This is a genomic window from Corallincola platygyrae (genome assembly GCF_039544265.1).
Classification (GTDB): domain Bacteria; phylum Pseudomonadota; class Gammaproteobacteria; order Enterobacterales; family Neiellaceae; genus Corallincola; species Corallincola platygyrae.
In genome coordinates, this window is record NZ_BAABLI010000004.1 from 57,672 (window position 1) to 288,357 (window position 230,686).

General features: G+C 49.6%; 183 protein-coding genes and 1 other RNA gene (2 of these 184 only partly in view). 107 read left to right on the plus strand and 77 right to left on the minus strand.

The genetic code is table 11. The features are described 5' to 3' along the window. The 9 genes from ABEA14_RS00995 to ABEA14_RS01035 form a co-directional block, all read left to right on the plus strand. Positions 1 to 956, plus strand: partial view of a putative urea ABC transporter substrate-binding protein gene (locus tag ABEA14_RS00995; RefSeq protein WP_345337871.1) — the 3' portion only. 94 nt of this gene lie to the left of the window's left edge; the window shows 956 of its 1,050 coding nt (coding positions 95–1,050); its start codon lies beyond the left edge, outside the window; its stop codon occupies positions 954 to 956. A 91-nt stretch (positions 957 to 1,047) separates the two neighbouring features. Further along, on the plus strand, positions 1,048 to 1,878 hold the full coding sequence (locus tag ABEA14_RS01000) for an ABC transporter permease (RefSeq protein ID WP_345337872.1): 831 nt from the start codon (positions 1,048 to 1,050) through the stop codon (positions 1,876 to 1,878). Then, positions 1,875 to 2,720, plus strand: a complete 846-nt coding sequence (locus ABEA14_RS01005; protein ID WP_345337873.1) for an ABC transporter ATP-binding protein — start codon at positions 1,875 to 1,877, stop codon at positions 2,718 to 2,720. Before ABEA14_RS01000 ends, ABEA14_RS01005 begins: the two co-directional genes overlap by 4 nt. 51 nt (positions 2,721 to 2,771) lie before the next feature. Next, the gene (locus ABEA14_RS01010; RefSeq protein WP_345337874.1) at positions 2,772 to 3,581 is read left to right on the plus strand and encodes an urea amidolyase associated protein UAAP1; all 810 of its coding nucleotides are present in this window, start codon (positions 2,772 to 2,774) and stop codon (positions 3,579 to 3,581) included. Beyond that, a complete protein-coding gene (locus ABEA14_RS01015) occupies positions 3,578 to 4,216 on the plus strand; it encodes an urea amidolyase associated protein UAAP2 (RefSeq protein ID WP_345337875.1) in 639 nt (212 codons plus the stop codon). The genes ABEA14_RS01010 and ABEA14_RS01015 overlap by 4 nt, the downstream gene beginning before the upstream one ends. Positions 4,217 to 4,406: 190 nt before the next feature. Beyond that, positions 4,407 to 8,105: an urea carboxylase gene (gene uca / locus ABEA14_RS01020; RefSeq protein ID WP_345337876.1), complete on the plus strand. Its 3,699-nt coding sequence runs from the start codon at positions 4,407 to 4,409 to the stop codon at positions 8,103 to 8,105. Positions 8,106 to 8,155: 50 nt separating this feature from the next. Beyond that, on the plus strand, positions 8,156 to 10,012 hold the full coding sequence (gene atzF, locus ABEA14_RS01025; protein WP_345337877.1) for an allophanate hydrolase: 1,857 nt from the start codon (positions 8,156 to 8,158) through the stop codon (positions 10,010 to 10,012). A gap of 270 nt (positions 10,013 to 10,282) precedes the next feature. Then, on the plus strand, positions 10,283 to 10,996 hold the full coding sequence (locus ABEA14_RS01030; RefSeq protein WP_345337878.1) for a hypothetical protein: 714 nt from the start codon (positions 10,283 to 10,285) through the stop codon (positions 10,994 to 10,996). Between the two features lie 120 nt (positions 10,997 to 11,116). After that, positions 11,117 to 11,647: a redoxin domain-containing protein gene (locus ABEA14_RS01035; RefSeq protein WP_345337879.1), complete on the plus strand. Its 531-nt coding sequence runs from the start codon at positions 11,117 to 11,119 to the stop codon at positions 11,645 to 11,647. Positions 11,648 to 11,735: 88 nt separating this feature from the next. On the opposite strand, the gene ABEA14_RS01040 is transcribed toward ABEA14_RS01035, so the two are convergent. The 3 genes from ABEA14_RS01040 to ABEA14_RS01050 all read right to left on the minus strand — a co-directional run bounded on the left by ABEA14_RS01040 (position 11,736) and on the right by ABEA14_RS01050 (position 13,967). Beyond that, on the minus strand, positions 11,736 to 12,599 hold the full coding sequence (locus ABEA14_RS01040) for a hypothetical protein (RefSeq protein WP_345337881.1): 864 nt from the start codon (positions 12,597 to 12,599) through the stop codon (positions 11,736 to 11,738). 191 nt (positions 12,600 to 12,790) lie between these two features. Next, positions 12,791 to 13,483 (minus strand): aspartate/glutamate racemase family protein, encoded by a 693-nt coding sequence (locus ABEA14_RS01045; protein WP_345337882.1) that lies wholly within the window; start codon positions 13,481 to 13,483, stop codon positions 12,791 to 12,793. Positions 13,484 to 13,514: 31 nt separating this feature from the next. Beyond that, positions 13,515 to 13,967, minus strand: a complete 453-nt coding sequence (locus ABEA14_RS01050) for an HPP family protein (RefSeq protein ID WP_345337883.1) — start codon at positions 13,965 to 13,967, stop codon at positions 13,515 to 13,517. 127 nt (positions 13,968 to 14,094) lie between these two features. On the opposite strand from ABEA14_RS01050, the gene ABEA14_RS01055 reads away from it, so the two are divergent. Together ABEA14_RS01055 and ABEA14_RS01060 are read left to right on the plus strand one after the other, a co-directional pair. Then, complete coding sequence (locus ABEA14_RS01055; RefSeq protein WP_345337884.1) at positions 14,095 to 14,640, plus strand: TetR/AcrR family transcriptional regulator; 546 nt, start codon at positions 14,095 to 14,097, stop codon at positions 14,638 to 14,640. A gap of 68 nt (positions 14,641 to 14,708) precedes the next feature. After that, on the plus strand, positions 14,709 to 15,182 hold the full coding sequence (locus ABEA14_RS01060; RefSeq protein ID WP_345337886.1) for a DUF2947 domain-containing protein: 474 nt from the start codon (positions 14,709 to 14,711) through the stop codon (positions 15,180 to 15,182). Here the strand turns inward: ABEA14_RS01060 and ABEA14_RS01065 are convergent. Further along, positions 15,171 to 16,112 (minus strand): LysR family transcriptional regulator, encoded by a 942-nt coding sequence (locus ABEA14_RS01065; protein ID WP_345337887.1) that lies wholly within the window; start codon positions 16,110 to 16,112, stop codon positions 15,171 to 15,173. The two genes, ABEA14_RS01060 and ABEA14_RS01065, sit on opposite strands and share 12 nt — an antisense overlap. Positions 16,113 to 16,240: 128 nt before the next feature. On the opposite strand from ABEA14_RS01065, the gene ABEA14_RS01070 reads away from it, so the two are divergent. The 5 genes from ABEA14_RS01070 (at position 16,241) to ABEA14_RS01090 (ending at position 21,486) form a co-directional block, all read left to right on the plus strand. Further along, the gene (locus tag ABEA14_RS01070; RefSeq protein WP_345337888.1) at positions 16,241 to 17,263 is read left to right on the plus strand and encodes a Gfo/Idh/MocA family protein; all 1,023 of its coding nucleotides are present in this window, start codon (positions 16,241 to 16,243) and stop codon (positions 17,261 to 17,263) included. Between the two features lie 53 nt (positions 17,264 to 17,316). After that, entirely contained in the window at positions 17,317 to 18,057 is a 741-nt protein-coding gene (locus ABEA14_RS01075) for a type 1 glutamine amidotransferase domain-containing protein (RefSeq protein ID WP_345337889.1), read from the plus strand. Positions 18,058 to 18,246: 189 nt separating this feature from the next. Then, positions 18,247 to 19,200: a hypothetical protein gene (locus tag ABEA14_RS01080; RefSeq protein WP_345337890.1), complete on the plus strand. Its 954-nt coding sequence runs from the start codon at positions 18,247 to 18,249 to the stop codon at positions 19,198 to 19,200. A gap of 84 nt (positions 19,201 to 19,284) precedes the next feature. Beyond that, on the plus strand, positions 19,285 to 19,494 hold the full coding sequence (locus ABEA14_RS01085) for a YgdI/YgdR family lipoprotein (RefSeq protein ID WP_345337892.1): 210 nt from the start codon (positions 19,285 to 19,287) through the stop codon (positions 19,492 to 19,494). 297 nt (positions 19,495 to 19,791) lie between these two features. Beyond that, positions 19,792 to 21,486 (plus strand): tetratricopeptide repeat-containing diguanylate cyclase, encoded by a 1,695-nt coding sequence (locus ABEA14_RS01090; RefSeq protein WP_345337893.1) that lies wholly within the window; start codon positions 19,792 to 19,794, stop codon positions 21,484 to 21,486. A gap of 24 nt (positions 21,487 to 21,510) precedes the next feature. Here ABEA14_RS01090 and ABEA14_RS01095 read toward each other — a convergent pair whose 3' ends face one another. Next, on the minus strand, positions 21,511 to 22,581 hold the full coding sequence (locus ABEA14_RS01095; protein WP_345337894.1) for an alkane 1-monooxygenase: 1,071 nt from the start codon (positions 22,579 to 22,581) through the stop codon (positions 21,511 to 21,513). A 162-nt stretch (positions 22,582 to 22,743) separates the two neighbouring features. Here ABEA14_RS01095 and ABEA14_RS01100 point away from each other — a divergent pair, with 162 nt between their 5' ends. The 3 genes from ABEA14_RS01100 to ABEA14_RS01110 are packed head-to-tail and all read left to right on the plus strand — an operon-like array spanning position 22,744 to position 27,354. Beyond that, on the plus strand, positions 22,744 to 25,530 hold the full coding sequence (locus ABEA14_RS01100) for a M16 family metallopeptidase (protein ID WP_345337896.1): 2,787 nt from the start codon (positions 22,744 to 22,746) through the stop codon (positions 25,528 to 25,530). 53 nt (positions 25,531 to 25,583) lie between these two features. Next, complete coding sequence (locus ABEA14_RS01105) at positions 25,584 to 26,780, plus strand: potassium/proton antiporter (protein WP_345337897.1); 1,197 nt, start codon at positions 25,584 to 25,586, stop codon at positions 26,778 to 26,780. 22 nt (positions 26,781 to 26,802) lie between these two features. Continuing rightward, entirely contained in the window at positions 26,803 to 27,354 is a 552-nt protein-coding gene (locus ABEA14_RS01110) for a DUF3124 domain-containing protein (protein WP_345337898.1), read from the plus strand. A gap of 29 nt (positions 27,355 to 27,383) precedes the next feature. Here the strand turns inward: ABEA14_RS01110 and ABEA14_RS01115 are convergent, their stop codons facing one another. Then, complete coding sequence (locus ABEA14_RS01115; protein ID WP_345337899.1) at positions 27,384 to 28,928, minus strand: phospholipase effector Tle1 domain-containing protein; 1,545 nt, start codon at positions 28,926 to 28,928, stop codon at positions 27,384 to 27,386. A 109-nt stretch (positions 28,929 to 29,037) separates the two neighbouring features. Between ABEA14_RS01115 and ABEA14_RS01120 the strand changes: the two genes are divergently transcribed. From ABEA14_RS01120 to ABEA14_RS01130, 3 genes are read left to right on the plus strand one after another with little or no spacing between them, the layout of a single operon-like run. Then, the gene (locus ABEA14_RS01120) at positions 29,038 to 32,244 is read left to right on the plus strand and encodes an intermembrane phospholipid transport YdbH family protein (RefSeq protein ID WP_465252816.1); all 3,207 of its coding nucleotides are present in this window, start codon (positions 29,038 to 29,040) and stop codon (positions 32,242 to 32,244) included. Between the two features lie 26 nt (positions 32,245 to 32,270). Next, complete coding sequence (locus ABEA14_RS01125) at positions 32,271 to 32,462, plus strand: YnbE family lipoprotein (RefSeq protein ID WP_377776176.1); 192 nt, start codon at positions 32,271 to 32,273, stop codon at positions 32,460 to 32,462. A gap of 10 nt (positions 32,463 to 32,472) precedes the next feature. Then, entirely contained in the window at positions 32,473 to 32,796 is a 324-nt protein-coding gene (locus ABEA14_RS01130) for a YdbL family probable chaperone protein (RefSeq protein ID WP_345337901.1), read from the plus strand. A gap of 163 nt (positions 32,797 to 32,959) precedes the next feature. On the opposite strand, the gene ABEA14_RS01135 is transcribed toward ABEA14_RS01130, so the two are convergent. From ABEA14_RS01135 to katG, 4 genes are all read right to left on the minus strand, one after another. Then, entirely contained in the window at positions 32,960 to 34,165 is a 1,206-nt protein-coding gene (locus tag ABEA14_RS01135; protein ID WP_345337902.1) for an integrase core domain-containing protein, read from the minus strand. A 126-nt stretch (positions 34,166 to 34,291) separates the two neighbouring features. Then, positions 34,292 to 34,807, minus strand: a complete 516-nt coding sequence (locus tag ABEA14_RS01140) for a hypothetical protein (protein ID WP_345337903.1) — start codon at positions 34,805 to 34,807, stop codon at positions 34,292 to 34,294. Positions 34,808 to 34,820: 13 nt separating this feature from the next. Then, positions 34,821 to 36,062, minus strand: a complete 1,242-nt coding sequence (locus ABEA14_RS01145) for an Nramp family divalent metal transporter (protein WP_345337904.1) — start codon at positions 36,060 to 36,062, stop codon at positions 34,821 to 34,823. 203 nt (positions 36,063 to 36,265) lie between these two features. After that, positions 36,266 to 38,440, minus strand: a complete 2,175-nt coding sequence (gene katG, locus ABEA14_RS01150; protein WP_345337905.1) for a catalase/peroxidase HPI — start codon at positions 38,438 to 38,440, stop codon at positions 36,266 to 36,268. A 262-nt stretch (positions 38,441 to 38,702) separates the two neighbouring features. Here katG and ABEA14_RS01155 point away from each other — a divergent pair, with 262 nt between their 5' ends. Further along, positions 38,703 to 39,362: a response regulator gene (locus ABEA14_RS01155; RefSeq protein ID WP_345337907.1), complete on the plus strand. Its 660-nt coding sequence runs from the start codon at positions 38,703 to 38,705 to the stop codon at positions 39,360 to 39,362. A gap of 26 nt (positions 39,363 to 39,388) precedes the next feature. Here ABEA14_RS01155 and ABEA14_RS01160 read toward each other — a convergent pair whose 3' ends face one another. From ABEA14_RS01160 to ABEA14_RS01175, 4 genes are all read right to left on the minus strand, one after another. Further along, complete coding sequence (locus ABEA14_RS01160; RefSeq protein ID WP_345337909.1) at positions 39,389 to 39,829, minus strand: ATP-dependent zinc protease family protein; 441 nt, start codon at positions 39,827 to 39,829, stop codon at positions 39,389 to 39,391. After that, entirely contained in the window at positions 39,826 to 40,842 is a 1,017-nt protein-coding gene (locus ABEA14_RS01165; protein WP_345337910.1) for a succinylglutamate desuccinylase/aspartoacylase family protein, read from the minus strand. The genes ABEA14_RS01160 and ABEA14_RS01165 overlap by 4 nt, the downstream gene beginning before the upstream one ends. A 31-nt stretch (positions 40,843 to 40,873) precedes the next feature. After that, entirely contained in the window at positions 40,874 to 41,779 is a 906-nt protein-coding gene (rimK, locus tag ABEA14_RS01170) for a 30S ribosomal protein S6--L-glutamate ligase (RefSeq protein ID WP_345337912.1), read from the minus strand. 254 nt (positions 41,780 to 42,033) lie between these two features. Further along, positions 42,034 to 42,936: a LysR family transcriptional regulator gene (locus ABEA14_RS01175; protein ID WP_345337913.1), complete on the minus strand. Its 903-nt coding sequence runs from the start codon at positions 42,934 to 42,936 to the stop codon at positions 42,034 to 42,036. 257 nt (positions 42,937 to 43,193) lie between these two features. Between ABEA14_RS01175 and ABEA14_RS01180 the strand changes: the two genes are divergently transcribed. The 4 genes from ABEA14_RS01180 to ABEA14_RS01195 all read left to right on the plus strand — a co-directional run bounded on the left by ABEA14_RS01180 (position 43,194) and on the right by ABEA14_RS01195 (position 47,789). Further along, positions 43,194 to 44,162 (plus strand): NAD(P)H-dependent oxidoreductase, encoded by a 969-nt coding sequence (locus tag ABEA14_RS01180; RefSeq protein ID WP_345337914.1) that lies wholly within the window; start codon positions 43,194 to 43,196, stop codon positions 44,160 to 44,162. A gap of 105 nt (positions 44,163 to 44,267) precedes the next feature. Then, a complete protein-coding gene (locus tag ABEA14_RS01185) occupies positions 44,268 to 45,131 on the plus strand; it encodes an alpha/beta hydrolase (RefSeq protein ID WP_345337915.1) in 864 nt (287 codons plus the stop codon). A gap of 13 nt (positions 45,132 to 45,144) precedes the next feature. Next, positions 45,145 to 46,317, plus strand: a complete 1,173-nt coding sequence (locus ABEA14_RS01190; protein WP_345337917.1) for a nuclear transport factor 2 family protein — start codon at positions 45,145 to 45,147, stop codon at positions 46,315 to 46,317. Further along, a complete protein-coding gene (locus ABEA14_RS01195; protein ID WP_345337919.1) occupies positions 46,314 to 47,789 on the plus strand; it encodes an ankyrin repeat domain-containing protein in 1,476 nt (491 codons plus the stop codon). The genes ABEA14_RS01190 and ABEA14_RS01195 overlap by 4 nt, the downstream gene beginning before the upstream one ends. A 49-nt stretch (positions 47,790 to 47,838) precedes the next feature. Here the strand turns inward: ABEA14_RS01195 and ABEA14_RS01200 are convergent, their stop codons facing one another. The 8 genes from ABEA14_RS01200 to ABEA14_RS01235 form a co-directional block, all read right to left on the minus strand. Continuing rightward, the gene (locus tag ABEA14_RS01200) at positions 47,839 to 48,765 is read right to left on the minus strand and encodes a hypothetical protein (RefSeq protein WP_345337920.1); all 927 of its coding nucleotides are present in this window, start codon (positions 48,763 to 48,765) and stop codon (positions 47,839 to 47,841) included. A 267-nt stretch (positions 48,766 to 49,032) separates the two neighbouring features. Further along, entirely contained in the window at positions 49,033 to 49,890 is an 858-nt protein-coding gene (gene yghU, locus ABEA14_RS01205) for a glutathione-dependent disulfide-bond oxidoreductase (RefSeq protein WP_345337922.1), read from the minus strand. Positions 49,891 to 50,027: 137 nt separating this feature from the next. After that, complete coding sequence (locus tag ABEA14_RS01210; RefSeq protein ID WP_345337925.1) at positions 50,028 to 53,531, minus strand: hybrid sensor histidine kinase/response regulator; 3,504 nt, start codon at positions 53,529 to 53,531, stop codon at positions 50,028 to 50,030. Between the two features lie 65 nt (positions 53,532 to 53,596). Further along, on the minus strand, positions 53,597 to 54,304 hold the full coding sequence (locus ABEA14_RS01215; protein WP_345337926.1) for a 3'-5' exonuclease: 708 nt from the start codon (positions 54,302 to 54,304) through the stop codon (positions 53,597 to 53,599). Next, positions 54,301 to 56,220: a DUF294 nucleotidyltransferase-like domain-containing protein gene (locus ABEA14_RS01220; RefSeq protein ID WP_345337927.1), complete on the minus strand. Its 1,920-nt coding sequence runs from the start codon at positions 56,218 to 56,220 to the stop codon at positions 54,301 to 54,303. Before ABEA14_RS01220 ends, ABEA14_RS01215 begins: the two co-directional genes overlap by 4 nt. A gap of 129 nt (positions 56,221 to 56,349) precedes the next feature. Beyond that, complete coding sequence (locus ABEA14_RS01225; protein ID WP_345337929.1) at positions 56,350 to 58,056, minus strand: sodium:solute symporter family protein; 1,707 nt, start codon at positions 58,054 to 58,056, stop codon at positions 56,350 to 56,352. 4 nt (positions 58,057 to 58,060) lie between these two features. Continuing rightward, entirely contained in the window at positions 58,061 to 58,327 is a 267-nt protein-coding gene (locus tag ABEA14_RS01230; RefSeq protein ID WP_345337931.1) for a DUF4212 domain-containing protein, read from the minus strand. 133 nt (positions 58,328 to 58,460) lie between these two features. Then, positions 58,461 to 58,658: a hypothetical protein gene (locus tag ABEA14_RS01235; RefSeq protein ID WP_345337933.1), complete on the minus strand. Its 198-nt coding sequence runs from the start codon at positions 58,656 to 58,658 to the stop codon at positions 58,461 to 58,463. 512 nt (positions 58,659 to 59,170) lie between these two features. On the opposite strand from ABEA14_RS01235, the gene ABEA14_RS01240 reads away from it, so the two are divergent. From ABEA14_RS01240 to ABEA14_RS01290, 11 genes are all read left to right on the plus strand, one after another. Then, positions 59,171 to 60,043: a B12-binding domain-containing radical SAM protein gene (locus ABEA14_RS01240; RefSeq protein ID WP_345337934.1), complete on the plus strand. Its 873-nt coding sequence runs from the start codon at positions 59,171 to 59,173 to the stop codon at positions 60,041 to 60,043. A gap of 245 nt (positions 60,044 to 60,288) precedes the next feature. Continuing rightward, a complete protein-coding gene (locus tag ABEA14_RS01245) occupies positions 60,289 to 61,134 on the plus strand; it encodes an enoyl-CoA hydratase/isomerase family protein (protein ID WP_345337936.1) in 846 nt (281 codons plus the stop codon). Between the two features lie 92 nt (positions 61,135 to 61,226). Next, complete coding sequence (locus tag ABEA14_RS01250) at positions 61,227 to 62,102, plus strand: SDR family NAD(P)-dependent oxidoreductase (RefSeq protein ID WP_345337937.1); 876 nt, start codon at positions 61,227 to 61,229, stop codon at positions 62,100 to 62,102. A 146-nt stretch (positions 62,103 to 62,248) separates the two neighbouring features. Beyond that, positions 62,249 to 62,878 carry a hypothetical protein gene (locus tag ABEA14_RS01255; protein ID WP_345337939.1) on the plus strand — a complete coding sequence of 210 codons (630 nt, stop codon included), beginning with the start codon at positions 62,249 to 62,251 and terminating at the stop codon, positions 62,876 to 62,878. A 352-nt stretch (positions 62,879 to 63,230) separates the two neighbouring features. Then, on the plus strand, positions 63,231 to 63,938 hold the full coding sequence (locus ABEA14_RS01260; RefSeq protein WP_345337940.1) for a dual OB domain-containing protein: 708 nt from the start codon (positions 63,231 to 63,233) through the stop codon (positions 63,936 to 63,938). Continuing rightward, entirely contained in the window at positions 63,928 to 64,380 is a 453-nt protein-coding gene (locus ABEA14_RS01265; protein ID WP_345337941.1) for a DUF488 domain-containing protein, read from the plus strand. Before ABEA14_RS01260 ends, ABEA14_RS01265 begins: the two co-directional genes overlap by 11 nt. After that, positions 64,380 to 64,979: a DUF4326 domain-containing protein gene (locus ABEA14_RS01270; RefSeq protein WP_345337942.1), complete on the plus strand. Its 600-nt coding sequence runs from the start codon at positions 64,380 to 64,382 to the stop codon at positions 64,977 to 64,979. The genes ABEA14_RS01265 and ABEA14_RS01270 overlap by 1 nt, the downstream gene beginning before the upstream one ends. 155 nt (positions 64,980 to 65,134) lie before the next feature. Continuing rightward, a complete protein-coding gene (locus ABEA14_RS01275; protein WP_345337943.1) occupies positions 65,135 to 65,551 on the plus strand; it encodes a hypothetical protein in 417 nt (138 codons plus the stop codon). 230 nt (positions 65,552 to 65,781) lie between these two features. Next, on the plus strand, positions 65,782 to 66,147 hold the full coding sequence (locus ABEA14_RS01280) for a hypothetical protein (RefSeq protein WP_345337944.1): 366 nt from the start codon (positions 65,782 to 65,784) through the stop codon (positions 66,145 to 66,147). A 63-nt stretch (positions 66,148 to 66,210) separates the two neighbouring features. Then, the gene (locus ABEA14_RS01285; RefSeq protein WP_345337945.1) at positions 66,211 to 66,678 is read left to right on the plus strand and encodes a hypothetical protein; all 468 of its coding nucleotides are present in this window, start codon (positions 66,211 to 66,213) and stop codon (positions 66,676 to 66,678) included. 45 nt (positions 66,679 to 66,723) lie between these two features. Next, positions 66,724 to 67,821 carry a hypothetical protein gene (locus ABEA14_RS01290; protein ID WP_345337946.1) on the plus strand — a complete coding sequence of 366 codons (1,098 nt, stop codon included), beginning with the start codon at positions 66,724 to 66,726 and terminating at the stop codon, positions 67,819 to 67,821. A 487-nt stretch (positions 67,822 to 68,308) separates the two neighbouring features. On the opposite strand, the gene ABEA14_RS01295 is transcribed toward ABEA14_RS01290, so the two are convergent. Beyond that, complete coding sequence (locus ABEA14_RS01295) at positions 68,309 to 68,728, minus strand: hypothetical protein (protein ID WP_345337947.1); 420 nt, start codon at positions 68,726 to 68,728, stop codon at positions 68,309 to 68,311. 205 nt (positions 68,729 to 68,933) lie between these two features. On the opposite strand from ABEA14_RS01295, the gene ABEA14_RS01300 reads away from it, so the two are divergent. The 5 genes from ABEA14_RS01300 (at position 68,934) to ABEA14_RS01320 (ending at position 72,479) form a co-directional block, all read left to right on the plus strand. Beyond that, positions 68,934 to 69,110 carry a hypothetical protein gene (locus tag ABEA14_RS01300; protein WP_345337948.1) on the plus strand — a complete coding sequence of 59 codons (177 nt, stop codon included), beginning with the start codon at positions 68,934 to 68,936 and terminating at the stop codon, positions 69,108 to 69,110. Positions 69,111 to 69,118: 8 nt separating this feature from the next. Next, positions 69,119 to 70,870 (plus strand): ABC transporter transmembrane domain-containing protein, encoded by a 1,752-nt coding sequence (locus tag ABEA14_RS01305; protein ID WP_345337949.1) that lies wholly within the window; start codon positions 69,119 to 69,121, stop codon positions 70,868 to 70,870. A gap of 59 nt (positions 70,871 to 70,929) precedes the next feature. Beyond that, entirely contained in the window at positions 70,930 to 71,172 is a 243-nt protein-coding gene (locus tag ABEA14_RS01310; RefSeq protein WP_345337950.1) for a hypothetical protein, read from the plus strand. Between the two features lie 113 nt (positions 71,173 to 71,285). Beyond that, a complete protein-coding gene (locus ABEA14_RS01315; protein WP_345337951.1) occupies positions 71,286 to 71,609 on the plus strand; it encodes a hypothetical protein in 324 nt (107 codons plus the stop codon). A 609-nt stretch (positions 71,610 to 72,218) separates the two neighbouring features. Continuing rightward, on the plus strand, positions 72,219 to 72,479 hold the full coding sequence (locus tag ABEA14_RS01320; RefSeq protein WP_345337952.1) for a hypothetical protein: 261 nt from the start codon (positions 72,219 to 72,221) through the stop codon (positions 72,477 to 72,479). A 13-nt stretch (positions 72,480 to 72,492) separates the two neighbouring features. Here the strand turns inward: ABEA14_RS01320 and ABEA14_RS01325 are convergent, their stop codons facing one another. Both ABEA14_RS01325 and ABEA14_RS01330 read right to left on the minus strand, forming a co-directional pair. Beyond that, complete coding sequence (locus ABEA14_RS01325) at positions 72,493 to 73,836, minus strand: MATE family efflux transporter (protein ID WP_345337953.1); 1,344 nt, start codon at positions 73,834 to 73,836, stop codon at positions 72,493 to 72,495. 87 nt (positions 73,837 to 73,923) lie between these two features. Continuing rightward, positions 73,924 to 74,838: a LysR family transcriptional regulator gene (locus ABEA14_RS01330; RefSeq protein ID WP_345337954.1), complete on the minus strand. Its 915-nt coding sequence runs from the start codon at positions 74,836 to 74,838 to the stop codon at positions 73,924 to 73,926. 250 nt (positions 74,839 to 75,088) lie between these two features. Between ABEA14_RS01330 and ABEA14_RS01335 the strand changes: the two genes are divergently transcribed. Both ABEA14_RS01335 and ABEA14_RS01340 read left to right on the plus strand, forming a co-directional pair. Then, the gene (locus tag ABEA14_RS01335) at positions 75,089 to 76,078 is read left to right on the plus strand and encodes a zinc-dependent alcohol dehydrogenase family protein (RefSeq protein WP_345337955.1); all 990 of its coding nucleotides are present in this window, start codon (positions 75,089 to 75,091) and stop codon (positions 76,076 to 76,078) included. Between the two features lie 223 nt (positions 76,079 to 76,301). After that, positions 76,302 to 78,659 (plus strand): CotH kinase family protein, encoded by a 2,358-nt coding sequence (locus ABEA14_RS01340; protein ID WP_345337957.1) that lies wholly within the window; start codon positions 76,302 to 76,304, stop codon positions 78,657 to 78,659. A gap of 66 nt (positions 78,660 to 78,725) precedes the next feature. On the opposite strand, the gene ABEA14_RS01345 is transcribed toward ABEA14_RS01340, so the two are convergent. The 3 genes from ABEA14_RS01345 to ABEA14_RS01355 all read right to left on the minus strand — a co-directional run bounded on the left by ABEA14_RS01345 (position 78,726) and on the right by ABEA14_RS01355 (position 82,046). Beyond that, positions 78,726 to 80,624 (minus strand): glycerophosphodiester phosphodiesterase family protein, encoded by a 1,899-nt coding sequence (locus ABEA14_RS01345; protein WP_345337958.1) that lies wholly within the window; start codon positions 80,622 to 80,624, stop codon positions 78,726 to 78,728. Positions 80,625 to 80,704: 80 nt separating this feature from the next. Further along, positions 80,705 to 81,097, minus strand: coding sequence for a hypothetical protein (locus ABEA14_RS01350; RefSeq protein ID WP_345337959.1), 393 nt, complete (start codon positions 81,095 to 81,097; stop codon positions 80,705 to 80,707). A gap of 139 nt (positions 81,098 to 81,236) precedes the next feature. Continuing rightward, positions 81,237 to 82,046 (minus strand): zinc metallopeptidase, encoded by an 810-nt coding sequence (locus ABEA14_RS01355; protein WP_345337962.1) that lies wholly within the window; start codon positions 82,044 to 82,046, stop codon positions 81,237 to 81,239. Positions 82,047 to 82,210: 164 nt separating this feature from the next. Here ABEA14_RS01355 and acs point away from each other — a divergent pair, with 164 nt between their 5' ends. The 3 genes from acs (at position 82,211) to ABEA14_RS01370 (ending at position 86,035) form a co-directional block, all read left to right on the plus strand. Then, on the plus strand, positions 82,211 to 84,106 hold the full coding sequence (gene acs, locus ABEA14_RS01360) for an acetate--CoA ligase (RefSeq protein ID WP_345337963.1): 1,896 nt from the start codon (positions 82,211 to 82,213) through the stop codon (positions 84,104 to 84,106). Positions 84,107 to 84,263: 157 nt separating this feature from the next. Then, entirely contained in the window at positions 84,264 to 85,463 is a 1,200-nt protein-coding gene (locus ABEA14_RS01365; protein WP_345337964.1) for a DcaP family trimeric outer membrane transporter, read from the plus strand. A 161-nt stretch (positions 85,464 to 85,624) separates the two neighbouring features. Further along, on the plus strand, positions 85,625 to 86,035 hold the full coding sequence (locus ABEA14_RS01370) for a hypothetical protein (RefSeq protein WP_377776174.1): 411 nt from the start codon (positions 85,625 to 85,627) through the stop codon (positions 86,033 to 86,035). A gap of 54 nt (positions 86,036 to 86,089) precedes the next feature. On the opposite strand, the gene ABEA14_RS01375 is transcribed toward ABEA14_RS01370, so the two are convergent. From ABEA14_RS01375 to nirB, 3 genes are read right to left on the minus strand one after another with little or no spacing between them, the layout of a single operon-like run. Beyond that, the gene (locus ABEA14_RS01375; RefSeq protein ID WP_345337966.1) at positions 86,090 to 86,911 is read right to left on the minus strand and encodes a formate/nitrite transporter family protein; all 822 of its coding nucleotides are present in this window, start codon (positions 86,909 to 86,911) and stop codon (positions 86,090 to 86,092) included. Positions 86,912 to 86,946: 35 nt separating this feature from the next. Further along, positions 86,947 to 87,273 carry a nitrite reductase small subunit NirD gene (nirD, locus tag ABEA14_RS01380; RefSeq protein ID WP_345337979.1) on the minus strand — a complete coding sequence of 109 codons (327 nt, stop codon included), beginning with the start codon at positions 87,271 to 87,273 and terminating at the stop codon, positions 86,947 to 86,949. Next, positions 87,270 to 89,828 (minus strand): nitrite reductase large subunit NirB, encoded by a 2,559-nt coding sequence (nirB, locus tag ABEA14_RS01385; protein WP_345337985.1) that lies wholly within the window; start codon positions 89,826 to 89,828, stop codon positions 87,270 to 87,272. The genes nirD and nirB overlap by 4 nt, the downstream gene beginning before the upstream one ends. Before the next feature lie 531 nt (positions 89,829 to 90,359). Here nirB and ABEA14_RS01390 point away from each other — a divergent pair. The 4 genes from ABEA14_RS01390 (at position 90,360) to ABEA14_RS01405 (ending at position 95,474) form a co-directional block, all read left to right on the plus strand. After that, the gene (locus ABEA14_RS01390; protein WP_345337991.1) at positions 90,360 to 91,064 is read left to right on the plus strand and encodes a hypothetical protein; all 705 of its coding nucleotides are present in this window, start codon (positions 90,360 to 90,362) and stop codon (positions 91,062 to 91,064) included. 51 nt (positions 91,065 to 91,115) lie between these two features. Then, positions 91,116 to 92,954, plus strand: a complete 1,839-nt coding sequence (locus ABEA14_RS01395) for a carbohydrate binding domain-containing protein (protein WP_345337997.1) — start codon at positions 91,116 to 91,118, stop codon at positions 92,952 to 92,954. Positions 92,955 to 93,026: 72 nt separating this feature from the next. After that, a complete protein-coding gene (locus ABEA14_RS01400) occupies positions 93,027 to 94,811 on the plus strand; it encodes a metallophosphoesterase (protein ID WP_345338002.1) in 1,785 nt (594 codons plus the stop codon). A 117-nt stretch (positions 94,812 to 94,928) separates the two neighbouring features. After that, positions 94,929 to 95,474 (plus strand): prepilin-type N-terminal cleavage/methylation domain-containing protein, encoded by a 546-nt coding sequence (locus ABEA14_RS01405; RefSeq protein WP_345338007.1) that lies wholly within the window; start codon positions 94,929 to 94,931, stop codon positions 95,472 to 95,474. Positions 95,475 to 95,511: 37 nt separating this feature from the next. On the opposite strand, the gene ppx is transcribed toward ABEA14_RS01405, so the two are convergent. Further along, complete coding sequence (gene ppx / locus ABEA14_RS01410; RefSeq protein ID WP_345338012.1) at positions 95,512 to 97,023, minus strand: exopolyphosphatase; 1,512 nt, start codon at positions 97,021 to 97,023, stop codon at positions 95,512 to 95,514. 541 nt (positions 97,024 to 97,564) lie between these two features. On the opposite strand from ppx, the gene ABEA14_RS01415 reads away from it, so the two are divergent. From ABEA14_RS01415 to ABEA14_RS01435, 5 genes are all read left to right on the plus strand, one after another. Then, positions 97,565 to 98,155, plus strand: a complete 591-nt coding sequence (locus ABEA14_RS01415) for a hypothetical protein (protein ID WP_345338016.1) — start codon at positions 97,565 to 97,567, stop codon at positions 98,153 to 98,155. A gap of 151 nt (positions 98,156 to 98,306) precedes the next feature. Further along, positions 98,307 to 99,512: a succinyl-diaminopimelate desuccinylase gene (dapE, locus tag ABEA14_RS01420; RefSeq protein ID WP_345338018.1), complete on the plus strand. Its 1,206-nt coding sequence runs from the start codon at positions 98,307 to 98,309 to the stop codon at positions 99,510 to 99,512. A 114-nt stretch (positions 99,513 to 99,626) separates the two neighbouring features. After that, positions 99,627 to 99,908: a DUF134 domain-containing protein gene (locus ABEA14_RS01425; RefSeq protein WP_345338019.1), complete on the plus strand. Its 282-nt coding sequence runs from the start codon at positions 99,627 to 99,629 to the stop codon at positions 99,906 to 99,908. A gap of 12 nt (positions 99,909 to 99,920) precedes the next feature. After that, the gene (locus ABEA14_RS01430; protein WP_345338020.1) at positions 99,921 to 100,451 is read left to right on the plus strand and encodes a NifB/NifX family molybdenum-iron cluster-binding protein; all 531 of its coding nucleotides are present in this window, start codon (positions 99,921 to 99,923) and stop codon (positions 100,449 to 100,451) included. A gap of 9 nt (positions 100,452 to 100,460) precedes the next feature. Next, positions 100,461 to 100,895 (plus strand): PaaI family thioesterase, encoded by a 435-nt coding sequence (locus ABEA14_RS01435; RefSeq protein ID WP_345338021.1) that lies wholly within the window; start codon positions 100,461 to 100,463, stop codon positions 100,893 to 100,895. 89 nt (positions 100,896 to 100,984) lie between these two features. Here ABEA14_RS01435 and ABEA14_RS01440 read toward each other — a convergent pair whose 3' ends face one another. From ABEA14_RS01440 to ABEA14_RS01450, 3 genes are all read right to left on the minus strand, one after another. After that, on the minus strand, positions 100,985 to 101,524 hold the full coding sequence (locus tag ABEA14_RS01440; protein WP_345338022.1) for a PEP-CTERM sorting domain-containing protein: 540 nt from the start codon (positions 101,522 to 101,524) through the stop codon (positions 100,985 to 100,987). A 224-nt stretch (positions 101,525 to 101,748) separates the two neighbouring features. Then, positions 101,749 to 103,326 carry a tetratricopeptide repeat-containing sulfotransferase family protein gene (locus ABEA14_RS01445; RefSeq protein ID WP_345338023.1) on the minus strand — a complete coding sequence of 526 codons (1,578 nt, stop codon included), beginning with the start codon at positions 103,324 to 103,326 and terminating at the stop codon, positions 101,749 to 101,751. Positions 103,327 to 103,431: 105 nt separating this feature from the next. Beyond that, the gene (locus tag ABEA14_RS01450) at positions 103,432 to 105,780 is read right to left on the minus strand and encodes a TonB-dependent receptor (protein ID WP_345338025.1); all 2,349 of its coding nucleotides are present in this window, start codon (positions 105,778 to 105,780) and stop codon (positions 103,432 to 103,434) included. A gap of 342 nt (positions 105,781 to 106,122) precedes the next feature. Here ABEA14_RS01450 and radD point away from each other — a divergent pair, with 342 nt between their 5' ends. Next, positions 106,123 to 107,850 carry a DNA repair helicase RadD gene (gene radD / locus ABEA14_RS01455; protein ID WP_345338027.1) on the plus strand — a complete coding sequence of 576 codons (1,728 nt, stop codon included), beginning with the start codon at positions 106,123 to 106,125 and terminating at the stop codon, positions 107,848 to 107,850. A gap of 31 nt (positions 107,851 to 107,881) precedes the next feature. Here radD and ABEA14_RS01460 read toward each other — a convergent pair whose 3' ends face one another. Continuing rightward, positions 107,882 to 109,720: a sensor domain-containing diguanylate cyclase gene (locus ABEA14_RS01460; protein WP_345338028.1), complete on the minus strand. Its 1,839-nt coding sequence runs from the start codon at positions 109,718 to 109,720 to the stop codon at positions 107,882 to 107,884. Positions 109,721 to 109,923: 203 nt separating this feature from the next. Between ABEA14_RS01460 and ABEA14_RS01465 the strand changes: the two genes are divergently transcribed. Continuing rightward, positions 109,924 to 110,946 (plus strand): phosphotransferase, encoded by a 1,023-nt coding sequence (locus ABEA14_RS01465; protein WP_345338029.1) that lies wholly within the window; start codon positions 109,924 to 109,926, stop codon positions 110,944 to 110,946. A gap of 27 nt (positions 110,947 to 110,973) precedes the next feature. Then, entirely contained in the window at positions 110,974 to 111,903 is a 930-nt protein-coding gene (locus ABEA14_RS01470) for a 3'(2'),5'-bisphosphate nucleotidase CysQ family protein (RefSeq protein WP_345338030.1), read from the plus strand. Here the strand turns inward: ABEA14_RS01470 and ABEA14_RS01475 are convergent. Then, complete coding sequence (locus ABEA14_RS01475; RefSeq protein WP_345338031.1) at positions 111,892 to 112,308, minus strand: hypothetical protein; 417 nt, start codon at positions 112,306 to 112,308, stop codon at positions 111,892 to 111,894. The two genes, ABEA14_RS01470 and ABEA14_RS01475, sit on opposite strands and share 12 nt — an antisense overlap. Before the next feature lie 194 nt (positions 112,309 to 112,502). Further along, on the minus strand, positions 112,503 to 113,054 hold the full coding sequence (locus ABEA14_RS01480) for a hypothetical protein (RefSeq protein WP_345338032.1): 552 nt from the start codon (positions 113,052 to 113,054) through the stop codon (positions 112,503 to 112,505). Between the two features lie 257 nt (positions 113,055 to 113,311). Here ABEA14_RS01480 and ABEA14_RS01485 point away from each other — a divergent pair, with 257 nt between their 5' ends. Next, on the plus strand, positions 113,312 to 114,376 hold the full coding sequence (locus tag ABEA14_RS01485; RefSeq protein WP_345338033.1) for an RDD family protein: 1,065 nt from the start codon (positions 113,312 to 113,314) through the stop codon (positions 114,374 to 114,376). A 39-nt stretch (positions 114,377 to 114,415) separates the two neighbouring features. Here the strand turns inward: ABEA14_RS01485 and ABEA14_RS01490 are convergent, their stop codons facing one another. After that, positions 114,416 to 114,907, minus strand: a complete 492-nt coding sequence (locus ABEA14_RS01490; RefSeq protein WP_345338034.1) for a hypothetical protein — start codon at positions 114,905 to 114,907, stop codon at positions 114,416 to 114,418. Positions 114,908 to 115,120: 213 nt separating this feature from the next. On the opposite strand from ABEA14_RS01490, the gene ABEA14_RS01495 reads away from it, so the two are divergent. Next, positions 115,121 to 115,663 (plus strand): GNAT family N-acetyltransferase, encoded by a 543-nt coding sequence (locus ABEA14_RS01495; RefSeq protein ID WP_345338035.1) that lies wholly within the window; start codon positions 115,121 to 115,123, stop codon positions 115,661 to 115,663. A gap of 24 nt (positions 115,664 to 115,687) precedes the next feature. Here ABEA14_RS01495 and ABEA14_RS01500 read toward each other — a convergent pair whose 3' ends face one another. After that, positions 115,688 to 116,578 carry a LysR family transcriptional regulator gene (locus tag ABEA14_RS01500; RefSeq protein ID WP_345338036.1) on the minus strand — a complete coding sequence of 297 codons (891 nt, stop codon included), beginning with the start codon at positions 116,576 to 116,578 and terminating at the stop codon, positions 115,688 to 115,690. Between the two features lie 297 nt (positions 116,579 to 116,875). Here ABEA14_RS01500 and ABEA14_RS01505 point away from each other — a divergent pair, with 297 nt between their 5' ends. Then, positions 116,876 to 119,068 carry a TonB-dependent receptor plug domain-containing protein gene (locus ABEA14_RS01505; RefSeq protein WP_345338037.1) on the plus strand — a complete coding sequence of 731 codons (2,193 nt, stop codon included), beginning with the start codon at positions 116,876 to 116,878 and terminating at the stop codon, positions 119,066 to 119,068. 38 nt (positions 119,069 to 119,106) lie between these two features. On the opposite strand, the gene ABEA14_RS01510 is transcribed toward ABEA14_RS01505, so the two are convergent. Further along, positions 119,107 to 121,176, minus strand: coding sequence for a putative bifunctional diguanylate cyclase/phosphodiesterase (locus ABEA14_RS01510; RefSeq protein WP_345338038.1), 2,070 nt, complete (start codon positions 121,174 to 121,176; stop codon positions 119,107 to 119,109). Continuing rightward, complete coding sequence (locus ABEA14_RS01515) at positions 121,176 to 121,688, minus strand: YfiR family protein (protein WP_345338039.1); 513 nt, start codon at positions 121,686 to 121,688, stop codon at positions 121,176 to 121,178. The genes ABEA14_RS01510 and ABEA14_RS01515 overlap by 1 nt, the downstream gene beginning before the upstream one ends. A gap of 360 nt (positions 121,689 to 122,048) precedes the next feature. Between ABEA14_RS01515 and ABEA14_RS01520 the strand changes: the two genes are divergently transcribed. From ABEA14_RS01520 to ABEA14_RS01560, 9 genes are all read left to right on the plus strand, one after another. Further along, positions 122,049 to 122,675 (plus strand): glutathione S-transferase family protein, encoded by a 627-nt coding sequence (locus tag ABEA14_RS01520; protein ID WP_345338040.1) that lies wholly within the window; start codon positions 122,049 to 122,051, stop codon positions 122,673 to 122,675. Between the two features lie 82 nt (positions 122,676 to 122,757). Beyond that, on the plus strand, positions 122,758 to 124,971 hold the full coding sequence (locus ABEA14_RS01525; protein WP_345338041.1) for a 2Fe-2S iron-sulfur cluster-binding protein: 2,214 nt from the start codon (positions 122,758 to 122,760) through the stop codon (positions 124,969 to 124,971). 378 nt (positions 124,972 to 125,349) lie between these two features. Continuing rightward, positions 125,350 to 127,647 (plus strand): TonB-dependent receptor, encoded by a 2,298-nt coding sequence (locus ABEA14_RS01530; protein ID WP_377776172.1) that lies wholly within the window; start codon positions 125,350 to 125,352, stop codon positions 127,645 to 127,647. Between the two features lie 123 nt (positions 127,648 to 127,770). Next, on the plus strand, positions 127,771 to 129,009 hold the full coding sequence (locus ABEA14_RS01535; protein ID WP_345338042.1) for a NupC/NupG family nucleoside CNT transporter: 1,239 nt from the start codon (positions 127,771 to 127,773) through the stop codon (positions 129,007 to 129,009). Between the two features lie 349 nt (positions 129,010 to 129,358). After that, a complete protein-coding gene (deoC, locus tag ABEA14_RS01540) occupies positions 129,359 to 130,153 on the plus strand; it encodes a deoxyribose-phosphate aldolase (protein ID WP_345338043.1) in 795 nt (264 codons plus the stop codon). An 11-nt stretch (positions 130,154 to 130,164) separates the two neighbouring features. Beyond that, positions 130,165 to 131,400 carry a phosphopentomutase gene (locus ABEA14_RS01545; protein WP_345338044.1) on the plus strand — a complete coding sequence of 412 codons (1,236 nt, stop codon included), beginning with the start codon at positions 130,165 to 130,167 and terminating at the stop codon, positions 131,398 to 131,400. A gap of 117 nt (positions 131,401 to 131,517) precedes the next feature. Then, on the plus strand, positions 131,518 to 132,222 hold the full coding sequence (gene deoD, locus ABEA14_RS01550) for a purine-nucleoside phosphorylase (RefSeq protein ID WP_345338046.1): 705 nt from the start codon (positions 131,518 to 131,520) through the stop codon (positions 132,220 to 132,222). Between the two features lie 278 nt (positions 132,223 to 132,500). Further along, positions 132,501 to 133,043 (plus strand): hypothetical protein, encoded by a 543-nt coding sequence (locus tag ABEA14_RS01555; protein WP_345338047.1) that lies wholly within the window; start codon positions 132,501 to 132,503, stop codon positions 133,041 to 133,043. A 19-nt stretch (positions 133,044 to 133,062) separates the two neighbouring features. After that, positions 133,063 to 133,299, plus strand: coding sequence for a hypothetical protein (locus ABEA14_RS01560; protein ID WP_345338048.1), 237 nt, complete (start codon positions 133,063 to 133,065; stop codon positions 133,297 to 133,299). Between the two features lie 70 nt (positions 133,300 to 133,369). Here ABEA14_RS01560 and ABEA14_RS01565 read toward each other — a convergent pair whose 3' ends face one another. Next, positions 133,370 to 133,795 (minus strand): hypothetical protein, encoded by a 426-nt coding sequence (locus tag ABEA14_RS01565; protein ID WP_345338049.1) that lies wholly within the window; start codon positions 133,793 to 133,795, stop codon positions 133,370 to 133,372. 677 nt (positions 133,796 to 134,472) lie between these two features. Between ABEA14_RS01565 and ABEA14_RS01570 the strand changes: the two genes are divergently transcribed. Both ABEA14_RS01570 and ABEA14_RS01575 read left to right on the plus strand, forming a co-directional pair. Beyond that, on the plus strand, positions 134,473 to 135,585 hold the full coding sequence (locus ABEA14_RS01570) for a Fic family protein (protein ID WP_425557239.1): 1,113 nt from the start codon (positions 134,473 to 134,475) through the stop codon (positions 135,583 to 135,585). Between the two features lie 828 nt (positions 135,586 to 136,413). After that, positions 136,414 to 137,169 (plus strand): hypothetical protein, encoded by a 756-nt coding sequence (locus tag ABEA14_RS01575; RefSeq protein ID WP_345338051.1) that lies wholly within the window; start codon positions 136,414 to 136,416, stop codon positions 137,167 to 137,169. A gap of 108 nt (positions 137,170 to 137,277) precedes the next feature. On the opposite strand, the gene ABEA14_RS01580 is transcribed toward ABEA14_RS01575, so the two are convergent. The 8 genes from ABEA14_RS01580 to ABEA14_RS01615 all read right to left on the minus strand — a co-directional run bounded on the left by ABEA14_RS01580 (position 137,278) and on the right by ABEA14_RS01615 (position 158,211). Next, a complete protein-coding gene (locus tag ABEA14_RS01580; protein WP_345338052.1) occupies positions 137,278 to 138,882 on the minus strand; it encodes a hypothetical protein in 1,605 nt (534 codons plus the stop codon). Between the two features lie 16 nt (positions 138,883 to 138,898). Continuing rightward, the gene (locus tag ABEA14_RS01585; protein ID WP_345338053.1) at positions 138,899 to 148,912 is read right to left on the minus strand and encodes a hypothetical protein; all 10,014 of its coding nucleotides are present in this window, start codon (positions 148,910 to 148,912) and stop codon (positions 138,899 to 138,901) included. Further along, complete coding sequence (locus ABEA14_RS01590) at positions 148,900 to 150,915, minus strand: hypothetical protein (protein WP_345338054.1); 2,016 nt, start codon at positions 150,913 to 150,915, stop codon at positions 148,900 to 148,902. Before ABEA14_RS01590 ends, ABEA14_RS01585 begins: the two co-directional genes overlap by 13 nt. A 575-nt stretch (positions 150,916 to 151,490) precedes the next feature. After that, positions 151,491 to 151,718 carry a hypothetical protein gene (locus ABEA14_RS01595; RefSeq protein ID WP_345338056.1) on the minus strand — a complete coding sequence of 76 codons (228 nt, stop codon included), beginning with the start codon at positions 151,716 to 151,718 and terminating at the stop codon, positions 151,491 to 151,493. A 68-nt stretch (positions 151,719 to 151,786) separates the two neighbouring features. Beyond that, complete coding sequence (locus ABEA14_RS01600; RefSeq protein WP_345338057.1) at positions 151,787 to 153,103, minus strand: S8 family peptidase; 1,317 nt, start codon at positions 153,101 to 153,103, stop codon at positions 151,787 to 151,789. 573 nt (positions 153,104 to 153,676) lie between these two features. Beyond that, entirely contained in the window at positions 153,677 to 156,214 is a 2,538-nt protein-coding gene (locus ABEA14_RS01605) for a tyrosine-type recombinase/integrase (RefSeq protein ID WP_345338058.1), read from the minus strand. Further along, positions 156,204 to 157,520 carry a hypothetical protein gene (locus ABEA14_RS01610; protein WP_345338060.1) on the minus strand — a complete coding sequence of 439 codons (1,317 nt, stop codon included), beginning with the start codon at positions 157,518 to 157,520 and terminating at the stop codon, positions 156,204 to 156,206. The genes ABEA14_RS01605 and ABEA14_RS01610 overlap by 11 nt, the downstream gene beginning before the upstream one ends. Next, positions 157,513 to 158,211, minus strand: coding sequence for a hypothetical protein (locus tag ABEA14_RS01615; protein ID WP_345338061.1), 699 nt, complete (start codon positions 158,209 to 158,211; stop codon positions 157,513 to 157,515). The genes ABEA14_RS01610 and ABEA14_RS01615 overlap by 8 nt, the downstream gene beginning before the upstream one ends. Positions 158,212 to 159,115: 904 nt before the next feature. Here ABEA14_RS01615 and ABEA14_RS01620 point away from each other — a divergent pair. Beyond that, positions 159,116 to 159,640 (plus strand): hypothetical protein, encoded by a 525-nt coding sequence (locus ABEA14_RS01620; RefSeq protein WP_345338062.1) that lies wholly within the window; start codon positions 159,116 to 159,118, stop codon positions 159,638 to 159,640. A 244-nt stretch (positions 159,641 to 159,884) separates the two neighbouring features. Here the strand turns inward: ABEA14_RS01620 and ABEA14_RS01625 are convergent, their stop codons facing one another. From ABEA14_RS01625 to ABEA14_RS01680, 12 genes are all read right to left on the minus strand, one after another. Further along, a complete protein-coding gene (locus ABEA14_RS01625) occupies positions 159,885 to 160,694 on the minus strand; it encodes a sulfite exporter TauE/SafE family protein (protein WP_345338063.1) in 810 nt (269 codons plus the stop codon). 106 nt (positions 160,695 to 160,800) lie between these two features. After that, positions 160,801 to 162,252, minus strand: a complete 1,452-nt coding sequence (locus ABEA14_RS01630; protein WP_345338064.1) for an MFS transporter — start codon at positions 162,250 to 162,252, stop codon at positions 160,801 to 160,803. Between the two features lies 1 nt (position 162,253). Further along, a complete protein-coding gene (locus ABEA14_RS01635; protein WP_465252815.1) occupies positions 162,254 to 163,270 on the minus strand; it encodes an HlyD family secretion protein in 1,017 nt (338 codons plus the stop codon). 238 nt (positions 163,271 to 163,508) lie between these two features. Then, positions 163,509 to 164,777 (minus strand): ATP-grasp domain-containing protein, encoded by a 1,269-nt coding sequence (locus tag ABEA14_RS01640; protein WP_345338066.1) that lies wholly within the window; start codon positions 164,775 to 164,777, stop codon positions 163,509 to 163,511. Positions 164,778 to 164,787: 10 nt separating this feature from the next. After that, entirely contained in the window at positions 164,788 to 165,075 is a 288-nt protein-coding gene (locus ABEA14_RS01645) for a 2Fe-2S iron-sulfur cluster-binding protein (protein ID WP_345338067.1), read from the minus strand. Further along, positions 165,072 to 166,334, minus strand: coding sequence for an ATP-grasp domain-containing protein (locus ABEA14_RS01650; RefSeq protein WP_345338068.1), 1,263 nt, complete (start codon positions 166,332 to 166,334; stop codon positions 165,072 to 165,074). The genes ABEA14_RS01645 and ABEA14_RS01650 overlap by 4 nt, the downstream gene beginning before the upstream one ends. Beyond that, positions 166,327 to 167,172, minus strand: coding sequence for a diaminopimelate epimerase (dapF, locus tag ABEA14_RS01655; RefSeq protein WP_345338069.1), 846 nt, complete (start codon positions 167,170 to 167,172; stop codon positions 166,327 to 166,329). Before dapF ends, ABEA14_RS01650 begins: the two co-directional genes overlap by 8 nt. A gap of 6 nt (positions 167,173 to 167,178) precedes the next feature. Next, on the minus strand, positions 167,179 to 168,171 hold the full coding sequence (locus tag ABEA14_RS01660; RefSeq protein ID WP_345338070.1) for an iron-containing redox enzyme family protein: 993 nt from the start codon (positions 168,169 to 168,171) through the stop codon (positions 167,179 to 167,181). Then, on the minus strand, positions 168,158 to 169,543 hold the full coding sequence (locus ABEA14_RS01665) for a hypothetical protein (protein WP_345338071.1): 1,386 nt from the start codon (positions 169,541 to 169,543) through the stop codon (positions 168,158 to 168,160). The genes ABEA14_RS01660 and ABEA14_RS01665 overlap by 14 nt, the downstream gene beginning before the upstream one ends. Before the next feature lie 31 nt (positions 169,544 to 169,574). Next, positions 169,575 to 170,315 carry a methyltransferase domain-containing protein gene (locus tag ABEA14_RS01670; protein ID WP_345338072.1) on the minus strand — a complete coding sequence of 247 codons (741 nt, stop codon included), beginning with the start codon at positions 170,313 to 170,315 and terminating at the stop codon, positions 169,575 to 169,577. Positions 170,316 to 170,693: 378 nt separating this feature from the next. Continuing rightward, positions 170,694 to 171,134: an MbcA/ParS/Xre antitoxin family protein gene (locus ABEA14_RS01675; protein ID WP_345338073.1), complete on the minus strand. Its 441-nt coding sequence runs from the start codon at positions 171,132 to 171,134 to the stop codon at positions 170,694 to 170,696. Between the two features lie 218 nt (positions 171,135 to 171,352). Then, the gene (locus ABEA14_RS01680) at positions 171,353 to 171,901 is read right to left on the minus strand and encodes a recombinase family protein (RefSeq protein WP_345338074.1); all 549 of its coding nucleotides are present in this window, start codon (positions 171,899 to 171,901) and stop codon (positions 171,353 to 171,355) included. 308 nt (positions 171,902 to 172,209) lie between these two features. Here ABEA14_RS01680 and ABEA14_RS01685 point away from each other — a divergent pair, with 308 nt between their 5' ends. The 4 genes from ABEA14_RS01685 to queD are packed head-to-tail and all read left to right on the plus strand — an operon-like array spanning position 172,210 to position 174,802. Further along, positions 172,210 to 173,118, plus strand: coding sequence for a WYL domain-containing protein (locus tag ABEA14_RS01685; RefSeq protein ID WP_345338075.1), 909 nt, complete (start codon positions 172,210 to 172,212; stop codon positions 173,116 to 173,118). Beyond that, complete coding sequence (queC, locus tag ABEA14_RS01690) at positions 173,111 to 173,773, plus strand: 7-cyano-7-deazaguanine synthase QueC (protein WP_345338076.1); 663 nt, start codon at positions 173,111 to 173,113, stop codon at positions 173,771 to 173,773. Before ABEA14_RS01685 ends, queC begins: the two co-directional genes overlap by 8 nt. A gap of 18 nt (positions 173,774 to 173,791) precedes the next feature. Continuing rightward, positions 173,792 to 174,445, plus strand: coding sequence for a 7-carboxy-7-deazaguanine synthase (queE, locus tag ABEA14_RS01695; RefSeq protein WP_345338077.1), 654 nt, complete (start codon positions 173,792 to 173,794; stop codon positions 174,443 to 174,445). A 3-nt stretch (positions 174,446 to 174,448) separates the two neighbouring features. Further along, positions 174,449 to 174,802 (plus strand): 6-carboxytetrahydropterin synthase QueD, encoded by a 354-nt coding sequence (gene queD, locus ABEA14_RS01700; protein ID WP_345338078.1) that lies wholly within the window; start codon positions 174,449 to 174,451, stop codon positions 174,800 to 174,802. 63 nt (positions 174,803 to 174,865) lie between these two features. Here queD and dbpB read toward each other — a convergent pair whose 3' ends face one another. The 3 genes from dbpB to ABEA14_RS01715 form a co-directional block, all read right to left on the minus strand. Beyond that, positions 174,866 to 175,996: a DGQHR domain-containing protein DpdB gene (gene dbpB, locus ABEA14_RS01705; protein WP_345338079.1), complete on the minus strand. Its 1,131-nt coding sequence runs from the start codon at positions 175,994 to 175,996 to the stop codon at positions 174,866 to 174,868. Then, on the minus strand, positions 175,987 to 177,246 hold the full coding sequence (gene dpdA / locus ABEA14_RS01710; RefSeq protein ID WP_345338080.1) for a tRNA-guanine transglycosylase DpdA: 1,260 nt from the start codon (positions 177,244 to 177,246) through the stop codon (positions 175,987 to 175,989). The genes dbpB and dpdA overlap by 10 nt, the downstream gene beginning before the upstream one ends. A 65-nt stretch (positions 177,247 to 177,311) precedes the next feature. Then, complete coding sequence (locus ABEA14_RS01715) at positions 177,312 to 178,184, minus strand: hypothetical protein (RefSeq protein WP_345338081.1); 873 nt, start codon at positions 178,182 to 178,184, stop codon at positions 177,312 to 177,314. 349 nt (positions 178,185 to 178,533) lie between these two features. On the opposite strand from ABEA14_RS01715, the gene ABEA14_RS01720 reads away from it, so the two are divergent. The 9 genes from ABEA14_RS01720 to dpdD are packed head-to-tail and all read left to right on the plus strand — an operon-like array spanning position 178,534 to position 196,289. Beyond that, the gene (locus tag ABEA14_RS01720; RefSeq protein ID WP_345338082.1) at positions 178,534 to 178,731 is read left to right on the plus strand and encodes a hypothetical protein; all 198 of its coding nucleotides are present in this window, start codon (positions 178,534 to 178,536) and stop codon (positions 178,729 to 178,731) included. Beyond that, entirely contained in the window at positions 178,718 to 181,819 is a 3,102-nt protein-coding gene (dpdE, locus tag ABEA14_RS01725; protein ID WP_345338083.1) for a protein DpdE, read from the plus strand. Before ABEA14_RS01720 ends, dpdE begins: the two co-directional genes overlap by 14 nt. A gap of 26 nt (positions 181,820 to 181,845) precedes the next feature. After that, positions 181,846 to 184,338: a protein DpdF gene (gene dpdF, locus ABEA14_RS01730; RefSeq protein ID WP_345338084.1), complete on the plus strand. Its 2,493-nt coding sequence runs from the start codon at positions 181,846 to 181,848 to the stop codon at positions 184,336 to 184,338. Further along, positions 184,322 to 185,200, plus strand: coding sequence for a protein DpdG (gene dpdG / locus ABEA14_RS01735; RefSeq protein WP_345338085.1), 879 nt, complete (start codon positions 184,322 to 184,324; stop codon positions 185,198 to 185,200). Before dpdF ends, dpdG begins: the two co-directional genes overlap by 17 nt. Beyond that, positions 185,200 to 188,316: a protein DpdH gene (gene dpdH / locus ABEA14_RS01740; protein ID WP_345338086.1), complete on the plus strand. Its 3,117-nt coding sequence runs from the start codon at positions 185,200 to 185,202 to the stop codon at positions 188,314 to 188,316. Before dpdG ends, dpdH begins: the two co-directional genes overlap by 1 nt. Continuing rightward, entirely contained in the window at positions 188,303 to 189,049 is a 747-nt protein-coding gene (gene dpdI / locus ABEA14_RS01745; protein WP_345338087.1) for a protein DpdI, read from the plus strand. The genes dpdH and dpdI overlap by 14 nt, the downstream gene beginning before the upstream one ends. A gap of 36 nt (positions 189,050 to 189,085) precedes the next feature. Continuing rightward, positions 189,086 to 193,561, plus strand: a complete 4,476-nt coding sequence (gene dpdJ, locus ABEA14_RS01750) for a protein DpdJ (RefSeq protein ID WP_345338088.1) — start codon at positions 189,086 to 189,088, stop codon at positions 193,559 to 193,561. Between the two features lie 15 nt (positions 193,562 to 193,576). Beyond that, entirely contained in the window at positions 193,577 to 194,113 is a 537-nt protein-coding gene (dpdK, locus tag ABEA14_RS01755) for a phospholipase D-like domain-containing protein DpdK (protein WP_345338089.1), read from the plus strand. Between the two features lies 1 nt (position 194,114). Continuing rightward, complete coding sequence (gene dpdD, locus ABEA14_RS01760; RefSeq protein ID WP_345338090.1) at positions 194,115 to 196,289, plus strand: protein DpdD; 2,175 nt, start codon at positions 194,115 to 194,117, stop codon at positions 196,287 to 196,289. Between the two features lie 513 nt (positions 196,290 to 196,802). Here the strand turns inward: dpdD and ABEA14_RS01765 are convergent. Beyond that, positions 196,803 to 197,087, minus strand: a complete 285-nt coding sequence (locus ABEA14_RS01765) for a hypothetical protein (RefSeq protein WP_345338091.1) — start codon at positions 197,085 to 197,087, stop codon at positions 196,803 to 196,805. Between the two features lie 278 nt (positions 197,088 to 197,365). On the opposite strand from ABEA14_RS01765, the gene ABEA14_RS01770 reads away from it, so the two are divergent. Beyond that, entirely contained in the window at positions 197,366 to 197,881 is a 516-nt protein-coding gene (locus ABEA14_RS01770; protein ID WP_345338092.1) for a hypothetical protein, read from the plus strand. A 155-nt stretch (positions 197,882 to 198,036) separates the two neighbouring features. Here ABEA14_RS01770 and ABEA14_RS01775 read toward each other — a convergent pair whose 3' ends face one another. The 3 genes from ABEA14_RS01775 to ssrA all read right to left on the minus strand — a co-directional run bounded on the left by ABEA14_RS01775 (position 198,037) and on the right by ssrA (position 200,263). Then, the gene (locus ABEA14_RS01775; RefSeq protein ID WP_345338093.1) at positions 198,037 to 198,285 is read right to left on the minus strand and encodes a helix-turn-helix transcriptional regulator; all 249 of its coding nucleotides are present in this window, start codon (positions 198,283 to 198,285) and stop codon (positions 198,037 to 198,039) included. A gap of 76 nt (positions 198,286 to 198,361) precedes the next feature. Next, positions 198,362 to 199,636, minus strand: coding sequence for a tyrosine-type recombinase/integrase (locus ABEA14_RS01780; RefSeq protein WP_345338094.1), 1,275 nt, complete (start codon positions 199,634 to 199,636; stop codon positions 198,362 to 198,364). Between the two features lie 268 nt (positions 199,637 to 199,904). Continuing rightward, positions 199,905 to 200,263: a transfer-messenger RNA gene (gene ssrA / locus ABEA14_RS01785) on the minus strand. Between the two features lie 210 nt (positions 200,264 to 200,473). Here ssrA and ABEA14_RS01790 point away from each other — a divergent pair. After that, positions 200,474 to 202,516 (plus strand): putative bifunctional diguanylate cyclase/phosphodiesterase, encoded by a 2,043-nt coding sequence (locus ABEA14_RS01790; protein ID WP_345338095.1) that lies wholly within the window; start codon positions 200,474 to 200,476, stop codon positions 202,514 to 202,516. 17 nt (positions 202,517 to 202,533) lie between these two features. Here the strand turns inward: ABEA14_RS01790 and smpB are convergent, their stop codons facing one another. Next, positions 202,534 to 203,010, minus strand: coding sequence for an SsrA-binding protein SmpB (gene smpB / locus ABEA14_RS01795; RefSeq protein ID WP_345338096.1), 477 nt, complete (start codon positions 203,008 to 203,010; stop codon positions 202,534 to 202,536). 110 nt (positions 203,011 to 203,120) lie between these two features. On the opposite strand from smpB, the gene ABEA14_RS01800 reads away from it, so the two are divergent. Both ABEA14_RS01800 and ABEA14_RS01805 read left to right on the plus strand, forming a co-directional pair. Then, entirely contained in the window at positions 203,121 to 203,555 is a 435-nt protein-coding gene (locus tag ABEA14_RS01800; RefSeq protein ID WP_345338097.1) for an SRPBCC family protein, read from the plus strand. Further along, positions 203,548 to 203,904 carry an RnfH family protein gene (locus ABEA14_RS01805; RefSeq protein WP_345338098.1) on the plus strand — a complete coding sequence of 119 codons (357 nt, stop codon included), beginning with the start codon at positions 203,548 to 203,550 and terminating at the stop codon, positions 203,902 to 203,904. Before ABEA14_RS01800 ends, ABEA14_RS01805 begins: the two co-directional genes overlap by 8 nt. 32 nt (positions 203,905 to 203,936) lie before the next feature. Here ABEA14_RS01805 and bamE read toward each other — a convergent pair whose 3' ends face one another. The 3 genes from bamE to nadK all read right to left on the minus strand — a co-directional run bounded on the left by bamE (position 203,937) and on the right by nadK (position 207,020). Beyond that, on the minus strand, positions 203,937 to 204,293 hold the full coding sequence (gene bamE / locus ABEA14_RS01810; protein ID WP_345338099.1) for an outer membrane protein assembly factor BamE: 357 nt from the start codon (positions 204,291 to 204,293) through the stop codon (positions 203,937 to 203,939). Positions 204,294 to 204,365: 72 nt separating this feature from the next. Continuing rightward, a complete protein-coding gene (gene recN / locus ABEA14_RS01815; RefSeq protein ID WP_345338100.1) occupies positions 204,366 to 206,036 on the minus strand; it encodes a DNA repair protein RecN in 1,671 nt (556 codons plus the stop codon). Between the two features lie 102 nt (positions 206,037 to 206,138). Then, positions 206,139 to 207,020: an NAD(+) kinase gene (gene nadK, locus ABEA14_RS01820; protein ID WP_345338101.1), complete on the minus strand. Its 882-nt coding sequence runs from the start codon at positions 207,018 to 207,020 to the stop codon at positions 206,139 to 206,141. Between the two features lie 131 nt (positions 207,021 to 207,151). Between nadK and grpE the strand changes: the two genes are divergently transcribed. Continuing rightward, on the plus strand, positions 207,152 to 207,751 hold the full coding sequence (grpE, locus tag ABEA14_RS01825; protein ID WP_345338102.1) for a nucleotide exchange factor GrpE: 600 nt from the start codon (positions 207,152 to 207,154) through the stop codon (positions 207,749 to 207,751). A gap of 332 nt (positions 207,752 to 208,083) precedes the next feature. Here the strand turns inward: grpE and ABEA14_RS01830 are convergent, their stop codons facing one another. Beyond that, the gene (locus ABEA14_RS01830) at positions 208,084 to 208,257 is read right to left on the minus strand and encodes an NF038104 family lipoprotein (protein WP_345338103.1); all 174 of its coding nucleotides are present in this window, start codon (positions 208,255 to 208,257) and stop codon (positions 208,084 to 208,086) included. Between the two features lie 301 nt (positions 208,258 to 208,558). On the opposite strand from ABEA14_RS01830, the gene dnaK reads away from it, so the two are divergent. From dnaK to ABEA14_RS01850, 4 genes are all read left to right on the plus strand, one after another. Then, positions 208,559 to 210,481 (plus strand): molecular chaperone DnaK, encoded by a 1,923-nt coding sequence (gene dnaK / locus ABEA14_RS01835; RefSeq protein WP_345338104.1) that lies wholly within the window; start codon positions 208,559 to 208,561, stop codon positions 210,479 to 210,481. 101 nt (positions 210,482 to 210,582) lie between these two features. Next, positions 210,583 to 211,707, plus strand: a complete 1,125-nt coding sequence (gene dnaJ / locus ABEA14_RS01840; RefSeq protein WP_345338105.1) for a molecular chaperone DnaJ — start codon at positions 210,583 to 210,585, stop codon at positions 211,705 to 211,707. A gap of 674 nt (positions 211,708 to 212,381) precedes the next feature. Further along, positions 212,382 to 213,296 (plus strand): DMT family transporter, encoded by a 915-nt coding sequence (locus ABEA14_RS01845; RefSeq protein WP_345338106.1) that lies wholly within the window; start codon positions 212,382 to 212,384, stop codon positions 213,294 to 213,296. A gap of 133 nt (positions 213,297 to 213,429) precedes the next feature. Further along, positions 213,430 to 214,242: a M48 family metallopeptidase gene (locus ABEA14_RS01850; protein ID WP_345338107.1), complete on the plus strand. Its 813-nt coding sequence runs from the start codon at positions 213,430 to 213,432 to the stop codon at positions 214,240 to 214,242. A 34-nt stretch (positions 214,243 to 214,276) separates the two neighbouring features. On the opposite strand, the gene ABEA14_RS01855 is transcribed toward ABEA14_RS01850, so the two are convergent. After that, positions 214,277 to 215,626: a Na+/H+ antiporter NhaC family protein gene (locus ABEA14_RS01855; protein WP_345338108.1), complete on the minus strand. Its 1,350-nt coding sequence runs from the start codon at positions 215,624 to 215,626 to the stop codon at positions 214,277 to 214,279. 71 nt (positions 215,627 to 215,697) lie between these two features. On the opposite strand from ABEA14_RS01855, the gene bamJ reads away from it, so the two are divergent. The 8 genes from bamJ to greA all read left to right on the plus strand — a co-directional run bounded on the left by bamJ (position 215,698) and on the right by greA (position 228,786). Beyond that, positions 215,698 to 216,321, plus strand: a complete 624-nt coding sequence (gene bamJ / locus ABEA14_RS01860) for a BamJ family beta-barrel-assembly machinery protein (RefSeq protein WP_345338109.1) — start codon at positions 215,698 to 215,700, stop codon at positions 216,319 to 216,321. 238 nt (positions 216,322 to 216,559) lie between these two features. Next, positions 216,560 to 220,993: a pullulanase-type alpha-1,6-glucosidase gene (gene pulA / locus ABEA14_RS01865; RefSeq protein WP_345338110.1), complete on the plus strand. Its 4,434-nt coding sequence runs from the start codon at positions 216,560 to 216,562 to the stop codon at positions 220,991 to 220,993. A 257-nt stretch (positions 220,994 to 221,250) separates the two neighbouring features. Continuing rightward, the gene (locus tag ABEA14_RS01870; protein ID WP_345338111.1) at positions 221,251 to 222,090 is read left to right on the plus strand and encodes a hypothetical protein; all 840 of its coding nucleotides are present in this window, start codon (positions 221,251 to 221,253) and stop codon (positions 222,088 to 222,090) included. Between the two features lie 6 nt (positions 222,091 to 222,096). Then, complete coding sequence (locus tag ABEA14_RS01875) at positions 222,097 to 222,783, plus strand: hypothetical protein (RefSeq protein WP_345338112.1); 687 nt, start codon at positions 222,097 to 222,099, stop codon at positions 222,781 to 222,783. A 105-nt stretch (positions 222,784 to 222,888) separates the two neighbouring features. Then, the gene (dapB, locus tag ABEA14_RS01880; RefSeq protein WP_345338113.1) at positions 222,889 to 223,704 is read left to right on the plus strand and encodes a 4-hydroxy-tetrahydrodipicolinate reductase; all 816 of its coding nucleotides are present in this window, start codon (positions 222,889 to 222,891) and stop codon (positions 223,702 to 223,704) included. Between the two features lie 218 nt (positions 223,705 to 223,922). Beyond that, entirely contained in the window at positions 223,923 to 225,062 is a 1,140-nt protein-coding gene (gene carA, locus ABEA14_RS01885; RefSeq protein WP_345338114.1) for a glutamine-hydrolyzing carbamoyl-phosphate synthase small subunit, read from the plus strand. A 23-nt stretch (positions 225,063 to 225,085) separates the two neighbouring features. After that, a complete protein-coding gene (carB, locus tag ABEA14_RS01890; protein WP_345338115.1) occupies positions 225,086 to 228,310 on the plus strand; it encodes a carbamoyl-phosphate synthase large subunit in 3,225 nt (1,074 codons plus the stop codon). Then, positions 228,310 to 228,786: a transcription elongation factor GreA gene (gene greA / locus ABEA14_RS01895; protein ID WP_345338116.1), complete on the plus strand. Its 477-nt coding sequence runs from the start codon at positions 228,310 to 228,312 to the stop codon at positions 228,784 to 228,786. The genes carB and greA overlap by 1 nt, the downstream gene beginning before the upstream one ends. 131 nt (positions 228,787 to 228,917) lie before the next feature. Here greA and yhbY read toward each other — a convergent pair whose 3' ends face one another. After that, positions 228,918 to 229,214: a ribosome assembly RNA-binding protein YhbY gene (gene yhbY, locus ABEA14_RS01900; RefSeq protein WP_345338117.1), complete on the minus strand. Its 297-nt coding sequence runs from the start codon at positions 229,212 to 229,214 to the stop codon at positions 228,918 to 228,920. Positions 229,215 to 229,299: 85 nt separating this feature from the next. Between yhbY and rlmE the strand changes: the two genes are divergently transcribed. Together rlmE and ftsH are read left to right on the plus strand one after the other, a co-directional pair. Further along, positions 229,300 to 229,929, plus strand: coding sequence for a 23S rRNA (uridine(2552)-2'-O)-methyltransferase RlmE (gene rlmE / locus ABEA14_RS01905; RefSeq protein WP_345338118.1), 630 nt, complete (start codon positions 229,300 to 229,302; stop codon positions 229,927 to 229,929). A gap of 52 nt (positions 229,930 to 229,981) precedes the next feature. Then, positions 229,982 to 230,686, plus strand: the 5' portion of a protein-coding gene (ftsH, locus tag ABEA14_RS01910) for an ATP-dependent zinc metalloprotease FtsH (protein WP_345338119.1). It continues 1,224 nt past the right edge of the window; 705 of the gene's 1,929 nt are visible here — the first part of the coding sequence; it begins with the start codon at positions 229,982 to 229,984; its stop codon lies beyond the right edge, outside the window.

Sequence of the window (230,686 nt, forward strand, 5' to 3'; positions counted from 1 at the left end):
TCGGTTGGATGCCTTGGCATTACGGCGAAAACGAAGGCATCGTTAAGAAGTGGGCTGACAAATACGACATCGACATCGAAGTCGTGCAAATCAACGATTACATCGAATCTATCAACCAGTACACCGCGGGCGCTTTTGATGGCTGCACCATGACCAACATGGATGCGCTGACCATCCCTGCGGCTGGTGGTGTCGATTCAACCGCGCTAATTGTTGGCGACTTCTCCAACGGTAATGATGGCGTTGTTCTGAAAGAGGGTGCATCTCTGGCTGATATCAAAGGTCAGCAGGTGAATCTGGTTGAGTTGTCGGTTTCCCACTACCTGCTGGCTCGCGGCCTGTCTACCGTAGGTCTGAGCGAAAAAGATATCAAAGTGGTTAACACCTCTGATGCTGACTTGGTTGCCGCATTTACCACCAAGGACGTGACGGCAGTGACCACCTGGAACCCGCTACTGTCAGAAATTACATCTCAGCCGAATGCCACCAAGGTGTTCGACTCTTCTCAGATCCCTGGCGAAATCATCGACCTGTTGGTGGTTAACACGGACACGCTGAAAGCCAACCCTAAGTTTGGTAAGGCGTTAGTCGGCGCATGGTACGAAATCATGGGCAAGATGGCCGATGGCTCAGAATCCACTGCCGCTGCGCGTACCGCAATGGGCGTTGCCTCTGGTACGGATCTGGCGGGTTATGAAGCACAACTGGCCTCTACCAAGATGTTCTACACCCCTGCAGAAGCCGTCGCGTTTACTACCAGTGCGCAACTGAAAGACACCATGAAGTACGTTGCTGAGTTCTCATTCCAACACGGCCTGTTGGGTGATGGTGCTATGGATGCCAGCTTTATCGGCATCGAAACGCCAGCCGGTGTTTATGGCGATAAAGGCAATGTGAAGTTCCGTTTCGACCCTAGCTACATGCAGATGGCTGCTGAAGGCAAGATCAAGCTGTAGGCCCTCCTGCTCAGGCCCTCATTTTGAGGGTCCATGTTCTGGAGTGTAATCAGTCGAATAGGGGAGTAGCAGCTCCCCATGGAGAAACCGCATGCGAATAATCAATCGCTATCCTTCAACGCCGATGCGCTGGGTCTTGGGGCTACTGCCTTTTATCCTGCTGCTGTTGGTCTATATGGGCGCCTCTGAGGCGCGACTGGCAGAGAACCCGAACGACAAGCTTTTGCCCGGAATTACCAAAATGGCAGATGCGATCCAGCGACTGGCCTTTGAGCCCAGCAAACGCAGTGGTGAGTACCTGTTTTGGCAGGACACACTGAGCAGCTTGCAGCGCTTAGGCATGGGCGTCGGGATCAGCGCATTGATTGGCTTGGTCATTGGTGTTGGCAACGGCGCGATCCCCTTGGTTCGCGCCAAACTGTCACCCTTGGTCACGGCTATCAGCCTGATCCCGCCGATGGCGATACTGCCGGTGCTGTTTATTGTTTTCGGTCTTGGTGAAGTATCGAAAGTGGTGCTGATCGTGATTGGTATCGCGCCATTTATTATTCGCGATCTGCAGGCCCGTACGTTGGATATTCCCAGCGAACAGCTGATAAAAGCACAAACCTTGTCAGCCAACAGTTGGCAGCTGATTATCCGCGTGTTGTTGCCGCAGGTGATGCCACGACTGCTCGATGCTGTGCGTTTGTCATTGGGTGCCGCCTGGCTGTTTTTGATTGCTGCGGAGGCGATCGCGGCCACTGATGGGCTGGGCTACCGCATCTTCCTGGTTCGCCGTTATCTGTCGATGGAGGTGATCCTGCCTTATGTGTTCTGGATAACTCTGTTGGCGTTTGCCATCGATTGGGCGCTGCGTCTGATTAGCCGTAAAGCCTTCCCCTGGTACCACTCAGCACAGAATCAGGGAGGTCAGTCATGAGTTATATCGCCATTAGCCAACTCTGGAAAAACTACGGTGATCATGTCGTACTGGAGCGCCTTAGCAAGCAGGTGGAGCAGGGCGAGTTTGTCACGCTGGTCGGCGCCTCTGGTTGCGGTAAAACCACCTTCCTGAAGATGTTGCTCGGCGTAGAGTCGCCAAGCAAAGGTCAGCTGAACCTGCAGGGGGCCCCCCTTAAACGTGAGCCCGATGGTGAGCGTGGCATCGTGTTTCAGCGCTACTCTGTCTTCCCTCATATGACGGTAAGACAAAACGTACTGGTTGCCGTGGAGTTACGTCATCAAGGCTGGCTGTCACGCTTGACCGGACGTTTGTTTGGCAAAGCGAAACAACAGGCATTGGCAGATGTGGATGCCATGCTTGAGCGCGTCGGCCTAGCGCCTTCCGCTAACCGCTATCCCCATGAGTTGTCAGGCGGCATGCAGCAACGTCTGGCGCTGGCGCAGGCGCTTATCGCCAAGCCTAAAGTACTGTTGCTGGATGAACCGTTTGGCGCACTGGACCCGGGCATTCGTGCTGATATGCATGTACTGGTGAAAGAGCTGTGGCAGCAGGAAAACCTGACCATCTTTATGATCACCCACGACCTGTCCGAAGCGTTTGCCTTGGGCTCGCGCCTCTGGGTGTTCGATAAGGTGCGTCACGATCCTCAGGCGCCTCAAGCCTATGGTGCAACTATCACCTATGACCTGCCAATCAATCAACAAACTGCCAACTGTGATGATACCCAGCAGGTGCTGGCAAAAACGCTTTCACCTCATGTGGACTTGAGCACTGCTCAGCCAGAAAAAGCGGGATTGGCAGCCGCTGAAAGTGAATAGCGGAGAGCCAGTTGGCTCTGTTAGGCAGTAAGAACTTTTGTGAGAAACAAAATGAGTTTATTAGACAAAAATGAGTACACCACACGGATTCCCGGGGCCAGTCACTGGTCGTTCCGGATCCGTCGTGGCATGCAGATGAAGATCACCGATCTTCAGGGGGGCGCCAATGTCGGCATGCTGTTCTACAACCCTGAAGATCTGCTGGAGCGTTACAACGCCCCGGATACGCTCAAGTGTCAGCACACCTTCAAACTAAGCCAGGGTAACTGTCTCTATTCGGATATGGGGCGAATATTCTGCTCAATCACCGAAGACTCTGTGGGCTGGCACGATACCGTTAGTGGCAATTCGAATGCTGCATCGGTCGCAAAGCGTTTTGGTGAGAAGAGTTACCAGGAAGCAGGCAACCGATGGCATCAGGACGGCTACACATCATTTCTGGTTGAGTTGGCCAAATATGGCCTGGGCAAAAAAGACATGGCTTCCAACCTCAATCTGTTCAGCAAAGTGGCTGTGGCTGATGACGGTAAGTTGAGTTATGTCGTTGACCACAGCAAGCCAGGTGACCATGTGGTGCTGCGATTTGAGATGGACACGCTGGTTGTGTTGCATAACTGCCCACATCCGATGCACCCGGAAGGGGAATATCCGCGCAAGCTGATCGAGATAACCCTGTCTGAAGCGCCTGCAGTTCAAAGTGACGACGAGTGTATGAATCACTGCCCTGAAAATGGCCGCGGCTTTAAGAACAACCAACTTTATCTGATGGGCATGCCGCCACTAAGTATGTGTGGTGAAGATCACTCTCATTCCCACGATCACTCCCACAAGAATTCCCACGTAGAAGGGGTTAGCCAATGATTGTTGAGAGCCAAAAGCAATTAGCGGATGCGCTTAGTCGCGAAAAACTGCCTGCTGGCGATTACTACATGAAGGTACTCAAAGCTGGCCAAACCCTGCGCATTGTTGATTCCGAAGGCAACCAAGCAGCCGATGTTCTGTTCTATTCAGTAGCAGATCCCACGGTGCGCTACAGCGCCATGGACACTATCCGTGAACAGGGCAACGTGTTTCTGACAGCTGGAAGCACGTTGATGACCAACGAATGTGATCCCATGTTGGAGATAGTGGCTGATACCTGTGGTCGTCACGACACACTGGGCGGTGCCTGTGCGACCGAGAGCAACACGGTGCGATATGACCTGGAAAAACGCACCATGCACGCCTGCCGTGATAGTTGGATGAAGGCGGTCGCCGAGAACGAAGAGTTTGGTATGACCAAGCGCGACATCACCCACAACATCAACTTCTTTATGAATGTGCCAGTGACTGAAGAAGGCGGACTGACCTTCGCTGACGGTATTTCAGCGCCAGGCAAATACGTGGAACTGGAAGCCAAGATGGACGTGATCGTTTTGATATCCAACTGTCCCCAGTTGAACAACCCATGCAACGCCTATAACCCAACCCCGGTTGAGCTGATTATTTGGGATTGAGCATTTGGGACTAAGCATTTGTGACTAAGAATTTGGAACTAGTCGTCGTGAAGCGGCTAAGCCAACAATAGATATTTAAGTAAGCACTAACTTTTCTCCGCGCGCCAGCGCCAACCTGGGACGACCCAGAATTGAATCGGAGTGAAACTCAAAAAGCGGGACGACCCGCTAGCGCTAAGGCTCATTGCATATGACAACCAATGTATTGATAGCCAACCGTGGTGCCATTGCCACCCGAATTATTCGTACTCTCAAAGCCATGGGCCATAGAGCCATCGCTGTTTACGCGGAAGCAGACAAAGAGTCTCTGCATGTCAGCCAGGCGGATGAAGCCTATTCGCTGGGCGAGGGCGCGGCAGCCACCACTTACCTGGATCAGGACAAGCTATTCGAAATTGCGAAACAGGCCAACGTCAACGCGATCCATCCCGGTTACGGCTTTTTGAGTGAAAACCCCGATTTTGTCAGGCGTTGTGAAGCCGAGGGTGTCGTGTTCCTTGGTCCGACACCAGAACAGATGAACGCCTTCGGCCTTAAACACAGCGCCCGAGAATTGGCTGCCGCCAACAAAGTCCCTTTGGTACCTGGTACGGATCTGCTGGCTGATCTTGAGCAAGCGAAAACGGCGGCCGCTGAGATCGGCTATCCGATTATGCTCAAAAGTACCGCCGGTGGTGGCGGTATCGGAATGCAGTTATGCCGCTCTGAGCAGGAGCTGGTTCAGGCGTTTGATTCGGTGATCCGACTGAGTCAAAACAACTTCGGCAATGCAGGCGTATTCCTGGAGAAGTTTATTGAAACTGCACGTCACGTTGAGGTGCAGGTGTTTGGTGATGGCGAAGGCAATGTCGTCACTCTAGGGGCCCGCGACTGTTCGTTACAGCGCCGCAACCAGAAAGTGGTGGAAGAGACACCGCCCCCTTGTCTGTCAGCCGATACGCAGCAGGCGATGGAGTTAACCGCCAAGCGCTTAATGTCAGCGGTGAAATACCGTAGCGCGGGTACCGTCGAGTATATCTATGACGTCAGCAGCGGTGACTACTACTTCCTCGAAGTAAATACTCGCTTACAGGTAGAGCACGGTGTTACCGAAGCGATCTTCAATGTCGATCTGGTCAAGTGGATGATCCAGCTTGGCTTAGGCGAGTTACCAGCCATTGAGGCCCTGGCCAAAGATTTGACCCCTGAAGGCCATGCGGTGCAGGTAAGGGTGTACGCCGAAGACCCCAATAAAGATTTCCAACCTTGTGCAGGTTTGTTGAGTCAGGTGAGCTGGCCAGAAGCTTCTGATTTAACCGAGCCAGGAGATCCAGCAGCGAAAAAAACAGCAGCGCAAAAACCAGCGACACCAAAAAAAGCCCGCATCGATCATTGGATCCATGCTGGGCTGGAAGTGTCACCTTTCTTCGATCCCATGCTGGCAAAAGTCATTGTGCACGCGGATAACCGTGAGCAGGCGTTCGCAGACTTGGGCAAGGTGCTGGATAAAAGTCAGGTTTATGGCATCGAAACGAATTTGGGCTACCTCAAACAGGTACTGAGTGACGGAGACGTACGCGACGGCAAGGTCTGGACCGGCCTGTTAAACCAATTTGATTATCAGCCTCAGTCTATCGATGTACTGGTCGCTGGCACGCAAACAACGATTCAAGACTACCCAGCACGTAAAGGTTATTGGGATATCGGTGTGCCACCATCAGGCCCGTTTGATAGCCGCTCGTTCCGTTTAGGCAACCAACTACTGGGCAACGCTGAAGATAGCGCAGGCTTGGAGATAACCCTTAGCGGACCGACCCTTAAGTTCAACACTGCCCGCCGTGTGGTGATCACTGGGGCCGTCATAGACGCCAAGCTGAATGGTGAGGCCGTGCCTATGTGGCAGGTGATCGAGGTCGCGGCAGGGCAAACGTTAAAGTTGGGCAAAATCGAATCGGGCAGTCGTAGTTACTTATTGGTGGATGGAGGCATCGATTGCCCTGATTATCTGGGCTCAAAATCGACATTTACCCTGGGTCAGTTTGGTGGGCACAGCGGTCGTGCGCTGCAAGCCGGTGATGTCTTGCATCTCAACCAGGCCGCTACGTCCGACATGCAGACTAACGCCATCACTCCTGCGATGATCCCAGACTCTCTTTGCCAAAAAGGAGAGCATGGTGAATGGACGCTACATGTGATTTACGGGCCACATGGTGCGCCAGACTTCTTTACTGACAAAGACATTCAAACTTTCTTTGATGCCGAGTGGGAAGTGCACTACAACTCCAGCCGTACCGGTATTCGACTGGTGGGGCCAAAACCAGAATGGGCGCGCCGTGATGGTGGCGAGGCGGGCATGCACCCCTCCAATATTCACGACAATGCCTATGCCATAGGTACCATCGACTTTACCGGGGATATGCCGGTGATCCTCGGTCCCGACGGCCCGTCACTGGGAGGCTTCGTCTGTCCGGCGACCGTCATTGCTGCTGATTTGTGGAAGCTGGGCCAGTTGCGGGCAGGAGATAAAGTGAAATTTGTGCCCGTGTCGATGGCGCAGGCGGTTGCCGTCGAAAAAGCGCAGTTGGACGCGATAACAGCGCTCGAACCTATCTCTGTTGAGATGCAACCATACCTGCCAGAGACACCCGTTGTTAAAACGCTGAGTGAAGCTGAGGTCGGTATCGATGTGGTTTATCGCCCCAGTGGTGATAAATACCTGCTGGTGGAGTACGGGCCCTTGGTGCTGGATATCGAACTGCGCTTCCGTGTTCACGCGCTGATGTTATGGCTGCAGCAGCATTCGTTACCGGGCATTGAAGAGCTAACACCAGGTATTCGCTCGTTGCAGGTGCATTATGATTCGCAGCAACTCTCTATTGATGCGCTACTCAATCACCTTGAGCAAGCTGAAAAGGCGATGGGTGATCTCGAGTCGATGGAGCTACCGTCTCGTGTCGTACATCTGCCCCTGAGTTGGGACGATGAAGCCTGTCGTCTGGCGATCGAAAAGTATATGAAGTCGGTGCGCCCGGACGCGCCGTGGTGCCCCAGTAATATTGAATTTATTCGCCGTATTAATGGCCTCGAGTCGATCGAAGAGGTCAAGAAGATCGTCTTTGATGCCAGTTACTTAGTCATGGGGTTAGGCGATGTTTACTTGGGCGCTCCGGTGGCAACACCGCTTGACCCACGCCATCGACTGGTGACGACCAAATACAACCCGGCACGTACCTGGACTGCAGAAAACTCGGTCGGTATTGGTGGTGCTTACATGTGTGTGTACGGCATGGAGGGGCCCGGTGGTTACCAATTTGTTGGCCGTACCTGCCAGATGTGGAACCGATATTGGCAGCCAGAGAAACAGGATGCCAACTTCAGCAAACCCTGGTTGCTGCGCTTCTTCGATCAGATCCGCTTTTACCCTGTGTCAGCCGAAGATTTAGTAGAGATCCGCCAAGGGTTCCCGCAGGGGCGCTACCCACTCAAGATCGAACAGACCAGCTTTAGCCTCAAACAGTACAAACAGTTCTTGAGTGAAAACGCAGAGGATATCGATAGCTTTGTGTCATCACGAGACCAAGCATTTGATCAAGAACTGCAACGCTGGGAGGCGTCAGGCCAACTTCATTTTGATGCCAGTCAGGCGCTTGCCTCTGATGACAATGAGGGCGAGCAGATGCCCGACAACTGCATCACGGTGGATAGCCATGTAGCAGGCAGTGTGTGGCAGCTAATGGTCGAGCAGGGGCAACAGGTCGAGGAGGGGCAACCGCTGGCGATCCTCGAATCGATGAAGATGGAGATCCAGGTACTGGCACCCTCAGCCGGTAAGGTGCACTCGCTGCGTCGTGATCAGGGTGCACAGGTCAATGCCGGGCAGTCGCTGATCTGGCTGGAGGAGCAGGTATGAGTGCGGTGAATGTGAATATTGGAAAAGAATCTGATTTTGGAAAAGAAAGTATGTCTGAGAAAGCTTTTGACTGGCAGCAACTGGATATCACCATTGCAGGCCTGCAGCGACATTACAAGCAGGGCGACTTTACTCCGTCAGAACTGGTTGCGTTTCTTTGCCAGCAGGATCAGGAAGATGTAAATAATATCTGGATTGAAAGGTTAAGCCCGGAACAGTTGGCGCCTTATGTAAGCGCTCTAAACTTGCGAGAGGCTGAATCGCTGCCCCTGTTTGGCGTGCCCTTTGCGGTTAAAGACAACATCGATCTGGGCGGGATAGACACCACCGCCGCCTGTGAAGCGTTTCGGTATACCGCCGCCAAAGATGCCACTGTGGTCGCCCGGCTGATCGCAGCTGGGGCCATCCCCATGGGTAAAACCAATATGGACCAGTTTGCTACCGGTTTGGTAGGAGCGCGTTCGCCTTGGGGTGAGGGCAAAAATGCGTTCAATTCGGAGTATATCTCGGGCGGCTCAAGTTCAGGCTCAGCAGTGGCAACCGCCAAGGGTTTGGTGAGTTTTGCTTTGGGTACCGATACCGCAGGCTCGGGCCGGGTTCCGGCTGCATTTAATAATCTGATAGGCCTCAAACCCAGTCGCGGCTTGTTGAGCTGTGAAGGTGTTGTTCCGGCCTGTAAAAGTCTGGACTGCGTATCTGTGTTTGCCTTGACGGTTGATGACGCCAATACCGTACTCGCCGCCGCTGAAGGGTTTGACGAAGGGGATTGTTATAGCCGTGCTAATCCATTCGACAACAGCGCACGCAGCTATGGTGCCATCACCGAACCACAAACCGTCGCCATCCCATTGCCAGAACAGCTGGCGTTCTTCGGCGATGAGCAGGCCGAACAATTGTTTCATCAAGCAGTAGGGCAGTTTAAAGCGTTAGGACATCAGGTAATTGAGGTGGATGTCGAACCACTGCTGACCGCGGCTAAATTGCTTTATGAAGGTCCCTGGGTGGCAGAGCGCTACTTGGCAACTGAAGCCTTGTTTGAACAATCGCCAGAGGCCATGTTGCCGGTGATCCAAACCATTATTGGTGGAGGCTCAAAACCCACTGCCGCCGATGGCTTTAAGGCGATGTACAAACTACAGGCCTGTCGTCAGCGGGCAGATACGCTGATAAAAAGTTTTGATGCGCTACTGATGCCGACAGCGCCAACTTGTTACACCATCGAGCAAGTGAATCAGGATCCCATCACGCTTAACAGCCAAATAGGCACCTACACCAACTTTGTTAACCTGCTGGATATGGCGGCGATTGCGGTGCCTGCAGGTTTTCTGCCCAGTGGCGTCGGGTTCGGTGTCACGCTGCTTGGCCCAGCATTCAGCGACCGCTACCTGCTGAGCCTGGCCAATCAGTATTGTCAGCAGGTTAAGCTACCGCTGGGCGCAACAGGGTGTGCACTAGCCGATAGTCAGCTTAAGCAATCTGTAGCATCTGACACCGTTGAGCTGGTGGTATGCGGCGCTCATTTGACGGGGATGCCACTGAACTGGCAACTGACAGAGCGCGGTGCAATTAAGCTGCGCGAAGACAAAACCTCTGACAACTATCGTTTGTTTGCCATGAGCGATGGTCGTCCAGCGTTAGTAAGGGATGAATCAGGCGCAATCTCTCGTATGGATGCAGGTGAGGGCGAAAGTCAGTCGATTTTGGTCGAGGTGTGGCAGATTGCGAAGTCTGAGCTTGGCAGTTTTGTTGCGGCGATCCCGGCACCGTTGGGGATCGGTAAAGTCGAGTTGGCCGATGGTGGTTGGTACACCAGTTTTATAGCTGAATCTCGGGCTATAAATGGCGCCAAAGAGATCACTCAGCTGGGTGGTTGGCGAGCCTATCAATCAGAGCTAGCGGTTAGCTAAAGTGGTTTTGCCAGATCAGAGCACTAGCGCTCAATATTGCAATTCGTGATATTGAGCGCTTGCGTCTGCCAACAGAACCACGATTGAATTCAAAATCTTCACTTCAATATCTCAACCATTTGACGTGTTTTTAACCTTAAAAAAACCTTATTTTTACGTCTGATTTTTTATTGCGCGTTTGATCTAATTTATTGATTTATTTCTGTTAAATGAGTTTTTTGCTGTTGATAATTCGCCCGGATAAAGCCCATAGAATTAGCGACAGATACCATGAAAAAAATTGCAGTAATTTCCCTTATTCCACTCTCTATATTAGTTAATGGATGTGGCAGCAGTAGTGACGATGATTATGGTCCCAGAGACCTGCAGATTAACTTTATTCTGCCCGACACGTTGCAACTGCTGGACCAGACTACGGATCTTGATGGGAATGTCATCGCGCCTCTATGGACTGACAATGGCTATAAACATTTCATCCATGTAGTGGGTTACACCGTGTGTGCCGAGGATGATCATGAAAAGCAGTGTTTCGAAGATGTGATACTTGAGGACAGTTCCGTGGTGTTTGAGGACGTTGAAGGGAAAGTAACCGTCTCAGCCTTCCACCCTTTTGATAGTGAAACCTCGGTGTTTGCGTACACCGTCGGTGGTGAGGGAACGGCCGGTGCAGCACTGGAAGAAGCGAACATGCGCTTGGCCAACCAACTCTGGTCGTTTGTTACCATAGATAACAGCAACGAAATCGCCGATACACCCACTGTGCGTGAGTTGGGGACGGAAGATGAACAAGGGCTGCAGAAAGTGTTCAGTGGTGGCAAAGACTACTACTTCGCTTACTTCCAACAAGATGTCACGCTAAAGGTGCCTCTTTACAGCGGCGTGGATGCGGAGCAAACCATCATGAATCCTGAGGTTGAGCACCACTATCGGTTTTATGTGTCTGAGGCGAACAGCAGTGAATTTGAGTTAAACCACGCTGACTAGACCTACTTTTTTGTCCCTACAGTAAACCTATGGCTGATGGCAATAATCCGCTTTATTGTCATCAGCGCTGCTAAGCTCAATGTTGATTCTTATGCTCAGTTATTTATGTCAGGAGCCTCTATGTTCAGCAATAAGCTTAAAGCCGGTGCAGAGTTTCCCTCTTTGGTTGTTCCCTGCCGTAGGCGTGGTGAAGCCGATATCTCCAAGCCTGAAGAGCCAGCCACCTGGCGCATGATTGTGGTGTACCGAGGCCGCCACTGCCCGTTGTGTACCCGCTACCTGAATGAGTTGGAGGGCTATGTCGATCGACTCAATGCCATCGATGTTGATTTGGCGGTGGTATCTGGGGACAGCGAAGCCCAACTGCGTGAACATATGAGCCGACTGGATGTGACCTTTCCCATCTATCACGGCTTAAGTATTCAGCAGATGGAGTCTCTAGGGCTGTACATATCCCATCCCAGATCGGAGCAGGAAACTGACCATCCTTTCCCTGAGCCGGGCCTGTTTGTGATTAACGAAAAAGGTACGCTCCAGGTCGTCGATATCTCCAACAACCCTTTTGTGCGACCAAATCTGGAGTCACTGGTATCCGGACTGGAGTGGATACGCAAGAACGATTATCCGATCCGAGGGACCTATCCTGACTAAATACAAGATGAGTTTGTTGGGTGAGGAGACAAAAGGGCCAAGCATCTTTTCACTTGGCCCAACAGATCTATATGCTAGCTGTTTTTGGTTATGCTGATTTTCTTTTTAACCCAAACAGCGCAAATCCTAACAAAGCGAGAGAGGGGGTGACTGGCACATCCCTGTTCGGCGGATAGTGATTGTCATTCCACTCTGAATTGAGCAGGTCGACGTTGCTATATGTTGCACTGTATCCGCGTTGGTTATTAACACACTCTAAATTGTACGGACCATAGCTTCGGCATATACGTTCACTAAAATCCACCGACTGACGAGCAAGAATATTTTGTACCGGAACCTCATCTAAAGAATCTACCAAGTTACGTAATTCCCATTCGTAAGGGTAGAGTAGGTCACTATTTAGATTGGAAAGATCGAACTCAATTGAATGCATTATCTCAACTTCAACTTCTGTTGACTCCCAGTCATCTGCCGCGAATTCTTCCAAATGAAAGTGAGTGCCACGGTTAATAATCTTTAAATCTAGATACCGATGCTGAGATGGATTTTCAGGCCGGGTTTCTAAACCATAAAAATTAACCGAATAGGATATATCCGCGCTGTTTTGAAAAACCAGAGGATATTGATTGAGGTGCTCAGGAAGGAAGGCAAAAAGTTCATTGGTTAATGGAAACTCTGAAGCTGACATTTCCACATCAAAGCGGCTCATATGATACTGTGAATTTCCCCAGTCTACGAATGAGTATTCAAAATCGTTTATCTCTGTAATTTCAAACGATACATCTTTACTCTTTTCAGGAACGAGATGCCAATCTTCCGAGAAGTCAGGGGAGACTTGGACTTCTTGAATAGCGCCTGGTGAGTGTAAAGTTAAATCAATTACGCCAGCCATGGTTGATGGTGAGAGCAGTGCGTATACGAGTGAGCCGGCGGTAAGCAGTTTTGTCTTCATATCCTTCATCCTAATGCGCAACCCCTTGTTGCTAGGTGGTTAAGCTATCAATAGACAGCTAGTGCCGTATTTTCAATGCAAAAGATAAGTTAGTCAAAGCTATTTTACTGTCATTGATATGCCGCATCTATCTAAAACATTTGAGGTTTTATCAAAGACTACAGCTTGTTTAGATATCGATTGTTTGCTTTTTAGGACAATGTTCTTGAAATCGCCGCTTCCGCATGAATCTTAGTGGTGTCATATAGCGGCACTTGCGTGTCCTGCTGGCTAACCAATAGAGCAATCTCTGTGCACCCAAGGATCACCGCCTGAGCGCCTTGCGCGTATAGGTCATCAATGATCTGCAGGTATTGCTGACGAGACTGCTCTTTGATTTGTCCGAGGCATAACTCCTGATAGATCACCTGGTGGATCAGCTCCTGCTGAGTCTCAGTGGGTACGACGACTTCGATATCGAACTTGTCCTGTAATCGGCCTTTATAGAAATCTTGTTCCATCGTAAAACGGGTGCCTAACAGACCAACCTTGGTTTTGCCATCCGCAAGCAGTGTCTCTGCGGTGGCGTCAGCGATATGCAGGATCGGGATGTTGATGGTCGCCTGGATCTGCTCCGCTACCTTGTGCATGGTATTGGTACAGATCAGCAGGAAGTCTGCTCCACCCGCTTCGACAGCCCTGGCAGCGTCAGATAACAGCGCAGCAGTTTTGTCCCATTCGCCCTTATGTTGAAGCTTTTCTATCTCATCAAAATCGACACTGTACAGGCAGATCTTGGCTGAGTGCAGCCCACCCAAAGATTGTTTAATTCCTTCATTAATCGCTTTGTAGTAGCTGGCGGTCGACTCCCAGCTCATACCGCCCAGTAGGCCAATGGTTTTCATATCTTTTGTGCTTGCAGTGTCTGATGGGTCATCACTCTATCACTAACTGGCTCCGCAGTTTTTTATGCAACGCACCAAAAATTACGATTGTGACAGTGCCTAATAGAACAGGGAAAACCAGGAAGTCCCAGTCTACACCCGCCAGCATGATCAGAATTGGGTTGGCTCCGGCAGGCGGGTGAGTCGTGCCTGTCAGTAACATGCCGGTAATAGCAACACCAGTGGCAATGGCTATAGAGAGCGGATGAACGCCGAGTAACTGCGCTAACGCCAGTCCGACAAATGCCGCCAACAGATGACCAAGTACGACATTCTTTGGTTGAGCGAGTGGGCTATCTGGCAATCCAAATACCAGAACCGCAGAGGCACCGAATGGGGCCATCAAAAACAGATGTTGTGGCTGAAGGCTATCAGCGTAGGCCAGTAACCCTATCGCCAATGCCGCAGAAAACCCCGAAAAGATCGCGACGACTAACTTATTCATGGTGCAACGCTCCTGTATCTCAAGAAGTAAACAAAACGTATGGTAGACAAGTCTGTCTCCTTTGTTTTTATCAAGGTAGACAACTTTGTCTACCTCTGTCAATATTGGTTTGAGATAAGAGGTAGCGATGACAGATAAACGCGCACTACTGACAGACTCCGCTCTGCAGCTGTTTTATGAAAAAGGCATTAACTCGGTCGGCATCAATGAGGTGCTCAAGGTATCCGGCGTGGCCAAGAAAACCCTCTATAACCATTTTGATAGTAAAGAAGCTTTGGTATTGGCCACGTTAGAGGCCCGTGATCAGATCTTCTTAGGATGGCTGGCAAAGCGGCTTTCGGAAGCTAGCTCTAACGCTGAGCTGGTTGAGGCTTTGTTTGCATCACTGACAGATTGGTTTAACAGCAGAGTGCCTGAATTGCCTCCTTTCCGCGGCTGTTTCTTTATCAACTCCTCGATTGAGTGTGGCGAAACCAGTAAAGCCGTTTCGATCTACTGCCAGACCCATAAAGCCAAAGTGCGTGAATTGATCGAGAACCAGTTGGCCGAACCAAATGCCTCCTTGCTTGATGCGCTTTGCCTGTTGAAAGAGGGGGCTATTGTATCTGCCTATGTCAGCCAGGATCTGGAGGCAGCCAACAAAGCGGTACCTTTGGCAATGGCATTTGTTTAATGGCATTTCATGTTATCGCCGCAAGAGCCTGATACAATCGCTGCCGATTTCAATCAACCGGAAAGCCAATGAGCTATATCGCCCTATCTGAGCATAAAAAGGCTTGGATCTTCAGACGCCAGGATCTGCCAATTGCTGAGGCTGATGCCGCCTTGATCAAGCCAATGACCGCAGAGCGCGCGGCGACGCTGTGGAAAGCGCAGGTGAGCAAACAGGCTGATCATCCCGACTTCTTTAAGAAGGGTGACTGGGCATTCAGCGTCGAAACCTGGAAAGAGGAAGGTGATTGGGAATCCCGTTGGGACAGTGATGAGGCCGCTCTACCGGAAGAGGTACTGCAGCATTGTGACTGGCAGGACAACACCGTGGTGTATTACTGCAACGATCAGAAGAGCGTGATCGAGACGACTTGGGAAGTATTTCAGCGATGCTGGAAAAACTTCCTGTTTATGGATGACGGTGCATTGTTGATCGGCAAGAAGCGAAATGAAGTGGTGCAGTTCCTTTCCAATGGCAGTTATCGTATTGGATCAAAGCCCTGACCTGGCTTCCTCCTCCGGCCTGACTTCATTTGCCACCTGTTTTATCTGCTGCCTGATCCAACGCCGAATGCGGTCATCATGGGTGCGTTGGTGCCAGGCCTGAACCACCTCCACTTTTGGTAACGTTAACGGTGGACAGAACTGTATGAGTCCAGGATCATTTTTCACTGCGTTATCGGCGATCGAGCCTAAACAGGTCAGGAGAAAATCACTCTGTTTCACCACCTGAGGCGGCGCCGAAAAACTGCCGATACCGGCGGCTATCTGCCGGGTTTTACCCAGCTTCAGCAGCGCTTTGTCTGCGACGCCATCCAGGTCGCCAGTCAGTGTCGTGACAATATGCGGCGCAGCCAGGTAAGCCTCAAGATCCATCCCTTTGCTGATAAAAGGATTTTCAGCTCTGGCCAGCACTTTGAACTGCTCACGCAACAAGGTCTGTTGGTAAAAGCTATCTGGCAGGTTATTGAAAAAGCCCGCAATGGCGATATCGCAAAGGCCGTTCTCTAATTCTTGTTTGGGCAGTTTTCCCTGAGTGTTGTGGGTAACCAACCTGAGTTTTGGCGCTTGTTGATGTATGCGAGGCAGCAGCACGGGCAGTATCAGTTGCTCCATATAGTCGGTGGTGAAGATATGGATAGTGTCTGCCTTACTAAGAAAATCGTGGCCCTCGCTGTCTTGGTAAAAACGTTCCAGTTGAGCGACCAGCTTTAACAACTCGGGGGCCAGAGCATGGGCCTTTGGTGTTGGCGTAAGCCCTCTTGCTGCCCGCACAAACAGAGGGTCATCAAACTCATCTCTAAGCTTTTTCAGTTTATGACTGAGTGCGGGTTGGCTGAGCGCCATGCGCTCAGTGGCCGCTGAGAGGCTTTGCTCTTCGTAAAGCACCTTAAACAGGTAAAGAAGATTGCTGTCTTTCGAAGTGATATTCAAATCTTGAATGATATCTATAAAACATATTCATTAGTTTTAACTCTATCCTGCACCTAGACTTTCCGTCAATGAATAGCGCGATGGCTCTTATCCAGACATCGCGAGGTCGATTAAAAAGAGGCTAAGGTATGAATGAATTACGTGTAGGTATTGTTGGCGCGGGAATGATTGCCGGTGTGCTAGCTAATGCCATTAATCAAGCGACAGGAGCAAAACTGGTGGCGGTTGCCAGTCGCCGTCGAGAGAGTGCCGAGCAGCTAGCCTCTGAGTTTTCGATTCCCACCGTATTTGATGATTGGCAGAGCCTGATTGGCTCTGATCAGCTTGACGCGGTTTACATCGCCACGCCCACAGCGGTGCGAGAAGAGATAGCTGTGGCAGCGGCCAATGCTGGCAAACATGTTATCGGTGAAAAACCATTTGCGTCGGCGGGCTCCCTCGAGCGAATCATCGCTGCCGCACAGGCCAATGGCGTGGCCTTTATGGATGCTACACACTTTGTTCATCATCCACGTACATTACAAATCAAAGCGCAGGTAGACGAAGAGATCGGTTCGCCAAAAGTGGTACGCACCAGCTTTTTCTTCCCCTTTATGGATCGCAGTAATATTCGTTTTAATCCAGAAAAAGAACCAACAGGAGCTGTAGGGGATATGGCCTGGTACTCGATGCGAGCCATCACTGAATATCTGCAGCCAGAAGCCCCGGTGAAGTTGGTTTCAGGTGGCATCGTCAGGGACCAAGAGACTGGCGCAGTTGTCCGTGGCACGGGTGTGATTCAGTTCGAAGATGGTAAGTCATCCAGCTTTGATTTCGGCTATGACGCTGGTGTCTGCCTGATGGACCTGGACATTTTGGGTGAGCGAGGCATGTTGCATCTGAATGACTATGTGCTCGATTGGAAACAGGGATTTGCGTTTGACCATGCAGATCACACAGTTGGTTATACCCGCCGCACAGAGATGCAAGCGCCTTCAGAATTTGTCTATGTCGAAGCGGAAAGCGACAAACCTCAGGCAGTTAAATTGGTGGAGGACTTCGTGGAAATCACACAAGCGCCCACAGGCAAATTAGCAAAGCGAAGTGCAGAGATATCACTGCAAACCCAAAAGTTACTTGACGCGTATTGGAACAGTGTCCAAAGCGCTTAATCACCAATCCGTTATTTAGTTGGTCAGTTTTTGAATTATCAGGAGAGAATACGATGAAAATGCTAGTGAAAGGTTTATTGCTTGCGGCTTTGTCTCTGGCGTCGGTTGCCGGATGGGCTGCAGATAAAGTGTTGATGGTGGTTACCAGCCATTCTGAGATGGGCGATACCGGAGAGAAAACCGGCTTCTGGTTGGCGGAGCTGACTCATCCATATTATGCGCTGGCTGATGCAGGCTTTAAGGTCGATATCGTCAGTATCAAAGGTGGTAAAGCCCCAGTTGATCCGCGCAGCTTGGATGAGAAAGACGCTGAAAATGCGCGTTTCCTAGCGGACCCTAAATTGAAATCAGCGATTGAAAATACGCCAACGTTGGCATCTGTGAACCCGGCTGATTACAGCGCGGTTGTCTATGCGGGTGGCCACGGCACCATGTGGGACTTCCCTAACAACCCAGACGTAAATCGTGTATCAGCATCGATCTACGAAAAGGGCGGCGTGGTTGCGGCGGTATGTCACGGCCCGGCTGCACTACTGGATATCAAGCTGAGTGATGGCAGCTACCTGATTGCTGGCAAGCAGGTGACCGGATTCTCCAATTTGGAAGAAGAGCAGATCAAGCTGACAGAGGTGATGCCGTTCCTACTCCAGGACCAGATGATCGAGCGCGGTGCCAGCTTCAGCAAAGCGGCGCCATGGCAGAGCAAAGTGGTTGTTGATCAGCGTGTAGTTACCGGTCAAAACCCACAGTCGGCAAAGCTTTTGGGTGAGAAAGTGGCAGAGTTGCTGAAGTAAGTTAAGACTTCTTCAACCAATTCAGAAGGCCTGCTTTTAATAGCGGGCCTTTTTCTGTGCGTTCGCTTAAACAAACTATACTCACTTCACCAATAGCCTGCCTGTGCATCTGACTGCACTGCAGTACAGGCCTTAGCACTTTAAAGGGCAACTCTCACAGAGTTACCCAAAACAACAAAGGACTAAGGTATGAGCGATGAACTAGGTGGCTGCAATTGCGGCCCACAATCACACCCTGAACTCTCTTCACCAGAAATCCCTTATCCCATTGAGCAAACCACACTCTCGGCGATAGAGCCTTTAGTTGATCTGCTCAGCGCATTCAATGGCCAAACTGAGTGTGGCAATGAAGAACCTGTGATGGCCGTAGGGCATCAATTGCTTGAAGCGGGAAATGCCATGCTGTTGATGGGGGATGGCCTAGCTGATGTGGAAACCGATGGTTTGCGCAGTCGTGACCGGCTGGTAGACGACCTGGAAATGCTGTTTGTTGAGCTGGGCGATAGCTTGTACACCGCAGGCAAAGAAGCGGTGGATTGTCAGGCCAGTGATGCCGCGTCATTGATGTCACAATCAGCAGAGCTATTGACAGGTATCTCTGATGTGTTGGGCGAGGGCAGCTTTGAGATCGGCGCCAGTCAGATATTTCCTACCTACGCTTCTGTGCTTGGCGCTCCCGCCGAGGGGTTGCTGGCCATGGGGCAGGCGCTCAAGAGCAAATCCAAAAACCAAGCTGAAAAGATTGCTGCGGCGAATTCGCTGCTAGCTATCTCAACAACCAGTGCAGCCGCCTGTTTGGACGCTATTTACGGTTCGACCGGTTTGTATGTCAATGACGCCCGGACGGTCCATCTCGATCCCGCGTGTGTCGGCTGCCCTCATGTGGGTTGCACTACCTATTGTAATGACAGGTATGTCGCGCGGATTGGCTGTACCAGCAGCGGTGCCTTTACTGTATGTCGATGGAATGTGGTGCGAACCATCAAAACTGTCTGCTGCTGTTACGCCTCGGGTTGGGATAAGTTCTGGGCGATTAACTGCTGTAAAAAACAGATTTCACTGCGTACTCGGCGCCTGATCAAACGAACCACCCATTTGGGTGATCCACCAACTGCGCCATTTAACGTAGTTACGCTTTGCTGATTGGATCCTTTAGCGGCAAGTTGTCGTACTTAATTCAAAGCGTTAGCTGGGCTTCGGCTTGGGTGATAACAAAGGAGAGTTGATATGAAATATCTGTGGGTTGGACTATTCAGCGTCTTTTTAGTGGCATGCAGCAGTACCCAGTACATTATGAGTACCTCCGATGGTCAATTGGTGACCGCTTATGGCAAGCCAATCCTTGACGAAGAAACTGGGATGTACAAGTACGAAGATGAAGATGGTCGTGAGATGTATCTGGAAAAGGACAAAGTAGTACAGATTATGGAGCGCTAGCGCTCACCACCAGAGTTTAGTTAAAACGGGGCCATTGGGCCCCTTTTTTTTTACTTTCAAGATATTAGCCTTGGTTTTTAAGGGCTGTATGAAACATGAACAATGTGTTAGATTAGGCGTTTTAGGAGATTCTAAACCAAGCTGGGTGACGCCAAAGGCACAGTTATCGTTCGGGTAGTGATGAAAGGAATTCAAGTCAAAGCGTGGATAGCAGGACGCTCAGTTACACAGGCGTACCGTCGAAACTATTTATCCATCCAAAATAGGCTCTCTTTATCTACAAGAGCATTCTTTTTTTTGTTTGTTGGGGTACTTTTAAGTAGTTTTTCGCTGACACTTCAGGCATCGACAATCGATCAAATGCTGGAAAATGCGCTGAATAAGCGTCTGACGGACAAAGCGGAGTTTGCGCTTGCACTTGATCAACTTGAGGCCAGAAAAGCCAGCTTCACGCCTCCTCAGCGCTATGCTTTTGAATATCTTCAAGCTGTTTATGATTATCGTAGCGGGGATATTGCCTCTGCGGTAACGCGCTATAAGGGACTGGTGCAGCAGTCAACAGATCTGAAGACTCAGTATCGCGCACTTGTATCATTGGCCAATATCTACTCCCTTAAGGGAGACGCCGAACAGGCATTTGCATTGGCAGACAGGTTTCTTGCCCCCAAATACCACGACCTTGATTTCGATATCAAACAACACGCCTATATCGTATTGGCCTATATCTATCTTCAAGGGGAATTGATCCCCGAAGCTGAAGAAGCACTGTTACTTGTCGATGAATCATCCCTGCCTGAAAGTGAGATGTGCGTTTTTGCATCTACCCGTATTGGTATAGCCTTCAAGGCGGGGGGAATGAACCCGGATGATTATGATGAGAAAGCGGACGTGTGCCTTTCACTTGACCAGGATATTTTTCTTTACGTGGCCTCGTTGTATAAGGTCCAGGCCTACCTGAGCAATGGTAGCTTGATTCAAGCTAGGGCAATATTAGAACGATATGAAGCGGGTATTGCGAGGATACAGTATTCAAACTTGTCTGCGGTGTTTTACGCGCTAAAGGCGAGGGTCGCGTTGCTCGAAGGTAACCTCGAATACGCCGAGTCTTTTGGCCTGACAGCGCTTAATTACGCCAATATGGGCAGCTATCTCGAAGCGCATGTTTTGGTACATGGTGTGCTGGCCGATATCTACTTCGAACTAGATAGCCTGACTGAGATGCGCCACCATATGTTGGCTTATGATGGGGCTTTTAAATCACAGATCAATGCCACTCGAAGCAGCGCCATCGCCTATTACACAGTCAAGCTCTTGAGTCAGCAAAAGCAGTTCCAGATTGAGGAACTGAATAAGCAGATGGCGACCATCAAGCTTGAAGCGGAACTGGCTGAAGTCGAAGTAGAAAATCGCCGTCTATATCTCGTGCTGCTCGTAGTCTGTACTGCATGTATTGGGCTTTGGAGCCTCAAGAACCAAAGTGCTAAGCGCAGATTAAAGCGCATGGTTGAAGTGGATGAACTAACTCAAGTTTATTCTCGTGCCTATGGCACTCGCCTGATCTCATCAACATTGAAACATTATAAGTCGGCAGGCCAGGATGTCGGTTTGTTGCTGATCGATCTCGACCACTTTAAGTCCATTAACGACAGCTTTGGTCATGGTGTCGGTGATTGGGCTTTGAAAGAAGCGGCACGCACCATTAAATCGGTGGCGCGTAAAGTTGATATCGTAACCCGATATGGTGGTGAAGAGTTTTGTGTCTTGCTGCCCAGTTGTAGTCATGAAAGTGCCATGCAGGTTGCTGAAAAGTGCCGAGCAGCGCTGGCCGCCATTGATACCGAGATGAGTGGTTTTAACTTCTCTATCCGTGGCAGTATTGGTCTGGCTGTCGCCAGCGAAGCGGGTTACAGCTTTAAAGCTCTGTTTGATAGTGCTGACAGTGCGCTCTATCGTGCCAAATCCGATGGCCGAAATCGGGTTGTAACAGCTTAGTCATACACGAAAGGTCAACACGCCCTAACCTGAATTTGATAATGCCGCTTTAAGCCGAGGGTGGATCACTTTTCGCCAAAGTGGCGGACACAAAGCGATCAGCACCATAAATGGGTATCCCGCGGGCAATTGTGGCGCTGCTTCATGATGCTGCAGCGCATAGTAAGGACGCTGAGCGAACGCATGGTGATCGCTATGCCTTTGTAGTTGTATCAACAGAAGGTTGCTGAATCGATAAGGCGCATTCCAAGAGTGATGAGGGGCAACGGGTTCATAACGCCCGGGGCGTCGCTCTTCGCGGACTAGACCATAGTGCTCGATATAGTTGATTGTCTCCAATAGGGTAATTGCAACCAACGACTGTGCCAGAAACACAAACAGTCCTAACGCGCCAAATGTGACAAATGCCAACCCCGCCAAAATGACGCTGATGCCGTAATACCAAAACAGCTGGTTATGCCACGACCAGAAACTAAAACCCCGTTTATTCAAGCGTTGCGCTTCAAGCTTCCAGCCGTTAACGGCATTGTGGCGAAACACTGTGAGTAAGAAACGGTAAAGGCTCTGATTGTACTTGGCCGTGGTTGGGTCCACAGGTGTGGCAACGTGGGCGTGGTGCCAGTAGATATGCTCGATTTTAAAGCTGGCATAACAGGTTAATGAGAGCAGAAGTCCGCCACTTAATTGCTCGAATTGACTGCGTTTATGGATAAGTTCATGAGCTGCAGTAATGCCAACGGTACTCATGATGACGCCTAAACTGATCACCCAACCTAAGAGCCCAACAGCAGTTAAAGAGATTTGGCTGATAATCCAGGTGGTGCCTAGCAAACAGAAAAAACATAGGGGTAATGCAAACCAGGGCAACCATACAATCGCTGATGCTTCTGACCTGTCTGGAAGCTCAGGATTGCTTTTCCGTTCTCCTCCCAGGTAATCAATTAGGGGGATAAACCCAAACATCACCAGCATCGGTAGCCAACCGGCCAGGTCTGGATTGATGCCCCCTAACACCAGCATAAAGCTGAGAAAGGGCAGGGTTGTTGGAGCCAGAAACAGCAAGGCTGACGGTTGAGTGAGTTTGCTGGTAGCCATAATCAATTTGCAGTTGAGTCTCGTACTCCAAGTATAGTGCTTTTACTCGATTGTGATTTTTCTAATAATCTCAATTGGCTAGCGCTTATTTGTAAATCAGCTAAGGTAGTTGAGGTAACCAAAGTCGCTTAACGGAAGACATCATTCGCGTAGGAGATTTTCATGAAAGTGGTTTTCAAGGCCGTTTTTGTTTCGTTGATAAGTATGGGGCTGTTTGCCTGCCAGCAAACCACCTCAGAGCCCGTGGCTACGAGTGCCCCAAATACGCAACCGCTCCCTGTTTCCCTTGAAGATATTGACGTTCCCTATGAAGCATTCGAGCTTGAAAATGGCCTGACGGTTATAGTCCATGAGGACCGCAAAGCACCGCTTGTAGCCGTGAGTGTCTGGTATCACGTTGGCTCAAAAGATGAAGTTTCGGGCAAAACCGGTTTTGCCCATCTGTTTGAACACCTCATGTTTAACGGTTCAGAGAACCACAATGGCGAGTATTTTGAGCCACTTGAAGCTGTTGGAGCCACCGATCTAAACGGTACGACGTGGTTTGATCGTACTAACTATTTCCAGACCGTGCCTACGCCCGCTGTTGAACTGGCGCTGTTCCTGGAGTCAGACCGCATGGGCCACCTGCTTGGCGCGGTAACTCAGGAGAAGCTGGACAACCAGCGAGGCGTAGTTCAGAACGAAAAGCGTCAGGGGGACAACCGCCCTTACGGCACTACCGAATATCGCATTCTCGAAGGTTTGTTCCCTGAAGGGCATCCTTATCGCTGGTCAACGATTGGCTCTATGGAGGATCTGGAAGCAGCGACATTAGATGACGTGCATGCCTGGTTTAAACAGTATTACGGTCCTGACAATGCTGTGATCGTATTGGCCGGTGATATCGACAAGGCGACCGCTAAGCCGCTGATGGAGAAGTACTTTGGTGATATTCCTGCGGGACCGCCACTGCACCGACTTCAGGCTATGGTGCCAACGCGCAGCCAAACCACTCGCGAAGAGATGTATGACCGCGTACCCAACCCGCGTATTTTTCGTTATTTTGCCGTGCCCGGTCGAACCACATTGCCACGCTATCAGCTTGAACTGGCAGCACAGATATTAGGTCAGGGAAAAACTTCCCGCTTGTACCAACGTTTAGTGTATGACGAGCAGCTGGCTACCTCGGTTACAGTGCAGCTGGAACCACACGAACTAACCAGCTTTTTCTATCTGCAGGCAGATCTGAAAACCGATGCTGATCGTCACCTTGTGAATCAGGTTATCGACGAAGAGTGGCTGAAATTCCTGGAACAAGGACCAACACCTGCCGAAGTGCAACGCGCTAAAACCAAAACCCTGGCGAGCTTTGCCCGCGGCTTGGAGAAGGTAGGTGGCTTCTATGGTAAGGCCAGCCTGTTGGCCGAAAGCCAGCTTTATGGTGGGCGTCCTGACTTCTGGCGACAAGGCTTAGCCTGGCTCAGCGAAGCCAGTGCCGATGATGTTCAGCAAGTATCGGCTAAGTGGCTAAGCCAGGGTGATTATCAGCTCACTGTATTGTCTTATGGAGAGCCACAAATAGCAGGTGGTGGTGCTGACCGCAGCCAGCTGCCGCAAGTTGCCAGCACGCCAGATCTGAGTTTTCCTGCGATTGAGCGGGGCACTCTCAGCAACGGTATTGAGGTGGTATTTGCCAAGCGTAGCACTGTGCCCGTGGTCAATGTCGCTATGCAGTTTGATGCCGGTTATGCCGCCGATGCCGGTGGCAAGCCTGGCCTAGCGAATCTCACATTGAATATGTTGGATGAAGGCAGTGAAAACTATTCCAGTCTTGCGCTGGCGGAAGCATTGGAAACCTTAGGGGCCACGCTTAGAACAAGCTCCAGTTTGGACACATCCACTGTGACCTTGTCTGCGCTGAGTGGCAACCTTTCCGATGGGTTAACTCTGATGGCTGATGTGATTCAGCGTCCTTTGTTTGATAGCGAGGCGCTTGCGCGTCAACGGCAAATTGTGTTGGCGGATATTGAACAAGAGTGGGCCAGCCCTGTCTCAATTGCTATGCATACGCTTCCCGAGCTGATGTACGGTGAGGGGCATGCTTACAGTGTGCCCTTGACTGGCTCGGGAACGACACAGGCGGTTAAGAGCATCAGCCAGCAGGACCTGCAGAAGTTCCACGGCGATTGGCTCCGTGCGGACAATGGCACCTTGTTTGTCGTCGGTGATATTGAAATGGACAGCTTGATGCCGATGCTGGAGCAGAGTTTTGGCCAGTGGAAGGCAAACAAGAAAGCTAAACCAACGAAACAGTTGCCAATGGTGGACCTGCCTGAACAGGGCCAGGTGGTTATCGTTGATAAACCCGGTTCGCCGCAGTCACTTATTTTGGCAGGGCATGTGGCACCGTCGACCAGCGCTGAAAACAACCTGGCGATACGCACCATGAATGATGCTGTGGGTGGTTTGTTTACTGCGCGATTGAATATGAACCTGCGGGAAGAGAAAGGCTGGGCTTACGGTGCGTATTCTTTCTTGATAGATGCCAAAGGTCAGCGTCCATGGATGATCTATGCGCCGGTGCAGACAGATAAAACCGGTGATTCGATTGCTGAAATCAATCGAGAGTTTAATGATTACTTGGGTAAAGCACCGATCACCGAAGCTGAACTTCAGCGCGTGGTAACCTATCGCTCAAGGCAACTACCCGGTCGCTACGAAACTGCAGGCAGTGTATTGTCAGCTTTATTGAGCAACCAACGTTTTGGCCGTGATGACGACTATGTTTCGCTACTGGCCAGTCAGTATCGCGCGTTGCAGATTGCGGACGTGAAAACGGCGGCGGTAAATACCCTGCACCCTGACAAACTGGCGTGGGTGATCGTTGGCGACAAGGAAAAGATCTTGCCGCAGCTCAAGGCCTTAGGTATTGAAAATGTGACAGAATACGTCAGGCCGCAGGGATAGCTAAACAGGGGCCGTGAGCATCGGCCCCGCACGTATCTTTTACGGGAGGGCTGATGTCGTATGAAGTAGGGTTACTCGGCTTTGCTGCCCTCGTCGCAGTCGGCATTCTTTTGCATCACCCTTCTCGCACGCTGGGTGTTCCCTCTTTGCTCATTTTTATGGGCGTTGGCCTGCTTATCGGCAATGGCGAATTCAATTTCGATTATGACAATCTGCAGCTTACCTCCAGCATAGGTACAGCGGCGCTAAATATTATTGTTTTCGTCGGCGGCTTAAACACCTCTATGGGTAATATCCGCGTGGCATGGCGGGAAGGCGGCATGCTCTCGTCTATCGGGGTATTGCTTACCATCGGCTGTATGGGGCTGATGATGAACCTTATCTTTGATATGCCGCTGATCCTGTGCTTTTTGTTTGCCGCCATCGTCTCTTCTACCGATGCGGCTGCGGTGTTTTCTATTCTTGAATCGAAAAAGCTAAAGCTCAAAGAGCATACCGACACAGTGCTGGAGTTTGAGTCTGCCACCAACGATCCTATCGCCATGATCATGGTGTTGCTGTTGACCCAAATGGCGCTGAACTCGGAGCTTTCACTGTCGACCAATCAAATGATGATGACCCTGTGCCAACAGGTTTTTATTGGTGTGGCAGGAGGTTATCTGGTTGGACAATTGGGAGCATGGTTGTTGAATCAGGTGCGTCTACCTGAATTCGGCCAGATCCCAGTGTTTATTCTTTGCTGTTTTGTACTGGCGGCCTACGGTACGGCGGCGTTAGGGGGCAACATATTGATTGCTGCGTACGTGGCAGGCGTGATCCTGGGCAATAACGTGTTGCGTGGAATGGAAGTCAGCCGTCACTTCTTCAACAGTTTGGCTTGGCTCGCACAGTCACTGATGTTTGTGGTGCTCGGTCTGCAGCTGTCTCCGCAACAACTATGGTCGGTACTGTTTATATCTTTGTTGCCAGCCATATTGTTAATGTTGATTGCCAGGCCCTTGGCGGTTTGGCTGTGTTACCTGCCGTTTAGGAAAGTGAGTAAACGCAAACGGGTGTTTATATCGGCAATTGGATTACGGGGTGCTACGCCGATTGTATTTGCATTAATTCCTGCCGCTGCCGGTGTCAGTGGTGGGGTCGAGATGAAACATATGGTGTTCTTTACTGTGCTGATATCTATATTGTTTCAGGGTAGTTTGTTGGAACCTTTAGCCCGTAAATTGGATCTGATAGAAGAGCCAAAAAAATAGCGACGCTTATTGAGAGGGAAACATGGCAAAAGAGAAGTTTTGGGTAATGTGGATCGCGGTCGCAATAATCGTGACGCTGGTCGGTACCAGTATCTATCTCGGCACGCTAGTTGGGAAGATGGAAGATATGGAAGACAAGCTGGCATTTGGTCAGGCTAACACTTCCCATCGCGTGCTACAGGAGCTTCCTGCGACTGGCGAGGCACATAAGAGCTACATCCCCAGCTACTCTCATGTCTATGGTGATGGCGGCAAACCGCTGCTGCTGGAAACCACGTTGATTCTGCGCAACACAGATCCAGAGCTGCCAATCCAAATTATCTCAGTTGAATACGTCGATTCTCGCGGCTCTCGCATCGAGCAGATGGTAAAGCAGCCGATTGAGCTAGGGCCACTTGCCAGTGCTGAATACCTGGCGAAGAAGTCGGATATTCGGGGTGGTTCAGGCGCCAGCTTTGTGGTGACCTGGCAAAGTGAACAGCCTGTGGCGACACCGATATTTGAAGCGGTAATGGTCGGGTCGTCGGAATATACCGAAATATCCGTCACCAGTCGCGGTCAGGCAGTACGCTAAGTGAGCTGTTTTGATAGCGCCCGAAGGCGCTATTCAAATGCCATATGGACCCTGTCAGAGGTGGCTTTACGGGTCACCTTGATCGCCAGTCGACCGCGATTGTTACCATAAAATTTATCCAGGTCATTGGCGAAAGGGCAAAACTCGCCGGAAGTGCGAGGGGTGTATTTCACCTCTTTACCTATCTCAAACAGCTCATTTTCCGATAAGCCGATAGCACCGCAAAGAGAGAACCAGTTTGCACTGGAGATGCGTCGATTGGGTTCAAACATCGCAATGGGTAACTCGACAAACCCCAGTTCTACATCATCCCGGGTCCATCCTTCGGCATTACAGGCAATATCACTGTCATACCACTCCTGGTCTTCAGCGACCTCAAACAGATAGTTTTCTCCAGCTGCTAGCAATAGTCCGGTGCGATTATATTTCTCCGATGCGTAGGCATACACTATGGCTGATTCGTTCATTTTCAGTCGCTTAATGTTCAGTTGCCCCATCTCTATGTGCGGAGCTAATCCATGGCATACCACCTGCTCCTGATCTGGGTAGCTGGTAAGGTGTTTGACGCCTTTGAGAGAGCGAGGGCGATAGTCACTGCTTTGGTGAATGCGCCAGCCAACACTCCAATGTACTTTCGGGGGAAGGTCGGTTGGTTGGTCGTTTCTGATAACGCAACAGGTACGAGACTCCAGTGTGATGGCGTTGAACAACCAGCCTCTGTCCTGGAGGTGAATGGTTCCAAGCGGATCCGGTTTGACCATGACATCATCGGGGCAAATTGTATAGTCAACGTCATCCGGGAGAATATTGTCGTACTTAATATCCTGGTAGCTCTTTATGGTGACGGATATATCTTGCGTCAGCAGCCACTCCATCATCAATTTCAACGCATGATCAGACAGGCCATCCTGATAAAAACCACCACCAACATCGGAATGAGCACCGGCAAGCCACAGTTCGGTCACTTTCTCCTCGTTGTTCATTAAGGTGGGTTGAAACGCTTTGCGTTGGTCATCCAAAGACACCAGATGCAGCGCTGCAACAACGTTGCTTGGTAATGTGCAGTTTTCGAAAAGCACCTCCGACTTTGGCCGGTTCTCCTTGTCTATATCCGGATTGCCGATTGACGCTACCGTGTCGAAAATCGCTTCATAGAAGCAGGGCTTTTCTATGGTCTTGGCGATAATGCCTGCGAAGCGCCTGGCCAGTGCCCCACCGCGACTGAATCCCACCACTAACAACTTATCTTCATCAGGGCGAAAGTTTGCTCGGGTAAAGTCGACGATGGCTCGCTTCAGGATCTGAGCAACATCACTGCCTTCAGGGGCAAGGGCAGCATTAATCGCCTTTTGCAGAAAGTTGCCATAGGTGCCAATGCCCGCGTAGTAGTAACACTTTTGGTTGGGCACCCAGCCTGCACCTTGTACCGCGAGCGAACCTCCACAGAGCAGATGGAATTTGAGTACGTTGGAGATGTTTTCGTCTTCGGGCTGCCCTCCCGAATCGATTGATTGCTCTGCATCGTCGGGGGCGTTACAGGTGCCATCAAAGCAAAATATAAAGGTGCGTCCCATCTCGTCTTCCTTACTTAAGGCTGGCTCTTCCTGCCAGAGGAACTGATTTATTGATTTTAGCAGTCGTATCGCAAGACGGGATTCGCTAACTGTTTATTTTCGTTGAAAGATGACTGCATGTGATAGGCTGATAACAAGGCTTGTTTATCCGTTCGTTACTTTGTCCAGTCGGCCCATAATATTTGCCGCATTAAAGTGGATTAGCATCACTCTGCTCGCACTGTTTTTAGCTGTGGGGGGCGCCTTGTGGTGGGCGGTTAATAGTTGTTGGCCACCGCAGTTATCGCTGAGTGATATGGAATGGCACTGGACCAGTCGAACGGTCGAAGTGGGGCAGATCACTTGGCAAATGGAGACCCCATCCGGCTGTGCCATTCGCATTAAAGGATTGAAAATCACGCCCAATACATGGTTACCATCAGCCTGGCAGGTTGAAAGTGAGCTGGTTTGGGTGCCTGCCGTTTGCCTGGTCAGCCACTCTGCTCCGCAAGAACCAGCCGAAAGTAGCGAAGCTTTTCCCCCGCAATTGCCTGAGATGGCCTGGTCAGCTTCGATTCCCAACGTCGATTTGACGATTAAACAGCTTACCATTGAATCCTGGATATCGGCCGAACTCCAGGCGCAGCTCGACTCTGAACAGATCAGTGTGGTTGGTAAGCTGGTGCCTTTAGATAACAGCGCATCTTTCCTACCTCCTGCGCTGCTGACAACTACGCCTTTCTCTTTTAAAACCGCGTTTAATCAAACCTCAAAGGCGCTGGAGTTTCGCGCTGAACAGAAACACTGGCAAGCCAAACTGAATGGCACTATTCAAACCGATTATCTGTTTGATTTAGAGGGTGAACTGTCTTGGCAAAATCCATTGCCACTCGTTACTGATGAGGTGACGGATGAAGTTGCCGACAATACTGCAGATGTTGCAGACGCTAACCAAGTAAAGCCGTTGCCTATCAACCAGATTCTGCTGCCATTTAATCTGTATGGACGTCCTGAAAAAGTCAGCTTTGTGATTGATGACGGAGCTGTGGACGTCTCGATGACGACAAGCGAACAGGTGCAAAACCTGCCACTGCAGTTTTTCACTGACGGTTGGTTGGCTTGGCCGGAGCTATCCCTCAATAGTCAGATAGCGTCAGGGCAAAAGACTGAATCGGAACAGGACCAAAACTCTGGATGGCTGCTGCACCCAAATGAAACCTGGAACTTAAAGCTTTCGGGGCAGGGCGCGTTAGGTGCCGTTGAAGGTAATCACTCTTATCCGGGTTTTGAAGGCTTAGCATCTTTCAGTTACCAACTGGAAAATCTCGCTATCTCAAGCGCAAAGAAAGCCTCCAATAAAGCCTCTAACGAAGCTCTTGACCTAGTCCCGCTATTGCAGGAGAAAATGCAACTGAGTATTGAGCTGCCATGGCAACTGGATATATCCACATTTGCGCTGAGCAGCGAACTGGCTCTGAATATCTCGCTTCCTGAACAGCAACTAAGCGCCAAATTAGAAGGCCCGGTAAACTTAAGTGAAACCGCGACTGAAGCAGCTCTGGCACTAACGGCAAAACACCCTGCGCTTAAGCACAATCAAACGGATATCTCTGCCACCTTTGAACATAAGAGCTTGCGCTACCAAGCAGGTATTAGCGGAGCGGGTGCGATCGCCGATAAAACGCTGCTTGCTGACAGTGAGTTAAGCTATCAGACGCAGCTAACCATAAATGGTGATACGGAAAGAGTGGTTGCTGAGTTTGCTCAGTTATCAGTGAAACATCAGCATCCCGAACTGCCTGCAAGCCTGGATTTAGCGCCGGGAGCCCAACTGTCCTGGCACCGCGGACTATCGACGTTGGAAGCTAACGGCAAGGTTTTACACCCCTATGGCGAAGGGCGGTTCGAAAGCCAACTCAATGCTGACCAAGTTGCGGATAAACTGCACGGAACATTTAAGCTCACCAGCCGTGCCGATCTGACTCAGGCTGATTTTGTCCTAGGTAGCCAGTGGCAACTGGAGGCAAAAGTCGGTGAGGCAGTTTCTGCCCCGACAGTGGTTATCAATCGTTTGATTGGCCAAGGCGAACTGAAAAACAAGGACCCTAATGCACCAAAAGCACTGAGTGTCGGTGTGTGGGATGGCTACTTGAGCAAACCGTTAACCGTATATCCAATCAACAACTCCGAGCAGGCGAACATCGAACTGGTTGCCGATAAGGTGCGGCTGGGGCGTGACGCTATCCCCATGCCAAAGCTTTCCGCACAGCTTCTTCCATTCGATTTGCAGCAGCCCATTCAGGCAAACGCCGATTTTGCCAACGTCATCAATATGAAGACGCTTCAGACCGGACATGGCCAACTGTTTGTCGAGTATTCGCCAAAATCTGATCAAGTGAACTGGCGCGCAGAACAGGTCGCCTTGGCACCATACGGTCATCTGATAGATCCGGTACTGCTGCTAAGTAGCGGCAACATTAGCGGTGAAGGTAAAGCCACAGGGATAACCCAATCTCCGGTTTTTGAAGGGCAGATGCACTGGCTTGATATCGCAGGTGACTACACCGGTATTCTGTTTAATGGCATCACTGGGCAAGCGCAATTCACTGGAAAGCAAAGTCAAAGTGGTGTTTCGGTCGACGCCGAAGGTGATATTCGTGCCGCCAGCCTGTTCCCCGGCATTCCGATCTCAGATATGTCGTCTAATTGGCAGTTAAAGTTAGCGGCGCCAAACAAATCCGCCGCCGACGCTGAACAGGCAGTAGAGCCAGTCCCGCAGTTGGTTGCACGTCTCACGAATGTGCAAGCCAACGTGTTGGATGGGCAGGCCTATGCTCCTCAGATAACCTATCCTGCAACGGCATTAGAAACGGTCACCGTTACCGGATTGGATCTCTCGGGCGCGTTAGCTATGCAGGAGTCCCCCGTGGTCGACTTGCGAGGCCGAGTCAATATGTCCCTGCCCATGATGGCAACAGCACAGGGAGTTAGGGTTGAGAACGGGCGTATCGTCAACCGTGACACGCTGTTTGTGAAAGTGAACGATCCCAGCGTTATAGATCAGTATGCCGCTGCTAACCCAGCCTTTGCACTGGTGTTAGAAAATCTCAAACAGATGCAGATAGGTTTATTGAGTGCCGATGTCTCCATGGAGAATGATGGTGAAGCGTTGATTAAAGCGACTGTGCATGGAAAAAATCCAAATCAAACCAGACCGATACATTTGAATTACAGTCATGAAGAGAACCTCTTTGACCTGTTAAAAAGTCTGAGAATGAGTGATAGTTTCAGGCAACAGATCGAGGAACAGTTAAACCAAAGCCAGGGGGCCAATTAAGGTGTGCTGGTTAACAAGGAGTTTGTATGCATAAACCTCAGCTAGTGCTGCTTGCCAGCTTGGCGTTCTGGGTGATGGCCTGTACTCCCCGGGTGGAGATCGCAGCCCCGGAGAAACCCATCACGATTAATCTCAACGTAAAGATTGAGCATGAAATCAAAGTCAAAGTTGAGAAAGAACTCGACGAGCTATTCAGTGACGATTCAGGATTATTCTAAGGAGCACATGATGATGAAACGAATTGGATTATTTTTCGCGACCCTGCTGTTCAGTGCTGCTCTGTTTGCCGCCATCACATTAGACGCTGCTAAACAGCAAGGCTTGGTGGGTGAACAACTTGATGGTTATCTGGGTGTGGTAGTTGCCTCTGCTGATGTGAATGCACTGGTGGCTGACATCAACACCAAACGTCAGGAAGCTTATTTAAAAATCGCTAAGAAAAATCAGCTCACGTTGGAGCAGGTAGCAATGCTGGCAGGCAAAAAAGCGATAGATAAAACCCCCACAGGCCAATATGTTCAGGCCGCAGATGGCACTTGGGTGAAGAAGTAATCCCTGTAAACATCTCTGATTCCCTCTCCTATGGGAGAGGGCTAGGGTGAAGGGTACTTATAGCTTCCAAGAAAAAGACCCCTCACCTAAATCCTCTCCCCTAGGAGAGGACTCAAAGCTGTGCAACCGGAACATAGGTAACACTTTAAACCGGCAACATGGGTTACACCTTTTCAAAGGTTGAGCAACGCCATTCGGTCAGTTGCTCAATCTTCATCGTCCGTTCATTCAACCGCCCAATGTGTTGAAAGCGATAGTAGATATCCCACAAGTGGTTATCGGTCTGTAATAGCCCAACTCGGGTTTTTGCCAGCAGCTCAGACACATACAGTTTCTCATTCAACCACTTCATCTCACCGTTGTGACGAATGCTTCGTACTGTCATGGTTGAATCATATTCAGGCGGCAATATCAGCGATGAATAGACCCTGTTTGACGGCACATAGACACTCGCTGGTGTTTGCCGTTCAAGCCCCTCATGACTGCGTAACTCATTGTACTCCTGTACAAACCGGTCAAACCGGCGCTGCTGTTGAAGCAAGCTGTAGCCCGGTTGTTTGCAGACCGCGTCCTTCAGGCTGCGGTGCATGCGCTCATGGCGGCCATTTTGTTGTGGCCTGCCCGGTTTAATCCGCTCTGGCCGAATACCCTGGTCAATCCACATCTTGGACAATTGGCTCAGACCACCCAGGCTTCTTGACGCAAACGGCACGCCGTTATCCGTTCGGATGGTATCCGGTAAACCATATTCCCTGAACACCCACTCAAACCACCCACGCACATCCTGATAGCGAATGCTGGGTAAGCTGCGACAAGTCAGCAGGTAACGACTGTAGTTATCGGTAATAGTCAGCGGATAACAGCGCTGTTTATTACCCAAGCGAAAGTCGCCTTTAAAGTCGGCACTCCAGCATTGGTTGCTCTGGTTACATTCAGAAAAGGGCAACCCATCTGCCGGTACTTTGCGTTTCACTCGCCGCTTCTTTACCAGACCAAACCGCTTGAGTATCTCACCCGCGGTGCTGTCTGCAGGCCAATGACAGTCCGGTTGTTCCTGCCTGAGCAAATCAATCAGTTTCTTCGGGCCCCAACTGGGAAATCGTTGCTTGGCATCTATCAGCGCGGCCACAACAACATCATCCGTTGCGTGAGGACAACGCTTTGGTGCCCTAGACCGCTCTGCTAAACCTTCCGGTCCTTGCGCTTCATAGCGGCTTACCCACTTGTGTATCGTTTTACGGCTAACCCCATAAGCCGATGCCAACGCGGTTATCGTCACCCCACCTTTCAGGTAAGCACCGACAACTTCTATCTTTTGGTCCATAACACAGGTCTCAATCCAAGGCATGGGCAAGTCCTCCTTCCCCATGCAGCTTATCTGTAACCTATGTTCCCGGTTTGTTTTGTTACCTATCCTGCCGGTTTGTACAAGCCCATACGTCAGGCTGGTAGGTAATAACAATTTACTCAATCAAAAAAGTAGCCAGAAGCAGCTTTATTTTTCGGCCTTCAACTTGTCTCTGATCGTTCTGAACTTATCTAGCTCACTTTGCAATTTTTCATTTCTTAACTGGTAATGGCCGAGAGGCACCGAGCATATGTCTACATGTCTCATTCCTTCGGTTTCATTTGAATTGGTAGCTTGCTGTGGCAGCATGACAAGATAATAACTGCCGGGGACCAGTCCAACATAACCAGTGCCAATTCCTAAAATGTCGATTAACCGAGGAGTATAGTTCTCATCGCCTTTGAACTCTTCAATGACTTTATAACCTGCAGATATGAACTTCATGTGCTCTTTCTCTACTTCCATCGCAGGATAGGTTTGAGCCAGTTTTTCGGTTAACTTTTCCTCGATCTGGGTATCAGTAACATATATCAGAAAGCTTCTATCCGTAGCCTTAAACTGTTCCTCTGGAGTGACGTCTACAGGACATTGAAATGCCACTGCAAATCTCGGAAATAACATAAGTGTCACTGCGAACAGTAGACCAAAGCACTTAAATCTCATTTGTTTGCTCCGCCTAACCAAAAAACTTCTGCCATGCCACATAAGAGAAAAACACCAGGGTCACCAACAGCATGCCGTTAAACAACAGGCTGTTTTTATCCGAGCCCATCCCCTTACGGTTGTTGAAGTAGAGCAGGGCGAGTGCCAGAAACGGCATAAAGAAGGTGCCCACTATCGAGTAGAGTTTTTGAACCTCTTTAAAGCTTACCCACAAACTCATTATTGGTACTAAGGCCAGTGCCAACTGAAACAGCTTATAACTTGAGGTCTCGGTCAACTTAGCTGATGTTTTTGAATCATCTGATTTATCGCTGGAGGAAGGTGTCAGGTGCTTCATCAGGTCAGCAAACATATAAGGCACAGCCTGCCAAACACCCAACAAACTGCTGAAGATTGCAAAGAAGGCACCGACCAAAAACAGCCATTTACCAGCCGGACCTAATGCGGCTTCGAGACTGCTGGCAAGGTTAATAATCAAACCGCTGCCTTTGCCTTCAACTGTCACGGTATTGCCGATAATCACCATCGCCAGGCCAAACAGGATGGTAACGGCATAACCCACCATCAAGTCGATGCGACAGGTGCGAATATCGTCGCGGCTGGTACGGTGTTTTTCTCGGATCCAATAACCGTAAGAGAAGATGGTGAGTGTGCCACCCACACCGCCAATCAGCGCGACGGTCCAGGTCAGGCCCTTGCCGTTAACGTCTGGAATTGAAGGAATAAACAGCCCGGATAGAACCTCACTATTGCCGGGCCAGAGCACCACTGCAGTAGAAAGCACGATCACCACCATAATGGCGATAGAAAAACCCATTACCTTTTCGAACAGGGCGAAGTTGCCACCACGCACCAACAGTAGCCCCAGCAAGCTGCAGACAATGCCAAACACAATCTTGCCATTGGCCGGTTCAAGTATTGGCAGCAACGCATGTAGCGAAACGCCACTGGCACTGATGAGCGCCGAACCAACAAAGAAAGACCAGAGCACCAGGTAAGTGAGGAAGATATAGATAAAAGGTTTGCCAAATCGGGTAGCCAGACCATCGATAAGACTATCGCCATTTACCAACTGCCAGCGGGCAATGCCTTCGGTTAATGCAAACTTAAACAGACCGCCCAAAACAACGGCCCATAGAACAGCAACCCCCAGATGGCTGCCAGCGAAACCGGCAGTAGCCAAGTCTCCGGCACCAACGCCCGTTGCGGCTATCAGCAGCCCCGGAAGAATAATAGAAAGCGTCTTCTTATCCATATTGTTATCGTCTTTCTTGCAGCAAGTATTTGTTTCCTAACTGCCTAGCCTACGATCACTGAAGCGGGAAGACGACCTGAATTTGTCGGTTTCGATTTTGCTGAACTTAAAATGAGGGCGAATTGTTATTTGATGTGGTTAAAAGTCGAAAGGCGAATCACCACATCCACACTGCCGAATGTGGTGATCCGTAGCCGTGGGTTTTAGTTCAAATCAAAGCGGTCTGCGTTCATGACTTTGCTCCAAGCGGCAACAAAGTCATGAACAAACTTCTCTTTATTGTCGTCCTGCGCATAAAGCTCGGCGTAGGCCCTGAGTAGCGAGTTTGAGCCAAATACCAGGTCTACACGGGTGGCGGTCCATTTCACTGCGCCAGACGAACGTTCACGGATCTCATACAGGTTGTTCGCAACTGGATGCCAGCTGTTGTTCATATCGGTCAGATTAACGAAGAAGTCGTTGCTCAGGCTGCCAACTTTGTCGGTAAACACGCCATGTGAGGTTCCGTCATGGTTGGTCCCAAGAACCCGCATACCGCCGATTAACACTGTCATCTCTGGCGCGGTCAGTCCCATCAATTGGCTGCGTTCCAGCAGTAGCTCTTCAGCACTGACGGCATAGTCCTGCTTTAACCAGTTGCGGAAGCCATCATGAATGGGCTCCAGTACATCAAATGTGGCCGCGTCCGTCATTGCGTCGGTGGCATCTCCCCGACCTGGGGCGAATGGCACTGCCACACTGTAGCCTGCTGCCTTGGCCGCCTGTTCAACACCCAGGTTGCCTGCCAGTACGATCACATCTGCAACGCTGGCGCCGCTATCATTGGCGATGCCCTCCAGCACAGAAAGCACTTTAGTTAAGCGCTCTGGCTCATTGCCCGCCCAGTCTTTTTGAGGAGCGAGTCTAATGCGAGCGCCATTGGCACCGCCCCGGTTGTCAGAACTTCGGAAAGTACGTGCACTATCCCAGGCGGTAGTGATCATTTCGCTGGCGCTTAGGCCTGCTGCGGCGATTTTGGCTTTCACTGCTGCCACATCAAAATTCGAGTTGCCCGCAGGCACAGGGTCTTGCCAAAGCAGATCTTCACCAGGTACATCAGGACCTATATATCTGGCTCTGGGGCCCATATCGCGGTGGGTGAGTTTGAACCAGGCCCGCGCAAAGGTTTCGGCAAAGTAATCAGGGTCATTATGGAATCGTTCTGAGATCTTTCGGTAAGCGGGATCCATTTTCATGGCCATATCTGCATCTGTCATGATCGGCATGGTGCGTTTGGAAGGATCTTCCACATCCAACGGCATATCTTCTTCTTTGATGTCTACCGGTTGCCACTGCCAGGCACCAGCAGGACTTTTCTTAAGTTCCCATTCGTAGTTCAGCAGTAGGTTGAAGTAGCCGTTGTCCCACTGCGTAGGGTGTGTGGTCCATGCGCCTTCAATACCACTGGTGACTGTATCGCGACCGACACCACGCCCCTCTTTGTTCAGCCAGCCAAAGCCCTGGTCTTCGATCTCACCTGCTTCAGGCTCAGGCCCCAGCTTGCCTGCGTCACCATTACCGTGTGCTTTACCGACGGTATGGCCACCAGCTGTCAGGGCGACAGTCTCTTCATCGTTCATCGCCATGCGGGCAAAGGTTTCTCGCACGTCCTTGGCGGTTTTCAGCGGGTCAGGATTACCGTCGACCCCTTCTGGGTTTACATAGATCAAACCCATCATTACCGCAGCAAGCGGGTTTTCGAGGTCACGGTCGCCGGAGTAGCGACTGTTCTCACCTCCCGAGGGGGCCAGCCACTCTTTTTCTGCACCCCAGTAGATATCTTTCTCTGGGTGCCAGATATCTTTGCGGCCAAAGCCAAAACCAAACGTTTTAAGTCCCATGGATTCATAGGCGATGGTGCCCGCATAAGCGATAAGGTCAGCCCAACTCAGAGCGTTGCCATACTTTTGTTTGATTGGCCAAAGCAGACGACGAGCTTTATCCAGGTTGGTGTTGTCAGGCCAAGAGTTCAACGGAGAAAACCGCAGATTGCCGGTACCCGCACCACCACGGCCATCGGCGACTCGATAAGTTCCTGCAGCATGCCAGGACATGCGTATCATCAAACCGCCGTAGTGACCCCAATCAGCCGGCCACCAATCCTGACTGTCGGTCATCAGTGCGGTCAGGTCATTTTTTAGTGCGGCGAAATCCAGCCCTTTGGCTGCTTGTTGGTAATCGAAGTCGGCAGACATGGGATCTGTTTTCTGATCATGTTGGTGAAGGATGTCCAGGTTCAGGGATTTGGGCCACCAGTCTTTTTCTGTTCGGTCTTTGGTGGTCATTGCGCCGTGCATCACTGGACACTTGCCAGCGCTGCCGTGGGAGTTCTGGGCCATTTTAAGCTCCTGTTCGGATGGCGTATAAACACCCGAAAGTCTGGCTAATGGCTTGTGATCTGTAAAAGTGAAAATCCGAAATTTCATAATCGGATTCTTTGATCATCACTTTGATGAGGGAGGTCACTCTGGGGACATGGTGATACGGCTTGTCGCGTTAGCTTTGTTCGGGTGTTTAGCTCACAACACAGAGGTTTGTATCTTTTCTAACCCTTTTTGTTGGGCTAGTTTGTAAACAAATAATCATTAGAAGCTCAAATAGATGAGTCAAGATACCCTCTGGTTGGTCGCGGATGACCACCCCCTGTTTCGTCAGGCGATTATGGAGAGCCTGAAGCCTGCGTTTACCGAGGTCACCTGGCTGGAAGCTGAAACCAGCGATCAGCTGGAGCAACAGTTACAGGCCAATGACGAGATCGAGTTGTTGCTTCTCGACCTGAAGATTCCCGGTGCTCACGGTTTTTCTACCTTGATTCATGTTCGCAGCCACTTTCCCGAGATCCCGGTTGTGGTGGTCTCAGCGTTCGAAGATCGCGACACCATTCAAAAGGCTATTCAATCTGGAGCGTCTGGTTTTATTCCTAAATCATTGCCTGCGACCGGCATGGTTGAAGCGGTTCAACATGTACTCAATGGCGGCGTGTGGGTACCTGATGCTGATATCACTGCGGCGGCGGACGACAGCTCTGAAATAGCGGAACGGGTGGCGTCGCTAACACCACAGCAGTACCGGATTTTGATGATGTTTGCCGAGGGCCTGCTTAACAAACAGATCGCACCAGAATTGGGTGTATCTGAAGCAACGGTAAAAGCCCATGCCACCGCGATTTTTAAGAAACTTGGCGTCACTAACCGAACCCAGGCGGTGATCGCGCTGGGTCAGTTAGAGCTGGATAAAGACCAGACTCACTTCGAAGGGTAACGTCTGGTCTTTTTGGCTGATGCCACCTACTGGCTTGATTGTTCACCCGCTAAAAAGGTCGCCGACGGGTCTACCAATACCTTATCCGCCATTGCTTCACGACCCAGCAACATCAGGTAAGTCATTTCCTTGCGGTTACTCAGAGTGATCTCGATTGGCCACTCATGGTCGCCAAGCTTAAACCGGGTTCTGATGACACTGCGCTGTTCCGTATCGCCATTCGATGACTTAATCCGTCGCGTATCACTGACAGGGACGCGGCAACGGACAACCTCACTCAAGTCGTAAAGGTCCGGATGCAGGTCAAACTCCACATGAGGCTTACCATCCACTTTTAAGCGCACGATATTGTCCACATGCAGCGATGACGTCTTAGCACCTGTATCTATGCGCACCTGCAGGTCCTTGATGCCGAGCTCAGGCAGATCACACACCTCCAGGTTGCCGATTATCAGTTTCTGCTTCATGGTGTTGTACCCAGTTCCATCATGTCCTGCATCATTTCGATATGCTCTGCGACTTCGTCAGTTGCGCTACCAAAATAGGCGATGTGATACATGGCTTCACCTTCCTGCACCAGCGGAATGTTCTGCTTGCCAATCACTATGCCTGTTCGGCTGGACTCGACCTGGCCAATCAGATCGCCCAATGGGCTGTTAATTTCAGCCAGCACCTGGCCTTTTTCGACCGCTGCGCCCAACGAAATAGACTCACTGACAAAACCACTGGCAGAGGCTCGCATCCAATCGCTGCGGTTGGCCACAAAGGGCTCAATCTTTTTGCGACTGGTGCGTTTTCGAATCATGCCGAGCGATGACATTACGTTCATCACGCCTTTCACGCCGCTTTGAATTGATAGTTCATCAAAGCGTAGCGCCTGGCCCGCTTCATAGAGCAGTATCTTTACGCCATGGTCGACAGCCGCTTCGCGTAATGAGCCGTCTCGCAGGTTGGCATTGAGCAGCACGGGTACGCCGAATGCCTGCGCCAGTGTCAGGGTTTCTGCATCATCCAGGTTTGCTCTTACCTGTGGCAAGTTAGAACGATGGATCGCACCTGTGTGCAGGTCGATACCGTAGTCGCAGTGCTTTACTATCTCATTGAGAAACGTATGGGCGATTCGACCGGCCAGAGAGCCTTTGGCTGAGCCGGGAAAACACCGGTTAAGGTCACGACGATCCGGCAGGTATCGACTCTGATTCAGCACGCCATAGATGTTCACCATGGGCACCGCGATCAGCGTGCCTTTGCTGAGCTTCAGGTTTTTCGCGATCAGTCGCCGGGTGATCTCAATACCATTGAGTTCGTCACCGTGCACGGCCGCACTGACAAACAGGGTGGGGCCTGGTTTGCGTGCGCGGATGACATGCACCGGGATCGACATTTCGGTATCTGTGTATAGCTTGGCAACGGGCACCTTTATCTGCCGGGTTTCACCCGGCAGGATGTCAGTACCGCCAATCATTAATGGCGCGTTCATCAGCTTTTACTCTACCTGTACCTTGTGCCTTTTAGCCTTTGCCTTTGGTGCGATTCGCATGGGGTTTGGCATTCTTCTCGATAAACTCGAAGATCAAACCAGCGACATCCTTACCCGTTGCCGTCTCGATACCTTCCAGACCAGGAGAGGAGTTCACCTCCATCACCACTGGGCCACGGTTGGATTGCAGGATGTCTACACCGCATAGGTTTAGCCCCATTGCTTTGGCGGCATTCACGGCGGTAGCGCGCTCCTCTTTGGTCAAACGCACCAGTTGCGCAGAGCCACCGCGGTGCAGATTCGAGCGGAATTCGCCCTCAGCGGCCTGACGCTTCATCGCAGCGACAACTTTGCCGCCGACCACAAAACAGCGAATGTCAGCACCGTCTGCCTCTTTAATAAACTCTTGCACAAGGATGTTGGCTTTCAGGCCCATAAAGGCTTCCATTACCGACTCGGCCGCCTTGTTGGTTTCGGCCAGCACCACGCCAATGCCCTGAGTACCTTCCAGCAGCTTGATCACCAGCGGTGCGCCGCCAACGTTTTTGATCACGTCTTGGATCTTGTCAGGCTTGCTGGCAAAACCGGTGCGTGGCAAACCAATGCCTTTGCGTGACAGCAACTGCAAAGAACGCAGCTTGTCGCGCGAACGGCTGATCGCCACAGATTCGTTGACACAAAAGGTGCCCATCATCTCGAACTGGCGAACCACCGCAGTACCATAAAAGGTAATGGATGCGCCGATACGCGGGATCACTGCGTCATACGTTGGCAGCACTTCACCGTGATAACGTACGGTGGGGTTGCTACTGGTGATATCCATGTAGCAGTGCAGGGTATCGATGATATCAACCTGATGACCGCGGGCTTCGCCGGCTTCTTTCATACGGCGAGTGGAATACAGGTTTTCACCACGAGAAAGGATCGCAATTCTCATTGTTTTTAGTCCAAAACAGGGTGGATAACAAAGTTATATGCATTTAGATTTCATTAGGATTAACGACAACGACTAAATGCGTTTGCAGCCCGTGGTACTCGGAATAGTTCGTACGTTTGCGCTGCGTCGAATGGCGCGCAAGGTAGTGACAGATAAGGGAGAAATACAGCGAAATTTTTTGCAGCTAATGATGAGATTTTCTTTTCGACTGTATTCACTGAACAGTTTCATTCACCTGAACAACTTCACTCAACTCAACTCAACTCACTCTTCTCCAATAAAAAGTCGATCAGCACTCTTAAGCGCCGCGCTTTCTGACTGTTCTGAACATAGTAGATATGGAGCCCCGGATAGGGGTACCAGTAGGGTTCGAGTACCGGTTTTAACCTACCGTCGCCGAACTGTTCCTGCACCATAGGCGTGACGATTCGGCCTATCCCCAACCCTTTTTCAGCCGCATCAACCATGGCATCGGTATCGTTCACAACCAGTGCGGTGGGCATCTCTACGGTAAGTGCCTGTGCTTTACTTTGCAGCAACAGCGGTGCCAACTGGTTGGAAGCGATAAAGCGGTATTGCACCAGCCGATGTTGTTGCAGGTCTTTCGGCGTTTTTGGCAGGCCATGTTTTTCTATGTATTGCTCTGATGCGAACAAGGCTTCTTTCATCGGCGGCGTAATTTGGCGGGCGACCATGCCCTGTTCAACGCGGTCACCAAATCGTATCCCCAGGTCATGCCCCTCGTTGAGGATGTTAATTGCCTCGTCTGACACTGATATCTCCAGCTCAATGTCCGGGTAGCGGCGACAGAATTCGGCGTAAATTGGACGAAAGTAGAACTGATAGGCGAAACGGGGCAGGGTAATTCGGACTTTGCCTGAGGGTTTCTCACTCAGGTCCTGCACACTCTCTACGGCGTAATCCAGGGTGGATATCGCACCGCTGATGCGCTGATACAGCAGCTGCCCGGCTTCGGTTAGATCCATGCGTCGGGTGCTGCGATTAAATAGTGGCAGCCCCAGGCTTTTCTCCAACAGCTTTAGGGCTTGGCTGACGGAGGGGGCTGCCAGCTCTAGTTTACGTGCCGCGCCACGAATGCTGCCCTCCTGAACAATGGTTTGGAAGATGGTCAACTGATTGAACGTCGTGCCTTTCATTGCCTTCGATTACCTTCTGTTAGCCTCTATTACCCTCTATTACCCGTCTGTTGCCTTTGCTGGCCCGCTATCGCGACCTTTGCTGAGCCCTGTGGGTCGCTTTTTTGGCCAACTATTCAGCGAGGCGATCCGCTCACAATACCACTGTTAGTTTTTACCTAACAAATCATTAGCTATTACTGGTCTAAAAATTACCAATTAACCTGCCTAAACTGCAACCAGTTGTTAACAAAACATCATCAGAAAAGAGAAAGGTTATGAGCAAAGTTGTTGTTATTTCCGGCCACCCAAACTTAGAGCAGTCGTACACCAACAGCGTGATCCTGGAGCGTTTGAGTGCGTCACTGGACAGTGTTGATATCCGTCGCTTGGATCGCCTCTACCCAGACTATCAAATCGATGTGGAAGCTGAGCAGCAGGCGTTGATCGACGCTGATGTGGTGGTACTGCAGTTTCCTTTCTACTGGTACTCAGTGCCAGCACTGCTGAAAAAGTGGATTGATGATGTCTTCAGCTTCAACTTTGCTTATGGCCCCGAGGGCGACAAGCTGAAAGGTAAGTCTCTGTTTCTGTCGTTCACCGTGGGTGGCCCTGAAGAATCTTACGACCCACTCGGCTACAACCACTTCACCATAGAACAGATGCTGCGCCCATTGGAGCAAACCGCTTATCTGGCGGGTATGGAGTATCGCAAGCCGGTCTACACCCATCGCATGGTGTACATTCCTGATGTTTACAACAAGCTGGAAGAGGTTCAGGGCCGTGCCTTTGAGCATGCCGAGCGCCTGATCAGCGACATCATTGCCACCAGTGCCTCTGCTGAACGTCGTATTCGCCGCTTTGTTGCTGATTGGTTTGGTCAGTTCGACAAACTACCCGAGGACGGCAGCTATTTTACCAAGCACCTGTCTCCCCATGTCACCTGGGTCATGCCAGAAGGACATTTCACCGGCCATGAAGGCTTCCGTCAGTGGTACCAGAGTGTGCGTAAGACCTTTGAGCCGGACTGCCAACATAACGTCGAGCAGTTGGATATCAAAGAGACAGAAGCGGGTTACGAGGTAAGGCTGCGCATTCAACTGATCGCTAACACCTTTATTGATTCAGCCATGAAGGGCAGACAGATCGACATGCGCGTCAATGAAACTTGGCAGATCGGTATGAGCGACGAAGGTGAGATTGTGATTTATGACTACCGCGTTGATTCGCTGAAAGACCCTAAATAGCTCATCGGCACAACTGGCCGGCTCAACTGACCGACATCAGTGAAGACGGAATCTGAAGATTGTTCGAGTACGAGATTTGCGAAAAGTATTGAAAGGAGTTTGATCATGAAAGCATTAACACTGAATACCCGCGTGGGTGAACTGGCAGCACACCTCTACCTGCCTGCCGGCGTTACCAAGCCCCCTGTTGTGATCGTGACCGGCGCATGGACCACAGTCAAAGAGCAGATGCCAGCAACATACGCCAAAGCATTGGCAAAAGAGGGCTATGCCGCACTGACTTTTGATTTTCGTGGCTGGGGTCAGTCTGCCTCTGAGTTGAAGTACCTGGAAAACCCACACCGTAAAACCGATGACATTCGTGCCGTTATCGAAGCTGTCGCTGAGTTGGAAGACGTGGATGGCAATCGCATTGCAGGCCTTGGCATTTGTGCTTCGGCGGGCTACATGCTGGATGCTGCGTCAGGTAATAGCAAAGTCAAAGCGGCTGCTGTCGTCGCTCCCTGGCTCCATGATAGTGCGTTGGTGAATGCCATTTATGGCGGTGAAGAGAGTGTGAAATCACTTATCGAAGCGGGCGAACGCGCCGCTAATGCAGACGTCCCTGTTTATATCGAGGCGGCCAGCACCACCAACTCAGATTCTTTGATGTACCAGGCACCTTATTACACCGAGACTGACCGTGGCTTAATCCCAGAGTTCGACAACAAGTTCAATCTCGCCTCCTGGAAGGCATGGCTGACTTATGACGCACAGGCTGGCGCCAAAGCGCAAGACAAACCCGTGCTGATGGTGGCTTCACAGGCTATGGCATTGCCTGCGGGTGCGCAGCAGTATCTGGACAACGCGGGCGTGAACGTCGAGGTCACCTGGTTGGATGATGTCACTCAATTCGATTTTTACGATGTGCCCCAGCACGTAGCCAAAGCGACTTCTCTGGTCGCTGGTCACTTCGATAGCAAGCTTTAAGGAGATTGAGGGCATGGGTGCCATAAAACGACTGATTTTGCTGATGGGGGGCGTGTGTATGTCTACTCTGGTGTTCTTCGCTCAAGCATTTGCCGATGAAGATTTGTCAGCGCTGGGTCGCGACAAAGCCGAGATCAGAAGTACCATTGAAAGCTTTGCCACACTGGCTGACCAAAATGCCTTTGAATATCTGGGGCGGCTGTTCGCCCCCGAAGTGAAGGTCGATTACACCTCTGCATTTGGCGGTGAACCTCAGCTGGTCAGCAACAGGGACCTGATGAAGCAATGGGCATCGGTGCTGCCTGGCTTCGACCTGACCCACCACGAGCTGAATAACATAAAGCTCGCGATCAATGGTAATACTGCCAGAGTGACGGCGGGCATTACCGCTAGCCATTACTTGGGCGATGGCTTATCAGAAGAGAAAGGTTTTTGGCAAATCTCTGGTCGCTATGCCTTCGAATTGCAAAAGCAAAACCAGCAATGGCTGATTGCAGCCTTGACGCTGCAGGCGGGACTGGAGAGTGGTAGCCGCGACGTGTTGGGCAAGGCCGCAGCGCTAGCGCAAGCACGACTGGCTATCCGTAACAGTCAGCGTGTCGATTATCAAAGTACCGACACTCAGGTAATTAAAGATGCTTTGGCTATTAATAACGCCGCGTTGTGGCCAAAACCAGCCAACCCGGTGGCAGCAGGCTCTGAAGAAAGCCCAGCACTGAAGGTGGTTCAGAACTTCTTTGCTGCTTATGGCAAAGGGGATACCGAGGCGCTGAAATCTTATGTCGCTGATGACGTTGAATGGCATATCCCGGGTCGTCATGCACTCGCAGGCACTAAGCGAGGCGTCGACGAGTTTTTGGCCTTCTTCGAACAACTGGGGCAGGCGGGTTTTCATGCTGAGGTGATGATACTGGCAGCAAACGATACTTATGTGATCGATGCGCACCGTGGCTGGAGTACGACTGCCGGGGCAGATGAGAACATCGATCTGAACTGGGTGCTGCTATATCAAATTGAGGACGGCAAGATTAAGCGAGTACAGAACTTCTCCGGTGACCTGTATGCGTCAGATCTATTCTTTAATCACTTTGTCGATGCCACCAACAATCAACCTGACCCGGCTAAGCAGGGTGGAGGGCAGCGCGGAGAGAAGCATAGAGAGCAGCGTGGAGAGCAGAAAAAATGAAACCGACACTTAAGACTGTCGTGGTGCTTACGGCCGTTTGGCTGGGCACCATGCAGAGCGGGGCGATAGCGTCACAAGCACAACCAGACGCTTCCGCTGCATTGAATGCGCTCAGTAGTGGCTATGATGCGCAGGCGCGCAATGAATATAGCGTCAGCGATGTGAAGCAGTTTATCTACCACTGGTTTGCGGGTTTCGACCATCAGCAGGCGCCAGCGTACTTTCTCAAGCACATCGCTGAGCCTGTGAATATGACTTATCCGGGCTTTCCTGTGCGCTCAAAAACTGATTTCCTGCGCTGGTACAAAGGTGTCACAGACAACATCGTTTGGAACAGCCATGCGGTTAGAAACCTTGAGGTAAGCGGCAATCAAGCGTCTGGCTGGCAAGTCAGCTATACCGTGCAGTGGAAGGCAAAGGATAAGGCTGGCGCACAGTACGATATGGATGTGCAGCAAAAGATGACGCTGGTGCGTGAGGGCGACCTGCTCAAAATCACCCGCCTCGATGCCCGCGTCAGTGATCCCTCCGATATGCAAAGCGCTGGCAAAGCGGGCCGTCAAGACACCCACCTAACCGCCTTGATGGAAGCCGCAGGTGAGGGCGACGCCGCTCTGGTTAAAGACCTGCTTGAGAAAGGCGCCAATCTTTTCACCCTTGACCCCATCACGGGTACTAGTGTGCTGCACTTCGCTGCCCAGGGCGGCAACGTTGAGGTGATGAAAGTGCTGATCCAAAACGGCGGCGAAGCCATCATTAATCTGCCCGCAGCCAGTAACAGCTTTACACCCCTGATGGTTGCCACCTGGTATCAGAACCCGGAGATGATCCGTTATCTGCTGACTCTGGAGCACATCAATCCACTGATGAAAGACCAGTTTGGGCGCACTGCGGCTCAGTTCCCAACCGTGGCCAACGGCCAAACAGAACTGCACCCGGTAGATAAAGAAATATTGGCGATCTACGACGAATACTTTGCCAAGCGTAACGCCTATATCGAAGCAAAGTTTGAGAGCGATGGGATCACCCCTAAACATCTACCCGCCGATGTGAACCTGCGTATTCCCCATGGTACAGGGCGTGATTACCATACCGCGCTGCTGGTGGCGTCACTGGTGGGCGATGTAGAACTCTACGATCGTTTGAATGGTATGGGTGCAGATATCACCGCACAGGGTGAATATATGAAAGCGGTAGTGGCCCATAAGGCAGGTTACCAAGGGCATGCGGAGATTATGCGGCGCATTGTGCAGCATCCCGATTTTGACAAGATCAAAAACGCCCAGGGGCCAACCAATGGTTACACCCCATTGCACGATGCCATTTGGCATGGTCATACCGAAACCGCCAGGATCCTGATCGATGCGGGCGTGGATACCAGTATCGTCGCCTGGGATGGCATGACACCGCTGGACCTGGCCAAAAAGCTGGATTACACCGATATCGTGGTGCTGTTGGAAAAAGCAGAGTAAAGGTGAAAGCTGCAACGAAAAAGCCGAGGTCTAGCCTCGGCTTTTTTACTTAAAAGCAGCTGTATATAACACTGCATTGATTTTCGCCATTTCTGGAATTGCAGTGCATAGCGGTTGGGCCACAACTCGATTGCTCATATCCACCTACGGAAACATCAAAATTGCCAGACAAATAGTCTGCCATCCGCTCTAGCTGGATAGGATCCGCAAACTCATAGGTCCTTGGAACGCCACGTATAGTATCTGGAATAAAGTTTCCGCTACAATCAGTAGCTGAGCCAGGTTTTGGCATAAATGTCCGGATTGATGGTTCGGGAGTGACGGTTAATGAGGAACCATTAGAAAAGCGGATTGTCCGCTCGTAAGATAGGTTACTGAGGCTAAATTCTTTACCCACGCTTGCCCCTTTGTTGCTAAAGGCAATTTGCAAGCTAGCTGCCTTAACAATCTCGTTCCAATGCGTCATTACTTCATTTATGTATTTGGAAGCTATCCAGCTGTCATACATATCCCCACGCAATGCAGAATCTCGCATTACATCCAGCGCATCGATACCTAAATTAGCATTGCATTTGTTGTCGCTGGGGCTTCCTGTATAAGGAGTTTGAGATAAGGTAGAGCCGGGATGTAGCCTTTCTATTGCGTCGATAACTGTTGAAGCGCTCTCGCCGACTACTGCATCTGCCTCCTCCTTTGCACGCCACATTTTTGATGCCAATGAGGCTATATCGCTGGGATTCGATACTCTCTTGATAAACACATCGTCCGACTCTTTTTCTCTGAATCTTGAGTATTGGTTTAGTTGGTTATTCTCAAAGTCTACGACGTAGTAATAGCCATCCATAGTCATAGACTTTATTTTGCTCTCTTTAACAGACTCGGAACAATCATCGCAATGAATTAAGTTTTTTGCTGCGTGTGAATGATTGATGATGCTTGAAAAAAGTGTAAGAGCAACAAGGCTAATGATTCTCATAAGTCAATCTTCCTTCCTTAGTTGATTGAGTGGTTACCCTGCGAAAAAGTACTGTTGTTATAAAAGCCTATACTACTGGAATTGTTGATTCTAAATAGTGGTATTGGAATTCCACCTGGTTGCTTGGATCTTTATCAACAGATTTTCAATGTGCACCCCAGTTTAGTTTCTGGTTACACGCTGTTTTTTAGCAAACTTGTGCGCCGAGGTATAGGCGCACAAGATATGAATACTGAGTTAAGACTCTTAAGTCTCTATACGGTTTTGTTAAGGCTTTAACGCCAACGCCTTATCAATATCTTCAGCAGTGTGACGGTTGCGTAGTTGCTCCCACTCCTCGCCCCAGGTTTTGTTGACTATCGCACCGCGCTTTACTGCCGGACGTTCGGCTAATTCGTTGGCCCAACGAAGCACGTTTTTATAGATAGCAACGTCCAAGAACTCGGCAGCGTCATACAGCTTGCCCAGCACCAGATTGCCGTACCAGGGCCAAATGGCCATATCGGCAATGCTGTATTCATCACCGGCGATAAAGCGGTTGTCTGCCAGCTGCTTGTCTAATACATCAAGTTGGCGCTTGGTTTCCATGGTAAAGCGGTTAATCGGATATTCGAAATGCTCCGGTGCGTAGCTGTAGAAGTGGCCAAAGCCGCCGCCCAAATAAGGCGCTGAACCCTGCAGCCAGAACAGCCAGTTCATCACTGTGGCGCGCTCGGCAATGGCGGTAGGCAGGAAGTGACCATACTTTTCTGCCAGATAAACCAGAATAGAGCCAGACTCAAAAACAGAGATAGGGTTGTCGCTGGAGCGGTCAACCAGGGCGGGAATTTTGGAGTTAGGGTTCACTTCAACAAAGCCTGACGAGAACTGGTCCGCCTCGCTGATATCAATCATATGGGCGTCGTATTCTGCGTCAGATTTACCCAATGCCAGTAGTTCTTCGAGCATGATAGTGACTTTCTGGCCATTGGGAGTACCCATGGAGTAGAGCTGAAGTGGGTGCTCACCTACCGGTAGTTCCTGGTCGTGAGTGGCGCCGGAAACAGGGCGGTTGGTTTTGGCCCATTTACCGCCAGTGTTAGGGTCATAAGTCCAAACTTTAGGGGGAGTGTATTGGTCTTTCATGATCATTCCTGATTCGATATTAATGCCAGAGTCGCGTTACTCAGCTGACCGCTTAACTCTTACTTATCTTTCTTAAATTTGGTTTTCAATCGGCGGAAAGTTCCATGAACCGACGCCGGAACTCTGCATCTGCGCCGTTAATTCGAGATGTCATCAGATTGCATCGCAGGTCGCAGCAGCTGTGAAATCAAGGCTCTCAGTTTTGCTGGCTTAATCACTTTGCGCATAAAGTGATAGCCCTTGTTTCGGGCTTTTTGCGGTAAACCTGCTTCGCCCGCGGCGGTAATTAACACGCCAGGTATCAGCACATTGCTGTCTTCGCGCAACTTGTCCATCAACTCCAGACCGTCGAACTCGGCTTCCAGCTGATAATCCACCAGCATCAGTTGTGGTGTGAAATTCTTTATGGCGCTCAGCGCTTGCGTGGGAGAAGAGGCCTGCGTCACGACACAGCCCCAGCTTTCCAACAGCGCGACCATGCCCTCTAGTACCGCCCGTTCATTATCGATACAAAGCACCTGTGCACCTTCAAGCATATTGGCGGGGGCCATGGGGGCTGCCACCTGAGCTTGGCTGGCGTCGCATGGCTGACATATTGGCATTGCCAGCGAGAAGCGGGTGCCACGGCCGGGTTCGCTGAATAGCTGCAGTTTCTGTTTCATCACTGCCGCCATGCCCGAGGAGATACTCAGGCCCAACCCAAGGCCATGATCGCTCAGGTTGGCAGTAGACGTTGTTTGTTCATGTGCCAGACGGGTAAAGGGTTCGAAAATCGAGGCCTGATCTTCCAGTGCGATACCGGGACCATTATCCATCACCACTAACAGCACATGGTCACCCCGACGTTTAATGCCTAACAGCACTTTGCCACCCTTGGCATAACGAAACGCATTGCCCAACAGGTTTTGCAGAATACGCCTCAACAAACGAGGGTCTGTGGTGATGCAAAGCTCACTGGAACGATGGTGAAAACTGACGTTATAACTGGGCGCCAAGGCGCTGAACTCAGCTGACAGAGAATCCAGTACCGTGCTGATTTTGACGCAGCTAAGCTGGGGTTTGAGTTTGCCACCTTCCAGTTGCGCCACTTCAACCAAGTCCTGTAGCAGATCTCCAGCATGTTCCAGCGACTGCATTAGTTTACCCATCAGCCCTTGATGCTCAGTGGAAAGGTCGCCGCGTTCTTGCAGTGTTGTCGCAAACAGGCGCGCGGCCTCTAAGGGCTGCATCAGGTCGTGGCTGACTGCTCGCATATATTGGCTTTTTTTATTGTGGGCCCGTTCAGCGATCTTCTTCTGACGGCCTAACTCGCTGTTTGCCAGCTCCAGCTCCGAGGTTCTTAGCAGCACACGTTGCTCCAAAACCTCATTGGCGGCTTTCAGAAACTTCTCGGCGCGGCGGAAATCGGTGATGTCACTGAAGGTCATCACAAAGCCACCATTGGGCATCGGGTTACCCTGGATCTGGATCACCCGGCCATTAGGCTGTTCGCGCTCGGAGCTATAGGGTGTTCCGCGCTTCAGATGTTCGAGGCGTTTATTCACATGGTCATCAACTTCGCCGGGCCCACACAGACCACGCTCAACGTTGTAGCGGATCAAGGCTTCGATCGGCTGGCCGATTTTGACCAGTGATTCGGGATAGGAAAACATCTCAAGATAACGATGGTTCCAGGCCACCAGCCGGAGTTGATCATCGATCACCGAGATCCCCTCGCTGGCATTTTCGATCGCACCTTGCAGCATCACCTGGCTGAACTGCAAACGTTCACTGGAGGCGTCTTCGATCAGGCGAGCTACGTCATCAACAAGTAGCTCGCGGCCTTCAATCAGCGAGTCCAGCAATAGGCGGGCCGAAGAACTGCCCATCACACTGGCCATCAAACGTTCGGTATGGTTAAACCAGATCTGCGGTTGTTTTTTCTGCTCCGGTGTTAGGTGTTGCTCCAAATCGGCAAAACTCTCATGAGCTTTGTCTTCACCGATAAAACGCGCCGCCAGGGCTTCCAACTCGCGGCGGGAGACCTGTTTATGTTTGGCAGGCAGACTGTCTGGTTCATGGTGTTCAAGGAACTGGCCGATCTGAATGCGCTCAATCACTGACGGGCGGGTTAACTGACTACCCAGCCAGATCCCAAACAGGTTCAGCAGCAAACTGATAATCGTCACGGTAGCGGCCGAATCTGCCGCAATACCGAGGGTTTGACTGGAGATCTGCACCCAGCCGAAATGAGGCAGTACCAGCAGTGCCAGCCAGCAGCCCAATCCCAGCATCAAACCCAGAGTAACCCCCGTACGGTTAGCTTTAGGCCAGTAAAATGCGGCCATCAGTGCCGGGGCCAACTGCGCCAGCGCACCAAAGGCCATATTGCCTAATGATGCCAAAGTATCTGGCGGCGATAACCGGTAGGCAACATAGCCCAAAACGATCACCGCCACGATCAATGATCGGCGCAGATTCAGCAGCCAGGTTCGGAATCGTTCAGAGCTGGTATTGCGCTGCTCTTCCCAGCGCCGGAACAGCAGTGGCATCAGCAATTCATTGCTGATCATGGTGGCCAGTGCCAGCACCGATACGATCACCATTGAGCTGGCTGCGGAGATAGTCCCCAGGAAAGAGAGGATCATCAGGTTGTCTGCGCCAATCACTGTGGGCAGTAACAGGGCATAACTATCCGGCGCCACATCAGGACTTAATAAGGCCTTACCTGCCAAGCCGATGGGAATCGCGAAGATGGCGAACAGTGCCAGATAAAGTGGGAATAACCAGCGTGAACTGCGGGTATCACGGGTATGGCGACACTCCACCACCATCACCTGAAACTGGCGTGGCAAACAGAGAAATGCCGCCATCACCATCACCAGCGACGCCAGAAAGCCGGGTAGCTGCTCGGCAACATTCACATTCTCATAGCTGGTTTTCACTATCTCTGCGGTTGACATTGTTGTTGCAGGTCCAGCGCTCGCCGTATGGGGCTCACTCAACAGCAAGTAAGTGCCGATGCCGCCCACCATCAGGAAAGCACCCAGCTTTAAAATCGACTCAAATGCCACCGCCAACATCAGTCCCGGATGGCGCTCGGTGACCGAGATATTGCGCAGGCCAAATGCCAGCGTGAATATCGCTAAAAGAGCGATCACCACCAATGCTGCGAACTGCGGCGACGCAGACCCCGGCGCCACCGTCAGCCAGCTCTGTACAATCGCTTTAATCTGCAGCGCGATATAGGGTGTGGTGCCGAACAGGGCAACTACAGTCACCAGCATCGCCACCGGCTGTGACTTGCCAAAACGGGCGGCGATAAGGTCAGCAATGGAGGTAATGCGCAGTTTGTGACTGACCCGGATCATCCGTTGTATTAACGGCCAGGCAAACAGAAACAACAGGATCGGGCCGATATAGATTGGCAGGTGGGCCAGCGGATCATTAGATGCCTGTGCAGCCGTACCCAAAAAACTCCATGATGAACAGTAGACCGTGAGCGACAGTGCGTAGATCCAGCCACGCCAACGACCACGTAAATTGATAATGCGACGGTCACCCAGATAGGCGAGCAAAAACAGCAGCCCGATATAACCGATGCTAAACAGCATCAGCAGCCAGTGGGACAATTGCGATTCAGGTACGGCAGCTGGCGGCATATAGGTGTCGTCTTTCCTGTTTGGGTGAATGCATCGTGGTTTTAAAAGCTAGATGAACAGATCGCTTACCTGGCTGAAATTAAAGCAGAAGTTTTTACCGGCTGCTGGTAGCCATGACTCAAAAGTGCCAGAAACAGTTCGCCGCAGGCGATCGCATCGGCCAACGCGTTATGGCCAAAATGGGGTGGCAGGCCATAGTCGTGTCTTAGCTCACTCAGGCGCAACCGACGCAGTGGCTGATGCGGGTGTTGTTTACGTTGCAGATACGCGCCCATCTCCAGGGTATCGATGAAAGGCAGTGGCATCTTCACGCCCCACAACTGCTGGCTGGCCTTGCGCAGAAAGCCCAGATCCAGATGGGCGTGATGGGCCAATAACACTTTGCCGGTGGCCGCCTCGAAAAATGCCTCCATCACCTGTGCCAGAGGTTCACCTTCGGTCAGCGCCTGATCTGTCAGTTGATGGTGTACCGCGCTTTCGCCTACGCCGCGCTGAGGTTTAACCAGCCACTGCTTGGCGCCACTTAAATTAATTCCCAGCGCTGTGATCGGCACTATGCCCACGGCGACAATCTCGCCATCGTCTGGGCTCAGCGATGTCATCTCCAGGTCTACCGCCAGCAGCTCGGCGTGGGCGATCTCACCATGTAGCGAAGGCTCTAACTGTTCAAAGAATTGATAAATAGGCGCGGGCAGGTTGTCCGGCAATCGCCGCTTCTTCCATTTCTGCCAATAGCTCCAGAGTCCGGCGGGCAGTGGGTGGAAGCCGCTCATTGCTGACGGCCTCCAGCAAACTTGGTCAGCGCCGCCTGCTGGGCACGGTCGATGATCGCGAAGATATCTTTCAGCTGGTGTTTCTCAAAATGGGTGAGTGACTTCACTGGTACCAGATTATCCAAAGGTAATGACTTCGCCAGACGGGTGATCTGAAGTGTCAGTCGCAGGCTATGCAGGCGCTGAAAACCTAATAGCAGCTCTTCGGCATCTTCCTGAGTTAAGTGGGGGGAGCCCTGAGCCTGACGCACACGCTCCACCGTCGAAGTGGCGCAGAACTCACTGCTGGCAGTCGCAAAGCCATAAAGTCGAGCCAGTTCGGTTAACTGGAACAGGCCGCAGCGTTTTAGATCCAAGCAGGCCCCGCGTTCAGGATCTTTCTCGGTCTTAAGCTGACCAAACACCCCAAGCGGTGGTGGATAAGCAGCTGCGTTTTGTGCCAATAAACCCAAGAACAGCTGATTGCTGCTGGCGCTATCAGCGATATGGGCCATCAGCAGATCTGCCAACCCCATCTCGCCCGCCAACGGCCGCAGGTCGAAGAAGGTAGAGACTTTCAGCAGCGCGTTAGGCGTAGGCGTCGAAAGCCAGCCACTGAACTTTTCCTGCCACTGTGCCAGCGTCATCCGGTGCTCTGGATTGCTGGCCATGATATCGCCGGGGCACTTGGCCAGGCCGCACTCATACAATCCTTCACAGACCCACTCACTGAGTTGGGCGAAGTATCTGTCTTCATCCACCTGAATCGATTCAGCACCCGTGCTGTCGGTATTTGCGAATAGCAGGCCATTATCCTGATCACTGGCCAGATGCAGCTCTTCACGGGCATGGCTACCAAACACCAACCAGCAATAGGGGCGGGGAGGTGGGCCAAAACGCGCTTCGCCCAGCGCCAACAAACGTTGGGTTACAGCGTCATAGACAGTGGTTAGGATCTTACTGATGCGATCAGCGCTGAGCTGAGCGTCTGCCAGTTGCGATAAAAAGGTGGGCACACGTTTGCAGCAACGGATGATCCCTTCCAACTCTGTTTGCCGCATGATCTCGGCAGCAATAAAGATCGGAGACTGTTGCTGTAGCTGCATCAGATCGGTTGAGGTGATCACGCCAACCAGCGCGCTTTCATGGGGCATGCTGGATGTCTTACCCACTTTCGATGTGGTCGGATGGCGCTCGACAATGGGCAGGTGATGTACCTTTTTCAGCGCCATCATCAGCAATGCATCCATCACCTGCTGGTCAGCATAGATAGTCTGTACCGGTGTGGTCATCACCTCTGCCACCGGGGTGTCTGTCGGTAACCCATTGGCAACCAGCCGCGCCCGTAGATCCCGGTCGGTGATAATCCCGCGCAGTTCACTCTGTTTAACGACCGGAAGGCAGGAAACATGCAGCTGGCTCATCAGGTGCGCCGCCTGCTGAGCGCTGGCATCCGGGCTGATGGTAATGGGCGTGCGGCGAGCAAATTGCTGCAACGGCAGATTCAGTACCTGCTCCTGCACGGGCGCTTCTACGTGATGCAGGTAGCGGTGGCGACTCTGTTTAATAAAGTGCTCAAACGCGGGATATTCATTAGCGAGGGTGTTTACATGTTCACTGCCCAGCCGATACACCAGCGCATCCTCCACTATGGTCAGGTGGGCTTCGTCAGGCAGGCCCGCCAGGGCATGGCCAAAACAACCGGTCTCTTCCAGCTGGTCGTAAAGTCGGTGGTTGCTGTCATTGATTTTGGCAACCCCGGTACGAAGCCAGTACAGCGCGTCATCTTTCAGCCGTTCACTGTGGTCGCCCGCTTTCAGGTAGTGAATTGTGAAGTGATGCACGTACTCAGGTAACACGGCTTCCGGCAGGGCCGGGAAGGGTGCCGCCTGCTGCATAAACTGAACTATCTCCGGAAAGTGGTCCGGATCAGTCATAGGATCGCCTCGCTTTCTGGTCGTGTTAGAAATCAGATAAGGCCCGGGGCTACATGGGCATAGCCGCCGGACCTTTTGATTTTTCTGTGGTTCACATACTTAAGCTTAGTAAACCTCAATTAAGCCAGCTTAGTGCTGATGTGCTTCGCCTGCGCCTTTCGGGAAGCGAATGCTCTCAACCATATGCTGTACGTCTTCTGGTACAGGCTGAGTAAACTTGCTCACGGTCAGCGCTACCACAAAGTTCAGCAACATACCCAGGGTACCAATGCCTTCAGGCGAGATACTGAACAGCCAGTTCTCAGGCACATTGGCCGCCGGGTTAACGAACTTGAAGTAAACGATGTAGGCCGCAGTAAACAGGATCCCCGCCAGCATGCCGCTGATAGCCCCTTCCTTATTCATGGACTTCACGAAGATCCCCATGATGATGGCCGGGAAGAAACTGCTGGCAGCCAGGCCGAAGGCAAAGGCGACCACCTGCGCCACAAAGCCGGGTGGATTAATACCGAAGTAACCAGCCACACAGATAGCCGCGGCAGCAGCGATACGCGCAGCAAGCAGTTCCTGTTTATCGGTGATATTGGGCATCAGGTTGCGTTTCAGCAGGTCGTGGGATATCGAGGTAGATATCACCAGCAGTAAGCCTGCCGCCGTGGAAAGCGCTGCCGCAATACCGCCAGCAGCCACCAGTGCCACCACCCAGTTGGGAAGCTTGGCGATCTCTGGGTTTGCCAGCACCATGATGTCACGGTCGATCTTCATCTCGTTACGCTCATCCGCCGCGTAGAACATCTTGCCGTCGCCGTTTTTATCTTCCCACGCTATCAGGCCTGTCTCTTCCCAGTTCTTAATCCAGGAAGGGGCTTCACTGTAGTTGGTTCCGGTCATTTCCGGGCCGTTGATGGTATTGATCATATTTACCCGGGCGAACGCAGCGATAGCGGGGGCCGTGGTGTAGAGCAGGGCAATAAATACCAGTGCCCAACCGGCGCTGATGCGAGCATCTTTCACCTTAGGCACAGTAAAGAAGCGAACGATTACATGCGGCAAACCAGCAGTACCTACCATCAACGCGGCCGCAATAAAGAACACGTCAATGGTACTTTTCGTCCCCTCCGTATAGGCATTAAACCCGAGCTCCTTCGATAGTCCATCGAGTTTATCCATCAGGTACACCCCGGGTTCATTGGCCAGTTCGGAGCCCCAGCCAATCTGAGGGAAGAAGCTGTTGGTCATCAGAATTGAGATAAATACCGCAGGCACTAAATAGGCAAAAATCAGCACGCAGTACTGAGCCACCTGGGTATAAGTGATGCCCTTCATGCCGCCCAATACCGCATAGAAAAACACAATGGTCATACCGATAATCACACCCACGGTGATATCGACTTCCAGGAAGCGACTAAATACCACGCCAACGCCACGCATCTGCCCGGCGACATAAGTGAAAGAAACGAAGATGGCACAAATCACCGCCACAGTACGGGCAGTTTGGGAGTAGTAACGGTCACCGACAAAATCCGGCACCGTAAACTTGCCGAACTTACGCAGGTAGGGGGCCAGGCAAAGCGCCAATAACACGTAACCGCCGGTCCAACCCATCAGGTAAACACCGCCGTCATAACCCATAAAACTGATCAAACCCGCCATGGAGATAAACGACGCTGCACTCATCCAGTCGGCAGCCGTAGCCATGCCGTTCGCCAATGGGTGAACACCACCACCGGCCACATAAAACTCTTTGGTTGATCCGGCGCGGGCCCAGATCGCGATCCCGATGTAGAGCGCAAACGAGAGACCCACCAGAATAAACGTCAGTACTTGAATATCCATCTCATTACTCCTCGTGTACGCCGTACTTTTGGTCCAGCTTGTTCATCTGCCAGACATAAACAAAGATGAGTGCAACGAAGACATAGATGGAGCCCTGTTGTGCAAACCAGAAGCCCAGCTTGAGTCCGCCGATGCGGATTTCGTTCAGCGGTTCAACCAGGAGGATGCCGAATCCGTAGGAGACAACGAACCAGATACAGAGCAATACCAGCATCAATCTCAGGTTGGCTTTCCAGTAGGCCGTCGCGGCCTCTTCCGATTTAAATGCCATTCCTTCCCCCGTTACTTTTTTAGTGGTTATTGGCAGTGAACCAAATCTAGACCCTGCAACAGAATGGCGGTATTGGACTTTAGTCGTATGGGGGATGGGTAGATGGCTAACGTTATGTTTTATATTGTTTTTGTTAGTCCAGGCTGCAGAGGTAAGTGTGCTTTCGCTGTCGCAGGTATAAATAGGCTTCTGCGTCTGCACCCTTGTTAGGGTCTTGCTCGCCCAAGACCCTAACAACCCAAGGCGCCCCCACCAAGCGCTGTTCACTTCCCTTAGCCAGCTCTCCTGGCGGCACACAAAGACAGCACTTCCCTGTGCTGACTTTGTTCACTCGGCGTCCTGCCTCGTGACCTTGCATAACTGTCACGGTCAGTGCGCTTGAAGGGGGAGTTAACTCGTAGCTGGCTAGGGGACCAACCCCCTTCTATGTGCCCGAAGCGAAACCAAGCATTAGCGTGAAGACGGGCATGGATGCCCATCTTAGGCTCGTTAAACAGGGAGGTTTATCGAGCCGTTAGCTGAGACGCTGGTGAGAGCGGAGGATAAGCACATAGGCGGGGCGCACTCTCTGCCGGAAAAGAATGGTTGTTAGGGAGTGAACGCGTATTCACTCCCTAACTTGTGCGCTGAAACAGTGGCGAGCAAAAGAATATGAAATCATTGCGCACAAATCCTGGCTCCAAAATAGAACAAGAAGAGCTTGCCATCCCTATTATCAACAAAACCTAAAAACAGATTCCCTATCCAGCCTGATTATCAATTCAAAGCTTGAAAATATAATGCTCGCCATCAACAACTGGGGGCACCACAGACCTGCGTGCTCCCCACGAACGAGGGTTAACCATGCATTACGAAGGTAAGATTTACCGCCCTTGGATGGAGGCAGATAGTCTACTTATTCAAACCACCCTGGGGTGTTCCAACAACCAGTGCACCTTCTGCACTATGTTCGATGACAAGCGCTTTAAGGTGCGCGATATCGACGATGTGTTTAAAGATATCGAAGAGGCGCGGCAGCTCTATCGCCACGTACCGTCAATCTTCCTAGTCGACGGCAATGTGCTTGCAGCCAGAACCGAGTTTTTGCTGAAAGTGCTGAACAAAATCACCGAGACCTTTCCGGAGATTGAGAACATCGCACTTTACGCGGGCTACAACGACATTCGACGCAAGTCTGTTGAGCAGTTGAAACAACTGAAAGCCGCGGGCCTGACCATGATCTACGCCGGATTCGAATCGGGCGATCCTGTGGTGCTCAAGCGGATCAAAAAAGCGCTGACACCCGAGCAGATCATCGAAGGTGCGGCTATGGCCAAAGAGGCCGGTATTCGTTTGTTAGCGTCGATTATTTTCGGCCTGGGTGGCAGAGAACGCTCCAAGGAGCACATTATCGAAACCACCAAGATCTTGAACCAGAGCGCACCGGAAGAGATCGCTTCATTGGCGCTGGCGCTGCAACCTGGATCTGAGCTAGAGAAAGAAGCGCAACGGGGAGAGTTTCATATGCCATCGCCGCTGCAGGTGCTGGAAGAGGAAGAATATATGTTGGCCAACCTGGATATCCCCACCTACTACTGGGGCGACCACGGCAACAATATTGCGTCGATGAAAGGCTGGTTACCTGAACATCAACAAACCTTCCTCAGCAAGGTGCAACACGAGATCCGAACCAACCCGATCACCCAGCAGAACGTGATTCAAACCTTCGCTTGGTAGTCAAAATGAGCCTCTCCCGAGGCTCTTCTTCGCCTTTTAGCGTTTTCTCATTGGCCAGCAATAGGAGGGGAAATCATTGTGCACAAATCTTGGTTCCGAAATAGAACAAGTAGAGCTTCACCCCATTATCAACAAAACCTAAAAACTGATTCTGGCAATTAGCTAATTATCAACACGCCGACTCGTAACTACCCTTATCGCTGTACCCAACACTATCGCCACCGAAAACCAGTTGAGGAAAGATTATGAGTTACCAAGGCTTTACCACATTCAATGCGGTCGCTGATGGCGGCATTCTTACCGTGACCTTCGACTTTGGCCCAGTCAACGTGCAGGGACAGGAGATGCTGGCCGATCTCAACACCCTGGCGCTGCGCCTTGAGCGCGACCGCGATATCAAGGTGGTGGTATTCCAATCCGCCAATCCAGATATCTGGGTGTGCCACTACGACACCAATCTGCTCAAAGATATGTCGACCGACGCGGTATCCCGCGATGAAGCAAAGCTATTGGACCTGCAAGCCGTACTGGAGCGGATCAGCAAACTGCCCCAAGCGACTATCGCCAAGCTGGAAGGTTATGCCCGCGGTGGCGGTCATGAGTTCGCGCTCGCCTGTGATATGCGTTTTGCTGCTCGCGGTAAATACAAACTGATGCAGATGGAAGTGGGCATGGGGATCTTACCTTGTGGCGGTGGCGCATCACGTATGGCTCGTCAAGTCGGCTTGGGCCGCGCACTGGAAATCATCCTCAGCGCCCGCGACTTTACCGCCGACGAAGCCGAAGCCTACGGCACCATCAACAAAGCGCTAGCGCCGGACGAAATTGGTGAATATGTCGATACCCTGGCCAAACGTATTGCCCAGTTCCCGGCTGAATCAATCAATGCCTGTAAGCAGATGGTGTACGAGTCCATCGACAAGCCAATTGAAGAAGCCCTGAAAGCTGAAGCCTACTGGCTATATCAGGCTACCAGCAAAACGGCGGCGATTAAGCGCTTCACCATCGCCGATGAAAAACAGATGCAGTTTGATATCGACAACCAGCACAACTGGCCAGATTTGGTGATGCAGGTTCAGGATATCAACTAACTTAAACATGCCTTGTTTACGACGGCTTATCAGTACTACGAGAGTACTGAGACAGAACTCAGCACTACGAGAGACTTAAGAGAGAGCGCAACATGCAGAAGACCATACTGATCACCGGCTCCACCGACGGCATCGGATTAGCCACAGCAAAAATGCTGCTGGCGCAGGGCCACCATATCCTGCTGCACGGCCGTAATGCCGACAAGCTAACCAAGGTGAAAGCCGAGTTGGCGTCATCCGCAGAAGCCAACGCAGCAGGTGGCAGCGTTTTAGGTGGCAGCGCTTCAGTTGGCGGTGTTAAAGGCTATGTGGCAGATCTCTCTGATATGGCCGGCGTTAAAACACTGGCCGCTGCAGTGGCAGCTGATCTGTCGGAACAAAACAAACCGTTGGATGTGCTGATTAACAACGCCGGTGTTTACAGCGTGCCCAACGCGCAGACACCTGACGGGTTAGACGTCCGGTTTGTGGTGAACACGCTAGCGCCGTATCTGCTTACGCAAAAGCTGTTACCTGTATTGGCGAAGCAGGGGCGTATCGTTAACCTGTCATCGGCAGCGCAAGCGCCTGTGGATACGAGTGCATTGCAAGGGCAGGGCAGACTCTCTGACGGTGCCGCCTATGCCCAGAGCAAACTGGCACTCACGATGTGGAGCATGGCGATGGCCGATGACCTGGCGGCAGAGAAGGGCGCCGACAGCCCAGTGATAGTCGCGGTTAACCCGGCTTCGTTTTTGGGAAGCAAGATGGTCAAAGATGCCTACGGCATGGCGGGCAACGACCTGAGCATCGGCGCAGATATTCTGACCCGTGCGGCCGTGTCTGATGAGTTCGCGGATGCCTCCGGCAAATACTTCGACAATGACGCGCGACGTTTTGCCCAGCCGCATTCTGACGCGCTGGATAAAACCAAACGTGACGCAGTGGTAGCAGCGGTTTCAAGCACCATAGACCGGCTAACTCGGTAAGTGGTGTTTAACGGTACTCAGTCAGCTTAAAAACCGATTGAACGTCGATTGCATAGCGAATGAATACCGACTGAGTACTGAAAGTGCGGGTAGGTGAGTGCAGGTTGACTATCATTAAATAAGCGCAGTTTTTGAGGGGAACACTCATGAATCGCTTGTTACTGGTATTGGTCGTCAGCCTGCTTACCGCCTGTGCATTTCAGCAAGAATATTCCACGCCCTCGTTTAATGTCGGCAGCCTGCAAGAAGGGGCATTAGAACAAGACGGACTGGCATTTCTGACACCCTCCACCGTTACCGGTCAGGAGGAAGATACCCAGGCATTGGCGCTGGCCTTTGCCACTGTAATGAAAAAGCAGCGCCCAGAGATCAAAGTGGTGAAGTTGTCCGGCACCTTAAGTGAAATTAACTCCCACCACCTCACGGACAGCTACAAGGCCATGTATGCGACCTACCGCGACACCGGTCTGCTTAATGCTGATATTTTGAAAACCATCGGCGAAGTCACCGGCACCCGCTATATGGTGCAGCTGAAACTCTCCACCTTTAAACAAACCGCTACCAGCCGTTTTAACCTGCTGGGCCTGCGTGTCAGCCAAACGAATAAGTCCAGCATCCGTCTGTTTATGCAGATCTGGGACAGCGAAACCGGCACCATTGCCTTTGAAGCCAGCCAGGAGCTAAACCAAGCCCGAGAAAGCTTTGATGAAGACCCCATCACCTTTAAAGCCACCGTAGACAAAGCGGCGGAGTATATGTTGGAGAATATGCCGTAGGGAGAGGCTAACGCGCTGATAGCGAACGAATACAGACACTTAAAGTGTGGCTAATGTAGCATTTTTGGATGTTGCATAGGGGTATATTGAACCAAATCGCCGAAAGGAAGTGGCGCACCTCTAATATGGACGTTTTCTTCCTTTCCTTAATTCACTTAGTTTGTCTCATCCGGTTTTCTGACTGATAGAAACAGCTAGGATGGTGAACTATGATGAAAAACCTATTTCAAAGAAAAGTGAGATAGGGGACATGCTTGGGATAGGCATACATGGATTCCTTAATCAGATCGTTCCTCCGTGTATATCTATTCAGTGTTAAGATCCTAACCTTTTTGACAATGAGGACGTTAAAATGAGAGAAGTAATAATTACAGACTTAACAAGATTCTCGACAAACGAAAACGTTTGTACTGCTGCTATTGATGTGAATACAGGTGAATGTCTGCGGCCTATGCCGTATTTGAAAAGTGCAAAGTGTGAAGAATTGGGGATACATCCAGGTGCAATCTTAAGGGGTGACCTTAACTTTCATACCTCCCCCTCAAGTCCTCATGTAGAAGATGCGACCTACACTAGTCTGACATTTCATGGAGCATGTAGTGGAGCACAATTTAAACAAGTGTTAGAAAACTCACTGACTAACTCGGTGTCAGACGGATTTGGAATTGACTTCGATGCCGGACAGAAACATATACCTCATGACCAAATAGTAAACTGTTCAATTATTACTGTTAAAATTTTACCTAATGAATTGAGCATTCATGAGGACCAGTTCAAGCCTGGAAAAATCAAAGCCACTTTCACTGATGGCAGTGGGCATAGATACAGTTATTTATCAATAACAGATCGAGGTTTCCATGATTATGCTAAAAGTCATCAAAATGACGGAAGACTGCACGAAGTAACAGACCTCATCTCTAGGCAAGAAGAAGTGTATTTGAGGATTGGACTAAGCCGAGTTTTTCAGGCTCCAGATGGAAGGTACGGTTACTGGTTGCAAGTAAATGGAATATATACGTTCCCCGACTTTCACGATGAGATTAGGACTTATGATCAATAATATTGATATTTTTACAATTGGTTTCACCAAAAAGAACGCTGAAACATTCTTTAAATTTCTAAAAAATTCAGAGGTCAAGACTCTCATTGACGTCCGTCTAAATAATGTATCCCAATTAGCAGGGTTCGCTAAAAGAGATGATCTTGAGTTTTTTTTGAGAGAACTTTGCGGCACAGATTATGTTCACTCACCAGATCTAGCACCGACTAAGGACATTTTAAATGCCTACAAGAAAGGTGAGATACCTTGGGAAGTATATGAGGATAAGTTCCTAAATTTGATGAGTCAGAGGAATATTGAGAAATCTGTAAAGCCAGCATTGCTAGATCATGGTTGCTTGTTGTGCAGTGAGCACGAACCTCACTTGTGCCACAGAAGGTTGGTAGTCGAATATCTTAATGAACACTCTGATTTAAATCTTAAAGTGAAGCACTTATTCTAATGGCTACAGTGTTAATTCTTTATCCTAGCCTTTTTAATTGTTATTCCAAGTTTGCCAGAAAAGTTGGAAAAATTACATCTAGTCTTGATGCATTTATTCTGACGTATCATCAAGATTCTAATGGATTTATTGAAAGGTATTGCCAAGATTTTGGGGTGACCTGCAGGGTTCGAAATAGCATGGGAGAAGGTAGTGTTACTCATGCTATTATTTTTGATGATGGTGAAGAATTTGTAGAAGAAACCATAAAGATAAAAGCTAGTGGGATACCTGTTAGACGAATCAAGATATTTATCACGCGTGTTATAAATATTAAGGTGGAAGCGGAGTATCAAAATCAAAAAAGCACACCCTATTACGAATACATTGGAAGAGGTTCTTATTGGGGTAATCCTTATTCAATATACGAAGACGGTGATGATCGTGATGAAGTAATACGAAAGTTCAAATATGATTTTGATTATGAAAAATTTCCAAATATTACAAAATCTGAGGTTTTTAAGCTAAAAGGTAAAAGGTTAGGTTGCTTTTGTAAGCCGGAGGCATGCCATGGAGACGTACTAGCTGATTTTCTTAATTCATGGGATGACGGCGAGTAGCGCTTAACATGCCCTTAAAGTCGGACATGGTAGTTGATTCGAGGCAGTAGACATCAAAGTCAAAGTACCCGACAGGACTTAGAGCGATAGCTGTTAGCCTTACTCGCAATAATGGCGCTGTTACTAGACAGCTTTCCACAGTGCATGGAGTTAACTTGACCACAAAGCAGTTCTGTCTCTGGCGGTTTTTCCTTGGTATTGGCGGTAGGCTCCCTATGAGAGTAATGGTACTCATCTTTTTTTTCTTAACCGCTGTGGTAAGTGCTTCTGATTGTCCAAGTTGGATCCCCCATCGAAACTATCAGCCAATCCCGGAGCTAGAAAAGGCATTTAAAATTGGCCAGGCGTATTACTTGGCGAATGTCGCCAAACCAGAGAAGCCCATTGATTATGAATACAACGCGTATGTCTTCGAGGGGCATTATGTGATTGTTATTACTCCCTTGCACAGAGTGGATGGTGGGTATGCAGTCGTTACTGATGGCGACCAATGCGTATACATCACTCAATCATTGCTTGTGAAGGGTGTGAGGCAATGTATGGCGCCCGTTGCCGATTTAATGACAAAGTAATGCCTGGCTGGATAAGTCATGGAAACAAGTTTTTTCGCTAACGTTCGGTTGGTGCTAGTGCATTAGGTTTTGGTGAGTAAATGGACTTAAATGAAAAGTTGAAATCGACCCCTCTAAGGTGTTTGAGCGAATTTATCGCGACAGATGCGCCTGATGAAATCACTGCTAACGTCGGTATGGGTGACACGTTTGTCGTGAAATCAATCTCATGCACTTGTGGATGTGAAAACATGCTTCTGAAAGTATACAAGTCAGAAGAGGTCACAGGTTTCTTTAGAAAGAAGACGATCGCTTCATACTGGGCGCCGGCGTACTTGAAATGTCCTGAGTGTGGTGCCGAAAAGTTGATATTCGATCCGAGAAAGCATGGATGGGATGGCGAGATGGGAGAGGACTGTTCAATTACAGAGCAGGGCCAGCTAACTAGCTTTTCTGATACACCAGGCAAAGTTTACGTTTGTTGCACATTTCAAGGTGCTGAAAACTATGAAGAGTTAGTTTCCGAAGGCGTTAAAAACCCTCAAGACTACTTCGATACGTTTTCCTTGTGGTTTGGTCAAAGTCCCGAGTGCGTATTCGAATATGAATGCGCATAGTAAGGCTAGTCCAGCACGGCTGGTTAGACTTTTTGGATGTCATAAGCGTAAGGATTTTCACCATTGAATAGAGCAAATTGCCTGTTTGGGTTACTCATTGTCCTGCTATTGGGCTGTAGTGACGAGCGAAAGGTAATGGAATGTGCAGAGCTCTCATTGGGAATAAGTTTTTCTGAGGTGGAACAGATCTCCGCCGTCGCATTCACTGGTGAGTACTACCGGAAACTTGGCGAAGCGTACCCTGAACTTTCAGGAAAACTTGCCAGCCTGATTCAGGTAAAAGAGATCCAAAAACTATCTACCGACAAGGGCTTGGAAAACCCAAAGATCGAAATCTGTGTGGCATCTGAAAGTGGCACTGTGGGTGATCCTGTTTCTGTCGAGATTGTTCGCACAATGTTCAACCACTTGGCGGACGTATCGGAGCAATTCATCAGTCTTCACTATGAACAGCAGGTTGAGATAGAAAGATATGACGCCGTAGGTTCGTCGTCTGCACAACCACCGATAGGTGACAAAGATAATCGGTAACCTAGCCTCTGGCTGCTCGCTGTATCAGGAAAAAGAATAAGTACCATGGAAGAAAACATCGATTCAAAAGAGCATGGCGTAACCCCGCAACTATTTAAACAGTGGCGCTCCCCGCGCTTTGGGAATTCAAATCCCCAAAAAATAGAATCTACTGTGTGGGAGTGGTTGGTGCATTCAAAACTGTGTGGCTATTTATCGACACAGAAGATGGATGGCCCTTCTCCTCTCGATGAAGGTCCGACATGGAGTTTTGACCGTTTTGGACAAACCAAAACTCAACTTCCCGATGGACGCATCGTGTATGTAGGGGGGGAACATGAAGATCATTACGATCCTGACTTCCATATCTATAACGATGTAATCGTCGAGCATCCAAATGGAGAGCTCGACTTCTATTGCTATCCAAAAACCGACTTTCCACCGACAGATTTTCATACCGCAACGCTGATTGGCAGTAAAATAGTGATAATCGGCAGCCTTGGATACCCACAAGAAAGAGTACAGGCTTCAACTCAGCTTTATCTGCTAGATCTGGACAATTTTAAAATTACCACGATTGCCAGTTGTGGTGAATCGCCAGGATGGATTCACGGCCATGAAGCTACTCTCGATACCAGCCAAACCTCCATCACCGTAACAAAGGGATTAGTTGAAATTGAATCAGGTTCGCCGATGAGAGAAAACATCGATGACTGGAAGCTGGGTATAGAAAGTTGGACTTGGCAGAGGCTAACTGATCGACAATGGCCCCGCTGGGAGTTAACTAGAAAAGATAAAGCCAGAAATCATGTTTATGATATTCGGCGAGCGCTATGGAGCCATGAAGTTAACTGGAAGGAAGATCACCAAGAGGACATGGCGAGATTAGAGAAATCCATGGGGTTCAGCGTTGACTTCAATCTGGTGAAGACGCTTTACCAATTTGATTTTCCCCATGAAAGCCTTGTTGAGGATGAAGAAGAGTACAATGTCTATTGGATATACGTTGATGGTGTTCGAGTGCGATTTGTAGAAAAAATGCACTGTCTTACCGTTACAGTTGAAGGTTCGCTTAGCAACCAGACTCTAACCTCTATGAAAGAACAACTCATCTCGAATCTTAATGAGTTAGAAAGATCAGAATGGACAATCAACGAGTATTGAAACCGCCGTTTGGGAGGCTAACAGCGTCAGCCAATAAAAACGAAGCAAGCTTCTTGTGGGGGCTAGTCTCGCATAAATCATCATTAGAATAGTTTTTCTTGCGCATCTAGGTGGTTGATTTTTATGTGTATTTTAGGTTTTGAATGGGTAGAAAAATGTTCAGCGTAACGTTAAAGGGGTGGAGTGAGCCTCATCAGCACCCATCTGAGAGTTGTTTGCCAGACCACCTTTACTGCAGCGATAGCTTCCAATCTGTGAAACTAATGCAACTCTTGCGAGAAGTGGGGCTCAGATTAGCCGACAGTAAGAATGCTATCCACAATGTGATGTGTGGACATGACTTTGTCTTTGCAATTGAAGATGAACTCGTCGCAAAGAAGTTTGTATCACGAGCTAGGAAATACGGGGCGGAAGTCGAAATCTAATTCGTTAGCCCCCAGAAACAAGAAAGCGTGGTCGAACAATTACTCTCCTGTGTTTTAGGGCGTCATAGCGCCTCGCAATTCCCCTCGGAATAACCGGCCAGCTGGTATCTGTTTCCGTGGGAATTGACATTGAAAAAGCGCAGTGTGCCTTCAGAGTACAAATGAACAAAGCCTCGAACGCAGAGGTGGGTCTTTCCGGCCTGAGCCAATGAATGTAGCTCTTCTTGGAGGAGGTCTGTAGCAACATCAAGTTGGTAGGGGATTAGTGCCGTACCAATAAACTCACTGTATTTTTCCTCTGCATCAACCACTTCGAAAAAGGTACAGTTCCCGTCTGCACATTCATAGTTTTTGAGTGTTACTTCAAAATTGACCTCACTGCTTGACTGCTTTGCTCGCAGGTATGGCCCCAGATATGAGACTGACACTATGAGAAGTACGAGTACAGTGACAAGCGCAAGGATTGGCTTGGAATGTTTCATAGGGGAAAGTCCTTTATTTTCAATGTGGTTTCTTTGCTTCCAATCAATGGCCCCCCGCGAGTGTAATGGTCAATGATAGCTGATGGTACTCTCCGTTTGCCTTCAGCCAAATGGCCAGCCGCTATCAGAGTTCAGCAATCTCTATCAGAACATGGACCCGGATTGGCTTAATTAACGTCTTGTAACACGATTGCTTAAGGTGTTTGTGACGTTACTTTTGTTTGAGGTCGAAGCGCGCAAGCACTGGTCGTTAGCCGCTTTAGGGGCGTTCTCGCCCCGCTGTGATCTTATTGAAAACCACGTCAGCCTTACCCGCAAAGCCTTGCTGTTCCTGACAACCTCTCCGCAAACCCATATGATGATTAGCTTACCGCATTACTGAGTATCATCATGCTTTCCTGGCTTTGGCAGTTTGTTAAGTACTATAAAACCCGTTTGGCGATCGCCATTGTTGCGCTTGTCTTTACCTCGGCATTGACGCTGTCGTTGGGGCAGGGCATTCGGTTGATGATTGATAATGGCTTTGCCGCTGAGTCTTATGAAGGCCTGGCGTCGGCCCTGCAAGTCACGCTGTTGATTATTGTCGGTTTGGCCATTGGCGCCTATTTCCGGTTCTTTATGGTGTCTTGGATTGGTGAGCGGGTGGTGGCGGACATTCGTCGCCAGTTGTATGGCCGTTTGCTGAAACTGCCGCCGAGCTTTTTTGAAGATAATCTGGCGGGTGAAATTCAAAGCCGTGTCACCACGGATACCACCTTGCTGCAAACCGTGATTGGCTCCTCTTTTTCGTTTGCGCTGAGAAACACGCTCACTTTCTTGGGCGGTATTACGCTGATGTTTGTCAGCAACGTCAAACTCAGCCTGGTGGTGTTAGCGGTGGTGCCGTTTATTGTGTTCCCCTTGATTGTGATTGGTCGCAAGGTAAAGCGCTTGTCTAAAGACAGCCAGGACAAGGTGGCCACGGTCGGCGCTTGGGCCGGTGAAAGCTTGCAGCACATTAAGGTGGTGCAGGCCTTTACCCGCGAAGCGTTAGTGAGCCAGCAATTTGCTGATGGCGCCGAGGGCGCCTTTCAGACGGCGCTACGCCGGATTCGCTATCGTGCGTTTTTGATCGCCTTGGTGATGATTATGGTGATGGGGGCCGTCACTGTGATGCTGTATATCGGGGGCACCGATGTGCTGGCGGGTAACCTGTCTGCTGGTGACCTTTCGGCCTTTGTGTTTTATGCCATTATGGTGGCGGGTTCGCTGGCCGCCGTGACCGAAGTTTATGGTGATGTGCAACGTGCTGCGGGCGCTGCCGAACGTATACGAGAGCTGATCGCAACTGAGCCGGATATCCAAAACCCGGCCCAGACTCAGTCAGTAGATTTCAGCACCGATGGCCCGTTGATTGCCATTGAGAATTTGGCATTTAGTTACCCATCTCGCCCAGACCACAAAGCACTGGATGCCTTCAACCTAGAAATTCAGCAGGGTGAGCGTATCGCGCTGGTTGGCCCCTCTGGCTCGGGCAAATCTACGTTGTTTGATTTGCTACTGCGGTTTCGTGATCCGCAAACTGGCGGTATCAAGATTCAGGGCACCGATATCAGAGACATGGATTTGGAAAGCCTTCGGGACTCGTATGCGTTGGTGCCTCAGCAGCCGGTGCTGTTCAGTGCCAATGTGGTGGACAACATTCGGTTCGGCAAACCCGATGCCAGCCAAGAGGAAGTAGAAGCGGCAGCCAAAGCTGCCCACGCCCACGATTTTATCTTGGAGCTGCCAGACGGCTACAACAGCTTTTTGGGGGAGCAGGGCGTGAAACTTTCCGGTGGCCAGAAGCAACGGTTAGCTATTGCCCGCGCTATTTTGGCGGACCCAAAGATCTTGTTATTGGATGAAGCCACCAGCGCGCTCGATGCCCAGTCAGAGCATCTGGTTCAACAAGCGCTGGATGAGCTGATGAAAGACCGTACCACGCTGATTATTGCCCATCGCTTGGCGACGGTGGCCCATGTCGATCGCATCGCAGTGCTGGAGCATGGCAAGTTGGTAGATGTGGGTAGCCACAAGAGCTTGTTGCAGAGTTCACCCCTGTATAAGCGTTTGGCGGATCTGCAGTTTAAAACCCATGAGGCAGTGGAAGGCGAGGTTTAAAAGGAATTGCTGGAGTTAGGAAGCTTTGGTAAAGGTAATTGGAATTCAAGGAGTGAAACATGCCCAACGTTGATGTCAGGTCTTTGTCTGTTTGCATTCAGGCGTTGCAAACTGCGATTGCGCATAACAATTTCCTGTTTCAATCGAGCACCGTGGATAAGGATGATTACGAGGAGAGTTCCTATATGTTCGAATTGGAGCTCGCCAAGTTGGTAGAGATCTACAAGGTTGAAGAGGAAGCTGGTAATACTCAGATACCTTTGGAGTTGCTGCTTAAGCCACCGTTTGATGCACTGCTCTGATTCATCCCGCTACTTAAGGGCAAATAAAGTAGCTCTAGAATGCGGAGCATGTTGATAAGATAGTGGTCGAAAACCCTCAAAAACCCTCATTTGACGAGACAAAGAGAAACTTAATGGAAGGTACAAAACTGGGCGCTTTGATGGATCTGGCCGCGGATGCACAACGCCTGATTCAACATGACTACGAACAGATAGATCCGATTGTTGGCGCGCATACTCGCTTAAGAGAAAAGGGCATCCCCGGGGATGTGATGACAGTGGATTGCCCCCGGTCAGGCAAGCGTATTATCGTTATGCTGTTAGATGCTAATCCGGATCAAGTGGTTTGTACGTTTGGCTATAAAGACAAGGACGATACCGACGCGCACTTTGAGTTCTCATATGCCGATATCAATGCGGCGACCATCTATCACTGGATCGAGCGTCACTTTTCTTAGCCTTCTGATCTCCTGAGCTGCTGGTAAGAACAGTATTAAAGGGCTTAATGTTAGTCAGCCGAACAGCTTAAGTTGTTGAAGATTAGGGGGAATGCTATCTATTTTGCACTGTAGAGATTGTCGATAGAACTGGTCATTCAGCAGTTAGACTTGCGGGATTATGCTGTTTGTGAGCGAAATAGAAAAAACATAAACATCAGAAAGTTAGTATACCAACATTGCTGATATGCCAAGAAACGCTGGATAGGAAGTATGCCAAAACAAGTAACGTGTGGTGTCTGTACAACTACATCGAAAGCCAAGTTTAATTGGTCGTTTCCCGGTTTAAGGAAGTTTCATTGTCCTGGCTGTCAGACTGTTCATATCTTTGGCTTATCCATCATCACTAAGGTTTTGTACGGTCTGTTCTCATTGCTTCTTTTGTATGCAATTGCCATTGGCGTTGCCCAGCCAAGTATCTTGTTATTCGTGGTCGCCTATGCGTTTTACAAGGATCACATGATTCGTACCGAGCCACCCAAAGCGAAATTAGTTCAATAACCAATATTGGAAAAGGCGCTAAAGGAAAAGAGTCACCAATAGTTTTATGCACTTTTGATGGGGTATGTGATGAAAAAAGCAGTTGTGTATGTCGGGCTTGCTGTCACTTTATCTCTGGCCGCGTTGGCTTCGGGAGCCAGAACAGTTTGCATCTTTGTCGGCTCCTATAGTTTCTATTCATATAACTCTGCCTCTTTATCACTTGCCGCCATTGCATTGGTTTTTTGGGGGCTGTCGGTAAGGCGACTTTGGAAGCATCGCCGTTTATCCAAGTCGTTGCCCGAGCCAATGAAAATTGAAGGCTACGCTGACGACGGCAATCCTGTTTAACTGGAGACCGTCGTTAAACCTTACTTAGCGTGGCTTCCGCTGCCATTGCCCGCTTTAATTTCTTCATTCCTTTGCGGTAAATCACCCAGCTCATGATGCCTGCGGCGACATTGCCAACCAGTGCTCCCAGGAACATGCCATTCAGGCCGCCCAGTTGTGAACCGAGCCATAGGCAGGGCAGGTAACAGCAAAGCAATCGCAGCGCAGAAATAGAAAGTGCTCGCATCGATTTACCCATGGCATTGGCGACAGACACCATGATCATGCAGATCCCCAGCGCACCAAAACTAAATGGCACGCGCCACAGATAGTCGGTCAGGATATCGCTGACGGTTTGGTCTGTGGTCAGCAGATTGCCGATAGGGCTGGCCAGCGCAATGCCGATGAGGGCAATCAGCAGCTGCCAGACAAACACAAAACCAACGGCGATTTTGACTAGCAGATGGATCTTATCCAGCTCGCCAGCACCACGCAGACGGCCCACCATGGGCGGCATCGCCATGGTCAGTGCCAGTACGACGATAATGGAGAAAAATTCGAGGCGAGTACCAAGGCCCCAGGCGGCCACCACGGTTTCACCGTAACCGGCGACAATGGCGGTGGCAGCCATGGCAGAAATAGGCGGAATAAACTGGCTCATCATGGCGGGCAGCATGATGGCAACCAGCTGTTGCAGGCCGCTCAGGTTCTCTTTCAGGCGCAGTTTTAGGCTGACCCAGTGCTTGGCAAGGATCTTGGGGTAGATGATCACGCAACCCACCAGAAACGCACAGATGGTCGCCCACGCGGCACCGGCAATACCCATGTCGAAGGTAAAGATAAACAGCGGATCCAGGATCATGTTGATAATGCTGGTGACCACCATCACCACGCCGGGGGCTTTGGTATGGCCTTGAGCACGGTAGATGCTGTAACCGAAATAGAGCATGGCACCCAGCCAGGCACTGATCAGCCAGGGAAACCAGTATTCACGTACTGTGGGGTAAAGCTCGGGCTCGGCCCCGAGTAGTCTGAGCAGCGCTTCCTGATTAAACCAAATCAGTACACACAGCAGCAAGATAGACAGAAAGCCTACCGCGACCACCAGTGTGCCCAGTTGCCTAGCATGGTCCTCTTTATTGGCTCCCAGCGCTTGTGCGATCACCGCCGTAGTGGCGATACCGATACCAACCTGAATCCCAATAATCAGTTGATAGACAGGGATGGTGAAACCCACCGCAGCCAGGGGCTTAACGCCCAGTTGACCGATAAAGGCACTGTCGACCAGTTGGTAACTCATGATCGCCAACACGCCGATAATCATCGGCATAGTCATGCGGTAAAGCTGCACGGCGAGGGATTTGGTTTGGCTTGTCATCTGTTCTCTATTTCAAAAGGCCGATTGAAGGCGCTGGTCTCGTGTCATGGTTAATTGCTAAAGGCCCCTACTTTCGGGGCTCTGGCTTTAAAGGTCCTTATTTTCAAGGTCCTGATCCCAATAGGGCGGGTTACCATAGTATTCGGCAAAATAATCGATAAACGCACGCACCTTAGGGGCCAGCAAACGAGAGCTGGGGTATACCGCCCAAATAGCAGCGTCGGATACCAGCGGATAGTCGGTCAACACGGGCACTATCTCACCGCGCTTTAGGTGTTCATACACGATCCAGGTGGCACACAGGGTGATGCCCATGCCGCTGGCGCAAGCGTCTCTGACTGCTTCACCGTGGTCGGTTCTGAGCTTGCCCTGGGCTTTGATCACCTTGTGGCCATTGGGTGTGTCAAAGGTCCAACTATCCAGCCCCACCAAATGTACGCAGTTGTGCTGGTACAGATCATCGGGGGTTTGCGGCGCACCATGTTTTTCCAGATATTCAGGTGAGGCGCAGATAATACGCCTGTCGGGTGCCAGATTACGAGCGATCAGGCTGGAGTCTTTTAACGCCGAATCTCGGATAGCGATATCAAAACCGCCTTCTACCATATCGATAATGGTATCGGTCAGTCGCAAGTCGATGGATAGGTCCGGGTACTTTTCCTGAAAGCCTTTAAGCGCAGGTACCAGATGCATGCGACCAAACGAGGCGGGCGCAGTCACGCGCAGGGTACCGCTGGGAGAGGCTTTGCCTGCACCGACGGCGGCACGGGCGGCATCAACACTGCTGAGCACTTCTTCTGCGTGAGGCAGAAAAGCCTGACCCTCTTCGGTCAGTGACACTTTACGCGTGCTGCGGTGCACCAAGCGCACACCCAGGCTGTTTTCCAGCTTACTGATATGGGCACTGGAAACCGCGGGCGACAACCCCAGTTCAGCCCCTGCCTGACTGATGTTATTGGTGGCGGCGAGTCGAACGAAAAGCTTTAAGTGCTCAATATTCATTGTGATCTGGTTGGGACCTTGCTCGTAAGTTGGTTAGCTAACTTGTTGGTGAAAATCAGAGCGCATTCTGGGCATAAATCAGCGCGCACTCCTGTGCTCATAAAGGCCCTTACTCTCGTTGCCAACTATAGCCTGTTTATTATCAACAAAAAGTAAAAACTGATTATTCAAACATCTTAATTATCAAAATTTATATGTTGAATGATACTTATGCCGTCACTTAAATCGCAGCCAAAAAGGTAACGCACCCATGAAAGCATCCATCATTAACAGTTTCGGCAGTTCAGACGTTTTTGAGTTGGCAGATATTCCCACGCCCGAGCTAAAGCCAGGGCATGTGCTGGTGAATGTGGCTGCATCCAGCGTAAACACCGTCGACACCATGATCCGCCAGATGGGCGAAGACCTTAAACCACTGTCGCCTGAGCTTCCGGCGGTATTGGGGATGGACTTTGCAGGCACAATCACAGCGGTCGGCGAGGGCGTGACTGGCTTTGCGGTGGGTGATGAGGTTTATGGCTGTGCCGGTGGCATGGCAGACCTGCAAGGTGCGTTGGCGGAACAGATGTTGGCGGATGCTAGGTTGATTGCCCACAAGCCGAGCAATCTGTCGATGAAAGAAGCGGCGGCTATTCCTCTGGTGGGCATTACCGCTTATGAAGGTTTGGCGCGTGCCGGTACCAAGTCTGGCCAAAAGGTGCTGGTGCATGGCGGTGCTGGCGGTGTGGGCCATATCGCATTACAGTTGGCCAAACATATGGGCGCTGAGGTGTATGCCACTGGTTCTGGCGACGACAAGTTGGCGATGATTCAGGAGCTGGGCGCCACGCCAATCGATTACACCAAAGAAACCATCAGTGATTATGTTGCCAAGCACACTGACGGAGCAGGTTTTGAAGTGATTTTTGATTCTGTGGGCGGGGCCAATATGGCGAACTCGTTTGAAGCGGCGGCACTGAATGGCCAGGTGGCTTCGACGGTATCCATGGTGGAACTGGACCTGACCACAGCGCATTTCAAAGGCTTGTCACTGCATGTGGTGTTTATGCTGATCCCTATGCTGCACAACTTCCAGCGTCAGGCGCATGGCGAGATACTGGCTAAGCTGACCGAAATCGTTGAAGCGGGAGGCATGCGTCCGGTACTCGACAGCGAAAACTTTACCCTGGCAGAGGCAGGTAAAGCCCACGACCGCCTTAACAGTGGTAAAGCCATGGGCAAGGTAGTGGTAGAGATCTGAGATCGTTTATTTCGGATTCGTAGAAAGGGGACCTGATGGTCCCTTTTCTATTTCTGCGGATTAGTATTTTGGATTGAATGTGAGCAAGCGCATGCTTTAACAATCTCAGGTTTTTGTGAGTATGCGTCAGATCAAGCGATGACCCGTTCGTGACACTTTGATGACAACGTCTGGCGTAGAGTGTTTTCACAAGTATCTGATTACATGATAAAGGGAATCGCTCATGTCCGGTCTGAGTAAGCGCCGAGTTATCTCTCCCACGTTTCTGATTACGCCCATGGTGTTGGCATTGTCTGCCTGTGGCGGTGGTAGCAGTGGCAGTGATGATCCACCCCCGCCTCCTGCCCCAACGAGCTTTACTGTTGCTGGTGCCGTGTCCGGTTTACCGGACTTTGGTCAATTGAGAGTGGCCCTCAATGGTGGCTTGTCTGAGCCTGTGATGGTCGATCAGAACGATAGTACCTTGGGACAATTCAGCTTTCCTGACCAGTTCGAAACGGGCGATAGCTATGAAGTGACGCTCGCCGGCACGCCTTCTCGCACCAGTTGCACCATCACCAATGGTGCGGGTGAGGTAGCTGACGCAGATATCACCAATATTCAAATCGACTGTGCTCCTGTGCCACTTGCACCCAATGAACATACGATTTCAGGTCAGATCCAAGGCCTTGATGCCAACACCGGTGTTCAACTCATGCTCAATGGCGAGGAGCTACTAGAAGTCGATCATGATGGTCGCTTTATGTTCCAGACTGCCATGGTCGATTTTCAGGCGTATGAGGTTGAGGTTGAGCGCGATCCGGCCCGCCAAGAGTGCGAGGTTGAAAATGGTGAAGGCGTTGTTGAAGAAGGCAACATCGCAGATTTGATGGTGACCTGTGCGGGCGACGATTCGACCGATATCTTCGCTAGCGATCGTATGCACCGTTTCCGTATCACGATGACAGCACAGGAATGGCTGGCGTTTGTGTTGGATACCGAGCGTGCACGTTACACCAACCGTGATGCCCATGGTTGGGGTGGTTGGAATCTATGGACTCACAGTGAAGTGTACCGTGAGGTGTCGCTGGAGTATTTGGATGACAATGGTGACGTGATCGACCAGGTAGAGCACGTTGCATTTAAGATGCGTGGCAATACCAGCCGTCAGTGGCCTGAGGAGTGGTATCAACAAGAGGACGACAGCTGGACAGCGAAGCCTCGTCGTTTTCATTTCTCTTTGAAGTTTGACGAGAAGTTTGATGACGACGAGAGCGTGTATGCCTGTATCGATGATGCCGGCAACCCAGCAGCCGTCGATAACGACCACTGTAGTAATCGTGTCAGCCGGGATGTGCCCGAAGTTCCTGAAAACGATGACCGCACTTTTATGGGTGTCGAGAAGCTGTATTTCAAATTCAATAAGGACGACCCCAGCTACCAGCGTGAAATGCTGGCACACGATGTTCTGAATACAGCGGGAGTTCCTACCGGCCGCATGGCTCATGCCAGTGTTGAGCTAGTGATCACGGGGACGTCTAGCGAAACCCTATACGGCCGCCAACTGCCGCAGACCTATCACATGGGTGTGTTTATGATGGACGAAGCGGTTGATAAGCCTTTCCTGAAACGCTACTTCGGCAAAAACGGCTACCTGTTTAAAGTGGGGGGCGGTGACTTGAGCTCGACGACAGCAGCCGATCCCAACTGTGTGCCTTACGAGGATGGCTCCGGTTACATCAACAGTAACTTCTGTGTGATTGGTGTTGAGAAGTCCGATCCCGCGTCTCGCGAAGAGTGGTTGGGTACCGACAACTATATGAATCCCGATTTCGTTAATAGCGATATTAATGAGAGCGGTGAAGTCTCGCAGTTCGCGCCCTATCGACCCACTTACGACATGAAAAGTAAGAAGAAGTCGATTGCTGATGCCCGTGTTGATTTGCAGAACTTTATGGTGTTTGTGCAAAGTCAGCCAACATCGGCAGAGCTTGCCGAACAGTTTGATGTGGATGGATTTATCAGAGCGCAGGCGGCAGATATTGTAATTGGTGCTGTCGACCATTATGTACGTGTTGCCAACAACTACTACCTGTATCTGAATCCACTGACGGAAAAGTGGACTTACCTGACATACGACTACGATTTCAACTTCCGTGACAACCACCCGGATGCCTGGGGTAGCGATGTGCCCGCGTTCCAAAATGTCGCTGGCAGTTATGCCTTGCCGGGCATGGGCGGGCGAGATTGGGCTAGCGACCGCCTGAGCAATGTTACGCCACTGCTTTGGAATATCGTGATGTCAGAAAGCGTCAATCAGCGCCGCTTGTTGCAGGAGGTGAAACGAATTCTCGATGCCCAGATGGATTGGGATTCACAGTTGGCACCTAAGCTGGAACAGCGCCGCCAGATGATTGAAAGTGCCGTGATGGCAACCGACGCGGCTCATCCGCAGGGCTGTGAACAGATCTATGATCGACGCGCTATTGATGCTGACCGTGGCACCGCTTTATGTGACTCCGGCGATGTATCAATGAAAGTGTTTGTTGAGGAGAAAGTCGAGGCACTACGCGCTGAACTGGAAGCGCACGGAATTGAATAGCCTAAGCGTTAGCGTTTGATAAGCTCCCTCTCCACTTGTTGTTCAAATGAGTGGAGAGGGAACAGACTAGGTCTTATCGCTGTCGACTGGCTCAAACTCAAACTGCAGCAGGCCAAGTTCACCCGCAATCCAAACCACTAATCGGCCAACAAGGCTGAGTTCCTTGCGCATTTGCATTACCTCGTGTGCCAGGCCAGGTTCGTCAGTAATCAATCCGTCAACGCCGCGACTAAGCATCACCGACATCATTACCGGATTATTAACCGTCCACACGTATACCTTCAGACCGCGCTCATGGGCACTGCGAATTAACGAGGGTGTGGCCGCGTTGCTATTTAGGGCGAGGAAATCAACATCCAACCGGGTCAGATCACCCAAACTAGCGGTGCTTAATAGTCCGCGTTGCCAACTAGGCTCCAGTTCCGCCACCTGATTAACAGCTCTGCGATTCAGCGACATGATCATGACTTGATCTGACATACCTGTATCCCGCACCACCTCGGCAACCCTGGGAGCCAACAGCAACTGTTTGTGTTGCCCTTGTCCTCCGTAGTACTTGAGCTCGATGATAATCCCGGCTTTACCATCAAACCGCTGCAGAACCTGACGCAGTGTCGGAATGCGCTCAGAAGCAAACTCTGGCGCAAACCAGCTGCCGACGTCTAGATCGGCCAGATCCGTCTGGGTGGCGTGCCACGCCCGGAGTGGATTGCCTGCCACTTTCATAAAATCGCTATCATGGGTAACAATCACTTGGTCATCGCCGCTGAGCTGCACATCCAGTTCAATCCAGTCGCTGTGCTGGCGAACTGCTTCTTCGAAGGCGGCCATGGTATTTTCAGGGGCGGCATTGGAGGCACCTCGATGTGCGATAACCTCAGCATGGTCTTCTGCAGAGACCTGTCCCAATACTTGGTAAACCAATAAACCGGCGACCAAGGCGACGCTGGCGCAGATCGCCCACGGCCGCCAACCAGAGAGCAACAAACGGTAGCCTTGCCAGGTGATGGGCCGCAGGCGTTCAAGAGCAGGCAAGGTTGTTTTAACTACTAGTCGACGATACAGACGCAGCATCAGTAACACGAACAGTGACAGCGAACCAAATCCTAAAACCAGGTTGAATATCAGCGTCACCGATAGCAGCACCATCACAAACAGGCTTGCCATCAGCCAGCCTTCCCCTGTGATTAATGGCGCCAGCTGTGCACCCAAAAAACCAAGCAAAACGGCGACAAGCCACTGCACCAGCCAAAGCAATAATATCCAAGACAACAGGCTCACGCAGATAAGCAGGGCATAACCTTTGGTGTATTGCCTACTTTCACGCAGCGCACGTTTGCCTGGCACACCCGCAAACAGAGTCAGCGGCAGTGCCATCGACCAGCTCGACAGCAAGCGAACCGCCAACAGCAGATAGGCCACACCAAGCCCTCCAGCCCACCACAGTGCTGTGTTCCACTCGGGTGGTTGATGGGACAGGTAGTAATTGATGTCATGGCTCGATAGCAGCCACCAGTAGACCCCAGCGAGCAATCCAATCAATGGCACGGCCAGTGCCAACAGCCGAACCAGCACGTGCCCTCCTAGTAGCAGCAAATCTCGTCCGTGTTGAACCACGTAGCGAATGGCCGCAAGGCAAGAAACGCGTTCGCCACGCAGCGCACCGTAGGCGATCACACTCATGGCGCCGACTTCAGCAAACCACACTCCGAGTGATACCGAACCGACAACAAACAGCCCTAACAAACCAACGGGATGCAACAGAAACAGCAGAATATCCTCATCGCTGAGCACACTCTCATCTGCAGCAAGCAAAAACAGTTTGAGAAGCAGCAGAATGATAGGGGCGATAAGCAGGCTGCTCAGCAACCATGCCAGTAGATGTGTCAACAGGAAGCTGCGCCAAAGACCAATAAAGTCCCGCACACTGGCGTAAAGTTCAGAGATAGGCAGCAATAAAGGCATAAATAATCAATGAAAGCTCAAAACAGGTCGTATGTTAGCGGCGAAGTCGCTTAGTAATGCGTGTCCCAAGGATTTGCTTATTAGGCAGTTTTAACTTTCTCAAAAAGCTCCCCCAAAGTGAGGTCGTCATGCCATACAGATTCCAACGAGATGCCATACTTATCGCGCAAATCACCATCTAGATTTTCAAACTCCATCGCGTCAGCTTGCCATTTGTGAGGATACAAATTTCTGTATATATCCAATAGCTTATCGTCTGGATTAAACTTAAGCCTGTTGCTGTCATTAAAAGCAAACGCCAGCATAAAGAAGGGTAGGAAATCTCGAATTTCGGTCTTCGGTGCTTCGGGGAAACGCTTCTTCCATGCCTTGCCTTCACATGACCTAATTCTATATTTCTTTGGTAGTGAATCACCCCAAATGATCCATACAACGAAAACTATCCCAACGAAGACGATTAGTCCTGTATTCATATTCTTGCCCAATCCGTGATAGGAGGCATAAAAGCCGCAGATCCCTTTACCGTTTGGTCACATTATCTGAATCTTTGGCGTCTTGTTGTCGTTGACGTCATGGTTCTCGGTGCAAATGTCACCAGAACTTCGGCTGCCCCTACCGACGTAAAACAGCGATCCACCGCCCAAGGTTTAGCAAGCTCATCAGGGAGGCTGCTACATAGGTCAGCGCTGCCGCTTTTAGAATTTTTTCCGCATGCGCCAAGTCACCCTCGAGCAGGTAGTTGCCTTCCTTAAGGATCGGTAGCGCCTTGCCGTAGCTGGCATCGAACTCAACCGGAAGGGTCACCAGATGCACCACGGTTCCGAGTGCTATCGATAAAAGACCAAGCAGTATCGTAAGCGCGCCCGCTTGCGGCAGGCGGGTAAGCATAAAGACAATGGGCGCAGCCACCAGCAGAATGCCAGCAAATCGTTCGCCGACCATAGCAGCCTTGGCGAGCCGTTGCCGCGCTAAGAACAAGGATTCACCCCGTGAATCCTGAATGGCATGTCCCACCTCGTGGGCAGCAACGGTCACTGCTGTTAGAGAGTGGCCGGAATAGTTGTCGGGCGTCAGACGCACAGCCTTATCGGCCGGGTCATAGTGGTCACCGATAGAGGTCTCTTCGACTTTAACCTCTTCCAGTCCTAAGCGGTCAAGCAGGTGGCGGGCAAGTTCACCGCCGCTACCCCGTTCGCGGTAACGATCAGCCGGCTGACTGTACTTTTGCATCACGTGTTTGACCCACAGACCTGGCAGGAAGACGCATGTTGCGATGATGAGAATGATGATTATCCAGAACATGTAAATGAGTATGCCATAAGCATTCGTATGACAGTTAAAGCTTGTGAGTGGAGAAATGAACAGCAGGTGTTTGCCTGCTGAACTAACTTGTCCAAAGTGAAGCTGTGTTAGGCCATTCAATTGCTACACCTTCGACTAAAGTCTAACCCTCAAAATCCCCCATCTACGACCAAAGTCCAATACCGGGTTGGGCCATGTCGCACTAACGTTTTCCGTAATCAGTTGTCATTGGGCTGTTATCTGTCTCTCGGCGGAACAGTCCACTAGCCAGAGCGGAGATCAACATGGCAGATAATAAGAACGGTGGTTTGGTTTATCCCAGCGACGGGATAGTCAATAACGCTAACGTGAAGGACTACGACTCGCTTTATCAATACTCCATCGAGAATCGTGAAGCATTCTGGGCCGAACAGGCGGAAACCCTGCGTTGGATGAAGCCATGGGGCAAGGTACTGGATGACAGTAACAAGCCTTTCTACAAGTGGTTTGACGGTGGTGAAATCAACATTGTTGATAATGCCATTGACCGTCATCTCGACGGCGAAACCCGAAACAAACTGGCGATTATCTGGGAAAGCGAAGCGGGGGCCGTGCGCTCATTCTCCTACTATGCGCTTAACCGTGAGGTCAGCCAGTTTGCCAATGTCCTGAAGAGCATGGGGGTGCGTAAGGGAGATATCGTCACCATCTACATGCCACAGGTACCTGAGCTGGTGTTTGCCATGTTGGCCTGTGCCAAAATCGGCGCGGCGCACTCTGTGGTGTATGGCGGCTTCAGTTACGAAGCATTGGCAGCTCGTATTGAGGATGCTGACAGTCGGGTGCTGATCACCGCCGATGGCGGCTTCCGCCGTGGTAAGCCGATCAACCTGAAGGCTATCGCCAACGAAGCGATGAAACGTTCGCCCACGGTGGAAGTGTGTATCACGGTGCAGAACAACGGCATTGAGGTGGAGATGGAGCCAGAGCGTGACTTCTGGTACCACGACCTGCAGGCGCTGCCGATTGCATCACCCAAGTGCCCAACTGAGCCAATGGATGCCGAAGACCCGCTGTTTATCCTCTACACCTCGGGTACCACAGGTAAACCGAAAGGCATGCTGCATACCCATGGCGGTTATGCCGTGTATACCTCGACCACTCATCGCATGATGTTCGATATTAAACCCGGCGATCGTTATTGGTGTGCTGCAGATCCCGGCTGGATCACCGGCCACAGTTACATCGTTTATGCACCACTGATTAATGGGGCCACCGTGATGATGTATGAAGGTGCGCCTAATTACCCATACCCCAACCGCTGGTGGCAGATGGTAGAGAAGTACGGCATAAACATTCTCTATACCTCACCGACCGCTATTCGTGGCCTGATGCGCTTCGGTGATCGCTGGCCACAGCGTCATGACCTCTCCAGTCTGCGTTTGCTGGGCAGTGTGGGTGAACCCATTAACCCCGAAGCCTGGCGCTGGTATTACGATGTGATTGGCGGCGGTCGCTGCCCGATTATCGATACCTGGTGGCAGACAGAAACCGGCGGCGCCATGATCTGCCCGCTACCTGTTACCCCGCTCAAACCCGGCTCTGCCACTAAACCTTTCTTTGGCAATGAAATCGGCATTGTCGATGATGACGGTAACGACGTTCCAGCAGGGGAAGAGGGCAAGCTGGTGATTAAGAACCCCTGGCCGGGTATGGCACGCACCATCTACAAGGATGATGACAGATATGCGTCGCTTTACTGGGGCGACTACGCCGATAAGGGTTATTACAAGGCGGGCGATTCAGCCAAGGTGGATGAAGATGGTTACCTCTGGATCATCGGCCGCATGGATGAGGTGATTAAGGTATCCGGCTACCGCCTAGGTACTGCAGAGATTGAGTCTGCGCTTGTGAGCCACGCCTCGGTATCTGAATCCGCTGCCATCGGCCTACCACACGAAGTGAAAGGTAACGTCATTCACACCTACGTGATCCTTAAAGAGGGGGTCACCGCCGACAAGAACCTGTCGCAGCAACTTAAAGAGCATGTGGCGTCTGAAATTGGCCGCATCGCCATGCCTGAAGAGGTCACCTTTGTGGAGGCTCTGCCGAAAACCCGTTCCGGCAAGATTATGCGCCGGGTATTGAGGGCGAGGGCACTGGGTCAGGACGAGGGTGACTTGAGCACGCTGGAAGAGTAGTGAGGTCAGGGCCTCTGGCCTTGATCTTTAACAAGTTTGCTACACAAACCTTACAAATGTTAAGGATTTATGACAGGTGCAACTTATAATGCGCGCAGCCCAATGCTGGATGCGTCAGTTGTACAGCCAGCATCTATTAATTACAAGGAGAATAAAGATGCGAATTTCGTCTCTTGCCATGGCCATCGGCCTAACGCTGACCTGCAGCAGTGCAGGGGCTGCAGTCAAACTGCAGACAGTAGGCGACCTGATGGAAAACACCGAATTTTCTTTCGGTGGCTACATCAAACTAGACGCATTCTGGAGTGATTACAGTGACGGTAAGTTGTCTTCCAACAATATTGGTCGACAGTTCTACGTACCCTCTACTATCCCGGTATGTACTGACCCGAACGGTTGTGACGAGGGTGATACCACCATGGATGCACATGCCAGAACCACCCGGTTCAATTTCGGCACCGTAACCAAGATGGAAGACCACACCATCAAGACCTTCCTGGAGCTTGACTTTACCGCAACGCCGGGTGGTAACGAGCGAGTATCAAACAGTTATGAGCCTCGTATTCGTCATGCCTTCTTCACGTTTGATGACTGGCTGTTTGGTCAAACCTGGACCACATTCCAAAACACCGCGGTGCTACCTGAAGCAGTCGACTTTATTGGTGTATCAGAGAGTACTGTGTTTGAGCGTCAGGCAATGGTCCGTTACACCATGGGTAACTGGCAGTTTGCGCTTGAAAATCCTGAAACCACTTACACGCCCTATTCTGGCGGTGCTGATCAGCCAGGTGGCGGCCGTGTAGATAGTGACGACAGCATGCTGCCGGACGGCATTGTGCGTTACAACATGAGCACCGATTACGGCCAGTACGTGGTTGCCGGTATGGTGCGCCAGCTGGAATACGATGCGGCAGACAATGACGACACCACCGTCGGTTATGGTGTTAGCTTCTCCGGTAAGATCCCACTGGGAAAAGACGATATTCGCTTTATGGTGACAGGTGGTTCAGGCGTTGGCCGTTATCTTGGCCTGAACTTCATTAACGGTGCAGTGCTGGATGAAGACGGCGGCCTGGAAGCGATTGATAGTGTGGCTGGATTTGTATCTTACCGTCACTGGTGGGGAGATAAATGGCGCTCAAACTTCTACGTTGGCGGCATTGAAGCGGACAACGATGACCAGTACACCGGTATGTATGCGAATAAATCCGCCTACAGTGCCCACGCTAACCTGATGTACTCACCCGTGCCACGCATGACCTTTGGTGTTGAGTTGATGTACGCCGAGCGTGAGCTGGAGTCTGGTGATACAGGTGATATGACCCGTCTGATGTTTGGTGCGAAGTACGCGCTTTAATCGCGGCTACTAAACTTTGTTAAAAACGCTGGCTATTGTCAGCGTTTTTTTATGGCTGCGAATTTATTAAAGTAGCAATCAAGCTTGCTCCCATTTCAACGGAAACACCATTGATAAATCGCTCCCTTGTTTGCCTGGTTTTCACGCTATGGACATCCACCGTGTCTTCCGATGATATGGAAAACATCGCACCGTTTACCTCTGATGGCTGCAGTGCCTTTCCTGACGGCACCTTTGAGCAACAGGATTTATGGTTAAGCTGTTGCCATGCTCACGATGTTGCTTATTGGATGGGGGGCACCTATGAACAGCGTGAGCAGGCGGACGAAGAGCTGCGTGCCTGCGTAGCCGATTTGGGTGAGCCTGCTATCGGCCTGTTGATGCAAGCAGGTGTGCGTGTCGGTGGCACTCCATTTGCGCCGACCACATTCCGTTGGGGTTATGGATGGTCATTTCCGCGGGGCTACAAGCCACTAACGGATAGGGAAAGGCTGCAAGCTGAAAAATTGTTGAAGGACTATCTGGGCGGGGTGGTTGAAAAGCCCCCTCTAGAGGGAGTAGGAGAGGGCTAGGTTGTCAGAGAACCTGATTCAACCAAGTTCTCTTTTCTATGTTATTCGGCGCTTTTAGGCTTCAGCGCTGGCGTTACGTGCAGGCAGGGTTTTACCGTGCGTCACATAGATGCTCAGGCCAGTAACCAACAAACCACCTACCAGGTTGCCCAAAGTGACCGGGATCTGGTTCCAGATCAGCCAGTCAGCCACGGTGAACTCAGCCCCCAGCATCATGCCCAGCGGGAACAGGTACATGTTTACCACGGCGTGTTCGAATACCAAGCCGAAGAAGATAAAGATAGGGAACCACATCGCCACGACTTTGCCACCAACAGAGCGGGAAACCATGGCTCCAACCACGCCCAGAGACACCATCCAGTTACACAGGATCCCTTTAACGAATACAGTGATCCAGCCAGCCATGCCATGTTCAGCAAAACCCAAAGTACGGGCAGTAGACCCTTTGATAAATGCTTGGCCAACGGCGCCTGGTTCAACGGTAAAGGTCATGGTGAAGGTGAGGGCGACTAAGAAAGCCACTGAAAGTGCGCCGATCAGGTTACCCAGAGCCACTAAGCCCCAGTTACGTAGTACGCCGCCCATGGTCACCCCAGGACGCTTTTCAAACAGGGCTAGCGGTGCCAATGCAAATACGCCGGTGAGTAGGTCAAAGCCCATCAGGTTCAAAATACAAAAGCCAACCGGAAATACCAGTGCCCCAATAATTGGGTAGCCGGTTTGCACTGCTGTGGTAATGGCTACCGCCACAGCGATCGCCAGGATCGCACCCGCCATAATGGCGCGTACAAGGGTGTCGCGTGTGGACATAAAGACTTTGGATTCGCCCGCATCAATCATGGTTTGGGCAAGTTCTGCCGGTTTTACGTAAGACATAGTGATCCTCAATTTCCTATTTGATTTTTAATTCGTTATGCCTGCAGCGTGACCGCGCCACCACTGACCTTGACTGGGTAAGTGCTGACGTTGACGGTCGCGTTTTCCATGCAACTGCCGTCGCTCAAGTTAAAGCGCTGTTTCTTCAGCGGGCTGGCCACCCACAGCTGGCCGTCGTGTTCACAGATAATGCCTCGCGAAAGCACATTGGCTTTGGCAAAGGGGTCCATGTTGTCGATGGCAAACACCTGCTCATCGGCGCGAGGACGGAAGATGGCGATCTGCTGGCCGTTTACCAGTGCGCATACGCCTGTGCCCGGCGCTATCTGGTCGATTTCACACACGTGCTTCCACTGGCTCATGCCATCTCCTCCAGAGTAATTTTGAATTCAGGTGCTTTTTCTCTAATCGTTGCTGGTCGGTGCTGATCACGCTCCGAGACAAACTTGACGTTGTCATCGCGCTCGTCGCTATTGATGAAGTGTGCAAAGCGTGCGAGCTGCTCTGGCTTGTCGAGGGTGGCTTGCCACTCGCAGGCAAAACTGTCGACCAGGGTCTGCACATCTTTTTCCAACTGGGTGTTGATGCCGAGCTTGTCGTTGATGATGACATCGCGCAGGTAGTCGATACCGCCTTCAAGGTTTTCTAACCAAACCGAGGTGCGCTGCAGCTTATCTGCGGTACGGATGTAGAACATCATGAAACGGTCGATGTACTTGAGCAGGGTGTCCTGATCCAGGTCGCTGGCGAGCAGGTCAGCATGGCGTGGTTTCATACCACCGTTCCCACACACGTACATGTTCCAGCCAGCATCGGTGGCGATAATGCCCAGGTCTTTGCCCTGCGCTTCCGCACATTCACGGGTACAGCCAGATACGCCGAACTTCATTTTGTGCGGGGTACGAATGCCTTTGTAGCGGTTCTCAATAAGTACACCGAGACCGACGCTGTCCTGCACGCCAAACCGGCACCAGGTGCTCCCGACACAGGTTTTGGCCATGCGAAGTGCTTTCGCATAGGCCTGACCGGTTTCGTAACCGGCATCTATTAACTTGCGCCAGATCTCCGGCAGGTCATCTTTCTGGACGCCAAACAAGCCGATACGTTGTGCACCGGTGACCTTGGTGTAGAGCTTGTATTCTTCGGCGACGGCCGCCAAAGCTGCTAATGCTTTTGGTGTGACTTCACCACCTGCCATACGTGGAATCACCGAATAGGTACCATCCTTCTGCATATTGCCGAGGAAGTTATCGTTGGTGTCCTGCAGTTTTAGGTGGTCGTCGTTGAGAACATGTTCGCCCCAGCAAGACGCGAGCATTGATCCTACTGCTGGCTTACAGACTTCACAGCCGTAGCCCTTGCCATGCTTTTCTATCAGTTGTTCAAAGGTGGTGATCTTCTCGACTCGGATCAGGTGGAATAGCTCCTGACGGGAATACTCAAAGTGTTCACACAGATGGTTATTTACTTCGACGCCCGCTTTGGCCAGCTCGCTATTCAGCACCTGCGTGATCATGGGAATACAACCACCACAACCGGTACCTGCATTGGTTTCTGCTTTTACCGCTGCCATGGTGGTGTGGCCATCCGCTACTGCCTGCGCGATCTTGCCCTTGGTGACATCAAAACAGGAGCAGAGCACGGCAGAATCGGGTAATGCATCGGCTCCCATGGCGGGTTTTTCCGCTCCCGCATGGGCCGGCAGGATCAGGGTGTCGGGATGCTCTGGCAGATCGATCTCATTGAGCATCATCTGCAACAGGTTGCCGTAGTCTGAGGTATCGCCAACCAATACGGCACCCAGTAGTTTGTTGCCATCCTCAGATACGATCAGGCGTTTGTAGACCTCTTCCTGCTCATCCAGATAAACAAAGCTGCGGCTACCGGGAGTGCGGCCGTTAGTATCGCCAATACCACCGACATCTACGCCCAGCAGTTTCAGCTTGGCACTCATATCGGCCCCTTCGAACTCGCTGCTGTCGCCCTCGCTGTTTCCAGCAGTCAGGTGGTCAACAACGACCTGAGCCATCTTGTAGCCTGGCGCGACCAGGCCGTAGAAACGCCCCTGCCATGAGGCACATTCGCCGATGGCATAGATATCTTGGTCTGAGGTTTGGCAATAGTTGTTAATCGCAATGCCGCCGCGCTCGGCGATGGTTAGCTCAGACTGACGTGCCAGTTTGTCCTGAGGGCGGATACCGGTAGAAAACACAATAAAGTCGACGTCGAGCGAACTGCCATCGGCAAAGTTCATTCGTTTGCCGGTGTCGTTATTGATGATCTCCTGGGTGTTCTTGCCTGTGTGCACTTGCACGCCCAGCTGCTCGATTTTCTTTCTCAGTTGTTGGCCGCCTTGCTGGTCCAACTGTTCAGCCATCAGCACGGGGGCAAACTCAACCACATGGGATTGCATACCGAGGGCTTGCAGTGCTCCTGCGGCTTCAAGACCCAGCAAGCCTCCGCCAACAACAGCGCCCGACTTGCCATGTTTAGCTGCGGCGGCGATCGCGTCTAAGTCTTCGATGGTTCGGTAGACATAGCAGCCTTTTTGCTCTGCGCCCTGAATAGGCGGCACCCAAGGGTAGGCGCCGGTGGCCATAATCAGTTTGTCGTACGCGATCTCATGACCGGCCGCTGAGTAAACAATCTTTTGCTCGCGATCGATATGGGTCGCACGCTCGCCAAGCAATACATTGACGCCATGCTTGTCGTAGAAATTAGGTTTGACCAGAGACAGTTCTTCGGCGGTGTGATGACCGAAGTAAGAGGAGAGGTGAACACGGTCGTAGGCAACCCGGGGCTCTTCACAGAAAACGGTGATATCAAATTGCTTGGCGTCATCACGCTCAACCAACTCTTCGATAAAGCGGTGACCGACCATGCCGTTACCGACAATCACCAGGCGGGTTTTACTCATACGACTTCCTACCAAACCAAAAAATGATAAAACGCGCGGGATGTTATCGAGCTGTGAAAATGGTGAGGCGGGGTCAGATCAAACTGGTACGGCGATTATCTCTAAAGTGGTATCTAAAAAGTTACTTTAGGAGTAGGTCGGTGGTGATTAACGTGAGGCGCTAGACAACCTTGTTTACGTTAATGGGTAAACCGGACTTGTCCTTCCCATTTCCATTCCAATTCCAATTCAAACCTATTTTTCATTCCTCCGTTCTTCACTCCTCTCAATTCGTCAGACACAGCACCAAAAAGCAAGTGATAAGGCTAACAAGTGTGGTTTCTCTGACGTCAACACCACCTTTGAAGATCGATTGGTTGAGGTTGTGAAAAGCGCTGTTTTCTTTTACTTGCCCCCCTTAAAGTGTACACTCAAAAAAACGCATAACATGTTGTTTATAAAGATCTTTATGAGTTACGCGTGATTTAGTTTTGACTGTTCTATAAGAGATTAAAACAACAGAAACGGATAAGGGTTTAGGAGGGACCATCTATGAATAAAACGTACTTGATGGCAATTGGAGGGTTGGGTTTTGTTATTGGCGTTAGTGTCATCGGACTAAGTGCAGCAGTTGATGATTCAACCCATTCTGGTTTGCCAAAAAAACAAGCGATGGAAGATGACCCATTTATTGAAAGAGTTAATGGCTTGCCAGGTTCAGCAAACACGGATATTGCTCAACGCTCTGAGAAAGTAAAAGGCAATTTGGAACTCGCTGGGCCACCACCAAACGATGGCTCACCGGATAAGGCCACAATCATTTGGTCACAAACTGGGGGGATTCCCGCTCAGTATGCAGATTTAGAAAATCAGACCGTTGATCGACGATTTATCGAGTTTCAAACCGATACGTTTGTCCATGCCGCTATCGGTGATGTTTTTGACGTGACCATTCCACAGACAGCTGCGGTACTGGAAACCAAAGTTTCTTCGATAAAAATGCATGCGAACGGCGATAGAACCATCGTTGGCGAGTACACCGCCGAAGACGGTCAGCAATATGCGATCACTTTCACTCAGGGAGCGAACGCCCTCTTTGCCCACATAGGCACGCCTACCGACACCTATTTCATGGAAGGACATAACAACCAGGGATGGGTTCTGTCAGGAAGAGATCAGTCTTCATTGAAGACCTGGGAGCACACAGATGCCGTCACAATACCGGCTATCAAGCATGTGACGCCACCTCAAGGGTAAGTTTCATCATTTAACCAAACAACCAGCAACGTAAGTAAGGGAAATCACACCATGTTAGCTGTCCACCGAAAAGTTAAAGGTTTTGCAGCAGGGGTTGGGCTTTGCTCAGCTGCGCTTTTAACACCGCTATTTGCTTGCGCCAACGAAGTTGTTGACGTCATGGTCCTCTATACCTCTGCCGAGAAGGCGAGACAGAACGGCGCAATAGATACACATATCAACCATCTGGTTGCCGCTACTAACACCATGTACGCCACGAGCAACATGGGGATTCGTCTGAGATTGGTTCACAGCCGGGAAATGAATATTGCAGGCGTTGACCAGATGGGCAGCAATGAGCTCAGCCTGTTAAGAAGCAATACGACCGTCAGGAATCTGCGAACGCAATATGGTGCGGATGTTGTCACCATGTTGGCTGCATCCACTAACAGTATCTGTGGGATTGGCTATGTAGGAGGTGGAAGCAATGGCCGCTTTTCCTCATACGCCAGAGACTATGCCTACAACATGGTCGGATGTGGCGCCACCACGTTTGCTCATGAAATTGGCCACAATATTGGCCTTGCTCATTCTCGTAAACAGGGCGACACCGGCGGTGTATTCGATTACGGCCTGGGATACGGAGTCGACAACCAGTTCGTTACCGTGATGGCCTATCCCTCAGCATTTGGTACCTACAACAGCCTCAGCCGTTTTTCAGATCCCACCACATCAGCATGTAATGGCTATGCGTGTGGGGTGAGCAAAGAGTATTCAAATGGTGCGGATGCGGTTAGCGCGATCAATGCAGTCGCTTCCCAAATTGCCAACTGGTATCCAACCGAAGTTGACGGCGGAAATCCTGGCGATGGCGGCGAGGATTGCCAACTGCCAGCTAAACCGGGCAAACCTGTCGCCAGTGATATTGGCAGCAGTTCATATACCGCTGCCTGGAGTACAGCTGACAATGCGGCGACCTATCAGGTGCAGCGCTGGGCTGGTGCCTGGCAAAACTACAGTGTGACTACATCAACACAGGTTGACATTACCGGGGAAACCGGCGATGTCGCATATTCGCGCGTAATCGGCATCAACAGTTGTGGTGAACAGGGAGAGCCATCGGACTGGGTGAAAGTCGAGCTTCAATCCGACACCGGCGGTCCCGGAGAGGACTGTTCTACACCCGCTAAACCAAATCAACCTAATGCCGAAAACATCACCAGGACCTCTTTTGACATCTCTTGGGGTCAGGTCAGCGGGGCGGCAACTTATCAGGTTCTACTATGGAACGGTGCGCAGCGAGTGTGGGAGGAATACACCACAACTGCTGAAACTCAAGTCACGGTGACTGGCATCGCCGAAGATGTTGCTTATGTCGCTGTGGTAGGAGTGAACCGCTGTGGAACGAAAGGCCAGGCGTCATCTTGGATCGCTGTGACGATGCAGAGTGATCTGCCGCCTGACAACGGTGAAAACCTGATAAGTAATGGCAGTTTTGAAAATGGTTCTATCGCGGGTTGGAGCGAAGGGTTTAGTGGCCGTATCAACCTAATCGATAGCAGCCACACGGGAAGCTATGCTCTGGCAGCCAGCAACCGAACCAACTGGTATGACGGCGTGATGCAGGAGATGACAGGCGTCATTCAGCCATCCAAAACTTATGACATCAGTGCGTGGGTTCGCATGGCAGCAGGCACAGATAGGGTGCGTATTCAGGTTTGGTATCAGGATGGCGCTGGCGCGCATTGGCTTGATCCTATCCAGCAAAACGTCAGTGCAGATTGGAGCCAGCTAAAAGGCAGTATCCAGTTAAATGTGTCCGGCAACCTCCAATATGTGCGGTTGTTCATTATGGGGCCTCAGCCGGGACAGACCTTCTATTTAGATGATGTGACATTGACAGAGCGTTGATGGAAGTGAACGAGGAGCGGCAAAGCATACGGCTTTGCCGCCTGTCTTTTTGGGATAAGGAATGCAAGAGTTATGCTTATTAGTCGAATCACATTAAAGTGTTTGGCCTTTGCGCTGCTGGTTATAACGTCGTTTTGCAGTCAGGCAAGGCCTGATACCTACCTCGCCGCACAACCCGAGGTTTACGCTATTGGCGATTTGCATGGCGATTATTCGACCATGGTGAAAATACTGCGAGCAGCCAAACTAATCGATGGAAACAACAACTGGATTGGTGGCAGTAGAACCCTGGTGCAAGTGGGCGATCAACTGGACCGCGGTGACACTGAAAAAGAGATCCTTGATCTATTTGAGTCCTTAATTGTTCAGGCGCGTGATGCTGGCGGTAATGTATTGGTGCTCAATGGCAACCACGAGACGATGAATGTCGAGCTGGATTTTCGTTACGTTACCAGCGCGGGATTCAGGCAGTTCAGTAGCTACTATCACGCGGGTGTCTCTGATTCCGATGTCCTTGCTTTGCCGAGCTCTCAGCGTGGTAGAGCCGTAGCATTTAAGCCTGGTGGTCCTTATGCCCGTAAACTTGCGGAGCACAATGCGGCCGTGATGATTGGCGAAACCGTTTATGTACATGGCGGTATCACGACAACGCATGCGAACTACGGTTTGGAGAACATTAATGCCGAGATCAGCCATTGGATGAAGGGCAATGCGTCTCGCCCCTGGTCTGTGGGGGGCTCCGGTCCACTATGGAATCGAGATTTTGGCGGCGATCTGAGCAGTAGCGATTGCAGCGAGCTTCAACAAAGCCTGGACGCTTTGGGCGCCAAACGAATGGTTATCGCACATACCCGTCAAAACTACATCAACCAAGCCTGTAACGGCAGGGTATGGCGAATCGATGTGGGTATGTCCAACTATTACGGCGGTCGTCTGCAAGCGCTGAAAATCACCAACGACTCTTTGATTCAAATTGTTGAGTCTGACGGCAGTATCACGGATACCGGCTTTGGTGATGGTGATAACCCAATATGCAGTGCACCGGGACAGGTGGATGACATCAACAGCAGTGATATCACTGCAACCTCTTTCAGAGCGACTTGGTCCGCAGTTTCAGGTGCTGCCAAATATACGCCTCAGCTATGGATTGATGGTGCATGGGTGTCGCAATCTCCAGTCATGCAACCCGCTGTCAGTTATCAAGGTTTTGTTGGTGGTAGCACGCAGTACATCAGGGTGATTGCTGAAGCAGCGTGTGGTGCGAAAAGCGCAGGCTCAAACTGGTTGAAGGTTGAGCTGGCTAGCGGCGATGGCGGCGGTGGTGGTTGCGACACTCCAGAGCAACCTGATCAGCCCTGGGCGAGTAACGTGACGTCATCCTCTTATACTTTGCTGTGGAATAGTGTTGGTAATGCCACGTCTTACACCGTGCAACGCTGGAGCGCTAGCAACGGAGCATGGCAGAATGTTGGAACAACCACCGCTACCCGTTACGACATCAATGGAGAAGCCCGCGATAAGGCTTATGCGCGAGTTATACCGATCAATGCATGTGGTGAACAGGGCACGCCCTCTAACTGGGTGACAGTTGAACTGCAAAGCGGTGACGGTAGCTGTAGTTCAGCACCGTCTACACCGACCGGGTTGCGAGTATCAGGTGGCGTATTGAGCTGGTCTGCGACAGAAGGCGCAAGTTACTACAAAGTGGTTGGCTGGAATGGTTCAGCGTGGGAAACCTATGTCACCACATCCGAAACCCGTTTGTCGATTACTCAAAGCACACCGCAATATCTAGCAGTCAGTGCTCGTAATGACTGCGGTAAGAGTGATTACAGTAGTTACATCCAGGTACGATAAGATCAAACCAGCGCTGTCCTCATAAGGTGATGGCGCTGGTTTTAGCTTTATCAATCCAATGCTAAATTTCCAACATCGATCATTTTCAAGCCACAACAATCTGATTAGCATGGCGTTATGAAGTATTACGCAGTTTCATACCGCAGTTTTTCATCAGGCTTTACCCTGATTGAGTTAGTCGTGGTAATCATCATTCTTGGTGTAATCACTGTCGTTGCTGCGCCCAAGTTTATCAACTTCGCTACAGATGCGCGTATCGAAACACTTCGTCAGGTGAGTGTGTCGACGGAAGTTGCCAATGATTTTGTGAACTTCAAATCCAGGATGCCCAGCTTTTCTTCTACGGATGCCTCTTCAGATGGTCGAATCACTGATGTCGACATTAATGGCGATGGCAGTTTTGATTTGAGGCTGATATGGCGATATCTGGACAATGAAGATCTGGCCGAGCGAGTCGATTTTTCTGAGCAGTTGCTGCTGATGTGCGAAGGGCGTTGTAAAAATGGTGCTGGTGTAAACTTGCCCGGTGCGCAGAACTCCTATATCGGCTTTGATTTGGACGCAGATAACGATGTTCGTAATGACAACTGCTATTTCCAGTACACCCAGGCGCAAAGTGAAGGCGCCTTGCCGTCATATGCACTAATCACTACCGGGTGCTAATTCCTTTTGTTGATAGCAAACAGCTAGTGGTCAGCAGTTAGCGACTGTTATCGTCATTGGTCGAGATAGCCAATTGCATATCAACCCGTGCCCATTCTTTAACTTCTTTTATCAAACGCTCCTCCAACAGTGGGTGAGCGCAAAGCCACTGATGATCAAAACAAAGGGTTAGCTTGTCATCTTCCGCCGTGGGCTCAAACACTGGTTGATCTTCACTGCGATGGAGGTGCAATAGGGTTGCAATACGCAGTAGCATAATCAGTCGCACCTGATCCTGATCTTCAAATAGAGTGAGTGCGGGAAGCTCTGTTACCAGGCGTTTTCTGTGGTGCAGTACCATAGCGGCAACAAGCTGCTGCTCCTCGGCGTTAAAACCAGGCAGTGCTGTATTTGCCAGAATATAGGCACCATGACGTTGGAACCCTTTGAAGTGAATAGAGATACCTACTTCGTGCAGGAGCGCCGCCCAATTCAGTAGAGGTTTCAGTTTCTTGCCTGCAAGTAACCAAGGCGCTTTGACCGCCTGATACAAGGCGACAGCGGTACTCTGTACTCTGGCGGCCTGGGCCTGATCAACGTGATAACGCTCAACCAGACTGACTGCGGTGCGCTCGCGGATGTCGTGGTGACGCATCCGTTCTTCCATTTCATATACCAACCCCTCCCTCAGCGCCGCTTCGGATAACATCATCGAGTCGATTTTCAGGGTGTCAAACAGAGCGATCAGGATGGCCAGTCCACTGGGCAACACGCGGGCCCGCTCAGGAGCGATCTGTTCAAAGCGATCATTACTGACTTGGCTATCCTCACATAGGGTTTTCTTGAGGGCTGCCAGCCCATCTGCGGTGATCTCACCCCCAGTGAACCCAAGCTGCTCCAGACAGTAAGCGACAGCTTTTATCGTGCCTGAGCAGCCAAACACCTGTTTCCATCCGACACGCTGATATTGTGTGGCGATAGGATCTATCTGCTGTGCCGCGGCCATCTCAGCTTTCTTGAAGCGTTTTGTCGTCAGCTCCTGTTCTGCAAAGTACTTTTCTGCCAGCGTGACGCAGCCCATCTCCAGGCTGTTTAGGCGCAGGGGTGAAAAACCCTGACCTATGATGCATTCGGTACTACCACCACCAATGTCGATCACCAGACGCTGCTCTTTGCCTGGCTGGGTATGTGCGACCCCCTGATAGATGAGGCGGGCTTCTTCTGAGCCTGAGATCACCTCGATGGGACAGGGCAGAAAACGCCGTGCCTGTCTTAAAAACTCGCGAGCATTTTTAGCTTTGCGCAGTGTATAGGTGGCAACGATACGCACATCATCCGCTGAAATGTCTTTTAGCCGTTCGTTGATCTGTTTAAGCGCTTCGAGCCCACGTTCAATGCTCGCTTCATCCAGGCTGAAGTCCTCACCGAGGCCTTGTGCAAGCTGTACCCGGATCTTCTCTTTACCCAGAATTTGGAAGTGACCACTGATAAAGCGGCCAATCAGCAGGTGAAAGCTGTTTGAGCCAAGGTCTATGGCAGCAATGGAGGATGGTTCAGTTTGTGTATTCATTCTGTGCCTATCGGCGTTGTTTGCATGTGAACGGTTGTTTGAGCCGCGCCCTATGCTCTATGGCGCATATCTCTTTTTTATTGCAGTAGAGAAATGGTTTCTAAAAACCTAGCCTAGCTCACAATGTGAAGTGAGATAATGCTTTCGGTGTTTTCCCTCCAAGCGCAAATCTGTCGACAAAGAAATTGGCACTCTTGTATGAGTAAGTCAGCTATCAGCAGAAAGCCAAACCCAAGAAGTTGAAAAAGCATCTCAAGAAGGGTTAAGCCTTGCAGAGCCCCACTCCGTGACTGCATTGATTACGAAAACCCATTTGTAGCGATTATTCGCACCAGCAAATGGTTTTTTGTTTGCCTCAAAATTAAGCGGTCTCACCTTAATCTTGTTTTAAATCAATCACCTGATGCCCGATTTTAGACGTCTCTCCCATGTTGAGCGGTCATGTTTCGTCACAATGCCAACCAATCCCTGCAGGAAACTATCAGGGGGTTACTCATTGCTTTCGTTCTATTCGATTTTTAAACGCTGATAGAACAGCCCCATGGAAAGGGCGAAGAGCCATCCGGGTGACGATCGTTGTGCATTGGCACGAGTAGAATTTTTCAAGTTGGAGGTTGTCGTGGACAACAAAGATAAGCTGGATGAGATAAAGAAGCGGTCATCGGAATTGGTTGATCAAGCAGTGACATCTGTTAAACAAGATGTCGATACTGGTGATATCGCCACAATCGCGAAGAACAAGTTTATCATTGGTGGCGCGGTGTTTTTGCTGCTCCTATTGTTCATGTTCACTGGCAGCAGCGAACTTAACTGCAGTGATACGGATGCCAGAAACGATGTGATTGATATCGTTCAGTATGAACTGGAGAAGGCGCAGTGGTATCAGGATATGAGTACCCACATTTCGGGCATCGACATTCATACAGTTAAGACCATTCGAATTGATGAGGCGCTTAAAGCGAAAGAGTGTAAGGCCAAATATCAGTTCGATTACGACGGTGAAACCATCGATCTCGATGTGCGCTATGACATTGAGTACGTCGAAGACAAAGATGAGTATGAGGTACTGGCATACGCGGATGATTTAAAAAGTAAGGTGATGGCGATGGCGATCATGAGCCAGATGCGCTAACCGGCTTTTTCAATCTTGTTCCCGCTCACGGACTTGGGTTGTGAGCGGGACTCTCCAATCTCCCTCTGCAAAAAAAAGCACAAATTTTCGTCATCTGTTTGTCATCTCATCTTCGTGTAATGCAGTGGCATTGTCCGAACATGTGACAGCTATGAGACTTGTTTCATCAACACCTGCGGTACGTAAACAACGCCAAATCCATTGGCAGGCCCTCCCTTTAGTGGCGCAGCATCTGCGTTCACTGGTCAATCGAAAATCTATCACCCCCAATGATGCTGGTTGCCAACCCTGGCTGGCCGAGCGCTTAAGTGCGATTGGTTTCAGTTGCCATCGATACGTGGACAACGGTGTCTCTAATCTTGTGGCTTATTATGACTCCCCCTTGGAACGCCCGCTCTGGGCTTTCGCCGGTCACACGGATGTGGTGCCGCCCGGTGATTTGAAGCAATGGGATTCCAATCCTTTTTGCTTGCGATTTGATGGTGAGTACCTGATTGGCCGGGGTGTCGCTGATATGAAAGGAGGCGTGGCGGCCATGTTGTCGGCACTGGAACTGCACCACCAAGTCCACGGTGAGTTGCCCGGCCCTATGTTGTTTCTGATCACCTCCGATGAAGAAGGGGAAGCAGAATACGGGATGCAGTCCATCACTCACTTTCTGCGTCAGCAGAACTGGCTACCTGAGTTTGTTCTGGTCGGTGAACCAACAGCAGACAACTTAAGTGGCGATACCATCAAGGTGGGTCGTCGTGGAGCGGTATCCGCAAAGCTCGACGTGATGGGACGTCAGGGCCATGTGGCTTATCCCAGATTTGCCGATAATGCGATCCATAAAATGGGGTTGGTGGTGAGTGAGTTGAATCGGATCTGCTGGGATCAGGGCAGTGATGATTTTCCCGGAACCAGCTTGCAGATCACCCATATCGATTCAGGGGATTTCACTGACAATATGATCCCGGCTCGGTGTGCAATTCACTTCAATATTCGCTACAGCCACCTGTATGACCGCAACCATCTGAATGATTTGGTGACAGCGGCAGTCTCCAAGGTGTGTGACAGGTTCGAGCTAAGCTGGGACCGTCCCTGCGATCCCTACATGACGCAACCGAAGGATAATGGCGAACACTGCTTCTTGAACCTAACCGAGCAGGTGATAAGTCAGATCACAGGTAAGTTCCCCAAACTGTCTACGTCGGGCGGGACCTCAGATGGTCGTTTCTTGTCTGCGCTAGGCGCGCAGGTGATAGAGATGGGCGCCTGTTATCGCACTATTCATCAGGTCAACGAACGCCTCTCTTTGCAAGACCTCAATCAATTGACCGCTATATACAGCGGCCTGCTCAAGACCTTACGTTAAACATCTTGATCTTGTGACTTTCCCATTGCTTTCGAGAAATTAATAATTGGCATATGCTAATTACTTTGCTATTAATGGCATATGCTATTTATTAAAGAGTAAATGAGAGTAAAAATGCCTCGCCCAAAGCTTCCCCGTAAAGTCTGCTGTCGCCCCGCAAACAGTTGTTTTAAGCCCAACGGCATACCTATGTCTGAGCTGGTTCAGGTTGCGCTTGAGCCTGACGAACTTGAAGCGATGCGATTAGTGGATCTTGAGGGAATGCAGCAGATGCAGGCCGCTGAAGTGATGGGGGTTTCCCGTCAAACTTTGGCCAACATTGTTAAAAGTGCGCGTCATAAAGTAGCTGGTGCGCTGATTCATGGGCAGGCATTGATGATGGAAAAAAGCGACTAAAGGAGCAAAAAAATGATCATCGCAATTCCTATGGAAAACGACAAAATCGCCAATCATTTCACCAAAGCCAGTCAGTTTGGCTTCTTCAACCCTGAAGGCAAGTTGATTGGCAGCAAACTCAATCCTGCGGGCAATGTTGGCTGTCAGGGCAAAGGTAAGCTTGTACGTATGTTGAAAGAGCAGGGGGCAACACATTTGCTGGTGCGCCAAATTGGGCAACAGATGCTGGGGCGCTTACTGACAGAGTCGATGCAGGTGTTTAGCCTGGCCAATCGTCCGGGTGAGCTGGCCGAAGAGGTGGCCAAGCTGGCAAGTCATAATGAACTGAGCGCGGCAGAGCAGGGCAACCCATCGCCCAATCACAAAGGCTGTGGTTGTGACCAGCATAAACATCGGCACACACATGAGCACGTTAAGTGTGGTTGTGGCGGCAAGGATGGCCACGCTAAGTGTTCTGGCAGCGGTCATAACAAGTCGAATGCTGGACGGGGCAAAGGCCACGGTCATGGTTGTTGCCATGGCAACAACCATGACCCCAGATAGCGCTTAGATATGGGTCTTCCGTCATTGCCATCCTACGAACAGCTCAAGACGACACATCGACAGTGTATCGCTTGCGGCCAGCCTGCTGGGGAGCAGAAAGGGTTGGAGCTAGTGTTCAGGTCTTTTGATGAAGGCGTTGTAAGGGCAACATTTTATGCCTCTGAATCTCACCAGGGGTACCAGGGGCTGATGCATGGCGGCTTAGTTGCCACCCTGCTGGATGCGGCGATGACTCACTGTTTATTCTATGCAGGAGTGAAAGCGCTGACTGCTGAGTTGCAGGTGAGGTATCTGAGTCCGGTTGTGCTTCCCGTTGAGTTAACAGTGGAGGCAAGGCGAACTAAACAGCGGCGCGGTATTCACTGGCTGGAGGCCAAGGTCTATGGCGCCGATGTTACTTACGCGAATGCGTCCGCCAAGTTTGTGAGTGTGGCTGGGATGTAGGTCGTTAATCTGTCGAAGCTGGCCATTCCACCGATTTGTAAAAATAAAAAAAGCCGCATTAGCGGCTTTTTTTAACATAATAGGACGATTTAACGCATTACGCGACGAGCCGCCAGTCCAAATACTGCCAGACCCATAAGCAATAGCGCTGCCGGCGCAGGAACTGCTGCTGCAGGTTGGAAGCTCAGAGCGATCTGCTCTGTTGTAACAATGCCACTGCCCGTAGTAATAGCATCGGCACGATCGCTCACACCGGCGCGAAAAGACGCACCAAGACTTGCTTCAGAACCAAAAAACAGCGAAGCGGAAGTGACTGCAGGCGCTGCATTCACAACACCGAATGACAGGAAGTCAAAGTCGGTAATAGTGCCGTTAAGTACGGTCCAGCTGTTTCTGAACGGAGCGCCTACGTATTCACCGACACCATATCCGGCGCTGTTGCTGAATACTTCGATGCTGCTGGCTGCACCAGTACCTTCTGACAGGCCGCGTACAATACCGGTAATAGAACCACCGCCATTAAGTGCATTTTCAAAGCTGAATGTGAAATCAAGCAGGGCTGCCTGAGCATTTTGACATGCCATCAACAGAGCGATAGCAGAGATTACGCGAGTCATTAAACGACGCATCACAACTTCCTTATAGATGTTAAGACTGCATGTAGTTCGCCTGTTAAGGCAACTTCAGCACTAAATGTTAATTTAGCAAAGCAAAATCTATTCCATCCAATATTATCAATTGGTTAGTTTTGTCCTGGTTGAATAGTTGTAAGATAGTTCGACACTGTCAAGGTTAAAAAATAATCAGTTTTTCATTGTTAACCTAACTTTTTTCTGCTTACTGGCAAATCTACTTAAATGGTTAGTCCTGCTTCTTCAAGTAGTGCTTTGAGTGGCGCACACTCCTGTTCATAACGCTTCCAGCGGCCGATCGATTTGTTGTTCATCGGTTGGCGGACCTGCACGGCACTGGCTGTAGCAACGGGTGCGTCATTGAGGTGGAAATCGATGCAGCCTTGTTCAAAGGGCAGGCCACAGAATGCCAGTATCCGCTTTATTTGCTGCTCTGGTTCAGCCACGAGGGTCTCGTAATCAACACACAATAGCTTGTCACCTAACTTCTGTTCCCAGAACTTCATCAGGTCATCAAACATCAGGTAATACCGCCCGGTATCTTCCAGATCGTACGAATAGTTGTAGTAACTGAAATTCAGCGCGAATAGCTGGCGGAAGTTACTCAGGCAGGTATCCATCGGATTGCGCCGAAGGTAGATTAACTTGGCTTTGGGCAGTGCCTGATGAAGAAAGCCGAGGTAGAAAAAGTTGAGTGGCATTTTATCGGTGAAATGCCGGTGTCCGGTAGTTTGAGGGCAGGTGCTTTCTATATAGGCTTTGCCCAACGCAGGCATATCCAGTGTCATGCCTTTGGCAATGGTCTCTGGATCCAACACCTGACGCGAAGGCGTTTTTGCCATGCGTTTTAAAGCCACACCAAAGTTTTGCAACTCGCCAGCGGTAAATACCTGACTATGACTGGAGACAATGCGGTCAACCAGCGTCGTGCCCGATCTTGGCATGCCTGTCACAATAATGGGCTGGTCATCCTCGTGGCCCCTGCTGGCATCGAAAGTATGGTTGGCAAACGCGGCTTTCATGTTTTCAAACAGGGCTTTGTCCTGCTGCCACTGATAACCCAAACCTACTTTTTTCGCGGCATTACCCTTGGCTAGTGCGGCAAAGGCTTTGGGGTAGGCTTTTAACGCTTCATACTCTTTGAGCAGGGCATGTCCCAAATGTACCTGGCCATCGACACTGTGAGTGTTACTTACCAGCTGCTCCAGTCGCGCAACATGGTTGTCCTGCTCAGTGATACCACCAAGATCTGCCAGCGAGGAGTGTGCGGCAAAGATATTGGGATTGAGTGTGATGACCTTTTCATAGGCTTCTCGGGCCTGCTCAAAGTCACCAATGAAACGCAGTGAGGCGGCGAGGTTGTACCAAAAGCCTGCATTGTATGGTTTCAATGCCAGCGCCTTATGAAAATAACCTACTGCTTGCTTGTGCATTCCGATGCGGCTGTACACCACGCCTATGGTGTCTAATGTCAGGGCGTCTGTCGGATTAAGTGCGGCCGCGCGTTCGATAGTGGCAGCAGCATCTGATGTGTTGTTGAGCATCGCCTGGCTGCGGGCCAACTGAGCCAGGTACTCAGCATTTTCAGGCGCTAACTTGGTGGCATGTTCAAGCAAGCCCAGCGCTTTGCCTACCTGCTGCATCGATGAGGCGATCATACCTAACAGGAAGTGTGCATCTGCATGTTGAGGTTGCTGTTGAATAATCGCCAAACAGTGTTGGTGGGCGCGGCGAAAGTCTCGCTGATTAAGAGCCTGTTGTGCGGCGTGGTGGTGCTGTTCAATGGATAGGTTTTGCAAAAGAAGCCCGTTGCCTTCGATGAGTTAATTAGATTTTTAACAAACAAACGGCAGCGGGTAAACGCTGCCGTTTGTGATAACGCTCAGTCCTCTTCAGGTCTGAGATTAGTCGCCAAAGAAATAGGTCACATTTAAGCCCACGGTACGTGGTTCATTGATGAAGTGACCGTAACGACGTAGGTCGAACTCACCTACCTGACGGATCTTGCTGAAGTCTTCACGCACCGAGGTATAGGTGTATTTGTCGAACAGGTTGTCGGCGTAAAGAGTAACTATCCATTTATCGAAGCTGAGCTTGGCAGACAGGTTATGTATTGCATAACCTGCGAGCTCTTCTCCGTTATCATTCAAACCGGTTTTAGTCAGCACATCGCTTTGGGCTGTCATGGTGTATCCGATTTCCAGATCTTTGCCGTTCCAAACTTCCGTTTTATAGGTGGCGCCAGCAGAGAACTGATGTTCAGGTGAGCCCGGCAGGCGATCGCCATCCTCACCAATCCCTGGTGCATTGTCGGTCAGTTCAGCATTGGTATAGGCGTATGTGCCGTAGATAATCAGGTCATCTGTTAACAAGTAGCGGGCTGAGGTTTCGACACCACGGCTCATCGCTTCGGAACCATTTTCTGTGATCGGCAGACCACCGTTTTCGGTGCGACCATCCACCTGCAGATCTTCCCACTGGATGTAGTAGAGTGCTGCATTCAATTCCAGCGTGTTATCAAGTAACGCGCTGTGCATACCGATCTCATAGTTGGTGGTTTCATCCGGAAGAATCAGCACTTCGCTTGGCAGCGCACACAGGTTTTGTCCCTGGTTCTGGTCCGGCTGACACTCGGCCACCGCATTTACGCCACCAATACGGTAGCCTTCACTGTACGTGGCATAAACCAGAATATCTTCATCGTACTGGTAGGCTAGGTTCCCTTTCAGCAGCGTACCGTCGTCGGTCGCATTGGCTGATACCAGATCCGGGTTTATTTCATCAGGCCCTGCGCCATAAAATGCCGTATTAAGGAAGGGCAGATCGAAGCCCTGAGTGACATCATCTTCGTAGTCGTAGTAGCGACCACCCAGTGTAAGGGTTAACTCGTCAGTCAGGTCGAAGGCTACCTCCCCGAAGATCGCTTTCTCGGTTAGCTCCTGATCCAGCACTGAATAGTACTCCAGGTTATCAGGGCGGTTTACATCCCAATACTCTGGCAGGCCTGGCACAAACTCTTCCGAGGTCGCATCGTTTTCGAACTTGTTGTAGTAAGCACCAACGATCCAGCTGAATGGTCCTTCATCCAATGAAACTAAGCGTAACTCCTGCGTTAAAGTTTTCTCTTCGCCCAATTCACGGGTAAAGGCAGCAAACGACGGGAAATCTTCGTAGCCATATTCGAAGTCAAGCAACAGGTCGGTCTGGTCGCGTTGCCCCTCTTCGTCGTACTTGGAGTAACCTGTGGCCGATACCAGCTCAGCAAACCCAAGATCATAGGTTAGCTCTAGGCTGGCCAACTGGTTTTTCACATCGTTTGGCTCTTCAAAGCGGTAAGCGTTTTCGTACTTGCCGGTGTTGAATGCCCGGGTGTGCACCATGGAGCGGCCTTCTGGCTTCTCTCGCTGGTAGTAGTAATTCAGGGTGGCGTCGAGCTCATCAATCGGTGCCCAGCGCAGTGACGCACGGCCATAAACCGTCTCGTTGCCGTTATTGTCTGACTTACGGCGCAGGTTTGCGTCAACATCTGCCGTGTCAGCGAAATCGGGTTGTGGGTTAGAAACACCCGGCTCGCGAACGATATAGTTGTAATCGATAAAACCTGATTGTTCGACGTAACCCATAGAGCCGCGGAAGGCGAAGGTATCGCCCAACGGCACATTAAATACGAAGTGGCTTTCGTAGTTCATATCATCGGCGTGGCTGGTTTGGGATAGACCACCGGTGATATTAGCTTCAACGGAATCAAACTGAGGTTTGACCGGAATGTAACGGATCGCACCGCCTAAAGTACCTGCACCGTAGAGCGTGCCCTGGGGGCCGATCAGTACTTCAACACGCTCGATGTCGTTGAGGTAAAGATCGACATAAACTGGGATATCACCAACGTAAGTGCCTACGGTACCGCCGCCACTGTTCGAAGTGGTTGGGCCAAGTGCACTGGTATTTAAACCACGCACGATGATCTGAGAAGGCCCCCGCCCGCCCTGATCTACCACGGCGAGACCGGGAACCCACTTAGCAACATCAACCAGATCTGTGATGCGGTTGTCTGCAAGTTGGTCACCGCCCAAAGCGGTAATATTTAGGGGGACTTCCTGAACCGTATTAATGCGGCGGGATGCAGTGACTGAGATCCTTTCGAGGCCAGCATAATCCTCCTCTTTAACCTCTTCTTCAGCATATACTGGCGTTGCCAGAACCCCGGTAATCGCAATGGAAACGGCACTTCGTTTGAACTTGGCGATCGGCATGTTTTGTTATTCCGTTATTAGGTTTCTCTGGAGTTTTTTGCACTGGTGGTCTTAGGACGCACTCTTTTTGGGCGCAAAAAAGGGAGTAGCCAAATCAGTTTGGTGCAATTTGATGGTTGGATAATCAAAATCGCTACAAAACTGAAACAAAATGGTTACATATGATGGCTAAGCAGATTTCATGCCCAGTTTTTTCGAATGAAGCTAAGTGGTTAATTACTGCGCAATCTGACTTATTACTTCTTTGGGGGTAGCGAAGGTGAACCATATTGGCGCTGGTCTAATCAGCGGGAAGTCGGGTTAGAATAGCGATCATCTTTTATTTATAGGTGATGTAAGCGGTTGTCAGTCAAACTACGCGACTATCAGCAAGCCTCTGTTGAGGCGGTGTTAAGCCATTTTCGACAAACTGATGATCCTGCGGTGTTGGTGCTACCCACCGGCGCGGGTAAAAGTCTCGTGATTGCGGAGTTGGCGCGACTGGCGCGTTTTCCGATATTGGTTCTCGCTCATGTCAAAGAGCTGGTAGAACAGAATCATGGTAAATATGAAGCCTATGGTTTCGAGGCGGGTATTTTTGCGGCGGGGCTGGGCAAGAAGCAGCACAGTTACCCGGTGACCTTTGCCAGCGTACAATCCTTGTGCCGAAACTTGGATAAGTTTGATGGCTATTATTCACTGCTTATTGTTGACGAATGTCATCGCATATCTCAAAGCGATGAGTCGCAATATCAATCTGTTATTACACATCTGAAACAGCAGAATCCGCAACTGAAAGTGCTGGGGCTCACCGCGACCCCTTATCGTTTGGACAGTGGTTGGATCTACCAGCAACACCACCACGGCTTTGTTCGTACTGATCAACCTGTGCCGTTTAAAAAGTGCATTTATGAGCTGCCTCTGCGTTACCTGATTAGGTGCGGATATCTCACCGAGCCCCAAGTGGTGGATGCGCCGGCCGCGCGCTATCAGTTTGATGAATTGCCTCCAGCCTACAGCGAAGCTGAGCTAGATCAGTTTTTGGGTCGCTACCCGCGCGTGACACAGGCGATCTGTGAACAGGTGAAAACGCTGGCTGAATCGCGGCGAGGGGTGATGTTGTTTGCTGCAAGCGTGAAACATGCCCATGAGATAGCGGGTTATCTACCAGAAGATCAAACCGCGATTGTTACTGGAGATACGCCGGGTAAAACTCGTGACGCGCTCATTGAGCAGTTTAAACAGCAGCAACTGAAGTTCTTGGTGAATGTGTCAGTTTTGACGACTGGCTTTGATGCTCCCCATGTCGACTTTATCGCGATTTTACGACGCACCGAGTCGGTGAGTCTCTATCAACAGATTGTGGGGCGTGGCCTTCGCCTGTATCCAGACAAAACAGACTGTCTGGTGGTGGACTACGCAGGTAACAATTACGACCTATATCAGCCGGAGATCGGCGAAACCCGACCGAACCCCAACAGTGAGCTAGTACAGGTGATGTGCCCACAATGTGGCTTTGGCAATCTGTTCTGGGGGTTAACTGACAGCGACGGCGATATCATTGAACATCATGGTCGCCGATGTCAGGGGCTGGTGGACGATCCTGAACAGCCTGGGCAGCAGGTTCAGTGTGATTATCGGTATCAGTTCAAGGAGTGTGGTCGCTGCAATGCTCAGAACGACATTGCAGCGCGCGAGTGCCATGCTTGCGGCAATGCCCTGATAGACCCGGACAATCAACTGAAAGACGCACTGAAGCTGAAAGACCGCAAAGTGTTGCGTTGCAGTGGGCTGTCAGCGTCAACAGAAGGCGACGTGGTCAGGTTGGTATACCATGACGAAGATGGCGCTGAGTTGACTGAAAAGTTTGATTTCTCAAGTGCTGGGCAACGGAAGAAGTTCTTCCAGATATTCTTTCGCACCGTATCTGGCGAGCCTTGGAAGACCAGTGACGCGGCCAAACTGGTCGAACAGATCCATCAACTAGTGGCACCAGATTTTGTGATTGCCCGGCAGATGAAAAAATACTGGAAAATCGAACACAGGATTTTTGACTACCAAGGCCCTTATCGAAAGGCGTATCAGCGCTAGTGGCATGCCTGTGCACACCAACGTCAGCTGATCAGGTAGTTTGCTGTTGGCTTAAGGGAGGTGTGCCTTCTGCTTGCACCACTCTGTTTCTACCTGCATTTTTAGCGGCGTATAGTGCTTCATCGGCTTTTTGTATCAGCGCCAGGGGCGAATCAATATTGGCGGGAGGGATCTCTGTGGCTACACCCGCACTGACGGTCAGCACTCTTAGCCCGGCCAACTGAGTGTGCGCATGGGGGATCTGGGCTTTTTCAATACTTTGCCTTAGTTCTTCAGCAATAGCCCGCGCTGGTGGCTCTCGCGTACCGCTGAGAATGACACCAAACTCTTCGCCCCCATAACGAGCGACCAGGTCGCCGGGGCGCCTGACAAATGGACTGCGTTCTAAGAGCTGGGCCACCTGTTTCAGGCACTCGTCGCCGGCAATATGCCCGTAGTTGTCGTTATAAGCTTTGAAAAAATCCACATCGATCAGTATCAGGCTAAGGTGCTCCTGATTGCGGCGGCAGCGACGCCACTCGGCTTCAATATGATTATCAAATGCCCGTCGGTTAGCGACGCCTGTCAGGCCATCTTTACCCACCATATCTTCCAGTTGCAGGTTACTCTCTTCCAACTGCTTCTGAGTAAACAGTAACTTCTCTTCACTACGAACTCGCTCGGTCACTTGCTCCTGCAGGCGTTCATTAATTTTAAACAGGTCTTCAGTTCGCTCCTGTACTCGGGATTCCAATACGCGTTGGGCTGTTTCAAGTTCACGGACGGCACGGGCGCGAATATTGACTAAATAAGTCAGCAAAAACAGCGCAGAGATAATGGTGACGATAACAATGGTTACCACCACATTTCTGGCTGAATCAAACTGCTTCATCGCTTCCTGCTCTTCTATCTCTGACGCGAGGCCCAGTGATAGCTCTCTGTTCCATAGCCAGGCACCCTGTACCCGCACCCCTCGATAATCCCGATAGCTTTCACTGTGCAATCCAAAGTCTCCTTTGATAGCGCGCTTTGCCATAAAGGTCAGTGGCCAGGAATCCTTTGAACCATGGGGGTGGTAGTCCGCCAGCAGGTCGCCTCCAGGGTCAGCAACGCGGATAGAGAGAATGGAAGATTGGCCAAAATCTAACAGTCCTATCAGTTCCAAATGATTATTAAACCGGCTTTCAGACATCATGTAGCCATCTTCATTAAACGCGTAGGTTTCGCCGGTTTGCCCTAGTCGTCCCAGTGCTGTGATTTTGCTGAAATCGTCAACGGGGTCGATTCTTAAGGTGAAAATGGCAATGACTTCGCCACTGTCATCCTGGATGGGAGTCGCGACAAACATGGTGGGGTCGATTGACTCAATGCTGTCGTCCAGGGAAACGTCAGAATTGATCGCTGGCACGATCACGGTGCGCGATGCCAGCACTTGCTTAAAAAGCTCAGGGCGTTGCTCGAAGATAAGGTTGGTTGTGCCGATGTTTTCGTTACGCATTGAGGCCAGATTGGTCCCGTCTGGCGCGATAATAAAGAAACCCATATAAACGCTGCTGGCTATGGGTACGCTTAGCAGTGTACGCAGCTGAGATAGCTCAGTCGAGACCATTAGCTGGTTTCTGTCTCTGGGCTTGGTAAGCAACTGCTCTGTTAATTCAATAACCTGAGGCTGGCCTGCGTAAAGCACGGCATCATGTTTATGGTCTTTTACCCAAAGGTGTAGCGCTTCATTAACGGTTAACAGGACGGTTTGCAAAGCGGCAACATTCGACTTCCGCGTATCCTGCTCAATCTTCCTGATACCACTGTATGCGATCACCACAACAATGGTAATAAACAGAAGAACGAGTAAAGGCTCAAACATACGCTTTAACAGCGTATCTCTACTCATACGCGAAGCTTCAGTCACAACAGCAAGGCCTTTGCAGGAGAGGGCAGTTAGTATTATTTCAGTGTAGCCTAAACCATTGATAACTCCCTCCCCTTGACTGGTAAAACCAATCTGGACAGTGGCCCACTTAACCGGATAATTAGCCAAAACAAAATTAATGAAGTCTGCGCAATATTAAGCGTGGGTGAGCGATTGATTAATCAATGAAATTATCGACAGAACAGCAAAACGCGATCTGTTTTGCAGCCGACGGCCAAACGGTCGATGAGATAGTGCCCATGCAGTCTTTATGGGCCGGCCAAGGCGAATTGGCGCGGCTAAGACTCACTTGCGCTGGAACTTCCGGCACTAAGTCGCTTGTCGTAAAACAGATCGCTTTTACGGAAAAAGGCGATCACCCCCGAGGTTGGAACACTCAGCGCTCTGTCCAGCGCAAGCGCCACTCTTATGAAGTGGAATTAAACTGGTATCGGCAGTATGCAGGACACACAACAGGGGCAGGGCGCGAATCAAAATCAGCGCGTTGTCCTGCGCTGATTTACTCGGAAACATCGGAGTACGGAATGCTGCTGGTACTGGAAGATCTGGCTGTGGACTATCCTGTTCGATTTACCGCAGGAAAGGATGACCGCCCGACTGAGGTCCAGATCAAAAGCTGTATTCGTTGGTTAGCGCAGTTTCATGCACAATTTCTGGGGCATAGTGTCGACGGCCTTTGGCCAGTTGGCGGTTACTGGCATCTCGATACTCGGCCAGACGAGTGGCAGGTAATGCCTGAGGGGGAACTTAAAGCCGCTGCCAATGTACTAGATGTGGAACTGGCGTCTTGTCCATATCAAACCCTGATTCACGGCGATGCCAAGCTGGCTAACTTCTGTTTTGATGCTTCCGGAGCGCGAGTCGCCGCGGTCGATTTTCAATATGTGGGACGGGGCCCGGGCAGTAAAGATTTGATGTTGCTGCTCAGCAGTGTGATGCCAGATTCTCGTCTGATGGAAGAAGCATCCGCCTTGGTTGAGTATTATTTCGAGCAGTTATCCACCTCGTTGCAACAATGGCAGCCTAACATCGATCGCCACTCGGTGATTGCAGCGTGGCGATCGTTATATGCCATTTCATGGGCTGACTTTCACCGCTTTTTGGCCGGATGGAGTCCGGGGCACTGGAAGATCGGCGAGTATTGTCTGCAGCAAACTGAACAGGCGTTGTTACAACTTCGGGGTTAAGACAGCACAGAGGTTAAAAAGGAGAGTATGGTGCTTAGCCAAACGCAGCTTGAAGCATTACTGACGTTGGCCAGCGACGCTGCGAAGCAAGCGGGCAATTACATTGCGTCGTTTGACCGAAGTGCCATTGAGGTCAGTCACAAGACGGCAGGTGATAGTGCGGCTTCTCAAGTGGTCACGCAGGTCGATCTGGCATGTGAGGCATTGATTAAAGAGGCCCTGCAGCCTTCCTTTGACCCGTTTGATATTGCCTTTCTGGGGGAAGAGAGTGCCGCATCTTGCCCAATAGACCAGCATCCCAGATTGAATCAGCCTTATTTTTGGTGTGTTGATCCGCTGGATGGCACCTTACCATTTACTGAAAATGTTCCTGGCTATGCGGTATCCATCGCTTTGGTATCCAACGCTGGAGAACCGCTGATCGGTGTGGTCTTCGACCCTGTCACTGGCACGCTTTATCAGGGGATAGCCAAACGACAGGGAGCAGGCGAAAACGCTTTGTTACTCAAACAAGGCCAGCCATGGGCGCCATTAATTCCGTTGCAAGCGGCAGGAGCACCACTCTCGCTCTACTTTGATCGCAGCTTCACCACTCTCCCTATGTTTTCTCGAGTTGTGGAAGCGATGAGTGTCAGAGCCGAGAAAATGGGTTATTCAGGCGTTCAGATTTATCACCAAGCTGGCTCGGTGATGAATGCGGTGCAGATGCTGGCGCATACACCAGCCTGTTACTTTAAGTTTCCCAAAGCCACCGAGGGCGGTGGCAGTTTATGGGATTTTGCGGCTACTGCGGCGCTAGCCAAAGCCGCCGGTGCTTGGGTTTCAGATATTCATGGAGACCCTTTGCAGCTAAATGCGCCGGATTCACTGTTTATGCATCGCCGAGGAGTGCTTTATGCGAGTGACCGACAGTTAGCTGAACAAGTGATGGCGCTGTATCGTTCGCTATGCAAGTAGCAGGGCGACTTGGTTAACCAGATAAATACTGCAGAAGAAGATCAGTGCCACAGAGGCTGCCCAGAACAGAATGGTGAAGAATTTTAATATCTCGATGCTGTTCCGGCTTGGGTGAGGCCGCAGCACAAATAAAGCAGTGAAGATAGTAGTGAATATGATGCCACTTAGCGGCAGCGCCACAGCCCACTGTAATGTGGAATATACCGCCTCTCCTTTGCGGGCAAGATCATTCTGTACAAGAAAAAGCAAAAGGCAGGGGATAGTGGATAAAAATACTCCCCAGCCAACCCCTTTGATGGTTCTTCTTCTCAGTTCATCTTTGAGTTCTGTGTCATTTCTGATGGCATCTGCCGGTGCAAGGCAAAGCAGCGCGTACACAGCCAGTGTGGTGAGTTGCGAGTCCATAATCATTCGTCCCTGTGGTTACAAGTGGAGCATTTTTATCTTGATATAAGGCAGTACTTTACCTAACTATTTTGTTAGAAAAAGCCCTTTACTTCGCAATCTTGGATAGGGTGGTGAAAACACGCAGTTTTTCTGACTTAACTCATCATTGACAGAGCTTGTGTTGTTGGATGTGTCTGGCTCTAGTGTTCTATCTACCTTTCTTCAACAGTCTTTTTAATAAACTCCAGCAGTTTTTCCCTTTCCGCCTGTGGTGGGTATTTTTCTATTAGTCCCTTCAATATCTGCAAAGAGCTCATATTCGGAAAAAGCTCATCAGATGTTGGTGTCTTTGCATTTAAATCTGCCCCCGAAAGAATAAGGAATTTAGTCAGTTCCTCGTTTTTTCGATAGAAAAGAACGCCGCTATGAATGGGAAGGTGGCCGGTGTAGGGATGGCGGTAATTGATATCACAACCTTTATCCAACATGGCTTTCAATAGAGTTTTCAGCTTTCTCCTCTCGACAGATATCCCTTTGTTGAATGGCGTAACCCCAAAGCCAATGTCTACCGAGGTTGAAAAATAACTGTAGCGTTGCCCATCTATTTGATATGTGCAGGGAGCGCCTATTTCTTGCCATACATCGACCGCTTGGAGAGTTGAACTTTGGTCCAGAGATGCGATGAGTTTCTCCGATGGCTCCTGTGCGATTGCCGTATTACTCAGAACAGTAAGAGTTAATACAACGAGTCGTACTAGTTGCATATGAATACCTTCCACCTCTTAAATGTATGCCTTTCCTAGCCAACATTAGCGAGCACAGCTTTTTGAGCTTCACTCTATCAGTGACTGTCAATCAAAACAGTTGGTTATGTCAAACAAGGAGTTGGGGTTGCCCGTTTAGATAAACTTTGTGTTTGGTAAGATCTCAGGCCGTGTATCTACTCCTTTTAAAGTTAGCCTCCGTTTTTCCAATTCTGATATCTTGTCAGGATAACGGAGTGGCTCTTTAAGGAAGTCTGATGTCGACGGCTATGGAAGTAGCGGATAAGCCTGAAAAAGACGACAAGCGCATTATTACCCCCTATGCGTTCACTATCTCTTCTGAGTTGTTAGGACTCAAACTTGCGCGTCCATGGCGGCGTGGGCTGGCCATGTTGATTGACCTTACTGTGGTGGCGTTTCTCAGTACGCTTAATGCCTATCTGATGCTGCTGGTCGCCGGTTGGATCCTTTGGCGAATGGTGTCAGATCAGAGGTTTTCCCGTCGTTCCAGAATCGCGTTACGAGTCCTGGCCGGGTGCACCATGGTGCTGTCGTTAACGGTAGGCGTGTTTGATTACTACCTGGATGAAGATGCGGAAGTCACGCAAGAAGTAGCCAAAGCAAAGAGTGTGATGGAGCTTACCTTGTCTGCGGGCAAAGCTGCTATGTGTGACGAATTGGATTGCTGGGAAGACAAGATCTCTGATGTGGGTGAGTTAGTCGCTATGCAGACATCTGATCCAGCAGAGGCAGAGAAGGTGATCCGGGAGTTTTTATCGGACGCTGAGATCGGCAAAGAGCATAAATCTGGTTTGGCGAAACGTATCGCCGAAGCGTGGGCGCTAGCTGCTCGCGCAGCGGAAGAGGAGCGTTTAGCTGCTGCAGAAGAAGCACTGCTGTCGGAAGCTGAAGCGACAGAGGATGTTACTGATGATATGACAGATGACGCTGTCCATATCGATCTGTTTGAAGATGAACCGGGCAGCTGGAGTCCTGAAGCGAACAGTCCATTGAGCTGGCTGAAAGGCGTCATCGAAGAACTTGGCCTCGGATTTGGCTGGGCGGCATGTTACTTCACTCTGTTTACCGCCTGGTGGCATGGGCAGACGCCGGGCAAAAAGCTGCTCAGGATCCGGGTGTTGCAATTGGATAATACATCTCTTTCTCTGTGGGATGCATTTGGTAGGTATGGTGGTTATGGCGCAGGGTTGGCAACGGGCTTGTTAGGCTTTTTCCAGATCTACTGGGATCCCAATCGCCAGGCTATTCAGGATAAGATCTCTTCGACCGTGGTGATATACGGCAAACAGGCTAAGTCTTAATAAAGCAAGGAGAGGCATCGTATGTTGCCTCTCCTTGTTTTAGCTGCACCAGCTTTTGATCGCTATATCTGCGTCTATTTCCGGCTTATTGACCTTTTCTCCGCGGAGCGCTTCACATTCGTTGCTGCCACACATATAGCCAGCGGCCCGATCGACCTCGCCATACTCTTGAATCAAACCCAATATCTTGCCTTCACGAACATAAAATCGATTTTTGTAGGTGCCTGTAGGTACTGCCAGCGGTACTGGAATAAATCCGATAAATGCGCCTGCACCCGCCCAGGATGTACCATTGTCAAAAACTAAGACCTCACATTTTTCTGTCGACCAAAGTTCGTCAGGCTCCCCCCATAGCTTGATGATATCGGCCTTTAAGTAAGCTGAATCAGGAAAGTTATGTGAGAATTCATTGCGCGTTTCGGCCAATGCAAAGTGTGTCTTTACCGATTCCTTTTTTCCATAAGTGCCAACGGCCAACCCCGCGCACCCTGAAATGAATAAAACGCCAGCTAGCGCTGCAATGCGATACATCTCAAGTCCTTTTACTTTGCAGGCTGTACAAGCCGCATACTCTAATATTTATCGGATTTCGCCTTGTGTCGGGGCAATGCCTCTGATTGTTGTTTACACAAGATTACAAATAGCTCAGTGGTTGATCCCACATATTTGATAGGGGGGCTCTGTTTGCCTTTATTTGCCTGATAAGCTGCATCCATTACAAGAAAAATGAGATGGAATCTCCAGATGAAAATTGAAAATACCGAACGCTTAGCGTTGCGGATGATGGATCAGAACGACGGCGATTACTTGTTTGAGCTGGACCAGGATCCGGAGGTGATGAAGTACATTAACGGTGGCAAAACAACCAGCAGGGAGGATGTAAAGAATGTGTTTTTACCTCGCCTGAAAGCCTACACCAATACTGACAAGGGCTGGGGTCTTTGGATGGTGACGGTTCTGGAGACCGGCCAGTATATCGGCTGGGTGTTAGTCAGGCCGATGGACTTCTTTGATGACGAAAAACCAACCCAATGGGAAAACTTGGAGTTGGGCTGGCGCTTCAAACGCGATAGCTGGGGTAAAGGATACGGTACCGAAGCGGCAAAAGCTGTTGTTGACGGCTTGAAAAAGCAGGGCAGTGCAACCCGCTTCAGCGCACTGGCAGAAGAAGAAAACGCGGGTTCGATTAACATCATGACCAAGCTGGGTATGACGTTTGATAAGCGCGATCTTTGCAAAGACCCGCTTGGCGACCTGGAAGTGGTTTATTACAGCATGCCGGTATAATTTGAAAAGCGCTGACTAAGAAAGTCAGCGCTCACCAAATTTCTCTTCAAGATACTCGATAAAACAGCGGACTTTCCTGCTCAAATAGCGTCGGTGAGGGTAGATTGCGTAGAGGCCAAAGCAGAGACTCTGGTAGTCTGGCAGTAACTGCACCAAGCTTCCGTCTTTCAGGCTTTGTTCGACAATATACCTGGGACTAAGCCCGATCCCTCCGTCAGCTTTAGCGATCTCAGAAACGGCTCTGGGGCTGTTTACCCGAACACGGGATACCACTTCTACTTTCTCGCTGTTGCCCTGCGGATCGAGCAGAGGCCAATGGTTTCCTATCTTGTAGTTGCTGTCGATAATGCAGGTGTGCGCTGCCAGATCTTCCGGTTTTTTCGGTGTGCCTTGCTGGGCCAGATAAGCTGGTGATGCACAGAGCAGCAGCGGCATATCAGCGATTTGTCGTGCGATCAGGTTGGAGTCATCAACACGGCCAATTCGGATCACCAGATCTATCCCTTCCTCCAGCATATTGACCCGGTTATTTGTCACCAAAAGATCAAGTTTAATCTTTGGAAATCTGGCTAAAAACTCTGGCAGTTGAGGCGAGAGAAAGGACTCCCCGAATGCAACAGGTGTGCTTATGCGTATCGTGCCCTGTGGTTCGGTTTGCTCACCCAGCAGGTCGTCCTGTAACTCTGCAAACTCCTCAAGTAGCGGCGTGGCTTTTTCGTAATAGCGACGGCCTGCATCGGTGAGGGATATTTTTCGCGTACTTCGGTTAAACAGGCGCACGCTCAATCGTGACTCCATCTCACCGATATATTTGCTGACTAAGGCTTTAGAGATCCCTAGCCGGTCAGCGGCGGCAGTAAATGACCCTGCTTCGACTACCGCGATGACAGTGCGCATACCGTCCAATGTGTCCATTGCCTAACTCATTTAATCGTCAATGCCTCGTTAACAATACAACGTTTGGTGTTATTTCTGACAACAATAAGCTTGGTAATTTAGGTTGAGTCTTCAATGCAGAGGCGAGAAGAGTTGATAAGACAGGCAAAAACTTAGCATTTCATCGAAAACAGCATGTGGCGAGTCACACACTTTTCATTACTGCGTGGAAGCTGTCCAAGGTTTCACTGATACTGAGTGTTATGAAAATGTTTAGTTTTTGTTTTGATTGCTAAATAGCAAGCTTATGCATCGCACTGAGTTGGGACAGTTTGAATGGCAGTGAAACCTGGTATTTTGATGATGGGGGCCGCATTGACCGCACTATCACCTGTGCTGGCTGCGGATGAGTTGAGTTCCCAGGATCTGTTCGAACTGGATCTGGACCAACTTATGCAGCTGCAGGTGGAAAGCAGTGCAACCTATACGCCCACCTCTGAACGGCGTATGCCCGCAGCAACTACCCGAATCACACCTCAGATGATTCAAGATAGTGGGGCGAGAAACCTTTTCGACCTGCTGGAAACTTACGTACCCAACTTTCATTATCTGCCACACCACTGGGAATCATCCCATATGGGGATGCGCTCCATTATCAGCGACCGAGACGACAAGTATCTGATTGTCGTTAACGGGCGAGTAATGAACGAACAAACTCACTTTGGAGCCTTGAGTGAGCGCGACCTGCCGATGCTGGACGACATTCGCCGAATTGAAGTTGTGCGGGGGCCTGGCTCCGTGGTGTATGGACCTGGCGCGCTGTCGATGGTCATTAACATCCAAACCGAATCGTTTGCTAACAATAGTGGCGACAGCGTCACCGCAAAAGTGGGGTTTGAGGAAGAGTTTCAATCACTGGAACTGAAAAAGTCGATAGCGTTCAGTGGCGAAGATCACGGCATTCTGATGTATGCCGGTGTGAGTAATTACAATGGTGCCGATCGTGATGATTCGCCTGTAGTGTACGGCAATAGTGATACCACTGCCTGGGGTGAGCCAATTAATGCTGGTGACGACAGCACCCTGAGCAACCCGAGAAACCGAGCATCATTTCGTGACAAACCCAAACTGAAACTGCACCTGGACTATCAGTTACAGGACTTCAGGGCATGGCTCAGATATACCCAGGGTGGCGAGCAGATGGCTTGGTCACCCAAAATTGTCACCCTGCCGCCTAATGGTTTTGCCGATGAGGATACCCAGGAGGAGGACCTCAGCACACATCAGGTTGGCTACGAGCAATGGATGCTGGATCTCTCCTATCGCTGGGCGCTGCAGGATCACTTATGGCTGGATCTGAAAGGGGGATATGACACCACTGAGTACATTCGTATCCTGTTCGACAACCAACTGCCGGATAACCCTCCTGAAAACCACCGGGAAGAAAACTATTATTCTCGTGCAATGCTTAATTGGCAGCCGGCCGAAGCACATTCACTGGCTATCGGTGGCGAGTTCGTTCGCAGTCAGTGGGGCCTGGATACCTGGGGGTATCCCGATGCACCTGCTATTTCGCCTGTACTGGGAGAGATGGAGCGTTGGCGTACCGACCGCTGGGCGTTGATTGGCGAATATCAGTGGCAAATAGCAGAGAAATGGAGTGCGTTTTTTGGCGTGCGCCTGGATAAAGATGAGTACACGGACGACATGTGGTCTCCGCGCGCGGCGGTCGTTTGGGAGCCGAGTGAGCAGGACACTGTTAAAGCCATCTTCAGCCGATCTGTACGGAAGAACAATGCTGAAGAGCTCCGCATGCAGCATACCGGTGGCGTGGAGTCAGATCCGGAAGAGCTGAGCGGTGTTGAGCTTATCTACGACAGGCGAGTAGGGGAGCTGAAGCTTGGCGGTAACCTGTTCTATAACGATGTTGAAGTGATTGGTATCGACACCAACTCACTGCGTTCCAGTAAAGTTGCTGATTATGATTTCTGGGGATTGGAAATCGAAACGGTTTACGAGGCTTCAGATTGGGATATTCGTTTTTCTCACTCCTATACCAAGTTATTGGATTTCTCCGTTGAACCGGGCAAAAGTCAGAAGCTCTCGGTTGCGCATCTGGGTTATGGCAATGACCTGAGTAACTGGAGCAACCATATCACCAAACTGGCAGCCGCGTACCAATGGGATGAGAAGTGGCGGTTCAGCGGTGCTGTCCGAGTGTTCTGGGACTACCCAGGCGCAGAACAAACCACCCTTGAAACCAATGACAAACGCGATGCTTCAGAAGATGGTAATTCCTCCTCAACAGCGCTTTCTGACCGGGGTTACACCGACAGTTTTGAAGAGGCGATATTTGTCGACTTAGGTGCCCATTATCAACTGACGCCAGACAGTAAGATCAGTGTGAATGGTTACAACTTACTGGGATTATTTGATGATAAATACAACAAACGTATGTATCTGATTAATGTCAGTAACTACCGCGCTGACGCTGCTGCCGTTGCAATTAGTTATCGCCTGAACTTCTGATACCTGCGTTCGCTGTTCGAGCCTGGCCTGTTTTCAGGCTAGGCTTTTTTCTGCATGTGAGCGGGGGATGCCAGCCACTCTGGTAACTCTTTTAACTGCATTGGTTTCGCAAAAAAGTATCCCTGAGCCTTGTCGCAAGCCTGCTTTTCCAAGAAAGCCAGCTGAGCCTGGTTTTCCACCCCCTCTGCTACTACATCCATGCCCAGGCTATTGGCCAAACGCAGGATAGCAAGGGTGATAGTACGGTCGTTAAAGCTGGTTTCTATCTCATCCACAAAGCTGCGATCAATCTTCAGCGTGTCTACTGGTAATGTGCTTAAGTAGGCCAAAGACGAATAACCTGTACCAAAGTCATCAATGGAAACGGTGCAGCCGAGTACTCTCAATGATTCCAATACCTGGCAAGCCATCGCTTTTTCACTGATAAACAGCGACTCGGTTACTTCCAGCCCCAAATGCCTGAGGTCAATACTGTAGTGGCTGGCTTGGTCGACAACCTGGGATACAAGGTCTTCGGTTTTAAATTGCGCGGCAGAGAGGTTGATGGCGACCCTGAGTTTCTCTGTTGAGAAATGGGGCGTGTTTTTCAAAAGTGCTTTGATGTTGCCAATATCCTCGAGCGCTCGGGACAACACAAAATCACTTAGCTCAAGGATTAAGCCCGAGCTCTCGGCAATAGGAATAAACTCCATTGGCGAGATGCTGCCCAATTCCGGGTGTTGCCAGCGCAATAAGGCTTCGAACCCAAGCGCATCAGGCTCCACCAATGAAATGACTGGCTGATAAACCAGATACATCTGGCGATCAGGAATGGCATTGTGCAGTTCATTTGCCAGTTTGTGTCGGCGTTTAATTGCCTGACTGAGATTGTTTTCAAAGACACGATAAGTATTACGACCGCTCTCTTTGGCACTGTACATGGCGGCATCGGCAGCACGCATTATCTCTTCAGCGTTGTTACCATGATCGGGGTAAAGTGCAATGCCTATGCTGGCACGAGTGAAAATCTGGTTACCTTCCAGCTCAATCGCTTCTGACAGGCTTTGGCAGCACTTGGTGGCATATTCTTCGACGAGTTGAGCAGATTCAACATCCGGGATAATGACAAAAAACTCATCTCCCCCTAAGCGGGCCAATGTCGCGCGCTTTGGTAGACAGGAAAGCAATTTTTGCGACACCGTCACCAGCAGAAGATCGCCCAGCCTGTGCCCCAGCGAATCATTCACATCTTTAAAGTGGTCAAGATCCAGGAACATGATCCCGGCATGAAGCTTGGAGTCATCCGCCTCTTTCAGCGCTTGCTGCAGTCGGTCCATACAGAGCGTGCGGTTTGGCAGACCGGTAAGGGAGTCGTAATTCGCCAGCAGATTCATTTCGTGAACGGCATTATTACGTTCTGCGATATGTCCTCTGACAGCCGCCAGCATGGCATTAAAGGTTTTGCTCAGCTGCCCAAACTCGTCGTTGGCTAACACCGGAAGCTCGGTGAAGTAGTCACGATTTTCAATCACCTTATGGCTTCGGTCCTGCAGCGCTTTCATCGGCTTGAATACGCTACGGAAAAGTATACGAACGGCGAAGAAACTTAAGGTTAATGACACCAACACACTCGCCAGTGTTACCAGTGTGAATCGATACAGCGACTGACCCAGAGTATCTGTATTTACCGCGATAGATAAGTTGCCCAGAACTTCGCCACTGAAGTCGCGAACGGGTTGGCGAACATGATAGATATTACTGGTCCAGCCTGATGACTTCTGGTCACAGCTTGGCGTGAGGTGTGCTGCTGGCGCTCCGAACCGAGTATAGGTGTGATTCAGCCATTCACTGCCATCTGCGAGGCAGGCTACGATGGCGAAACTATCAGGCATGCTGACTTGCGACATTAGTGTCTGAGCGTCTTCATTAACGCTGAAGGCCATTGGCCCCTGCATGTATTCAGCCAATCGACTGGCTTCTGTATCTACCCGCTTGATGTAAGCATCTTTGTACTGCGTATATGAATACAGGTAGATAGTGGCCAGCAGCGGGGTGAGTGCCAAGGAGATCCCCAGTGCGACGATAAGCAGCACTTTGCTGCGGATGCTGGTGATCTTTATACCTTTCATCACCGCTCCACCACGCTGGCATATTTGAGTAACTGGGGACTGACTTTAAACCCTGAACTTGTCATCGCACTGCGGTTTAACTCAAACATCACCCGGCCTTTTTTTACGATGAAGTTCAGGTGCACCCCTGCGCTGGCAAGGCCTGCTTCCGTTCCCACCATTAAGATAGGTTTGCCTTGGTTGTTACGGGCAAATTGTGATGCTTCCTTTTTGAAGCCTGTGTCGAAATAGAGGATGTGGCAACTGTCTATCGGCGTGGAGCGGTCAAGCAGTGTTGAATCCACCGATTTGCCAAAGAAAGAGATGTTTCGGTAAACCTGGGTGAATTGCTCATAAGTAGCCCTGTTACCCAAGACACAAATATTCAGTCGGTCTGTATTCTTCAGAGCCTTTTCTGGCCAGGCCATTAGATGCGAAATCTTTTGCAGCAGGGCGGCCTGAACACTAAAGCGATCTGCCTGGGCTGCCATGCTGAATTTTGGTAATCCCAGCAAAAGCATCACCATTGCCATACAGCTCCCCTTCACCCGCTTGGAGTAACAGCCAGTTTCTGAAGCATGGCTTCGATTGGCTGGGGGTGAGTAAGTGCGGCTGATTGATGGCATTAAGTGATTGTTTGTGGTGTGAAAACGCTAGGCTGTTCAGTTCGTGCTCGTATTGTGAGTGATTTATTCACTCGGATAAAGCAATTAGATAGCCTTCTGAGCTGGATGGATGATGGGGTTCACATAAACTTAATCTTAGTTTTGAGCTACCTTTTCACTGTCAACAAAATGTTGACTTAAATTCAATTGTAGACGTATTTATCAATGCCATGTTGGTAACCATACTTGGCCTCGTTCCCCCCTTTCACAACAAACGAGGACACCAAGATGACTGCACTGACACTTTATAGACACCCACTTTCTGGCCATGCCCATCGTGCTGAACTGTTTCTTTCTTTGCTGGGGCTTAACACGGCATTGGTAGATGTTGACCTGGCTAATGGCGAGCATAAGTCGGAAGCCTTTTTGGCAAAAAATAGCTTTGGCCAGGTGCCGGTGCTAATTGATGGCGGTAGTGTGATCGCCGATTCCAATGCGATTTTGGTGTATCTGGCAAAAACCTATGATGACTCAGGGCGCTGGTATCCTGAGTCGCCTTCAGAGGCCGCAGAAATTCAACGCTTTCTTTCTGTCGCATCAGGTCAGGCTGCTTCTGGACCGGCTGCCGCTCGGCTAGTAAATGTGTTTGGTGCTGCGTTGGATCATGAGCGCGCCAAAACGATATCCCATCAATTGCTTGCGGTACTAGAGACTCATCTGAGTGGGCGCAATTGGCTGGTAGGTAGCCATGCAACGATAGCGGATGTGGCTAACTACACCTACATTGCTCATGCACCGGAAGGTGATGTTTCACTCTCTGCGTACCCTCACGTGCGAGCCTGGTTGAAGCGAATTGAGCAACTGTCAGGTTTTGTTCCCATGCAAGCGACAGCGGTTGGTTTAGCTGCTGCCTGATCTTCTACTGACCATAAAGCACCGGACTGTCGATGCCCGGTGCTTTTAGCAACCGAAAATAGTGGCTGCTGGAGTGAATCCCATGACTGTTTCGAAAGTGTCTTCTATTGATGATTATCAGACTCAGCTCGATTCCCCCTTTCATCGCGGTGAGCAGTGGATCCAATCTAAACTAGGTGTGCGTGAACAGATGGAACGCTTTGGCAAACGAGTGATCAGGGACCATATGCCCGATCAGCACCGAGCGTTTTATCAACAGCTTCCCTTTGTCCTGGCCGGACATCAGGATCTACAGGGTGATGTTTGGGCATCCATGGTGTTTGGTGAGCCAGGTTTTATCGAGGCGTCTTCATCAAAGTCGCTGGCGTTAAGCTCGCTTCCCGTAGAAGGGGATCCACTTCGACATAGCTTGATGCAGTCAGCGAATAAGCCGCTGGCCGTTGGTTTGCTGGGCATCGAATTGCCAACCCGGCGTCGTAACCGTTTATCCGCGCATCTGCATCAACAAGATACTAATGGCTGGCAATTGGAAGTAGACCAGACCTTTGGTAACTGTCCGCAATATATCCAGTCGCGAGAGCTGCTCTGGCTGCCTGAAAATAGTCGCAATGCGCCAGAGGTTTCATCTATTAGTGAGCTTGACGTTGCTGCCCGAGAGCTGATTAGCAGGGCTGATACCTTTTTTGTTGCCAGCGCGACAGCTGGCATCAATGACAGGCCAAATAGTGCTGAACTGCAGCCCCAACACCAAGCTGCACAAGGTGCCGATGTGTCTCATCGGGGCGGTCAGCCAGGGTTTGTTCATGTTGCAGATGATGGCACTCTGACTATCCCTGACTTCTCGGGTAACAACCACTTTAATACCTTTGGCAATCTGATTGAGAACCCCAGCGCCGGGCTGCTGTTTGTTGATTTTGAGCGAGGTGATCTGCTGATGCTGACGGGTGATACCGAAATCATATGGAACACAGATGACCCTAAGCTGCCTTTGCAGGCAAAACACTTCAGCCATGCCGATCGCTTCTGGCAATTTAAAACCAAGCGGGGGATCTGGTTAAGATCTGTGTTGCCATTTCGCTGGGGAAAGCCTATTGCATCGCCTAATAGTCAGCTCACCGGCAGTTGGTCACAGGCAACAGCGAGTCTGAATGCGAGCCAGCAGGCAAACAAATGGCATTCATTCACCATTGCAAAAGTTATTGAAGAGTCACCGCAGATACGTTCGCTTTACCTGATGCCACCCGAGGGGATACAGCCAACGTTTTTGCCGGGGCAGCATATTACTGTCAAGCAGGTGATTGACGAGCTGCCGGTCATTCGCACTTACACGGTCTCAAGTGCCCCTGAAGATCCACTCATACGTATCAGTGTGAAACGAGAGATCCGAGACGATGGCCTGCCAGGGCAGATGTCCGCTGCACTACACCAGTTGCAGTCAGGGGCGGTGCTGTCAGTCAAACTGCCACGAGGGCAATTCTACCTTGATTACCAGGACTCTCGCCCTGCGGTATTGCTAAGCGCCGGCATCGGCATCACACCTATTTTGTCGATGGCTCGACACTGGTTTAACCAAGGCTTCAGAAATCGCCAAATGCGGCCTTTAACGGTGATCTGTAGTGTCCGAAATCTGCGGCAACGAGCGTTCTACCAAGAGCTGATGACACTGGCAGAGCACTCTGGCGGCATGATCCGGGTGTTCTGGGTTTTAAGCCAGCCAGAGGCAGAGGCGCAGCTTGGTTTTGATGCAAAAAGTGATTTTCAGTACCAGGGGCATATCGACAAAGCCTTTCTCGAGGCTGTATTGCCGCTGGATGACTACCGGTTTTATCTGTGCGGGCCCACTGGTTACATGCAAACCACTTACGAGTTGCTGCTCGAGTTGGGTGTGGCAGATGACAGTATCAAAGCGGAAGCGTTTGGTCCGTCTTCTATCAAACGGCAGGTAGCGGCAACTTCATCAGCCGGTGACACGGGAAACCACCTCTCTCAGCCCGAGCAAGCCGAACTAGCGAGAGAAGCGATCGTTGAATTTACTGGTACGGGTGTTGAACAAGCTTGGACACCCGAGCAGGGAACACTTCTGGAGTTTGCCGAGGCTCATGGTTTAACACCAGCGTTCAGTTGTCGTAACGGTCAATGTGGTGCCTGTCGCGCCCAATTAGTTGGAGGAGAGGTGATCTACGAGACGCAGCCCGGCGCAGCTCATGAAAACAATGAGGTGCTGCTGTGTTGTGCCAAACCTGCGGCAGCAGAAAGCCCTGACGAGATGCCAACATTAGCGATTGAACTCCTGTAAAGGCCAAGAGCTATCCGAAACGAGGCCAATAGTTTTGTGACGAAATAGGAGCTTCTGCACCAAAACAGGCCAATCAATAGTGATGACTGTCACATAAAGTTAACAGTAAAAAACCGCTCAAAAATTAGTAAGTGCTGTTACTAAAGTTAACAAAATAGTATATTCGCTCTAAAGGTGTTCACACTTATGCAACATAAGGCTGATCCAAAAATGGGTCAGCTTTTTATTGTTTGTTATTGGAGTTAGTCGATTGGTTCACCCCCTGTATAGACCAATCGAAGTGGGAGCAGTGCAGTCACGCTGCCTTAGCTAACTTTTGGGTTATCCGGCGAAAGATCGGCGCCCTGATTAAACTACGTCCTTCGGAGAGATTATCTCGTGTTACAAATTAAGAAGAGTGCGGTTGCCTTTGCTGTGCAGCTGGCGGTTGCTACATCCATGTCATCGCTTGCGTTTCAGGTAAGTGCTGAAGAGCAGGATCAAGAGCAGGTTGAAGAGAGCAAGCTTGAAGTCATTCAAGTGACTGCACGTAAGCGTGTTGAAAATGCTCAGGAAGTACCAGTAGCGATCAGTGCGCTGCAGGGTGAAACCCTTGATGCTTTGAACTCGGGTGCAATGGATATTCGTTTCATGAATGCCCGTACACCAAGTTTGACTATCGAATCTTCATTCGGTCGTACTTTCCCACGTTTCTATATGCGTGGCCTGGGTAACTCTGACTTCGATTTGAACGCTTCTCAGCCAGTATCTCTGGTGGTTGACGATATCGTTCAGGAAAACCCAATCCTCAAAGGCTTCCCTGTATTCGACGTACAACGTATCGAAACGCTGCGTGGTCCTCAGGGCACTCTGTTCGGCCGTAATACGCCTGCGGGTCTGGTGAAGTTCGAATCAGTGAAGCCATCTCAGGATTTCGACGCCTTTGCATCAGCCTCATACGGTAGCCACAACACCAGCGACATCCGCGCTGCACTTGGTGGCGGCCTGACAGATGAGCTGTCTGCTCGTATCTCTGTTCTGCATCAGAACCGTGATGACTACATCGACAACCGCGCGCCTGGCTTCGAGCAAGATGAAGTACTTGGCGGTTACACCGACAAAGCGATGCGTCTGCAGCTGTTGTGGGAAGGCGATGACTTCAATGCCTTGCTCAACTACCACATGCGCGACCTCGACGGTAAGCCGGTCACTTTCTACGGTAACGGCATCAAGAAAGGCAGTAACGATCTTGGCGGTGAAGGCTGGGATGGTCGTGACACTGTATTCCACGATTCTGCCAGCCGTGCAGACCAGCAGGTTGAGACTGAAGGTTACAGCCTGAAGCTGGAGTGGGAACTGGGCGACTACACGCTGACTTCTATCAGTGGCGTAGAAAAAGCTGAACTGTTCTCACGTGCCGATGTTGACGGCGGTTACGGTGCTAACTGGGCCGCTGATTGCTGTGGCGTACCCACTGGCCCAGGTTCAATCGCATTCGATTCAGAAACCTCAGACGGTATCCCAGACCACGAGCAGTTCACTCAGGAAATTCGTCTGGCCAGTAACTTCGATGGCAACATCAACTATCAAGTGGGTGTTTTCTATTTCGACGAAGACCTGACTATCGAAAGCTTCGCTTACGATCCAATTTTCTCTAACGGTGATGTGACTGGTCACGTTAAGCAGTGGCAGGAAACCACGGCTTGGGCGGTTTTCGGCTCAGTTGATTTTGACGTGACCGACCGTCTGCAGGTGACTGCCGGTATGCGCTACTCTGATGACGACAAAGAGTACCGTAATGAGCGTTTCATGAGCCCACTGTCTCAGTTCGGTGCGCCTGATTCTGTGACTGGTGAAGTTAACCCAAGCGATACCCACGTGAGCTGGGACCTGAGCGCGACTTACCAGTACAACGACGATATGAACTTCTACGGTCGTATCGCTGATGGTTTCCGTGCGCCAAGTGTACAGGGCCGTAACCTGTTCGCATTCGACGATGGTATCTCCGTTGCCGATTCAGAAACCATTCTGTCTGCAGAGCTGGGTGTGAAGAGCGATGTATTGGATGGCCGTGGTCGTGTAAACGCTGCTGTTTTCTACTTCACCATGGATGACCAGCAGCTGACCTCTGTCGGTGGTGACAGCAACACTGCACGCCTGTTGAACGCTGACGAAACTGAAGGCTATGGCTTCGAACTAGACGCTGAGTTCATCGTCACTGACAACCTGTTTGTTACCTTCAGCTCAAGCTACAACCACACTGAAATTAAAGATGGCAGCTTGTCTGTACCATTGTGTGCTAACTGCGAAGTAACTGACCCGGTGGTTGATGGCCGTGCCATGATCGACGGTAACAGCCTGCCTCACGCGCCGGAGTGGATCCACACCTTTACTGCTCGTTGGTCTCAGGACCTGGGTGATGGTGAGTTCTACGTATTCACTGATTGGTCATACCGTGACGAAATCAATTTCTTCCTGTATGAGTCAACCGAGTTTACTGGTGAGTCTCTGCTCGAAGGTGGTGTAAGAACTGGTTATATGTGGGAAACCGACACTAACGCCTATGAAGTTGCTTTGTTCGTTCGTAACCTGACTGACGAACAGCAAGCGATTGGCGCGGTTGACTTCACTAACAACGCCGCCATCGTTAACGAAGAGCGTTTCTTCGGCGGTGAGATCAAAGTTAGCTTCTTCTAAGCGCTAACCTTGTTCACGCACGAACTCCAGGGCTGCTAACGTGGTCCTGGAGTTTAGTCGTTTTAATAGATACATATTTTTGTGTTCTGCCTAATGGGGGAACACGCAGGAAATCATAGCGTTATGAGCGTCTTCATCAGTTTAGTTGGGATCCTCTGTCTGCTGGGCATCGCCTACCTGTTCTCTACCAACCGCCGGGCAATCAACTGGCGAACGGTAGGCGGAGCGTTTGCTATTCAGGCAAGTTTGGGTGCGTTTGTGCTTTATGTACCGTTCGGTCAAACGGTTCTCGAAGCCATTAGCAGCGGCGTACAGGCGGTTATCGACAGCGCACAGGCCGGTATCACGTTTATGTTTGGTGGCCTGGTCAGTGACAAAATGTACGAGGTATTTGGTGGCGCGGGCTTTATCTTCGCCATTCGCGTACTGCCCATCATCGTATTCTTCTCGTCACTGATCGCCGTACTCTATTACCTCGGCATTATGCAGTGGGTGATCCGCATTATCGGCGGCGGCCTGCAGAAAGTGCTGAAAACCAGTCGTCCCGAATCCATGTCAGCTACCGCCAATATCTTTGTTGGCCAGGCGGAAGCGCCGCTTGTGGTAAAACCCTTTATTCCGACTATGACTCAATCTGAACTGTTCGCCATTATGGTGGGCGGCCTGGCCTCAGTGGCGGGCACGGTGTTGGGTGGTTACGCCAGTTTAGGTGTCGAGCTGAAATACCTGATCGCCGCCAGCTTTATGGCTGCACCGGGTGGACTGCTGATGGCCAAAATCATTATGCCGGAAACCTCAACGCCAGCAGATTCAATGGACGTGACAGAATCAGAAAGCAAAGAACACGTTAACGTGATTGACGCCGCCGCAGCGGGGGCGTCTTCAGGCATGCAGCTGGCACTCAATGTGGGTGCCATGCTGATGGCCTTCATCGCCTTGATCGCGCTTATTAACACTCTGTTCGGCTTTGTTGGTGGTTATTTCGGCGCGCCTGACCTGACTATGCAGTCTATATTGGGCTACGTTTTTGCCCCGCTGGCATTTTTGATCGGCATCCCATGGGAAGAGTCCTTTATGGCCGGTTCCTTTATTGGCCAAAAGCTGATCGCTAACGAGTTTGTCGCCTACATCGACTTCATCAATGTGCGCGAACAGTTGTCGGCACAAAGTCAGGCGATCATTACCTTTGCGCTATGTGGTTTTGCCAACCTGTCATCCATTGCCATTTTGATTGGTGGCCTCGGTGCCATGGCGCCCACACGCCGTCATGACATTGCGCGTATGGGGCTGTTGGCGGTATTAGCTGGATCACTGTCTAACCTGATGAGCGCGGCATTTGCCGGCCTGTTTTTGGCACTGTAAACACTTAAGTAAACTCTTGTTAGCATGACATTGCAGGCGGGCAATAGTGAGATTAAAATTGCCCGCTCTGCACGCATGCAGACGCGGTTACATGGATGTTTGTTGGGGTGCTACCGGAAATAGCTGCATATTTCGTGGCTATTCTTATCACCCACTATAGCCTGCCTTCGTCGTTTTTCAGCGACAGTGGGGCGGCGCTATCTCTTGTCTCTTCACGGAACCAAGTCCGCCACGTTAACCAGATTTTTCCGATGACGGGATAGATTGTCGGATAGATCGGTTGTTACACGTGTTTCATCTATATTTTTAACTCAGGGCGACACGCCTTGTTTTTGTTGAGAGATAACTCATGACTGATCTGCAGCAAACTGCACGACATGCCATCTCGATGATGGACCTGACCACACTGAACGACGACGATACCGACGCCAAAGTTGTGGCTCTGTGTCATCAGGCAAAAAGTCCTGCGGGTAACACCGCCGCCGTGTGTATCTATAAGCAGTTTATTCCTGCTGCCAAACAGGCATTAGCAGAGCAGGGCACACCTGATATTAAGATTGCCACAGTAACCAACTTCCCCCACGGCAATGACGACGTAGACGCCGCAGTTGCTGAAACAGAACACGCCGTGGCACTGGGTGCTGACGAAGTAGACGTGGTGTTTCCATATCGCGCACTTATCGCCGGTAATGAAGCCGTTGGAGCGGAGCTGGTCAGTCGGTGCAAAGCGGCGTGCGCAGACAAGGCGCATTTAAAAGTCATTATCGAAACCGGTGAGCTTAAAACCGAAGCGCTGATCAGCAAGGCCAGCCATATCGCCATTGAAGCCGGCGCAGACTTTATCAAAACCTCTACCGGCAAAGTGCCGGTAAACGCCACGCTGGAATCTTGCCGCATCATGCTCGAAGCGATTAAAGCCTCAGGCAAACCTGTGAAGTTCAAACCAGCAGGTGGCGTACGTACTGCGGAAGACGCCCGAGCGTTTATCGCCGTGGCATCTGAGATCATGGGCGCTGACTGGGTCAACAAACAGAACTTCCGCTTTGGTGCCTCTAGCTTGTTGGGTAACCTGCTCGATACGCTGGGCCTGGCGGCTGATGGAGCCGCAAACTCAAAGGCTAACTCAAACCCAGCTAGTTACTAAGGAGTCGCCAGATGAAACGTGCGGTTATCCTGGTACTGGATTCTTTTGGCATCGGCGCTACGCCAGACGCAGCAGACTTTGGTGACGAAGGCTCAGACACCTTCGGTCATATCGCTGAGCAGTGTGCGAGTGGCGAATTGGGCCGTGGCCCGATCGCATTACCGAACCTGGCCAAAATGGGGTTGTACCATGCCCACCGTGATAGCACCGGCGCTTTCGCGGCGGGTGTTCTCCCGGCTGGGGAAGAGCAAGCCATAGAGCCTATCGCTGCTTACGGTTATGCCAAAGAGCTTTCTTCCGGCAAAGACACCCCCAGTGGCCATTGGGAGATGGCGGGCGTGCCCGTATTGTTTGAGTGGGGCTATTTCAAAAACAAGCAAAACAGCTTCCCGAAGGCATTAATCGATGCCTTTATCGAGCTCGCAGGCATTCCCGGTATTTTGGGCGACTGCCATAGCTCAGGCACAGTGATCCTCGATCAGCTAGGCGAAGAGCATATGCGTACCGGCAAGCCGATTGTTTATACCTCCGCCGACAGCGTATTTCAGATCGCCTGTCACGAAGATACCTTTGGCCTGGAACGCCTTTACGAACTGTGTGAAATCGCCCGTGAGCTGCTCGATGAATACAATATCGGCCGCGTGATCGCCCGTCCGTTTGTGGGCGACAACCCCGAAACATTTGAGCGCACCGCCAATCGCCGAGATTATTCAGTGCTACCACCTTCACCGACCTTGCTGGACAAACTTAGCCAGGACGGCGGTGAAGTGATCTCCGTGGGTAAGATCTCCGATATCTTTGCCCATCAGGGCGTGACTCAGAAGATCAAAGCCTCAGGCATTGATGGCTTGTTTAATGCCACGCTGCAGGCACTGCAAGGCGCAAAAGATCGCTCACTGGTGTTCAGCAACTTTGTTGATTTTGACTCCAGTTTCGGCCACCGCCGCAACGTACGTGGGTATGCCGATGCGCTTGAACAGTTCGACCAACTGTTACCGCAACTGCTGGACAAGTTGGGCGAAGACGACGTGCTGCTGATTACTGCCGACCATGGTTGCGATCCCACATGGCAGGGGACAGACCATACCCGTGAACATGTACCCGTGCTGGTGTATGGCAAAAACATCAAAGCAGGCGCACTTGGCCAACGGGAAACATTCGCCGATATGGGCCAGTCTCTGGCCAGCTTTTTCGGCCTGCCACCGATGGAATACGGCACCAGTTTTCTATCGCCAGTTAGCAACTAGAGTAGCTCGTTAATTTGGCCTGGAACAAATACGACTTAAAGCTAGCTGGAACCAACAACGAACAAGATTAAAAAACAGCCCCAAACGGCTGACAAAAGTATTAAAGAGGAAGAAGAGATGGCAACGCCACACATCAACGCCAAACCTGGAGATTTCGCAGAAACGGTCCTGTTCCCTGGTGACCCACTGCGCGCTAAATTTATCGCCGAAACGTTCTTGGAAGACGCACGTTTGGTGACCGACGTACGTAATATGTTTGGTTACACCGGCACTTATAAAGGCAAGCCGGTTTCTGTGATGGGCTCAGGTATGGGCATTCCCTCTTGCTCTATCTATGCCAAAGAGCTGATCACCGAATACGGCGTAAAAAACCTGATCCGCGTGGGTAGCGCAGGCGCTATCAGTACCGACGTAAAAGTACGTGATGTGGTAGTCGCTATGGGCGCCTGTACCGACTCAGGCGTAAACCGCACTCGCTTCAAAGGCTACGACTTTGCCGCGATTTCCAGCTACAAGCTGCTGCGCCAAGTCGTCGACTCAGCTGAAAAACTGAAGTACCCCGTGAAGATCGGTAACTGCTTCTCTGCCGACCTGTTCTACACCCCAGACGTTGAGATGTTCGACGTGATGGAAAAAATGGGCGTACTGGCCGTTGAGATGGAAGCCGCAGGTCTTTACGGCGTCGCTGCCGAATTCGGCGCAAATGCGCTGGCGGTACTGACTATCTCAGACCATATCCGTACTGGTGAGGCCACCTCGTCTGACGAACGTCAAACCAGCTTCCGCGATATGATGGAGATTACGCTGGAGTCGCTGCTGTAATAGCTAAGGCAGGCGAGGGTGCAGATGCAGATGCTCCGGCAAATGAGCATCACGAGAGTGAGAAAGCCACCCATTTGGGTGGCTTTTTTGTACTTGGTTATACAAGGTTCAGGCTTTGTTTCGACGTTGCATACTGAGCCAAAAACTGTGAAACATTTTCATTTAGCATTGAATTTATTAGAAAAAATATAGGTATAGATAGCTAACTCTATCTGTTTACTTCGTTCTACAAAATGCTATAAAGCCTTTTCACTCACTCAATAACAAGGATGTTAGTCATGCGAGAATCTCATCGCGCGGTTACAAACTCTTATGATCAGTTCAGGGAAGATGCTCGTGCGGTTGCCATGCAAGCACTGTCCCCTCAACTTCAAGAGCATGTCAGTCTGAAAGGCATTGATGCTCAAGAAAGGGCCATTGCTGGAACTTGGGAGATGCATTCAAACAGAAGCCCAGATGCTGAATGGTCGTGGGAAGAAGGTGTTAGTGGTTATAAGTTCAGGCATCCAAAGCAGTTTGACCTAGCGATTTGGAGTACCGGACAGCTTTGCGGCCTTAGCATAGGTAAACCCACCTTCTCAGGTGATAAAATGCGGTTAGATGTCATTGAGCGCTCGCCTTTGCACAATTTGTTGAAGGGAGAGGTGACGAGTATCTCAATCACTGCTTTTCTTACATATGCTGAATCGATTGGGGCAAATCAACTTCGAATCATGCGCCCATTGAATGAGGATTTGGTTAGGTTTTATCAAGGCTTTGGTTTCACTTTGTATCGTGGTAAAGCCAGCAACGTGCCTACTCATTTATGGTTAAACCTGTAGTTGAAGTTGGACAAACACAATGAATGAAGAAACTAGACCCGAGCCGGGAACGCCCGAATTTAGGGAATGGCTACTAGAGAAGGTTAAACCGTTTGCGGACCAACTCTTCAATGCTGAAAAGCCAGAAGGCTTTGAAGAAGATGGTTATATTGCAGGGCCAACTAAAGGCGAAAAACTCACGCCGGAAAAATCTGTTGCGGAAGATGTAGCTATCGACAAAGCGCATAAGCGGGCGCATTTAAAGGTAGAGAAATAAACAGCACTTACAGAATAGCGTGCAAACAAAAAGGCCACCCTTGCAGGTGGCCTTTCCTATTACGTGACACCTACCGGCTTAAGTTACTTTGAATTAGCGCTTTCGTAGTATTTAGTTCTTCTGCGAGTCGTCCCATTGGAAATCCTTCTTGCTCCATAGCTTCCACATCTTTGATGTTCTTATCAAGGTAGCTAATAGCCGCTGAATAACTCACATAGCGATAGTCGAGTTCTTCGGCGGGATTTACGGGAAATGCTTTCTCAACCTCAGACTTCGCAAGCTCCCGATAAACAACAACTTTGACTGGATATTGTTTTGGTCTTGAGTCTCCATGAGGTTGCCATTGGTACCACTCAACTCCAAGCAAAGAGCCGCTCATACTTGGAGGACCAAAAGCTGAATATGGTAGAACATATGTGTATTCAGCTGGCTCGACCTCACTACATGAGGTAAGAAGCAGGGTAGATAGAATCAGCAGAGCACTCGGCAGTTGCATAATGATTTGCTCCTGCCTCTTAATGTGTTACCTGGATCTTATGTTTTTCAACAAAGCTCTCTGATTTAAAGCTTCCTATCAAAGTGCCCATGGCTAATGAAAATACAATGAGGAAGCAAAGCGCCCCTGCATGTGGGATTGAGAACTTCGTGTGTTTCCACAACGGATAACTGGCAGCAAGTGCGAGAGCTACAGCGCTGTACTTGTTCCACATAAAGAAAAATACGATCTCAAATACCCAAATCGACTCTTTTGACTTAAAGCTTTGTAGCCCCAGCCATGCATAGCCCATAGCCCATAGCCCATAGCCAATCCCACACCAACGACAAATGCTAGTAACGCATAGAGGACAGAATGCCCTGAGTAAACGGCTGTGTACCAGAGGTAAATTGAATACCCTGTCGCAGTTAGCCAGAGCATGAGTAGCGGTAAAATGACGAGTCCCATTTATCTTCCTTGATGATGGTGTGTTTTGTTGAGATTTAGAGCATCTCAAATTCTTTCTTGATCGTAAGGGCTTTTCTCTTCAGTGCCAATCTCATTTACTCTTCGATGTCTGTGCGATTTGCGAAATGAGCCGATTAGGAGTTATTATCGGCTCACTTGGTGAGTCGAATGGGTGGTCTAATCGGCTCAAGTCTTAACAAGCTTTTTACCCTGAGGCTCGAATGGCGCAGATGTGGATATGGCAAGCGGATGCTTGGCCTAAGTTCTCCTGGCAAGCGGAATCTATCTTGCCAAAGGTCAGGGCTGTCTACCGTAAACAGGGGATCTTGCTGGGCAAAACTTCTGTTGAAGCAAATTCGTCTGAACATACGCTAAACATATTGCTGTCAAACATACTTGCTTCTTCGGCGATCGAGAACGAGCAACTAAATGTTCAATCTGTTCGTTCTTCGTTAGCCCGTCGGATGGGGATATTAGAAGAGGCACCTTACCCGACATCTTATAGATCTGAGGGTGTTGCGGCGATGATGTTGGATGCTTTGGACAATCTTAAACAGCCACTGTCGACGGCACGTTTGTTTCAGTGGCACAGTTGGTTGTTTCCAGCCAATGAATTATCAATGCAGCCTATCAGAGTAGGGCAATTGCGTGGCCCCGAGCCAATGCAGGTGGTGTCTGGTCGGTTAGATAGTCCCGTCGTACACTTTGAGGCGCCGCCTCGGCAAGGGTTAGAGGGACAACTTCAGAATTTTGTCGAGTGGTTCAACCAAAGCCGTGATGATGAGTTGCTTGATCCTTTGTTACGCTCGGCACTTTGTCACCTCTGGTTTGTGACCTTGCATCCGTTCGATGATGGCAACGGGCGTATTACGCGGGCATTAACCGATATGGCATTGGCGCAAGCGGATAGTCAAAGCATTCGTCTGTATGCAATGTCTGTGGCGATTTTAAATGATCGTTCTGGCTACTACCGTATTTTGGAGCAGACTCAAAAAGGAACTCTGGATATAACAGCCTGGCTTGAGTGGTTTTTGGATACGCTGAACGATGCCTTAGATTCCTCGTTGCTGGCGATTGAACGAACCATTGCAAAGACTCGCTTCTGGCAAAAGTTCAGAGAGTCTGGGTTCCATCCTGCGCAAGCAAAGGTGTTAAACCGGTTATTGGATGGCGGCGAAAAAGGCTTTGAAAATGGTATTAATGCCAGCCAGTATCAAAAAGTGGCGAAGGTCAGTAAAGCGACAGCAACGCGGCATCTGACCGAGTTGCTGGATAAAGGCGCGATTGAGAAGATGGCCGGCGGCGGCCGTAGTACCCGATATCAAATTAAGCTGAGTGACTAGTGGGGGGGCAGTTCTCTTTTGAACGAGGCTGAGGACTTTACTCCCTACAGCAGTGATCTGCGGGTAGAGGTATAAAAATAGTCGTCGCGTGCTCCAACGTTATCTCACCACTTCGTGGCTAGGTTGAATCCCCTTATAGACCCAGCTCAAAAAGGTGTTTTGGAGGGATTGTACTCAGGGCCATTCATGGCCCTGACCCTGCGGGCGCTTTGCGGTACAAAACGTTCCTGACGTTTTGTGAACCCCTTCGAGGGCTCTGCACCCGCCGAATACCACACAAACAAAAAGGCCACCCTTGCGGGTGGCCCTTTTTTGTTTGGTGGAGCCGGGGGGATTGATTCGCGGCGTTGCCGCTCCCCTGCGGGCCGTCGTCGCAGGCTCCGACGTTATCTCACCACTTCGTGGTTCGGTTGAACCCCCTACGGGGTTTCAACCTCCAAACTGCAACCAATAAAAAACCCCATGCCTAATGGCACAGGGTTTGTTATTGGTGGAGCCGGGGGGATTTGAACCGGACTCGTAGATATTTGAAATACCATGGATTAATTCCTTAGAAATCGTTCGCGTGTTGCTTCTTGTGTTGCTAAAGACTGACGTTGGAAAATAGTTTTAAGGAACAATAATAAAAAGTTTGTGCATGTTCATTTTATTTTGGAGCTAAGCTTGACTAGTACTTCAGTGTTCAATGTTGTGTCTCTCAGACCCATTGCTAGTCTAGGTGCTATTATTTATTCGCACAATCAGTTGCTCTGACCAAATCAACTGAAATTTCTTAGACCAAACGTGAGAGCCTCGCGGCCCTCTTGAAAATTGATATGGAGGTCCTCTATGGAAAAGCATAACAAAATTGCTCGTCAATGCGATATAAGTGACAGACTGGCACGGATTGAGGAGGAAATTGAAAAACTTACTTTTTACAAATTTTATCAGGCGAGTGATTATAAAAGAGAGTCCATTGATGAAATATCTTCTTATGACGCGACAGCCACTCGATATATAAAGTCCACCAGTGAAGGCTGGGTGACAGTGTTAATCAATGGGGTGCGGACTTCCTTGCCAAGTGGTTTGCAAGTTACTCTTGGCGCGACTAGTGGTGGACGCGATTATGGTGTAATCCTAGAAGGAACTCTATCAGGAAAGAAATTCGATGTTATCGCAGGTTATCTCGATGTGAGTTATAGCCGTGGAAATTCCTTGCAAGCCAAAGTTGTAAAAAACCAGGCTGGCGCAGTTACTGTCGACGGCATATCTTATGATAGGGAGTTGCACCTTTCGTATAAGACCAATGGCACAAGTAAGAAGGCGGGTCCTTTTTTGGTCAAAACCGACTCTGCAAACCCAATTCCAAAAGGCAAGCATGCGATCGAACTTCCTGATTACCCTCATTATTTGGGGGCCAGATATGGTGCATTTGGAACCGTCTGGTTTCGTATTGGGAATACGGGTGACAGATACATACATCCCGGTCGAGAATCGGAAGGATGCCTGACTTGCGCTCCATCATCTTGGGCCGATATATATCAGATAATGCATATATGTCGGGCCTCCGGAAAGACGGATGTTGGTGTGTTGGACTTTACTTGAAGAAGATCTCTAGAGCCCTTCCATTAGACAACTGAACGAGATATTAAAGGCCTAGGATTGAGTCTATTTTCTGGCTCTTTAGATTAGTGTGTTCAAATGGGTTTTACCTCAATTAGATTTAAGACGCAATTGCTTCTCAATATCCCCAAACGATATCACTCCAGATCCGCTCAGGCTTATGCCCATACCCCAGAGAAAACCTTTTATATAACTTTCAGTACCTCCCCAAGTGTCCGCTCCTGCCCACAGAAGCGAGTAGCCAGACAACCCCGCTACCAAGAAAAAGACTAGATAATGCACCAGGCTAACTACAGCGAGGCCAATAATAACTCGAATACGGCTGGTCTTGAAACTCTCAGGAGAAAATGCTCTGCCAGTGCTAGCTGCCATGTGCACTGCAGTCACTGCATTATTCGTGTCTTTCTTAAATTGCTCAACAGATTGTATGTCGACCATCTGGCTCATAAAATCATCACGCGCTTTAATCAAAGCATTAATAAGATCACTATTCTCACTGCCTTCGAAGTATTTTCGTAACCAATTTACGGTATTCTCTGCCAAGCCAGAGACCAAAGTGGCTTGGTCATTTATTGAATCAGGTTTATGTACCCGAGCGCGTGCTAAAGCATCAAAATGGCTGCGTACAAAACTCAACAACTTCAGCTGTTCCGCGTCCAATTTGCCACTGGAAGTCATGCGGCGGACCGAATCCTCTAGCCAGACCGCAGCGTCTAAAACCATTCTGGTGAACACTAAGTTTGGCTTAACTGTAACTACAAGCACTCGCAACCCATATGTTACGAAAACACCAGCCGCGACAAAAAGAACTGCCAACCAAAGAGACTCTTTTAGAAATAGTTTCGCTGCCGCTTCGACTTGGCGTCCACCAGGAACATCAACTTTTACAGTGACGATCGGCTCAAGCGGAGTATTTGACGAGACATGGCTCTGATTGATGTTTTTTAAAAGAATGTCAAGGTGCGTAGGTGAGTCGCCTGTAATAACGGGTAAGGTCATGCCTGTACACTCGTGCTCAGAGCCATCCGTCATATCTAACACTCTACAAGGAATGCCCTGAGTATTGATGATCAACCGACCCCCAAGGGCGGGACTGTTAGTCTTAGCTCTTATATTCAAAGGAATTCTATAGGTATTGTCACCGAACTCTGATAAGCGTATTACTAGTTTTTCCTCGGGCAAATCAATTTCTACCATCTCCTCCAGAGGCTTGAGTTCATATCGAATTGTGTAAACGCCGTTTATGGGCGTTTCATCGCCATTAGGTGCATAAACCAATGCCTCCCAATACAATGAATAGTCACCTGCATAATCCATGTTTATTTGCGTATATATGGTTGAGGTTGTGCGCCAACCCAGCTCCGTATCACCAAATGAATAACTGCAGTCTGCTACAAGCACCTCATTGAGATGGCAAATTAAGGACGGATTGCTGTTGTTTGGTTTGATGACGACCGTGAACCTGAGACTCTTTACTGTGTATTTTCCACTCAATGTCCAAGTAACCTTATGAGTAGGCTCATTCACGGTATTGCTGGGAACTAGTGGTGTAGGCGTAAAGGCCGGCGATGCATGTGCCTGCTCTGCAGCGAACACTCCTACAAATGCTACTAGCATAGCCAAAAAACGAACTGTTCTACGTTCCCTTAATTCAGCCCAGCAACGCCTTGTTGAAGTCATGATATGTTTACCCATGATTTCACTCTGTTCCTTAGAGAGGGAATTGGATCTTCTCCATCCGGAGAAGCTGCTTCTGTGTTTCAAGCAAACGAGAGAAAACAGTCATCCTGATCTCTATACGCCCGTGATTTGCCGCTTGAGGGTTCCTCTGTAACCAGGCGCCAACACTTGCATCCACGGCAGCCGCTATCCGCAAAAGGTCTGGTCCGGTCTGGATAGCAGTCGATCGTGCAATCGGTTCGGGCTGGAAGTTGCTTAATTCAGAGTGTTTGTTTTTTAGCTCGTCTAATATGCCAGACTCATAGGACCACATTAAATCGATTGTCGGCCAGAGTTCTGAATCTTCTCCAAGGTCTAAATTAATCAAGTCGTTAAAAACTTGGTTTCGCATAAAGTCGTGCAGAGCTTCTTTTAGGGTCGCTCCAAATATCTGCCCAACTTCAATACGAATGCTCGGAGTGTAATGATCGCCAGTACGAACTTTGCTGCTGGTGTAGACAAATTTATCGTTGGTTGGTAGGTCCGCCACACCACTTAGTCCCTTATTACGCTTTACCCATACACTAGGCCACGCATTTTCAAGCAACATTAGATTTAGGCCGCCAACGGTGATCCTGTTGCCCTGGTAATGGAGTTTAGGATCATATTCACTTTTCACTCTTGCAAGAGCTCCGCTCTGGTTATCGGATTTTCCATAGACTCTCTTGTCCGAGGTGATACGCTTTAGTTCATAACTCAGTCCGTCCGAGTCCCAGCTTCCAATTTTCTCTAGTAAAGTGGTTGACAGGGGCTTGGAGTTAGAGGAAATGGCATTTTTGGTACTCAGTACATAGTGTTGTGTTGCACTCTCAAAATTGACAGAATCAAGCGCAAATGAAGTTCTCGGTGCAGCGAATAGCGAGACTAGGGTTTCGGTCCAATAGACAAGCGCTTTTATCCACAGAGTGTCATCAACTATGGTGCGGCCAGCTGCATTACCTCTAATACCCGCAAGCCCGCTGTATTCATAGAGTATTGACAAGATGCTACGTGGGTTCGCGTTTAAAGTTGAAATCTTTGTCTCCGGCTTGGTATTGAATTCTATATCCAGATAAGTTTCGTCTTGAGCCACTTGATCTTTACGCTCAACATCAACAACTAACGACCATTCCTTAATGCCATCTAGGTCAACTTTTAACCTCGCATCTTGTTCCTGAGAGTCCGTCACTGATACTACTGGCGATTTTGGCAGGCTCTTGAATAAAACCGGTATATTGGCTGGGGCACTAGTTGGGGCTAGAGTGACTTTTCTTGGTTCAAATAGCTTGAGCCATCGTGTGTTATCGGGGTCAATTGTCCCAACATCACCGGATCCGAAATTCACCCTCACATACTCAATGTTGAAGAAGAGGGGACTTTCAACCATTCTAGATATTCCAGCGTTTGCAACATCAAACTGGATGCACAAGCGACCACTGCTGCCATTTCGGCGCAAGGCTGCAGGTAGGAAGTTACCTTCCTGTGTCGCTTGCACACTATCGATATTTGTTTTCGAGCCTTGCTCGACATTGCCGTAGAGAAGAACTTTATCGTCTGCGATGGGAAGGCTGCTATAGGCTAGCGGGACAATCAAAATGGTGTCGAGCCCATAGAAACGGCTTATCCGCCGTTTAAGGCTATTTGAAAGATTTTCGTTGAGGACATAGCTAGCCTCCTTTATCTCCAATGCATCCTCGGCATTGTCATATATAGGCACATGGCGTACTGATAACCTTTCGGCTAACTCTTCTCGGGCTCTAGCCAATCGTACAATTAATCCAGATGTTTCCGCATTTCCAATGAAAGGTGCCAGCTGGTCTGGAGTGTTGTAATGATCAACCTCATGCAGCAGACCACTAAAAGCCGTATCCATATCAAAGTTACTGATGGTCACTTTTTCTAACTGGTCACTGGCTTGCGGCTCGCGTTTGTTGGTTGTCCAATCCCAGAAAGCCGCCCCGACCTCGGATTTGGCCGATGTCGCGAGTGGCTCGAATGCGGCAAAAGCAGCCGCTTGTTCGCTATTTGGTCGCATCGGAGTTAGCTCAAGCATCTTAGCGTCGAGGATATAAATGAGAGTCTTTCCCTTTGCATTCTCGCTGATGGCTGCGATGATCTTCTGTCGACCACTCCCGGTGAGGAAATCTTTTATCGCATTCGCTAGTCGCTCCTCTTTGGAACTCTTGCTCAAAGCTGGTTCATCGGCAATCGGTAACTCAATGCGTTTTTCAATAACTTCGCTTCTAAGGTTAGATGCATCATCATCCGTCTGACTTTCTTCCAAAATACGACCGCCAAGTAGCTTCTCATGCACGTCCTGCTCTTCACGTGAGATTATGAGCTCGGCACAGTAGAGAGCGAAACCCTCACTAGGTGCATTGCCGCTTAAAGAGAATTCAAGCCTTAGACTATTAGAAAAGTCTGCCCTGTTATGCACCACTGCTTGATAACATTCTTTGAGGAAGCGGTAGATTTTCCGTCGGTTGGATTCGGAGATGTTCTGAGTTCTGCCACCTCTGAAGCCGAGTGTTGAGAAAAATTCATATTTAGTGCCTCTATCTCGCAATTGCTGCATGCAACGCATGATCGTAGCCGCTCTTTCCAACGTGTTTTCTCGGAGTTCATCGTTCAACAGATTCAAAGCTTGCTGATCTTGTGGTGTGTTCAAACTCGCGGCATCAAAAGAAAGCGTATAAACGAACTTCTTGTCGACAACGTCATGCGAAGACTTCATGCCTGCCAAAGCGCCAGGAGCAATTAGTGGGTCATAGTAGCGGGCCAGCAGCGTCGCAGTTTTCTCGCCGCCTGGCGCGGTATAGCCCATAATGTCTCGGAACTGTGTTTTCACCTTCATGTCTGAGCCCACCGCACCATAAATGAAATGGTTGTCTTGGTCCGGAAAGAGTTCGCGACTTTTTGCATAACTTTGGTTAACAAGTCGCGCGGCTGAAACAGACCAATAATATACCCAGCCTGGTTTATAGTTATTGACAAGGTCTTTTTCGGTGACTTCGTCATCCATTGGAGTCACAGGCAGATCCAGATCTGCGGAGCGCCCTGCGTAATAATCGTTTTGCTCAATGGATACGGCCAGAAGATTGTAACGTGAGGAAAGATTTACTTCTTCAACGCCAGCGTTTTCAAGAAGGCGATCAGCTGCGCTGCTATATAGAAAGCGGTCAAATGAGGCAGGACTATTAATGAGACCGGTTGCTCCATTATATGCAAGATGCTCGCGGACCGCTTGTTCTCGTGATATTCGAAGCCCCGGTACTTTGAGTGATTGGTACTGGTTTTCGGGATTCGGTCTCTTGACCTCTAATTCCAGAACACCGGGAGTACCAAGGGTGACAGCTTTCTTTCCTACTTGCCGCAGCATCAAGGGTGCCTCAGTAGAAACATTTGCTGTAGGTTCTGCAAGCAGAAGTGCGTGAATATAAGGCGGTATCAGACTTTCTTGCCTGACTTCAGGCAATACGATCATAAGAGTGAGCTCTTGCTTGTCGGGCTCCTCAAAGCCTTTTAGGCGCATCATGTAGCCACCGCTATTAGTTTCAGCTGCATCCCAGAGAATAGAAAGAGCTGTATGACGCTCACTAGGTTGAAAGTGTGCGCGAATTGGTGCGCTGGGACGTGCGAGACTGCTTATGGAGAGACTCGTCGGATTTGGGTCTTTGGAAAGGTTGGTTCTCAGTATAAAGGACTGGCTTAAATCAACAGAGGACTCAGAAAAGGCTTCCTTATTGTCACCTACACTTTGCAAGATGGTTAAGCTCAAATCTGGATTGCTAAAGTCAATGTTTGCGAGTTGCATCAGACCCAACGAACGCCGACTTTCCTCAGGCATTCGCTCGATTTGATAAAGGTCTGATGCGCCTTCGACCGGTAACACTGGAACCCTAATTAAGGCAACCTGCTTGAAGGCATTGGCCTTAGCACCGGCAGCCATTTTGTGTTCACCATCGTGATACTTATCCAGCCTGTAGGAAATGTTGTTTTTTAGAGATCCAGGTAGTGTGTAGAGGTTAAAACTATCACTCTGGAGGAGGGACACTGGAATTTGCTCGATAAGAGCAAGGCCTTCATGAGCTCCTTCGATGAAGGGCAGTTTGCGCTCAGCAGTCACTTGACCGAAGTTTATCGGTACAGTGAGTAAATCTCGGATTGCATCTGTTGCATTATTATCCGTCTCGAAAACTACTTTCGAACTGTCGAAAGATAGTTCAATACCTGCGGGCAATGCATTTGGATCGATCTCAATCTCTATGGATCGTGCTGCAGGCAAAGGAAGCGTCTCAACATCATTAGAATTCGGATCTATCGCTGCTATGGGAATCCTGTTGCCAGAGAAGAACTGTCGGTTTACTCGCATTGAAACTTGAGGGCTCTCTTCGAGCATCTGCCGTTTCAACTCTGCTGGAGTTAAGCCTCCTTTCATATCAAAATTAGGCAACCTCTCACTTAAAAGAGCCCACACTGCTCTTAAAATAGATTCCAGATATTCTTCAAATAGGAAGTCTTCCAGAAGTTTTGATGTTTCAATATCCAGAGACTGCTGAACACCTACAGTTTTTTGGGAGTCTCGTATTCTAATATGTCGATCTTCAAACATAGTGTCTAAACGGTTTAAAAAAGTACTCGGTACCTCTCGATTAGCGAAGCCGGTGATTGTTGTCTTTGAACCATCTGACGCAATTTGGCAAGCTGTCATGTTGTGTGGTGTAAAGAATACTGTCGCGCCCCGCGGTTCTTGTTCGAATTCGGCGGACATTTCACTAGGGTCAAGGTAGTGAAGTTGAAATGCGGTATTAAGGTGAGCTTTAGCTCGCACTGCAGACCACTCGCCGCGCTCGCTACGCAGCCTAAGGGAAGCAACTGCTTGAGCACAGCCTCTGAGCAAGGCTTTATTTAGTTTTCCGTCAGACAAGTGTTCGTTGATTTTCAGCGCGCTGAATGACCAGTCAATCACGAAGCCGAGTAGATCCTTGAAGTGGCCAGTGTCTGGGCTTCCCAATCTATCCCCGTCGCCATAAGGTAGATTTAGGATCGGTACGGCGACGATTTCTTGATTATCGTTTCGCACATAATCAAACAGTGGCAAAACTTTAATTAATTTTTGTGTGCTTACGGAAGGGCTCTGGTCAAGGTTGAAGGTCACAGGTGGCGGCGGGGTATAATCTTCATACTCTGTTGGAGCATTTTCACGAAGCAGCTGAACGCCAGCGGATGTAGTGAAATACTGGTCATAGGGCACATCAGTGTTAGGGCGGGCCAGAACATAGGTTTTGCGAAATTCCTGTTTGAAGCTCAGCTGAATCGCAACCTCGATCTTTTTGCCGAAAACCTTAATCCTGAATAATACCCAGCGTATCGAAATCGAGATCAAGGCTCGAGCATAAGCTGTTGTACCTTTCAGTGTTTCGAACGAGACTCCATAGCCGATCAGCGCCTGTACATTGACACCAAAACGGGTAACAGCAAAATCAATAACCCCCCAGATTTCAGCCAAAATGCCAATCTCGGCCCAGTACTTGTGATAATGACTTGGCAGATTGCTGCGTATTTCATCAATCTTCGCTGGCTCTACTTCGTCTTTGAGTTCGATTGAGCTGAATTTTCCCCAGGTTCCTGAAAGGATGCCATAGATACTGACGTGCGCGCCGCCACGGAACATCGGCCATTCGTCAAGACTGCGGCCAATACCAAACTTACCTGAAAGCGTTAATCGTGTTACCGGCGTATAAACTGGCAGTGCTCTGCTGGCTCTACTCACTTCCTTGCGCAACAAAGGGACATCCCTGAGAGCGGATCCACTGATCTTGCCATAGACGACGCCCGCGCTGCCTGTAAAAATACCAAATTCCGCAGCGCCGGCGTTCGAATAATCAGTGAGGTTCTCTAGATTGAGACCAACATTGACTAGATAACCACCGTCAGTGTCCATCTTCATCATCACCCACGGTAGTTGTATTGTTACGGCACCGACTGAGAAGCGACTTATTTTATCAGCGAACTTCAATGTAGCTGTGTAGACGCCGAGGCGTGGCGTTGTTTGTTGGTACATGATCGAAAGACTAAGAAAGTCTTTGATGCTGCCCTCGCCCCCATACAGACCAGGCGGGTTGTAGACCGCATAGCCCTCTACAATGCTATCTGCAAAGGTTGCACCAGCACCTATAAACCACTCATAGTCTGAGTCATAAGAAAAATGGCTGTCTATTTTCTCGCGATACTCTTTTGACTTTTTTTCCCACTCGTCTTTATTATCGCCAAGGTTGAGCGTGATGATGTCTTCAATCTCAGAAACTACCTGTTGTGCTCTATCCGCTGGCCCCGTGTATCTGTATCGTTGAGAAACAAATAGGATCAGTTTGTCGAGAAAGGCGACTTTTTCGGCGGAAAATCCGGCTAGCCAGCCCATGGATTCATAGTAAGAGCGTTTTTCCTTTCCGCTAGAGCCTTGATCTGGTGCCGGAGTTAACAATATACCGGACTTAAAGTTTTTGGGCGGCAGCTTAAAGCCGTTAATGTCCATTCTGAAATCAGTGAGAGCAATAAAGCGATCATTGCTGTCAACACTCTCGAACATATCGAAATAGCCAGCTGTGAAGGTGACCGGGCCCAGAGAAATGTTAAGACTGCGTCCTCCGTTGTCTGGGAAGCGCAACCCCACAGCAAAGGAGGGGGTGTCGCCAGAATTCCAGCCCACGAGCAAATCTGCCACGAGAGAGGAATCAAAACCGATCAGACGTCCTAGGCTTCCCAGATCTAGTCTAAATTGCAGGCCAAACTTGATTTTATCCTCTTTGTCGCCTCCAAAGTTCGAGAAACCGATATCGGGAAGGCTTAGTTCATTTAAGAGATGAAATTTTTCGAACTTGAGCGGGAAATTAGCCAACAACCCACTGGGCCTGAGTTTTGGAAGACTCGCATCGATCGCGATTGCGTCGAAATTCAGATCCTCTGGCCAAAATTTTGCGGAATCAACTGGCTTCCATGTACCGCCAATCCTTTCGAATTGACCAGTGAAGTCCAGAGATATGCCATCCATTTCAATTGACTCGAAATTGATGATGTCCTTAATTCCGGGAAGATTAAGTTTTTTGAATTTAGCATCAGCGTCAATAATGATTTTGCTTGAAACCGAGCGCTTTCCTTCGCCTTGGGGTTCACTCTTAAGTGTTTTGAACTCCAAATAGCTGATGGTGAGCTTTTGGAAAAACTTTCCATTATCTTCGTAGTCTTGTTCCAAACGTCCGATAAGCTCGATTGGTCGGTCATGAATAAAGCTGTATTTGTTTATTTTCTCTGATGCTTCTGTAAGTAAGGACTCATATCGGCCTTTGATCCACAGGGTATTTTTACTAGTAAGGTGCTCGCCTTGTGGTACTGCTCCATCATTTTTAAGAGTCGTGTCTTCTCCAAACCACTTAGCAAGTTTAACTTTAAGAAGGCAGTCGAACCCTTTCACCTCAGAGTTACCGAAAAGAACTTTCAACTCATGAACTTTAAAAGAAAAATCTTTTTCCGGTGCACTGCCGTCGTGATAGCCTACGAGCCCAAAAAAGCTGCTTGGCTTCATCAATATATCGCCGTTGGACAGTTCGATTTTATTTTGGTTGAAACCTATATGGTGTGACCTGAAGCGATCTAATTCCATGCCAGAAGCTAGGCCTGCAAGTCCTTCCGGCATATTATCTAAGTCAATTTGTGGGTAAATCAGGAGCGTGCCAACCCAATCTGGGTCGTAAAGGATGTGGCGAATAAACCGATGATAATCAACATTGTCTTGGGAAACGTTGCCTTCCGGTGCTGGATTAATCTCTTCAACCCATTTTTTTATTGTCGCGTCAGTAGACTCTACTTTGTCTGATGCAAAGTAGTTCTCCTGACTATAGTTGTCCCATGTTTCCTTGTTGTGTAGGAGACTGTAAAGGGTTCCTTTTTTGTATTTCAAGACCAGAATGGGCTCCGAAGACACATCTCGTGTGCGAAACGAAGATGCTCCCGGAGCGTTTGCAAGATCTAGCGAAAAACCCCAATCGGAAATCTGTATCGAATTATCTAGATCAAAAAGTTCTTTAGAATTAATTGCTCCCTCTGATGCATCAGAATATTTGGCAGGTAGCACTAAGAAAAACTGGTTTTGACGCATCAGGTTTCGAAAACTTTCGTCTTTGAACTTTATCGAGAATTTACTAATTTCCTTCTTGATATTGATACTTTTGGCCAGTGACATCACTTCTTCGTTTGGTGTTCTAATTAGCTCAAAGCCCTGTGGTGTTACTGAGATGCCCTGAGTTCCACGCAGTCGAGCGATCTGCGGTGTCTGTTTAGTGCGCTGTTGAAGGCGATAACGGGCGAGCGTCTCATTTTGCAGCACTATAGGATCTTCGAGCCGCGGAGACATTAAGCTAGAATGCGTTGAAGTACGAGGCCTTGCAACGGTCACCGCCCCCTTGACAAACAATACTTTGCGAGCGGAAAGTACGACTTCAGGCTCGTCATCTAGTTGATAATTAAGTGTCTCAGTGGCGTTGGTGATTGAGGTCGTATGGGCAGGCTCGAATTGGACCAACTCGTCGGCTTGGGAGGACACTTGCCACCCTTGCTCGATAGCTGCCTTGCCCTGACAAATAACTTTTCCGTCTGGGTCCACAGGCGCGATATGCGCCCAAATAGTTGGAGTAGATGCCGAGAGTAGTTCACCAGTCCTGAAATCCTCAATCTCTTTTGGCTCAAGTTCAAGGTCATCACTAAAGTCAAGAATAGTACGCCGTAGAAAGGCCGGTTGCTCGTTCGCCGAAGTTATAGATACTTTGTCCTCTGTGGCCTCTCCGAGGAAATAGAGTGCAGCTGCTGGTACTCCTTTTTCTGCTATATTGACAACCTCGGTGTTCGAGACTCCAAGTTTAAGGCGTCGCGACTGAGCCGAACTGGATTCCAGAGGGCTTTCATTCAGAGGGGCGATAGGGAACACACCTGCGGGAATTATTACGCTGCCTTCACCAGCTGTATTTGATGAGGGAACGACTACATCTAGATCCCCGCGATCCTGAAAGAGTTGCTGAGGCGCTCTGATAAATCGTAAGGATTGATCTGGCCTGCCCACTTGCACCTGGATGTTGTTTCCAAGCGTATCATGCTGATTAACTGGTAAGTCGACATATGGTTTTTCTGTTGCTACTGGCTTGAGAATATCAACTTTTGATCTTTTCTGAATCTCAAGGCTTGCAGATCGAAAACCCAAGGAAACATCGTAAGGAAATAAGTCCAACTCCCCTTGAACAAGAAAGCCTAGACTTGGGCTCTGATTTTGGAGGGCGACAATCTTATCCCTGTCAAAAATTTGGATTATGTCTCGGCGCGAACGCAAACCAAAAATGTCAGAGCTCGAACTACCTTCGACAAAATCACCACGAAAAAGAGCTTGGGAAAGAGTCTTGTCAGCAAAAAGTTCTACTTTTGAAATTCCTTCAAAGGAAAATACACCACGTCGCAGGTCAAGAGAAAAGTCAATATGACGGAGGCGCCTTTCGCCATAACGATAGACAATGTGCTTTGCAGCAAGCGAAACTCTAACCTTCTTAAAGATGAGGTTTGGCTCAGGCGAATCCTCGACGGTGATCGGGCTTCCTTGATACGTCTTGATTTGGGATTTTGCCAGATGGCTTATAAACTCGCTGCGCGGGGCTTGCTTCCAGTCTGAGTTTCTCAAAAGCCAGAATCTGGGGCCATTATTCCATATAAGAAACGCATATTTTTTGCTTTCCCCTTCAATGTGACGAATGGCTGCATCGATATCTCGTTCCAGATTTACTGTGTTTTTGTCAATCTTGAGGAGTTGTAGGAAAAAGCTTTTGTCTCCAGCTGTGGCTGAATTTCGCAATGCTATCTTTAGATTTGGAATCCGATCTCCTGCTGGGCTTACTGCTGGGACAAACAAAGTGAGGAGGTTAGGATCCGCAGAGCTATCGGTCTCTAGAACAAAACCGCGCGAAGATGCAAAACGTTTTAAGGCAACCATGTCAATTCATCTCCTGGAGCAAGGGGAAGGGCAAGCTCGTCAAGAGACTGGACCCTGTCCAATTGGATTTCTACTAGGCTACCTGCACGGCGACGTTTAAGAGAGAGTGTCGAAATCGCGCGCTGAACCAGGTCTGCCTCGTTATTTGGTTGTTTCGATTCCGTTCCTGTTTCGGCGGCACGTGCTTTCATGACTTCTTCAGAAAGCCTGAATTTCTCGTCAAGGATATTGAGAATAGTTACGCCAGTTCTGACCCACCGAAGTTCGTTATCTAAATAGATCGGGATCTGGGTGAAAGGTCTAATGTTGGAGGGTAAGGTAAGGTCATGGAAATAGGCTTTCGAGGCATCCCAACTCTCGTCCTGAATGCTTAACCACCTCTTGACCAATTTATTAACGCACTCATGAAATATTTCATGAAATGAACCTTCACTAACACACTCGATATCACTTCTGTCATTCCAATCATCAATGTCGTCATTAGGGTTGTAGCTTGGCTCATAAGCATAGTGCTGCTGCACAAAGTTTCGTAATGAAGAATTTTCGAATAACAGCAGTATATTGGAGCGTCTAGTAGTGGGGAGATCATGATAGAAGTAGCTCAGGTCTTGATCATCTTGAACCAGAATTGTCTGCTTGTAGTTTGATGTGAACATGAGGGCGAAAGGAAAACTTGAAGTCCTGTTGTTTGTCACGCGGTCTAGAGGTGCCCAATAATCAACCCTTCCTGGATAGTTAGAATGATTAAGTGGGGGGTAATAAACTGCGCTGTCGCCTTTGTCTATCCAACCGTTTCCGAAAGGCGTGATTGGGTCGAAACCAACAAAAAAATTGGCAGGGTTAAGCGCATCGGCTTTAGCACCAACGATACCAAGCCAAAGCCTACATGATAGAGCGCCTGGCACTAGAGCACTAATCCTTGTATCTCCGCCCACATTCCTAAAGTGCTCGATTTCAATCAATGAATCTCTGGCAGCCTCCCATTTGCCTTCGGATGCTTTTTCAGCATTTGCGACTTTCACCCTAGCGGCACCGATTGTTAAAGTTGAATCTCTGGCGACGATTGACACATCACCAGCAACAACAAGAGGGTCTGCTTTGTCCTCCATAGCGTTCGGCAAAAGGTGCCTTGCTGTTTCGACTGTGATCGTTGTATCACCGACTTCAATCGATACACCGCCAGCAGCATTACTCTCCTCAAAATTTGACCGCAAAAGGCCTCCTACCACTACACCTCTATTAAAGCTATAGCTTTGAAAACAGATTTTTTTTCCAGGATCGATCCGTTCAATGTTGTGGGGTATGGAGTCATCAAGCAGTCGTTGATAAACACCTAGATCTTCAGTGAATACCCTTCGCGGAGTTTGAACAAGTGTACCTAGCCGGCGTTTCATTTGCTCACGGTCCGCGAGCGGAATAAATGCACCCTGTGATCGATCTAGGCCAAGACTTGCCGTGAGTTGTTTTGTTAGGTATTCCTCAATTGCACGGATTGAATAGTCTTCGAAACAAGTTGCGCCTACATCTTCAGGGCAGTCGCATAGATCGAGCCACCTAATAGCTTGAAGTTTGGGATCTCCCGAATCGCTTATTGTGCGAGGGATTGTAAATCGTGCTTTTATATGAAAGCGTCCAGTATCTTGTTGTTCTATGCTAATTCCTGAGTTGCTAAAGCACTTGGAAAATTCGTTCTGCGTATCCCTGTAATCCCTAATCATTGAGCTTGGCCAGAAGTCGCTTGAACCACCCTTAGAGCCTTGAATTACCGTCACGGAACCGAAGTCAACATTAATACTATTTCTGAATAATGAGTCATGAAAGGCGTCGGCGTCCATTGTAGTGCCGACCATGTTGTTGATTACGACCTCTGATCGGATAAGTCGACTTGAACTGTAGGTACATCCGAATAGAGTCAGTGATGTGATAACCAACAACCAAGCAAACACTGGCAATGAGCGGGTTGGTTTTAAGGCAGCATGAGCAGATGTTTTTTCAAGGAGCATTCCCTTTCCCCAGCAGATGCATATGCGAACACAGGAATTCAACACTTGCAGCTTACGAGGCGATACGGCTTCCATGCCTTTGGAGTAGACAGGTTATGCTCGCTGCGAAATCCGAAATTTGAAACGAAATATTATAACTACCTAAGGTTGTAGCAGAACCAATCTTTGTCAAGGTTGATAACAGCATATTTTTTGGGCTGCAGTTCTGGGTGCATTAAGTTGGGATTAGTTATCACTTGAAATGCAAGGTTTATTGTGTATTCAACGTTATTGTGTTGGCAATGCAAGTAAGTGCGTTTAGAGATGGATTCGAAACATCATGCAGGGCAGGATAGTGTAAGTTTCTAGGTCGTATCGAATGACCAGATCTCATGTTACCTATTTGGCGTGATCAAGGTTGTTTGCGAACAGGTAATTATTCTAATTGGAACTGGCTTTTGTCAGGGGAGACTTGAAAAAATTTATGCTACTCAAATCACAGAAATAAAGGAACTCAACGCAAAACCCCTTGGCTGAAAAATCACGTCAAGGCGGTACTCACAACTCAGGAAACTGTCATATCAATTAAAGAGGTATCACTGCGCGCCCATTTGGGTATCTTCTTCTACACTTTCAACGTCTTGGATCTGCTTTACGACATGTATATTGTTGGATTGCGTTATCCCAGTCACGATTCCTAGATCATCCATGACCCTCTCAACCGTAAAACCGCAAGCAGCTAAACTGGATATAACCTGCGCTATATCACCATCGTTATGTTCTTTTAGAGTAATAACATAACGTTTTTTCTGGCCTAATTTCATTTCAGATACTCACTAGGTATTAGCCTAGTGAGTATAATTTGCTTGTGTTGATTATTAAAGTGGCAGGCTTACAAGGGGCATTGAACAATACCTGCACCAACGTCCATAATGCTATGCGGAAGTGGTTCGGCATGACGTGTTAAGTGTTGCCACAAGTCTGTTCCTCTTAAATCTGGGTATTTTTCACATATCAATGCCGCCACTCCGGCTACGTGTGGTGTCGCCATACTAGTGCCACTTATACTGTTATACATACCTGTTAGTGGCCAGGAGGAGAATATGTTAACCCCCGGTGCTGCAATATCCACTTCTCTTCCTGATTGTGGGTCCTTACCGGCATTTGAGAATGTTGCTATACCCAAGTCTTCATCTAGAGCAGCGACTGACATAATAGACGGGCAATTTGCAGGAGAGCTAACGGGCTCTCGATATCGAGGTCTTCCGCTGTCATTGCCTGCGGCGGCTATTATAATGGAACCGTGCTCTAAAGCTCTTCTTCCGACTCTTTCGTATGCTGGAGAATAGCCTTGTCCAACCCTTGTCCTTGAGCCAAGTGACATTGAAATAATTTCGCAGCCCTGGTTGATGGCCCATCGCATACCATCCAATACCCAGCTAGTTGAGCCGGAGCCTGAATTGCTTAAGACCTTGCCAATATAAATATCCGCATCATAGGCAACTCCATAGCGTGGCCGGGTCGCTGTATGTAAAGGTCCACAGGCGGAGCCAATACAATGGGTGCCGTGACCATTTCTATCCTGTACATCTTCATTGCTTACAAATGACTTGCTAACTAAACAGCGATTAGAAAAATCTGGGTGATTCAAATCCAGCCCCGTATCAAGAACCGCGACTTTTATTCCCCTTCCACTGTAACTAGTGTTGGCATTAATGGCCTGCATTCCCCAAGTTGCCATCTTAGTGTTTTCATACTTTGTGTTTACTGGAATATGAGGTATTTCTTCAGAAGTTGAATTTGCGTCGGTAAGGCGTTTACGCATTTGAGTGATTGCTGCATTGGCTCCACTATACAAACCATCTTTTAGGCCGCTTAGGTAATCGAGTTGAGACAGCGCAGTCATGATTACATCCGGCTCAACAGATTCAATGTCGGGGTTATTAGTGAGTGAAGTAATTTGACTACTTTGTTCGTTGTTGCTTTTTAGCACTGCTATGTCAAATTCTTCTATGTAGACACCGTCAGCGTCACTCATAGCTGCAGAGCAGCTCGTGCTCTCATCCGCATAATCAGATGTGGAAGCTAATTTCAAGCCTAGACAATTTGTAATGGTGTCAAGGTTCTTGGCTTGTCCCGACCTATCACTAAAGACTACAATGATGTTGTCCAACTGATTAGCATGAATTAAGTGGTCATAAATACTCATATAATATTTCCTTTTATCGTTGTTCGCTTTTTAGGTCTATCGCAACAACGTTCACTCCTGCGACTGTATTAAAGTAGCATCTAATTTGTGACTTTCTATATGCCGCTCTATTTCACATGTACCTAGCTGCTCGGATTTTTCTTGAATAAAGTGGCTTAGGCAATGTTGAATTTAAGCAATGTGCAATAAAACAGTAGGTTACGGAATGATTGGTGCCGGGGTTTAAAATGAGTTTGCTTCGTTCGGGCAGGTCTACATTCGAAAAGTGAATGCTCTAATTACGCTTTGATTAGTATTCTTCTCTGTCCAAAATTTTATTTTTTTGGTTGGCTTGATTCGAGCCCATTGTATGTTCCAGCCTTAAAGTTAGCGGACTAAGGCTAAACAAAGGGGGGAACGATTTTTCTCATCTCATTCGCTAGTGTTTCTCTAAGCCCTGCTATACAAGGCCTTAGCGTGTTTTTGAACACGGTTCATGTGTGGAGGTTCTGAAATTTTTCTAAGTTTTAGCTATCAACATAGTCAAACTCGGCGGCATCGAGCGAATAGGTTCAGGGGAAGTCTGGAACTGGATTACTTGCCGGTCGAATCGACAAGTAGCGACAAAAATACGAGCAGCGTCCGGTTGAGCACGCTCGCCCTGTTGCCGTGCTTAAAGAGAATTTTGAGTAGGCATCGTTGCTTTGGCGAGCCCGCGACGGGAGCTAAAAGGCTCGACATTAGAGTCGACTGAATCCAGTTCTTCCTCGATGTGCCCTGCTTGCCATTCGATTCGGTTAATGCCGCTTGAAATTTATCCGAGGATGTAAGCAGGGTTAGAGCCCTTATTGCGCGCTCCGCATCACGGACCGTCGCGAACTTGAATCCTGATGGCTTATCTCTAGATGAGAAGCTGCTTTGAATTAGTGGCGTTGCGCGGCGTATTCGAGCTAGTTCGCTCTGATTCAGGTTCGCAAGGTTTAGCAGAACGTGGCGTAACGTCAGCTTTTCGGGCATGGAAATAGGCAGGGGAAGTCGAGATCTTTGGTTACCTCGGAACAGATCCGAGCTTGTTTTGTTTAGCTCTCGAATTCGAAGTTTTACGCTTTCGCGCTCCAAGCACAAGAGTCTGGGTAGATTCTCTGAGTGTAAGTTTAAAAATGCACCCAGTACTCCGGCCATCCGAGAGGAGGGTGACTCTGAGGTTGTTGCTTGTATTGGTAATGCAACAGCAGGCTTCAGAACCAGCCCTACCTGTTCTGCGCCTAACGTCGTCAGGCAGTGTTCTCGCCAGGCGTTAGGGTTGGTTGGCTGTAACACTTGGCCTGTACACGGATCTTTTAATAGGTGGCGTGAAAGCCGCACCCGCTCAACTCCTGTACATTCGCGAATCAATTTTGCACTGACAGGAGGGAGCAACTTTCTTCCCACGTACCAACGCACAAGGTCAACTGAGTGGATGTAACTGGCGAACGTCACGGATTCGTTTGTGTGTCCCAGTGAAACTGAGACTTGCTGAAATCGCTGGTCTTTATTGGCATTGCTGAGTGGGGTTTGGATGCTTCGGTATCGGCCCATGAATTCGGCTAGTGCGGGAGCATAATTACTGATGAAACTATCGTCAGCATAGGTGTGTCGAATTGTATGTGAGCCAGCGCCAGCGTCGTTCAGCGCTGTTTGAACCACAGATGAAACGTGCTTTGATAGTCGAGAGGCGGCGAATCTTTGGCCGTTATTGGTCGAGCAAAGCCCTGGAGAATTACCGAATTCAGTCAGGGCGAGTATTTGACGCACCAACAATGCGTTGTCCGATGAAGTATTGACAACCCTCAAAGCGTTAGCCGACTTTTTGTCAGTACCGTGAATGTGTATGTCTAGGGTTCTATCTGAACGAGGTACGCTGTCGGATCTCGTTAAATGCGAGATCTCTGAAATACGTAGACCTGTTTCATATTGAACATCAATAAGAGTGTTCCATTCGATAATGGAGAATAACGGACTTCCCTCTCTGTAAAGATTAGAGAGTGCGAGAGGTGATACAAGCGCCGCATTTACCATGCTTATTCGCGGAGGTGAATTTGGACGATTCTGAAACATGTCTTCAATTAATAACGACAATCGCGTTGGTGTTGTCGAGTTTTCGTATTTCTGCTTAGCCAGCCATATCGATACTTCATCCTTCAGTGCATCGGGAAGTGGAGTTCCCTCGTTTTGACCGGTCAGCAATTCCTTGTGCAGTTCGTCGAAGACAGGGAGAAGTTGTGTCGCATAACAACATGCAGTTTTAACATTGATCTGTAAATGACTCCTATTATGCTGAAGCTTGATCGCCAACCATTGGGCTAATGTTTTTCCTGCATCGGTTTCTAGTCGTTGCAGTGCGTTGGTTAATGCATTCGCTGCCAAGTAACGTTGGTTTCTGGGCAGATGTTTGATTGCATATCGAATGTTGTGGATGTCTCGCTTAATCGGGGTTGGCTGGTTGAGTTCTGGAGGGCTCCAGTGATCATCTGAATGCTCTTCTGGGTCCATGATCCAATGGTTGTCTAATGTCTTGCTCATGCCCGTCAGATATGACCAATTGCGTTCATGATTCAAGCCGACAGAAGGCCAGCCTCCTGAGCATGCCTTTTCTAATGTAGGCGTCATTGCCTCCGGGGCCTCTAGGCGCCAAAATTGTCTTACTGCCTCTGTAAAAACGCCATATGCTGGGCTGATCCCAAGTGATTGATGGATCCATCGTTGAGCCTCTAGCCATATCGAATCTAATTGTGTGGGTGTATTGGTACCGTTTTTTCTGAGCTGGGCTAGTAGCAGCAATGACAAAGCATCAATGTAGAATCTTGCTTGGCAAACTGGTGTGCCATCAGGGCTTAGGTGGTTGCAAAGTTTGCCCGTAGCTTCAGCTGGCACTTCATATTCGATCCAAGCAAATGGGCCGCACCAGCGAATTGATTTTTTCGCGGCAATTAATGACCTAACGGCACCCTCAACAAATTCAATTCTTCCAAAAAGCCCTCCATGGATAATGCAGCTTAGTGTCAGGATAGGGACAATCTCACTTGAACAGAGTTGTTGCTCGAGCCGTTCGGTAATGAGAGTGCTGAGCTTCTTTATGTCGCTAGGAGTCAAAAGGTAGCTCCCTAATAATGTCGGCACCCTGCTGGACCAGATACGCCTCAATTGTGTCTGCGACTGAACGCAATTCAGCAATACTGGCCTCTGCGCCGTGGTGATCAATATACGCGGAGATTGATATGTCCGGGAGCCTTCCCTCTAGGTGGTTAATAATTGTTTTTCTGGGCCAGTCGAAGTTTGCATTCAGCGAATTGAACAGCGTTTCGTTCAACTCGGACATCGTCAGTTCACATGGCGTTACTCCACCGCCCTGTTTTTGGAGGCGGAAGAAAACTGGGCGTCTAGATGCCATCATGTCATCGACAACTGTCGGAACAAGCTGGCTTGTGATTGTCTGAAGTGCCTTCACATAAATTGAAAGCGCTGCCATGGCTATACTGCTCAATGGCAGCATTCGTGCGCCAGCAGCGTTTTTGTTGGATACGGTGCAAACACAATAATTTAGGTCTATGTTGCGCCAGTAAACCTGCTCTATTCGAATATGGCGGGAGGCGAGTGACAGCTGAAAGAGTAAAAACGATAGGTTGGCGATAGCGTTGTGAAGGCTCAATTTTGCACCGAGTGCAGGGTGAGTTTGCCACAAGCTTATGTATGAACGTGCCTCTTTTGTGAGATCGCGGATGATTTCTCGTAACTTCCTATCCTTCATGACCCCCTGTGTACCAAAAAAGCCCATATTCGTATGGTTTATCGGGAAGTCAGCCTCGATAGCTATGTTCCAAGAGCTTAATAATTTGCACATAGCGTCATAGTGTTGTGGGCTGAATTCAGAGGTAACGCCACTGTAGGATCGCAATGTTCTGTTGTGGTTTAGTGGTGACATTTTGAGATCTTTTGAAAGGGCTGTTCGCACGAATTCCTGTAACCGCGCCCTGGTTGTCCATCTTGAGGCGCCAGATCTTTTGATCATGCGAATAACCGCGCGATAGGCGGCTTTAGTGTCAGTGAAGGTAGTTAAATCGGCAGCCAGTCTTTGACCAATGCTAGCAGGAAGAAAAAGTCGTAATGGGCCGGATGGTGTTTCAAAGGTATCAGCTAGCCGTGGGTCAATTTTGAGATTTGGTAGGTTGTGTTTTAGCTCGATGCAGGGTCGTCCTTCCCATCTACCTATACGTGCGCACGCCTTCTGCTTGTTGCTATTGATAAACCATTTCGGCGGGATCGGCACGAAGAGGAGGGTGGCCAAAAGGCCACCACCAGCTTCTTCACAATGCAGCGCATATTTGAGCACCCGCTCGATGTCATCGGCGTGTATCGGTTGCTGTATAAGGCTCCGCGAAACGAGTACTGACTCATGCATGGTCAGAACCTGAGTTTTTAACTTTCCCTGAAGGGCTTAAAACAGCAGGCTCTTCTTTCGTTGTCAGGGGCTTTTGGTTAGGGAATCCAAGGATGTCGCAAAGCGCAGCAATATGGGGTTGTAATGCTTGGTAATGATGAATTGCTAGCCCAAATCCTCTGGTCTTCTCTCCATTAAGGTGCTTGGCTATCGCGTCCATGCGCGTTTTCAAAGCTTCAGGGGAAACGTTATAAATGTTGCTCCAGAACTTCTGGGTGAGGTCATGGCCCAGCATGAACTCCAAATCTGCTTGGCCGATTTCGCTTTTGAGGCCAAAAACGAGAGCTGCGGCGATTTCTTTGCGCCAGACTACGGGGAGGGTGACAAAGAGCTCTTCCAACAATTGTTTTTGGTTTTCCATAGGGTGTGGAGGATCGTTTTTGGGAGTGGTTTTATCGCCGGCACTCACGACTTTCCCCACGACGTACCCCTCTGAGTTGACTTGCGACCATGCCAGGTACGCAATACCAGAAACAAGTTCATAAGTGCTGGGTTGATTCTTACGCGTTGATAACTCGCGAACGGTGACCTCCGGGTAGAAAAATGATAATTCGTCTGGTGCCTGAAGGTTGAGAGCGGTGTAGGTATCCAGGATGACTTTTTGTTCGTCCTGAAGCGTGATATTGCTTGCGTTGATAATGACTGATGACATATTTAATTCCTCTGTCTATTGGTCCTGACTCTGTCAGGGTTACTACTCCTTGTTGCGGCTTTGATTTTTTTCAACCTTTTTTTAGTGACTGATGCAGAGGGGGGCGATTTCTATTTGGCGCATACCTTGGGGGCTGGCATTACGCAGTTCATCTTTGACATTCGGGGTGGACAGTTAACTACGCGAGATATATTGGGCTACAGCGATGTAGGTGCACTCTGATGGGCAATACAGCAGCCCTTTCTGGCATTTGTGTCACTATGGTCGGAGGGGAAAAAAAAGCGGCAGGCAGACAGAAGGCAGTCAGCCTGCACAGCAAGTTCGTGTTAACAATCTAACTCCAATCTCGCGTCTCTTAGGGCGAATAGGGTCAGATTAATCCGCATGCTCAATTCAGGATCGTATCTATCAACAGGAGCGCTCAAAGACGCTAAGTGCTCGCTAACATCATCAATCCCCCTGAGAAGCTCCGACTTAGCGTGACCCGCTGGAATAGCAATAACAAGTCGCGTAGCGGTCCCACGAATTTGAAACTCTACTGGCGCCAGCTCAGGTATAGTTTGTTGACTAAATTTCAGCCCCATACAATTAAAGATTTGGAGCCAATTGTGCCCGAGTAACGGCATTTCAATAGTTGTTGTCACCCCTGCATTTAAACTCACTAGGCCTACTAGACGCCCCGAATCGGCCAGTCTCAGTTCCCCGTGGTGCTCGAGTAACATATTTGAAGTTGTTAGATGCCTATCAACACTCTGTATGACTATCATGTGTGTCCCCTCAGGATGTTCTTTGTTCATCAAAAAGCTGATTTGTGGTTACTGGGGTATTGTCAGGCGAGGGTGGTTCCTAACAATTGAGGAGTGCAAACACGGATGAGGTTTAGGTATGTTGAGGTGTAATACAGATGAGTGACATTGAGGTTGCTATGCAACTACAATTGAAGCTGCGTGAACAGCTTAGAAAGAAAGTCTTAGAGCAATATACGATGTTGTCTTCGAGTGAAATCGCTTCTAGGTACCCGTCATGGTCAGCTATTAACAAGGCATCCTCTCTGAATAAAAGAGCAGAGAAACATAGCCTAATACAGCTAGTCATGAGCGAAGAATTTATCTATCCGTTAGAACAATTTGAGCCAGGCACTGAAAAACCGATGATGAACCACCTGATTATGGAAGGGTATCGAGAAGCGTTGGCACATAACCTAAATGAATGGGAGTATTTAGCCTGGCTGGGCTCCCCGATTGTTATCTTGGTTGAAGAGCCAACGCCTGGATTTGATGATGCGATGTCCAAGAAAAATTTTGAGGCCGCTAGGCTGGCGATAAAGAATACAGGTCCATCAAAAGAGTTTATATATCAGCCTCTTGCCTGCGCTCAAGCGCACCAAAAAGACCAGTTTCACCAGCTATTGTGCTTATGGCTAAGTTGAGAGCACTCGCCTCATCGTTTCTGATCGCTTTAGCGTCAATAGCGGTTTCTATAGATAACTGGTAGAAAACCTGCCAACAGATACTTCAATATGTCTACCTATAAAGCAGTTGGATGCTCATTGCTTTATAGGTAGACATAAAGTGGAATTGAGAAGTCAAAACCTCAAAAGCAGACGATTGAAGATGGTCGTTAGGTTTCAATGTCCCACGGTAATCCACAGTTGTAGTTTTGCGATAAAGCAATCATAGTCCTAAGCCTTGAAGTGCCATCCTGATCGATGTCACAGCCAACATGACAGCAAACAGTCTTTTGAGTAAAAGGGGATCTAGTTTAGAAGCCAAGTGTGCTCCCAGTGGTGCCATGGTAACGCTGAACGGAACAATTGCTAGCCATGCATAGATGTTTACCAACCCGAAGCTCCCTGCTGGAGCACCAGGAGGCGGAGAAACAACCCCCATCAAGGCTATTACACTGGGTAGTGAGATCACCAATCCGAAGGACGCGGCGGTTCCAATTGCCCGGCGGGTCTCGTAGTTATATGCACTCAGGGTTGGCACGCTGAGGCTACCACCACCAATCCCCACCATGGTACTGATCGCCCCTATGCTTGTTGCAATGAGTGCCTGTGTCCTATTGTTGGGTAACGTATCTGCAAGTGATTTTTCTGGCTTATACAGCATGCAAAACGCGGCGAAGATAGCGATCGCAGCGAAGAGGATAGTCAACTGATTTCCGGGAAGGTAGATGATCACTGACGCACCTGCAGCGACACCAGTGATCATGGGTAAGCACCAACGGACAACCAGTGACCAGTCAATATTGTCTCGCCGATGATGGCTGAGAATGCTGCTCAAAGAAGTGGGGATAATGCAGGCAAGGCTGGTTGCAGTAGCCACATCCAGTGCCACACCTGCTGGTACTTCAAATGCCAAAAATAAGAAGTACATGATGGGCACAAGCACGATACCACCGCCTACGCCGAATAAGCCCGCTAAAAGACCCGCAACCAACCCTGCAACGGTAAGAGACAAAATAAAAGTGAAACTTATCATTGAATACTTCCAGACATGAAACGAGTTATGGTTGGATGGATATGGTAGGCACTAACATCTCGAGTCTCTGCCGATACTGTATGTTCACCAATCATTATTCATTGGCCTATTTAGCACTTGCTGGCAACTCGCTTTGCTGCCTCCTCAGGACGGTAATCGCCACTGAGCTTAACAGAAAGAATAGCGCTACGTAGAGGAACATTTCCGCCAGTGCATTGGTTCTAAAAATAGAGAACGAATGATAAACCTGATTGTTAGTATCCTGCATATACACAAGTGTGAGCCTGTCTAATTTTGAAATATATTCGCCTTCGTTTTGCAGTGTGAGTTTTTTATAAAAAATAAACGAAAGCGACGTAAACAGATTCGCTGAGAAGATCCTCAAGATCAGCGACAAGGAGTTAGCACTGGTAACTTCGCTCTGCTCAAGTTTCTCCAGAGACAGCGACAGCAGAGGCGCAGTAAAGGTAGCCAAACTTAAACCAGCGATGATCCTAGAGATGACAATGGTCGTTTCGGAAGTGTTCAGTTTAAATTGAGACATCATATAGAAGGAGATGGCCATCAACAGCAAACTCAAACACGATATCCAGACATAATATTGTGTTTTGACATGACGTCCTATTAGCGGGCTAAGTATGGCCGCTATTACGCTGGATATGGAAAGGATCATACCCGCCTGCAAAATGGTATAGCTCTTATCCATCCTCAACCAGATGGGTAAGATAACGATGGAGCTGAATATAACCCCATTGCCGATACAGAGAATAAAGGTTGAGGTTCTAAACTGGGCGTTTCGTAGCAATGAAAAATCGACTAGCATCCACCGCTGGTTAGATAATAAGAAGAAAGCCAAGAATAAAACGCCTAGCAGGCACCCCCCTTGGATCCTCAGATCGGTAAACCACCCATATTTTTCACCAAAATCCAGGCAGTACTGAAAGGCGGCTATCGACAGTCCAAAGATTGACAACGTTATCAGCGGACCATAATCAAATTTGTCCTTCGAAAGAGTGGTTTCCAGTTTGGGTAACAATATCAGCAGACTGATAGTGATCAGTGGGACATTGATAAAGAACAGCCAGCGCCAACCCAGCATGTCCGTAATGTAAGCGCCCACAAACGGACCAAATACAGGCGCTAAAGAGATCGCGCTGGTGCAGAGGGCGATGGCCAAGGCTTGGCGCTCTTTACCCAGCGTGACAGTCATTAATGAGAACGAGGTGACGACTGCCATACCGGCACTCAGGCCTTGCATGAACCTGAACAAAATGAAGCTGTAGACGTCGTTTGCTAACCCGCAAAGCAGCGAACTCACCAAAAAGATCAGCGCGCCTAAGATAAACACGGCGTTGTTGGCCAGCTTACGCGTCAGCAAGTTCCCCAACGGAAACGAGATCACCAGCCCGGTGCCGATAGACGTCATTATTAGTGACGCATAAAAGGTATCTAGCGCTAGATCGGCCGCTATATTGATCAGTGCTACGTTTGCTACAGATGTATCCAACATCTGTGAAAATAACACCAGATAAATAGCGAAGACACTTAGAACTTTCATGTTATTCCCAAGCACAGGTGAGCTCAGGCAGTGCTTTTAGATGTTGGTGTTTGGCTTTCAGTTCACTGGTGATCACCTTTTCGAACTCAACATCCCATACATCACCCACTGAAACCAGATGACTGTCTATCGAGGCGCCGATGTCCTCGGGTCCTCCAGCTTGTGCACCGTCACTGACCAAGGTTGTTGCTTCAACATTGGTGTGGATACTTACCTTCGCGCTGGAGCCAAGTGGTAACCGCTTTGAAGGGGGCTCTTCAATGGCTATGAGTACAGGCACTCGCTGCATGGTTTTAACCCAGTTCGAATCCAGGTTATTTCGTGGGATGGTAGAAAAGGACGCTGTGATCGACGGTACTATGGAGTGAACGACGCCATTGAGCTTAACATCGCCACCATAGGCGTCTGGCGTGACTTCCGCAGTGTCGCCAACTTTTATCTGAGACAGCTTCGATTCCAGCACGTTGGCTTCAAACAACATATCTTCTGTGGGAACCATAACTAGCAGGTTGACTCCTTCATCTGCATACATTCCTTGATACGCAATCAACTCGTACACGTAACCGTTTGCTGGCGCTCTGATCTCCGTGGATTTCAGGTTGTAGAAGCTCTCTCGCACATCCGATATTGCCTGCTTGATCGCAGGTCTACTGGTGATCGGTTCACGTTGTTTAAAGTGGTTCGAAAGCAGTCGTTGTTTTTCGATAGCGGCTTCTAAGTCACTGACTTCGGCTTCAAGTGCCTGCTTGTCGACAAAGTTTGCATCGATGAGACCCAATTCGCCTAACGAGCGATACTTAGACAAAACGCCTTGGGAGTACTTGAGCTCTTTCTGTTGAATTTCGCTTTGGAGTGTAAGTTCACTTAAGTCAATGCAGCGGCTTATTTCGCTATCTACAAGTGCGCTCAGTCTGAACAGTGAGCGTTCGTACTCGAGAAAGGCATTGCGACGATTGATAGTAAACAGCAGGTCACCTTCAACTACCTGTTCGCCACGTTCAACTAAGAGTCGCTCCACCCTGCCTGCCGATGTGGAGTTGACTCTTAGTATCCTTCCAGTGACATAGGCGTTATCGATCCTAACAAGACCCGGTTCTTGGTTTTGATATTGAAAGACAGTGAAGCCACAACAAAGAAAAATTAAAACAAAGGCAATTATCTTAACCATACATATTCAGTCTTTATATAGAGCATGTTAACTGCGCATTACGCTTTGCATGCTTTCAATTTCATAGCGATGCTTTAAACCCTTGATATCACCAGCTCAGAGAGTTGTTGGCATCAAGAGTGATGGGCGCGCCATTAACCAATATTTTGCTCATCGCTTCGGCTGACACAGCTATTGCTTCGGCCATCGAAGCCCCGACCGTCATAAACGTACCGATCTGATCCATCTGGGTTCGCTTGCCTTTTAACGTGCTGCCATTAGCAACCTTTTGTTTGCTGAATATGGCTTCTGGGGGGAATACCATGGATTCCAAACACTCAAGATCCAGTGGGGGCATGATCTCGCGAACGTAGGCAAACTTGCTTTGTGAATATGGGCAGTCAAATTCCGTTTCTTCACCCAAAGTGGTCGCTAGGATTAGCTCTTCGGCCTTTGAACCCATCACCTCATTGATCGCCAGGATGGTGTCGGATCCCACAAAACGAATGTTCAGTTCGATTAACTCAACTTCTCCGTTGTCATCAACCATGACTTCGGTGTGAGTCGGACCGCAATTTATATTCAAGGCTTGGTGGATCTGTGTCACTTTGTCGATTATTTTGTCCATGAACTGATGCTCATAGGGGAACCCCAGGCCCATCTCGATAGCACTGTTTTGTTCGTGTAGATGTCGAGAGGAGAGGCCCAAAGGCTGATAGACACCATTGACCACAAAGCCCTCGATCGACATGAGCTCTCCTTTGGCGGCCTCTTCCAGATAGAAGCGGTTGTTCAACTCGAGATATTGTCGAAGTATCGAGAGGGTGATCTCCGGTTTGTCTTGCCAACCTTGGATCATCTGCTGAAGCTGGGCATGGGTGCGAATGCGGGCAACTTGCGCACTGCCAACACCATTCACCGGCTTGAAGAAGTATTCATCATCTGCTGGCCAATCCTGTATGCCCTCAGCTTGTTCTTGGCTAATGGTCTTGAGCGAAGTTAGACCTTTCTCTCTGAGATGATTGCGGACCTTTTCTTTATCCAAAAGAAACATCACTTGTTCATGGCTAATACCATTGAGCTCGTAGATATCTCTGAATTTTGATTCGAAGGGTAGCGTGATTTCGGCGGCAGCATAGCTGCCCACGAAACGATACGTTTCACTTAATTCCGCGAGTTTATTCAGGATAGGCTCATCGTCTAACCAGCTTTCAATGACGATCTCTTGTTCCACAATGGAGGGATCTATCGCATAAGGACCGGCAGTACAAAGAGGGAAGGACCTCACCACAATGATCGTCAGACCACGGGCATGTGCCGCTTCGAGCACTTTGTAGATGTGATTTAGAGGCTCAAATAATACGTATGCATCTTTCATAATAGTGTGCTTAAAAAATGGGTTTAAATTCGAAGTTACCCTGAACCGAGAGTTGGCATGCCAACCTGTAAGATTTCAAATCGCGATCCATGGATGTGAGGGTCATCTCTTCCACTTTGGTTACTTCACCGAGATGTTCATGGCCAGCGGTGATCTCAATCAAACACAGACCACACATGCCCTTGCAGCAACCGAACTCTGGCAGCATATCGTCAAAGTCATTTCGGTAGTCCTGCAATTGGCTGCCTTTTTCTATTGTTAAGGTTGATGACTTACTGGCGTTTTTTGCTGAAATCACAGTTGTACTTCTCTCGTTCTAAAAATTGCGGCCGCATTTATTTGCTCGACAGCTTTGACGTCTGCATAAAACTGCTGAGGATCGCTGTTTATGAGAATGGCCCAGCCGGGACAGTTGACGAAACTGCGTGTGGGCGTGACGTGGTCACCAACATTCACGAAAGAGAGCAATCGCTTGCAAGAAGCTAGCGTTTCAATCTCGCAAAGCCCCTCGATTCGCTCGACTTCGCCTGCATCTTCGATAGTCAGAAACTTCATCATCGCATTGGCGTTGAACTGTTGCGGCGCTGCGGTCAGCTCCGCAAACGTGTCCGCCGATGTATAGCTGGCAACCACCAACTTGAGTGGATTTACGGTTGCGACCTCGGACACCAATTGGGGCGCATTGCCACCATTTAAGCGCGCACCCACTTCGACCAGCACTGGACCACTTTCAGTCAGGATTATCTCGCTGTGAGAGGGACCAAAATTGATCTTTAGCGCGTCAAGAACGAGATTGTTGTAGGCAACTAACTCGGCAAACTCGTCTTTATTTGGGTCAAAGAACTCAGACTCTAAGTAAGTGAAGCTCTTATTGTGTTTGGTTTTTTTGTAGCGGCATACATTGGTAGTGAAATGACGTCCGTCGCAGCTGACCGCATCAACTATGTACTCATCACCTTCGACAAACTCTTGAATCAGCGCGGCGGTATTTGTCTCCGACAATACGTTGCTGACACCAACTATGTCCGCTAACGCAGCTGCTACATCTTCGTCGTCATAACAAAGGTGCACAGAGTCGGTACCGGCGGATGCAATGGGTTTAATGACGATGGGATAGCCAATCTCTTGCTGATCTCTCCAAGCGCTTACCTGTTCCGCCGTTGCCGCGTGCGTCTGCTTGATAGAGCGGATACCGAAATCGGCGATAGTTTGCTGCATAAGATACTTATCGCGTCGGGCAGAGCTCAGCTCGGGATCGTTACCGCTGAGCAGAAACTCTTGGGCTAGCAAGTCGGCCAGCTCCACGCCCAGCTCTGAACCTGGCAGGATCGCAACCGGTTTATACGCCTTCAGAGTCCCTAGAAGTTTCACGTACTCTTTCATTAGATGGGTAGCACTGAAATCTTCTGGGCGAAAAGAACCCTTAAATAGCTCCGGTATCTCGCGAGAGAGGACGGCGATGCAGCTATATCCACTGTCAGTGAAATAGGGCGCCAGTAGCGCGCCGCTAGAGAAGGGATCGACAATAACTACGTATTTGGTTTGAGAATTATTCATTGATTGCTTCCAGCGCTAACTCGTCGGTATAGATAGTTCCACTCGCGATAAGCTTGACGTCACCTGACATCCAGATGTCATCTTCAACTAACCGCAAATCTAACTGTCCGCCTTCCATATTCACTTCGACTTGGTCTGAGCAGAACCCCAGATGGTGGGCAACGTAAAAGGCAGCACAGCTGCTCGAACCAGAAGAGAGAGTGTGGCCTGAACCTCTCTCCCAAATGCCAATGCCGATGGCCTTCTGATCCCATTGATGGAGAAACTGCACGTTTATCCGGTCTTTGAAGTAACTATGGTTTTCGATCAGAGGACCGTAGTGCTGCAGATCGTCTAGCGAGGCGTTCAAAACAACGCAGTGGGGGTTACCAATATCAATGGCAACAAACTCAAATTGCTTACCATCGATATTGAATGATTGTGGTTTTAGAGACTTTGAAATCGGTGCAGGTTGCCAACCGGAATCGATATCAAATACCGATCTCATTGAGCCCATATTGATAGTGACCTTCTGACCATCCCAGTAAACAGCGTGAACACCCGCTTTACAGCAGATCGTAAAGTGATCACCCTCCACGGCTGCTGTCTTAATCAGGTGGTAGGCAAAGATACGCAGTCCATTGCCGCTCTTCTCGGCTTCACTGCCATCCGAATTGTATATGGAGACAGTCCGAAGGCCGGTAAATGAGAGCAAAATACCATCTGCACCGACACCGTAGGTGCGGTGGCAGATGGCTCTTATCGTTTCTTCGGATAAGGAACACGTATGTTGGCTGTCGATTAGAATGTAATCGTTACCTAGGGCCTGATACTTTCTAAAAGGCAACTGCTGCATCATGGACTGCTACTTCCTTAGATGTGCGTACATCGCGTCACACACTTCCGTGGCAGCATCCAGGCGCAACATGATGCCGAGCACGATATCCTGGCACAGCGCTTGGTCTTTCTGAATCAGCGGCAGTACCACGTGCTTCATCCACCCCTTGGCATGCTCTTCATCTACATGCACATGCTCAATCAAGTACTTGATCTGGTCTTTGCTGGCACCGTTTCGCAGCCAACCAGCGATTTGCATCTCTAGGCGACCAGGAACCATGCATTCGGTCGCCAGCATCATGCCAATCAGAATGTTCTGCGTTCGGCGAGAATGGACACACATCAGGTAGTAGTTGGCCAGGACCAACTGACTCACATCGAAGTACTCAATGTCTTCAAGGTGAAGAGAAAGCGGAATATCAAAGGCATTCATCATGTCCACGCGCATATTACGGTGGAAGTTTTCCTTAGCGCCGTGCCCCATTTCGTCCCAGAAGTTTTCCAACATCTCTTCGCGCTCGCCGGCATAATGGCCCGCCTGCATCGAACTGATGATGTCGCTAAAGTACATATCAAAGGGGCTTTCCTGGGCGATGTACTCTCTGAGCTGCGCGAGCGTGGAGTCCTTCTGCAGGAATATAAACAATGGATGTCCTACATTGGATTCATCCTTCTGAACAATGTCGATACACCACTCTTCAAAGTTTTCGGCTGAAGGCAGCGATGACAGCAAGCCAGCATGCTTTTTGCTCGCGTCTTGGCAGATCTTTAACTGATAACGATGGATCAGCTCTTTCAAGATCGGATGATCATCGTTACAGCTTTCGGCAGTAAACGGATCTCTGTAAATGGCAGATAGCGCTAAAAAGACTGCTCTGTTGACCTCTACTCTGTTGTCTTCGTAGTTGTTTACTTTGTCGATAACAAGGCTCACAACCTCATTCCGCTTTTCTAAATCACTTAGGTAAAGCGATGGGTCCGTAGAAAACAGGATTTCCTTGGTTAATTCAAACAATTGCACTTTTCAAATTTCCTTTTTTGGTACTTTTGAACTCAGATATAATGTCGACAACTTCACGTTCCGTTAGCGCTGTCCGGGTTACTGTCTCGTTAATCTGTTCGATTAAACTTTCTAGCTTGGACTTTGTTTCATTACTCAATGCTTGCCACTTATCTAGCACTTGCGTGTAGATGGCGTAGAGTTCTTCGTCGTCCAGGCTGCCCTCCTCATCCAGCTCATACATTTTTGTAATGCGCCGGATACCATCGATACCGCTACGAATACCGAACATCTTTTTCAAATCTGCACCGACATCAGATGGATTGATCACATCAAAGATGGTTGGGCATTTTTTTATCAATTCAGTGCGGATGCCACTGGTGACCGAATGTGTAATGACCCCTGTAATGGGTTGAGTAGGGTTCTCAATTAAGCAGTATAGGCGCTCGACTTGGCGACTTAGCCCATACAGTTTTTGGTACTGAAATCCAGGGATGGTGTAGTCGTAGAGATCCTTTAGGGAAGTTACGACCTCCGCCAATGGAGGATGACCCGCTCGATTCGCGAAGCCGCCGATAGATACGTCGACACCCTTCAAGCCCATTGTCAGTCCGACCATAGCATTGGCAGTCGCCATGCCGAAGTCATTGTGAAAGTGGCCAAAAAACTGGATATCGGTATGTTGCTCAATCACTTGTTGCACGTGCCCCGTCAACTGGTGTGGCATGCACGTGCCAGCGGTATCGACCATACGCATCTGACTTATGTCATTGCGCTTTCCAATCTCGATAATTGCGCTACAGAACGCCACATCGGCTCGGAAGTAGTCCAGCATGCCAAGCACTAAACCGCCGATATTCTTAAAGCTGAAGTCGGCTAGGAAATCGTTCAGCCATGTTCGATTGAAATCTCGACGATCAGCCGCGCTGAGCTGTTGCCAGTGAGCTGCATCTATCGAATCACAGTTGTAGTTGTTAGCGATGGTTGGGAACAGATGCTCGATCTGTTGATCGGAGACACTGTGGATAAGCATCAGCCAAACATTTTTCAGAGAAAGCCCTATAGCCTCAAGCTCGGATTTTGCACGTTCAGCAGTCCGACCAACATGGGAGATAACAATGAACCGAACGGATTTATCTATTTCTCCTTTTTGTTGACACAGGACCAACTCCTTCAACAAACTCAGGTTGGCAGGTACTTCTGGTAGCATACCAACAACGATCGTTTTAACGCCGATATCAGACAGTGACTTAGCAACTTCAACTTTTTCTTCAAACGAAGGAGAGATGGTTGCGCGCTCAGCTCCCTCTCTCAACGTTTCGTCCCATAAGTCCAGATTTGATCGAAAATTAAAACTCGGGCAACCGATCGCCATGACATCGTCCTTGGCCATTTCTTACTCCTTTAAGTTTTTAAAATATTATTTAGATTTTTCTGGCGATAAACCTGAGTCGTACGTAATCGAGTATCCAGCCATCTTGCTTGTCATAAAGAGCTGAATATGCCTTTTCAGAAACTCGATTAAAGAACTCTTCTCGTGAGGATTTATTTAGCTGTAAATGGCTATCGGAGAGGAAAGTATCAAGCCAATCAGCCAAGGAGCAACTGGTGACAGTGGGCCTAGGTATCAACTGAATGTCGATTACTTCAAACCCCGTCTTGATAAGAATGTCTTTAAATTCTTCTGCAGATCTAAATGTCCATGGATTACTAAAAGTACCAAGCTGATCATCTTCAGAAATGCTGGCTTCTATACCTTTGATGATAGTGTCGACATTACCGTATCCGCCGCACTCGGCAATAAAGTGTCCGCCCGGCTTTAAACTTCGATAAACATTCTGGCAGACCTGATCATGCTCGCTGAACCAATGCAGGACTGCATTGGAAAGCACAATGTCGAATTCATCACAAAAAGAAAGGTCTCGGGCATCTATACAGTGGGCTGGAATTCCACGCTCACGCGCAGCCTCCACCATGCCCTCATTGATATCCACTGCCGTGACATTGAAGCCCTTATCGATAAGTCGACTGGTCAACTCACCATCGCCGCAACCGAGATCCAATAAATCTTGTCCAGTAGTTAACTCAAGGAGGTCAAGAAGACCGTGAGTGAGGTTAGGAACAAATCTTGCGGATTTTAAGTATTTTCTACAATCAACAGACACGACTGATTAATTCCATTCTAACGGCGGCAATTGCGCGTTACATCCTGTAAAGAGAGGGTTCCAAATTAACACTGAAATTGATTTAGATCAATATGGTGCTCCGAGCGATTTTAAGAAATTGTTGGCGACCCAGACCCTTTAGCGTATCTGACTGGCAGCAACTCGCTTGAAACTGCCAGTCAAATTTAGTCACCTTCAGTTGTCGAATAGTGTCAGTTGAAATTGTTTCTAATCTAATCCAAATTAGGTGGCTGAAGCTGTACTCGGTTATCCAGGCTCGAATTGCTTTCAGAAAATGAACTCAGACTTTGTCCATTTGGTGAGAACGGCCGAGTAACGCATCTTGTTACTCACTGATGTTATGCTGAGTAAAACAGGTCATGACATATCGCCGTGCCGAAACCGATTCAATACTTCTCGCAAGGTTTTTCGGCCAGCGAGTGTTGTTATCAAATCTTGGGGCGTATGACCGTTCAATGCTGGCAACTTTGAATTCAACCACTCAGTTAATAGCGGCTGGTCCTCCATGAAGATTTCATTCATTTCTGACCATAGTGCTGTCAAATCACTGATATGCCCACTGTAGATCCGCGATAGAAACTTTCGCTGGCAAAGTGCGCCCAGGCTTGCAACCTTCAGGTCGAGGGCTCGTGCCACTATCTGGTGGGGTATAACGCTGATAACATATTTAAGCGTGCTGCCCGTAAGCTGTTGTTCCATCAGAATGGCTTCCTCAAGCGCTGACACTATGCGCTTTTCAGTTGCAGGCTGGAGCCTGGATATCACAATTTGATCTAGCGTCTGTGACTCGTTGTCCATATTCGTCTTTCTTTTAACTGTTTTATCTTTGGCTGACTTGATAGCGTTAAGCAATATGCAGATTAAATGGCGCACCAACTACCAGAAAACCTGCCAGCAGAGTGCACAAACCAATATCGTCCACAGGCTGAGAAAAAACAGTCCACCAGCAGGCAGAACAGGATTTGCCCGTGACGCATTTCTATTTCGATCTTCAGCCATGGTAATGAACCACCTTACTAATTGACTCGTTCCATTTTAATTTTAGCAACCGATGTGGGGGAGATGTTCAGTAAGGATGCTGTTTTACGGATGCTGAATCCGTCATCCAGTTTTTGCCAGACTTCATTGCGATCGATTGTTTTTGGTTTACCCCTGTAATGCCCCTTGGCTTTTGCTTTTATGATGCCTTCGCGCTGGCGCTCGAGCAGTATCGAACGCTCAAATTCGTAAACGGCGCCGAGCAGAGCCAAAAGTAGTCTGTTTATGGGGCTCTCCTTATCATTGCAGAAAACTAGGTTTTCTTTCATAAACTCGACCTCAACATTCTTAGCATGAAACAATCGGATGACTTTGAGCAGATCTTCTATGTTTCTGGCAAGGCGACTGATGTCATGGACGATGACTCGATCACCTTCTCGGCAGAAGTCCATTAATTGATCAAGGCCGGGTCTGTTAGTTGTTGAGCCGCTGCAGTGATCTTCGAATGTTTTATCAATCGATATGCCGTCTAGTTGGCGAGCGCTATTTTGGTCAACCGTTGATACCCTGATGTATCCAATTCTCATACGAAGCCCTGTTACAGTTTGAGTTATAGAACTCACTGTAACGGTGTAACAGTTCCAAACAATCGACCCTAACTGTTACAGGTTTCGGGGGAGGGCGGGTGTTACAGTTAGGGTGTAGTCAAAATGGCTGTCAGCCCTAAAGAGTATGAACCCAAAGCTAGGGCATCATGCTTTCACGTATAATCGTTCACCTGTCATCATGCGGTACAAATGATTTTATGTCTGAATTAAAAAAAGCCGAAGATGTAATCAAAATGATTCTATGGTAGGTTGAGCTTGCTTAGTTTCTTAGGCTGGGAGAATTTGACATGGAGTTAGCTCAATTAAATCACGCTCAGCGTGAGCGGTTAGCATTTATAGATTTTAATCTAAATTACTTTGGTCAAGTCGCAAGGGCAGATCTCATTCAACGCTTTCACACTGGTTTGGCATCGGCCACACGTGATTTCAGTGTCTATCGAGAGTTGGCTCCGGAGAATTTAGCTTTAAACCATAAGGTCAAATCATACATAAGAAAAGAGGGGTTCAAGCCCTTATTCGATCATGACCCAGAGTCTGTTTTAGCTGGATTGGCGCGTGGATTTGGCGACGGTTTATCTCACCTGATTGAGCCTAGCGAAGTATGTTTTGACGCAATGCGTTTAGTTCACCCGAATACCAAAGTCATTTCCGGGCTTATGCGCGCTATTAGCCAAGAGAAACCCCTCAAATGTCGCTATGTTTCGATTTCTTCGGGAGAACTAAGTCGAGTTATTGTGCCACATAGTATCGTCAACAATGGCCATCGTTGGCATGTAAGGGCTTTTGATAGAAAGAAAAGCGATTTCCGAGATTTTATCTGCACTCGTTTCAAGTCTTTGTCTCTGTTAGATGAGAAAATTTGCGCAAATGAAACCCGCAAGTCCGATAAGCATTGGAACCGAATTGTAGACATTCAATTGGTGCCGCACCCATCTTTGGCTCACTCTGAAGCGATTGCATTGGATTATGGTATGGACGATGGTGTTCTTTGCTTAGAGGTACGAGCGGCCTTGGTTGGTTATTTGCTGAGGCAATGGAACGTAGATTGTTCTGAACGTTCGACGCTCAACACACAAGGTTGTCAATTAGCTCTCAAAAATATTGGGGCATTATATGGGGTGACTAATTTAGAGTTAGCCCCTGGTTATTCAAGTGACCAAACTGTTGCATTCAAAGGGGAATTTAACCATGGATAAGCAAAAAGTAGTCGTAGTCTATTCCGGTGGGATGGATTCCTTTACTGTACTCAATCGCGCAATTGAGGAAGGCGCCGAAGTGTATGCGTTGAGTTTCAATTATGGCCAAAGCCACTCTAAGGAACTTGAGTATGCTAAACAAGTGTGTGAGGAGTTAGGCATCTCTCATATCATCAGCGACATCAGTGGAGTCAATAATCTTCTGCAGGGGTCGTCATTGACTTCCAGTGATATTCAGGTTGCAGAAGGACACTACGCAGAAGAAAACATGAAGTCTACAGTGGTGCCGAATCGTAATATGATTTTGCTATCGCTTGCCGTCGGGTATGCAGTCTCTATTGGTGCAAATAGGGTTTTTTACGGTGCACATTCAGGAGATCACACTATTTACCCTGATTGTCGCCCTGAGTTCGTTGATGCAATGAATAAGGTCACTAAGATTGCAAACTTTGAGTCGGTTGAAATTTTGAGTCCATTTCTACATGAAGACAAAACAGAGATCCTCAAATACGGATTGCAGCGAGGCTGGGATTATTCAAAAACATGGACATGTTACAACGGGCGAGAAAAGGCTTGTGGCAAATGTGGTTCCTGCGTTGAGCGTCTAGAAGCGTTTGAAATGAATGGTGCCAAAGATCCTCTGGCTTACGAATAATTTTATGGGCAGATACTCGTGTATTTAGTCAAAGAAATGTTTTACTCCCTACAAGGAGAAGGTGCTCAGACGGGGCGCCCAGCAGTCTTCTGTCGGTTTTCTGGTTGCAATCTATGGAATGGGCAAGAACGAAGCCGTGAAAAGTCTATTTGCACTTTTTGCGATACGGATTTTGTTGGTACAGACGGCCATGGAGGAGGGAAGTTCCGTGAACCCGAAGAATTGGCGTTAGCTGTAAACCAGTTGTGGCCTAAAGGCGTTTCGGGGAAACCCTACGTTATATGTACTGGTGGCGAACCTATGATGCAAGTTGATGAGGCTCTCATAACAGCTTTCCATAACTTGGATTTAGAAGTTGCGGTGGAAACTAACGGTACATTGCCCGTACCGGAAAGTGTCGATTGGATATGTGTTAGTCCAAAAGGAACTGCAACGTTAGTTCAGACCAAAGGTGATGAGCTCAAATTGGTATACCCGCAATATGATGCAATGCCAGAAAAGTTTGAAGATCTGGTTTTTGATTACTTTTACATTCAGCCTAAGGACCTAGCGTATATCGCAGGTGATGTTGGCGTTCAATCTGATGTTTTGCGTCAATCCATAGACTATTGTATGACACATCCGAAGTGGCGCTTGAGCATCCAGACGCACAAAGAGATAGGTATTGAGTAGCACATGAAAATATACAAAGACTTTACCTTTGAGGCTGCCCACCAACTTCCCAACGTACCAGAGGGGCACAAGTGTGGTCGGCTACATGGGCATTCTTTTAAGGTACGCTTAACGGTAGAGGGAGATGTTGATCCGCACACCGGCTGGATAATTGACTTCGCCGATATAAAGGGAGTTTTCAAGCCTATCTACAATCGCCTAGATCATCACTACCTAAACGACATCGAGGGGTTGGAAAATCCAACGAGTGAGGTCATAGCTGAGTGGATTTGGAATCAGGTTAAGCCCGAACTACCGTTACTAGCCGAAGTCGAGGTGAAAGAAACTTGTACTTGTGGCTGCATTTATCGTGGCTAGTTAGTCTAAGCAAGACAATCACCGATAGTGACTGTCTTGCTTAATTTCGCTAATCAACCACCTTTAAGATGGCAGGTCTCCATCGTTACGATATACGGATTGCAGAAAGTCCGTTAGTAATACAATGTCTCTGGAAACGTTTTGCACTTCGTTCCACTTCCTATTGATTGATACACCCTCGACATCAGTACCAAATCGCCATACTCCTTTAGTCCAAGCACATGCTTCTTGGATAACTTCGAGTTCATGCTGGAAGTACTTTACGGAAGTCACTAGCTCTTCCAAATTCTCTTCATCCCTATGTTTGAAAAGGTATTCATCGTGAAGAGTGTCCATCAGGCTGCCTAGGGCTGCTACACCCGCTCCGTGCAAGAGTCGAGATTTCTTGGGTGTGTCCCATGCCTCTGGAAAAACGGCCTGAACAGCTGTCCAAAAATTATTAAGTGTTTCTAAAATAAGGTCTTCGTTCCCTTCCCCTGTATCCGGGTCTCGAAAATTGTAAAGCGCCCCATCTCGCAAGCTTGAATCAACTAGTTTGATTATCGAATTATCTGCAATCCAGCCATCCGGATTAGTTGCAGTTTTTATCAGCTTGTACAGTGGCCCAGGTTCATAGTTGAGACGTTGGGTTATTTTTGAGGGAAACTTACGCAACTGTAAATCGGTTGGAAGGCGACCATCGGTGTGCGGTGCCAGTTCATACAACAATGCTTTCGGAAGAGGTTTAGTTGAATTGACAAGCATGAATTGCTCTCGCTGATCAGCTTCGCTATCTGCAATGAATGCTGATACTGGCATAACAAAGTTGTCAACTTCAGCTTCTCTTAGTGCAGCTGTTCTCTGTTGTCCATCAACAATAAAGCCCGGTTTCTCAAAACCCTCTTCATCACTTACAGGAATAAGTAAGTGCCCCATTTCTTGGTTGCCTGCCAAGGGTTCAAAACTGACTCTAGAATCAAAAGCTATGATGATGGGGTTTGGAATCATCGGGTTTTCGCTTTCAATATAGGCTTGGATCTCTCGAATGTGGTTCTGCACCTCTGGACGTTGATATCCAGATAGGTTTTCATCCTCACGACCGATCCTTGAAATCGCCGCCACTTGACTGATTTGCTTACCGTCTACAGCGATACTAAAAAGCTGCCGTTGATTACCTTGTTTGATCTTTAAAGCGGGTAACTTAATCAGCCGCATTTGCGCTCCTCATTAGCTTTCGCATATTTGGTAATTTCGTCTTGAAGTCTTTTATAGAAGACTTGGATATTGTGAAAGCCTCGACTGCGATTGCGTTCGGAGCCTCTAAAGATAACCACATTGTGTTGCAGCTTTCTGCATATTTCACACTGGCACTGTTCCCATGGACGAGCTTCAAGAGTGCGCTGGTATTCACCTGCTAGTTTGCCCGCTTTTTCTCCATCATACAGTTTCTCGTACTCCAAGATTGGTGCCAACGTATCTTCTATACTTTTGATTCCAGCCTGAAATTCTTGCATTGCCTGAAGGCTTTGCTTTTCTAGTTTTCGAGCCTGGTCTTGATCCACTTTTCCAGATTTGATTAGGCGACTTAGCTTCGGGTTCGCATTCAGTTGAGGGATTCTTAAAGCTGTGTAGTAGTTGCCATCGATCGTATGGTAGTTTTTCTTTTGGTCTTTGAATGCTTGTTGTAATGCGGTTGTGTTATCGATACTTGTGACGCCATAACGAATGTAGTCTGCCACATTGTCAACCCTGGCTATACCTAGTAGGTGGAACTGAGTCGTCGCTTTCCTTACTTGGCTAACTTCCTGAAGAACTTCTAATATTTGGGAGGTCTTGAGGGGCACCATACCTCCTAGAGTAATTCTTTGATAGCCCATTTTTATTAGGGCCTGGACAGACTCTTTGTAAGACTTTGGATTCCAACCATGCGCGACTCCAAGAGGAGTAAACTCCTCTTTCTTTGTTCTCGATAGGAACTGGTCAGCTAGATCTAATGTCATTTCTTGTCGACGGATGCACTCTTTTAACTCTTGACCGCTGACTGGTGCTTTCGGCTTGTCGTAAGAGAAAACGATGTGGTCGAGAGATACTCCGAAATCAAAGCGAGAACGGCTATAAAACTCAATGACTTCATCAACCGAATAGGGAGGTTCTTCCAGGTCTGCATAGGTAAATGCTCCACAGTCCCCCATAGTTTGAAAAGTGCTGTCCAAACGAAAAAATCGCTTCACCCCTTGCCTGTAAAACCTATTTCGTTGAGGTTGCGAATATTTCCCGCTCCCACCCAATCCGTCAACCACCGCTTTGGACACAAGAATTCCATCATAGGGTCTTGGAAATACCTCGTGAGGATACTTGTCATCACGCTGACGAATACGATGTTCGTTACGAGTCTCCCGCTGAAAGCAAAACGTCGGGTCGATAAAGTCCTGACTATCTGGGAAAAAATACGTCAATTTGGTCAACGAGTATTACCTTAATCTAGGGGGTTCACATCCGAGGGCGCGCGATTTTACCACACCTCTCGCCTCTATCTAGATAGTTTACCTATCACTTCTGCAAAGCGTGCTCTGAAACGCTTTTCTTCGAACGAGTTACCATCATCCCTAAACTGCCTAAGTGCTTTTGTTGCACTTATACTCGTGTCTCGAGTTAGCAACCTCCGAATGTATTCATCAACTTCACTTGGCATCCTTTTCTGACGGGGCGGTAGCTTCACATCTTTCAACATTGAAGCATGTGCTGTGATCGCTTGTTTGACCTCTTCAAAGCTTACTTTTGGTTTCTTATGACATTTATCAAGTATGTGTCCTGCAAGCTTAATGTTTAGAGTGTCATCCCCTCCACCAAGCCAATGCCTTGCCATTTTTCGCTCTCCTAGCAATAGGAATTGTTGAATCTCTTCGAGGTCATAAAGGCCACTACCAGTTGTTGTTATCACCACCAATTGTTGCGTTGCATTAGCTAGGCATTTGATGCCACTTTTTAGATCGGGCAACGATGCTCTGATGTATGCGGGGGAACCTGCAACAACGAACCTATCATCCGGATATGTAGAAAAAAGCTCTTCCAAAGTTCTTGGATAGTCACTATGCAATCTCTGTTTGCAAAGCAGGGACCACCAACGCTGGTGAAGTGTTTGACTTGTAAACTCCTGCTGGTATTTGATTTTGCTGATGCTGTCTGGTGAGTTTTTAGCAAATGTTGCTGAATATCCCGTTGCAGGAGCACTTCCATGCAGTAAGCCTAGCCCAGCGGACAGAACCCACAGTTCTGCATTGCTTTCTAGAACAATTTCCTTGGCGACTTTCCAGTGTGCGCCTTTATATAGGTTTATTGCCCGCTTCGTATTATGTAGTTCTGTTGATAGTTGTCTTCCCCATAGCGTTGCCAACTCTTCCACAGAGGATATCTTGTCCAGAAACTTGTGAACTGCAAGGCCACTCGTAGGGAGGGTTTTACTATTTGTGCAGGTAGTTATTAGATGTATTCGGGACATTAACGATACTCCTTTTGTCCCACATTATGACTTAAAAGGGGCCAACGAGCTACTGGAAGTCATATCTGTGAATTAATGCTAATTTTTGCTCTCCACCTCTGTGTAATATCTACATTTGTATATAAGATAACCTTTAACTTCTCTAGCTTAGTTATTGTTTTGTTAAGAATTTGTTGAGTTTTGTGGTTGTTGTTTTCTCTGGATGCAAGATTGTTTTCTTTTTGTGTGACGTCTGTAAATGGATTGGGTTTAAATGGAATTAGATCGATTAAAAGTGGGCGCATTAGCTTGTTCAAAGAGTTTCAGTGGTATTGGCAAAATATTGAGCATTACCGAAGGGAATCTTGAAGCTCAAGTCGGTTTTTTCATATTCCTGGAAACTTCAGTTTGTGTAAGTTTGCATGGTCGTATTCAAATGCAAACAAGGTTGTTACTCAATGACTTCTCATGAAGTATCTGTTGGTGATCTTGTCACCTCTTCATGCTTTACCGGTATCGGGAAAGTTGAGCAATTGGGCTCAGATGGTCAAGCAGAAGTATCATTTTTTGAGTCGCCGCTAATTCCAAGCACTAGGCACATGGAAGTGTCGTGTGAGGATCTTAAGGTTGCGACTTTATTTGAAGAGTCCACGGTGTTTTGCTTTGAGCAAGATGGTTCCATCTGGCGAAGAGCAAGATATGCCGGTAGTCGTCCAGGTGGAAAGCATTTGGTTGTCTTTCGCAGTGGTCAGCAAAGGATTGTTGAGATGGCCGATATCCATTTCCCCAACTATGGGAACGGCCTGAGGATGGATCCTGTTTCCTTTTTGGCGGCAAGAGCGAATGATGCCCCTTTCTACTTTCCTATCCGCCAAGCCTTTGTTAAGGCGTACTTGGCTCAGCGGGCGGCCTGTCGCTCAATGGCATCGCTACCAAGCAGCGCGGTTGAACTCGAGCCCCATCAAGTTGCGGTCGTAAGACGTATCTTACAAGACGATGCGCCGAAGTTTCTGTTGGCTGATGAAGTTGGCTTAGGCAAGACAATTGAAGCCGGCTTAGTCATTCGTGAACATGTTCTTGAGAAAAAGCGTGATGCCAGGGTATTAGTCGCGGTCCCAGAATCGTTGATTGGCCAGTGGCGAGAAGAACTATCGCAGCGTTTTGCGCTTGGTGACCTATTAGACAGCGGCGACTGGGATGATTACCAGATCAGGATCTGTCCGCATGAAAATATTGCGCAGTTTGTCAGTGGGGATTGGCAACCGACTCTCTTTGCCGTTGATGAAGCCCACCAAATTGCACCATTAGCCTGGTCTAGCAAAACTGAAGAACAGGCGAGATTTTCAGCGATGTCAGCTTTGTCAGCCCAAGCTGAGGTCGCCTTGCTGCTATCTGGTACCCCGATGCATGGTAATGAAAAGAACTTCCTTGCCATGCTGCATTGTCTCAGCCCTGAGGCTTATCGCCTCGACCCATCTGGCATCGAACATTTTTTGATGCGCGTTGGAGAGCGTGAGCGCTTAGGGGGGTTGTACAGTGCTCTGACCGAAGAGACACCAAATGCCGCGCTTGAAGCCAACCTGGATGAGTTAGCTGATCTGTTAGCCGAAGACGCCAACCTACACAAACTGGCGGAACGACTTCGCCCCCTTGTTGATCTGTTTGCACCGGAAGAGGGGGATGAGCGAGCGTCGGCTATCTATGAATTGCGTAGCTATATCGGTGAACACTACCGATTGCATCACAGGCTACTTAGAAATCGGCGTGAAAACAGTGCCCTGAGCTACTTGTTTCCTGGCTTGGCCGGATTGAGGTGCACACATTGGCCACTATCGTCACAAGATGTTTGCTTGGACGAATTGATTGAAGAATATCGCAATCTAGCATTGGCAGAACCTGACAGTTTTAAGGCGATGAGTGAGGCAAACTGCCTTGAATGGGTTGATGATCTGTTTGTCAGTCCACGGACTGTGGGCCAACGAGCGAAAGCGATGCTGGAGCAGGGGGGCGCTTCGGAGCAAGAGCGTCTTTTGCTGGAACAGATTTGCCAGAGTGCCAAACAGGAGCAGCAAGCCAAAGATCAGGCGTTGATCAATGCGTTAACGCAATGGCTTGAGGCAAATCCCAAAGGCAAAGCTGTTGTGTTCTGTAGTTTAGAGTCGGTCGCCTCGTACTTGTACGTTAAGTTCGAGCTTCAACTCGAACATGTTATTGAACGCCATCAGCCGGGCAGAACGCCCTCATTCAATCAGCCGGACAGTCCTGTCAGGGTGTTGATTTGTGACCATCATGGTGAGGATGGCCTGAACCTGCACGGCGGTCATCGACTCGCGGTGCACTACAGCATTAGTCGCAATTTCAGCCGGATTGAGCAACGTCTAGGGCGGTTAAACCGCTATAGCGCCAATCTGCATGGCGTGGGCGAGATCGCCAGTCTGATCGCATTGCCGCAGCGAGCAGGGATCACCAGTGAGTGGGTCGACTTGTTGAACCGCAGTATTGGGCTGTTTGATCAGACGGTTGCTAGTTTGCAATTTGTTCTCAAAGAGTTCCTCGAAACCGCTTGGCAAGACTTTGTTTTCAGCGGGTGCTCATCCCTTCGCGAGTCTGCCGCGCGCTTGGCTGGCGAGGATGGCCTGATCGTTCAGGAACGAAAACGAGTACATGCTCAGGAACAACTTTTGTCCTTGGAGCAGGAGGTGATTGAGGCGCAAGATTTTGCGGATCATTTAGCCGAAGCAGATGATCTCGCCGAGTCTCAAGCGAATGACATGCTTAAGTGGATCACCAAGGCGCTGAACTTTTCCCAAAAGCGGGATGCCAATGGTGGATTTCGACTTCGTTTTGAAACTGGAGAGCACGGCTCTCGCACACTTGTGGATGTCAGGTCGTTTATCGACACCTGTTTGCTGGGACTGGATTTTGATAATGGTTATCCACCTTCAACTGAGCCCATGAGTTTCTCCCGTAGCCAAGCCAGCGAACAGGTCGGTGTCTACCCATTCCGGTATGGACAGCCGTTTGTCGATACCGTTTGGCAATTGATGCAGGCAGATCCGCGGGGCACCACCTCCGCGCTGTTGCGAGTGATCCCGAGCGCGGACTTACGTGAGCCGAAAATGTTCTTCCAGTTCTATTACCTGACAACCGCACAGCCAAAAGCTTCAGGCGCTGCCGCTGGCAATCCATTCATCGCTCAACGACGCGCGGATGAACTGATTTGTCCACAAGTGGATAGTGTTTGGCTCACAGAAGCGGGCCGTCCCCTCGATCCCTGTCAAGATGGTGATACGGAACTGGTTGACTTGCTGGAAAAGCCTTACAACAAAAATGGACTTGCATACCAAGACGTAAATTTGCGTAGCAATGTGTGGACACAACTGAGCGCCTGGCTCCCTGCGGAGCCTTGGCGCCAGACCGTACTGTCCGTGGCCAACCAGGCACAAACGTATATTTCCGAGCGATACCGCGACAAAACGGAGTTGAATGGTGTTCTCAAGCACCAAGTGCTCGCCGTGCGTGCGGTGCTCCTCTGCGGTTCCAAGACCTTCAGTGAATGAAACCTAACCAAATCGAGTCATAGTTCATGCAGAAACAGTGGTTATTACTGCGCCAAGCAATACAAGGCGACCAAGCTGCGAGCCAAGATATCCATGAGCCTTTTTTCTGTCGGGTGCTTGAAATCTGCGCGGATCCAAAGGCTGGCTTAGCGGATAACTTGGCGGCCTATTATGATGCGCTACAGTGTGCGAATGCACATGGTTTGAATTTTCCTAAGTTGCCCGGCCGCCAGATAGTGGCTCAACCCGAGCAACTGCAAGTGGCTGGCCTTTACCAAGATCCGGTTCGGGGCGAAATCAGCCTCACGGAAGTTGCGGCACAATCACTAAATGACCAATACGCTGCGGTTTATCGTCGAGAGCAGCGCCGGTTTCTAAAAACTGCGCCGATCGACAATGCGTTATCGGCCCGTCTAAAAGATCCGACATACCGAACGTATAACGGCGAAGGGCAGCAAGCCGCGGTGCGTGCCACCTTGACGTCGCCAGATGACAGCACGCTGTTTATCAATTTGCCGACGGGCTGCGGCAAGACGCTAGTGCTGAATGCATTGATGTTGTCCACTCCAGCGGAACGATTGACGTTAGTGATCGTACCCACGGTTGGCCTTGCTATAGAGCAGGGCGAGCGTGTAAGAGAGGTACTGCAACGAGCAGGCAAAGATCATGGTGGCGCGTACGCTTGGTATTACAAGCGAGATGCACAGCAGCGAAAACAAGAACGCAGTGAGATCAAGCAGCGCCTGCTAGCTGGACAACAGCGGGTGCTGTTCTGTTCCCCTGAGTCGGCAAAAGGTGCGTTGCTACCCATTCTGTTTAAGCTAGCCAAGACAGGGCAATTGGCCTCTGTTGTCATCGACGAAGCGCATCTAGTTGATCAATGGGGAGCCGAATTTCGTCCCGAATTTCAACTGCTCTCACCATTGATCCATTCGTTGCAGAGTGAGTCCCCGCGAGGCTTGCGCAAGATATTGATGTCGGCGACATTCCATGAGGCAACAATGCAGACGCTCAAGGAGTTATTTACGCCGCCCAAACAAACGCCAATCGAAGTTAATGGCAGTTTTTTGCGGCCTGAGCCGAGCTACTTTGTTCAGCGATATCGAAGTCCTGTTGCACACCATGAGGCGATACTTACAACAGTACGCAGTTTGCCCCGCCCCCTGATCCTGTATGCCACTGAAGTTGCCGATGCCAGTCTTTGGTATTCGGAACTGCGTGGGTTGGGCTTCAACCGGGTCGGATTGTTTCATGGTGATACCGATGAAAGTCATCGCGAGTACCTTATTCGACAGTGGAAGAGCGGCGAACTGGACATTATGGTTGCCACCTCTGCGTTTGGGGTGGGTATGGACAAGCAAGATGTTCGCTCGGTGCTACATGCCGCGCTGCCGGAAAACATTGATCGCTTCTACCAGGAAAGCGGTCGTGGAGGCCGCGATGGCTGCGCCAGTCTGTCGTGGTTAATCTATCATCCGGGCCAAATCGACGTAGCAAGAAAGATCAGTCAAGACAAGCTGATTACCAACGAATTGGGATTGAAGCGCTGGAGTGCCATGCATGCGCTCCGTCAAACCGGTGAAGATGGACGCAGTTATGTTTCCCTGGATGCGAAGCATGAAGATATCAAGTTTCACTCCAAGGCCAACAGAGCTTGGAATTGGCGGACCTTGTTACTGATGCAGCGCGGGGGCTTCATTCGTCTGCACTTTAATCCACCCAAATTACCCGAAGCAGCCTTGGACAACGTGCATGACGACCAGTTTGTTCAGCAATACTTTGAAAAATACTTCCGCCGAGTGGGTATTAACATGCAATTCGGTGATCACCTAAAGCTATCGGCTTGGCAACAACGTATTGGCAAACAACGTGATCTCGAAAAACAGGCACGTGACGCCGGCTTTTCACAGCTAGTTAACTGGTTGGAGAATCTGGATATCCCGCTTTGCGGTCTCCTCGGCACCTTTTACACCCTTGATGGTTTCAGTCCGGAGATTGCCTGTGGCGGTTGCCCTGGTTGTCGCAGCAAAGAGGATCAGCCTTTTCTGCCATATACGCCGACATTGGGGAAGCTTGGAATCATCACTGGCTTGACACAGCAGGCTGGTTTGGGGCGAGAGTTGCAAGTGTATTACTCCGCTAGACAAGATAGCTTCGAGTTTTTACTGCATCAGCTACGGCATCGTATCAGCGAGTTGATTACATCTGGCAGGGTAAAGGCTATTCGTGCTCGCCCAGAGGTATTAACTGCGTTAGTCGAATTGCTGCCGGAACACAATGCGTTTTGGTGTGCGCTGGAACCAGAAGCTGACAACGAACTGTGGGACGAACTGGCGATCGTTTTACCTACAGAAACAGCGTTGCCGGATCTCGGTGTAGGTAGCAACGCCAAAATCATTATCGCGCCCGATCACATTAAGGATCCTGACAATCCCGGAAGAACCTGGTGTGAAAATGCGCCAAGGGCAATGTCAAAAGATCAATTTTTGAGGAACGTTAGCTATGTCGATTATCAATAACGACAGGGCCGGAAGCCAGATCCGGTTATTGTGCCTAATTGATAGAGTGCTCAATCGTCGTAAACAGAAACTGATTGAGCGAGATGAGCTCATTGCCATGTTGCGCCCATCAAACTTGCCAAAGAAAACACGGGGCGAGTCTCGCTTTGCAGAAAATCTAGATTTTTGGGTTAAAGAGGGTTTGTGGCATCAAGAAGGAAGCGCCATCAGTCGCGCTGAGATCTCAGCGAGCGAAGTGGACCTCCCTTGTCGTGTATTGGATCTTCTGATTAATAACGCTAAAGAGCGTGACCTAATGCAGGGCAACCGTGGTGAGCCTTTTTTACGTTCAGTTACCGCTTTGCTCGCACAGGAAAAATATACCTTTGTTGGTCGCACTTGCTTGGACAAAGGCAACATCTCAAAAGCGGTCGGGCGTTTGTCCACCGATCGTGCATTTAATGAAACAAACGAAGCCGCAACACTCTTGGAATATGCTGAGTTTCTGGGGTTTTTAGAACCCTTTGGCAGTGGCTACATCGTAGATCCAACTCGTGCCATCGAGCCTGTGTTGTCGGATGTCTTTCAGGACAAGGGAGAGTTGACGGCCAACCAATTTATGGCCAACCTCGTCGAGATAATGCCCATGCTAGATGGCGGCAGTTACCGGCAGTTAATCGAGCCACTGCTTACCGCTCAGGATTGGCAGCCACTGCCATATCATCAAGTTAGTGCCAGCCTCAGCCATGCGCTGATCCGCTTAGAGCTAGATCTGAAATTGACACTCGAGTCCCGCTCTGATGATTTAGATGCACTGCAGTTGCAAACCCCGGACGGGAAACAGCGACAGATAAGTGTGATCCGGTTAAGGGAGAATGATTGATGCAACTGATGGAATACTGGCCCAGTGCCAGCAATATTGAAGACTGTATTCGTACCGAAGCCGAAGAACTGCATCAACATACCTTGTTGGCGGTGCATGAGCCCATGCGTTTGCTGCGTCGAGATAAAGACGGCAACGATATTGGCTATGACACGCAAGAGGATCTGCTTAAACACTTTTTAGCCACGCCCCGCCCGCTGCCGATTATTGGTCGCGCTGGAGTTGGTAAATCCCACATCATCCGTTGGCTAGATGCGGTACTACATCGGCAACCAGACGCGCACAGTTGGCAGATCGTGCGAATTCCCAAAAACGCCAGCTTGCGAGGCGTCTTGGAAAAGCTGCTCACTGGCTTGGATGGGGAAGACTTTGACAAAGCTCGCGAAGAGATCCAGCTGGTCAGTGAAAAATTGGATAGCCATGAGTTGGCAGAACTATTGCTGACCTTTATGGGCCAGCAATTGAAGCGACTATTTAAACAAACTTTGGAGGAAGCTAGAGCGACCGTCAAAAGTGGACAGAAGCTTAGCCCAGAAAAAGAAAAAGAGCTGCGTAAGATAAAATTGCATGCGCTTGACAGTAGTTTACCGGCACTGATTAACGATTCGTTTTTTAAAGAATTTCTGTTAAAGAAAGATCACTGCCTATTTCGCCTCGCAAGTCGGCTGACCAAGGGTTCCAGCAATGACGAGATAGGCGAAAATGACCACCAATTATCTGCTGACGACCTGGATTTTAATTTCAACGTAAGCGACTTAAGTGCGCCAGCACGCAAATATGTGCAGCAAGCACGGCTTAACACCCATGCTCAGGCGCGTGAGGAAGCCGCTGAAATCTTAAACTTGGTGTTGGGCGAAGCAACTCGTAACTTGTTCAGGCAGTTGTTCAATTTCAGCGGCGGGGGCTTTCCCGATCTGTTTAACAGTATCCGACGTGTTTTGCATCAGCGCGGCATGACGTTAATGGTGTTGGTGGAAGACATGTCATTGATCTCGGCGATTGAAGATGTGCTGATTGATAGTCTGGAGCGTGAAGGTCGCCGTGATGGAGAGGAGACCTTGTGTCCAGTCTGTTCGGCCATAGCCGTGACCGATGGTTATGCGGGGTATCTGAGACGGCAGCAAGGTATGCGAGATCGTGCCAAGGGCGAGTGGGTGATCGAAGAGGTCAATGATGACCGAGAACAGACCCACACCCGCATTGTTGATTTCTGTAGTCGTTATATCAACGCAGCACGATGGGGAAGCGAAGAACTTCAGGCGCGCTGGAAGCAACATAACGAGGCTCCAAAAAAGTACCCTTGGCCAACAGTTTGGGAGGAGCAGGAGATCGACCGCGAATTCCTGGATGCATTTGGACGTGCCAGTACCGGTATTTCGTTATACCCCTTTAATCGCAATGCGATACGCGCCTTGGCAGAAAAGCAGTGTCGAGATGCGCAGGGCAATTTGAAGTTCAACCCGCGTCAGATCATCAACAAAGTACTGCTAGATGTACTCGAAAAGTGCCGTGCTGCAGCAGAGAACGCTCAGTTTCCACCGGCAGAGTTGGCGGGGATCGCTGCACCAGGTTCGCTGCGAAGTGGGGTGTACCGGCTTGGCCTAGAGCAACCGCAAAGAGCGGAGTCGCTGGCGGCGATCTGGGGTTATCCCGCTGAGAATATGGATCAGTTGCGAGACAAGCTTAGCGCTGATATTGCCGCCTGTTTTGCGATGCCCAAACTGGCCGCAAAGTTGCTGTCCGGCGCGATCGATCTACCGAATGAGCCCGAGGCACCAGTTGAGCCGGCTGCACCGGTTGCGGTGCCAATCAACCAACCCGGCGCGGCAGCCCCGATTGCACCCGAAATCGATCCGGATGCCGAGAAGATCAAAGCCCTTGGCAAGTCGTTGGATGCTTGGTTCGCTGGTGAGCACCTCTTAGAGCAAACTGAGGCGAGGACACTGCGCAACGGACTACTTCGATTATATAGACAGCACGCTCGCAGTGATTGGCATGGGATCAAACGGTTGCCAGAGTTAGCCAGTGGTCGCTTTGTTAATATCGAACTGCCACACGCGGAAGGTAACCGTGGCCAACATCCCGTGAAATTCTGCTCGCAAAGGGATTTTCGGGATCCTATCCGTTCAGTTAGATTGCGTGAAACCGCGCTGGCTATTTTGCGCTTTAGCCACTTTAATCCTGATTCAAGTGCCGATGAGGACTGGACTTACCCCGAAGCAGAGGTAGATCTGATGCAAATGCAGTCGTTTGCAGCCCGATGGGTGCCGACTGCCGTAAATGCCTTGGTCAAGGTTAAACACCTAGATCTGCAGTCTCAATTGGAAGCGCAGGTTCATGCCGCGCGAACCTTGGGCATACTAAAAGAGTCAGATTCAGTGCGGGACAGCTTGAATCGATTGCTGTTAAGTAAACGAAAGTTGATGTCTAGCTTAAAGCCGGCTTCCTGCCCGACGGTCGAAAAACTGCGCGAATCGGCACTGTCGAATTGGGAAAAATGGCAGTCAACCTGGTTGGATTGGTTTGCAGCCAATGATCATGCGCTTGAAGGGGACCTGCTGCTAAAAGCCTTGCAGTCGGCGCGCAGTGTCAGCGTGCAGTCAACGATTGAACAAGCGGTGGCTGCGGCGTGCCGTGATCTCGAGGACGCGCGGAAGTGCATCGAATTGGTGAGTGACTGTGACAGTGCTGACGAGTTCGCAGAACTGTTGCTGTCACTGGTTGACGTACTGCAGCAGCTTCTGGAGGAGGGTAAATACCCGTCAGGGGGACAATTCCTGCCATGTAATGAGATGACCGAGCAGTTGACACAACTCGCAGGAACACCAATTTGGGGAGCCTTGAGTAAGTTACTGTTGGTTAGTCAGGTAGAACAACCGCTGCGTCAATGGCAGTTGTTGTGTGAAATCGATGGCGAAAAACTGCGTCAATTCACAGACATTATGCGGGCTTGGCAGCGTCTGTTTGACGAGGCGCATACTAAGTTGCAAACCACCAATTCGGAATGGGGAGGGCAGGCCCTCACCAATTCAAAAAATCAAATCGATACGCTGGTTGAGCTTATAACTCAGGATCTCGCCATGTTGCAGCAGGAGGTCACGCATGAAAACGCTTAAGTCCCAATTAGCTGAGCTGACGAATGAGATGGCGCTTTCAAAACAGGCGACGGAATCCAAACAGATCATCGATGAGTACCAAACAATCCACAAAAAATTGCAGCCTGTCGCGACATCATTGCACGCGGTGGTGGAAGCTTCTGAGGTGTTAAAAAACGTGCCGTCGAGCATGACGGGTGAAACGACAAAAGATAACAGCGCAAAAGAGAACTTGACCACGGCAATATACTGTTTGCAAGAGTTTGCATCCTGTTGGGAAGAGCAAGGACACTTGGCTAGACAATCGGATGAGTTTGCATCTGTCGAAGCGGCGTTGACCAAGTGCTGCAATTCAGAAAAAGAGCATACAGATCAGATCTGGAGAGAGTTTTTGGCCGCGTTGGATAAAAGATCTGTTGTCGAACAGCATTTTTTAGACCAGCAGAAGACCCTCGGTTTTATGCAGGTGTATAACGACTATTGCGATGCCCGTCGTGAGTTTGATGATTTACGCACAGCTGGACCAAACAGAGTTGATACCGTGCAGAAACTGCAGTCGCTCTGCAACAAAATGCAACAGCTTAAGAACGGCATGGAGTTTAAAATGCCGCCAGAAGTACAGGCGCTGTTTGATCAATTGAACAGTGTGTCTGGTAAGGCTTCACTGCGATTGTTGACCCCTGATGTAATCGACTGGTTGGACGAACACAATATGTTAGACACCTTCGTTGTTCAACGACACCGGGCGTACTGAGTTATTGGCGAAGATTGAGACCATAAAGAGAACAATATGAGCTTGCCGTTAAAGGTATTGCATGCAGCGCTCAACCGTCTGGAAGAGCAAGAGACTGCGTTACTTGCCTGGGGAGATACAGGTGGTTTTTTCACCCGGGAAGAAGTGCTTCAGGAGATAACTCAGGCCTGTCCGGATCACGCTCCGGATAGCGTGTTTATGGGCCTGCTTAAGCACGCCATGCTGAATGAAGCCCCAAATCCCATGGGGTTGCTAGTCTACCGAACCCGCATGGGCGAGGCGGTGCATCTGTACCGCAATCTACGCCAGTGGTTTCATGGCAAGCCGCTGGAAGAGGCTCGCACGCTGGTCTCGGACTTTCGTTTTGTGCGGCGACCGCGCAGCTACCCCAAGCGCGAATTGGTGCCCGCTGAGCTGCTGGCTACCTGGAAGTCCGAGTTGCCATTAAGTGAGCAAGAGCAGCAATTGATGCAAGAGTTGCTTTCGCCGCTGGACAAGTTTCGTTTAGCTGGCTTTCAGGCGCGCGCGACAGAGCGGATAGTCAAGGCGTGGCATTATCATAATCAGTCCCCGAGAACATCTTCTGGCACCATTGTTTGTGCCGGAACCGGCAGTGGTAAAACACTGTCATTCTACCTGCCGGCAATGGCCTCTCTTGCTGCGGATATCTGTCAGGATCCGACACCACGCGTGCGCATTTTGGCTATTTATCCACGTAAAGAACTGCTCAAAGATCAGTTCATGGAAACATGGAGCCAATGCCGCAAGCTGGATAACTACCTGCTTACGACCGCAGGACGCAAATTGCGAATCGGCTCATTATTTGGTGATACACCAAATAATGTGAGTCAGGCTAAGCAAGCGCTGGATAAACAAGGTGGCGCTGCTCTGACGTTTGATCTGTTGCGCTGTGTAAACGAGCAGTGCGCCGGCAAAATGCAATGGCCACTCAGCAGCATGGAGCAGCAATCAGAGGTGTTGGCCTGCTCCGTGTGCGGCCACAAGGTGGAAAACGATGAAGTCTGTCTAACCCGCCAACAGTTGAGTGACACCGCCCCAGATATTCTGTTTACCACCACAGAAATGCTAAACCAACAACTTGGCAATAACTTCCGGAACAAGTTATTTGGCGTCGGTGCGAGTCAGAAAGGCCCGACGCTTGTGTTGCTTGACGAGGTGCATACCTATGGCGGTAATACCGGTGCTCAGACGGCCTATCTGCTGCGCCGTTGGATGCAAAGAGCGTATTGCCGACCGCATTTTGTTGGCTTATCCGCGACACTGGCTGATGCTGAGGCGTTTTTTGCCGAATTGGTCGGTGCCAATCAGCAAAATGTCGCCTTAGTTGAACCCCAAGACAATGAAATGCTTGATGAAGGGGCGGAATACTTGCTGGCTTTGCGGGGCGACCCGGTGTCGCAAACGGCCTTGTTGTCGACTTCAATACAGGCCAGCATGCTGACCCGCCGGATCTTAGACACTCCATCTCAACGTTCAAAAGGAACGTGGGGCACCAAGAGTTTTGTATTTACGGATGACTTGGATGTTAACAACCGTTTGTACCACCAACTTAGTGATGCGGAAGGTTGGAAAACCAGCTATCGCGGTGCCACGTTGGACAGAGCGCCACTTGCGTCGTTGCGTGGCTCCGAAAATCAGTCTGAAGTTGATCCCCAATTAAAAATTGAGTTGGGGCAAGACTGGCGCGTTGCAGAAAGTATTGGCCATTCCCTCACCGCGGATGGTCGAGCCAGAGTCGCGCGAACCTCGAGTCAGGATGCTGGGGTGGATAGCGAAGCGGATATCGTGGTGGCAACGGCCTCACTTGAAGTTGGCTTTAATGATCCAACGGTAGGGGCGGTTATTCAGCACAAAGCGCCCCGTGATGTTGCGTCGTATCTGCAGCGTAAAGGGCGAGCTGGGCGTTCCCGCACTATGCGTCCTTGGATGCTGGTGGTGTTGTCAGAGTTTGGCCGCGATCGTGTGGCGTTTCAGCGTTATGAGGAACTGATTTCTCCACAAGTTAAGCGCCAAGGACTGCCTCTGCATAACAGCCATATTCAGAAGATGCAGGCCGCGATGGCGACGCTTGACTGGTTAAGTCAGCGAATGGGCCGCGGGGCAATTTGGACCCTGCTCAACTATCCGCAGAATGAGAACAAAGAGAATGAACGCAAAGCGTTGTTGAGCGATGTTGAGAAGGTTCTGCAACCGGGTCTGACAAAAAATGCCTTAGAAACCTATTTGCAGCATGCGCTGCATCTTGATGAGGACGCGCTGCAACGGGTGCTATGGAGTCCGCCGCGATCTATCATGCTTGAATTCCTGCCGACATTGCGCCGTTACCTCACTACAGATTGGGCTGAGTACGCGGCACCATGGCAGGCGCTTTCTCGCACACGCTCGCCAATGCCCGAGTTTATTCCGGATGCGCTATTTAGTGAACTGAACTTACCCAGTCTGGGGGTCCGCCTGCTTAGGGGGCGAAACAATTTTGATAAGTGGGAGAGCCTGACTTTTCATCAGGGATTGCGGGAGTTTGCGCCCGGAAGGATCTCCAAGCGTTACGCTACTGGCAGTAACTATGAGGCAGACTGGCTAGTCCCCGAGGACTTTAAGCCGATTGCAAACCAGGTGACTGAGGTTGATTTTGAGGTGTCAGAAGCCTTTGGACAGCGACTGACCGAAGATGGCAACGTAGTCACCCAAGATGGCCAATCTATTTCGGTGCTAAAGCCGAGCGAGGTCTACACCCGGCCGCTTGAATTTACCTTCAACCTGACTGAAAAGAGTAACGCCCAGCTGAAATGGCAGGTTGCCTTCAATGACCTCGAGCAAGCGACGCCCCATAGCCCACCTGCGGGCGCTTGGAAGAGATCGCTTCGAGATATCACCTTTTTTACGCATCAACATATGACACCGCTGGAAGTGGTTCGCTATAGCACCGGATCATTGGCGTCGTTAAGGTTCAAAAATGGCCAGCAGGCCCATGCTGACTTTCATTGGCGCCATCATGGCCAAACCGTAGGGGTTGGCAATCGGCAATGGGTGGATGGCACACGCCTTAGAATCAGTATCGCGTTAGCACAGTTCAGGCGGATACTGTCAAAACCAGAAGTGCTGCGTGGGCTGCGGCCGGTGTATTTCCAAAGTCGTGTCAGCGAGTTGACGCGTTTTGAGCATGATCCGTTTAAAGCCAATTGGGCTGTAGAGTGTTTCCTGGCCGCATTGGCTTCCGAGTTGCTGAGCGGAACCCATGACAATATAAAAGCGGCCATTGCGTTTCTAGCGTCAGAGGATGGTTGTGCAAAGTTACAACGGATTCCAGGCTCACTCTTTCAGTCCGAGCAGGCGGAGGATGCCGGTCGCCAACAACAGTTGCAGGCCGACTTGCAACACCTCCTTTCTGAGCCTGAGGTTCAGCAGGAATTACTTCTCTGTGCTGAGGCCCTGTGGCAAGCACCAGAGCAGTTAGTCGGCTTTGAGGCATGGGCGCAAAAGGTGCTTGCAAATACCTTAGCAGCTGCAACCCAGCAAGCACTGTGCACCCTTCTGCCGGATGTTGACGAGCACTCGGTGGTGGCGGATGCACTTTGGAGCGCGCCGTCGAGTGATGCTCCGTCTGAACAGCATATAACGTTTGAGATCTGGCTGACTGAGTGTGAGCCTGGTGGTAGCGGTGTGATCAGTCGTTTAAGTGATGCTTATCATGCTGATCCCACGCAGGTTCTGAATATCTTGGCGCGTTCACTGAAGCCGGGTGATTATGAGCAGATTGATTTCGATCTCTTCAGTTTGTTGGAACAACTTGCTGAAGAGCAGGCATTGCAGGATGCAGTTGCCGATGTCCGCTACGCAATCGATCATGCCAGCCGCAAAGCGGCGAATAAGCAACTGCATAAACAGTTGGTTGAAGCTGGGTTTGCGGTGACTCACAGTTTCTTGACCGTACTGTATTCCCGTCTGCTACGGGCGGGAAGTAGTGAAACTACTGACGTCGAGTTGCTAAAACTCTTAGTCGACTGGCGCCAACTAGAACAACAGACCGGTCTGGAGTGGAACCTAAATATTGCGGCACATGCTATCGCCGGTAAGGAGAGCGCAGGCGATGTTCATGAGCATTTCCAAATGCTGTGCCGATACCAAGGCATGCTCTGGCCGCGCGGTTACACCATTCGTCAATCTGAGCTCAACTATTACAACCCTTTCATAACAGGTCATGCGCTGACGGAGCGGATGTTAGGGGCACAGTTGTTTAGTGAGCAAACCACTTCGGTTGAAGCCCAAGAGCCTGATTGGCTGGCGAAAGTGCATGCGCAACTGCGCCAAGCCGGGCGTGTTGACCTGATTGTGTCTCGTACGATGTTGAGCCAGATCACCGAGATCGTCACCCTGTTGCAGGTAGATCCGCTGGATCACCTTGGATTGTTCCTGTACCCAAGAATTGGTTCGGCCAGCCGTTTTCAGGGCAACTTGGTCTTACGCGTCGAGTTGGCAGAAGCACTTCAGTGACGGAAAGGTTTTTTCATGACTAAACAACGACAAATATTTTTGCATGGCCCCTTGGGACAACGACATCTGCGTGAAGTGCTGGGCAGTCAGTTGGTCGCTTTGATGTTGCGACCTGAACCCATATGGTTGGTGTCACCATGGATCAGTGACTTTAGTTTGCTGGATAACCGTGCTGGCCTTTGGGACGCGGTCGAACCTGATTGGGGGAGCCGTGAAATAAGCTTCCTTGAGATGCTAGCCTGTATCACCAACGCGGGTTGTGAGTTGAACCTGGTAACACGAGATGAACCAATGAATCGTAAGTTTATCTCGCAACTGAAGCACCGCTTGGCACCTGACGCGGTTTTGCGGCATAGCTTCGACGAGCAAGTGCATACCAAAGGGTTATTATCGGCGCGGTTTTTTCTAAAGGGATCGATGAACTTCACCTTCAGTGGTACAAACCGCAATGATGAACACCTGTTTCTTATTACGGATCCCGACATTATCAGCGAAGCCAGGATCGAGTTTAACGGACAGTACGCTTTCGGGCAGGAAGAGACGGTAGATTGATATGAAAAGCTGTCCTGATTGGATAACGCAATTTTACAACTGTGACGACAAAATCAACCTGCAATCGGTGCTAAGTGGGTTTTGTCAAGCTGATGACCAAGCTGTACTAGAACCCTTGCTTTTAGACGCATTTGAAGGGCAATGGCCTTGCATTCTGCCATCGAGCAAAGAGCGGCTATGGTTTTACGCACTGGCTCAGGACGAGCGAACACTGCTTGAACTTAAACGTGTGCTGGCTGCGTTTCTTGGCTCTGCAGACACCTATCCGGACCTACCCGTCATCACTAGGCCTACGGATCCGGCTGAGCAGATCTTGTTGGCACAGGCGCCAAGTGGGGTGATCAAGTTTTGCCTTTTGGAGCCGCGAGAAGAATATGCTAAGGCGCAACAACGCGTGGTTAGCTCCTTAGTGCTTATGCTTCAGTTGTTCAAAAGGCGACCGGAGTTGACGTCAACTGCTCGGCGACCGGTGGGACGGATCCTCCGCGACTTCTTTACTGCCTGTCATGCTAAAGATGGTGGGGTGGCGAAGGCACTGCTGGATGAGTTGCGAACTAACGGTAGCTTGTCGCAACGCAATCTGCTGTTCCTCGAGTTACAAGTATTGGCGGCGAGCCAAAAATGGTCTGAGATCCTGTACCACCATAAACTGCCAGATCTGATGGCAGGAAGAGTACCGCAGCGTCTGTACCGACTGTTACTGAGAGCCTTGGGTCACCTAATTCTCGATCAGATCCAGTCTGACGGTTTTTCTCCAGAGACCCTGCCGGATGCGCGTTTTCATTGCCAAGGATTGTGTCCGTTATTTCTATGCACCCCACCGCTAGAAAATCATGCGAGCTTTGCGGCTGATTGGAAGCTATGGGCAATGGGTTCAGCGGCATTAGGCTTCACTCCATGGGATCGTCTGCCAGATTTTGTCGAGGCGAGTTGGCAACGTTTGGCACAGGCATGGGCGGGTTGTGAACTTAGTGACAGTAAGTCGCTATCTGATACTCGAACTGCGGTCGTAGTCAGTGACGACACGTTGGTCCCGGCAACACTGCCGGTATTGGCTTTGAGCTTGGATAATGCGAAGCAATTATTGCAACGTACCTTAATGGCTGAGGCGCAAGAGCAAGCAGAGATCGTTGAAACTTTGCGTGGTATGCCTGGCGAGACGGAAAGTGCCTTGGCTGCGGAGCCACATTTAGTAGCTCTGTGGCAATCGCTAAAGGACCAGTATGATAGCAGCAGCTATGGTTGGTGTGATTGGTTAGCTGAACTTACCGCTGAGTCGCCCAATTTGGCACAACTGCGCCAAAAGGTATTGACCTTCAGCAGTCAATGGGCAGTAAAGAGTTTCAGTGACAGTGCGCTTCTAAATCTGCTGGAGAGTACACCATCGGACGATATCAGCAGTGTGCTTCGTGACTCGCTACCTTTGTTGATCGATTGGTTGGAACAGGCAAACGTCTACTGTCAGGGAGAGGTATGGAGTGCTTGGCTGGAACTCATGGCCCTCGACACTATTGTTTCAGATCAGGATGTGAGACTCGCTGGTTTGCTACTGGATAAGTTGCTGGCAGATAGCTTTGCTACTGAAACCTACATCTCTGCAATTCAATGCTTCGAAGCGATCTTCGAAAAAAGTTCTTCCGTGCGTGCTTATGGTTATTCGCTGGATATCATTGACCAACTCTTAGATACTTCTTGCCCCGATCATGTGCTGATAGAAAAACTTTGGCGACAAATCCTAATTACGGCCCTCAAAAGCTGGTCGAGACTTGAACCGGCCCAGCAGGCTCTTTCTCGCCTTCTTGCAGTCGAAATTCAAGGGCAAGAGGCTCTCGAACAATTTCCTCAGGAGGACAACGACTCAGCCTCAGACACACTGTTACCCGATCTGTTCGGTAAACGTCTAGTAATCTATTCGTTGACTGAAGGTGCGGCTCGGAGAGCGGCACAGGCAATTGGAGGGATGTTCTCCCAATTAACTATCGATCTGAATCATGACCATGTGGCCACCGCTTCGCTACAGAATTTAGCAGGGAAGGCTGATTACTTCATTTTTGCCTGGGGAAGCTCGAAACACCAAGCATTCAACGCCGTCACAAAGATCCGACGTGACTTGATCTACCCTCAGGGCAAGGGCTCATCGAGCATTGTAAATGCTTTTCTAGAAGCAATTAGCTAAGCGCTGGGGTTAATAATCATCATGCTTCATCTGGTTTCTTTTGACGTGATGGTCTTTGGGACACTTCTCTTGCCAGCTACTTGGTTAGTTCAAACTTATTGCGGTAAACATCCCGAAGAGAATCGGTGAGCAGGAAGGTGTCCCCCGGTAGGCTTTGAAGTGAGTTCCACTTACGCACGATAGGTTAGCCCTCGCTATCTATGCCAAGCTTCCAAACTCTCGCTTCCGGGGGCAAGCACTCTTAACCACTTTAAGTTCATGTTTGAAATACTTGATGGTGGTGACCAATTGCTCGCGGATCACTTAATCCCTGTTATTAAATACACAGCTCTAGCAAGGTATCCATCAGACTCATCGTTGCAATGGCGCCCATAACGTGGAACAAACGAGAGTATTTCAGAGCCTTTGGTGTTAGACATCTCTTTGACTGTTTTCCAGACGTTTCCCAGCGTCCAGACAATAAGTTCCTCTTCTCCTTCACTGGTGTCGGGAGCGTGAAATAGGCTTACGTACTTATCTAGAGGACATCTTCGCTTTAACTTCTTTGGACAGATTCCAGGATTTAGAAAATTCTTCCTCAGGGAACTGTTTCACCAAGTAAGTGAGTGTCTCTTCACAAAGGTGCGTTTCACGTACATTTTCATAATGGCGTTGCCACTCAGCATCTTCACTATTGGGTTGTAGTGAACCACTAGCGATCTTTGAGAAAAAGTCTCGGTAGCTGGCTTCAGTTGCATACTCGCAGACCGACAGAATTCGCTCTAAAAAGCCCTCTGTTTCATCAATTTCGAATTTCATTTCAACCACCTACTCGCTAGTCGTCTTCTGATATATTTTTGAGACAAGACTAGCATGGGAGGCTAGATGAACACACTACGAAAGCTATACATTGTGGTATTGAATCGGATTTTGATTTTGGCTTATACAGAGGACGCGCTGTTTCTCTGATTCCGATTTATAGTATTCGTCATTCAGTTTTACTCATTTTAAGATAGTAACTGTAAGAGGCTCTGATCATGTTATGTATCTCGATAAAATTGAATGCGATTTAGCTAGTTGCTGAGGCATCGAGCCACATGTTCATTTTCGAAGATACACTCGCCTTCCAACCCGCTTTCTGGCGCATCGTTGACGAAGCCCCTTTTTATGATCTGAAGGGGCCAACCCTAGCGCTGGAATCCGGTCGCGTTTTATATGCATGTAATTATGATCTGAGCAATATCCCGCCTGATTGCCAGCAACTATTGTCTCAAAAGGGGATACAAGTTAGTCCCGCAGAGGTTGATTTGTACATGTCCCTATACGGAGAAGTATGGGTGCCGATGGAAATCGTTCACGACATCTTAGCGAGGCTTCGATTCGGCGGAATAGAAGCTGATACAGAACATCGACCTCAGGCAGCCATTGGAAAGCTCGTCAGCGAAGCACCTGCATGGGCAAGGCTTGCCGGCTCGAACGAGCAGGTTATCGTTGTAAAATCGGCATCGGACGGTCAATGGCTTGTTGCCAGAGCGGATTTTCCTGAGCACCGATTTCAGAGATTGTTTTGTGTTTCCAAGAGTATTGTTCTCTATGACCATTCCATGGAATAGCAAAAAGTTTGCGTTCTCAGTGGCGCTGGCAATTAGACTAAGGAAGTTTGTCGCAAACCCCAAAGAAGCAACATATCCCTAAAAAAGCCTAAATTTTCCGGTATTCATAAGTTGCTTTTGGTCTTTTAGGCAACAACAGCGACTCCTGTATCCTGTTAGTCGTCATGTGACCAGTTGACATCATTCAGGTTATCCAACCACGTGTTCAGATCGCTGGAACGCCAGGCTACTCGGCGACCGGGCAGTTGTACTGGTGCTGGAAAATTACCTGCTTTTATCCAGCGGCGGAGAGTGGATCTGCTGATCGACATTAGTTTACGCACTTCGGCCTCGGTAAGCAGGAAGTTTGACGAGAGCAAAGCCTGAGAGTTGATGTCTTCAGCTCGTTCGTTTTTGGTAGGCATAGTGTGTCCCTTTTGCGAATATCGCTATGCCTTGCCGTTTATTTACTGCTATTCACTAATTTCTTTTGGTGTTATCTCATTTAGATTGCATCGCTTCTTCCATGATTGAAACGATACTTAGATTCCCAATACTGCAGGAGTCAATGTGATCGCTCCACCATTGCAGCATTTCTCTGCGTTGCTCCAGGTAAAGCGCCCGGTTGTAGGCTCGCCTGGATGAGTTTTGCTCATGATGGGCAAGTTGCATCTCTATCCAATCACTCTGAAATCGGTCTTGTTCGTTTAATGTGGTAGAAGCAAGTGAACGCAAACCATGAGACACCAGTTTGCCTTGGTAACCCATCCTCTTCAGTGCCATATTCGCTGCCTGCTTGTGAATATGTGAACGAGGGTTTCTGTCTCCCGGAAAAATGAATTCACGGTGCCCGCTTATAGGATGCATGGCTTCCAGTAGCTGCAGTGCTTGGGTACTCAGCGGAACGATATGCTCACGTTTCATCTTCATCTCTTCGGCAGGTATCACCCAGATTTTGTTTTTCAAATCTATGTGTTGCCACCTGGCACATGCCGCCTCTCCGGGACGGGTCATAGTATGCAGTTGCCACTCGATAACTGCTCGTGTGGTGAGTTTTATCTGTGCGCGAGCTAATCTTCGCATGAGTGTAGGTAGCTGCTTGGGCGTTATCGATGGAAACTGGGTTTCAACTGGCGCGCTAAACGCCGAGTGCAATTCCCTAAGTGGATGATCTGAAACGTAACCGCGATTGATGGCGTATAACATGATGGAGCCAATACGCTGACAAATCCGGCGTAGTGTTTCCAATGTTCCGCGCCGTTCAAGGGAGTCCAGCGCATTGATGACGTCCTGACGATTCATTTGGTGGATGGGTGTTTGACCAAAGAAGGGGAATGCGTTGCGCTCTAGTGAGCGCATAACGTCATCCGCATAGTCAGGGCTCCAGTTGCGCGACTCTTTTTCATGCCATTGTCGTGCAACCCGCTCGAACGTAAGGCGACTTTTTTCCTCGTCTCCTTGTTGTTGGCGCTTCAGATAGATTTTGGGATCTTCACCGTCAGCAATGATCTGACGTATTGCATGTGACTTCTCTCGTGCCTTATTAAGAGATATATCAGGATACTTCCCGAGGGTGAGCTGGTTTCGCTTCTTATTGGTAGGCGATGTGTATTCAAAAAGCCAAATCTTTGAGCCGCTCGGTTGCTTGCTCTTGTTTCCTTTAGCCGCTCGAATTTTTAGCTTAAGCCCGCGACCGTCATAAAGGGAATAGTCCTTGGCTAGGAATTTTGCATTGGCGACCTGCTTGTCTGTTAATGGTCTAATTATTTTTGGCATCTTACCAACCCCCTTGAGGCGTTAACCGGTAAGTACCTGTGTTGTTGTAATTGCTAAAAGCAAAAAAATCGTAACTTGCTGTATTCGATGATGTTATCGCGTTTTTGCAGCACACGAATTTCGATATCTGCTCGTGTGCTGCAACCTGTGCTGCAAAAAACGTGGAATATATTGCTACTTTGTGGAACCTTCTGACACAAAAAAACGCCACAACCAATTGATTTAAAAGTGGTTGTGGCGTCTTGTGGTTCGTAATGAACCTAGTGTGTGGTGGAGCCGGGGGGATTTGAACCCCCGTCCGAAAATATTACGCCGTCGGTACTACATGCTTAGCCAGCTCATTTGTTAACCTGAGAGACGCCGAGTGGCAGGCTTCTTACAGGCGTGCCTGATTAGTTTTAACGCTTTGCCCCCAGGCCGGGACTCCACGCGATCCTGTGTGGGGTGACCTTCCGAATCCAAAGTCCACAGGAGAACTAAGGGGGAAGGGCGCTATGCAGGTTATTAAGCTGCTAGTGCGTAGTTTTCGTCGTTTGCGACTATTTTTTTGCGGCTTTTTACGTGGCCAACCGCCCCACGGCATGCACCTAAGGTTTCACAATTCCCGTCGAATCCTGAATCGGCCCCAGATGTTAGCGGCAAGTCTATCATCGGTTAGTGGTGCGAGTCATCAGGCTTCAAGAAAAATTGACCTGAGACTAGGTAGAAAATGGGCTTTCGTTTAGAATATGAGCGAAATCTTAGGGGCAATTTAGCGCGTTTTTTGCCCAGCTTTTAAAGTTTCTTTTCTCTTCAATTAGTTAGCTTAACGCGTCGTGTCAATACAGGGAGTAGGTAGTGGCGTTGCATTCGGGCGGTGATCTTTCTTTCCGCATTTTTATCAAGACCCTTCTGGTCTCTGCTGCCTTGGCGTTTGTGATCTGGTCAACTTACGTTTGGGAGTTGTCCAGCGCAAGCTATCAGAACAAACTTACTGCTGCTCGTAATCTGGTGGCCTCATCAGAAGTGGCTGACATACCCCAATCAGACAATATTGTGCTGGCATTCGATACGGCATCTGGCCGGGTATCTGCTCAAGACTATCTGCGACTGCAAAGTGCCGATGGATGGAAGGAGTGGGTTAGTCTGGCGGCAGAGCAGCTCGACTTTATTCCGTTTGATGGCATTTATTGGGCAAAGGAAACTGTTTTCTACTCGTTGCTGGATAGCCCTGCCGGCGGCGCATTTACCGCCAGTGTCGATTCTTTGTTAAGCGAAGCACTGCCTAAAAGTCATGTGGTGGCGTCTCACTTGCTGGCCATGGTGGTGGTCCTGCCGTTTCTGATCACCTTTGCCATGTATCGCCAGCGCAGCAAGTTAAGCCGTCAGGCACGGAGATTAGCTTCTTTGGCCGCGAAACAGGCCGGATTGAGCAGTCACTATAGGCTGAATAACGACAACGCAGCTGTAATCGAGGAATCGATTCAGCGCCTATCAAAGAAGCTTAATGAACAAAAAGAAGCGGTAAGTGCGGCTCATTTTGCAGATAAGCTTACCGGTCTGGCTAACCGTCAGCAGTTCCAATTGGCATTGGAGAAAGCGATAGAAGAGGCGGAAGAGGGCAAACAAAAGCTGGCATTGCTGTTTGTCGACCTCGATGGTTTTAAACAGGTTAACGATACTTTTGGCCATAGTGTGGGTGATGGGTTATTGGTCGAAGTCGCTAAGCGGTTAAATGCGGCTACCCGTCATTCGGATGTGATTGCCCTTACCGCGGGGGGGCCAACAACGGTTAAGAAAACCTTGGCCCGTTTGGGTGGCGATGAGTTCACATTGATTCTCAGCAATATCAACGCGGCGGAAGAGGCGGAGCATGTTTCAGAGCGTATTATCGAGTTGCTAGAGAAGGAGTTTCGTTTTGGTGAACAACGGGTAAACATCAGTGCCAGCATTGGTATAGCTGTGTATCCTCAGGATGGTCAGTCGCCAGAGAACCTGCTGCAGATGGCTGATGTAGCCATGTATAAAGCTAAGAGTGACGGTAAGGGCACGTACCGGGTTTATCTGCCAGAGATGGGGAAAGAGGTTCGACGCCAGCACTATCTGTCCAATGAAATACGCCGTGCGGTGAATGACGGTGAGTTTTCCCTCGATTTCCAGCCTGTCATTGATATCAACAGTGATGAAGTGGCTTATTTCGAAGCCTTGCTCAGGTGGCACCACCCCATGGATGGTTCCATCTCTCCTGCCGAATTTATCCCGATTGCTGAAGAAACCCGTCAGATCCTGCCGTTAGGCGACTTCGTATTGCGCGAAGCAATGCGACAGATGGAGAGTTGGAATCGGGTTGGTTTGCGTAAGGCTAGGGTCTCTATCAACGTATCTAATGTGCAGCTCAAACAACTGCCACTGAAAGATTGGGTTGAAAAGGCACTGAAAGAGACCAAGCTGCCGCCACGCTGCCTGATGCTGGAGATCACTGAATCATATCTGATGGAAGCCAGTGATGAGATTATCCAGCAGATTGAAGGCTTACGTGAGCTGGGTGTGAAGATCGCTATTGATGACTTTGGTACAGGGTATTCATCACTGAGTTCGCTGGCATCTCTGCCGATCGATGTACTTAAAATCGATCGCAGCTTTGTTAACCAAGCGGCCACATGTAAGAAGTACCGGCGGATCCTTGCGTCAATTATGGTGTTAGCAAAACAGCTGGAGCTGGTGGTTGTTGCTGAGGGTGTAGAAACGCCGGAAGAGCTGGCGCTGCTGAAAAAGTTGAACTGCCAATATATCCAGGGGTATTTGCTTAGCCGCCCGCAAACAGCGCAGAAGTTGAATAAACAGTTAGTGGATAAAGCGCTGGGGCAACTGGCTGCGGCAGGTTCAGGCGTCATGCTTTAGCAAGACGCCTTTTGAGATTAGCGTGCGTGTTTCATCACTCGCTCTTTCTGGCGGGACCAATCTTTATCTTTAATGTCAGCGCGTTTGTCGTGCTGCTTCTTACCTTTACCCACACCGATTTCAAGCTTAACCCAGGCTTTTTTCCAATAAAGCGTCAGTGGAAGCAGGGTGTAGCCTTCGCGATTAACTCGGCCATACAGGCGGTCAAGCTCTCTGCGATTCAGCAGCAGCTTGCGCGAACGGGTTGGGTCCGCAACAACGTGGGTTGAAGCCGCATGAAGAGGTGTAAACGTAGCGCCAAATAGAAAAGCTTCGCCATCTTTCAAAAAGATGTACGCTTCTGCGATGTTCGCTTTGCCTTCTCTGAGGCTTTTCACTTCCCATCCCTGCAGAGAAACGCCGGCTTCGATCTTATCTTCAATGAAGTAATCGTGACGGGCGCGTTTGTTCTGCGCGATGGTATTGCTGGATTGTTTTGGTTTTTTCTTTGCCATAGGGTCGCCATTATACGAATTCCTTTGCCGCTGTATATGACACGACGCGTGAATAACACCCTATCCGCAAATTTGGTATTATCGGCAGGTTGTTAGAGAAGAGTTTATTTATGCCGCAAATCCAACGTTCCGCTCTGGTTAGCTACAGTGCCAGTCAGATGTATTTACTTGTGAATGATGTAGAAGCTTACGCTCATTTTCTACCTGGGTGCGGTGGTGCCAAGGTGCATCAGGCGACTGATAAAGAAATGCTGGCTTCGGTACAGATAGTGAAAGCGGGTATCAATAAGTGGTTTACCACACGCAACCAACTGAGTGATGGCCAACGTATTGAGATGCAGCTGGTTGAGGGGCCGTTTCGGAGTTTGATAGGAAACTGGCATTTTACTGAACTGGACGAAGCGGCGTGCAAAATCAGTTTATCGCTGGAATTTGAATTTTCTGGCAAGCTGGTAGAACTGGCATTTGGCAAAGTGTTCAATCAGGTGGCATCAAATATGGTTGATGCATTTGTTGCCCGTGCCAAGGAGGTATACGGTGTCTGACTCCATCTCTATCGAAGTTGCTTATGCCTTGCCAGACCGACAGTCTCTAGTCGAGGTTGATGTACCTGCCAACGCAACGGTTGAGCAGGGCATTGTTGCATCGGGGATTATTGCCAGCTATCCCGAGATTGATCTGGCTAAGAACAAGGTCGGGATCTGGAATAAAGCGGCCAAGCTGAATGACGTGTTGAGTCAGGGCGACCGCATTGAGATCTACCGCCCTTTAATTGCTGACCCCAAAGAAGTACGTAAGCAGCGAGCGGAGCGCGCTAAGAAAGAGGGGCGTGCGGATAAAACCACTGGCGGCAGACCGCATCCGAATCGCAGACAAAAAAAAGAGGCGGAATAATTTCCGCCTCTCTCTTTAAAATCTATACTCAGCTAGCTACCTATCGGGGTTGAAAACTCAGGGCTTAGCTCGTAATCACCTTCCACCGATGCCAATTTCTCCTGGTCATCAAATTTGGCAATCAGGCGTTTGTTGTATTCTGCGCCTTTACCTGTTTTCAGGCGGTAGACGTAGTACCAGGTTGTATCCCGAAATGAATTTTTCACCATGGGCGTGCCCAGAACGAACTTGACCTGCTCTTTGGTCATGCCGACGCGAAGCTTTTCCACCTGCTGTTCGTCAATGTAGTTGCCCTGGGGGATATCAACCTTATAAACCAAGTCGCTAAACCAGGCACAGCCCGACAACGGAAGCAAAACCAGGGCTATGAACAGGTGTTTCAATCGCATGAACTTCTATCTCTCTAATCTGACTGCACGGCATAATAACCAAGCTGCAGGCTTAGGGAAAGAGCGCAGCCGTTAAGCTGTGAGCAATAACTCCTGTGCATTGGCACGGGTTCGGTCCGTAATGACGTCTCCACCGAGCATACGGGCTAGCTCGTCAATGCGCTGCTCTTTGCCCAACCAGTGGATGTTAGTATCGGTAGAAGTATCGTCACTGTGTTTCGCTACATTAAGCTGTTGGTGACCACAGGCGGCAACCTGTGGCAAGTGAGTCACACACATCACCTGACAGGTTTCGCCTAATTTGCGCAGTAGTTTACCGACAATGGCTGCGGTTTGGCCGCTGATACCCACATCGACTTCGTCAAAAATCAGTGTTGGGGTAGAGAGCTTGTTAGAGGTGAGTACCTGCAGTGCCAGACTGATACGGGAAAGCTCACCGCCTGAGGCAACTTTGCCGAGGGGCTGAACAGGCTGCCCTGGGTTGGTTGTTACCATAAACTGCACATCATCAAGGCCATAAGCAGACGCTTTTTCCTCTTCGAGTGGTACACAAAGGATCTTAAATTCGCCTTTGGGCATGTTCAGTTCACGGATCGCGTCTGTCACTTTCGCCGATAGCGTTTTTGCTGACTTCTCTCTGAGCTTACTCAGTGCCAGAGTTTCATCTTTGTATGCTTGCCATGCCTGTTGGTGAGACTGCTCCATGGCGGCTAGCTGATCATCTGTGCCAGCAAGATTTGCTAGCTCTTCTGCTAACTGCTGATGGTGCTCGTGGAGTTGCTGCGGTGTGACTTGGTGCTTGCGCGCCAGTTGCAACGCGGTCGACAGGCGTTGGTCCAGGTGCTGCAGCTGCGACGGGTCCAGCTCGATGCTTTCGCTGTAGTGGTTGAGTTCATTGCTTGCCTCCGTTAGTTGGATTTCTGCTTCGGTCAACATATCGAAAATGGGTTTGAGCTTTTGATCGGCTTCGGTCAGATCGCCAATGGTAGAAATAGCTTGCCTGACTAGCTGGCAGGCGTTGACTTGCTCGTCCTGACTTAACAGGTGAGACGCTGCCATGGCGCCATCAAGCAGGCTCTGGCCATTAAAAAGTCGTTTGTGCTCCTGCTCAACCTGCTCGTATTCGCCCTCAGCCAATGCAAATTGGTCCAACTCTTCTACCTGGTACTGAAGCAATTGGCGACGCGCCTCTCTCTGTTCCTGAGTCTGCTTTAACAGAGCGATCTCTTTACCCAACTGTTTCCATTGCTTGAATGCATTTGATACCGCAGTGAGTTTTGCCTGGTGGTTACCGAATCTGTCCAGCAGTTTTCGTTGGTGGTCGGCTTTAAGAAGTGTTTGATGTGCATGTTGACCGTGAATGCTTACCAGCAGGGGGGCAAGCTGTTTCAGCTGTTGCAGGGGTACTGGCTGACCGTTGATATAGCTGCGGGAGCGTCCTTCGGCGCTGATTACGCGGCGGATAATGCATTCATCTTCGTCACTGTCGAGGTCGTGGGCCGCTAACCATTTGTACACTTCTTTATGTTGGTTAAGAGTGAAGCGCGCAGAGATCTCACTTTTGCTGGCGCCTGGGCGAACCAGCGAGGCGTCTGCACGATCGCCAAGACACAATCCCAACGCATCAATCGCAATAGATTTACCTGCACCGGTTTCACCCGTGATGGTGGTCATGCCGGGGCTGAGTTCTATATCTGTCTGGCTGACAATAGCGAAGTTGTGAATGGTTAGTTGCTGTAGCATGGTCGCGCCTCAAAAATATGTATGCACATACAGTATATGTGTATGTATACAGTATTTTGAGCGAGGCGCAACTTTTTTGTACGGAATTTGACCCTTTATTGGCTAAAAAAGACGCCGACTCCAGCCCAGCTTAGAGCGCAGCACTTCGTAATAGTTGTAGCAGCGAGGGTGCAGCAATGTCAGGGGCGATGGGTGCTTTCTCAGTTTGATTTCATCTCCCGGCATCACTGACAGTGTCACATGGCCATCACAACTCACCTGAAGATTGTCTTCGTTGCCGTCAGAAACGCGCAGGGTGATGGTATGGTCGCCATCGACCACGATGGGCCTTGCTGACAGCGTATGCGGAAACATCGGGGTCAATACCAATGCATCCAGTGAAGGCATCATGATCGGGCCGCCGCCGGAGAGCGAGTAAGCGGTTGAACCTGTGGGTGTAGAGATGATCAGGCCATCTGAGCGCTGTTGAAAAACAAAGTCATCATCAATCAGTACTTCAAAATCGATCATATGGGCGATTTTGCCTGGGTGAAGTACCGCTTCGTTCACTGCTGTATTGCTGCTCTTTAATCGGCCATGACGATAGACTTCGGCTTCTAATAAGAAACGTTTCTCTAACTGATATTCACCGGCCAGGATTTCTGTGAGTGGTGCTTCAAATTCGTCTGGGCTTAAATCTGTCAAAAAACCCAGGTTGCCGCGGTTCACACCAACCACACCAACATCGAACCGGGACAGCACACGTGCCGCGCCCAGCATATTGCCGTCACCGCCCACAACAATGGCCAGATCAGCGCGCTCGCCAATCTGCACCAAATCAACCGGAGATACCCCTTCAAGTGCCAGCTCGCTGGCAACACGCTCTTCGACGAGCACGTCCAATCCCTTCTGGGTGAGGTATTGGTAAAGTTGAAGCAGTGTCTGGTTAGCACCCTCGTGGTGAGGTTTGCCAATTAATCCAATCGTTTGAAACGTCTTTTTCATTGGAAAATCTTCTGATGAAGTCTGCCTCAGTATACTGTCGGCGGCATTGGCGGCAAGTATTGCCTTGAAACAGTAAGATCAATCCCCATAATAGTCACCAGCTTAGGCCTCTGGGCTTTATTGGAGAATATATGAGTGACAAGAACACCCCGCCTGAAGCTGAGGTGGTAGAACAGGTTGCTGAAGAGCAAACAGTAGAAAGCACTGAAGGTGCACCAGTAGAAACTGCAGAGGAGCGCATCGCAGCGCTGGAGGCGGAGCTTGCCGCAGCCAATGCCAAGGTCGATGATCAAAAAGACTCTGTTTTGCGTGCAATGGCGGAAGCTGATAACGCCCGTCGTCGTGCCGCACAAGAGACCGACAAGGCTCGTAAGTTTGCGCTGGAAAAATTTGCCGGCGATCTGCTGGAGGTTATCGATAATCTGGAGCGCGCCCTACAGGCGGCTGATCGCGAGAACGAAGAGCTCAAGCCTTTGATTGAGGGTATCGAGCTGACGCAGAAAGGATTTGCTGGCGTGGTAGAAAAACACGGCATGCAGGTAATTGATCCACTGGGTGAGCCTCTGGATCCAAATAAGCATCAGGCTATGGGCATGCAGCCGAGTGCTGAGTATGCACCTAACCATGTGATGATGGTGATGCAGAAAGGCTATGAGTTGAATGGTCGTTTGTTGCGTCCTGCCATGGTAATGGTTGCCCAAGCACCTCAAGGTGTAGATACGCAGGTGTAAATAGCACGCGAGTGTTGTCTGATACATTGATTTATAAAAGCCGCCTAGTGCGGCTTTTTTATGTTCAGGACGAACGGTATGTCGCGAGCGCATGGACGCGCAGGAGCGACGATGTTCAGGATCAACGGTCGAAAACTGCTCCATGCGTTTTCGACATTTCCGCCATCCATGGCGGTCGTATGTCGCGAGCGCATGGTACCCAAAACACTGCGTAGGGCATGCTAACGCGCAGGAGCGACGATGTTCAGAACGAACAGTCGAAAACTACCTGTGCGTTTTTATAATTCTCCAGTCGATGGTCGCGATATGCTGTGTGTCAGAGGAGACGGTGTCTAATCGTCATCATCGGTTATATCTGGTGTAACTGCATCGGCTACATCGACCGCGCCACCAACCACTGTTGTCGTTACCCCCACTGCTGTACCCACTACAGCGGCAGCAACGCAGCCTGAGAGCTGAGACAACATTAGAATTACCAATACCAACCTAACGGCTTTGTACTGCATTGTATTTTCCCCATCCGAAATTGCGGTCAGCATAGAGGTTTCTGATTTTGTTGTCTCTACGAGGATTGTTTTGCCTTTTGAGAAGCCAGCTCTCTGGTTTTAAAGCTTAGCGATTGAAGACCGTAAGCCTGAAGACGGCGTTCTTGGGCATTCGTTACCAGTAATGGCAGTGAATGTTGCAGTTGAAATATCCCGGTTCGAAATATTTTGAAAAAAAATTTCACCCTGCGCTTGAAAAGGGTTTTTGCGACCCCACCTTTGTTAGCAATGAAAAGTACCGGTTTTGTTGGAGAACGTACAAATGGGTAAAATTATCGGTATCGACTTGGGCACAACTAACTCTTGTGTATCAGTCTTGGACGGCGAAGCACCTCGCGTTATTGAAAACGCTGAAGGCGATCGCACAACACCTTCTGTTATCGCATATACCGGTGACGAAATTCTGGTTGGTCAGCCTGCAAAGCGTCAGTCTGTCACTAACCCTCAGAACACGCTGTTTGCTATCAAGCGTTTGATCGGTCGTCGTTTTGAAGATGACGAAGTACAGCGCGATGTAAGCATCATGCCTTACAAGATCGTTAAAGCAGACAACGGTGACGCATGGGTTGAAGCGCATGGTGAGAAAATGGCTGCGCCTCAGGTTTCTGCTGAAATCCTGAAGAAGATGAAGAAAACTGCTGAAGACTACTTAGGTGAAGCAGTGACTGAAGCCGTTATCACAGTACCAGCCTACTTCAACGACTCACAGCGTCAGGCAACCAAAGATGCCGGCCGTATCGCGGGTCTGGAAGTTAAGCGTATCATTAACGAGCCGACTGCGGCGGCGTTGGCATACGGTATGGACAAGAAGCAGGGTGATAACATCATCGCTGTTTACGACCTGGGTGGTGGTACTTTCGATATCTCAATCATCGAGATTGACGAAGTAGAAGGCGAGCACACGTTTGAAGTACTGGCGACCAATGGTGATACACACCTGGGTGGTGAAGACTTCGATAACCGTCTGATCAACTACCTGGTTGAAGAGTTCAAGAAAGAGCAAGGTTTCGATCTGCGTCAGGATCCTCTGGCTATGCAGCGCCTGAAAGAATCTGCAGAGAAAGCCAAGATTGAGCTGTCTTCTGCTCAGCAGACGGAAGTTAACCTGCCGTACATTACTGCTGATGCCACTGGTCCTAAGCACCTGAACATCAAAGTAACACGCGCTAAGCTTGAGTCTCTGGTTGAAGACATGATCCAGCGTACACTTGAGCCGCTGAAGATTGCTCTGAAAGATTCAGATCTGTCTGTTGGCGATGTGAACGATGTGATTCTGGTTGGTGGTCAAACACGTATGCCTGCGGTACAGAAGGCTGTGACTGACTTCTTCGGTAAAGAGCCACGTAAAGACGTGAACCCTGATGAAGCGGTTGCTGTAGGTGCGGCTATCCAGGGGGGTGTACTGGGCGGTGATGTGAAAGACATCCTGCTGTTGGACGTAACGCCTCTGTCTCTGGGGATTGAAACCATGGGCGGCGTGATGACTCCTCTGATTGAGAAGAACACCACGGTTCCAACTAAGAAGTCACAGACTTTCTCTACGGCTGAAGACAACCAGTCTGCGGTTACCGTACACGTGCTGCAGGGTGAGCGTAAGCAGGCGAGCCTGAACAAGTCTCTGGGTCAGTTCAACCTGGAAGGTATCCGCCCAGCGATGCGCGGCACACCTCAGATTGAAGTTTCTTTCGACGTTGATGCGGACGGTATCCTGCACGTATCTGCGAAAGATAAAGACACAGGCAAAGAGCAGAAGATCACCATTAAGGCATCTTCAGGTCTGTCGGACGACGAAGTCGAACGTATGGTTCAGGATGCAGAAGCTAACGCTGAAGCAGACAAGAAGTTCGAAGAGCTGGTAGGCGCACGTAACCAAGCGGATGCTTTGGTTCACGCGACTCGCAAGCAGATTGAAGAGCTGGGCGAAGAGCTGCCAGCAGATGAGAAGACTAAGATTGAAGCGGCATTGACCGAGCTGGAAGCAGCGATTAAGGGCGATGACAAAGAAGCAATCGAAGCCAAGTCTCAGGCGCTGATGGAAGCTTCCAGCAAATTGATGGAGCTGGCTCAGGCCAAAGCACAAGCTGAAGCGCAGAGTGCTGAAGGCGGTGCTGAAAGCTCAGCAGCGAAAGACGACGATGTTGTTGACGCTGAGTTTGAAGAAGTAAAAGACGACGACAAGAAGTAAATCGCCCTTACAATAAGGTCATTACTTTGAGTAAACACGGGCGCTGGGAGACCAACGCCCGTGTTTGTCTGTCGAAAGCCAGAAATTAAAGCGGTTCAGGTATGTCTAAACGCGATTATTACGAAGTGTTAGGTGTCGGTAAAGACGCCACAGAACGCGAAATCAAAAAGGCGTATAAGCGCCTGGCGATGAAGTTTCACCCGGACAGAAATGAGGGTGATAAAGAAGCTGAAGCCAAGTTTAAAGAAGTTAACGAAGCAGCCGAGATCCTGACTGACAAAGAAAAACGTCAGGCATACGATCAGTTCGGTCACGCGGGTGTCGATCCTAACCGTGGTGGTGGTCCTGGTGCGGGCGCAGACTTCTCTGACATCTTTGGTGATGTGTTCGGTGATATCTTCGGTGGTGGTCGTCGCGGCGGTGGTCGTCAGGCGCAACGTGGTGCAGACCTTCGTTACACCATGGAATTGACGCTGGAAGAAGCGGTTAAGGGTATCGCTCGTGAGATCGAGGTGCCAACCTGGGCTACCTGTGAAACCTGTGACGGCTCAGGAGCCAAGCCGGGGACATCTCCTAAGACCTGTGGTACCTGTCATGGCTCTGGCCAGGTCCAGATGCGTCAGGGCTTTTTCGCCGTCCAGCAAACCTGCCCAACCTGTCGCGGTCGTGGTCAGGTAATTGATGATCCTTGTAATACCTGTCATGGCGACGGCCGCGTCCAGAAGACCAAAACTCTGTCGGTTAAAATCCCTGCGGGTGTTGATACCGGTGACCGTATTCGTCTATCTGGTGAGGGTGAAGCCGGTGAATTTGGTGCACCAGCGGGTGATCTGTATGTGCAGATGCACGTCAAAGATCATGAGTTCTTTGTCCGTGATGGTAACAACCTCTATTGCGAAGTACCCGTGAGCTTCGCGCAGGCTGCGTTGGGTGGTGAAATCGAAGTGCCAACCCTAGATGGCCGTGTTGTACTTAAGATCCCTGCTGAAACACAAACCGGGCGTATGTTCCGCATGCGTGGTAAGGGCGTTAAGTCTGTGCGCAGTAATTCTGTGGGCGACTTAATGTGTAAAGCGGTAGTGGAAACCCCAGTTAAGTTGACTGCCAAACAGAAAGAGCTGTTGCAAGAATTGGACGAGAGCTTCAAAGGCTCTACCAAGCACAAGCCGAAAGAAACAGGCTTCTTTGAAGGCGTGAAACGTTTCTTCGATGACTTAACCTCGTAAATTATTGTTTACAAATTGAGCAGGAAAAGCCGCGGATTGTCGCGGCTTTTGTTTTTGTGGACACCTTGCAAGATCTGAGTTCACGGCGCATGCTGAATCCTTCACTAACGAGTTTGTTGTCAAATGCAGAATATTTACGTTGTCACTAAGTCTCAGGATATTTCGCTACACCTCTGTGTGTGGGCGAAACGCGCCCCTGCGGCCAGGGATAGACAACGACGTTAGTATCCGCATTCGTTGTTTAACAGAGGCCGCAGCTAACACTGCGGCCTTTTTTTATGTTCAGGAAGTACGGTATGACGCGTGTGCATGGATGCACAGGAGCGTCGATACCCAAAACGCTTCGCGGGGCGCGCTGTGTTCAGGACGAACGGTCGAAAAATGCTCCATGCATTTTCGACATTTCCGCCATCCATGGCGGTCGTATGCCTAGCGCGGGCACATGGTACCCAAAACACTTCGTGGGGCATGCTAATGTGCAGGAGCGGCGATAGTGCAAAACACTTCGTGGGGCATGCTAATGTGCAGGAGCGGCGATAGTGCAAAACGCTTCGTGTGACACGAAACGTTTTGCACGAAAAATGGCATTTATGCCCAACGAGTTTTCAGGTTTCAGTTTCAGCCGTGCGCATTGGTTTTCAGGCGCGGTTTCGTCAGTAAAAGGGAGGGGAGCAATGTCAGTACAGGCCGCCTATTTAGGTATTGTTTTGTTGTGGGCTACAACGCCTCTGGCTATCAGTTGGAGTGGTGAGGATAGTGGTTTTCTTTTTGGTGTGACCGCGCGTCTGACATTGGCTGCTATCACAGCGCTTGTGGTGCAGCAGGTCATTAGATTTCGACTTCCCTGGACGGCTGCTGCGCGAAAGAGCTATCTGGCGGCAGGTATTGGTTGTTATGTCAGTATGCTGGCGAGCTATTGGGCCGCGCAGCTGATACCTTCTGGCTGGCTTTCAGTCATATTTGGTTTTACATCTATTTTTACCGGTGTTTTTGCGGCCCGTTTACTTGGAGAGAAAGCGTTTACTCCCGCCAAATTGGTAGGCACCGCTATGGGAATAGTCGGATTAATGGTGGTATTCGGAACTGCCGCAGATCTGGGCGAAGGCGCCATTTGGGGAATAGTTGTTCTATTGCTGGGGGTGGCAGCCTTTAGCCTGAGTACGGTGCTAATTAAACGCTTTGCCGGCAAAGGTGGTCAGGCTGTCTCTGGGATGGCGATTACCACCGGGGGCACCTGGGTCGCGGCCCTGTTGTTTTTGATGACTTGGTTTTTGAGCGGACAAAGCTGGCCTGAGCAGGTAAGTGAGCGAGCTATCTATTCGATTGCCTACCTTGGCATTATCTCGTCTGTATTTGGTTCGTTTGTGTATTTCTATGTGCTTGCCAGAATGGAAGCGACACAGGTGGCGCTGATTCCTCTGATTACGCCAGTGATGGCGTTGATGCTCGGAAATCTGGTCAACAACGAACCACTGTCGACAGAAGTTTGGATTGGCACAGGGCTAATATTAACTGGCTTCGCATGCTACCAATTTGGCGGGAAGATTTGGCGCAATCGCTATCGGTTTGTTACTGGTAAAGCGTCTTAGATAGCCAAGCGAATGGAGAGCAAAGCGGCGGCTTATGATAAGCAGCCGCTTCGCTATTTAACTACTTACTAACAAGCGTTTAAATCGCTAAACTTGGCGTCGAATTGAATTAAGCAGTAAGGACGACTGTTTTATGCCTTTGTCTCTCAAGAAGTCGGCCATATCACTTTGTGCCGTGGCAGTGATCTCAGCGTGCGCCAGCTCTCCTACAGGGCGTGACCAACTATTGTTGTTTTCTGATCAAGAGATGGCTTCTATGGGGGCACAATCATTCGAACAGATTAAACAGCAGGAAAAGATTTCCGGCGACAGCGTGTTAAATCGCTATGTTCAATGTGTCGCTCGTCATATCACGGCGCAGGTACCAAAGCAGTATCACCAGTCTGGCTGGGAAGTCGTCGTTTTTGATAGTAAGCAGGCTAATGCGTTTGCGTTGCCGGGCGGCAAGATAGGTGTTTATACCGGCTTGCTCGATATTGCAGAAAACCAGCACCAGTTAGCCTCTGTTATTGGCCACGAAGTAGGCCATGTGATGGCTGACCATAGCAATGAGCGCTTAACGCATAGTCAATTAACTGGGCTAACGGTAGCGGCGGCAGGGGTGGCGCTTAGTGCTGCTGATGCTGAAAATAAGGCACTTTGGATGGCGGCTCTGGGCTTGGGAGTTCAGGTCGGTGTGATGCTGCCTTACAGCCGCACACAGGAGTCAGAGTCTGATGTGATTGGGTTGGATCTGATGGCAAAGGCTGGGTTTGATCCGCAGGGTAGCGTAGACCTTTGGCGCAATATGGCGAAAGCCAGCAATGGCGCGCCGCCTGAGTTTTTCTCTACACACCCCTCACACAGTACCCGGATTGCCGACCTGCAGGCCAATATGTCCAGAGCGCAGGGCATCGCCGAACAGGCGCGCAAAAAAGGGCTTAAGCCAGACTGCAGAATTCAGTAGATCTGATGACCTTTTGAAATGGAAACAAAGGCGCTTAGGCGCCTTTGTTTTTTCTCAACTGGTGTTTAATAAATACCGCTGAGACGCCTGCAACAGCCAATACCATGACATAGTAACTATGCGCGATAACTTCCACAGGAGATATCAAAAAGATCGAACCCAGCAGCAACGCCTGGGCACCGTAAGGTAACAAGCCCTGGCAAACGCAGGCGAAAATATCGAGTAAACTGGCACTGCGTCGAGGAGTTACCTCGTGTTTTTCGGCCAGGTCTTTGGCTAGATCGCCACTGACGATAATCGAAACTGTGTTGTTGGCGGTACAGGTATTGGTGAGGGCTGCAATGCCAGCGATGCCCAGCTCTGCAGCGCGCTCGTTTGCCTCTTCACTGTGCTTGCGGCTGAACAGCGCGATCACTCGTTCAATTTGCAGTCCCATCCATGCCAAGCCTCCCTGGGCTTTTACCATGGCACCCAATCCACCTATCATGATGGAGAGAATGAAGATCTCCTGCATGCTGCCAAAGCCCGCATAAATGTCTTTGGTGTATTGGCTTAAGGTGTAATCTTCGACCTGCATCAAGCCAACCAAGCCCGCAAAAATCAGCCCGATGGGCAGCACTAAAAATACATTTAAGCCCAAAACTGCGAGAACCAAAATGGTCAAGTAGGGCAGTACTTTGAGCCATTCAATATCACCTGCTTCTGGCGCTGCCCCTTCTGTCTGCATAAAGAAAAACAGGATGACGACGGCCAACGCCGCGGGGGTCGCGATCGAAATGTTTTCTCTGAACTTATCTTTCATCTCACAGCCTTGGGTACGGGTGGCTGCAATGGTGGTATCTGAAATAATTGATAGGTTGTCGCCAAACATTGCACCACTTATTACTACGCCGGCCATCAGTGCTTTATCTATACCTGCCGCCTCGGCAATGCCCAAAGCGATGGGGGCGACGGCGCCAATGGTACCCATTGAGGTGCCCATTGCCGTGGCGATAAACGCACTTATGAGGAATAGCCCTGGCAAAATAAACCAGCTTGGAATGACTGTCAGGCCCAGGTTTACGGTGGCATCAACGCCGCCAGTTGCTTTAGCTACCGTGGCAAAAGCACCCGCCAGCAGGTAGATAAAACACATCGCCATGATGTTGCTGTGGCCAGCACCTTTGAGGAAGGTGTCGATGGCATCATTCATTCCCCTGTGATGCATCAGAATTGCCAATAGCAGTGCGGGTAGAACAGCAACCGGACTCGGTAGCTGGTAAAAAGCGTAATCAACATTCTGCGCTTGGTAATACAAGCCCGTACCAATAAAGGTGACAAGAAAGAGCAGAATAGGGAGCAGAGCTGAGGCGCGTGGTGTGATATCAGTGTCTGATTGCGTCATTTGTCAGAAAGATTGGGGTTAATGTTCGGCAAATGGTAGCATTACCGCTTTCAAACGATAAGGAAACTCTGATGTCTGACGCGACATATTCAACTCCTCAGACCAAAGCCAGCTACGGTGTTGGTCGCAACCTTGGTGAACAGCTGAAGCAGAACCCTTTTGAAGGCCTGAACATTGATGCCGTTGTTGATGGCATCCGCGCTGCATTTGCTGGTGAACCAAGTGTTATCTCCAACGAAGATATGGAAGCGGCATTCGGCGTTATCCAGGAGGAGATGAAGGCGCAAGCGGCGAAGCAGCACGAAGGCGCTATCGCTGAAGGTAAAGCGTTCCTGGAAGACAACGCCAAGCGTGACGAAGTGACAGTGACTGAATCTGGCCTTCAGTACGAAGTGCTTGAAGCGGGTGAGGGCGATAAGCCAACTGTTAGTAGCATGGTTCGTACTCACTACCACGGTACTCTGATCAACGGTGACGTATTTGATTCATCTTATCAGCGTGGCGAGCCAGCAGAGTTCCCAGTAGGTGGTGTGATCCGTGGTTGGACTGAAGCGTTGCAGATGATGCCTGTGGGCAGTAAATGGCGTCTGTACGTTCCTTACGACCTGGCATACGGAGAGCGTGGTGCCGGTGGTGCTATCGGTCCGTATCAAACATTGATCTTTGATGTCGAACTTATCGACATTGTTGGCTAATTGAGTCTTTTTTTAACTTTTGCAAGGGCGATCACAATCGCCCTTTATTGTTTCTGCTTCCCACTCTAAAACCCGCTACCGATCACAGTTGCCCCCTTACCTTTCTCTTTAGAATCGCTGCCGGAATATTAAGAAGTCCGTATTGAATATTCGATACGGTGCATTAATAAAAATGATTTCGTGACCACACGAAACGTTTAAACACAAAAGAGAAATCTTCAAAAACAAAGGAAAGGCTATGCAGTTTAAGAAGAATAAGCTGGCCATTTACATGATGCCGCTGCTTGCAGCGTCCATGGTGGTTGGTTGCTCTGACGACGATGATGATGAACTGGTGTGTACTGCACCGGATTACATCAATGAAACGGGTGACGCATGTATTACCCCTACGCCTGACTCCCCGGCGCCGAACCCTAACTTAGATATCGATCCTCCGGGTGAAACAATGGAAGCGGCTGCAAACCAGCTGGTTCTTAACTACGTTGACCCGAATGCTTCTCCTCAAGCGATGGAAATTGACCCAGATAGCCCATACGCTAACTGGTCTCTGCATTTGTGGAACAATGAAAACTGTTCCTCTTTGGCTGAAAGTCAGCTGAACTCTGAATGGGGCGACACCAGCGTAGTTCCAGACGGTGCAGACGGCTACGGTCCATACTGGCTGCTTGACCTTTCTCAGGAAACTGGCTGTATTAACTTCATCCTGCGTGGTGAAGACGGTAATACCAAAATCATCAATGCTGACATGATGGTTGACCTGGATACCTTCACTGATCGTGCAGTTTCTTTGGTTGGTAGCAGCACGGAAGTCTATGACACTCGTGAAGCGGCATTTAACACCAACCCTCCTGGCATCAATATGGACAACCGCAATGCCCATTGGGTAGATGCGGAAACCATCCTGTGGGGTGAAAGCGGTGCTTCAGCTGTTCTTTACGTTTCTCAGTCAGGTAACTTAGGTCTGAATGCTGACGGCACTCTGAACGGTGACTTTGAAGCATATCCTCTGACGGCGGGTGAACTGTCTGCTGAAACCGCAGCTAAGTTCCCTGTAATTGCAGATCGCAACGCTTACGCTCTGCCAGCGGATTTCGATGCTAAAGCAGCGCTGAAAGGCCAGCTGTATATTGCTACCATGTCTGAAGGTCTCTGGATCGAGAAGATGAGCAAGCTGCAAACTCCAGGCGCAATTGACGCACTGTTTGCTTCAGCTGAAGGTGGTGCGCAGGATCAAGACCTGGGTGCTATGGTTGGCGATGCAGGCACTGAGTTTGCTCTGTGGGCGCCAACAGCTCAAAGTGTAACGCTGCATCTGTTTGATGCTGCTAAAGCGGCGATGGGTGAGCCAGTTGCGTTGACCGAAGATGCTAATGGTATCTGGCGTGTAACCACTGACGCACCACACGGTACTTTCTACAAGTACGAAATTACCGTTTATCACTATCAGACTGATAGCGTTGAGACACTGATGGTAACTGACCCGTATTCTTTGGGCCTGTCTACTAACTCAATGTACTCTCAGGTTATTGACTTCACAGCAGCCGACGTATCGCCTGAAGGTTGGGCTGACCACACAGTACCTACTGCTGAAGTAAGCACTATCAGTGTATATGAATCTCACGTACGTGATTTCAGTGCACATGATGAGAGCACTTCAGAAGCGAACCGTGGTAAGTACCTGGCGTTCACTGAAACTGAATCTGCTCCTATGATGCATATCAAGGCACTGAAAGAAGCGGGTCTGACTCACTTCCACCTGTTGCCTGTATTTGACATCGCGACCGTTGAAGAAGATGAAGCGATGCGCGTAGATATCAACGACACCGTTGGTAAGCTGTGTGGCATCAACGCTAACGCAAGCGTATGTGGCGAAGACTCTTCTGCAACAATCGCCTCTCTGCTGGAAGCATGTGACCCTGCAACTCAGTGTGCTGAAACCATCATGGATGATATCCGTGGTCTGGACAGCTTCAACTGGGGCTATGACCCATTCCACTTCGGTGCTCCTGAAGGTAGCTACGCATCTAACCCAGATGGCGTGACTCGAATTCATGAATTCCGTCAAATGGTTCAGTCTCTGCACAACGAAGGTCTGCGCGTCGTAATGGACGTTGTATATAACCACACCAACGCTTCAGGCATGAGTTCTGATAAGTCTGTTCTGGATAAAGTTGTTCCTGGTTACTACAACCGTTTCAATGCTGACACTGGCGCAGTTGAAACCAGTACTTGCTGTGACAACACGGCTACTGAGTTCGCGATGATGGAAAAACTGATGACAGATACTCTGATCATCTGGTCTCGCGACTACAAGATTGACTCTTTCCGCTTTGACCTGATGGGTCACCAGCCTCTGGATGCGATGGAGCGTTCTCTTGCTGCAGTTCAAGAAGTTGACCCTGACACCTACTTCTACGGTGAAGGTTGGAACTTCGGTGAAGTTGAAAACGATCGTCTGTTCAAGCAAGCGACTCAGCTGAACCTGGCTGGCACTGGCATCGGTTCATTCTCTGACCGTGGCCGTGACCACATCCGTGGTGGTTCACCGTTCGATTCCGCTGAAGGAATCCGTACTGCTCAAGGTTTCGCAAACGGCCTGTACAGCAACCCTAACGAGCTGAATGAAGGCGGTGAAGCTGAAAAAGCTCAGATCCTGCACTCTGCTGACGTTATCCGTGTAGAACTGGCTGGTTTGCTGGCTGACTTCGCACTGATCAACCACAGAGGTGAGACTGTTCGCGGCAGCGCGGTAGATTACAACGGTCAGCCTACTGGTTACACCGACTCCCCAACAGAGCTGGTTTCTTACGTGTCTAAACACGATAACCAGACGCTGTGGGACAACAACATGTACAAGCTGCCAGAAGGGCTGTCTAGTGCAGAGCGTGCTCGCTACCACACCTTTGCTCTGAGCTTCCCTGCACTGGGTCAAGGCGTACCATTCATCCACATGGGTTCAGACCTGTTGCGTTCTAAGTCTATGGAGCGTGATAGCTATGACTCAGGCGACTGGTACAACTATGTTGACTTCACTCGCACTGACAACAACTGGAACGTAGGTCTGCCTCGCGACGACAAAGACGCAGCTAACTACGAAGTGATTGGCGATATCATCGCTGATACCACTACTCTGCCTACAGAAGATGACATCGTGTTCGGCAGCGAAGTGTTCAAAGAGCTGATGCAGATTCGTATGAGTTCGCCTCTGTTCACTCTGGGCACTAAAGAAGCAGTAATGGGCCGTGTTGACTTCCACAACATGGGCGAAGAGCAAACGCCTGGCGTAATCGTTATGTCTATCGACGACGGTACTAACGCTGGTACGGACCTTGATCCTAACGCAGACGCGATTGTTGTTATCTTCAACTCAACGCTTACTGATTACACGCTGGCTGTTCCTGGTCTGGAGCTGCACTCTGTTCAGCAACAGTCTGTTGATGCTGTATACAACGATGTCGTTGTAACTGCAGAAGGCGTAACCGTTCCTGGTGTAACTACTGCGGTATTTGTTCTGCCACAGGGTGATGCACAAGGCACTGGTATCCCAGTGGCTGAGAAGAGCTTTGCTAACACGCCTCCATATGGCGATACCAAGCTTTACGTTCGTGGCAGCATGAACGGTTGGGGCACAGGTAACGAAGCTGAGTTCATCTACGATGGTCTTTACAGCGAAGTTATCGAGCTGACTGCAGGCGACTACGAGTTCAAAGTGGCTGACGCTGGCTGGACTGACGGCACTAACTTCGGTTTTGCTGACATGACTGTTGCTGAAACTTCTCTGACTATTACTGATGTAAACGGCAACCTGGGTGTAACCATTCCTGAAGACGGTCTGTATCGTTTCGACTTCAATGCTCGTGATACCAGCGCTCAGACTATCTCTGTGAAACCATATAATGATGTTGCACCATACGGTGAAGCTGTTCCTCTTCTTCGTGGCGATATGAACGAGTGGGGCGGTGATGATGCATTCACATTTGATACTGTTGGTATTTACAGCATTCAGTTGCAAGTGGCTGCTGGCACATTCAACTTCAAAGTAGCTGACGCAGACTGGGGTGGTCAGGGCATCAACCTGGGTGGCGGCGCGACCGTTGCTTTGGAAGAAGAGACTGTTCTGGTTCCTGGCTCCAACGACAATCTGTCTATCACTATCGAAGAAGCGGGTGAGTACGTGTTCACTCTGGATGCATTCGACACGAATAAGCCTACCCTGTTGGTAGAGCCTTATGTTGAAGCACCAGTAGAGCCTGAGCCAGCAAGCTGTACTCTGCTTGATCCAAGCACGGATACTGCACCAATTGCTGAAGCACTGTTCGTGCGTGGTGACCATTCTGGTTGGGAAGCTGAAGCTGAGTACGCGTTTGAATACAAAGGTAACAATGTTTACCAGGCAAGCTTCACTAACTCTGGAACCATCCAGTTCAAGATTGCTGACTCTTCAGCTAACTGGACTGTTCAGCACTATGTGCCAACTTCTTCAGAAAACGACAACCCTATGACAGGTTTGTTGCTGGATGAGGAATACAACACATACGCTAAGACAGGTGGTGCATTCTCTAACAACAGCATCTCGCTGCCAGATGCGCCGGTAATCTTTACTTTCACAGTAACAGCACCTGACGCATTGGATGATTACACTGGTACTCTGACAGTTTGTCAGCCTGAGTAATCCTCCTACTTACAACTAGTCTTAGTTGAATTGAAAACCGGCGCTTAGGCGCCGGTTTTTTTATCTTCGTCAAAAAAAGAACAGCAAATTAAGTTTTTGCTTTCATTAGTAACGGCTTGATGGAAAAATAGTCAGCACTAACGGATGAGCCCGCTTGGATTGGAAGCCAGTTCCCTCCTGAAAAGTTTATGAACACCTGTTCTTAATCTGCGAGCTATTCCGGCCGAATTTTGTTGTGGCAAGGAAAGAGCAAAAAAATGAAAAAGTTACTTATTGGAACGGCACTGCTTGCATCTGCCGTCAGCCCCTCACTGCTCGCCGCTCAGATCTCACTTGATCTGCAAGGTGGTGACTACATCAGTATTTCGCGTTTTGATGGCGTTGATTACACCTACGATGGTTATTCAAAAGACCTTGAGCAGTTTTCTACTGAATTAGGCATAGGAACGCCAACATGGGATTATTCGAATAAAGAAGAGTTCTATGCCGATTGGGCTGATTCTAACCACACCAGCTCATCCAGCTCGTTTGGTGGAGGCGCTATTGCTAACCGGCCCTTTACACCACTTTCCTCTGTACTATTAGAGAACAATCCGTTTTTGGATGCGATGCAACACAACAGCGATAGCTTGGGGCAGGTCAGCTATTTTGACGATTATGTTAACCCCGAGATTACCGATTCGGGTTATATCAACTTGCAGATTTCATGGGGAATGTCTGCGCACAGTGACTCGGTAGAAACAGATCAAGGCATAGAGTACTCCTACGGCGGTTACCAGTGGGATGCATACATCACCCTTAAGCAGATTTTCAGTGCTGACGAGGTTGTTGAGTACACCTTTGAAGAAGTGCTTGCGCTACTTTGGAGTGCCGATGGCGCAGATGTCTCTATCTATGAATCCTCCTACTATGACGAATCAATTTGTACGCCGATAGACGAGTTCAATGTTAGCTGTGGTAGCAAGTTCAGAGAGAGTTACTCCACCTGGTACGGCGGCGTCGTTTCCGTGCAAGGCGCTGATGTCGATGCTCCACAAACCATGCTGCTATCGATGCTAGGCCTATTCGGCATCGCGGCATATCGCAGAAAAGGTTAAAAGTTAATGGCCAGTACTAGTACTTTGGCGCTGGCCTTTAGTCTCCTCGCTTTATTCTCTCTTACTTCCTGTACTGGCTACCGCGAGCCATCGCTGGATGAACCTTTTACTAAACATCAGTTTGATTTAGGCACGCATCAACTGCAGCTTGCCATGCCGGGAAGTCGCAGTGTCGACTTCCCTATTTCACGTGGTCGAAAAAGCGTTGACCTGGCCGCTATCGGGGCTGCAGGCAAAGAGACCACGTTGGAGCTGTTTGAAGCTTATTGGGATTTTGGTGGAGGTTCCTTTAATAAGGTTGATGGTTCAATGCGCATAATGATCCGATTACGGTCCAATTATGCCGAAAATGGTGTCAGTTTGTTTACTCCAGAGAATCTGATTGCGCTTGCAAGAAAGAGGATGAATCATTCGACATTTCACATATCAGCTAATTTGGTTAGCCAAGAGGACATAGGTGGTTGTAGGTGGATCTTTTACAAGATTTCTGGGGACTCTGGAAAGAGGTCAATGAGAGATTTTTTGCTGGCGATAGGTAACAACCACTACTTGCATTTTGGAATCGATTTGATCCCTAACTCTGAAAACTACCTCTGGATGAACCGAGCAACAGAGATGTACAAACGCGTTCTGGAGAGTGTTGTTGTTTATCACAAGCACAGTGGCCAAAATGTTCGCAGTTGTCTCAATTAAAGGAGAGTGATTATTGCGACCAACACCAATTCAAATCGCCAATCCCCCCTTCTCCCTGTATAGTACTCACCCATACTGCATAACTATTCAAATTAGAGTACTTCCATGTCCGATTCTATCCGTGTTGCCATCGCCGGCTGTGCCGGTCGCATGGGCAAAAACCTTGTTGCGTCTGCTTTTGAAAGCCCGCTGGTTGAAGTGGTGGCAGGTTTCGAGCGCCCTGAAAGCAGCTTGATTGGCGTTGACCTGGGTGAGCTTGCCGGTGTCGGTAAATTGGATATCCCGGTATCTGCTGGCTTGGAAGGGTTAGAAGATCAGGTTGATGTGGTGATCGACTTCACCGCACCTGTGGCAACCCTGGCTAATATCGAATGGTGTAAAACGCACGGTAAGCAGATCGTGATTGGTACTACCGGTTTTTCTGATGAGGAAAAACAGGCTATTGATGAAGCGGCCAAGCACTGCGCCATTATGATGGCCTCAAACTACAGTGTGGGTGTGAATCTAGTATTCAAACTGCTCGAAACCGCAGCGAGAGTGATGGGTGATTACACTGATATCGAAATCATTGAAGGTCACCATCGTCATAAGGTTGATGCGCCATCGGGTACCGCGCTGAGCATGGGCGAAGTGATCGCAGACACCTTAAACCGTGACCTGAAAAAGGTGGCTGTGTATGGCCGCGAAGGGATCACGGGTGAAAGAGAGCGAGATACCATCGGCTTTGCTACTATTCGTGCAGGCGATCTGGTGGGTGAACACACCGCCATGTTTGCTGATATCGGCGAGCGAGTAGAGATAACTCACAAGGCGTCAAGTCGAATGACATTTGCCAATGGTGCCGTTCGAGCGGCCGCTTGGATCAAAAATAAGCAGTCTGGATTTTTTGATATGCAAGATGTGCTCGGATTGAAGGATTAAAGCACTGCTTTTAGCCGTTTCGTAGCAAAGTTCGTTGATAAAGTTAAAAAATTGTAAAATTCCAAATCTGTGATGGACGTCAATATAGGTTTGTAATAGAATGCGCGGAATTTGCCAAAGTTTCGGTAAAGACGAATATTTATAGTCTTAAAAGACGCGTTGATTGGGAGTAAATCCATGATTTTACTCCCTTTTTGCTGCCAAGTGTGGAGGTTGTCTTGAATAAACCCGCTCTACTGGTGCTCGCTGATGGCACTGTTTTTCGCGGTCGTTCCATAGGCGCTGATGGCCAATCGGTCGGTGAAGTGGTTTTTAACACTTCAATGACTGGTTACCAGGAGATCCTGACTGACCCATCTTATGCCCGCCAAATTGTCACTCTGACATATCCTCATATCGGTAATACCGGTACCAACAGTGAAGACGAAGAATCTGCCAATATCTGGGCCACCGGTCTGGTTATTCGTGACCTTCCTTTGCTGGCAAGCAACTTCCGAAATGAAGAAACGCTTTCCGAATACCTGACTCGCCATAATGTGGTGGGGATCTGTGATATCGATACCCGTAAGCTGACGCGTATTCTTCGTGAGAAGGGGGCTCAAGCCGGTTGTATCGTAGCCGGTGACAATGTTGATGAAGTCGCCGCAAAAGCTGCTGCTGAGGCATTCCCTGGCCTGAAGGGCATGGACCTGGCGAAAGAAGTGACTACCAAAGAGCTGTTCAACTGGACTGCGGGTAGCTGGACACTGGGTGAAGGTCACGCACAACCAGAGGCTGACAGCCTGCCACATCACGTTGTCGCCTATGACTTCGGTGCTAAACGCAACATCCTGCGCATGTTGGTTGACCGCGGCTGTAAGCTGACCGTCGTACCAGCACAAACTTCGGCGGAAGAGGTGTTGGCGATGAACCCAGATGGCATCTTCCTTTCTAACGGCCCGGGTGACCCTGAGCCTTGTGATTACGCCATCAGCGCTATTAAGTCGTTCCTCGACACGGATATTCCAATCTTTGGTATCTGCCTTGGTCACCAGTTACTGGCATTGGCCAGTGGCGCCAAGACCGTAAAAATGAAGTTCGGCCACCACGGTGCTAACCACCCTGTGAAAGATCACGACAACAACACGGTCATGATCACCAGCCAGAACCACGGTTTTGCGGCAGACGAATCGACGCTGCCTGATACCTTACGTGCGACGCACACCTCGCTGTTTGATGGCTCGCTGCAGGGTATTCATCGCACTGATAAGCCTGCATTCAGCTTCCAGGGTCACCCTGAAGCCAGCCCAGGCCCGCACGATGCGGCACCGCTGTTCGATCACTTCATCGAACTTATCGAACAACGTAAAGCTAAGTAACAGATTTGCAGCAAGGGTAGACGATGCCAAAACGTACAGACTTACAAAGCATATTGATTCTCGGTGCTGGCCCGATCGTAATCGGCCAGGCTTGTGAATTTGACTACTCAGGCGCGCAAGCCTGTAAAGCGCTGCGAGAAGAGGGTTACCGAGTCATCTTGGTAAACTCGAATCCAGCCACAATTATGACCGACCCTGAAATGGCTGATGCGATCTACATTGAGCCAATTCACTGGGAAGTGGTTGCCAAGATCATTGAAAAAGAGCGCCCGGATGCGGTTTTGCCTACGATGGGTGGTCAGACGGCACTGAACTGTGCACTTGAGCTGGAACGCGAAGGCGTGCTTGAGAAGTTCGGCGTTGAAATGATCGGTGCGACCGCAGATGCGATCGATAAAGCGGAAGACCGTGACCGTTTTGATAAGGCGATGAAGTCTATCGGCCTGGAGACGCCTCGCGCTGAAACTGCCCACACCATGGACGAAGCGCACGATGTGCTCTCACGTATCGGCTTCCCATGTATTATCCGTCCTTCATTCACCATGGGCGGTACCGGTGGCGGTATTGCATACAACGTCGAAGAGTTCGATGAGATTTGTACCCGCGGTTTGGACTTGTCTCCAACCAGCGAGTTGCTGATCGATGAGTCTCTGATCGGTTGGAAAGAGTACGAGATGGAAGTGGTTCGTGATAAAAACGACAACTGCATCATCGTCTGCTCTATTGAAAACTTCGACCCTATGGGTATCCACACCGGTGATTCTATCACCGTTGCGCCGGCACAGACGCTGACTGACAAAGAGTATCAGTTGATGCGTAACGCCTCGATGGCGGTTCTGCGTGAGATCGGTGTTGAGACCGGTGGTTCAAACGTACAGTTCGGTGTGAACCCTGATGATGGCCGCATGGTTATCATTGAGATGAACCCACGTGTTAGCCGCTCTTCAGCGCTGGCATCTAAAGCGACAGGCTTCCCGATCGCAAAAGTAGCCGCCAAGCTGGCCGTAGGTTACACCTTGGATGAGCTGCTCAACGACATCACGGGTGGTAAAACACCAGCAAGCTTCGAGCCTGCCATCGACTATGTCGTTACTAAGATCCCACGCTTTAACTTCGAGAAGTTTGCCGGTTCAAACGACCGCCTGACCACCCAGATGAAATCTGTGGGTGAGGTAATGGCGATTGGTCGTAACCAGCAGGAATCAATGCAGAAGGCTCTGCGCGGTCTGGAAGTAGGTGCGACCGGTTTCGACCCAGTGGTTGACCTTAACGACAACGAAGCGATCTCTAAGATCCGTCACGAACTGCAAGACGCTGGCGCAGACCGTATCTGGTATGTGGCTGACGCATTCCGTGCTGGCCTGACCGTAGAAGACGTGTTTAAGCTGACCATGATTGACCGCTGGTTCCTGGTACAGATTGAAGATCTGGTACTTGCGGAAGCGCAGGTGAAAGAATCTGGTCTGGCTGGTCTGGACGCTGATTTCCTGAATCAGCTGAAGCGCAAAGGTTTCTCAGATGCGCGTCTGGCAGCACTGCTGGGTGTCTCTGAAGCGGAAGTACGTAAAGTGCGTGCTCGTCACGAAATCTTCCCAGTGTACAAGCGTGTAGATACCTGTGCGGCAGAGTTTTCGACCAACACTGCATACATGTACTCAACGTACGATGAAGAGTGTGAAGCTGCACCTTCTGACAAAGACAAGATCATGGTGATCGGTGGCGGTCCTAACCGTATTGGTCAGGGCATCGAATTCGATTACTGCTGTGTTCACGCGGCACTGGCGATGCGTGAAGACGGTTACGAAACCATCATGGTGAACTGTAACCCGGAAACCGTTTCTACTGACTACGACACCTCTGACCGTCTCTACTTTGAGCCGGTAACTCTGGAAGACGTGCTTGAGATTGTCCGTGTTGAAAAGCCAAAAGGCGTGATTGTTCAGTACGGTGGTCAAACGCCACTGAAACTCGCGCGCGCTTTGGAAGCTGCAGGTGTACCAATTATCGGTACCAGCCCAGATGCGATTGACCGTGCTGAAGACCGTGAGCGTTTCCAGCAGGCGGTCGAGCGTCTTGGCCTCAAGCAGCCTGAAAACGCGACTGTAACCGCGTTGGAAGAAGCGGTGGCACTGGCAGAGAAGATTACTTATCCATTGGTTGTTCGCCCTTCATACGTATTGGGTGGTCGCGCCATGGAGATTGTTTACGACGAAGTGGACCTGCGCCGTTACTTTAACGAAGCGGTAAGCGTGTCTAACGAGTCTCCAGTATTGCTGGACCGCTTCCTGGATGACGCGACTGAGATCGATATCGATGCTATCTGTGATGGTAAAGATGTGGTTATCGGCGGCATCATGGAGCACATCGAACAAGCCGGTGTTCACTCGGGTGACTCTGGCTGTTCACTGCCTCCGTACAGCCTTAGCCCTCAAATTCAGGACCGCATGCGTGAACAGGTACGCAAGCTGGCACTTGAGCTGGGCGTAATCGGCCTGATGAACGTTCAGTTCGCGGTGAAGGAAGATGACATCTACCTGATCGAAGTTAACCCGCGCGCAGCACGTACGGTTCCGTTTGTATCTAAAGCTACCGGTGTTCCTCTGGCAAAAGTGGCGGCACGAGTGATGGCGGGACAGTCTCTGGAAGAACAGGGGGTTACCAAGGAAGTGATTCCTCCGTACTACTCTGTGAAAGAAGTGGTTCTGCCGTTTAACAAGTTCCCAGGTGTTGACCCAATTCTCGGCCCAGAGATGCGTTCAACCGGTGAGGTAATGGGTGTAGGTGAAACCTTCGCTGAAGCCTTTGCTAAAGCTGAGCTGGGTGCCAACAAGAACCCACCGCGTAAGGCGGGTCGTGCGCTGATTTCTGTTCGCGACAGCGATAAGAAACGCGTCGGTGACTTGGCCAAGAAGCTGATTGAACTGGGTTACGAGCTGGATGCTACTCACGGTACAGCAGTCGTGTTGGGTGAAGCAGGTATTAACCCTCGCCTGGTAAACAAGGTTCACGAAGGTCGTCCACACATTCTTGACCGTCTGAAGAATGGCGAGTATAGCTATATCATCAACACCACCGAAGGTCGTCAGGCGATTAAAGACTCGGTAGAGCTTCGTCGTGCGGCATTGCGTCAGCAGGTAAACTACACCACCACGTTAAATGGTGCGTTTGCTACCTGTATTGCGCATACTGCAGATGACCGTGCCACGGTGACTTCGGTACAAGAGCTACACAAGAAAGCAGCAAAGTAATGAACAAAATACCAATGACATCCCTCGGAGCTGAACAGCTCCGAGAGGAGCTGAATTACCTCAAATCTGAGCGTCGTCCTAAGATCATTGCGGCGATCGCGGATGCGCGTGAGCACGGTGACCTTAAAGAAAACGCCGAGTATCACGCAGCGCGTGAGCAGCAAGGGTTTTGTGAAGGCCGTATTCAAGAGATTGAAGCCAAGCTTTCCAATGCCCAGGTGATTGACGTCACCAAGATGGCGAACAACGGTAAAGTGATTTTCGGTGCCACGGTTAACGTGTTGAACGTGGAAACTGATGAAGAGTTTACTTACCGCATCGTGGGTGATGACGAAGCCGATCTTAAACAGAACCTGATCAGCGTTAATTCACCGATTGCCCGTGCATTTATCGGCAAAGAGGTTGATGACGTTGCGCTGGTGCAGACTCCGCAGGGTGCTGTTGAGTACGAAATTATGGAAGTGGAATATATCTAACGGATAACCGCTGACATGAAAAAAGGCCGCATTTGCGGCCTTTTCTGTGTTTATGTACAGGATGTACGGTACGCCGCGGGCACATGGATGTGCAAGAGCGGCGATTAGCGGTTTAGTATTAGCGCTAAAGACTACGCCTTGGGCAGTGTGATTTTCTTGTCGTCACTTGGACGATACAGGATCACGGTTTTACCAATCAGCTGTACATTGATTGCCTGTGTTTCGCGAACGATTGCGTCCACGACGGCGTGGCGCATCTCTCTGTCATCGCCCGGCAGCTTTACCTTGATCAGCTCGTGGTGATTGAGCGCGATTTCAATTTCTGCCAGAACGCCTTCGGTTAATCCGTTTGCACCTAAAAGTACCACTGGCTTGAGTGGGTGTGCTTCAGCTTTCAGGTACTGTTTCTGTTTATTGGTCAGTTGCATATCGGCTCTTTTTTGCTGAGTTACTTGAAACCGGCATAGTTTACCTCCATTAATGGACTAATGACTAACAGTGATCACTGATTAAATGAGTAAAAAGAAGCGTTCTGCCAGCAGCACTCGCTGGATGAAGGAACATTTTGACGATAAATACGTTCAGGAAGCACAAAAACGCGGCCTGCGCAGCCGAGCCGTTTTCAAACTCGAAGAGCTCCAGCAGCAAGATAAGTTAATCCGCTCAGGTGATACCGTCGTAGACTTAGGTGCAGCCCCTGGCGGTTGGTCGCAATTAGCGGCAGAACTCGTTGGCGAGAACGGCAAAGTCATTGCCTGTGATATTTTGCCAATGGATCCTATCGCTGGCGTGGCGTTTTTGCAGGGCGACTTTCGTGAAGAGTCTGTGCTAAACGCTCTGCTAGAGTATGTTGGAGACGCTAAAGTCGATTTGGTGATGTCTGATATGGCTCCCAACATGAGCGGAAACGGCACCGTTGACCAATCACGTTCTATGTACCTGGTGGAATTGGCTTTGGATATGTGTCATCAGGTATTGGCACCTCAGGGGCGTTTTGTGGTCAAAGTATTTCAGGGGGATGGGTTCGACCAATTTTTGCAGGATGTACGTTCTGCATTCACCAGTGTAAAGACCCGAAAACCCGATTCTTCGCGGGCTCGCTCGCGAGAAGTGTATATCGTGGCTAGCGGATACAAACTGTAGTACCCTAGCATTTAGTTAAGTTATTTATTTGCGGCGAAGAGGCAGAACTACCTTGAGCGATATGGCAAAAAATCTCATCCTTTGGCTGGTCATTGCAGTTGTACTGATGTCCGTAGTACAAGGGATTTCGACACAGGATAGTGCGGGAAAAACCATTGACTACACCCAGTTCATTGAACGCGTGAACAATGGTCAGATCCGCGAAGTTGAAATTGATGGCAAGACCATCAACGGTCGTACTACGGGTAATGAAACCTTTGAAACCATCATCCCTATGTACGATGAAGCGCTCATGAACGAGCTGCTTAAAGCCAACGTTAAAGTCGTGGGTACTCCTGAAGAGCAACAAAGCTTCTTAGCCCAGATCTTCATCTCTTGGTTCCCAATGTTGCTTTTGATTGGCGTCTGGATCTTCTTTATGCGCCAGATGCAGGGCGGCGGTGGCAAAGGTGCCATGTCGTTCGGTAAGTCCAAAGCACGCCTCATGAGCGAAGATCAGGTCAAAGCCACTTTCTCAGACGTTGCCGGGTGTGACGAAGCAAAAGAGGAAGTGAGCGAACTGGTTGATTACCTGCGTGAGCCTTCAAAGTTCCAAAAGCTTGGCGGCAAAATTCCTAAAGGCGTTTTGTTAGTTGGCCCTCCAGGTACAGGTAAAACCTTGTTGGCGAAAGCGATTGCCGGTGAAGCCAAAGTTCCGTTCTTTACTATTTCCGGTTCAGACTTCGTTGAAATGTTCGTGGGTGTGGGTGCATCTCGA

What these genes read in the sequence shown, in the direction of transcription:
- ABEA14_RS01000 (WP_345337872.1), top strand. Translation starts at nt 1,048, where the DNA reads ATGCGAATAATCAATCGCTATCCTTCAACGCCGATGCGCTGGGTCTTG.
- ABEA14_RS01005 (WP_345337873.1), top strand. Translation starts at nt 1,875, where the DNA reads ATGAGTTATATCGCCATTAGCCAACTCTGGAAAAACTACGGTGATCAT.
- ABEA14_RS01010 (WP_345337874.1), top strand. Translation starts at nt 2,772, where the DNA reads ATGAGTTTATTAGACAAAAATGAGTACACCACACGGATTCCCGGGGCC.
- ABEA14_RS01015 (WP_345337875.1), top strand. Translation starts at nt 3,578, where the DNA reads ATGATTGTTGAGAGCCAAAAGCAATTAGCGGATGCGCTTAGTCGCGAA.
- uca (WP_345337876.1), top strand. Translation starts at nt 4,407, where the DNA reads ATGACAACCAATGTATTGATAGCCAACCGTGGTGCCATTGCCACCCGA.
- atzF (WP_345337877.1), top strand. Translation starts at nt 8,156, where the DNA reads ATGTCTGAGAAAGCTTTTGACTGGCAGCAACTGGATATCACCATTGCA.
- ABEA14_RS01030 (WP_345337878.1), top strand. Translation starts at nt 10,283, where the DNA reads ATGAAAAAAATTGCAGTAATTTCCCTTATTCCACTCTCTATATTAGTT.
- ABEA14_RS01035 (WP_345337879.1), top strand. Translation starts at nt 11,117, where the DNA reads ATGTTCAGCAATAAGCTTAAAGCCGGTGCAGAGTTTCCCTCTTTGGTT.
- ABEA14_RS01040 (WP_345337881.1), bottom strand. Translation starts at nt 12,599, where the DNA reads ATGAAGACAAAACTGCTTACCGCCGGCTCACTCGTATACGCACTGCTC.
- ABEA14_RS01045 (WP_345337882.1), bottom strand. Translation starts at nt 13,483, where the DNA reads ATGAAAACCATTGGCCTACTGGGCGGTATGAGCTGGGAGTCGACCGCC.
- ABEA14_RS01050 (WP_345337883.1), bottom strand. Translation starts at nt 13,967, where the DNA reads ATGAATAAGTTAGTCGTCGCGATCTTTTCGGGGTTTTCTGCGGCATTG.
- ABEA14_RS01055 (WP_345337884.1), top strand. Translation starts at nt 14,095, where the DNA reads ATGACAGATAAACGCGCACTACTGACAGACTCCGCTCTGCAGCTGTTT.
- ABEA14_RS01060 (WP_345337886.1), top strand. Translation starts at nt 14,709, where the DNA reads ATGAGCTATATCGCCCTATCTGAGCATAAAAAGGCTTGGATCTTCAGA.
- ABEA14_RS01070 (WP_345337888.1), top strand. Translation starts at nt 16,241, where the DNA reads ATGAATGAATTACGTGTAGGTATTGTTGGCGCGGGAATGATTGCCGGT.
- ABEA14_RS01075 (WP_345337889.1), top strand. Translation starts at nt 17,317, where the DNA reads ATGAAAATGCTAGTGAAAGGTTTATTGCTTGCGGCTTTGTCTCTGGCG.
- ABEA14_RS01080 (WP_345337890.1), top strand. Translation starts at nt 18,247, where the DNA reads ATGAGCGATGAACTAGGTGGCTGCAATTGCGGCCCACAATCACACCCT.
- ABEA14_RS01085 (WP_345337892.1), top strand. Translation starts at nt 19,285, where the DNA reads ATGAAATATCTGTGGGTTGGACTATTCAGCGTCTTTTTAGTGGCATGC.
- ABEA14_RS01095 (WP_345337894.1), bottom strand. Translation starts at nt 22,581, where the DNA reads ATGGCTACCAGCAAACTCACTCAACCGTCAGCCTTGCTGTTTCTGGCT.
- ABEA14_RS01100 (WP_345337896.1), top strand. Translation starts at nt 22,744, where the DNA reads ATGAAAGTGGTTTTCAAGGCCGTTTTTGTTTCGTTGATAAGTATGGGG.
- ABEA14_RS01105 (WP_345337897.1), top strand. Translation starts at nt 25,584, where the DNA reads ATGTCGTATGAAGTAGGGTTACTCGGCTTTGCTGCCCTCGTCGCAGTC.
- ABEA14_RS01110 (WP_345337898.1), top strand. Translation starts at nt 26,803, where the DNA reads ATGGCAAAAGAGAAGTTTTGGGTAATGTGGATCGCGGTCGCAATAATC.
- ABEA14_RS01115 (WP_345337899.1), bottom strand. Translation starts at nt 28,928, where the DNA reads ATGGGACGCACCTTTATATTTTGCTTTGATGGCACCTGTAACGCCCCC.
- ABEA14_RS01120 (WP_465252816.1), top strand. Translation starts at nt 29,038, where the DNA reads ATGACTGCATGTGATAGGCTGATAACAAGGCTTGTTTATCCGTTCGTT.
- ABEA14_RS01125 (WP_377776176.1), top strand. Translation starts at nt 32,271, where the DNA reads ATGCATAAACCTCAGCTAGTGCTGCTTGCCAGCTTGGCGTTCTGGGTG.
- ABEA14_RS01130 (WP_345337901.1), top strand. Translation starts at nt 32,473, where the DNA reads ATGATGAAACGAATTGGATTATTTTTCGCGACCCTGCTGTTCAGTGCT.
- ABEA14_RS01135 (WP_345337902.1), bottom strand. Translation starts at nt 34,165, where the DNA reads ATGGGGAAGGAGGACTTGCCCATGCCTTGGATTGAGACCTGTGTTATG.
- ABEA14_RS01140 (WP_345337903.1), bottom strand. Translation starts at nt 34,807, where the DNA reads ATGAGATTTAAGTGCTTTGGTCTACTGTTCGCAGTGACACTTATGTTA.
- ABEA14_RS01145 (WP_345337904.1), bottom strand. Translation starts at nt 36,062, where the DNA reads ATGGATAAGAAGACGCTTTCTATTATTCTTCCGGGGCTGCTGATAGCC.
- katG (WP_345337905.1), bottom strand. Translation starts at nt 38,440, where the DNA reads ATGGCCCAGAACTCCCACGGCAGCGCTGGCAAGTGTCCAGTGATGCAC.
- ABEA14_RS01155 (WP_345337907.1), top strand. Translation starts at nt 38,703, where the DNA reads ATGAGTCAAGATACCCTCTGGTTGGTCGCGGATGACCACCCCCTGTTT.
- ABEA14_RS01160 (WP_345337909.1), bottom strand. Translation starts at nt 39,829, where the DNA reads ATGAAGCAGAAACTGATAATCGGCAACCTGGAGGTGTGTGATCTGCCT.
- ABEA14_RS01165 (WP_345337910.1), bottom strand. Translation starts at nt 40,842, where the DNA reads ATGAACGCGCCATTAATGATTGGCGGTACTGACATCCTGCCGGGTGAA.
- rimK (WP_345337912.1), bottom strand. Translation starts at nt 41,779, where the DNA reads ATGAGAATTGCGATCCTTTCTCGTGGTGAAAACCTGTATTCCACTCGC.
- ABEA14_RS01175 (WP_345337913.1), bottom strand. Translation starts at nt 42,936, where the DNA reads ATGAAAGGCACGACGTTCAATCAGTTGACCATCTTCCAAACCATTGTT.
- ABEA14_RS01180 (WP_345337914.1), top strand. Translation starts at nt 43,194, where the DNA reads ATGAGCAAAGTTGTTGTTATTTCCGGCCACCCAAACTTAGAGCAGTCG.
- ABEA14_RS01185 (WP_345337915.1), top strand. Translation starts at nt 44,268, where the DNA reads ATGAAAGCATTAACACTGAATACCCGCGTGGGTGAACTGGCAGCACAC.
- ABEA14_RS01190 (WP_345337917.1), top strand. Translation starts at nt 45,145, where the DNA reads ATGGGTGCCATAAAACGACTGATTTTGCTGATGGGGGGCGTGTGTATG.
- ABEA14_RS01195 (WP_345337919.1), top strand. Translation starts at nt 46,314, where the DNA reads ATGAAACCGACACTTAAGACTGTCGTGGTGCTTACGGCCGTTTGGCTG.
- ABEA14_RS01200 (WP_345337920.1), bottom strand. Translation starts at nt 48,765, where the DNA reads ATGAGAATCATTAGCCTTGTTGCTCTTACACTTTTTTCAAGCATCATC.
- yghU (WP_345337922.1), bottom strand. Translation starts at nt 49,890, where the DNA reads ATGAAAGACCAATACACTCCCCCTAAAGTTTGGACTTATGACCCTAAC.
- ABEA14_RS01210 (WP_345337925.1), bottom strand. Translation starts at nt 53,531, where the DNA reads ATGCCGCCAGCTGCCGTACCTGAATCGCAATTGTCCCACTGGCTGCTG.
- ABEA14_RS01215 (WP_345337926.1), bottom strand. Translation starts at nt 54,304, where the DNA reads ATGAGCGGCTTCCACCCACTGCCCGCCGGACTCTGGAGCTATTGGCAG.
- ABEA14_RS01220 (WP_345337927.1), bottom strand. Translation starts at nt 56,220, where the DNA reads ATGACTGATCCGGACCACTTTCCGGAGATAGTTCAGTTTATGCAGCAG.
- ABEA14_RS01225 (WP_345337929.1), bottom strand. Translation starts at nt 58,056, where the DNA reads ATGGATATTCAAGTACTGACGTTTATTCTGGTGGGTCTCTCGTTTGCG.
- ABEA14_RS01230 (WP_345337931.1), bottom strand. Translation starts at nt 58,327, where the DNA reads ATGGCATTTAAATCGGAAGAGGCCGCGACGGCCTACTGGAAAGCCAAC.
- ABEA14_RS01240 (WP_345337934.1), top strand. Translation starts at nt 59,171, where the DNA reads ATGCATTACGAAGGTAAGATTTACCGCCCTTGGATGGAGGCAGATAGT.
- ABEA14_RS01245 (WP_345337936.1), top strand. Translation starts at nt 60,289, where the DNA reads ATGAGTTACCAAGGCTTTACCACATTCAATGCGGTCGCTGATGGCGGC.
- ABEA14_RS01250 (WP_345337937.1), top strand. Translation starts at nt 61,227, where the DNA reads ATGCAGAAGACCATACTGATCACCGGCTCCACCGACGGCATCGGATTA.
- ABEA14_RS01255 (WP_345337939.1), top strand. Translation starts at nt 62,249, where the DNA reads ATGAATCGCTTGTTACTGGTATTGGTCGTCAGCCTGCTTACCGCCTGT.
- ABEA14_RS01260 (WP_345337940.1), top strand. Translation starts at nt 63,231, where the DNA reads ATGAGAGAAGTAATAATTACAGACTTAACAAGATTCTCGACAAACGAA.
- ABEA14_RS01265 (WP_345337941.1), top strand. Translation starts at nt 63,928, where the DNA reads ATGATCAATAATATTGATATTTTTACAATTGGTTTCACCAAAAAGAAC.
- ABEA14_RS01270 (WP_345337942.1), top strand. Translation starts at nt 64,380, where the DNA reads ATGGCTACAGTGTTAATTCTTTATCCTAGCCTTTTTAATTGTTATTCC.
- ABEA14_RS01280 (WP_345337944.1), top strand. Translation starts at nt 65,782, where the DNA reads ATGCTTCTGAAAGTATACAAGTCAGAAGAGGTCACAGGTTTCTTTAGA.
- ABEA14_RS01290 (WP_345337946.1), top strand. Translation starts at nt 66,724, where the DNA reads ATGGAAGAAAACATCGATTCAAAAGAGCATGGCGTAACCCCGCAACTA.
- ABEA14_RS01295 (WP_345337947.1), bottom strand. Translation starts at nt 68,728, where the DNA reads ATGAAACATTCCAAGCCAATCCTTGCGCTTGTCACTGTACTCGTACTT.
- ABEA14_RS01305 (WP_345337949.1), top strand. Translation starts at nt 69,119, where the DNA reads ATGCTTTCCTGGCTTTGGCAGTTTGTTAAGTACTATAAAACCCGTTTG.
- ABEA14_RS01310 (WP_345337950.1), top strand. Translation starts at nt 70,930, where the DNA reads ATGCCCAACGTTGATGTCAGGTCTTTGTCTGTTTGCATTCAGGCGTTG.
- ABEA14_RS01315 (WP_345337951.1), top strand. Translation starts at nt 71,286, where the DNA reads ATGGAAGGTACAAAACTGGGCGCTTTGATGGATCTGGCCGCGGATGCA.
- ABEA14_RS01320 (WP_345337952.1), top strand. Translation starts at nt 72,219, where the DNA reads ATGAAAAAAGCAGTTGTGTATGTCGGGCTTGCTGTCACTTTATCTCTG.
- ABEA14_RS01325 (WP_345337953.1), bottom strand. Translation starts at nt 73,836, where the DNA reads ATGACAAGCCAAACCAAATCCCTCGCCGTGCAGCTTTACCGCATGACT.
- ABEA14_RS01330 (WP_345337954.1), bottom strand. Translation starts at nt 74,838, where the DNA reads ATGAATATTGAGCACTTAAAGCTTTTCGTTCGACTCGCCGCCACCAAT.
- ABEA14_RS01335 (WP_345337955.1), top strand. Translation starts at nt 75,089, where the DNA reads ATGAAAGCATCCATCATTAACAGTTTCGGCAGTTCAGACGTTTTTGAG.
- ABEA14_RS01340 (WP_345337957.1), top strand. Translation starts at nt 76,302, where the DNA reads ATGTCCGGTCTGAGTAAGCGCCGAGTTATCTCTCCCACGTTTCTGATT.
- ABEA14_RS01345 (WP_345337958.1), bottom strand. Translation starts at nt 80,624, where the DNA reads ATGCCTTTATTGCTGCCTATCTCTGAACTTTACGCCAGTGTGCGGGAC.
- ABEA14_RS01350 (WP_345337959.1), bottom strand. Translation starts at nt 81,097, where the DNA reads ATGAATACAGGACTAATCGTCTTCGTTGGGATAGTTTTCGTTGTATGG.
- acs (WP_345337963.1), top strand. Translation starts at nt 82,211, where the DNA reads ATGGCAGATAATAAGAACGGTGGTTTGGTTTATCCCAGCGACGGGATA.
- ABEA14_RS01365 (WP_345337964.1), top strand. Translation starts at nt 84,264, where the DNA reads ATGCGAATTTCGTCTCTTGCCATGGCCATCGGCCTAACGCTGACCTGC.
- ABEA14_RS01375 (WP_345337966.1), bottom strand. Translation starts at nt 86,911, where the DNA reads ATGTCTTACGTAAAACCGGCAGAACTTGCCCAAACCATGATTGATGCG.
- nirD (WP_345337979.1), bottom strand. Translation starts at nt 87,273, where the DNA reads ATGAGCCAGTGGAAGCACGTGTGTGAAATCGACCAGATAGCGCCGGGC.
- nirB (WP_345337985.1), bottom strand. Translation starts at nt 89,828, where the DNA reads ATGAGTAAAACCCGCCTGGTGATTGTCGGTAACGGCATGGTCGGTCAC.
- ABEA14_RS01390 (WP_345337991.1), top strand. Translation starts at nt 90,360, where the DNA reads ATGAATAAAACGTACTTGATGGCAATTGGAGGGTTGGGTTTTGTTATT.
- ABEA14_RS01395 (WP_345337997.1), top strand. Translation starts at nt 91,116, where the DNA reads ATGTTAGCTGTCCACCGAAAAGTTAAAGGTTTTGCAGCAGGGGTTGGG.
- ABEA14_RS01400 (WP_345338002.1), top strand. Translation starts at nt 93,027, where the DNA reads ATGCTTATTAGTCGAATCACATTAAAGTGTTTGGCCTTTGCGCTGCTG.
- ABEA14_RS01405 (WP_345338007.1), top strand. Translation starts at nt 94,929, where the DNA reads ATGAAGTATTACGCAGTTTCATACCGCAGTTTTTCATCAGGCTTTACC.
- ppx (WP_345338012.1), bottom strand. Translation starts at nt 97,023, where the DNA reads ATGAATACACAAACTGAACCATCCTCCATTGCTGCCATAGACCTTGGC.
- ABEA14_RS01415 (WP_345338016.1), top strand. Translation starts at nt 97,565, where the DNA reads ATGGAAAGGGCGAAGAGCCATCCGGGTGACGATCGTTGTGCATTGGCA.
- dapE (WP_345338018.1), top strand. Translation starts at nt 98,307, where the DNA reads ATGAGACTTGTTTCATCAACACCTGCGGTACGTAAACAACGCCAAATC.
- ABEA14_RS01425 (WP_345338019.1), top strand. Translation starts at nt 99,627, where the DNA reads ATGCCTCGCCCAAAGCTTCCCCGTAAAGTCTGCTGTCGCCCCGCAAAC.
- ABEA14_RS01430 (WP_345338020.1), top strand. Translation starts at nt 99,921, where the DNA reads ATGATCATCGCAATTCCTATGGAAAACGACAAAATCGCCAATCATTTC.
- ABEA14_RS01435 (WP_345338021.1), top strand. Translation starts at nt 100,461, where the DNA reads ATGGGTCTTCCGTCATTGCCATCCTACGAACAGCTCAAGACGACACAT.
- ABEA14_RS01440 (WP_345338022.1), bottom strand. Translation starts at nt 101,524, where the DNA reads ATGCGTCGTTTAATGACTCGCGTAATCTCTGCTATCGCTCTGTTGATG.
- ABEA14_RS01450 (WP_345338025.1), bottom strand. Translation starts at nt 105,780, where the DNA reads ATGCCGATCGCCAAGTTCAAACGAAGTGCCGTTTCCATTGCGATTACC.
- ABEA14_RS01460 (WP_345338028.1), bottom strand. Translation starts at nt 109,720, where the DNA reads ATGAGTAGAGATACGCTGTTAAAGCGTATGTTTGAGCCTTTACTCGTT.
- ABEA14_RS01465 (WP_345338029.1), top strand. Translation starts at nt 109,924, where the DNA reads ATGAAATTATCGACAGAACAGCAAAACGCGATCTGTTTTGCAGCCGAC.
- ABEA14_RS01470 (WP_345338030.1), top strand. Translation starts at nt 110,974, where the DNA reads ATGGTGCTTAGCCAAACGCAGCTTGAAGCATTACTGACGTTGGCCAGC.
- ABEA14_RS01475 (WP_345338031.1), bottom strand. Translation starts at nt 112,308, where the DNA reads ATGGACTCGCAACTCACCACACTGGCTGTGTACGCGCTGCTTTGCCTT.
- ABEA14_RS01480 (WP_345338032.1), bottom strand. Translation starts at nt 113,054, where the DNA reads ATGCAACTAGTACGACTCGTTGTATTAACTCTTACTGTTCTGAGTAAT.
- ABEA14_RS01485 (WP_345338033.1), top strand. Translation starts at nt 113,312, where the DNA reads ATGTCGACGGCTATGGAAGTAGCGGATAAGCCTGAAAAAGACGACAAG.
- ABEA14_RS01490 (WP_345338034.1), bottom strand. Translation starts at nt 114,907, where the DNA reads ATGTATCGCATTGCAGCGCTAGCTGGCGTTTTATTCATTTCAGGGTGC.
- ABEA14_RS01495 (WP_345338035.1), top strand. Translation starts at nt 115,121, where the DNA reads ATGAAAATTGAAAATACCGAACGCTTAGCGTTGCGGATGATGGATCAG.
- ABEA14_RS01500 (WP_345338036.1), bottom strand. Translation starts at nt 116,578, where the DNA reads ATGGACACATTGGACGGTATGCGCACTGTCATCGCGGTAGTCGAAGCA.
- ABEA14_RS01505 (WP_345338037.1), top strand. Translation starts at nt 116,876, where the DNA reads ATGGCAGTGAAACCTGGTATTTTGATGATGGGGGCCGCATTGACCGCA.
- ABEA14_RS01510 (WP_345338038.1), bottom strand. Translation starts at nt 121,176, where the DNA reads ATGAAAGGTATAAAGATCACCAGCATCCGCAGCAAAGTGCTGCTTATC.
- ABEA14_RS01515 (WP_345338039.1), bottom strand. Translation starts at nt 121,688, where the DNA reads ATGGCAATGGTGATGCTTTTGCTGGGATTACCAAAATTCAGCATGGCA.
- ABEA14_RS01520 (WP_345338040.1), top strand. Translation starts at nt 122,049, where the DNA reads ATGACTGCACTGACACTTTATAGACACCCACTTTCTGGCCATGCCCAT.
- ABEA14_RS01525 (WP_345338041.1), top strand. Translation starts at nt 122,758, where the DNA reads ATGACTGTTTCGAAAGTGTCTTCTATTGATGATTATCAGACTCAGCTC.
- ABEA14_RS01535 (WP_345338042.1), top strand. Translation starts at nt 127,771, where the DNA reads ATGAGCGTCTTCATCAGTTTAGTTGGGATCCTCTGTCTGCTGGGCATC.
- deoC (WP_345338043.1), top strand. Translation starts at nt 129,359, where the DNA reads ATGACTGATCTGCAGCAAACTGCACGACATGCCATCTCGATGATGGAC.
- ABEA14_RS01545 (WP_345338044.1), top strand. Translation starts at nt 130,165, where the DNA reads ATGAAACGTGCGGTTATCCTGGTACTGGATTCTTTTGGCATCGGCGCT.
- deoD (WP_345338046.1), top strand. Translation starts at nt 131,518, where the DNA reads ATGGCAACGCCACACATCAACGCCAAACCTGGAGATTTCGCAGAAACG.
- ABEA14_RS01555 (WP_345338047.1), top strand. Translation starts at nt 132,501, where the DNA reads ATGCGAGAATCTCATCGCGCGGTTACAAACTCTTATGATCAGTTCAGG.
- ABEA14_RS01560 (WP_345338048.1), top strand. Translation starts at nt 133,063, where the DNA reads ATGAATGAAGAAACTAGACCCGAGCCGGGAACGCCCGAATTTAGGGAA.
- ABEA14_RS01565 (WP_345338049.1), bottom strand. Translation starts at nt 133,795, where the DNA reads ATGCAACTGCCGAGTGCTCTGCTGATTCTATCTACCCTGCTTCTTACC.
- ABEA14_RS01570 (WP_425557239.1), top strand. Translation starts at nt 134,473, where the DNA reads ATGTGGATATGGCAAGCGGATGCTTGGCCTAAGTTCTCCTGGCAAGCG.
- ABEA14_RS01575 (WP_345338051.1), top strand. Translation starts at nt 136,414, where the DNA reads ATGGAAAAGCATAACAAAATTGCTCGTCAATGCGATATAAGTGACAGA.
- ABEA14_RS01580 (WP_345338052.1), bottom strand. Translation starts at nt 138,882, where the DNA reads ATGGGTAAACATATCATGACTTCAACAAGGCGTTGCTGGGCTGAATTA.
- ABEA14_RS01585 (WP_345338053.1), bottom strand. Translation starts at nt 148,912, where the DNA reads ATGGTTGCCTTAAAACGTTTTGCATCTTCGCGCGGTTTTGTTCTAGAG.
- ABEA14_RS01590 (WP_345338054.1), bottom strand. Translation starts at nt 150,915, where the DNA reads ATGCTCCTTGAAAAAACATCTGCTCATGCTGCCTTAAAACCAACCCGC.
- ABEA14_RS01595 (WP_345338056.1), bottom strand. Translation starts at nt 151,718, where the DNA reads ATGAAATTAGGCCAGAAAAAACGTTATGTTATTACTCTAAAAGAACAT.
- ABEA14_RS01600 (WP_345338057.1), bottom strand. Translation starts at nt 153,103, where the DNA reads ATGAGTATTTATGACCACTTAATTCATGCTAATCAGTTGGACAACATC.
- ABEA14_RS01610 (WP_345338060.1), bottom strand. Translation starts at nt 157,520, where the DNA reads ATGCATGAGTCAGTACTCGTTTCGCGGAGCCTTATACAGCAACCGATA.
- ABEA14_RS01615 (WP_345338061.1), bottom strand. Translation starts at nt 158,211, where the DNA reads ATGTCATCAGTCATTATCAACGCAAGCAATATCACGCTTCAGGACGAA.
- ABEA14_RS01620 (WP_345338062.1), top strand. Translation starts at nt 159,116, where the DNA reads ATGAGTGACATTGAGGTTGCTATGCAACTACAATTGAAGCTGCGTGAA.
- ABEA14_RS01625 (WP_345338063.1), bottom strand. Translation starts at nt 160,694, where the DNA reads ATGATAAGTTTCACTTTTATTTTGTCTCTTACCGTTGCAGGGTTGGTT.
- ABEA14_RS01630 (WP_345338064.1), bottom strand. Translation starts at nt 162,252, where the DNA reads ATGAAAGTTCTAAGTGTCTTCGCTATTTATCTGGTGTTATTTTCACAG.
- ABEA14_RS01640 (WP_345338066.1), bottom strand. Translation starts at nt 164,777, where the DNA reads ATGAAAGATGCATACGTATTATTTGAGCCTCTAAATCACATCTACAAA.
- ABEA14_RS01650 (WP_345338068.1), bottom strand. Translation starts at nt 166,334, where the DNA reads ATGAATAATTCTCAAACCAAATACGTAGTTATTGTCGATCCCTTCTCT.
- dapF (WP_345338069.1), bottom strand. Translation starts at nt 167,172, where the DNA reads ATGATGCAGCAGTTGCCTTTTAGAAAGTATCAGGCCCTAGGTAACGAT.
- ABEA14_RS01665 (WP_345338071.1), bottom strand. Translation starts at nt 169,543, where the DNA reads ATGGCCAAGGACGATGTCATGGCGATCGGTTGCCCGAGTTTTAATTTT.
- ABEA14_RS01675 (WP_345338073.1), bottom strand. Translation starts at nt 171,134, where the DNA reads ATGGACAACGAGTCACAGACGCTAGATCAAATTGTGATATCCAGGCTC.
- ABEA14_RS01680 (WP_345338074.1), bottom strand. Translation starts at nt 171,901, where the DNA reads ATGAGAATTGGATACATCAGGGTATCAACGGTTGACCAAAATAGCGCT.
- ABEA14_RS01685 (WP_345338075.1), top strand. Translation starts at nt 172,210, where the DNA reads ATGGAGTTAGCTCAATTAAATCACGCTCAGCGTGAGCGGTTAGCATTT.
- queC (WP_345338076.1), top strand. Translation starts at nt 173,111, where the DNA reads ATGGATAAGCAAAAAGTAGTCGTAGTCTATTCCGGTGGGATGGATTCC.
- queD (WP_345338078.1), top strand. Translation starts at nt 174,449, where the DNA reads ATGAAAATATACAAAGACTTTACCTTTGAGGCTGCCCACCAACTTCCC.
- dbpB (WP_345338079.1), bottom strand. Translation starts at nt 175,996, where the DNA reads ATGCGGCTGATTAAGTTACCCGCTTTAAAGATCAAACAAGGTAATCAA.
- ABEA14_RS01720 (WP_345338082.1), top strand. Translation starts at nt 178,534, where the DNA reads ATGGAATTAGATCGATTAAAAGTGGGCGCATTAGCTTGTTCAAAGAGT.
- dpdE (WP_345338083.1), top strand. Translation starts at nt 178,718, where the DNA reads ATGACTTCTCATGAAGTATCTGTTGGTGATCTTGTCACCTCTTCATGC.
- dpdF (WP_345338084.1), top strand. Translation starts at nt 181,846, where the DNA reads ATGCAGAAACAGTGGTTATTACTGCGCCAAGCAATACAAGGCGACCAA.
- dpdG (WP_345338085.1), top strand. Translation starts at nt 184,322, where the DNA reads ATGTCGATTATCAATAACGACAGGGCCGGAAGCCAGATCCGGTTATTG.
- dpdH (WP_345338086.1), top strand. Translation starts at nt 185,200, where the DNA reads ATGCAACTGATGGAATACTGGCCCAGTGCCAGCAATATTGAAGACTGT.
- dpdI (WP_345338087.1), top strand. Translation starts at nt 188,303, where the DNA reads ATGAAAACGCTTAAGTCCCAATTAGCTGAGCTGACGAATGAGATGGCG.
- dpdJ (WP_345338088.1), top strand. Translation starts at nt 189,086, where the DNA reads ATGAGCTTGCCGTTAAAGGTATTGCATGCAGCGCTCAACCGTCTGGAA.
- dpdK (WP_345338089.1), top strand. Translation starts at nt 193,577, where the DNA reads ATGACTAAACAACGACAAATATTTTTGCATGGCCCCTTGGGACAACGA.
- dpdD (WP_345338090.1), top strand. Translation starts at nt 194,115, where the DNA reads ATGAAAAGCTGTCCTGATTGGATAACGCAATTTTACAACTGTGACGAC.
- ABEA14_RS01765 (WP_345338091.1), bottom strand. Translation starts at nt 197,087, where the DNA reads ATGAAATTCGAAATTGATGAAACAGAGGGCTTTTTAGAGCGAATTCTG.
- ABEA14_RS01770 (WP_345338092.1), top strand. Translation starts at nt 197,366, where the DNA reads ATGTTCATTTTCGAAGATACACTCGCCTTCCAACCCGCTTTCTGGCGC.
- ABEA14_RS01775 (WP_345338093.1), bottom strand. Translation starts at nt 198,285, where the DNA reads ATGCCTACCAAAAACGAACGAGCTGAAGACATCAACTCTCAGGCTTTG.
- ABEA14_RS01780 (WP_345338094.1), bottom strand. Translation starts at nt 199,636, where the DNA reads ATGCCAAAAATAATTAGACCATTAACAGACAAGCAGGTCGCCAATGCA.
- smpB (WP_345338096.1), bottom strand. Translation starts at nt 203,010, where the DNA reads ATGGCAAAGAAAAAACCAAAACAATCCAGCAATACCATCGCGCAGAAC.
- ABEA14_RS01800 (WP_345338097.1), top strand. Translation starts at nt 203,121, where the DNA reads ATGCCGCAAATCCAACGTTCCGCTCTGGTTAGCTACAGTGCCAGTCAG.
- bamE (WP_345338099.1), bottom strand. Translation starts at nt 204,293, where the DNA reads ATGCGATTGAAACACCTGTTCATAGCCCTGGTTTTGCTTCCGTTGTCG.
- recN (WP_345338100.1), bottom strand. Translation starts at nt 206,036, where the DNA reads ATGCTACAGCAACTAACCATTCACAACTTCGCTATTGTCAGCCAGACA.
- nadK (WP_345338101.1), bottom strand. Translation starts at nt 207,020, where the DNA reads ATGAAAAAGACGTTTCAAACGATTGGATTAATTGGCAAACCTCACCAC.
- grpE (WP_345338102.1), top strand. Translation starts at nt 207,152, where the DNA reads ATGAGTGACAAGAACACCCCGCCTGAAGCTGAGGTGGTAGAACAGGTT.
- ABEA14_RS01830 (WP_345338103.1), bottom strand. Translation starts at nt 208,257, where the DNA reads ATGCAGTACAAAGCCGTTAGGTTGGTATTGGTAATTCTAATGTTGTCT.
- dnaK (WP_345338104.1), top strand. Translation starts at nt 208,559, where the DNA reads ATGGGTAAAATTATCGGTATCGACTTGGGCACAACTAACTCTTGTGTA.
- dnaJ (WP_345338105.1), top strand. Translation starts at nt 210,583, where the DNA reads ATGTCTAAACGCGATTATTACGAAGTGTTAGGTGTCGGTAAAGACGCC.
- ABEA14_RS01845 (WP_345338106.1), top strand. Translation starts at nt 212,382, where the DNA reads ATGTCAGTACAGGCCGCCTATTTAGGTATTGTTTTGTTGTGGGCTACA.
- ABEA14_RS01850 (WP_345338107.1), top strand. Translation starts at nt 213,430, where the DNA reads ATGCCTTTGTCTCTCAAGAAGTCGGCCATATCACTTTGTGCCGTGGCA.
- ABEA14_RS01855 (WP_345338108.1), bottom strand. Translation starts at nt 215,626, where the DNA reads ATGACGCAATCAGACACTGATATCACACCACGCGCCTCAGCTCTGCTC.
- bamJ (WP_345338109.1), top strand. Translation starts at nt 215,698, where the DNA reads ATGTCTGACGCGACATATTCAACTCCTCAGACCAAAGCCAGCTACGGT.
- pulA (WP_345338110.1), top strand. Translation starts at nt 216,560, where the DNA reads ATGCAGTTTAAGAAGAATAAGCTGGCCATTTACATGATGCCGCTGCTT.
- ABEA14_RS01870 (WP_345338111.1), top strand. Translation starts at nt 221,251, where the DNA reads ATGAAAAAGTTACTTATTGGAACGGCACTGCTTGCATCTGCCGTCAGC.
- ABEA14_RS01875 (WP_345338112.1), top strand. Translation starts at nt 222,097, where the DNA reads ATGGCCAGTACTAGTACTTTGGCGCTGGCCTTTAGTCTCCTCGCTTTA.
- dapB (WP_345338113.1), top strand. Translation starts at nt 222,889, where the DNA reads ATGTCCGATTCTATCCGTGTTGCCATCGCCGGCTGTGCCGGTCGCATG.
- carB (WP_345338115.1), top strand. Translation starts at nt 225,086, where the DNA reads ATGCCAAAACGTACAGACTTACAAAGCATATTGATTCTCGGTGCTGGC.
- greA (WP_345338116.1), top strand. Translation starts at nt 228,310, where the DNA reads ATGAACAAAATACCAATGACATCCCTCGGAGCTGAACAGCTCCGAGAG.
- yhbY (WP_345338117.1), bottom strand. Translation starts at nt 229,214, where the DNA reads ATGCAACTGACCAATAAACAGAAACAGTACCTGAAAGCTGAAGCACAC.
- rlmE (WP_345338118.1), top strand. Translation starts at nt 229,300, where the DNA reads ATGAGTAAAAAGAAGCGTTCTGCCAGCAGCACTCGCTGGATGAAGGAA.